The sequence below is a fragment of the Saccharopolyspora halophila genome (assembly GCF_039531955.1).
In the GTDB taxonomy this organism is placed as follows: Bacteria; Actinomycetota; Actinomycetes; order Mycobacteriales; family Pseudonocardiaceae; genus Saccharopolyspora; species Saccharopolyspora halophila.
On record NZ_BAAARA010000010.1, the window covers coordinates 55,726 to 282,372 of the forward strand.

Annotated in this window: 220 protein-coding genes and 6 pseudogenes (2 of these 226 cut by a window edge); 94 read left to right on the forward strand and 132 right to left on the reverse strand. The window is 70.7% G+C overall.

Features of this window, described 5'->3' with window-relative positions:
- Positions 1–556, reverse strand: the 5' portion of a protein-coding gene (locus ABD289_RS15890) for a CoA transferase subunit A (RefSeq protein WP_344132594.1). The gene continues 407 nt to the left of window position 1, outside the view; the window shows 556 of its 963 coding nt (coding positions 1–556); the start codon lies at positions 554–556; the stop codon falls past the left edge of the window.
- Positions 557–669: 113 nt separating this feature from the next.
- Here ABD289_RS15890 and ABD289_RS15895 point away from each other — a divergent pair, with 113 nt between their 5' ends.
- From ABD289_RS15895 to ABD289_RS15905, 3 genes are all read left to right on the forward strand, one after another.
- Positions 670–1,575, forward strand: a complete 906-nt coding sequence (locus ABD289_RS15895) for a LysR family transcriptional regulator (protein WP_344132597.1) — start codon at positions 670–672, stop codon at positions 1,573–1,575.
- A 133-nt stretch (positions 1,576–1,708) separates the two neighbouring features.
- On the forward strand, positions 1,709–3,034 hold the full coding sequence (locus ABD289_RS15900) for an MFS transporter (protein WP_344132600.1): 1,326 nt from the start codon (positions 1,709–1,711) through the stop codon (positions 3,032–3,034).
- A gap of 106 nt (positions 3,035–3,140) precedes the next feature.
- Complete coding sequence (locus ABD289_RS15905) at positions 3,141–3,437, forward strand: YciI family protein (protein WP_344132603.1); 297 nt, start codon at positions 3,141–3,143, stop codon at positions 3,435–3,437.
- On the opposite strand, the pseudogene ABD289_RS15910 reads toward ABD289_RS15905, so the two are convergent.
- The 4 genes and pseudogenes from ABD289_RS15910 to ABD289_RS15925 all read right to left on the reverse strand — a co-directional run bounded on the left by ABD289_RS15910 (position 3,428) and on the right by ABD289_RS15925 (position 7,241).
- A pseudogene (locus ABD289_RS15910) lies at positions 3,428–4,342 on the reverse strand (RluA family pseudouridine synthase). The gene ABD289_RS15905 and the pseudogene ABD289_RS15910 sit on opposite strands and share 10 nt — an antisense overlap.
- A gap of 156 nt (positions 4,343–4,498) precedes the next feature.
- Complete coding sequence (locus ABD289_RS15915; protein WP_344132606.1) at positions 4,499–4,633, reverse strand: hypothetical protein; 135 nt, start codon at positions 4,631–4,633, stop codon at positions 4,499–4,501.
- Positions 4,634–4,810: 177 nt separating this feature from the next.
- Positions 4,811–6,256 (reverse strand): MFS transporter, encoded by a 1,446-nt coding sequence (locus tag ABD289_RS15920; protein ID WP_344132609.1) that lies wholly within the window; start codon positions 6,254–6,256, stop codon positions 4,811–4,813.
- A 61-nt stretch (positions 6,257–6,317) separates the two neighbouring features.
- Positions 6,318–7,241 carry a U32 family peptidase gene (locus ABD289_RS15925; RefSeq protein ID WP_344132612.1) on the reverse strand — a complete coding sequence of 308 codons (924 nt, stop codon included), beginning with the start codon at positions 7,239–7,241 and terminating at the stop codon, positions 6,318–6,320.
- A gap of 155 nt (positions 7,242–7,396) precedes the next feature.
- Here ABD289_RS15925 and ABD289_RS15930 point away from each other — a divergent pair, with 155 nt between their 5' ends.
- Complete coding sequence (locus ABD289_RS15930) at positions 7,397–8,158, forward strand: IclR family transcriptional regulator (protein ID WP_344132615.1); 762 nt, start codon at positions 7,397–7,399, stop codon at positions 8,156–8,158.
- An 86-nt stretch (positions 8,159–8,244) separates the two neighbouring features.
- On the opposite strand, the gene ABD289_RS15935 is transcribed toward ABD289_RS15930, so the two are convergent.
- The 6 genes from ABD289_RS15935 to paaI all read right to left on the reverse strand — a co-directional run bounded on the left by ABD289_RS15935 (position 8,245) and on the right by paaI (position 13,050).
- Positions 8,245–8,670: a universal stress protein gene (locus tag ABD289_RS15935; protein ID WP_344132618.1), complete on the reverse strand. Its 426-nt coding sequence runs from the start codon at positions 8,668–8,670 to the stop codon at positions 8,245–8,247.
- Between the two features lie 139 nt (positions 8,671–8,809).
- A complete protein-coding gene (locus tag ABD289_RS15940; RefSeq protein WP_344132621.1) occupies positions 8,810–9,130 on the reverse strand; it encodes a hypothetical protein in 321 nt (106 codons plus the stop codon).
- Positions 9,131–9,199: 69 nt separating this feature from the next.
- Positions 9,200–10,177 carry a phytoene/squalene synthase family protein gene (locus ABD289_RS15945; RefSeq protein WP_344132624.1) on the reverse strand — a complete coding sequence of 326 codons (978 nt, stop codon included), beginning with the start codon at positions 10,175–10,177 and terminating at the stop codon, positions 9,200–9,202.
- Positions 10,178–10,709: 532 nt separating this feature from the next.
- Positions 10,710–11,315 (reverse strand): TetR/AcrR family transcriptional regulator, encoded by a 606-nt coding sequence (locus ABD289_RS15950; protein WP_344132627.1) that lies wholly within the window; start codon positions 11,313–11,315, stop codon positions 10,710–10,712.
- Between the two features lie 19 nt (positions 11,316–11,334).
- Positions 11,335–12,624, reverse strand: coding sequence for a phenylacetate--CoA ligase PaaK (paaK, locus tag ABD289_RS15955; RefSeq protein WP_344132630.1), 1,290 nt, complete (start codon positions 12,622–12,624; stop codon positions 11,335–11,337).
- A 12-nt stretch (positions 12,625–12,636) separates the two neighbouring features.
- Positions 12,637–13,050: a hydroxyphenylacetyl-CoA thioesterase PaaI gene (gene paaI / locus ABD289_RS15960; protein ID WP_344132635.1), complete on the reverse strand. Its 414-nt coding sequence runs from the start codon at positions 13,048–13,050 to the stop codon at positions 12,637–12,639.
- A gap of 201 nt (positions 13,051–13,251) precedes the next feature.
- Here paaI and paaZ point away from each other — a divergent pair, with 201 nt between their 5' ends.
- From paaZ to paaE, 6 genes are read left to right on the forward strand one after another with little or no spacing between them, the layout of a single operon-like run.
- Entirely contained in the window at positions 13,252–15,294 is a 2,043-nt protein-coding gene (gene paaZ, locus ABD289_RS15965; RefSeq protein ID WP_344132638.1) for a phenylacetic acid degradation bifunctional protein PaaZ, read from the forward strand.
- The gene (gene paaA / locus ABD289_RS15970) at positions 15,291–16,265 is read left to right on the forward strand and encodes a 1,2-phenylacetyl-CoA epoxidase subunit PaaA (protein ID WP_344132641.1); all 975 of its coding nucleotides are present in this window, start codon (positions 15,291–15,293) and stop codon (positions 16,263–16,265) included. Before paaZ ends, paaA begins: the two co-directional genes overlap by 4 nt.
- Complete coding sequence (paaB, locus tag ABD289_RS15975) at positions 16,262–16,570, forward strand: 1,2-phenylacetyl-CoA epoxidase subunit PaaB (RefSeq protein WP_344132644.1); 309 nt, start codon at positions 16,262–16,264, stop codon at positions 16,568–16,570. Before paaA ends, paaB begins: the two co-directional genes overlap by 4 nt.
- 8 nt (positions 16,571–16,578) lie before the next feature.
- The gene (gene paaC, locus ABD289_RS15980) at positions 16,579–17,463 is read left to right on the forward strand and encodes a 1,2-phenylacetyl-CoA epoxidase subunit PaaC (protein ID WP_344132647.1); all 885 of its coding nucleotides are present in this window, start codon (positions 16,579–16,581) and stop codon (positions 17,461–17,463) included.
- A complete protein-coding gene (gene paaD, locus ABD289_RS15985; protein ID WP_344132650.1) occupies positions 17,457–17,972 on the forward strand; it encodes a 1,2-phenylacetyl-CoA epoxidase subunit PaaD in 516 nt (171 codons plus the stop codon). The genes paaC and paaD overlap by 7 nt, the downstream gene beginning before the upstream one ends.
- A 1-nt stretch (position 17,973) precedes the next feature.
- Complete coding sequence (paaE, locus tag ABD289_RS15990) at positions 17,974–19,062, forward strand: 1,2-phenylacetyl-CoA epoxidase subunit PaaE (protein WP_344132653.1); 1,089 nt, start codon at positions 17,974–17,976, stop codon at positions 19,060–19,062.
- Between the two features lie 169 nt (positions 19,063–19,231).
- On the opposite strand, the gene ku is transcribed toward paaE, so the two are convergent.
- The 3 genes from ku to selA all read right to left on the reverse strand — a co-directional run bounded on the left by ku (position 19,232) and on the right by selA (position 23,340).
- Positions 19,232–20,167 (reverse strand): non-homologous end joining protein Ku, encoded by a 936-nt coding sequence (ku, locus tag ABD289_RS15995; RefSeq protein WP_344132656.1) that lies wholly within the window; start codon positions 20,165–20,167, stop codon positions 19,232–19,234.
- Positions 20,168–20,281: 114 nt separating this feature from the next.
- Entirely contained in the window at positions 20,282–22,045 is a 1,764-nt protein-coding gene (gene selB, locus ABD289_RS16000; RefSeq protein WP_344132660.1) for a selenocysteine-specific translation elongation factor, read from the reverse strand.
- Positions 22,046–22,050: 5 nt separating this feature from the next.
- Positions 22,051–23,340, reverse strand: a complete 1,290-nt coding sequence (gene selA / locus ABD289_RS16005; RefSeq protein ID WP_344132663.1) for an L-seryl-tRNA(Sec) selenium transferase — start codon at positions 23,338–23,340, stop codon at positions 22,051–22,053.
- Positions 23,341–23,457: 117 nt separating this feature from the next.
- Here selA and ABD289_RS16010 point away from each other — a divergent pair, with 117 nt between their 5' ends.
- The 5 genes from ABD289_RS16010 to fdh all read left to right on the forward strand — a co-directional run bounded on the left by ABD289_RS16010 (position 23,458) and on the right by fdh (position 30,657).
- Entirely contained in the window at positions 23,458–24,363 is a 906-nt protein-coding gene (locus ABD289_RS16010) for an alpha/beta fold hydrolase (RefSeq protein WP_344132666.1), read from the forward strand.
- A gap of 21 nt (positions 24,364–24,384) precedes the next feature.
- Positions 24,385–25,269, forward strand: coding sequence for a metal-dependent hydrolase (locus ABD289_RS16015; protein ID WP_344132669.1), 885 nt, complete (start codon positions 24,385–24,387; stop codon positions 25,267–25,269).
- Complete coding sequence (locus ABD289_RS16020; RefSeq protein WP_344132672.1) at positions 25,269–26,315, forward strand: PDR/VanB family oxidoreductase; 1,047 nt, start codon at positions 25,269–25,271, stop codon at positions 26,313–26,315. Before ABD289_RS16015 ends, ABD289_RS16020 begins: the two co-directional genes overlap by 1 nt.
- 147 nt (positions 26,316–26,462) lie before the next feature.
- Complete coding sequence (locus ABD289_RS16025) at positions 26,463–27,104, forward strand: pyridoxamine 5'-phosphate oxidase family protein (RefSeq protein ID WP_344132675.1); 642 nt, start codon at positions 26,463–26,465, stop codon at positions 27,102–27,104.
- Between the two features lie 277 nt (positions 27,105–27,381).
- On the forward strand, positions 27,382–30,657 hold the full coding sequence (gene fdh / locus ABD289_RS16030) for a formate dehydrogenase (RefSeq protein ID WP_344132680.1): 3,276 nt from the start codon (positions 27,382–27,384) through the stop codon (positions 30,655–30,657).
- Here fdh and ABD289_RS25350 read toward each other — a convergent pair.
- Entirely contained in the window at positions 30,575–30,760 is a 186-nt protein-coding gene (locus ABD289_RS25350; RefSeq protein WP_425564698.1) for a GlyGly-CTERM sorting domain-containing protein, read from the reverse strand. The genes fdh and ABD289_RS25350 overlap by 83 nt on opposite strands.
- Here ABD289_RS25350 and ABD289_RS16035 point away from each other — a divergent pair.
- From ABD289_RS16035 to ABD289_RS16060, 6 genes are all read left to right on the forward strand, one after another.
- Positions 30,672–31,520 (forward strand): 4Fe-4S dicluster domain-containing protein, encoded by an 849-nt coding sequence (locus ABD289_RS16035; RefSeq protein WP_425564713.1) that lies wholly within the window; start codon positions 30,672–30,674, stop codon positions 31,518–31,520. The genes ABD289_RS25350 and ABD289_RS16035 overlap by 89 nt on opposite strands.
- A complete protein-coding gene (nrfD, locus tag ABD289_RS16040; RefSeq protein ID WP_344132687.1) occupies positions 31,517–32,380 on the forward strand; it encodes an NrfD/PsrC family molybdoenzyme membrane anchor subunit in 864 nt (287 codons plus the stop codon). Before ABD289_RS16035 ends, nrfD begins: the two co-directional genes overlap by 4 nt.
- A gap of 410 nt (positions 32,381–32,790) precedes the next feature.
- On the forward strand, positions 32,791–33,432 hold the full coding sequence (locus ABD289_RS16045) for a transglycosylase family protein (protein WP_344132690.1): 642 nt from the start codon (positions 32,791–32,793) through the stop codon (positions 33,430–33,432).
- Between the two features lie 785 nt (positions 33,433–34,217).
- Positions 34,218–34,388 (forward strand): hypothetical protein, encoded by a 171-nt coding sequence (locus tag ABD289_RS16050; protein ID WP_344132693.1) that lies wholly within the window; start codon positions 34,218–34,220, stop codon positions 34,386–34,388.
- Between the two features lie 87 nt (positions 34,389–34,475).
- Positions 34,476–35,828, forward strand: a complete 1,353-nt coding sequence (locus ABD289_RS16055; protein WP_344132696.1) for a MurT ligase domain-containing protein — start codon at positions 34,476–34,478, stop codon at positions 35,826–35,828.
- Positions 35,825–36,547 (forward strand): type 1 glutamine amidotransferase, encoded by a 723-nt coding sequence (locus tag ABD289_RS16060; protein WP_344132699.1) that lies wholly within the window; start codon positions 35,825–35,827, stop codon positions 36,545–36,547. The genes ABD289_RS16055 and ABD289_RS16060 overlap by 4 nt, the downstream gene beginning before the upstream one ends.
- 6 nt (positions 36,548–36,553) lie before the next feature.
- Here ABD289_RS16060 and murJ read toward each other — a convergent pair whose 3' ends face one another.
- Complete coding sequence (gene murJ / locus ABD289_RS16065; protein WP_425564700.1) at positions 36,554–38,182, reverse strand: murein biosynthesis integral membrane protein MurJ; 1,629 nt, start codon at positions 38,180–38,182, stop codon at positions 36,554–36,556.
- Positions 38,183–38,303: 121 nt separating this feature from the next.
- On the opposite strand from murJ, the gene ABD289_RS16070 reads away from it, so the two are divergent.
- On the forward strand, positions 38,304–38,771 hold the full coding sequence (locus ABD289_RS16070) for a YkvA family protein (protein ID WP_344133627.1): 468 nt from the start codon (positions 38,304–38,306) through the stop codon (positions 38,769–38,771).
- A gap of 166 nt (positions 38,772–38,937) precedes the next feature.
- Here the strand turns inward: ABD289_RS16070 and ABD289_RS16075 are convergent, their stop codons facing one another.
- Positions 38,938–39,372 carry a DoxX family protein gene (locus ABD289_RS16075; protein ID WP_344132705.1) on the reverse strand — a complete coding sequence of 145 codons (435 nt, stop codon included), beginning with the start codon at positions 39,370–39,372 and terminating at the stop codon, positions 38,938–38,940.
- 164 nt (positions 39,373–39,536) lie between these two features.
- On the opposite strand from ABD289_RS16075, the gene ABD289_RS16080 reads away from it, so the two are divergent.
- Positions 39,537–40,829, forward strand: a complete 1,293-nt coding sequence (locus ABD289_RS16080) for an Nramp family divalent metal transporter (RefSeq protein ID WP_344132709.1) — start codon at positions 39,537–39,539, stop codon at positions 40,827–40,829.
- A gap of 147 nt (positions 40,830–40,976) precedes the next feature.
- Here the strand turns inward: ABD289_RS16080 and ABD289_RS16085 are convergent, their stop codons facing one another.
- Positions 40,977–42,131, reverse strand: a complete 1,155-nt coding sequence (locus ABD289_RS16085) for an acyl-CoA dehydrogenase (protein ID WP_344132712.1) — start codon at positions 42,129–42,131, stop codon at positions 40,977–40,979.
- Positions 42,132–42,264: 133 nt separating this feature from the next.
- On the opposite strand from ABD289_RS16085, the gene ABD289_RS16090 reads away from it, so the two are divergent.
- Positions 42,265–43,005, forward strand: coding sequence for a TetR family transcriptional regulator (locus ABD289_RS16090; protein ID WP_344132715.1), 741 nt, complete (start codon positions 42,265–42,267; stop codon positions 43,003–43,005).
- Positions 43,006–43,356: 351 nt separating this feature from the next.
- Here ABD289_RS16090 and ABD289_RS16095 read toward each other — a convergent pair whose 3' ends face one another.
- From ABD289_RS16095 to ABD289_RS16160, 14 genes and pseudogenes are all read right to left on the reverse strand, one after another.
- Positions 43,357–43,671 carry an LLM class oxidoreductase gene (locus tag ABD289_RS16095; RefSeq protein ID WP_344132718.1) on the reverse strand — a complete coding sequence of 105 codons (315 nt, stop codon included), beginning with the start codon at positions 43,669–43,671 and terminating at the stop codon, positions 43,357–43,359.
- 127 nt (positions 43,672–43,798) lie between these two features.
- Positions 43,799–44,302 (reverse strand): annotated as a pseudogene (locus ABD289_RS25355) (LLM class flavin-dependent oxidoreductase); the annotation flags it as partial.
- A gap of 553 nt (positions 44,303–44,855) precedes the next feature.
- The gene (locus tag ABD289_RS16105; protein WP_344132724.1) at positions 44,856–45,515 is read right to left on the reverse strand and encodes a GntR family transcriptional regulator; all 660 of its coding nucleotides are present in this window, start codon (positions 45,513–45,515) and stop codon (positions 44,856–44,858) included.
- Positions 45,516–45,569: 54 nt separating this feature from the next.
- Positions 45,570–46,592, reverse strand: coding sequence for a transketolase family protein (locus tag ABD289_RS16110; RefSeq protein WP_344132727.1), 1,023 nt, complete (start codon positions 46,590–46,592; stop codon positions 45,570–45,572).
- Entirely contained in the window at positions 46,589–47,482 is an 894-nt protein-coding gene (locus ABD289_RS16115) for a transketolase (protein WP_344132730.1), read from the reverse strand. The genes ABD289_RS16110 and ABD289_RS16115 overlap by 4 nt, the downstream gene beginning before the upstream one ends.
- Positions 47,479–48,417, reverse strand: coding sequence for an NAD(P)-dependent oxidoreductase (locus ABD289_RS16120; protein ID WP_344132733.1), 939 nt, complete (start codon positions 48,415–48,417; stop codon positions 47,479–47,481). Before ABD289_RS16120 ends, ABD289_RS16115 begins: the two co-directional genes overlap by 4 nt.
- Before the next feature lie 24 nt (positions 48,418–48,441).
- A complete protein-coding gene (locus tag ABD289_RS16125; RefSeq protein ID WP_344132736.1) occupies positions 48,442–49,821 on the reverse strand; it encodes a GntP family permease in 1,380 nt (459 codons plus the stop codon).
- Between the two features lie 48 nt (positions 49,822–49,869).
- Positions 49,870–50,640, reverse strand: a complete 771-nt coding sequence (locus ABD289_RS16130; RefSeq protein ID WP_344132739.1) for an SDR family NAD(P)-dependent oxidoreductase — start codon at positions 50,638–50,640, stop codon at positions 49,870–49,872.
- A gap of 480 nt (positions 50,641–51,120) precedes the next feature.
- Positions 51,121–52,305, reverse strand: a complete 1,185-nt coding sequence (locus tag ABD289_RS16135) for a macrolide family glycosyltransferase (protein WP_344132742.1) — start codon at positions 52,303–52,305, stop codon at positions 51,121–51,123.
- 48 nt (positions 52,306–52,353) lie between these two features.
- Positions 52,354–53,196, reverse strand: coding sequence for an ABC transporter permease (locus ABD289_RS16140; protein ID WP_344132747.1), 843 nt, complete (start codon positions 53,194–53,196; stop codon positions 52,354–52,356).
- A gap of 9 nt (positions 53,197–53,205) precedes the next feature.
- Positions 53,206–54,147: an ATP-binding cassette domain-containing protein gene (locus tag ABD289_RS16145; RefSeq protein WP_344132750.1), complete on the reverse strand. Its 942-nt coding sequence runs from the start codon at positions 54,145–54,147 to the stop codon at positions 53,206–53,208.
- Positions 54,144–54,794, reverse strand: coding sequence for a TetR/AcrR family transcriptional regulator (locus tag ABD289_RS16150; RefSeq protein ID WP_344132753.1), 651 nt, complete (start codon positions 54,792–54,794; stop codon positions 54,144–54,146). Before ABD289_RS16150 ends, ABD289_RS16145 begins: the two co-directional genes overlap by 4 nt.
- 157 nt (positions 54,795–54,951) lie before the next feature.
- On the reverse strand, positions 54,952–55,095 hold the full coding sequence (locus tag ABD289_RS16155; RefSeq protein ID WP_344132756.1) for a hypothetical protein: 144 nt from the start codon (positions 55,093–55,095) through the stop codon (positions 54,952–54,954).
- Between the two features lie 207 nt (positions 55,096–55,302).
- Positions 55,303–56,850: an N-acyl-D-amino-acid deacylase family protein gene (locus tag ABD289_RS16160; protein WP_344132759.1), complete on the reverse strand. Its 1,548-nt coding sequence runs from the start codon at positions 56,848–56,850 to the stop codon at positions 55,303–55,305.
- Between the two features lie 115 nt (positions 56,851–56,965).
- Between ABD289_RS16160 and lplAB the strand changes: the two genes are divergently transcribed.
- Positions 56,966–58,039 carry a lipoate-protein ligase LplAB gene (gene lplAB / locus ABD289_RS16165; protein ID WP_344132762.1) on the forward strand — a complete coding sequence of 358 codons (1,074 nt, stop codon included), beginning with the start codon at positions 56,966–56,968 and terminating at the stop codon, positions 58,037–58,039.
- Between the two features lie 241 nt (positions 58,040–58,280).
- Here lplAB and ABD289_RS16170 read toward each other — a convergent pair whose 3' ends face one another.
- The 3 genes from ABD289_RS16170 to ABD289_RS16180 all read right to left on the reverse strand — a co-directional run bounded on the left by ABD289_RS16170 (position 58,281) and on the right by ABD289_RS16180 (position 60,652).
- Positions 58,281–58,502 (reverse strand): DUF5703 family protein, encoded by a 222-nt coding sequence (locus tag ABD289_RS16170; protein ID WP_344132765.1) that lies wholly within the window; start codon positions 58,500–58,502, stop codon positions 58,281–58,283.
- Complete coding sequence (locus tag ABD289_RS16175; RefSeq protein WP_344132768.1) at positions 58,499–59,482, reverse strand: YncE family protein; 984 nt, start codon at positions 59,480–59,482, stop codon at positions 58,499–58,501. The genes ABD289_RS16170 and ABD289_RS16175 overlap by 4 nt, the downstream gene beginning before the upstream one ends.
- 186 nt (positions 59,483–59,668) lie before the next feature.
- Positions 59,669–60,652, reverse strand: coding sequence for an aldo/keto reductase (locus tag ABD289_RS16180; RefSeq protein WP_344132771.1), 984 nt, complete (start codon positions 60,650–60,652; stop codon positions 59,669–59,671).
- Between the two features lie 239 nt (positions 60,653–60,891).
- Between ABD289_RS16180 and ABD289_RS16185 the strand changes: the two genes are divergently transcribed.
- The 3 genes from ABD289_RS16185 to map all read left to right on the forward strand — a co-directional run bounded on the left by ABD289_RS16185 (position 60,892) and on the right by map (position 63,447).
- Entirely contained in the window at positions 60,892–61,740 is an 849-nt protein-coding gene (locus ABD289_RS16185) for an undecaprenyl-diphosphate phosphatase (protein ID WP_344132774.1), read from the forward strand.
- An 82-nt stretch (positions 61,741–61,822) separates the two neighbouring features.
- Positions 61,823–62,503, forward strand: coding sequence for a histidine phosphatase family protein (locus ABD289_RS16190; protein ID WP_344132777.1), 681 nt, complete (start codon positions 61,823–61,825; stop codon positions 62,501–62,503).
- Positions 62,504–62,679: 176 nt separating this feature from the next.
- On the forward strand, positions 62,680–63,447 hold the full coding sequence (gene map, locus ABD289_RS16195; RefSeq protein ID WP_344132780.1) for a type I methionyl aminopeptidase: 768 nt from the start codon (positions 62,680–62,682) through the stop codon (positions 63,445–63,447).
- Here map and ABD289_RS16200 read toward each other — a convergent pair.
- From ABD289_RS16200 to ABD289_RS16210, 3 genes are all read right to left on the reverse strand, one after another.
- Positions 63,425–64,678 (reverse strand): MFS transporter, encoded by a 1,254-nt coding sequence (locus ABD289_RS16200; protein ID WP_344132783.1) that lies wholly within the window; start codon positions 64,676–64,678, stop codon positions 63,425–63,427. The two genes, map and ABD289_RS16200, sit on opposite strands and share 23 nt — an antisense overlap.
- Positions 64,675–65,259, reverse strand: a complete 585-nt coding sequence (locus ABD289_RS16205) for a helix-turn-helix domain-containing protein (RefSeq protein ID WP_344132787.1) — start codon at positions 65,257–65,259, stop codon at positions 64,675–64,677. Before ABD289_RS16205 ends, ABD289_RS16200 begins: the two co-directional genes overlap by 4 nt.
- Positions 65,260–65,398: 139 nt before the next feature.
- Complete coding sequence (locus ABD289_RS16210; RefSeq protein WP_344132790.1) at positions 65,399–66,331, reverse strand: quinone oxidoreductase family protein; 933 nt, start codon at positions 66,329–66,331, stop codon at positions 65,399–65,401.
- Positions 66,332–66,427: 96 nt separating this feature from the next.
- On the opposite strand from ABD289_RS16210, the gene ABD289_RS16215 reads away from it, so the two are divergent.
- Positions 66,428–66,886, forward strand: a complete 459-nt coding sequence (locus ABD289_RS16215; RefSeq protein WP_344132793.1) for a MarR family winged helix-turn-helix transcriptional regulator — start codon at positions 66,428–66,430, stop codon at positions 66,884–66,886.
- A 26-nt stretch (positions 66,887–66,912) separates the two neighbouring features.
- Here the strand turns inward: ABD289_RS16215 and ABD289_RS16220 are convergent, their stop codons facing one another.
- The gene (locus ABD289_RS16220) at positions 66,913–67,932 is read right to left on the reverse strand and encodes a translation initiation factor eIF-2B alpha/beta/delta subunit family protein (protein WP_344132796.1); all 1,020 of its coding nucleotides are present in this window, start codon (positions 67,930–67,932) and stop codon (positions 66,913–66,915) included.
- 193 nt (positions 67,933–68,125) lie between these two features.
- Between ABD289_RS16220 and ABD289_RS16225 the strand changes: the two genes are divergently transcribed.
- Entirely contained in the window at positions 68,126–68,968 is an 843-nt protein-coding gene (locus ABD289_RS16225; RefSeq protein WP_344132799.1) for an ABC transporter ATP-binding protein, read from the forward strand.
- Positions 68,968–70,134 (forward strand): GDSL-type esterase/lipase family protein, encoded by a 1,167-nt coding sequence (locus ABD289_RS16230; protein ID WP_344132802.1) that lies wholly within the window; start codon positions 68,968–68,970, stop codon positions 70,132–70,134. The genes ABD289_RS16225 and ABD289_RS16230 overlap by 1 nt, the downstream gene beginning before the upstream one ends.
- A 79-nt stretch (positions 70,135–70,213) precedes the next feature.
- On the opposite strand, the gene ABD289_RS16235 is transcribed toward ABD289_RS16230, so the two are convergent.
- From ABD289_RS16235 to argG, 3 genes are all read right to left on the reverse strand, one after another.
- The gene (locus ABD289_RS16235) at positions 70,214–70,768 is read right to left on the reverse strand and encodes a hypothetical protein (protein WP_344132805.1); all 555 of its coding nucleotides are present in this window, start codon (positions 70,766–70,768) and stop codon (positions 70,214–70,216) included.
- Between the two features lie 170 nt (positions 70,769–70,938).
- On the reverse strand, positions 70,939–71,505 hold the full coding sequence (gene mug / locus ABD289_RS16240) for a G/U mismatch-specific DNA glycosylase (protein ID WP_344132808.1): 567 nt from the start codon (positions 71,503–71,505) through the stop codon (positions 70,939–70,941).
- Between the two features lie 99 nt (positions 71,506–71,604).
- Positions 71,605–73,020, reverse strand: coding sequence for an argininosuccinate synthase (argG, locus tag ABD289_RS16245; protein WP_344132811.1), 1,416 nt, complete (start codon positions 73,018–73,020; stop codon positions 71,605–71,607).
- Positions 73,021–73,272: 252 nt separating this feature from the next.
- On the opposite strand from argG, the gene ABD289_RS16250 reads away from it, so the two are divergent.
- Together ABD289_RS16250 and ABD289_RS16255 are read left to right on the forward strand one after the other, a co-directional pair.
- A complete protein-coding gene (locus ABD289_RS16250; RefSeq protein ID WP_344133630.1) occupies positions 73,273–73,944 on the forward strand; it encodes an SDR family oxidoreductase in 672 nt (223 codons plus the stop codon).
- Positions 73,945–74,016: 72 nt separating this feature from the next.
- A complete protein-coding gene (locus ABD289_RS16255; protein ID WP_344132814.1) occupies positions 74,017–74,250 on the forward strand; it encodes a hypothetical protein in 234 nt (77 codons plus the stop codon).
- A gap of 403 nt (positions 74,251–74,653) precedes the next feature.
- Here the strand turns inward: ABD289_RS16255 and ABD289_RS16260 are convergent, their stop codons facing one another.
- The 6 genes from ABD289_RS16260 to ABD289_RS16285 form a co-directional block, all read right to left on the reverse strand.
- The gene (locus tag ABD289_RS16260; RefSeq protein WP_344132817.1) at positions 74,654–74,944 is read right to left on the reverse strand and encodes a hypothetical protein; all 291 of its coding nucleotides are present in this window, start codon (positions 74,942–74,944) and stop codon (positions 74,654–74,656) included.
- 308 nt (positions 74,945–75,252) lie between these two features.
- Positions 75,253–75,939, reverse strand: a complete 687-nt coding sequence (locus ABD289_RS16265; protein ID WP_344132820.1) for a DUF899 domain-containing protein — start codon at positions 75,937–75,939, stop codon at positions 75,253–75,255.
- Positions 75,940–76,036: 97 nt separating this feature from the next.
- Positions 76,037–76,483 carry a MerR family transcriptional regulator gene (locus tag ABD289_RS16270; protein WP_344132823.1) on the reverse strand — a complete coding sequence of 149 codons (447 nt, stop codon included), beginning with the start codon at positions 76,481–76,483 and terminating at the stop codon, positions 76,037–76,039.
- Positions 76,484–76,590: 107 nt separating this feature from the next.
- Complete coding sequence (locus tag ABD289_RS16275; RefSeq protein WP_344132826.1) at positions 76,591–77,397, reverse strand: thioesterase family protein; 807 nt, start codon at positions 77,395–77,397, stop codon at positions 76,591–76,593.
- 254 nt (positions 77,398–77,651) lie between these two features.
- Complete coding sequence (locus tag ABD289_RS16280) at positions 77,652–78,383, reverse strand: GAF and ANTAR domain-containing protein (protein WP_344132829.1); 732 nt, start codon at positions 78,381–78,383, stop codon at positions 77,652–77,654.
- A 31-nt stretch (positions 78,384–78,414) separates the two neighbouring features.
- Positions 78,415–80,487, reverse strand: a complete 2,073-nt coding sequence (locus ABD289_RS16285; RefSeq protein ID WP_344132832.1) for a putative bifunctional diguanylate cyclase/phosphodiesterase — start codon at positions 80,485–80,487, stop codon at positions 78,415–78,417.
- A gap of 356 nt (positions 80,488–80,843) precedes the next feature.
- On the opposite strand from ABD289_RS16285, the gene ABD289_RS16290 reads away from it, so the two are divergent.
- Complete coding sequence (locus ABD289_RS16290; protein WP_344132835.1) at positions 80,844–81,863, forward strand: tyrosine-type recombinase/integrase; 1,020 nt, start codon at positions 80,844–80,846, stop codon at positions 81,861–81,863.
- A 68-nt stretch (positions 81,864–81,931) separates the two neighbouring features.
- On the opposite strand, the gene ABD289_RS16295 is transcribed toward ABD289_RS16290, so the two are convergent.
- Positions 81,932–82,780: an erythromycin esterase family protein gene (locus ABD289_RS16295; RefSeq protein ID WP_344132838.1), complete on the reverse strand. Its 849-nt coding sequence runs from the start codon at positions 82,778–82,780 to the stop codon at positions 81,932–81,934.
- Between the two features lie 415 nt (positions 82,781–83,195).
- On the opposite strand from ABD289_RS16295, the gene ABD289_RS16300 reads away from it, so the two are divergent.
- Positions 83,196–83,462: a YdeI/OmpD-associated family protein gene (locus ABD289_RS16300; protein ID WP_344132841.1), complete on the forward strand. Its 267-nt coding sequence runs from the start codon at positions 83,196–83,198 to the stop codon at positions 83,460–83,462.
- Positions 83,463–83,873: 411 nt separating this feature from the next.
- Here ABD289_RS16300 and ABD289_RS16305 read toward each other — a convergent pair whose 3' ends face one another.
- Positions 83,874–84,734, reverse strand: coding sequence for an EamA family transporter (locus ABD289_RS16305; protein ID WP_344132844.1), 861 nt, complete (start codon positions 84,732–84,734; stop codon positions 83,874–83,876).
- A 68-nt stretch (positions 84,735–84,802) separates the two neighbouring features.
- On the opposite strand from ABD289_RS16305, the gene ABD289_RS16310 reads away from it, so the two are divergent.
- Positions 84,803–85,654 (forward strand): LysR family transcriptional regulator, encoded by an 852-nt coding sequence (locus ABD289_RS16310; RefSeq protein ID WP_344132847.1) that lies wholly within the window; start codon positions 84,803–84,805, stop codon positions 85,652–85,654.
- 285 nt (positions 85,655–85,939) lie between these two features.
- Complete coding sequence (locus ABD289_RS16315) at positions 85,940–87,418, forward strand: NCS2 family permease (protein WP_344132850.1); 1,479 nt, start codon at positions 85,940–85,942, stop codon at positions 87,416–87,418.
- A gap of 73 nt (positions 87,419–87,491) precedes the next feature.
- On the opposite strand, the gene ABD289_RS16320 is transcribed toward ABD289_RS16315, so the two are convergent.
- Entirely contained in the window at positions 87,492–87,845 is a 354-nt protein-coding gene (locus ABD289_RS16320) for an ArsR/SmtB family transcription factor (RefSeq protein WP_344132853.1), read from the reverse strand.
- A 59-nt stretch (positions 87,846–87,904) separates the two neighbouring features.
- Between ABD289_RS16320 and ABD289_RS16325 the strand changes: the two genes are divergently transcribed.
- Positions 87,905–88,957: a cation diffusion facilitator family transporter gene (locus ABD289_RS16325; protein WP_344132856.1), complete on the forward strand. Its 1,053-nt coding sequence runs from the start codon at positions 87,905–87,907 to the stop codon at positions 88,955–88,957.
- A 207-nt stretch (positions 88,958–89,164) separates the two neighbouring features.
- Here ABD289_RS16325 and ABD289_RS16330 read toward each other — a convergent pair.
- The 3 genes and pseudogenes from ABD289_RS16330 to ABD289_RS16340 form a co-directional block, all read right to left on the reverse strand.
- Positions 89,165–89,347: pseudogene (locus tag ABD289_RS16330) on the reverse strand (hypothetical protein); the annotation flags it as partial.
- Between the two features lie 11 nt (positions 89,348–89,358).
- A pseudogene (locus tag ABD289_RS16335) lies at positions 89,359–89,541 on the reverse strand (hypothetical protein); the annotation flags it as partial.
- A 120-nt stretch (positions 89,542–89,661) separates the two neighbouring features.
- Entirely contained in the window at positions 89,662–90,327 is a 666-nt protein-coding gene (locus tag ABD289_RS16340; RefSeq protein ID WP_344132859.1) for a DUF6518 family protein, read from the reverse strand.
- A gap of 142 nt (positions 90,328–90,469) precedes the next feature.
- Between ABD289_RS16340 and ABD289_RS16345 the strand changes: the two genes are divergently transcribed.
- The 4 genes from ABD289_RS16345 to ABD289_RS16360 all read left to right on the forward strand — a co-directional run bounded on the left by ABD289_RS16345 (position 90,470) and on the right by ABD289_RS16360 (position 94,360).
- Positions 90,470–91,690, forward strand: coding sequence for a styrene monooxygenase/indole monooxygenase family protein (locus tag ABD289_RS16345; RefSeq protein WP_344132862.1), 1,221 nt, complete (start codon positions 90,470–90,472; stop codon positions 91,688–91,690).
- Between the two features lie 45 nt (positions 91,691–91,735).
- Positions 91,736–91,882 (forward strand): hypothetical protein, encoded by a 147-nt coding sequence (locus ABD289_RS16350; RefSeq protein WP_344132865.1) that lies wholly within the window; start codon positions 91,736–91,738, stop codon positions 91,880–91,882.
- 45 nt (positions 91,883–91,927) lie between these two features.
- Positions 91,928–92,662, forward strand: coding sequence for a nitrilase-related carbon-nitrogen hydrolase (locus ABD289_RS16355; RefSeq protein WP_344132868.1), 735 nt, complete (start codon positions 91,928–91,930; stop codon positions 92,660–92,662).
- 564 nt (positions 92,663–93,226) lie between these two features.
- A complete protein-coding gene (locus tag ABD289_RS16360; RefSeq protein ID WP_344132871.1) occupies positions 93,227–94,360 on the forward strand; it encodes a coiled-coil domain-containing protein in 1,134 nt (377 codons plus the stop codon).
- Between the two features lie 73 nt (positions 94,361–94,433).
- Here the strand turns inward: ABD289_RS16360 and ABD289_RS16365 are convergent, their stop codons facing one another.
- From ABD289_RS16365 to ABD289_RS16375, 3 genes are all read right to left on the reverse strand, one after another.
- Positions 94,434–95,420: a malate dehydrogenase gene (locus ABD289_RS16365; RefSeq protein WP_344132874.1), complete on the reverse strand. Its 987-nt coding sequence runs from the start codon at positions 95,418–95,420 to the stop codon at positions 94,434–94,436.
- Positions 95,421–95,611: 191 nt separating this feature from the next.
- Complete coding sequence (locus ABD289_RS16370) at positions 95,612–96,364, reverse strand: ArsR/SmtB family transcription factor (protein WP_344132877.1); 753 nt, start codon at positions 96,362–96,364, stop codon at positions 95,612–95,614.
- Positions 96,365–96,414: 50 nt separating this feature from the next.
- Entirely contained in the window at positions 96,415–97,185 is a 771-nt protein-coding gene (locus ABD289_RS16375) for an SDR family oxidoreductase (RefSeq protein ID WP_344132880.1), read from the reverse strand.
- Between the two features lie 309 nt (positions 97,186–97,494).
- Here ABD289_RS16375 and trpS point away from each other — a divergent pair.
- Positions 97,495–98,561 (forward strand): annotated as a pseudogene (trpS, locus tag ABD289_RS16380) (tryptophan--tRNA ligase).
- Here the strand turns inward: trpS and ABD289_RS16385 are convergent.
- Complete coding sequence (locus ABD289_RS16385) at positions 98,537–99,115, reverse strand: hypothetical protein (RefSeq protein ID WP_344132883.1); 579 nt, start codon at positions 99,113–99,115, stop codon at positions 98,537–98,539. The pseudogene trpS and the gene ABD289_RS16385 overlap by 25 nt on opposite strands.
- A gap of 120 nt (positions 99,116–99,235) precedes the next feature.
- Between ABD289_RS16385 and ABD289_RS16390 the strand changes: the two genes are divergently transcribed.
- Positions 99,236–99,958, forward strand: coding sequence for a 3-keto-5-aminohexanoate cleavage protein (locus ABD289_RS16390; protein ID WP_344132886.1), 723 nt, complete (start codon positions 99,236–99,238; stop codon positions 99,956–99,958).
- 161 nt (positions 99,959–100,119) lie between these two features.
- Positions 100,120–100,443, forward strand: a complete 324-nt coding sequence (locus ABD289_RS16395) for a putative quinol monooxygenase (protein ID WP_344132890.1) — start codon at positions 100,120–100,122, stop codon at positions 100,441–100,443.
- 148 nt (positions 100,444–100,591) lie between these two features.
- Here the strand turns inward: ABD289_RS16395 and ABD289_RS16400 are convergent, their stop codons facing one another.
- Both ABD289_RS16400 and ABD289_RS16405 read right to left on the reverse strand, forming a co-directional pair.
- Positions 100,592–101,176: a dihydrofolate reductase family protein gene (locus tag ABD289_RS16400; RefSeq protein WP_344132893.1), complete on the reverse strand. Its 585-nt coding sequence runs from the start codon at positions 101,174–101,176 to the stop codon at positions 100,592–100,594.
- 274 nt (positions 101,177–101,450) lie between these two features.
- A complete protein-coding gene (locus ABD289_RS16405) occupies positions 101,451–102,278 on the reverse strand; it encodes a TIGR03620 family F420-dependent LLM class oxidoreductase (RefSeq protein ID WP_344132897.1) in 828 nt (275 codons plus the stop codon).
- A 1,709-nt stretch (positions 102,279–103,987) separates the two neighbouring features.
- On the opposite strand from ABD289_RS16405, the gene ABD289_RS16410 reads away from it, so the two are divergent.
- Positions 103,988–104,737: an MBL fold metallo-hydrolase gene (locus tag ABD289_RS16410; protein WP_344132900.1), complete on the forward strand. Its 750-nt coding sequence runs from the start codon at positions 103,988–103,990 to the stop codon at positions 104,735–104,737.
- Between the two features lie 73 nt (positions 104,738–104,810).
- Here the strand turns inward: ABD289_RS16410 and ABD289_RS16415 are convergent, their stop codons facing one another.
- On the reverse strand, positions 104,811–105,131 hold the full coding sequence (locus ABD289_RS16415) for a DUF6221 family protein (RefSeq protein ID WP_344132904.1): 321 nt from the start codon (positions 105,129–105,131) through the stop codon (positions 104,811–104,813).
- Positions 105,132–105,353: 222 nt separating this feature from the next.
- On the opposite strand from ABD289_RS16415, the gene ABD289_RS16420 reads away from it, so the two are divergent.
- Positions 105,354–106,454 carry a peptidoglycan recognition protein family protein gene (locus tag ABD289_RS16420; RefSeq protein ID WP_344132907.1) on the forward strand — a complete coding sequence of 367 codons (1,101 nt, stop codon included), beginning with the start codon at positions 105,354–105,356 and terminating at the stop codon, positions 106,452–106,454.
- A gap of 49 nt (positions 106,455–106,503) precedes the next feature.
- Here ABD289_RS16420 and ABD289_RS16425 read toward each other — a convergent pair whose 3' ends face one another.
- A complete protein-coding gene (locus ABD289_RS16425) occupies positions 106,504–109,482 on the reverse strand; it encodes an alpha-mannosidase (protein WP_344132910.1) in 2,979 nt (992 codons plus the stop codon).
- A 173-nt stretch (positions 109,483–109,655) separates the two neighbouring features.
- On the opposite strand from ABD289_RS16425, the gene ABD289_RS16430 reads away from it, so the two are divergent.
- On the forward strand, positions 109,656–109,916 hold the full coding sequence (locus tag ABD289_RS16430; RefSeq protein WP_344132913.1) for a Prokaryotic metallothionein: 261 nt from the start codon (positions 109,656–109,658) through the stop codon (positions 109,914–109,916).
- A gap of 416 nt (positions 109,917–110,332) precedes the next feature.
- The gene (locus ABD289_RS16435; protein WP_425564714.1) at positions 110,333–111,094 is read left to right on the forward strand and encodes a putative protein N(5)-glutamine methyltransferase; all 762 of its coding nucleotides are present in this window, start codon (positions 110,333–110,335) and stop codon (positions 111,092–111,094) included.
- On the opposite strand, the gene ABD289_RS16440 is transcribed toward ABD289_RS16435, so the two are convergent.
- Complete coding sequence (locus ABD289_RS16440) at positions 111,087–111,611, reverse strand: gamma carbonic anhydrase family protein (RefSeq protein ID WP_344132919.1); 525 nt, start codon at positions 111,609–111,611, stop codon at positions 111,087–111,089. The genes ABD289_RS16435 and ABD289_RS16440 overlap by 8 nt on opposite strands.
- Between ABD289_RS16440 and ABD289_RS16445 the strand changes: the two genes are divergently transcribed.
- Positions 111,602–111,874 carry a hypothetical protein gene (locus ABD289_RS16445; protein ID WP_344132922.1) on the forward strand — a complete coding sequence of 91 codons (273 nt, stop codon included), beginning with the start codon at positions 111,602–111,604 and terminating at the stop codon, positions 111,872–111,874. The two genes, ABD289_RS16440 and ABD289_RS16445, sit on opposite strands and share 10 nt — an antisense overlap.
- Positions 111,875–112,195: 321 nt before the next feature.
- Complete coding sequence (locus tag ABD289_RS16450) at positions 112,196–112,402, forward strand: hypothetical protein (RefSeq protein WP_344132925.1); 207 nt, start codon at positions 112,196–112,198, stop codon at positions 112,400–112,402.
- A gap of 57 nt (positions 112,403–112,459) precedes the next feature.
- Here the strand turns inward: ABD289_RS16450 and ABD289_RS16455 are convergent, their stop codons facing one another.
- The 3 genes from ABD289_RS16455 to ABD289_RS16465 form a co-directional block, all read right to left on the reverse strand.
- Positions 112,460–114,115, reverse strand: coding sequence for an ABC-F family ATP-binding cassette domain-containing protein (locus ABD289_RS16455; RefSeq protein WP_344132928.1), 1,656 nt, complete (start codon positions 114,113–114,115; stop codon positions 112,460–112,462).
- Between the two features lie 293 nt (positions 114,116–114,408).
- Positions 114,409–114,945: a DUF1697 domain-containing protein gene (locus tag ABD289_RS16460; RefSeq protein WP_344132931.1), complete on the reverse strand. Its 537-nt coding sequence runs from the start codon at positions 114,943–114,945 to the stop codon at positions 114,409–114,411.
- Positions 114,946–114,985: 40 nt separating this feature from the next.
- Complete coding sequence (locus ABD289_RS16465; RefSeq protein WP_344132934.1) at positions 114,986–115,444, reverse strand: STAS domain-containing protein; 459 nt, start codon at positions 115,442–115,444, stop codon at positions 114,986–114,988.
- A 198-nt stretch (positions 115,445–115,642) separates the two neighbouring features.
- Between ABD289_RS16465 and ABD289_RS16470 the strand changes: the two genes are divergently transcribed.
- Positions 115,643–116,272, forward strand: a complete 630-nt coding sequence (locus tag ABD289_RS16470; protein WP_344132938.1) for a trimeric intracellular cation channel family protein — start codon at positions 115,643–115,645, stop codon at positions 116,270–116,272.
- Between the two features lie 9 nt (positions 116,273–116,281).
- Here the strand turns inward: ABD289_RS16470 and ABD289_RS16475 are convergent, their stop codons facing one another.
- From ABD289_RS16475 to ABD289_RS16490, 4 genes are all read right to left on the reverse strand, one after another.
- Positions 116,282–118,582: an ATP-dependent Clp protease ATP-binding subunit gene (locus ABD289_RS16475; protein ID WP_425564715.1), complete on the reverse strand. Its 2,301-nt coding sequence runs from the start codon at positions 118,580–118,582 to the stop codon at positions 116,282–116,284.
- Between the two features lie 251 nt (positions 118,583–118,833).
- Entirely contained in the window at positions 118,834–119,244 is a 411-nt protein-coding gene (locus ABD289_RS16480; RefSeq protein ID WP_344132942.1) for a hypothetical protein, read from the reverse strand.
- 247 nt (positions 119,245–119,491) lie between these two features.
- The gene (locus tag ABD289_RS16485; protein WP_344132945.1) at positions 119,492–120,172 is read right to left on the reverse strand and encodes a phosphoribosyltransferase; all 681 of its coding nucleotides are present in this window, start codon (positions 120,170–120,172) and stop codon (positions 119,492–119,494) included.
- 66 nt (positions 120,173–120,238) lie between these two features.
- A complete protein-coding gene (locus ABD289_RS16490; protein ID WP_344132948.1) occupies positions 120,239–122,002 on the reverse strand; it encodes an ABC-ATPase domain-containing protein in 1,764 nt (587 codons plus the stop codon).
- A gap of 274 nt (positions 122,003–122,276) precedes the next feature.
- Here ABD289_RS16490 and ABD289_RS16495 point away from each other — a divergent pair, with 274 nt between their 5' ends.
- Positions 122,277–123,140, forward strand: a complete 864-nt coding sequence (locus ABD289_RS16495; protein ID WP_344132951.1) for a lysozyme — start codon at positions 122,277–122,279, stop codon at positions 123,138–123,140.
- Between the two features lie 56 nt (positions 123,141–123,196).
- On the opposite strand, the gene ABD289_RS16500 is transcribed toward ABD289_RS16495, so the two are convergent.
- Together ABD289_RS16500 and ABD289_RS16505 are read right to left on the reverse strand one after the other, a co-directional pair.
- Complete coding sequence (locus ABD289_RS16500) at positions 123,197–124,342, reverse strand: LCP family protein (protein WP_344132954.1); 1,146 nt, start codon at positions 124,340–124,342, stop codon at positions 123,197–123,199.
- 177 nt (positions 124,343–124,519) lie between these two features.
- Complete coding sequence (locus ABD289_RS16505) at positions 124,520–125,776, reverse strand: aspartate aminotransferase family protein (RefSeq protein ID WP_344132957.1); 1,257 nt, start codon at positions 125,774–125,776, stop codon at positions 124,520–124,522.
- Positions 125,777–125,907: 131 nt separating this feature from the next.
- Between ABD289_RS16505 and ABD289_RS16510 the strand changes: the two genes are divergently transcribed.
- Positions 125,908–127,380, forward strand: a complete 1,473-nt coding sequence (locus ABD289_RS16510) for an NAD-dependent succinate-semialdehyde dehydrogenase (RefSeq protein ID WP_344132960.1) — start codon at positions 125,908–125,910, stop codon at positions 127,378–127,380.
- A gap of 66 nt (positions 127,381–127,446) precedes the next feature.
- Here the strand turns inward: ABD289_RS16510 and ABD289_RS16515 are convergent, their stop codons facing one another.
- From ABD289_RS16515 to ABD289_RS16530, 4 genes are all read right to left on the reverse strand, one after another.
- A complete protein-coding gene (locus tag ABD289_RS16515; RefSeq protein WP_344132964.1) occupies positions 127,447–128,157 on the reverse strand; it encodes a GntR family transcriptional regulator in 711 nt (236 codons plus the stop codon).
- 24 nt (positions 128,158–128,181) lie between these two features.
- Positions 128,182–128,904: a maleate cis-trans isomerase family protein gene (locus ABD289_RS16520; RefSeq protein ID WP_486374881.1), complete on the reverse strand. Its 723-nt coding sequence runs from the start codon at positions 128,902–128,904 to the stop codon at positions 128,182–128,184.
- A 125-nt stretch (positions 128,905–129,029) separates the two neighbouring features.
- Positions 129,030–129,788: a maleate cis-trans isomerase family protein gene (locus ABD289_RS16525; protein WP_344132970.1), complete on the reverse strand. Its 759-nt coding sequence runs from the start codon at positions 129,786–129,788 to the stop codon at positions 129,030–129,032.
- A gap of 77 nt (positions 129,789–129,865) precedes the next feature.
- Positions 129,866–130,360, reverse strand: coding sequence for a DUF3830 family protein (locus ABD289_RS16530; protein WP_344132972.1), 495 nt, complete (start codon positions 130,358–130,360; stop codon positions 129,866–129,868).
- A 177-nt stretch (positions 130,361–130,537) separates the two neighbouring features.
- Here ABD289_RS16530 and ABD289_RS16535 point away from each other — a divergent pair, with 177 nt between their 5' ends.
- Positions 130,538–131,509 carry a D-2-hydroxyacid dehydrogenase gene (locus ABD289_RS16535; RefSeq protein ID WP_344132975.1) on the forward strand — a complete coding sequence of 324 codons (972 nt, stop codon included), beginning with the start codon at positions 130,538–130,540 and terminating at the stop codon, positions 131,507–131,509.
- Positions 131,510–131,542: 33 nt separating this feature from the next.
- Positions 131,543–132,952 carry an amidase gene (locus ABD289_RS16540; protein WP_344132978.1) on the forward strand — a complete coding sequence of 470 codons (1,410 nt, stop codon included), beginning with the start codon at positions 131,543–131,545 and terminating at the stop codon, positions 132,950–132,952.
- 48 nt (positions 132,953–133,000) lie between these two features.
- On the opposite strand, the gene ABD289_RS16545 is transcribed toward ABD289_RS16540, so the two are convergent.
- Positions 133,001–134,272, reverse strand: coding sequence for an MFS transporter (locus ABD289_RS16545; RefSeq protein WP_344132981.1), 1,272 nt, complete (start codon positions 134,270–134,272; stop codon positions 133,001–133,003).
- A gap of 125 nt (positions 134,273–134,397) precedes the next feature.
- Here ABD289_RS16545 and ABD289_RS16550 point away from each other — a divergent pair, with 125 nt between their 5' ends.
- Positions 134,398–135,084, forward strand: coding sequence for a GntR family transcriptional regulator (locus tag ABD289_RS16550; protein WP_344132985.1), 687 nt, complete (start codon positions 134,398–134,400; stop codon positions 135,082–135,084).
- Positions 135,085–135,280: 196 nt separating this feature from the next.
- A pseudogene (locus tag ABD289_RS16555) lies at positions 135,281–135,583 on the forward strand (PAS domain S-box protein); the annotation flags it as partial.
- Between the two features lie 65 nt (positions 135,584–135,648).
- On the opposite strand, the gene ABD289_RS16560 reads toward ABD289_RS16555, so the two are convergent.
- The 3 genes from ABD289_RS16560 to ABD289_RS16570 all read right to left on the reverse strand — a co-directional run bounded on the left by ABD289_RS16560 (position 135,649) and on the right by ABD289_RS16570 (position 138,125).
- On the reverse strand, positions 135,649–136,791 hold the full coding sequence (locus tag ABD289_RS16560; RefSeq protein WP_344133633.1) for an SPFH domain-containing protein: 1,143 nt from the start codon (positions 136,789–136,791) through the stop codon (positions 135,649–135,651).
- Positions 136,792–136,811: 20 nt separating this feature from the next.
- A complete protein-coding gene (locus ABD289_RS16565) occupies positions 136,812–137,243 on the reverse strand; it encodes an NfeD family protein (protein ID WP_344132988.1) in 432 nt (143 codons plus the stop codon).
- A 75-nt stretch (positions 137,244–137,318) separates the two neighbouring features.
- A complete protein-coding gene (locus ABD289_RS16570; protein ID WP_344132991.1) occupies positions 137,319–138,125 on the reverse strand; it encodes a DUF3097 domain-containing protein in 807 nt (268 codons plus the stop codon).
- 136 nt (positions 138,126–138,261) lie between these two features.
- Between ABD289_RS16570 and ABD289_RS16575 the strand changes: the two genes are divergently transcribed.
- On the forward strand, positions 138,262–139,056 hold the full coding sequence (locus ABD289_RS16575; RefSeq protein ID WP_344132994.1) for a hypothetical protein: 795 nt from the start codon (positions 138,262–138,264) through the stop codon (positions 139,054–139,056).
- 48 nt (positions 139,057–139,104) lie between these two features.
- Here ABD289_RS16575 and ABD289_RS16580 read toward each other — a convergent pair whose 3' ends face one another.
- Both ABD289_RS16580 and ABD289_RS16585 read right to left on the reverse strand, forming a co-directional pair.
- A complete protein-coding gene (locus tag ABD289_RS16580; RefSeq protein WP_344132997.1) occupies positions 139,105–140,133 on the reverse strand; it encodes a ferrochelatase in 1,029 nt (342 codons plus the stop codon).
- Positions 140,134–140,201: 68 nt separating this feature from the next.
- Positions 140,202–141,143, reverse strand: coding sequence for an AraC family transcriptional regulator (locus tag ABD289_RS16585; protein ID WP_344133000.1), 942 nt, complete (start codon positions 141,141–141,143; stop codon positions 140,202–140,204).
- 80 nt (positions 141,144–141,223) lie between these two features.
- On the opposite strand from ABD289_RS16585, the gene ABD289_RS16590 reads away from it, so the two are divergent.
- On the forward strand, positions 141,224–141,652 hold the full coding sequence (locus ABD289_RS16590) for a pyridoxamine 5'-phosphate oxidase family protein (protein ID WP_344133003.1): 429 nt from the start codon (positions 141,224–141,226) through the stop codon (positions 141,650–141,652).
- Positions 141,653–141,783: 131 nt separating this feature from the next.
- Here ABD289_RS16590 and fabI read toward each other — a convergent pair whose 3' ends face one another.
- Together fabI and fabG are read right to left on the reverse strand one after the other, a co-directional pair.
- Positions 141,784–142,551, reverse strand: coding sequence for an enoyl-ACP reductase FabI (gene fabI, locus ABD289_RS16595; protein WP_344133006.1), 768 nt, complete (start codon positions 142,549–142,551; stop codon positions 141,784–141,786).
- Positions 142,552–142,653: 102 nt separating this feature from the next.
- Positions 142,654–143,358: a 3-oxoacyl-ACP reductase FabG gene (fabG, locus tag ABD289_RS16600; protein WP_344133009.1), complete on the reverse strand. Its 705-nt coding sequence runs from the start codon at positions 143,356–143,358 to the stop codon at positions 142,654–142,656.
- Positions 143,359–143,642: 284 nt separating this feature from the next.
- Between fabG and trxA the strand changes: the two genes are divergently transcribed.
- Complete coding sequence (gene trxA, locus ABD289_RS16605; protein WP_344133012.1) at positions 143,643–144,020, forward strand: thioredoxin; 378 nt, start codon at positions 143,643–143,645, stop codon at positions 144,018–144,020.
- A 57-nt stretch (positions 144,021–144,077) separates the two neighbouring features.
- Here the strand turns inward: trxA and ABD289_RS16610 are convergent, their stop codons facing one another.
- The 8 genes from ABD289_RS16610 to ABD289_RS16645 all read right to left on the reverse strand — a co-directional run bounded on the left by ABD289_RS16610 (position 144,078) and on the right by ABD289_RS16645 (position 152,298).
- On the reverse strand, positions 144,078–144,800 hold the full coding sequence (locus ABD289_RS16610; RefSeq protein ID WP_344133015.1) for an MgtC/SapB family protein: 723 nt from the start codon (positions 144,798–144,800) through the stop codon (positions 144,078–144,080).
- 35 nt (positions 144,801–144,835) lie between these two features.
- Positions 144,836–145,426 (reverse strand): class I SAM-dependent methyltransferase, encoded by a 591-nt coding sequence (locus tag ABD289_RS16615; protein WP_344133018.1) that lies wholly within the window; start codon positions 145,424–145,426, stop codon positions 144,836–144,838.
- 125 nt (positions 145,427–145,551) lie between these two features.
- The gene (locus tag ABD289_RS16620) at positions 145,552–146,532 is read right to left on the reverse strand and encodes a VWA domain-containing protein (protein WP_344133636.1); all 981 of its coding nucleotides are present in this window, start codon (positions 146,530–146,532) and stop codon (positions 145,552–145,554) included.
- A 2-nt stretch (positions 146,533–146,534) separates the two neighbouring features.
- Positions 146,535–147,416, reverse strand: coding sequence for a DUF58 domain-containing protein (locus ABD289_RS16625; protein WP_344133639.1), 882 nt, complete (start codon positions 147,414–147,416; stop codon positions 146,535–146,537).
- 79 nt (positions 147,417–147,495) lie between these two features.
- Positions 147,496–148,617 (reverse strand): AAA family ATPase, encoded by a 1,122-nt coding sequence (locus ABD289_RS16630; RefSeq protein WP_344133021.1) that lies wholly within the window; start codon positions 148,615–148,617, stop codon positions 147,496–147,498.
- 771 nt (positions 148,618–149,388) lie between these two features.
- Positions 149,389–149,961, reverse strand: coding sequence for a molybdenum cofactor guanylyltransferase (gene mobA / locus ABD289_RS16635; RefSeq protein ID WP_344133025.1), 573 nt, complete (start codon positions 149,959–149,961; stop codon positions 149,389–149,391).
- Between the two features lie 45 nt (positions 149,962–150,006).
- Complete coding sequence (locus ABD289_RS16640; RefSeq protein ID WP_344133028.1) at positions 150,007–151,320, reverse strand: NlpC/P60 family protein; 1,314 nt, start codon at positions 151,318–151,320, stop codon at positions 150,007–150,009.
- 135 nt (positions 151,321–151,455) lie between these two features.
- Positions 151,456–152,298 (reverse strand): SIR2 family NAD-dependent protein deacylase, encoded by an 843-nt coding sequence (locus ABD289_RS16645; RefSeq protein ID WP_425564703.1) that lies wholly within the window; start codon positions 152,296–152,298, stop codon positions 151,456–151,458.
- Between the two features lie 185 nt (positions 152,299–152,483).
- Here ABD289_RS16645 and ABD289_RS16650 point away from each other — a divergent pair, with 185 nt between their 5' ends.
- The 7 genes from ABD289_RS16650 to ABD289_RS16680 are packed head-to-tail and all read left to right on the forward strand — an operon-like array spanning position 152,484 to position 161,995.
- A complete protein-coding gene (locus ABD289_RS16650; protein ID WP_344133031.1) occupies positions 152,484–153,878 on the forward strand; it encodes a nitrate/nitrite transporter in 1,395 nt (464 codons plus the stop codon).
- 1 nt (position 153,879) lies between these two features.
- Positions 153,880–155,946: a molybdopterin oxidoreductase family protein gene (locus ABD289_RS16655; protein ID WP_344133645.1), complete on the forward strand. Its 2,067-nt coding sequence runs from the start codon at positions 153,880–153,882 to the stop codon at positions 155,944–155,946.
- On the forward strand, positions 155,943–157,358 hold the full coding sequence (locus ABD289_RS16660) for an FAD-dependent oxidoreductase (protein ID WP_344133035.1): 1,416 nt from the start codon (positions 155,943–155,945) through the stop codon (positions 157,356–157,358). The genes ABD289_RS16655 and ABD289_RS16660 overlap by 4 nt, the downstream gene beginning before the upstream one ends.
- The gene (gene nirB / locus ABD289_RS16665; RefSeq protein WP_344133037.1) at positions 157,355–159,874 is read left to right on the forward strand and encodes a nitrite reductase large subunit NirB; all 2,520 of its coding nucleotides are present in this window, start codon (positions 157,355–157,357) and stop codon (positions 159,872–159,874) included. The genes ABD289_RS16660 and nirB overlap by 4 nt, the downstream gene beginning before the upstream one ends.
- A complete protein-coding gene (gene nirD, locus ABD289_RS16670; protein ID WP_344133039.1) occupies positions 159,871–160,194 on the forward strand; it encodes a nitrite reductase small subunit NirD in 324 nt (107 codons plus the stop codon). Before nirB ends, nirD begins: the two co-directional genes overlap by 4 nt.
- Positions 160,191–161,327 carry a uroporphyrinogen-III synthase gene (locus ABD289_RS16675; protein ID WP_344133042.1) on the forward strand — a complete coding sequence of 379 codons (1,137 nt, stop codon included), beginning with the start codon at positions 160,191–160,193 and terminating at the stop codon, positions 161,325–161,327. Before nirD ends, ABD289_RS16675 begins: the two co-directional genes overlap by 4 nt.
- Complete coding sequence (locus tag ABD289_RS16680) at positions 161,309–161,995, forward strand: sirohydrochlorin chelatase (protein WP_344133045.1); 687 nt, start codon at positions 161,309–161,311, stop codon at positions 161,993–161,995. Before ABD289_RS16675 ends, ABD289_RS16680 begins: the two co-directional genes overlap by 19 nt.
- Positions 161,996–162,149: 154 nt before the next feature.
- On the opposite strand, the gene ABD289_RS16685 is transcribed toward ABD289_RS16680, so the two are convergent.
- Positions 162,150–163,121 carry an EamA family transporter gene (locus tag ABD289_RS16685; protein ID WP_344133048.1) on the reverse strand — a complete coding sequence of 324 codons (972 nt, stop codon included), beginning with the start codon at positions 163,119–163,121 and terminating at the stop codon, positions 162,150–162,152.
- Between the two features lie 264 nt (positions 163,122–163,385).
- Here ABD289_RS16685 and acnA point away from each other — a divergent pair, with 264 nt between their 5' ends.
- Complete coding sequence (acnA, locus tag ABD289_RS16690) at positions 163,386–166,172, forward strand: aconitate hydratase AcnA (RefSeq protein ID WP_344133051.1); 2,787 nt, start codon at positions 163,386–163,388, stop codon at positions 166,170–166,172.
- A gap of 143 nt (positions 166,173–166,315) precedes the next feature.
- On the opposite strand, the gene ABD289_RS16695 is transcribed toward acnA, so the two are convergent.
- The gene (locus ABD289_RS16695; protein WP_344133648.1) at positions 166,316–166,873 is read right to left on the reverse strand and encodes a class I SAM-dependent methyltransferase; all 558 of its coding nucleotides are present in this window, start codon (positions 166,871–166,873) and stop codon (positions 166,316–166,318) included.
- 411 nt (positions 166,874–167,284) lie between these two features.
- The gene (locus ABD289_RS16700; protein WP_344133054.1) at positions 167,285–167,428 is read right to left on the reverse strand and encodes a hypothetical protein; all 144 of its coding nucleotides are present in this window, start codon (positions 167,426–167,428) and stop codon (positions 167,285–167,287) included.
- A gap of 379 nt (positions 167,429–167,807) precedes the next feature.
- Here ABD289_RS16700 and ABD289_RS16705 point away from each other — a divergent pair, with 379 nt between their 5' ends.
- The gene (locus tag ABD289_RS16705; protein ID WP_344133057.1) at positions 167,808–168,464 is read left to right on the forward strand and encodes a TetR/AcrR family transcriptional regulator; all 657 of its coding nucleotides are present in this window, start codon (positions 167,808–167,810) and stop codon (positions 168,462–168,464) included.
- Between the two features lie 204 nt (positions 168,465–168,668).
- On the opposite strand, the gene ABD289_RS16710 is transcribed toward ABD289_RS16705, so the two are convergent.
- Positions 168,669–170,015: a uracil-xanthine permease family protein gene (locus tag ABD289_RS16710; protein ID WP_344133060.1), complete on the reverse strand. Its 1,347-nt coding sequence runs from the start codon at positions 170,013–170,015 to the stop codon at positions 168,669–168,671.
- Positions 170,016–170,200: 185 nt separating this feature from the next.
- Positions 170,201–170,605 carry a DUF5313 family protein gene (locus ABD289_RS16715; RefSeq protein ID WP_344133063.1) on the reverse strand — a complete coding sequence of 135 codons (405 nt, stop codon included), beginning with the start codon at positions 170,603–170,605 and terminating at the stop codon, positions 170,201–170,203.
- A 216-nt stretch (positions 170,606–170,821) separates the two neighbouring features.
- On the opposite strand from ABD289_RS16715, the gene ABD289_RS16720 reads away from it, so the two are divergent.
- On the forward strand, positions 170,822–170,980 hold the full coding sequence (locus tag ABD289_RS16720; RefSeq protein ID WP_344133066.1) for a hypothetical protein: 159 nt from the start codon (positions 170,822–170,824) through the stop codon (positions 170,978–170,980).
- A 136-nt stretch (positions 170,981–171,116) separates the two neighbouring features.
- Here ABD289_RS16720 and ABD289_RS16725 read toward each other — a convergent pair whose 3' ends face one another.
- On the reverse strand, positions 171,117–172,289 hold the full coding sequence (locus ABD289_RS16725) for a fumarylacetoacetate hydrolase family protein (protein ID WP_344133069.1): 1,173 nt from the start codon (positions 172,287–172,289) through the stop codon (positions 171,117–171,119).
- A 218-nt stretch (positions 172,290–172,507) separates the two neighbouring features.
- Here ABD289_RS16725 and ABD289_RS16730 point away from each other — a divergent pair, with 218 nt between their 5' ends.
- Complete coding sequence (locus tag ABD289_RS16730) at positions 172,508–173,125, forward strand: hypothetical protein (RefSeq protein ID WP_344133073.1); 618 nt, start codon at positions 172,508–172,510, stop codon at positions 173,123–173,125.
- 50 nt (positions 173,126–173,175) lie between these two features.
- Entirely contained in the window at positions 173,176–173,976 is an 801-nt protein-coding gene (locus tag ABD289_RS16735; RefSeq protein ID WP_344133077.1) for an SDR family oxidoreductase, read from the forward strand.
- A gap of 16 nt (positions 173,977–173,992) precedes the next feature.
- Here the strand turns inward: ABD289_RS16735 and ABD289_RS16740 are convergent, their stop codons facing one another.
- Together ABD289_RS16740 and ABD289_RS16745 are read right to left on the reverse strand one after the other, a co-directional pair.
- On the reverse strand, positions 173,993–174,997 hold the full coding sequence (locus ABD289_RS16740) for an NADP-dependent oxidoreductase (protein ID WP_344133080.1): 1,005 nt from the start codon (positions 174,995–174,997) through the stop codon (positions 173,993–173,995).
- 337 nt (positions 174,998–175,334) lie between these two features.
- Entirely contained in the window at positions 175,335–176,327 is a 993-nt protein-coding gene (locus ABD289_RS16745; RefSeq protein ID WP_344133083.1) for a pirin family protein, read from the reverse strand.
- Between the two features lie 75 nt (positions 176,328–176,402).
- On the opposite strand from ABD289_RS16745, the gene ABD289_RS16750 reads away from it, so the two are divergent.
- On the forward strand, positions 176,403–176,714 hold the full coding sequence (locus ABD289_RS16750) for a GNAT family N-acetyltransferase (RefSeq protein ID WP_344133087.1): 312 nt from the start codon (positions 176,403–176,405) through the stop codon (positions 176,712–176,714).
- An 84-nt stretch (positions 176,715–176,798) separates the two neighbouring features.
- Positions 176,799–177,785 (forward strand): aldo/keto reductase, encoded by a 987-nt coding sequence (locus tag ABD289_RS16755; RefSeq protein WP_344133091.1) that lies wholly within the window; start codon positions 176,799–176,801, stop codon positions 177,783–177,785.
- A gap of 91 nt (positions 177,786–177,876) precedes the next feature.
- On the opposite strand, the gene ABD289_RS16760 is transcribed toward ABD289_RS16755, so the two are convergent.
- A complete protein-coding gene (locus ABD289_RS16760; protein ID WP_344133095.1) occupies positions 177,877–178,299 on the reverse strand; it encodes a hypothetical protein in 423 nt (140 codons plus the stop codon).
- Positions 178,300–178,529: 230 nt separating this feature from the next.
- The gene (locus ABD289_RS16765; RefSeq protein ID WP_344133098.1) at positions 178,530–179,624 is read right to left on the reverse strand and encodes a VIT1/CCC1 transporter family protein; all 1,095 of its coding nucleotides are present in this window, start codon (positions 179,622–179,624) and stop codon (positions 178,530–178,532) included.
- A 173-nt stretch (positions 179,625–179,797) separates the two neighbouring features.
- On the opposite strand from ABD289_RS16765, the gene ABD289_RS16770 reads away from it, so the two are divergent.
- The 9 genes from ABD289_RS16770 (at position 179,798) to ABD289_RS16810 (ending at position 188,605) form a co-directional block, all read left to right on the forward strand.
- Positions 179,798–180,364, forward strand: coding sequence for a YceI family protein (locus tag ABD289_RS16770; protein ID WP_344133102.1), 567 nt, complete (start codon positions 179,798–179,800; stop codon positions 180,362–180,364).
- 166 nt (positions 180,365–180,530) lie between these two features.
- Positions 180,531–180,716 carry a hypothetical protein gene (locus ABD289_RS16775; RefSeq protein WP_344133105.1) on the forward strand — a complete coding sequence of 62 codons (186 nt, stop codon included), beginning with the start codon at positions 180,531–180,533 and terminating at the stop codon, positions 180,714–180,716.
- A 220-nt stretch (positions 180,717–180,936) separates the two neighbouring features.
- Positions 180,937–181,851 carry a ribonuclease Z gene (locus tag ABD289_RS16780; RefSeq protein WP_344133108.1) on the forward strand — a complete coding sequence of 305 codons (915 nt, stop codon included), beginning with the start codon at positions 180,937–180,939 and terminating at the stop codon, positions 181,849–181,851.
- A 154-nt stretch (positions 181,852–182,005) separates the two neighbouring features.
- Positions 182,006–182,515 (forward strand): mycothiol transferase, encoded by a 510-nt coding sequence (locus ABD289_RS16785; RefSeq protein ID WP_344133111.1) that lies wholly within the window; start codon positions 182,006–182,008, stop codon positions 182,513–182,515.
- A gap of 58 nt (positions 182,516–182,573) precedes the next feature.
- Entirely contained in the window at positions 182,574–183,065 is a 492-nt protein-coding gene (locus tag ABD289_RS16790; RefSeq protein ID WP_344133114.1) for a DnaJ family domain-containing protein, read from the forward strand.
- Positions 183,066–183,286: 221 nt separating this feature from the next.
- A complete protein-coding gene (locus tag ABD289_RS16795) occupies positions 183,287–184,570 on the forward strand; it encodes a MarR family transcriptional regulator (RefSeq protein ID WP_344133117.1) in 1,284 nt (427 codons plus the stop codon).
- A gap of 162 nt (positions 184,571–184,732) precedes the next feature.
- Positions 184,733–185,713 (forward strand): LacI family DNA-binding transcriptional regulator, encoded by a 981-nt coding sequence (locus ABD289_RS16800; RefSeq protein WP_344133120.1) that lies wholly within the window; start codon positions 184,733–184,735, stop codon positions 185,711–185,713.
- A 39-nt stretch (positions 185,714–185,752) separates the two neighbouring features.
- The gene (locus ABD289_RS16805) at positions 185,753–187,228 is read left to right on the forward strand and encodes a mannitol dehydrogenase family protein (protein WP_344133123.1); all 1,476 of its coding nucleotides are present in this window, start codon (positions 185,753–185,755) and stop codon (positions 187,226–187,228) included.
- Between the two features lie 33 nt (positions 187,229–187,261).
- Positions 187,262–188,605 (forward strand): MFS transporter, encoded by a 1,344-nt coding sequence (locus ABD289_RS16810; RefSeq protein WP_344133127.1) that lies wholly within the window; start codon positions 187,262–187,264, stop codon positions 188,603–188,605.
- Between the two features lie 62 nt (positions 188,606–188,667).
- Here ABD289_RS16810 and ABD289_RS16815 read toward each other — a convergent pair whose 3' ends face one another.
- Complete coding sequence (locus ABD289_RS16815; protein ID WP_344133651.1) at positions 188,668–189,465, reverse strand: MBL fold metallo-hydrolase; 798 nt, start codon at positions 189,463–189,465, stop codon at positions 188,668–188,670.
- 78 nt (positions 189,466–189,543) lie between these two features.
- On the opposite strand from ABD289_RS16815, the gene ABD289_RS16820 reads away from it, so the two are divergent.
- Entirely contained in the window at positions 189,544–189,753 is a 210-nt protein-coding gene (locus ABD289_RS16820) for a DUF2277 domain-containing protein (protein ID WP_344133130.1), read from the forward strand.
- A 378-nt stretch (positions 189,754–190,131) separates the two neighbouring features.
- Here ABD289_RS16820 and catC read toward each other — a convergent pair whose 3' ends face one another.
- From catC to ABD289_RS16840, 4 genes are read right to left on the reverse strand one after another with little or no spacing between them, the layout of a single operon-like run.
- Complete coding sequence (gene catC / locus ABD289_RS16825) at positions 190,132–190,422, reverse strand: muconolactone Delta-isomerase (protein WP_344133134.1); 291 nt, start codon at positions 190,420–190,422, stop codon at positions 190,132–190,134.
- Between the two features lie 28 nt (positions 190,423–190,450).
- Positions 190,451–191,302, reverse strand: a complete 852-nt coding sequence (gene catA / locus ABD289_RS16830) for a catechol 1,2-dioxygenase (RefSeq protein ID WP_344133137.1) — start codon at positions 191,300–191,302, stop codon at positions 190,451–190,453.
- A gap of 57 nt (positions 191,303–191,359) precedes the next feature.
- Complete coding sequence (locus ABD289_RS16835; protein WP_344133140.1) at positions 191,360–192,463, reverse strand: mandelate racemase/muconate lactonizing enzyme family protein; 1,104 nt, start codon at positions 192,461–192,463, stop codon at positions 191,360–191,362.
- A complete protein-coding gene (locus ABD289_RS16840; protein WP_344133143.1) occupies positions 192,460–193,371 on the reverse strand; it encodes a LysR substrate-binding domain-containing protein in 912 nt (303 codons plus the stop codon). Before ABD289_RS16840 ends, ABD289_RS16835 begins: the two co-directional genes overlap by 4 nt.
- A gap of 272 nt (positions 193,372–193,643) precedes the next feature.
- Between ABD289_RS16840 and benA the strand changes: the two genes are divergently transcribed.
- The 5 genes from benA (at position 193,644) to ABD289_RS16865 (ending at position 200,063) form a co-directional block, all read left to right on the forward strand.
- Positions 193,644–195,005 (forward strand): benzoate 1,2-dioxygenase large subunit, encoded by a 1,362-nt coding sequence (gene benA / locus ABD289_RS16845; RefSeq protein WP_344133145.1) that lies wholly within the window; start codon positions 193,644–193,646, stop codon positions 195,003–195,005.
- Positions 195,006–195,013: 8 nt separating this feature from the next.
- Entirely contained in the window at positions 195,014–195,520 is a 507-nt protein-coding gene (gene benB / locus ABD289_RS16850; protein WP_344133147.1) for a benzoate 1,2-dioxygenase small subunit, read from the forward strand.
- Between the two features lie 94 nt (positions 195,521–195,614).
- Positions 195,615–196,634: a benzoate 1,2-dioxygenase electron transfer component BenC gene (gene benC, locus ABD289_RS16855; RefSeq protein ID WP_344133150.1), complete on the forward strand. Its 1,020-nt coding sequence runs from the start codon at positions 195,615–195,617 to the stop codon at positions 196,632–196,634.
- On the forward strand, positions 196,631–197,407 hold the full coding sequence (locus ABD289_RS16860; RefSeq protein ID WP_344133153.1) for a 1,6-dihydroxycyclohexa-2,4-diene-1-carboxylate dehydrogenase: 777 nt from the start codon (positions 196,631–196,633) through the stop codon (positions 197,405–197,407). The genes benC and ABD289_RS16860 overlap by 4 nt, the downstream gene beginning before the upstream one ends.
- A 28-nt stretch (positions 197,408–197,435) precedes the next feature.
- Positions 197,436–200,063 carry a helix-turn-helix transcriptional regulator gene (locus tag ABD289_RS16865; RefSeq protein ID WP_344133157.1) on the forward strand — a complete coding sequence of 876 codons (2,628 nt, stop codon included), beginning with the start codon at positions 197,436–197,438 and terminating at the stop codon, positions 200,061–200,063.
- Between the two features lie 33 nt (positions 200,064–200,096).
- Here the strand turns inward: ABD289_RS16865 and ABD289_RS16870 are convergent, their stop codons facing one another.
- The 10 genes from ABD289_RS16870 to ABD289_RS16915 all read right to left on the reverse strand — a co-directional run bounded on the left by ABD289_RS16870 (position 200,097) and on the right by ABD289_RS16915 (position 208,118).
- Positions 200,097–200,948, reverse strand: coding sequence for a class III extradiol dioxygenase subunit beta (locus tag ABD289_RS16870; protein WP_344133160.1), 852 nt, complete (start codon positions 200,946–200,948; stop codon positions 200,097–200,099).
- A 127-nt stretch (positions 200,949–201,075) separates the two neighbouring features.
- Positions 201,076–201,426: a protocatechuate 4,5-dioxygenase subunit alpha gene (gene ligA / locus ABD289_RS16875; RefSeq protein WP_344133163.1), complete on the reverse strand. Its 351-nt coding sequence runs from the start codon at positions 201,424–201,426 to the stop codon at positions 201,076–201,078.
- A complete protein-coding gene (locus tag ABD289_RS16880; protein WP_344133167.1) occupies positions 201,423–201,701 on the reverse strand; it encodes a muconolactone Delta-isomerase in 279 nt (92 codons plus the stop codon). The genes ligA and ABD289_RS16880 overlap by 4 nt, the downstream gene beginning before the upstream one ends.
- A 13-nt stretch (positions 201,702–201,714) precedes the next feature.
- Positions 201,715–202,422 (reverse strand): alpha/beta hydrolase, encoded by a 708-nt coding sequence (locus tag ABD289_RS16885; protein WP_344133170.1) that lies wholly within the window; start codon positions 202,420–202,422, stop codon positions 201,715–201,717.
- Positions 202,419–203,120, reverse strand: coding sequence for a 4-carboxy-4-hydroxy-2-oxoadipate aldolase/oxaloacetate decarboxylase (locus tag ABD289_RS16890; RefSeq protein ID WP_425564705.1), 702 nt, complete (start codon positions 203,118–203,120; stop codon positions 202,419–202,421). Before ABD289_RS16890 ends, ABD289_RS16885 begins: the two co-directional genes overlap by 4 nt.
- Positions 203,114–203,278, reverse strand: coding sequence for a hypothetical protein (locus ABD289_RS16895; RefSeq protein ID WP_344133174.1), 165 nt, complete (start codon positions 203,276–203,278; stop codon positions 203,114–203,116). The genes ABD289_RS16890 and ABD289_RS16895 overlap by 7 nt, the downstream gene beginning before the upstream one ends.
- Positions 203,279–203,497: 219 nt before the next feature.
- Positions 203,498–204,175 carry a response regulator gene (locus tag ABD289_RS16900; RefSeq protein ID WP_344133177.1) on the reverse strand — a complete coding sequence of 226 codons (678 nt, stop codon included), beginning with the start codon at positions 204,173–204,175 and terminating at the stop codon, positions 203,498–203,500.
- Between the two features lie 25 nt (positions 204,176–204,200).
- On the reverse strand, positions 204,201–205,703 hold the full coding sequence (locus ABD289_RS16905) for a histidine kinase (RefSeq protein ID WP_344133180.1): 1,503 nt from the start codon (positions 205,701–205,703) through the stop codon (positions 204,201–204,203).
- 94 nt (positions 205,704–205,797) lie between these two features.
- Positions 205,798–207,114: an MFS transporter gene (locus ABD289_RS16910; RefSeq protein WP_344133183.1), complete on the reverse strand. Its 1,317-nt coding sequence runs from the start codon at positions 207,112–207,114 to the stop codon at positions 205,798–205,800.
- 356 nt (positions 207,115–207,470) lie between these two features.
- Positions 207,471–208,118, reverse strand: coding sequence for a TetR/AcrR family transcriptional regulator (locus ABD289_RS16915; protein WP_344133186.1), 648 nt, complete (start codon positions 208,116–208,118; stop codon positions 207,471–207,473).
- Positions 208,119–208,233: 115 nt separating this feature from the next.
- On the opposite strand from ABD289_RS16915, the gene ABD289_RS16920 reads away from it, so the two are divergent.
- The 3 genes from ABD289_RS16920 to ABD289_RS16930 all read left to right on the forward strand — a co-directional run bounded on the left by ABD289_RS16920 (position 208,234) and on the right by ABD289_RS16930 (position 210,957).
- The gene (locus tag ABD289_RS16920) at positions 208,234–208,785 is read left to right on the forward strand and encodes an NAD(P)H-dependent oxidoreductase (RefSeq protein ID WP_344133189.1); all 552 of its coding nucleotides are present in this window, start codon (positions 208,234–208,236) and stop codon (positions 208,783–208,785) included.
- Positions 208,786–208,950: 165 nt separating this feature from the next.
- Positions 208,951–210,186, forward strand: coding sequence for a D-arabinono-1,4-lactone oxidase (locus ABD289_RS16925; RefSeq protein WP_344133192.1), 1,236 nt, complete (start codon positions 208,951–208,953; stop codon positions 210,184–210,186).
- On the forward strand, positions 210,187–210,957 hold the full coding sequence (locus ABD289_RS16930; protein ID WP_344133195.1) for an IclR family transcriptional regulator: 771 nt from the start codon (positions 210,187–210,189) through the stop codon (positions 210,955–210,957).
- A gap of 20 nt (positions 210,958–210,977) precedes the next feature.
- Here ABD289_RS16930 and ABD289_RS16935 read toward each other — a convergent pair whose 3' ends face one another.
- From ABD289_RS16935 to ABD289_RS16980, 10 genes are all read right to left on the reverse strand, one after another.
- Entirely contained in the window at positions 210,978–211,772 is a 795-nt protein-coding gene (locus ABD289_RS16935; RefSeq protein WP_344133198.1) for an SDR family NAD(P)-dependent oxidoreductase, read from the reverse strand.
- A gap of 137 nt (positions 211,773–211,909) precedes the next feature.
- Positions 211,910–212,839 carry an SDR family NAD(P)-dependent oxidoreductase gene (locus ABD289_RS16940; RefSeq protein ID WP_344133201.1) on the reverse strand — a complete coding sequence of 310 codons (930 nt, stop codon included), beginning with the start codon at positions 212,837–212,839 and terminating at the stop codon, positions 211,910–211,912.
- Between the two features lie 53 nt (positions 212,840–212,892).
- Positions 212,893–213,135 carry a hypothetical protein gene (locus ABD289_RS16945; protein WP_344133204.1) on the reverse strand — a complete coding sequence of 81 codons (243 nt, stop codon included), beginning with the start codon at positions 213,133–213,135 and terminating at the stop codon, positions 212,893–212,895.
- Positions 213,132–214,214 carry a hypothetical protein gene (locus ABD289_RS16950; protein WP_344133207.1) on the reverse strand — a complete coding sequence of 361 codons (1,083 nt, stop codon included), beginning with the start codon at positions 214,212–214,214 and terminating at the stop codon, positions 213,132–213,134. Before ABD289_RS16950 ends, ABD289_RS16945 begins: the two co-directional genes overlap by 4 nt.
- Complete coding sequence (locus ABD289_RS16955; protein WP_344133210.1) at positions 214,211–214,765, reverse strand: UGSC family (seleno)protein; 555 nt, start codon at positions 214,763–214,765, stop codon at positions 214,211–214,213. The genes ABD289_RS16950 and ABD289_RS16955 overlap by 4 nt, the downstream gene beginning before the upstream one ends.
- Before the next feature lie 123 nt (positions 214,766–214,888).
- Complete coding sequence (locus tag ABD289_RS16960) at positions 214,889–215,923, reverse strand: ABC transporter ATP-binding protein (RefSeq protein WP_344133213.1); 1,035 nt, start codon at positions 215,921–215,923, stop codon at positions 214,889–214,891.
- Entirely contained in the window at positions 215,920–216,969 is a 1,050-nt protein-coding gene (locus ABD289_RS16965; RefSeq protein ID WP_344133216.1) for an ABC transporter ATP-binding protein, read from the reverse strand. Before ABD289_RS16965 ends, ABD289_RS16960 begins: the two co-directional genes overlap by 4 nt.
- Entirely contained in the window at positions 216,966–217,829 is an 864-nt protein-coding gene (locus ABD289_RS16970) for an ABC transporter permease (RefSeq protein WP_344133219.1), read from the reverse strand. Before ABD289_RS16970 ends, ABD289_RS16965 begins: the two co-directional genes overlap by 4 nt.
- A complete protein-coding gene (locus ABD289_RS16975) occupies positions 217,816–218,832 on the reverse strand; it encodes an ABC transporter permease (protein WP_344133222.1) in 1,017 nt (338 codons plus the stop codon). Before ABD289_RS16975 ends, ABD289_RS16970 begins: the two co-directional genes overlap by 14 nt.
- On the reverse strand, positions 218,829–220,448 hold the full coding sequence (locus ABD289_RS16980) for an ABC transporter substrate-binding protein (RefSeq protein ID WP_344133226.1): 1,620 nt from the start codon (positions 220,446–220,448) through the stop codon (positions 218,829–218,831). Before ABD289_RS16980 ends, ABD289_RS16975 begins: the two co-directional genes overlap by 4 nt.
- Before the next feature lie 471 nt (positions 220,449–220,919).
- Between ABD289_RS16980 and ABD289_RS16985 the strand changes: the two genes are divergently transcribed.
- A complete protein-coding gene (locus tag ABD289_RS16985; protein ID WP_344133229.1) occupies positions 220,920–221,738 on the forward strand; it encodes an IclR family transcriptional regulator in 819 nt (272 codons plus the stop codon).
- 133 nt (positions 221,739–221,871) lie between these two features.
- On the opposite strand, the gene ABD289_RS16990 is transcribed toward ABD289_RS16985, so the two are convergent.
- The 5 genes from ABD289_RS16990 to ABD289_RS17010 all read right to left on the reverse strand — a co-directional run.
- Positions 221,872–222,876, reverse strand: coding sequence for an amidohydrolase family protein (locus tag ABD289_RS16990; protein ID WP_344133232.1), 1,005 nt, complete (start codon positions 222,874–222,876; stop codon positions 221,872–221,874).
- Positions 222,877–223,038: 162 nt separating this feature from the next.
- The gene (locus tag ABD289_RS16995; RefSeq protein WP_344133235.1) at positions 223,039–224,145 is read right to left on the reverse strand and encodes a zinc-dependent alcohol dehydrogenase; all 1,107 of its coding nucleotides are present in this window, start codon (positions 224,143–224,145) and stop codon (positions 223,039–223,041) included.
- On the reverse strand, positions 224,145–225,203 hold the full coding sequence (locus tag ABD289_RS17000) for a hypothetical protein (RefSeq protein ID WP_344133238.1): 1,059 nt from the start codon (positions 225,201–225,203) through the stop codon (positions 224,145–224,147). Before ABD289_RS17000 ends, ABD289_RS16995 begins: the two co-directional genes overlap by 1 nt.
- Positions 225,200–225,745, reverse strand: coding sequence for a UGSC family (seleno)protein (locus tag ABD289_RS17005; protein ID WP_344133241.1), 546 nt, complete (start codon positions 225,743–225,745; stop codon positions 225,200–225,202). The genes ABD289_RS17000 and ABD289_RS17005 overlap by 4 nt, the downstream gene beginning before the upstream one ends.
- 12 nt (positions 225,746–225,757) lie before the next feature.
- On the reverse strand, positions 225,758–226,647 hold the 3' portion of the coding sequence (locus ABD289_RS17010) for a phenylacetate--CoA ligase family protein (RefSeq protein ID WP_344133244.1). 397 nt of this gene lie beyond the right edge of the window; the window shows 890 of its 1,287 coding nt (coding positions 398–1,287); its start codon lies beyond the right edge, outside the window; the stop codon is at positions 225,758–225,760.

Consider the following 226,647-nt stretch of genomic DNA (forward strand, 5'->3'; position numbering starts at 1 on the left):
GGTCCGCGCGCTGCGCTTGCACGATCGTGACGTCCGGGTTCAGCGGCGGGACCACGTAGATCTGCTCCGCGCCGCCATCGGAAGCGGGGTAGGGCGAGGTCACCTTGCGGATGTCCGGGTTGACCGAGGGGATGTCGCTGCCGGCGTAGGAACGCAGCGGGTAGAACGGCAATCGCTGAGCGCCGGCCAGATATCGGCAGATCATCCCGTGATGGCTGTACTCCTCGAACCGCAGCTCGCCGGATTCGATCCGCCTGCGGAGCTCGCCCAGCGAACCCGCCGTCGAGTTGCCGACGAACGAGGAGATCAGCCGGCGCACGCAGTCACCCGCGATGAGCTGATCGGTGACCACGTCGGCGGTCATCCGGGCGATGGTCAGGTCGCTGCGGCCCTGGCGGATGATCTCGTGGCCCGCCGCGGTGGGGATCAGGTGGGTGAAGCCCTCCAGAGCGACGGTGGCCCCGTCGGTGACGTGCGCGGCGATCGCCTCCCGCATCGACATCGTCTTGTCCGGTCGGCTCCGCTGCGGCTTCGAACCGGCGGCGGGATCGGTCATCGTCGGCTCCTGCGCTCTCCGTTGGTTCGAGACACACTGCCACGCCGAATTGATCAGGATCCAATACTTGATTAGTGTCAGATCAAGACGAGCTGATAATCAGTGGAGGGATCGTGGAGCTTCGCCACCTGGCCTCGTTCCTCGCGGTCGCGGAGGAGCTGCACTTCGGCCGTGCCGCGAAGCGCCTGCGGATGGCCCAGCCGCCGCTGAGCCAGCAGATCCGGCAGCTGGAGGGGGAGCTCGGCGTCCAGCTGTTCGAGCGCAACACGCGCTCGGTGCGGCTGACCAACGCGGGCGAGTCCTTCCGCGAGCCGGCCCGCGCCGTGCTCGACGACCTGGACATCGCGGTGCGCGCGGCGAAAGCGGCGGGTCGCGGTGAATACGGCCGGGTCAGCGTCGGATTCGCTGGTGCCTCCACGCACGAGACGCTGCCGCGGCTGACCCGCGCCGTCCGGGCCGCGCACCCGGGGCTGGAGCTGGTGATGCGCGGGCAGACCTACGCCAACGCTGCGCTGGCCCGGGTCGCCGACGGGTCGCTGGACCTGGGATTCGTGCGGCTGCCGGTGAATCAGCCCGGTGTGTCGACGCGCGTCATCGAGGTCGAGGAGCTGATCTGCGCGCTGCCCACCGACCACCCGCTGGCCGATCGGGAGCGAATCCCGATCGAGGAACTCGCCGCGGAACCGTTCGTGAGCTTCCCGGCCAACGCCGGTTCCACCTTGCGCGACGCGACGGTCAAGGCCTGCGTCGCAGGCGGTTTCAACCCCAGGGTGGTGCAGGAGGCGCCGGACTCCTACACGATCCTGGCGCTGGTGGCGGCAGGCGTCGGAGTGACGCTGACGCTGACCTCCTGCGGGCACATCCAGCAGAACGGGCTGGTCTACCGCCCGCTGACCGGCGAGGCGATCAGGCTCAACGCGGCGCTGGCCTGGCGCAGCGACAACACCAACGCCGCGCTGCGCACCGTCTTGGACATCGCCGAGACCGCACTTCCCACACCGGATTCGGTCGCTCATTGATCGTTCGCGCGTCTCACTGCGGCACGGATTCTGTATTGGACAGTTAATTGTCCGGGCTGGCACGGTTTCGCCGTTCACATCGGACGGTGGCGCAACGGCCGCGCCGATGGCACCGAGCTTCAAGGGAGAACTCATGGGTGCGGCGGATTCGCGCGCGCAGGGCCGGACGGCCAGACGGGCCGGTATCGGGGCGTTCATCGGCTCGACCATCGAGTGGTTCGACTTCTACATCTACGGGACCGCCTCCGCACTGGTCTTCGACCAGGTCTTCTTCCCGGAGCTCTCCGGTGCGGTGGGCACTCTGGTGGCCTTCGCGACCTTCTGGGTCGGGTTCCTCGCGCGTCCGCTCGGCGGAATCGTCTTCGGGCACATCGGAGACCGCCTGGGGCGGAAGAAGACGCTGGTCATCACGTTGCTGATGATGGGCATCGCGACCACGCTGATCGGACTGCTGCCCGGTTACGACCGCATCGGCGTCTGGGCACCGATCCTGCTGGTGTCCATCCGGATGGTGCAGGGCATCGGACTCGGCGGCGAGTGGGGCGGTGCGGTGCTCATCGCCTCGGAGCACGCGCCCAAGGGCAAGTCCATCCTCTACGGCGCCTTCGCCCAGCAGGGATCACCCGTCGGCAACGCGCTGAGCACGGTGAGCTTCCTGCTGGTCAGCGGACTGCCGGAGCCCGCTATGCTCAGCTGGGGCTGGCGGATTCCGTTCCTGGCCTCGGCGCTGCTGGTGGTCGTGGGCCTGTTCATCCGGCTGCGCGTGACCGAATCGCCCGCGATGGAGCGCGTGCTCGCGCAGCGGAGCGCGGCGAAACTGCCGTTCTGGCAGGTGGTCCGAGCACACCCGGGGCTGCTGGTGCTGGGCATCGGTGCTTGCACGATCGGGCTGTCGGCGACTTACTTCAAGACCACCTTCGCGCTGTCCTGGGCGACCACCGATCTCGACTTCACCAGGTCGGACTTCCTCACGATCGTGCTGGTGGCGACCCTGACCCAGATCGTCGCGCAGCCCTTCGGCGCGGTGCTGGCCACCCGGATGCGCAGCCTCTCCCGCGCGGTGACGCTGATGCTGCTGCCGGAAGTGGTGCTGCTGCCGCTGATGTTCGTCCTGATCAGCACCAACGACTACGCGCTGGCCATGATCGGCGTGGCGGTCGCGACCATCCCGCACTGCCTGTACTACGCAGCGCTGGCCGGAATCCTGGCGGGCCGCTTCCCGGCCGAGGTTCGCTACACCGGCCTGTCGCTGTGCTACCAGCTCTGCGGCACGTTGCTGGGCGGCACGACTCCGGTGGTGGGCCAGTTCCTGCTCAACACCACGGGTTCGATCAACGCGGTGATCGCCTACGCGCTGTTCCAGGTGCTGCTCAGCCTGGGCTGCATGCTGCTGATCCTGCGCAGGCCCAGGCAGGACGTCCAAGCGCCGGAGGCTGCGACCGCGGCCGCCGCGGTCTGACCGGAGGTCGCCGGTCCGTGCGGCTGGTGGGCGAGTCGTGCCGACCAGTACGGTCTGGGACCGGCACTGCCGGAGTCCGTAGTGGACCTTCGACTTGGGATCGCGGATGGCCTTCTTCATCGAGACCTTCGACAAACCGGATTCGCAGGAGCTGCGGCGAGCGCACCGTCGCGAGCACCTCGACTACCTGGCGGCGAACAAGCACCTCCTGCTGGCCTGCGGGGCCAAGCTCGACGACGAGTCCGAGGTCCCGACCGGCGGGGTGTACCTGTTGGACGTCGACGAGCGGGGCGAGGCCGAGACGTTCATCGCGCGGGATCCCTTCACCCAGGAGGGCCTGTTCTCCGAGATCCGGATCTCGGCGTGGCGGAAGGCCTTCCTGGACGGTCAGAGCTACGTGTGATCCAGCGCGGCCAGCGCGCGGCGGGACTCGAACCTGCGGTGCGCCCCGGTGATCGGGTCGGTGAACTCCAGCGACCGGGCCAGTAGCTAGAGCGGTTCGGCGAAGTCGTCCGCGGGTCGATCGAGTACCTGCGGGTACAGGTCGTCGCCGAGGATCGGGATGCCGAGGGCGTTGAGGTGCACCCGCAGCTGGTGGGTGCGGCCGGTGCGCGGGAGCAGCCGGTAGCGGGCGATCCGGTCGCGCCGTTCCAGCAGCTCGACCCGGGTCTCGGCGTTGGGCTCGCCGGGCTCCTCCTGCGCGGCCAGCACCCCGCGGTGCTTGATGATCCGGCTGCGCACCGTGCGGGGCAGCTCCAGGTCCGGCCGGTACGGCGCGACGGCCTCGTACTCCTTGTCGACTCTCCGGTCGTGGAACAGCGTCTGGTAAGTCCCGCGCCGCCGCGGATCGATCACGAACAGCACCACGCCCGCGGTCGCGCGGTCGAGGCGGTGTGCCGGGCTCAGGTCCGGGAGGTCGAGCTGCCTGCGCAGCCGGATCAGCGCGGTCTCGGTCACGTGCCCGCCACGCGGGGTGGTGGCCAGGAAGTGCGGCTTGTCGACCACCAGGATGTCCTCGTCGCGGTGCAGCACGTCGATCTCGAACGGCACCGGTGTCTCCTCGGGGAGATCGCGGTGGAACCACACGAACGTCCCCGGGCGGAAGACGGCGTCCGGTGCGACGGGGCCGTCCAGGGAAACGATCCGCCCCTCGCGCAACATCCGCTCGATGCGCTCCGGTGCGAGCTTCGGAATCCGGTCGACCAGGAAGTCGCGGACGGTCGCCCAGTGCCCGTCGGTGGGCAGCCGCAGCCGGACGGGGTCGAGCCCGTGCCGTTGCGGCAGCGGGGAGCGTAGCTTGCGGCGCATGGCCCGCCAGCGTATCCGCCCGCCGGGAGCCGGCGAGGAAGGTATGCGCGGGTGGCGCCGGGGCGCTGCGGCCGGCAGCCAGCTACGCCCTGGCGGTGGCCGTCCGCGCGGTCAGCGGGCCGAATCGGAACCCGGGCCGGCCGCCCGAGCCCGCGCCTAGCCCATGAGCTTGGCGATGAACCATCCGACCCGGCTGACCTTGCGCACCCGCGGGCTGTTCTCCACCCCGTGGATCTCCCACTGCTGGCCGCACTCGGGGCACTTCCACAACCCGATCCGGTGAGTGTCCACCGCGCAGGGATGCCCCCGTCGCCCTCGTCGCATGTCCCGATCACACCACAGCGCGGCGGATCGATCGAGTGCGTTGGCGGATGTGTCCGGGACTTTTGCCCTATTGTCGGAATTCGGTTCTTCCGTACCGTTGCTGATTCAGCGAAAGGTGGGGGGATATGCAGCCAGGAGTGCGGATCAGTTGTCGGAGCAGCAGCTCGGGTCCTGGCACGAGTGGTTGAGGCCGGGAAGCGGCGGAGCGTCCACGTGGCGGGCGCGGTCGATGGTCAGCCCGGAGAGCAGGCCACCGGCAGCGCACAGCGCCGCGGAGATCAGCATGGCGGTGGCGAACCCGGGTCCCAGCGGTGCACCGGCAGGAGTGCCGGACAGACCCGCGACCACCGGTAGCACGGCCACGGCAAGCAGGCCTGCCAACCGGGAGACGGCGTTGTTCACGCCGGACGCGACCCCGCCGTCATCCGGTGACACCGAGGCCAGCACCGCCGAGGTCAGCGGTGCCACGGTGATCGACAGCCCGAGCCCGAACACGAGCACTCCCGGGAACACGCCCGCGAGGTAGCTCGCGCCGGGCACGGCGCGGGTCAGCAGCACCAGGCCGAGCGCGCAGCCCAACGGGCCGATGATCATCGGCAGCCGGGGGCCGGTGCGCTGAGCCAGGGCACCGACCCGGCCGGAGAGCACCAGCATGATGATGGTGATCGGCAAGGTCGCGACACCGGTCTCCAGCGCCGAGTAGCCCATCGACTGCTGCAACTGCAACGAGAGCAGGAACAGCGCGCCGCCGAGCGCGGCGTAGACGGTCAGCGTGGTCAGGTTCGCTCCGGTGAACTGGCGCGATCGCAGCAGGGCGGGCGGCAGCAGCGGGGCCGGGTGGCGGGACTCGATCAGGGCGAACGCGATGAGCGCGGCCACCCCGAGCACGGCCGCCGCGGTGGTGACGACGTTCCACCCGATCCCGGGGACCTCGATCAGGGCGAAGATCGTGCCCGCCAGTCCGATCGTCACCGCGGCCGCGCCACCGATGTCGGGGGGACCGGTCACCGAGGTGTTGCGCGATTCGGGAACCCGCCGCAACGCCAGCAGCGCGGCCACCGCGATCGGGGCGTTGATCAGGAAGATCCACCGCCAGGAGGCGGCGTCCACCAGCCAGCCGCCGACGAAGGGGCCGATCGCCGAGGAAACCCCGGTCAGGCCAGCCCACCGGCCGACGGCCATGCCGCGGTCGGCTTCGCGGATCGCCGAGTTGATCAGTGCCAGGCTGCCGGGCACCAGCAGCGCCCCGCCGACGCCCTGCGCGAGCCGGGCGGCGATCAGGGCCGTTCCGGTGGGTGCCAGTCCGCACCCCACCGAGGCGATGGTGAACACGACCATCCCGGCGGCGAACACCCGGCGGCGGCCGTACCGATCGCCGAGGGCTCCGCCGAGCAGCAGCAACGCGCTGAGCGTGAGCAGATAGCCGTCCAGCACCCACTGCTGCACCCGCAACCCGCCGCCGAGTTCGCGACCGATGGCGGGCAACGCGACGTTGACCACCGAGCCGTCCAGGAAGGCCACTCCGGAGCCGAGGATGGTGGCCACCAGGATCCAGCGCCCGGATCGCGAACGCAGCGCAACGGCAGTCACCGGGCGACCATAACGGTGCGCCGGAACGGATGCCGATCCCGCGACCGGGGATCGCGGGCGTTCAGCGCGCGGGCAGCGCGAGCCCTTCAGCGGCGAGTTCGGAGCCGACCGCACCGGGGTAGTGGCGCCCCAGCAGATCCAGGCCGATCTGGGCGCGGCGGACGCGTTCCTTGCCCAGTGCGACGGCCGTGGGGGTGAGGTGGGTGCCGCTCGGGTAGATGTTCGGCGCGTTGCGCAGGCCGAACTTGACGTAGACGGGGGAGGCGACCCGCACGATCTCGGCGATCTCGAAGTGGCGCACGAAGCCGCCCATGTCGTCCGGGGCCTCGATGTAGACGTCCAGCGGGAGGTCCGTGGCCGCGCGCACGGCCGCCAGCTGGGCCAGGCTCAGGTCGGTCGGGACGTTGTAGGTGTCGGCGCCGAGGTCCTCGGCGATGCGCACCGAGGCGGGATTGGCCAGCCCCATCTGCACGCTGATCTTGAACTGCAGGTCGCTCGGCAGATCGCCAGCTTCGCGCATCGCCGAGGCGACCTTGAGCACCCCCAGATCGGTGATCAACACGCTGCGAACGCCGGCCTCGGCCGTCCTGCGGATGTCCTCCAGCACGTGCACCAGCTGCTCGGTGCCGCGCGCCTGCGCCGCCACCGGGGCTCCGCCGGACGACGTGGACATCGGGCTGGTGTCCCAGCTCGCCAGCGGACGGGCGAACAGGCTCAGCTCGACCGAGCGCGCGGACGCGGCGACCGCCATCGAGGCGAGTTCGTCGTCGGTGAGCAGCATCCCGCCGCTGCCCTGCGAGATGCGATGCACTCGCACGCCGCGCGCGTCGGCCTCGGCCAGCACGGCCTCGAAGACCTCCGGGCCCTCGGTGCTGGGGATCTCCACCCGGTACTGCGCGCCGTCCGGGAACCGCTTGCTGCTGGTAAGCGGGGCGTCCTCGCCCGGCAAGCCTTGCGAGCGCAGGAATTCACGTGTCTGGTCCACCCGGCAACTCCGTCCGATACTTCGAACAACGTTCGCAAAATCGTATGATCGCCATCGGTCGAAGGTCAAGGAAACCTCTTGACGTGAGCCGGTATCGGGTACGATGTTCGAAATATCGGTCAACCGATCGGTGGGTACGAGGGAAGGAGCGCGCGGTGGCACGAGCGGTACCGGCCGTGGAACGGGCCTTCGACGTCCTGGAGCTGTTCCTGGAGTCGCAGGAGTTGAGCGCACCGGAAATCACCGCGCAGCTCGGCTTGCCGCGCACCACGGTGCACGAGCTGGTCGGCACGCTCAGCGAGCGCGGTTATCTGATGGCCACCGCGCGGGGCAGCAACAAGTACCGGCTCGGGGTGCGCAGCTTCCAGCTCGGCGCGGCCTATGCGGAGCGTCTCGACCTGGCCCGCGAGGGCCACGTGGTCGCCGAGGACATCGCCGAGCGCTGTCAGGAGACGGTGCACGTGGGCGTGCGGGAGAACGCCGAGGTGCTCTACGTCGCCAAGGTGGACAGCAGCCACCCGGTGCGCATGGTATCGGCGGTCGGACGCAGGCTGCCCGCGCACTGCACGGCGCTGGGCAAGGTGCTGCTGGCGAGCCTCTCCCGCGCCGAGCTCGACGACCTCTACGCCGAGCGCAAGCTCGAGGCGATGACCGAGCGGAGCGTCACCAGCCGCAAGGCGCTGCGCAAGGAGCTCGACCAGGTCGCCGCCGACGGCGTGGCCAGCGAGTACCGCGAGTCCAACGAGTCGGTGGCCTGCGTGTCCGCGCCGGTGCACGACCAGAACGACCGCGTGGTGGCCGCGATGAGCATCTCGGTGCCGATCCTGCGGTGGAACGACGAGACCGAGAACGCCTTGCGCGACCTGGTCCGCGAAGGGGCGGCCGCGCTCTCCGAGCGCCTCGGATTCGGCGGTTGAGCCCGGCGGCCTGACAGTTTTGCCGATAACTGTCAGGCCCCGGTGCCCGTTCCGTCCGCACGGTTTTAGGCAAAACTGTCAGGTGCCTAGTGGCGCACGATCACCACGGGACACTTGGCGTGCACCGCCGCGCGCTGGCTGACGGAGCCGAGCAGGGCCTTGTAGAAGCTGCCGTGCCCGCGGCTGCCGACCACCAGCAGATCGGCGTTCTCGGAGGCGTCGACGAGGACCTGCGCGGCGTGACCGTGGACGAGTTCGCGCTCGATGGTCACCCCGCGATCGTCGCCCTGAATCTCCTCGACGGTGTCGTCGAGGCACTTGCGGGCCGAGTCCTCGAAGTCGTCGGGCGGCATCGGGCCGCCCTCCCAGCTGTAGAAGGCCGGGAACTCCCAGGCGCCGATGGCGTGCACCACCGAGCCGGATAGCGCGGCCTGCTGCTGCGCCCAGCGCAGCGCGCACTTCGACGACTCCGAGCCGTCCACCCCGACGATGATCCGCTGCTGCTCGCCCATGATGCCCTCCCGATGCCACGAGGTGCCGCCGGACGTTTACGTTTCGAGTGTCCGACGTCACCCCGCGAGCACGGAAGTGCGACGCGCTGATCTCCGCCCGATCCGCCCTCGGCGGCACCCGGTGGGGCCAGCCGCGCCGTCAGGTCAGTTCGTCCTCGATGGTGCGGGCGGCCTCCCGAGTGCAGTTGCCCATGTCCTCGGCGGCGGCCGCCGCCTGGTCGAGGGCGATGTGCGACGCGGACGGCTCGAGGCCGCCGGTGTCGCAGTCGGCGGCCAGTTGATCGAGCTCGCGGGCCAGCTGGGCGCTGGCGGCGCTGAGATCCAGCAGGGCCTGCCGGGCACGCGCGGCGTCGGCGCGCGAGGTCGCCATGCCGTGCGCTCCGGCGCGTAACCGCCAGCCGACATCGGTGACCATCTCGGTCGTGCGCGCGAGGTCGTGCCAAGTCGGTTTGCTGGTCATGTCCTGCCTCGACTTCCGGTGCCCGCCCATCGATCCGGTGCTTGCCTCCGGAGGGCTACTGCACTCGGATTACCCGCGTGCCCGCGTTGCGAAGCGTGAGCCCGCTCGCACCGCCAGCGCCGACGAGGCCGCCCCGAGCGCGACGACGACGCGCCGGGAGGTCGGCACCGTGGCGCGGCGCCGGAACACGTCATAACCGGATTCCACGATGCGATCGAGGATTTCGCCGTAGAGGGTGAAGGCGGTTCGCACGCACGGCCGGGCCTGCGGGCGCAGCAGCGCGATGCCCGGCTCGGCAGCCCGGTAGCGGGCGCGGGTGCGGGCCACCTGGTCGGACAGGGCCTGCCGGACCCGGGCGTCGCGGCGGCCCGTCTCGCGGCACCAGGCGAGCCGGTCGCGGTCCACGCCGAAGGCGCCCAGCTCGTCGAGGGGCAGGTAGATCCGGCCCCTGTCGAGGTCTTCGGAGACATCCCGCAGGAAGTTGGTCAGCTGGAAGGCCACGCCCAGCTCGGCGGCGTGGGCGCGCGCCTGCTCCGGCGGGCAGACCGTGCCGAGCACCGGCAGCAGCTGCAGGCCGATGACGGCGGCCGAACCGTGCACGTAGTTCTCGAGCGTCGCGCGGGTGGGGTACTCGCCAACGGTGAGGTCCATCCGCATCGAGGTCAGGAAGTCCTGGAACAGCGCGCGGTCGATCCGGTGCCGCTGGACGGTATCGGCCAGCGCCGCCAGCACCGGCTCGGCGCTCGTTCCCGAGTCGAGCGCTTCGTTCAGTCGTTTTTCCAGGTGATCGAGCTCCACGGCGCGATCCCCGGGGGAGCGGCCGGTGGTGTCGTCGACCAGGTCGTCGACCTGGCGCGCGAATCCGTAGAGGGCGTGCACGGCCGGGCGGTGCGCGGCGGGCAGCAGTCTGGTGGCCAGGAAGTAGGTGCGGCCGTGCTCGGCGTTGAGCCGCCGGGCGCGCAGGTAGGCGCCGCGCAGGGTGACGGGGACTCCGGCCGCTCGCAGTTCGCGGCGCGCTGTCACCGCTGGCAAGGCCCCCGCGTCCATGACTCGAATCTCAGCACATCGCGCGAGGCCCGGCGGTGCCGGAACCCGCCGACGGTGAATCCGGTCACGCGGGCGGATTTCGGCATCCGGCAGGACGGCCGCCGGTCGCGACGCGCATCCACGGTCAGGTCGCGACCGACGGCCTCGCGTGCGAGATCCCCTCTAGCTCTCGCACGCACGCGGGCGCTCCTGCGCCCGCGTGATCGAGACCGCTCAGCCGGACGGATATGACGCGGTTCGCCCTGAAATTCTTTCAGCCTGTGCCGACCTGCGCAGAGTTGCGCGACCACCGCAGGTGTGGTGGTACCCGGGTTGCTGGGATCCTCCTGCGCGGCGGTGCCGGTGGCGAGCTCGACGCGCGGTGCGGCTGCGGGATGCGCTCCCGATGTGGCCACCCGCACGACCACGCGGCGTCGCGGCCGCCCTCGACGCACGACGCGTCCGCGGCCACGGCGGTGCCGGCTGCCGAGGTGGGCTAGCGGCTCCGCTGCGGGTCGGTGCTCTGGTGGTCGGCCTGCTCGGCCTCACTCGCTCAGTCCGCGGCTCCGGAGCGCAGACCGTCGAAGGCGATCTTGGTGACCGCATCGGCGACCTGCTCGGATGCCGGACCGCGGGCGGGCCGGTACCACTCGATGATCGAGTTCACCATGCCGAACAGCAACCTGCTGGTCAGCGCGGGATCCACGTCCGGGCGGATGCTGCCGTCCCGCTCGGCCTCCTTGACCAGGTCGCTGACCACGTGGTCGAACTCGCGCCGCCTGCTCAGCGCCTGGCGCTCGACCCGGGTGTTGCCGCGCACCCGCAGCAGCAGCGTGACGAACGGGAGCTCCTCGACGAGCACCTGGACGCTGCGGCGAACCACGTGCTCGAGCCGATCGATGGCCTTGCCGCTGGTGGCCCCCGGCTCGTCGACCACGGCGAACAGGGCGTCCAGCGCCCGGTTCACGCCGAGCCGCAGCAGCTCGTCCTTGCCGGAGACGTGGTAGTAGATGGCGGACTTGGTGATGCCGAGCCGCTGGGCGAGCGTTTCCATGCTGGTGCCGTCGTAACCGCGCTCGTTGAACACCTGCACGGCGACGTCCAGCAGGCCGTCCAGGTCGTAACCGGGGCGGCCGCGGCGATTGGTGCGCTCTGCCATCGGTTCTCGGTCTCTCCACTCACGACTCGCGTCGGTCGACGATACGACGCAGCTTGCCCACCGAGCGCTCCAATGTGTCCGGATCCACCACGTGAACCTCGGTGCTGATGCCGACGCCGTCCTTGACCCCGCGGGTCAGTTCCTCAGCCGCCGCCGCGCGTCGCGCCGCCGGGCAGTCCTCGCGGGCCTCCACGCGCACCGCCATCCGATCCATCCGGCCCTCGCGATCGAGCACCAGCTGGAAGTGCGGCGAGAGCCCTTCGGTGCGCAGCACGACCTCCTCGATCTGGGTGGGGTAGACGTTGACCCCGCGCAGGATGATCATGTCGTCGCTGCGCCCGGTCACCTTGGCCATCCGCCGCATCGGCCGCGCCGTGCCCGGCAGCAGCTTGGTCAGGTCGCGGGTGCGGTACCGGATGATCGGCAGCGCCTCCTTGGTCAGCGAGGTGAACACCAGCTCGCCCTCGGTGCCGTCCGGCAGCACCTCCTCGGTGAACGGGTCGATCACCTCCGGGTAGCAGTGGTCCTCCCACACGTGCAGGCCGTCCTTGGTCTCCACGCACTCCTGCGCGACGCCGGGGCCCATCACCTCGGACAGGCCGTAGATGTCGACCGCGTCGATGTTCAGCCGCTGTTCGATCTCGGTCCGCATGCCGTCGGTCCACGGCTCGGCGCCGAAGATGCCCACCTTCAGCGAGGTCTCGCGCGGATCGATGCCCTGGCGCTCGAACTCGTCGAGCAGGGTGAGCATGTAGGTGGGCGTGATCATGATGATCTCGGGCCGGAAGTCCCGGATGAGCTGCACCTGCCGTGCGGTCATGCCGCCGGAGGCCGGGATCACGGTGCACCCGAGGCGCTCGGCCCCGTAGTGCGCGCCGAGTCCGCCGGTGAACAGGCCGTAGCCGTAGGAGACGTGGACCATCTGGCCGGGCCGCCCGCCCGCGGCGCGGATCGAGCGGGCCATCAGTTCGGCCCAGGTGTCGAGATCGCGCTGGGTGTAGCCGACGACCGTGGGCAGCCCGGTGGTGCCCGAGGAGGCGTGCAGCCTGCGGACCTGCTCCATCGGCACGGCGAAGGTGCCGAACGGGTAGTGCTCGCGGAGGTCGTGCTTCGTGGTGTGCGGGAACTTGGCCAGGTCGGCCAGGCTCCGGCAGTCCTCCGGTCGCACCCCGGCCGCGTCGAACTTGCTCCGGTACATCTCGACGTTGTCGTAGGCGTGCCGCAGCGTCCACTGCAGCCGGCGCAGTTGCAGGTCGGCGAGCTCGTCGGTGGTGACGCGCTCGTCGGCGGAAAGCTCCGGTGCGGTCATCGGCTGTTCCTCTCAGGTGCGCTCGTCGTTGAGCGTTCTGCTGTGGCCGCGGAACTCGGCAACGGGCTGCTCGTCGCGGTGCACGGTGACGTCGTAGATCCCGCTGCGCCCGAACCGGGTCCGCTCCTGCGCGACGGCGACGAGCTCGTCGCCGAGGCCGACCGGGCGGATGAAGGTGATGTCGGCGCGCGCGGCCACCGCGGTGGGTCCGTGGCCGTTGCACGCGCAGGCGAACGTCGTGTCGGCCAGCAGGAACAGGTAGCCGCCGTGGGCCGTGCCGTGTCCGTTGACCATCGCGGGGGTGATCCGCATGCGCGCCCGCGCATACCCTGGGGCCGTGTCGGTGAGCTCGATGCCCAGCGCCCTGGAGGCGTCGTCGGCCTCGAACATCTTCCGCGCGGGGTCCGGGTGGCCGGTCTCCTGCATTGGTTCACCGCCTCGCTACCGAACGAATAGTCGGTAATTAATCCCGCTGTCCCTCGCGGTGTCAAGACCGCACGCCCCGGGGTGATCTCTGGCTCGGTCAAGACGGAAACCGCCCTGTCCGGGCGGTGTACCGGGGTCGCCGATGGTGCTAATTTTCGAATGAACGGTCGGTAAATCCAAGTATCGGGAGGACGGCGGCGGATGTCTGCTCTGCGCAGTTACGTGGGCGGTGAGTGGCAGCGGCCCGCGGATGACGGGACGCCGGTGCTGGACGCGGTCACCGGAGCCGAGGTCGCACGGGTGTCCTCGGCCGGCATCGACATGGCCGCCGCCCTGGAGCACGGTCGTCGGCGCGGCGGGCCCGCGCTGGGCGAGCTGACGTTCCACCAGCGCGCCGCGCTGCTCAAGAGCCTGGCCTCCTACCTGCGCGAGCACCGCGAGGAGCTCTACGCGCTGTCCGCGAGCACCGGCGCCACCCGGGCAGACGCCAAGTTCGACGTCGACGGCGGCATCGGTGCCCTGTTCGCCTACTCCAGCAAGGGCCGCCGGGAACTGCCCGCCGGGTCGGTTCAGCTGGACGGCCCGGTCGAGCCCCTCGGCAAGGGCGGCACCTTCGTCGCCCAGCACGTGCTGACCCCGCTGCGCGGGGTGGCGGTGCAGATCAACGCGTTCAACTTCCCCGTGTGGGGGCCGCTGGAGAAGTTCGCACCCGCGTTCCTGGCCGGGGTGCCCAGCCTGATCAAACCCGCGACCCCGACCGCGTACCTGACCCACCGCCTGGTCGAACTGATGGTGGACTCCGAGCTGCTGCCCGAGGCCGCGGTGCAGCTGGTCTGCGGCGGCGCGGGCGACCTCCTAGACCACGTCACCGATCAGGACCTGGTGTCGTTCACCGGCTCGGCGGCCACCGGGCAGCGGCTGCGGGCGCACGCGACCATCGCGGCCAACTCCGTGCGGTTCAACGCCGAAGCCGACTCGCTGAACTGCTCGATCCTCGGTCCGGATGCCACCCCGGGCACGGCCGAGTTCGACCTGTTCGTCGACCAGCTGGTCACCGAGATGACCGTCAAGGCCGGGCAGAAGTGCACCGCGATCCGCCGCGCGCTGGTGCCCGCCGAGCGCATGGACGAGGTCGTCGACGCCGCCCGCGAACGGCTCCGCGAGGTCGTCGTGGGCAACCCGGCCGCCGAGGGCGTGCGGATGGGCGCGCTGGCGGGCACCGAACAGCGCGAGGAGGTGCGCCGCTCGCTGAAGGCCCTGCTGGAAGCGGGCACCCTGGTGCACGGTGACCCGGACCGGTTCGAGGTCGCCGACGCCGACGCGGAACGCGGCGCGTTCCTCCCGCCCCTGCTGCTGCGCTGCGACGACCCCGATCTGCCGCAACCGCACGAGGTGGAGGCATTCGGCCCGGTCAGCACGCTGCTCGGCTACGAAGGCACCGCGCACGCGGTCGAGCTGGCCCGGCGCGGCCGGGGCAGCCTGGTGGGCTCGGTGGTCAGCGCCGACACCGACTTCACCCGCGACGTGGTGCTGGGCGCGGCCTCCCGGCACGGCCGGATGCTGGTGCTCAACGACGACAACGCGGGCGAGAACACCGGCCACGGTTCGCCGCTGCCCGCACTGGTGCACGGCGGCCCCGGACGGGCGGGCGGCGGCGAGGAGCTGGGCGGCGTGCGCGGGGTGCAGCACCACATGCAGCGCACCGCCGTGCAGGCCGATCCGGCGACGCTGACCGCGATCACCGGGCAATGGGTTCCCGGCGCCCCGCGCACCGAGACCGAACAGCACCCGTTCCGCAAGCACCTCGAAGACCTGCGCGTCGGCGACACCGTCGTGGCCGGGCCGCGCACCATCACCGACGAGGACGTGGCGCACTTCGCCGACTTCACCGGCGACACCTTCTACGCCCACACCGACGAGCAAGCCGCCCGGGAGAACCCCTTCTTCGACGGCCGCGTCGCGCACGGCTATCTCGTGGTGTCCTTCGCCGCGGGCTTGTTCGTGCACCCGGATCCCGGTCCGGTGCTGGCCAACTACGGGCTGGAGAACCTGCGGTTCCTCACGCCCACCTACCCGGGCGATTCGATCACGGTGACGATGACCGCCAAGCAGATCACCCCGCGCGTCAACGCCGATCACGGCGAGGTGCGCTGGGACGTCGACGTCACCAACGGCGACGGCGACTCGGTGGCCAAGTACGACGTGCTGACCCTGGTCGCCAAGCGGACGGGAGACCGAGCATGACCGAGACCCTGGACGACACCGCCCTGCAGGAGCACTTCGAGCACCGGGTTGCCGCCGAGGAGCGCGTCGAACCGCGCGACTGGATGCCCGAGGGCTACCGCAAGACCCTGGTGCGCCAGATCGCGCAGCACGCGCACTCCGAGATCATCGGGATGCAGCCGGAGGGAAACTGGCTCACCCGCGCGCCCAGCCTGCGGCGCAAGGCGATCCTGCTGGCCAAGGTGCAGGACGAGGCCGGCCACGGGCTCTACCTCTACTCCGCGGCCGAAACCTTGGGAGTGGACCGGGCCGAGCTGACCGACAAGCTCATCGACCAGCGGCAGAAGTACTCGTCGATCTTCAACTACCCGACGCTGACCTTCGCCGACATCGGCGTGATCGGCTGGTTGGTCGACGGCGCGGCCATCTGCAACCAGGTGCCGCTGTGCCGCAGCTCGTACGGCCCGTACGCGCGAGCGATGGTGCGCATCTGCAAGGAGGAGTCCTTCCACCAGCGGCAGGGCTACGAGCTGCTGATGACGATGATGCGCGGCTCACCGGAGCAGCGGGAGATGGTGCAGGACGCCACCGATCGCTGGTGGTGGCCGTCGCTGATGATGTTCGGCCCGCCCGACGGCGACTCGCCGAACACCCAGCAGTCGATGGCCTGGCGCATCAAGCGGCACACCAACGACGAGCTCCGGCAGAAGTTCGTGGACATGACGGTGCCGCAGGCCGAGGCCCTCGGCGTCACCCTTCCCGACCCGGAACTGCGCTACGACGACGAGCGCGGGCACTACGACTTCGGCGAACCGGACTGGTCCGAGCTCAAGCGCGTCATCTCCGGGGACGGGCCGTGCAACGAGCAGCGGGTCGCCCGCCGCCGCGAGGCGCACGAACGAGGCCGGTGGGTGCGGGAAGCGGCCGCCGCGCACGCCGCCAAGCAGGCCGCGCGAAGCAGCGGGCCCACATCCGAGGAGGTCACCCGATGAGCGAGCGGGAAACCGCCGCGCCGCGCGCGTCCTGGCCGTTGTTCGAGGTCTTCGTGCGCGGCAAGCGCGGGCTCAACCACGTGCACGTCGGCTCGCTGCACGCGGCCGACGAGGAGATGGCGCTGCACAACGCGCGCAACCTCTACACCCGGCGCAACGAGGGCGTGAGCATTTGGGTGGTCCCGGCGGAGGCGATCACCGCCTCCAGCCCGGACGAGAAGGATCCGTTCTTCGCGCCGAGCGGGGACAAGGTCTACCGGCACCCGACCTTCTACCGCATCCCCGACGACGTCCCGCACATGTGAGGTCCCCGATGTCCTTCGACAACGCCTACCAGGCACTGTCCGCCGCCGATGATGACGGCGAGTCCCGCTGGGCCTTCGGGACCGGGTTCGACGACCCGCTCTCCGGCGTGGACAGCACGCTGCCGGACGGTGCGGACGGCGCCGAGCTCGGGGCGTACTGCCTGATGCTCGGCGACGACGCGCTGATCGCCGCGCACCGGCTCACCGAACTCGTCACCCTGGCCCCGGAACTCGAGGACGAGCTGGCGCTGGCCAACATCGCCCTGGACCTGCTGGGACAGGCGCGGTTGCTGCTCAGCCGCGCGGGACAGGCCGACGGGACCGGCCGGGACGAGGACCGGCTGGCCTACTTCCGCGACGAGCGGGAGTTCCGCAACGTGCGCCTGGTGGAACTGCCGGTCGGCGACTTCGGGCAGACCATCGCGCGATTGCTGGTGTTCAGCACCTGGCGGCTCGCTCTGCTGCGGCGGCTCGTCGATTCCCGCGACCCGGTACTCGCCGCCGTCGCCGCGAAGGGCGTCAGCGAGGTGACCTACCACCGGGATTACGCCGCGCGCTGGCTCGTCCGCCTCGGCGACGGCACCGAGCACTCGCACGAGCGCGCGCAGCACGGCCTGGACGAGATCTGGCCGCTGGTCGGTGAGCTCTTCGAGACCCACGCCACCGAGCGCGGACTGCCCGCTGTCGCGGTCCGAGCGGAGGAGTTGCGCGGGGAGTTCGACGAGATCATCGCGCAGGTGTGCGCCGCGGCGACCCTGGACGTCCCGCAGGCCGCGCCGCAGGCGTCGGTGGGCGGACGAGCGGGCCGCGACGGCGTGCACACCGAACACCTCGGCTACCTGCTGGCCGAGATGCAGAGCCTGGCCCGCGCGCACCCGGAGGCGACATGGTGACCACGACACGTCCGGGCCTGGCTCGGGCGCGCGCCGCCGCCGAGCAGGTCGTCGACCCGGAACTGCCGATGCTGACGCTGGCCGACCTCGGCGTGCTGCGGGAGGTCGAGATCTCGGGGGAGACGGTGGTCGTGTCGATCACGCCCACCTACTCCGGTTGTCCGGCGCTGCGCGAGATGCGGGCCGATATCGACGACCGGCTGCGCGCGGCCGGGTTCGACGACGTCGAGGTGCGCACGGTGCTCGACCCACCGTGGAGCACAGACCTGATCAGCGACGCGGGGCGCCGCAAGCTGGCCGAGCACGGCATCGCCCCGCCCGGGACCGCGCCGCAGCGCGCACCGGGGCCGGTACCGCTGACGTTGCAGGCCCCGGTCGCGCGGGTGGGCTGCCCGCGCTGCGGTTCGCCCGAGACCGAGGAGATCTCGAGGTTCGGCTCCACGGCGTGCAAGGCGCTGCGCCGGTGCCGCTCCTGCCAGGAACCCTTCGAGCACATCAAGGAGATCTGACGTGGGCGCACCCACCGCAACCCCGATCCGCAGGCGCACCGGTTTCCACTCGCTGCGGGTGAGCCGGGTCGATCGGCTCTGCGCCGACGCGGTCTCGGTCGAGTTCGCCGTGCCCGCCGAGCTCGCCGCCGAGTTCGACTTCCGCCCCGGCCAGTCGCTGACCGTGCGGCGCCACGTCGACGGGGCCGAGCAGCGGCGCAACTACTCGATCTGCGCCCCGCGCGGTGCCGCCCCGCGCATCGGGGTGCGCGAGGTGCCCGGGGGCGTGTTCTCCACCTGGTTGACCCGCGAGGTCCGGCCCGGCGACGAGATCGAGGTCGCGCCCCCGACGGGGACGTTCACCCCCGACCTGGAGCGCACCGAACGGCACGTGCTGCTGGCGGCGGGATCCGGGATCACCCCGGTGCTGTCCATCGCGAGCTCGGTGCTGGCCGAGACCGCCGCCACCATCACCCTCATCTACGGCAACCGGCGCAGCGACACGGTGATGTTCGCCGACGAGCTCGCCGAGCTCAAGGACCGCTACCCGGCCCGGCTGGAGCTCGTGCACCTGCTCTCCCGCGAACCGAGGGAGGCCGACCTGTTCACCGGCAGGCTCGACGCGGACAAGTTTCGCGCCCTGCTGTCCGATGTGGTCGCCGCCGACGGGGTGGACCAGTGGTGGTTGTGCGGACCGTTCGGCATGGTCACCGACACCTCGGAGGTGCTCCGCCAAACCGGCGTACCGGCCGAGCGGGTGCACCGCGAGCTGTTCTACGTCGACGACGTCCCGCCCGAACCGGTGCGCCACGAGGAGGCGACCACCGACGGGCCCACCAGCCAGGTGACCGTCGTGCTCGATGGCCGCACCACCACGATGGCCCTGCCGCAGGACGTCCCGGTGCTGGACGCCGCCCAGCAGGTTCGCCCGGACCTGCCGTTCGCCTGCAAGGGCGGTGTGTGCGGCACGTGCCGGGCGAAGATCACCACAGGTGAGGTGAACATGCGCCGCAACTTCGCGCTCGAGGACGCGGAACTGGCCGCGGGGTATCGGTTGACCTGCCAATCGCTACCCACCACACCCGAGGTGACGGTCGACTACGACTCGTGATCCTCGGTCGCCGTATCGGCCTGCGTGGCGGTTCGGGTGGGCCTGACACGCCGTCCGGCCGCGTGCTCTGCTCGTTGAGCAGCGGCGGTTCGCGGCTTCGCCGCTTGCGCCGGACTCACGAGGGCGGGTGCTGGCGGTCCTGGGTGCTGGAGTTCCTGAGCGGACGGTGCTAGGAGGCTTTCGCCGGGGTGTTGGTGATGGCTTCTTCCAGTTCTGCTCGTTTCATCTTGGAGCGGCCCTTGATGCCGAGTTGTTTGGCGCGATCGTCCAGTTCGGCCTTGGACAGGGCCGAGAGGTCCTCGGACGCCTTCGCCTTCGGCTTGCGGCCCTTGCGGGCCTCGTCGACGCTGCGCCGCAGCGCTTCGGTGAGATCGGTGACGTTGGTCGGTTGCGGCGGCGCCTCGGAGGGCACCGCCTCCCCGCCACGGGCCTTCTCTGCGAGGAGCTCCTCGACCCGGGCGGTGTAGGTGTCCTCGTAGTCCTCCGGATTCCACGCACCGCTCATCGATTCGATGATCGTGGTGGCCATCTGGATCTCCTTGTCCGTGGGCGCGGCCTGCTCGGACTGGTCCTCGAGCAGCTCGCCCGGATCGCGGATCTCATCGGCGAAGTACAGGGTGTTCAGCGCCAGCACCTCGTCGTCCGCGCGCACCGCGGTGAGGTACTGCTTGCCGCGCAGCACGAACGTCGCGATGCCCGCCTGCCCGGTCTTCTGCATGGCGCGGCGCAGCAGGTTGTACGGGCGGTAGTGCTCGCTGGAGTTGGGGGCCAGCCAGTAGGTCTTCTGGAAGTGCACCGGGTCGATCTCGGCGAGCTCGACGAACGTGGAGATGTCGATGGTGCGCGAGCGCCCGGGCGCGATCTCCTCCAGCTCGGCCGGATCGACGGTGATGACCCCGCCGTCGGCTTCGCGTCCCTTGACGATGTCGGAGTAGCCGACCTCCTCGCCGGTTCGCTCGTTGACGCGCTTGTAGCGGACCCGATCCGTGGTCCCGCGCTCGTACTGGTGGAACTGGATGGTGTGGTCCTCGGTCGCGGCGTAGAGCCCGACCGGGATCGTCACCAGGCCGAAGTTGATCGAACCGGTCCAGATCTTGCGCGGCATGGCTGCCTCCCGTTCCGCGGCGCCCGGTTTCACCATGCGGTGAGGGACGCAAGATCGCAGCTCTCGGAGCCGTTCTCCGGTGCTCGTCGCGCGCGACGACGCCCGGTCGCGGGGTCAACCGCCGGACCGGACCAGCTGGTGCGCGCCGTCGGGCAGCCGCCGGGTCCGGCCGCGGCGGGCGAGCAGTTCCATCAAGGGAACCGCGACCCGCCGCGACGTGTCCAGTGCCCGTTTCGCCTGACTCAGCGTGAACGGCTCGGGCAAGTCGGCCAGCCGTTCGACCGCGGCGCGCTCGGCGTCCGGCAGCAGCACCAGGCCGGGGGCGAGGCGCAGCAGCGCACCGGTGCGCTCCGCCGCGGCCAGTTCCCGCTCGCCGATGCCGAGATCGGCCAGGTCCTCGGCGGTGGGGGCCTGGAACGGGTGCTCGTGCAGCGCGCTGCACAGCGACTCCACCGCCTCGGCGACCCGAGGCGGCAGGGCGGGGTCACCGCGGCGCAGCCTGCCGTTGTCGCAGCGCGCGCCGATGTCGTGCGCGATCTCGGTCAGCAGCGCGGCATCGGGCAGTCCCAGTGCGCGACGGGCGGCCTCCGTGGCCATGCCCTCAGCGAGCGGGTGCTCGGCGCGGTGCCGCTCCAGCAAGTCGGTGAGGCGCTCGGCGAGCTCGGCGCGGTGCTGCTCGGAGAGCAACCACGGGCCGGGGCCGGGCGGGTCGGCGCCCATCGCCGCCAGCTCGTCGGCCCGGACGGTCCCGCGCCGTCGCAGTTCGTCCGCTCCGTCCGGCGTGCCGTCGAGTTCGGCGAGGACGCCGGCGCGCGCCCGCGCGGCACCGCGCCGGTTCAGCGCGGGCGGGCGGACGTCGAGCACCGTCAGGCCGGCGGCGACCCTGTGCGCGCCCGGTTCGCGCAGCAGCGCGCGATCTCCGATGCGCAGCGGTAGCGCCTGCCGCAGCGTCAGCCGCGCGCTGTCGGCGCCCAGCGGGCGGATGCGCGCGGTCACCGATGCCGCGCCGGTGTGCAGGGTCAGTTCGCGCGGGAGCTCGGAGGTGTGGCACGGCCGGGCCGGGTGGATCCGCACGTCGAGGGTGTCGGTGGTGAGCCAGCGATCGGGAGTGAGCAGCGCATCGCCGCGCCGCACCTGATCGAGGTCCACCCCGCGCAGGTTGGCGGCCACCCGGGCGGGGGCGACGACCTCGCTGGCGGCGGTGCCGAGCGCGTGCAGCGCCCGCACCGATGCCTCCAGACCCGCCGGGTGCAGCCGCAGCCGGTCACCGGTGCGCAGCGTGCCCGCCTGCAGCGTGCCGGTCACGACGGTGCCCGCGCCGCGGACGGTGAACGCGCGGTCCACCCACAGGCGGACATCGGCGTGCGCGTCGGTACCGGGCAGCTCGTGCAACATCCGGTCGATGCCCGAGCGCAGCTCGGCGAGACCGGCACCGGACCGGCCGCTGACCGCGACCGCAGGCAGGTCCTTCAGCGCCGTCGCGTCCAACCGGTCGCGCGCCTGACGCAGCGCCGGTTCGGGGTCGGCGAGGTCGCTGCGGGTGATGGCCAGCAGACCGTGCCGCACGCCCAGGGCGTGCAGCGCGTCGAGGTGCTCGCCGGATTGCGGCATCCACCCCTCGTCGGCGGCCACCACGAACAGCACCGCCGGGGCCGGGCCGACGCCCGCGAGCATGTTCGGCACGAACCGCTCGTGGCCGGGGACATCCACGAAGGCCACCGAGCAGCCGTCGGGCAACCGGGTCCAGGCGAAGCCGAGATCGATGGTCAGGCCGCGCCGGTGCTCCTCCTCCCACCGGTCCGGCTCCATCCCGGTCAGCGCCCGCACCAGCGTCGACTTGCCGTGATCGACGTGTCCCGCGGTGGCCACCACGTGCATCCGGATCACCCGGCCGCGAGCGCCGCGCGGCGCAGCGTCTCGTCGCATTCCTCGGGCACGGCTGCCAGATCCAGCAGGCACCGGTCCCGTTCCAGCCTGGCGAGCACCGGGGGATCGCCCAGGCGCAGGTGCTTGGCGAACCGTTCCGGCAAGGCCACGGCCGCGCTCGGCAGGAGCGCTCCCGGCGCACCCCCGCCACCCGCGGTCGCTTCGGATTCCACGGCGGTCGCGGGCAGTCCGGCCGCGGTCAGCTGCTCGGCGAGCGCCCGAGCGCGTCGCAGCAACCGCGCCGGGTCCGCGTGCAGCGCGCGAGCGGTCGGTGGTCGGGGCCCGCGCACGGTGGCCTCCAGCGCGGCGAGGGTCAGCTTGTCGACCCGCAGCGCGCGGGCCAGCGGATGCTTGCGCAACCGCTCGATCAGCTGCGCACGTCCCAGCAGCAGGCCGCACTGCGGGCCGCCGAGCAGCTTGTCCCCGCTGGCGATGACCAGATCCGCGCCGTCGGCCAGGGCGGTGTGCGCGTCGGGCTCGTCGGGCAGCGCCGAATCCGGCTCGAGCAGCCCGGAACCGATGTCGACCACCACCGGCGCGTCGAGCTCGCGGAGCGAGGCGGCCGGGACCGCGGCGGTGAAGCCGCTGATCACGAAGTTCGACGGGTGCACCTTGAGCACGAAACCCGTCTGCTCGCCGAGCGCCGCCCGGTAGTCGTCGAGACGAACGCGGTTGGTGGTCCCCACCTCGCGCAACCGGGCGCCGGTGGAGGTCAGCAGGTCCGGGATGCGGAAGCCGTCGCCGATCTCGACGAGCTCGCCGCGCGCGAGCACGATCTCCCCGCCGGCGGCAAGCGCGGTGGCGGCCAGGGCCAGCGCCGCCGCGCCGTTGTTGACCACGTGCGCGGCCTCCGCGGCGGGCACCGCCTCGCGCAGCGCGGCGATCGTGGCCGCACCTCGCGTTCCGCGCTTGCCGGTGTGCAGGTCGAGTTCCACATCGGTGGTGCCCGCCGCGCGCAGCAGCGCGTCCCGCGCCGGGTCGGACAGCGGAGCCCGGCCGAGGTTGGTGTGCAGCAGGACGCCGGTGGCGTTGACCACCGCCCGCACGCTCGAGGGCGAATCCGGAAGCGCCGCGAGGGTTTCCGCGACCACCCGCGAGGGATCGAGCTCGCCGTCGCGGGCCCGCTGCTGCACCTGTTGCGCGGTTCGCTTGACCAGTCGATGCCCGAGGTTTTCGATCGCGGCGGCTATCGCCGGGTCGGCCAGCACCCGGTCGGTTCCCGGAACGTCGCGGCGCGGATCGCGCATGGCCGCACTATAGGAACTCGGCGCAAGATCCGCTGGCTGGGAAGGATCCGGGGCAGGAACCCCATCGCAGCTAAATCGTGACAATGGGCGTTGACACGATTGGGTATGGTTCCTCGCATGGCTGGCACATCGCGGCACGCGATCACCGGCAGGACGCTCGACACCGTCGACGGGCTTCAGCTGAACGTGCAGGAGCGCGGTCAGCCGGACGCGCCGACCGTGCTGGCCCTGCACGGCTATCCGGACGACCACACGGTCTGGGACGGCGTGGCCGAGGTTCTCGCCGAGCGCTACCACGTGGTCACCTACGACGTTCGCGGCGCGGGTTCCTCCGGGGCCCCGGCCCACCCCGACGGCTACCGGGTCGATCTGCTGGCCGACGATCTCCGCCGGGTCGCCGACGCGGTCAGTCCCGACGCCGCGGTGCACCTGCTCGCGCACGACTGGGGCTCGGTGCAGACCTGGCACGCGGTCACCGATCCGGCCCATCGCGACCGGTTCGCCTCGTTCACCTCGATCTCGGGACCTTGCCTGGACCACATCGGGCACTGGGTGCGCGGCAAGCTGCGCGGCGGTCCGAAATCGCTCGCGCAGCTCGCCAAGCAACTCGTCTTCTCCGGCTACATCGGCTTCTTCCAGCTGCCGAAGCTTCCCGAGCTCGCCTGGCGGAGCGGGCTGATGAACCGGCTCATCGCCGTGCTGGAACGCCTCGACCGCGGCAGCGCCGGAAACCGGACGGTTCCGGTGGTCCGCGATGGCCTCAACGGGCTCTCGCTCTACCGCGCCAACTCCGGGGTGCTGACCGATCCGGGGGAGCGCAGCACCGACGTGCCGGTGCAGGTCCTGGCTCCCAGCGGTGACCCGTTCGTGTCCCCGGCGCTGCAGACGGAGGTCGGGCGATGGGTCGCGGACCTGCGCGTCCGGCGGCTCCCGGGCGGGCACTGGGTGCCGCGCACGCGTCCGGACCTCATCGCGTGGCACACCGCCGACTTCGTCGAGCACGTCCGGGGCGAGCGCAGCTGACGCAGGAAGGAGACGAGGCCGATGCCGTCCGACGTCGATCCCGCGGAGCCGGGGCGGGTGGAACTGCACGCTCGTGATGTGGAGTTCGACTGGTCCCAGCTGCCGATGCACTGGATCCCCGGTGAACCGTTCGCCACGCACTTCCTGAACTTCCTGCACCTGGTCCTGCCGGAAGGCGAGCGGTGGTTCGTCGAGGTCTTCAAGGAGGCCCTCCCGCTGGTCATCGACGAACGGCTCGCCGCCGACGTCCGCGGGTTCATCGGCCAGGAAGCCGTGCACGCCGAGTCGCACCAGGGCGTGGTCGACCACCTCGACGCCCACGGGCTGGACACCGGCCCGTACGTGGAGCAGGTCCGCTGGATCTTCCGCCGACTCCTCGGCGATCGGCCGTACCAGGGCGAGCGCGCCGAGGCGTGGCTGGTGCAGCGGCTGGCGGTCATCGCCGCGATCGAGCACTTCACGGCCGTGCTCGGGCAGTGGGTCCTGGACGCCGAGGCGCTGGACCGGTGCGGGACGGACCCGACCATGCTGGACCTGCTGCGCTGGCACGGGGCCGAGGAGGTCGAGCACCGCGCGGTCGCGTTCGACCTCTACCAGCACGTCCACGGCAAGTACCGGCAGCGGTGCGGCGCACTGCTCATCGCCGCGCTCGCGATCGCGAGCCTGTGGGCTCGCGGGGTGAAGTACCTGATGCGGCAAGACCCGGTGCTGCGCGGCAGCCGCGAACCCCGCTGGCGCGATCTGCTGCGCTGCGGCAGGCGCGGGATCATCCCGCCGGTCTGGCGGTTGCTGGGCAGCCTTCCCGGCTATCTGCGCCCGAACTACCACCCGTCCCAGTACGGCTCGACGGCGCAGGCGGTGGCGTACCTGGCGAAGTCTCCCGCGGCGTTGGCGGCCGAGCGCTGATGACCGCGCACGAGATACCTCGCGCCCTGGACGGCTCCGGCCCGGACCCGTTCCTGCTGCGGCTGCGCAAACTGGTGGCGGGCATGGAGCGGATGAGCCGCGATTGCCGCCACGGCGTCGCACCGCCGAACCCGGTCGACCGCGACATCGCGCTGGTCGTCGACGAGGTGCGCGAGGAGGCCGACGAGGTCGTGTCCGTGCGGCTGCGTCACCCGGAGGGACGCCCGCTTCCCGCGTGGCACCCCGGCGCGCACCTCGACGTCCGGCTGCCCTCGGGACGGACCCGGCAGTACTCGCTGTGCGGTCCGGTGGGCGAGCGCGACCATTACCGGATCGCGGTGCGCCGCATCGCCGGTGGCAGCGTTTCCCGCGAGGTGCACCGGCTGCGGACCGGGGCGCGGGTCTCGGCGAAGGGCCCGCGCAACGCCTTCGCCTTCGCCGGTGAGCCGCGCAACCTGTTCGTCGCGGGCGGTATCGGGATCACACCGATCCTGCCGATGGTGCGCAGCGCGGCCGCGCGCGGGCACGACTGGCGGCTCGTCTACACGGGACGCTCCCGCTCGTCGATGCCCTTCCTGGACGAGTTGTCCGAATTGGATCCGCAACGGGTGTGGATCAGAACGGACACCGAGTTCGGACTGCCCGCCTCCGGTTCGGAACTGCTCGAACGAGCCGCCCCGGGAGCCGCGGTGTACGCCTGCGGCCCCACGCCGATGCTCAGTGGCATCCGGCTCGCGCTGCCGGACAGCCCGGCCGAAGCGCTGCACTGGGAGCGGTTCGCCGCACCGCCGATCGTCGACGGGCGTGCGTTCACCGTGGAGCTCGCCCGCACCGGCCGCACCGTCGAGGTACCGGCCGACCGCACCGCGCTGGAGGCGATCTCGGACGTGCTGCCCGAGGTCCCGTACTCGTGCAGGCAGGGCTTCTGCGGTACCTGCCACACCCGCCTGCTCTCGGGTGCGGTGCGCCGACGCGGTCGCGCGGGAGAGGGGCTCGCGGCGATCTGCGTGGATCGAGCCGACGGGCGGTTGGTGCTCGACTTGTAGACCCCGGTCGGGGGATCAGGGGAGATGGGGCTCGCGGGTCGCACGGGGGCGGCCCGCGAGCCCCACCGGCACGAGCCGGGCGCCGAAGCGGTCGCGGGGTGCGAAAAACGCTTCGGCGCCCGGCGCTCCTGCCGTAGTGTTCGCGGCATGGACCTCAGCGCGGCCAGCGAGATCGGCTCCGTCGACGAGCTCACCGACATCATCGGCGAACCCCCGCAGCGGGTGCTGGACAAGGAACGGCCGCGCTTGCACGAGTTGGATCGGCAGTGGCTCGCCGCTTCGCCGTTCTGCCTCGTCGCGACCTCCGACTCCGAGGGCCGGTGCGACGTCTCACCGAAGGGGGATCCCGCCGGCTTCACCCGGGTGCTCGACGAGCGCACCATCGCCGTCCCGGAACGCCCCGGCAACCGCCAGGTCGACGGCTTCCGCAACATCCTGCGCAATCCCCACGTGGGGTTGCTGTACTTCATCCCGGGCCGCGGTGACACCTTGCGGATCAACGGTCGCGCCCGGCTGCTGCGCGATGCCCCGTTCTTCGACGACCTGGTCGTCAAGGGCCACCGGCCGGAGGTGGTGCTCCTGGTGGAGATCGAGCAGGTCTTCCACCACTGCGCCAAGGCTTTCCTGCGCTCCGGGCTGTGGAACCCGGAGACCTGGGACCCGGACGCGGTGACCACCCGTGCGCGCATCGCCAAGGAGCTGGAACGGCCTGACGACTCGCTGACCGAGCTCGAGCACTACTACAGCCCGGACCAATACCGCCGGACCCTCTACGACGCCGGGGCCTGAACCGAGTCGCGGCAGCGCGCCGGTAGCAGCGGCGGAACCAGCGGGTGAGGTGCGCCTGGTCGGCGAACCCGGCCCCGTCCGCCGCTGCGGGGCTGCTGTCGGCCTCGATCAACATCGGACCGGGTCCGGACCGATGTGCACGGCCGGTGAACCCGTTCTCCTGCGCGCAGGGGCCGTCGCGCGGATCCTCCACCCCTAGTCGACTCGCCCGCACCCGTGATGTTTGAGAGATCGCGCCCGCGGGTAGAACATCGGACCGGGCGGGAGTGGAGGACCGATGAGGCGTTGGTTGAACTGGCCGGTGCTGCGGCAGGTCACCGGCCCCGACCGGTCCGGACGGGGAACCGCGGCCCGGTCGGCCAACACCGACGAGCTGCGTGCGCGCACCACTCGAGCGGATGATGTCGTCCGGTCGGTGTGCCCGTACTGCGCCGTCGGCTGCGGCCAACGGGTGTTCGTGCAGGACGGGGAGATCACCCAGATCGAGGGCGACCCGGAATCGCCGATCAGCCGGGGCCGGTTGTGCCCGAAGGGTTCGGCCAGCCGCGAGCTCGTCACCTCTCCGCTGCGCGAGACCAAGGTCCGCTACCGGAGTCCCCACGGCACCGAATGGCAGGATCTCGACCTCGACACCGCGCTGGACATGATCGCCGACCGGGTGCTGGCCACCCGCGAGGAAACCTGGGAGGACACCGACGCCGACGGCAGACCGCTGCGGCGCACCATGGGCATCGCGAGCCTCGGAGGAGCGACCCTCGACAACGAGGAGAACTACCTCATGAAGAAGCTCTACACCGCCCTCGGTGCGGTCCAGGTGGAGAACCAGGCGCGCATTTGACACTCCTCCACGGTGCCCGGTCTGGGTACCTCCTTCGGGCGCGGCGGCGCCACGACGTTCCAGCAGGACCTCGCCGAATCGGACTGCATCCTCATCCAGGGGTCCAACATGGCCGAAGCCCATCCGGTCGGATTCCAGTGGGTCATGGAGGCCAAGAAGCGCGGCGCCACGATCATCCACGTCGACCCGCGCTACACCCGCACCTCGGCGGTGGCCGACAAGCACGTCGCGCTGCGCGCCGGTAGCGACATCGCGTTCCTCGGCGGGCTGATCAACCACGTGCTGAGCAACGACGCTTACTTCCACGACTACGTCGCCAACTACACCAACGCGGCGATGATCGTCGGCGAGGACTTCCGCGACACCGACGACCTCGGTGGGGTGTTCTCCGGCTTCGACCCCGAGGCGGGCAGTTACGACACGACCAGCTGGCAGTACGAGGGCAGCAGCGCCGTTCCACCGGTCGGCACGCACGGGCGGGAAACCCCCGAGCCGAGCAGCGAACACGGGCGCGAGCGGGCGAGCAGCAAGCCCGAGCGCACCGGATCCGGCGGGCCCGTCTACCACGGCCGTCCGGAGTCCGATCCCTCGCTGCAACACCCGCGGTGCGTGTTCCAGCTGCTCAAGCGGCACTACGCCCGCTACACCCCGGATGTGGTGGAGGAGGTCTGCGGGATCTCCCGCGAGGACTTCCAATGGGTCGCCGAGCGGCTGGTCGCCGCCTCCGGAAGGGACCGCACCGCGGCCATCGCCTACGCCGTCGGCTGGACGCACCACACCGTCGGCGTGCAGTACATCCGGGCGGCCTCGATCCTGCAGCTGCTGCTGGGCAACATCGGCAGGCCCGGCGGCGGCATCCTGGCGCTGCGGGGGCACGCCAGCATCCAGGGCTCCACCGACATCCCGACGCTGTTCAACCTGCTCCCCGGTTACATCCCGATGCCGCACGCGCACACCGATGCCGATCTGGAGTCCTTCGTGACCGAGGACGAGGGTGCCAGCGGTTATTGGGCCAACATCCGGTCCTACCTGGTCAGCCTGCTCAAGGCGTGGTGGGGTGAGCACGCCACCGCCGACAACGAGTTCTGCTTCGACCGTCTGCCCCGGCTCACCGGCGACCACGGCACCTTCCAAACCGTCGTCGACCAGATCGAGGGCCGGTGCAAGGGCTACTTCGTCATCGGTGAGAACCCGGCGGTGGGCACCGCGAACGCGCGGCAGCAGCGGATGGGGCTGGCCAACCTCGACTGGCTGGTGGTGCGCGACCTGAACATGATCGAGACCGCCACCTTCTGGAAGAACGGTCCCGAGATCGAAACGGGCGAGATGCGCACCGAGGACATCGGCACCGAGGTCTTCTTCCTGCCCGCGGCCGCGCACACCGAGAAGGACGGCACCTTCACCAACACCCAGCGGTTGCTGCAGTGGCACCACAAGGCGATCGAACCGGCCGAGGACCGGCGCAGCGACCTGTGGTTCTTCTACCACCTGGGCAAGCGGATCCGCGAGAAGGTCACCGACGAGCACTCGCGCGATCGGGCGCTGCGGGAGCTGACCTGGGACTACCCGACCGAGGGCGCGATCGGGGAACCCAGCGCGGCCGCGGTGCTGGCCGAGATCAACGGCTACGACGATCGGGGCGAGGCGCTGAGCGCCTACACCCAGCTGCGCGCGGACGGCTCCACCAGCTGCGGGTGCTGGATCTACTGCGGCGTCTACGCCGGCGGCGTCAACCAGTCCGCGCGCCGCAAACCGGGCTCCGAGCAGAGCTGGGTGGCCCCCGAGTGGGGCTGGGCCTGGCCTGCCAACCGCCGCATCCTCTACAACCGGGCCTCGGCCGACCCCGACGGTCACCCGTGGAGCCGACGCAAGGCCTACGTGTGGTGGGACGCCGAGCGGGGCCAGTGGACCGGCCACGACGTGCCCGACTTCGACAAGTCCAAGCGTCCCGACTACCGGCCCGCTCCCGAAGCCACGGGCCCCGCCGGGCTCGCGGGCGACGAACCGTTCATCATGCAGAGCGACGGCCGGGGCTGGCTCTACGTGCCCGCGGGACTGGTCGACGGCCCGTTCCCGGCGCACTACGAGCCGCAGGAATCGCCGCTGCTCAACCGGCTGCACCCGGATCAGCAGCGCAACCCGGCCCGCCAGATCAACTCCCGGCCGGAGAACCGCTACCAGCCCAGCGGGCCGGAACCGGGTGGCGACGTGTTCCCCTACGTGTTCACCACGTTCCGCCTCACCGAGCACCACACCGCCGGGGGCATGAGCCGCACGCTGCGGCACCTCTCCGAACTCGCGCCCGCGATGTTCCTGGAGGTCTCCCCGGAGCTGGCCGCCGAGCGCGGGCTCGAGCACGGTGGCTGGGCCACGGTGGTGACCGCGCGCAGCGCGATCGAGGCCCGGGTCATGGTCACCGAGCGGATGCGACCGCTGCGGGTGGGCGGGCGCGACCTGCACCAGATCGGCATCCCGTGGCACTGGGGCCCCAACGGGCTCACCACCGGGGACGCGGCGAACGAGCTGCTCGGCGTGGCGCTGGACCCGAACGTGCACATCATGGAGACCAAGGCCGGGACCTGCGACATCCGGCCCGGCCGCCGTCCCCGCGCCGCTGCGCTCAACCGGCTGGTCACCGAGTACCGCGAACGCGCGGGCATCGACGAGCGGACCGGCACCGAGCACGCCGACCACCCGCGACGGGAAGGGGAATGAGCGTGAACCAGCCCATCGGCCCGCTACCGGATCCGGCGGGCGAGACCGGGTACGAGCAGCACCCGGAGCGCGTCGGGTTCTTCACCGACACCAGCGTGTGCATCGGCTGCAAGGCCTGCGAGGTCGCGTGCAAGGAGTGGAACCTGCTGCCCGAGGACGGCATGTCGCTGACCGGGATGTCCTACGACAACACCGGTGAGCTCAGCGGGACCACCTGGCGGCACGTGGCCTTCGTCGAGCAGCGCGGGCGGGCGGTCGACCTGGGCATGCCCGAGGTCGGTTCGCCCGATGCCGAGCAGGTGCGCTGGCTGATGTCCTCGGACGTCTGCAAGCACTGCACGCACGCGGCCTGCCTGGACGTGTGTCCCACCGGCGCGCTGATCCGCACCGAGCACGGGACCGTGCTGGTGCAGGACGACGTGTGCAACGGGTGCGGGTACTGCGTCCCCGCCTGCCCCTACGGCGTGATCGACATCCGGCCGGACACCGGCGGGGCCGCCAAGTGCACGCTGTGCCAGGACCGCCTCGGCGCAGGCCAGATGCCGGCCTGCGCGACCGCGTGCCCGACCGAGTCCATCCAGTACGGCCCGCTCGACGAGCTCCGCGAGCGGGCGGCTCAGCGCGTCGACGAGCTCCACGAGCAGGGCGTGACCTCGGCCCGGCTCTACGGTCAGGACCCCGACGACGGAGTGGGCGGTGACGGGGCGTTCTTCCTGCTGCTCGACGAGCCGGAGGTCTACGGCCTGCCACCGGACCCGGTGGTGACCACCCGCGATCTGCCGTCGATGTGGGCGCACGCGGCGGTCGCCGCGGGAACGGCCGCTGCGGTGATCGCGGCGTCGTTCCTCGGGAGGCGCCGATGAGCTACTACGGCACGCCGGTGATCAAACCGCCGGTGTGGAAGGTCCCGGACGTGCCCGCCTACCTCTACCTCGGGGGCATGGCAGGTGGCAGCGCCGCGATGGCACTGCTCGCCGAGGTCACCGGCAGGCGGCAGCTGGCTCGCACCGGGCGGCTCGCCGCCGCCATCGGTGCGGGAGCCAGCGTCGTGGCGCTCGTGCACGACCTGGGCCGTCCCACGCGGTTCCTCTACATGCTGCGGGTGATCAAACCGACCTCGCCGCTGAGCATCGGGTCCTGGATCCTGGCGCCGTTCTCGGGGCTGACCGCCGCGGCCGCAGCGAGCGAGCTCACCGGTCTGCTGCCGCGCACCGGCAAGCTGGCCGGGGGAGTGGCCGGTGCGCTCGCCCCGGCGATGACCACCTACACGGCGGTGCTGCTGTCCGACACCGCAGTGCCCGGCTGGCACGAGGGCCACCGCGAGCTGCCGTTCGTCTTCGCCGGTAGCGCGGTCGCCAGCGCCGGGGCGGTCGGCTTGGTCGCAGCGCCCGCCGAAGCGGGCCCGGCTCGCCGGATGGCGGTGGCGGGTTCGGTGCTGGAGCTGGCCTCCACGCACCGCATGGAGCGGCACCTGGGCCTCGCCGCGGAGGCCTACCGCACGGGTCGCCCGGGACGCGTGCTGCGCGCCGCGCGCGTTGCCACGGCCGTCGGCGCGGCGCTGGCGCTGCCGGCCGGATCGAGTCGTCTGGCCCGGTTCGCTGCCGGGGCGTGCCTGACCGCGGGCGCGATCGCCACCCGCTACGGGATCTTCGAGGCCGGACGGGAGACGGCCCGCGATCCGCGCTATACCGTGGAACCGCAGCGGCGGCGAATCGGGCGATGAACCGCGTTCTGCCCGGTGCGCGGAGAATGTGGCGCGGTGCACTGATCGAATTCGGTCGAATGCGGACTGTACGCACCCGCAAGTAGGACTTATGGCCTAGCTCTCACCGAGCGTGACTGAATTTTGCGGGAGCATTCGATTGCCGATCAAGAAATGACCTGGGATTTCGGCCAAATCGTCGCGATCTTGATTACGTTTCTATGACGACTGCCACTCCGCCGTGGTTTGGATAGCGGTTTTTCGCTACGTAGCGTGCCCACCGTCGGCCTCCCCGAGCCGATGGCAACACCGGAAGCCCGCAGCGCCGAGCCCTGTCGGCGGGCTCTCCGGATCCCCGACACACGCGACGGCAGGGGCGCGGCGCTCGGTCACCCGACCGACCGCGCAGGCCTTTCTGGAGACGAAAGCACATGGGCAAGCACCGCAAGTCCGCTTCCAGCCGCAACATCACCCGGGCCGCCGTGGCGGGCGCCATGGTCGCCGCGCCGTTCGCGCTCGCGATGCCGGCCAACGCCGCTTCCACCTCGACCTGGGAGGCCGTGGCGCAGTGCGAGAGCGGCGGCGACTGGCACATCAACACCGGCAACGGCTACTACGGCGGCCTGCAGTTCAGCCAGTCCACCTGGTCGGGCTACGGCGGCACCGAGTACGCCTCGAACGCCGCGCAGGCGAGCAAGGCGCAGCAGATCGCCGTGGCCGAGCGCGTGCTCGAGGGCCAGGGGCCCGGCGCCTGGCCGGTGTGCTCCAAGGAGGCCGGGCTGAGCTCCTCGGGCGGCGCCCAGCACCAGGACGTGTCCTCCTCGAGCAACGAGTCCTCGAGCAACGAGTCCTCGAGCAGCAGCTCCTCCTCGGAGCAGAGCTCCGGTTCCTCCGAGCGCGAGGTCCGCAAGACCGTGCAGGTCGACGGCACCGTGACCGTGCAGGCGGGCGACACGCTGTCCAAGATCGCCCAGCAGTACGGCGTGGACTGGCGCCAGGTGTTCGAGGAGAACAGCAACATCGTCGACGACGCGAACCTGATCTTCCCGGGGCAGCAGCTCGTCATCAAGTGACCCACCCGGTCAGCGGACACGGGTGAAACAAGGGACCCCGCCTGCCTCTCTCCGGCGGGGTCCCTTGTGCTTCCGGCCTCGGTTCGACGGTGTCGGACTTGGTAGATGTTCCAGGGTGGGGTTCGCGTGGCGGCGCGGGTGGCGGAACCTCGGACGCCGTCGGGATCCCGCGACTTGAGCGGCCTCACCAGCGCGGCGCTGCGGCCGTCCTCGCCCGACGACGTCTCGACTGAGTCCCGCACCGCACGCGGCTCCGCCGCAACCGAAACCTCTCCCCGGTCGGCTGCGGCGTGTCGGTCATTGGGGCTTCTGGCGACGCAGTTCGGTGCGGATGTCCCAGGCCGTCCAGCTGACTCCGGCGAAGACGAAACCGCCCAGCAACAGCAACAGGAATTCGATCACGGATGACTCCCTTCGGATCTTGACGGAGATCGTCGGGATCAATTCCGAGCGTAATCGCACGAACTTTGATATCCCAGCGTATTGCCACAAAAAACCTGATCGGGTGAGCGTGTCGGCTGTCCATCACGTCCCCGGGTCGAAGTGTGCGGCGTGGCGCGCAGTTCTGCGAGGTCAACAATTCGGCGCCCGCCGAAATTGATCACATAGCGTTCCCCGTGTCCGCTTCGACGGGTGAACAACTCCCGAAAGCGCGATCCCTCGGCATGTTGCGGGCGAATCGGCCCGGCGACGTCGGATCATAGGTCCGAGCGCGCTCATCGCCCTGCCTGCACGGTCCCCGCCCCCCGGACGTCCGCGCACGCCTACGGAAGGGAGAGCTCGAGGTGAATTCCGACCGGCTTCTGGCCGTCGCCGAAGTGTCGTCCTTGCACGGATGGGTCGGTCCCGCCGCCGTCCTCGCCGGTGTCCTGCTACTGATCGTCGCGCTGGTTCGCCGCAGCCGGGTCACACTGGCCAGGAAGCGACGGGCGGCGAACCCCAGCACGGCCGACTGAGCCCCGAGCACCGCGTGCTGGTGTTCGCGCCGCCCCTAGCCGAGCTGAACGTGCCGCTGCGACGGCCGTTCGAGGGGGAGGGGACGCATGGCCGATACCACTCGCAAGACCGGGCAATCCCAAGTTCGCGGAGAGCCAGCCGACCAACCGTTCGCCGAACCGCGGACCGGACAGCGCTGGAAGGTCATACCGCCACCGCAGCCGGACCGGCGGCCGCGCAAGATGGGCCCGCGCACCACGCTGGCCATCCGCGCCGGACGACTCGCCGCCACCGCCTCGCAGCGGTTCGGGCTCGGCAGCGGAGGCATCATCGGGGGCCGACTGGCTCTGAGCCTACAACCGGAACTGCTGCAGCGGCTGGCAACCGGTCGGCGTGTCGTGATGGTGACCGGCACCAACGGCAAGACCACCACCACGCAGATGGTCGCCGAGGCGCTGCGGGCCCAGGCGCCTGCGGTTAGCAATGCCACCGGCGCGAACATGCTCGACGGCCACGTCGCCGCGCTGATGACCCGGATGGACGCCCCGTTCGCGGCTCTCGAGGTCGACGAGCTGCACCTGGCCCAGGTCACCGAGAAGTTCTCCCCGTCGGTGATCCTGCTGCTCAACCTCAGCCGCGATCAGCTCGACCGGGTCGGCGAGGTGCGCACGGTGGCCGCCAGCCTGCAACGCGCGGTGTCCCAGGCCCCGGAATCCGTGGTGATCGCCAACCGCGACGATCCCAACATCGTCTTCGCCGCCGAGGGGCATCCCCGGGTCACCTGGATCTCCGGCGGCGCGCGGTGGAAGGACGACGCGCTGAACTGCCCGCGCTGCGGCGCCTTCCTCGGCGATGTCACCGGTGACTGGCGTTGCACCTGCGGACTGGCCCGCCCGGCAGCTGATTGGGCGGTCACCGACACCGGTGCGGAAGGCCCGGGCGGCATCCACCACGACCTCGGGCTGGCCCTGCCCGGCCACGTCAACCGGATCAACGCCACCTTCGCGCTGGCGGCCGCGCTGCAGCTCGGTGGCGACCCGGACGCGGCGCTGGCCCGGGTGCGGCAGGTGAACTCGGCCGCGGGGCGCTACGACACCGTGCGGATCAACGGGCGCAGCGTCCGGCTGCTGCTGGCCAAGAACCCAGCGAGCTGGCTGGAGATGCTCGACCTGGTCGCGGCCACCGACGACCCGCTGGTTCTGGTGGTCAACAGCCGCGAAGCGGACGGTTACGACGTCTCCTGGCTGTGGGACATCGACTTCGAGGTCCTGCGGGGACGCGAGGTCGCCGTGGCGGGCGACCGCGCGCTGGACCTGGCGGTGCGACTGCGCTACGCCCAGGTGCGCGCCACCGTGGCCTCCACGGTCGAGGTCGCCCTCGGCGGCACCCGCGGTGGCGTCCCGGACGTCATCGCCAACTACACGGCATTCCGCGACCTGGTCACTCGGAGCAAGCGATGAGCGCGCCGGTACGCATCGCGATGGTGGTGCCCGACCTGCTGGGCACCTACGGGGACCGGGGCAACGTCACGGTGCTGGCGCAACGGTTGCGCTGGCGCGGCATCGACGCCGAGATCGTCACCGTGCTGTCGTCGGAGAGCGCCGTTCCCGAGGACTGCGATCTGTACCTCATCGGCGGCGGCGAGGACATCGCCCAGGTCGCCGCGGTGCAGTTCCTGCGTCGGGGCAACGGACTGGTGCGGGTGGCTTCCCGCGGCGTTCCGGTGCTCGGCATCTGCGGTGGTCTGCAGGTCCTGGGCACCAGCTTCGTCACCGGCGACGGGCAGCGGCACGACGGGCTCGCGCTGGTCGACGCCACCACCGAACCGGGTGATGGACGCGCCATCGGCGAGATCACCGCGCAGTGCACGATGGGCGGAGTCGGAATGCTCACCGGCTTCGAGAACCACCTCGGCCGCACCGTGGTCGGACCCGGCGCGCAGCCGCTGGGCCGGGTCGTGCGGGGGATCGGCAACGGCCACGACGACGTCGAAGGCGCGGTGGCCGGGCACGTGGTCTGCACCTACATGCACGGACCGGTGCTGGCCAGAAACCCGAAGCTCGCCGACCTGCTGTTGGAGTGGGCGATCGGGGAACCGCTGGAGCCGATGCCCGATCCGCCGGAGCTCAAGGCGCTGCGCACCGAACGAACCCGGGTGCACGTGCGCAACCGCAAGTGAACCGCGTCAGCCCCGGAGGCGACCGAGCCTGTGCAACACGGGCTTGACCTCCGGGGCGCGCATCAGCACCAGCACGCCGAAGCTGACCGCCAGCACCACGACGGTGTGCACGACCAACGCCAGCCACGCGTCGGCCTGCTCGCCCAGCGGACCGATCAGCGCGCTCAGCCCGCTCAGGATCGCCACGGCGCAGGCCGCGGCGATTGCGCTCGCCACCACGGCCCGCAGCACCCCGGCCATCGTCGCGCGGGTGCGCAGCGGTCCCAGGCGGACCCGCAGCCAGATCTGCCCGATGATCGCCCCCACGAGGAAGCTGGCCGACATCGCCGCGGTCACGCCCAGCACCAGGTCGTGCGGGTCCAGCGTGGCCAACACGACGTAGCACAGCGCGCTGCGCACCGCGACCATGATCACGTTGATCCAGGTCGGGGTGCGCGCGTCGCGCATGGCGTAGAAGGCGCGCAGCTGCAGCATCGTGATGGCGAACGGAACCACTCCCGCGGCGGCGGCGCCGAGCGCGAGCCCGAGCCGGTCGGCCGCGGAGACGTCGCTGGCTCCCAGCGAGAAGAAGGCGACGCCGAGCGGTCCGCCGGTGAGCACCAGCAGGGCGCTGACCGGCATCAGCAGCACCGTGCTCATCCGGGTCCCGAGCGCCACGTCGTCGATGAAGGCGGTGGTCTCGCCGTTGGCCGCCGCGCGGCTGATCCGCGGCATCAGCGCGGTCAGCAACGACACCCCGAGCACGCCGTAGGGGACCTGGGACAGCAACCACGCGTAGTTGAACGTCGAGACGCTGCCGGGCGTGCCCTGCCCGGCCACCCGGATGATCACGATCATGCCGATCTGGCTGACCAGGGTGTAGAGCACCACCCAGCCGGCCAGCCCGCTGAATTCGGACAGCCGCCGGTCCCATCCCCAGTTCCAGCCGTAGCGGAAGCCGTTCCGGCGCAACGACACCGCCATCACGGTCATCTGCGTGGTGATGCCCAGCAGCGTGCCCAGGCCCAGGACCAGCAGCTTCGGCTCGCCCATCCGAACCGGGTCGGTGGTGATCTCACCGGGCATCGCGGCGTACACCACGACCGTGGTGATCACGACGAGGTTGTTGCACACCGGGGCCCAGGCCGGGGTGCCGAACACCCCGCGCACGTTGAGGATCGCCTGCAGCAGCGCCGACATGCCGTAGCACACGATGCCGGGCAGCAGCAGGTAGGCGAACGCCGTGGTCAGCTCGGCGTTGGCCCGGGTATCGGGACCGAGGTACAGCGCGGTCAGCAGTCCCGCGCAGGCCACCGCGATCGCGGTGGCGACCACCAGCAGCACCCCGCCCATGGTGATCATCCACCGCGCGTAGGCCGCGCCCTCCTCCGGTCCCTTCTCCTGGGCTTTGACCAGCAGCGGGACGGCGATGCTGGTCAGCACGCCGCCGAGCAGCAGCTCGTTGACCACCGTGGGCAGGGTGTTGGCCACGGTGTAGGAGTCGTTGACCATCCCGAGGCCGAGCACGGCGACCAGCAGCACCTTGGCCAGCAGGCCGCTCACCCGGCTGGCGGCGGTGGCCACCGCCATGGCCGCGCTTGCGCGCGCCAGCGAGGGACGGCGAACGTCGGTGTCGGCCTGCTCGACCACGTGCATCCTCTCGCGGATCTTCGTCGGGTTCCTGCCGAAGGTGCCACGAAACCCCGGCGCTCGCCGCCCGGCGCCGATCCGTGGGATGCTGATCGCAGGCACCGGGAAGGGGGTTGTCCGGTTGATCGTGTTCGGTGGACTGCTGGTGGCGGCAGGCATCGTGGTGGCGGTGGTTCTCGGTGGTGATGCCGGCGGGTGGTTGCTGCCGGTCGGTCTGATCGCCGCGGGAATCGGCATGGGGATCGCGGGCGTGGTCGCCAGGATCCGCCGCCGCATCCCGCTGCTGGCCGCGGTTCGCGCGCACCGCGCGGCACCCGTGCGCTCGCCCAAGGCTCAGCTGCGGGCCTTGCCCGGGATGCTGCGCGCGACGGCGCGCGGCCAGAACCCCGCGCTGCCGCGCTACCAGCTGGCGCTGTGGGCGCTCGCGCTGGTCTACCTGGTCTCACCGATCGACTTCATCCCGGACTTCCTGCCCCTGCTGGGCATCGGTGATGACATCGGCGTGGGGACCTGGCTGCTGACCAGCCTCTACGCCGAATCCGGCAACTACGTGGCGGCGAACGAGCCGGAGCCGGAACCAGGCTCGCAGCGCTAGTCCTCGTTGAGGGGCCGCGTCGCTCGGTGGTGCGGGCAGCGGAACCGGGACTTCTCGCGTCGCCCCGATGCAGGTCGAGCTCCGTGCTCAGCGCGACGCCGCTTGCGAACCCGCATGCCGAGTCCCGCGCTGGAAGCAGCGGGGCAGCCGCGCTCCCGAACAGCTCCTAGACGTTCGGTTCCGCTGGCTCGCTCGCGCGACGCCCTCGGCGGCCGAACACCACGTGATCGACTGCCAGACGTCCCGAGCTGAAGCCGAGCGCGAGCGTGGCGACACCGATCGCCAGGGGCAGTTCGAAGCCCATCGGGGTGAACAGCCCGTTTCCGAGGTGCACGAACACGATCGCGCCCGCCATGTCGATGGCGACGGCGATGCCGACCAGCGGCATCAGCACGCCCAGGATCAGCAGCACCCCGCCCGCGAGTTCGACGACGGCCGAGTACCAGGCGGACACGCCCGGGATCGGTACGCCCATGCTCTGGAAGTCCTCGGCGGTGGCCGAGATGCCGTTGGTGATCAGCTTCTGCCAGCCGTGCGCGATCAGGATGATCCCGATCCCGATCCGGCCGACGATCAGAAAGAAGTCGCGGAGGGCCTGCATCACTGCCTCCCGGTTCGGCTCGCGCGGCTGATACGGGAAGTGTGCGGGCCTGATGGCGGGGCAGCATCCGCGCCCATCCGTTCGGGGGCTCTGGTATATCGGGATATGATATCTCATACTGGCGTGGTCGAAGATCCAGCAACGACGCTGATCGGGAGATCGCGATGAGCCAGCAGTTATCCCGGCAAGAACCCGCCGTGCCCGTGGGTTTCCTCTCCTACCTGCGGTCGTTCGGCCCGGGAATAGTGGTCGCCCTGAGCTGGGTGGGCACCGGCGACCTGATCGACAACTCGGTGGCCGGCGGCAACTACGGCTACGCCCTGCTGTGGGTGTTGCCGGTGGCGATCGCGCTGCGGTTCGTCTTCGTCAACGCGCTGGGCAAGTACGTGCTGTTCAACAAGCGGGACGACCCGAGCATCACCCGCGGCCTCGCGAGTCTGCACCCGGTGATGGGCTGGCTGCTGCTGGTCTCCTTCGTGCTCTACATCCACCTGCTGCTGTCGTTCAGCCTCAGCGCGGTGGGTGTGGCGATCTCCGGGCTGGTCGACGGCGCGATCCCGCCGTTCGTCGGGGCGCTGATCGGCGCCGCATCGGTGTTCCTGGTGACCGCCAAGGGTGTCTACGGCGTCGTGGAGAACACCTTCAAGGTCGTGCTGGCGCTGATGGTCCTGGCGTTCGTCCTGGCCATCGTGCTGGTGGGCATCGACGTGCCCGCGCTGGTGGAGGGCCTGGCCTTCGACATGCCCGAGCGCAGCGGCCCGTTCGACGCCACCCTCGTCTCGGCCAGCCTGGTGCTCGCCACCATCGGCTCGATGGCCAACCTCTTCTATCCGGAATTCCTGCGCGAGAAGGGCTGGTTGTCGGCCAAGTACCGCCGGGTCCAGCAGTACGACCTGGCTTTCGGCTCGATCGTGGTGTTCGGGCTCGGTGTCGTGGTCTGGGCCCTCGGTGCCGAGGTCCTGCACGGCGGTGGCGGCGTCTCCGAAGCCGGCGACATCGCGGGTGCGTTGCAGGCGGCCATCGGCCCGGTCGGCGCGCTGATCTTCTACTTCGGACTGCTGGCCGCGGGTTGGACCACGGTGGCCGGTTCGGTGTTCGCCTTGGGCAAGATGGTCGTGGAGGCCCTGCACGCGGTGCGACCGTCCAGGGCGGGCCGATACAGCAGCCGCGCCAAGGACCCGGTCTACATCGCGGTCGTCCTCTGGGGACTGACCGCCGTCCTGTGGACCCTGCCGGGCGGTCCGGGCCTTGTTCCGCTCGTGGTCGTCAGCCACGTGCTGACCGCACCGTTCCTGGTCCTCATCGTCTTCGGGCTCATCGCCCTGCTGAACAGCCGCGCGGCGATGGGGCAGGACCGGAACGGTTGGCTGGCGAACCTCGGCCTCGCCCTGGTGGCGACACTGGTCTGCGTAGCCGCCGCACAAGGCCTCTACCAGGCGTTCACGGAGATCACCTGATCCCCTTCGGACCGCGGTAGCGACAGTTTTGCCTAAAACTGTCCGGACAGAACGGACACGATCTTGCGACAGTTTTAGGCAAAACTGTCGCCGCCAACCGAGGGGTGGTCCGACCGGTGTCGGTCGGACCACCCTCCGGTCAGGGGGTCACTTGAGCAGGTTGCGGGCCATGACCATGCGCTGGACCTGGTTGGTGCCCTCGTAGATCTGGGTGATCTTGGCGTCGCGCATCATGCGCTCGACCGGGAAGTCCCGGGTGTAGCCCGCGCCGCCGAAGAGCTGCACCGCGTCGGTGGTGACCTCCATGGCCACATCGGAGGCGAAGCACTTCGCAGCCGCGGAGATGAAACCGAGGTCGGCCTCGCCGCGCTCGGCACGAGCCGCGGACAGGTAGACCATGTTGCGCGCGGCCTCGACCTTCATCGCCATGTCGGCGAGCATGAACTGCACGCCCTGGAAGTCCGAGATCGCCTTGCCGAACTGCTTGCGCTCCTTGACGTAGGCGATCGCCTCGTCCACGGCGCCCTGGGCGATGCCCACGGCCTGCGCACCGATGGTCGGGCGGGTGTGGTCCAGGGTCTTGAGCGCGGTCTTGAAGCCGGTGCCGGGCTCGCCGATGATCCGGTCGGCCGGGATCGTGGCGTCCTCGAAGTACAGCTCCACGGTCGGCGAGCCCTTGATGCCGAGCTTCTTCTCCTTCGGGCCGACGGTGAAGCCCGGGTCATCGCCGTGCACCGCGAACGCGCTGATGCCGTTGGCGCCCTTGTCCGGGTCGGTCACGGCCATGACGGTGTACCACTTGGACACGCCGCCGTTGGTGATCCAGCACTTGCTGCCGTTGAGCACCCAGTGGTCGCCGTCGAGGTGCGCGCGGGTCTTCATCGCGGCGGCGTCGGAGCCCGCCTCGCGCTCCGAGAGCGCGTAGGAGGCGGTGGTCTCACCGGACGCGATCGCAGGCATCACCTGCTTCTTCAGGTCCTCGGAGGCCGAGAGCAGGATCGGCATGGTGCCGAGCTTGTTCACCGCGGCGATCAGCGAGGAGGACGCGCACACCCGGGCGACCTCCTCGATCACGATGCAGGTGGCCACCGAGTCGGCGCCCTGGCCGCCGTAGGACTCGGGCACGTGCACGGCGTTGAAGCCGGACTTGACCAGCGCGTCGAGGGCCTCGGCGGGGTAGCGCTCCTGCTCGTCCACCTCGGCGGCGTACGGCTTGATCTCCTTTTCGGACAGGGCGCGCACCGCTTCGCGCAGCGCGTCGTGCTCCTCTGCGAGCTGGTAGGTGCCGAAGTTCGGGTCCACCGGGTCCCTCCTAGGTCCCGCGCCGTGTCGGCGCCGGAGTCGTGCTTGGTCCGCGCGTCACGCGGTCATCGGATTGACGCCATCGTAACGGCACTGAGTGCCACCGACAATTCGGCGGTGCTATATTCCGGCCATGTCCGAGGCAGCCGCCGCACCGAAGCCCCGCGCCGGTCGCACCGCGCACGGCAGGCGCAAGGTCCGCAGTGCCCTGGCGGTGGCCGCGCTCGATCTGTTCGCCGAGCAGGGCTTCGAGCAGACCACGGTGGATCAGATCGCCGACGCCGCAGGAGTGGGTCGGCGAACCTTCTTCCGGTACTTCCGGGCCAAGGAGGACGTCGTGTTCCCCGGCCACGACGAGCGGTTGGCGGAGGTCGTCGAGCGCTTGGAAGCCGCCGACCCGACGGCGTCACCGCTGCGCGTGGTGGGCGAGACCGCCGGGATGGTGCTGGAGATGTACCTCGACGAACCCGAGGTCTCGCTGCGGCGCTTCGAGCTGACCCGGCAGGTCTCGGCCCTGCGGGACAAGGAGATCGCCAGCATCGACCGCTACCAGCGGGTCTTCGCGCGCTTCCTGCGCCGGTGCTTCAGCGATCAGCCGGACGGGGAACTGCACGCGGCGGTCGCCGCGGCCGCGGTGGTGGCCGCGCACAACCACGTGCTGCGCCAGTGGCTGCGCAGCGGTGGGCAGTTCGACGCTCGAGCGGCTCTGCAGGAGGCCATCGGGCAGCTCGACCAGGTCTTGTCACCGCAGTGGCCGAGCGGGGGAGCGGTGGCAGGTGACGACTCGGTGGTGGTCGCCGCGGTGCGCACGAGCGCCTCGCCCGGTGTGGTGCTCAAGCAGCTGCGCCATTCGCTCGGCGAACTCGAGGACTGATCTCGCGGCACTCAGTGCCGGATTCGATCTTCGAACGCAACATGTTGATCACATCTGCGCCTTCAGTGCTCGGTGAAAAACTCCTCCGAAGAGCCCGCGTCGCCGAGCTCGCTTCAGCGCCCGGAAGCCGCCAATCCGGAAACCGGCAACTGCGGGCACAGCGAAGCGGTTCCTACTGGAGCGGGCAGCGGGGGCTGTGCCGTTCGACGTCGACCGCGATCTCGATCAACTTCGCGCTGAGAAGGCCGCGCTTGCGGGGGAGCGCTACCGGCCAACGGGCTGCAACTTGATCAGCCAGGTCTCCCGGTTCGCCATGTCGATAACATCTATTCCGTCAGTGTCAACTGAAACTCAATCGCACGCGACGCGCTCGCGCACCCGGGCGAGGACCGGGGCGAAGCTGTCCGCGTACATGCCGTGGACCGTGTAGTTGGTGAATCCGTAGCGTTCGCGGTTGCGCATCAGCTGGTCGGCCATTTCTTCGACGGTGCCGATCAGGAGGACGGGCGTCTCCAGGATCTGCTCGGTGGTGAGGGAGTCGCCGAGACGGCTCCGCAGGTCCTCGGCGGCGGCTTCGCGATCGTCTGCGGGCACGACCATCTGCAGCAGCGTGGCCCATTCGATCTCGTCGGCCCGTGCGCCCGCGCACGTCCTGGTGAAGTGCACGCGGTCCTCGACCTCCGCGGCCGTGGCCGGCTGGAGGGTGCCCGGTGGTTGTCCGTTGACCTGTCGAATGCCCGCGAGGTTTGACGATGTCGGCGGTTTCGGCCGCGTGACGAACGACCTGGTCGCCGGTTCCGCCCACGATCAGGGGTGGTCCGGTGCCGCCGAAGCCGTGGTTCTGCACGGGTTGCAACACGGGTATGCCGTGTTCGGCGCGCAGCTCGGCCTGCAGTTCGTAGCTGTGGGAGGCGAACAGGCGAGCGAGCTCGTCGATGGTCTCGCGCATCTCGCGCACGCGGGAACCGAGGGGTTGCCAGTCGATTCCGGCCTCGTCGAACTCCCGCTTCACGTGCCCGGCGCCGATGCCGACCTCGAGACGTCCGCCGGTGAGGACGTCGGTGGTGGCGATGTCGCGGGCCAGCATGGCGGGGTTCCAGAACGACGAGTTGAGCACCAGGGTGCCGACCCGCAGGTGTTCGGCGGCCTGCGCAGCTGCCACCAGGGAGGGGATGCCGAGGTGGTCGGCGCCGAAAAGCGCGTCGTAGCCGAGGGATTCGATGTGGCGGCAGGACTCGGAGAACTCGGCGGCCGCGCCGAGGCCGTGGATGTTCGCGGCGAAGCGGAAGTCGGACATGCGGCCGTGCTGTCGCTTCCGGACGCCGGTGGGGCCGCGGTTCACCTAGGACGGAGCGCCGCCGAATTTTTGTATAGTGTTTATAGCTTCAGTGTAAACTGAAACTAAGGACGACCAGCCGGACTGCCGGTAGCACGCGCCAAAAGACCCACAGTTAGCTCTTTTTCGCCAGATCAGGGACGAGCTTGAACGGCATGTGTTTGGAGATGCCAGTGCTGCCCCTGGTCTCGGCTTGCTCTTCGCCTGCGGTGACGTGTCGCTCGTTAGTGATCACGTGGGGAGCGGAGCGCCGTCGAGCACCTGTCACAGCGGCGCGGCCACATCGACCGCGACCTGCTCGCCCGCATCTCCCCGGTCCTGCTGGAACACGTGAACCGCTACGGCACCTACGACTTCCCCGTGGAGGGCGAACGCTCCCGCAGCGGCTACCGCTCCTTGCGGGAACCGGGCACGGGGCTGGGGAAGCTCAGAACGAAAGGTTGTGCTTGTACCGTCCGTGATTATCGCGGATTCTCCTCAAGACCAGCGGCACCTTCGGATCGGGGCGCAGACTTCAGCTCACCAGGTTGGCTGCGGCCTCGTCCATGTGGCTGCGCACGAACTCGCGGGCCTCGCGGGCCTCGCCGCGTGCGATGATGTCGACGATCTCGACGTGCGGGCCGACGTCCATGTTGGCGACGGCGCGGTCGCGGCCGGCCCACATGACCGACATCCGGATTGCGCCCTCGAGTCCCTGCCAGGAGCGCAGCAGGACGGGGTTTCCGGAGAGCCGGCACAGCTCGCGGTGGAAGGTCAGGTCGACTTCGATGCGTTCGCCGACCTCAGCGTCCTGGTTGTCGACCATCGCCTGCACGGCCTCACGTAGCACGGCCACTGCGGAGTCCCGGTCGGGGCGAGCGGCGAGCGACTCGGCGGCCAGTGACTCGAGGGCTGCCCGGACGGCGAACAGGTGGACGATCTCCTCGGCGTCGAGGGTGCGAACCGCGAGCCCGCCCTTGGCGCTGGTCGAGACGATGCCCTCCTGTTGCAGCTGGCGCATCGCCTCCCGCAGCGTGCCGCGACTGATTCCGAGCTTCTCGGAGAGGTCGGTCTCCACCAGGTGGGTGCCGGGCGCGAGCTCGCCGGTGCTGATCGCCCGTCGCAGCGCGTGCAGCGCCTGTTGACGGAGGCTGGTGCGTTCGAGCCCGGCGAGAGCTCCAGAGTTGGTGTTCATCGTTTCCTTCACGGTCGTTGGCCGGTCCAGCCTACCGGCTTGTCGACTGTTGACCTACCGGTGTGCGGCGCCGTGCATGGCACGGATCCGCTCGACGAGCTTGTTGGTGCTGACGCCGTACCGGTCCGAGAGCGTTGGCAGTGCGCCGGCGTCGAGAAACTCGTCGGGCAGACCGACGGGGGTGACTTGCCGGCCAATCCCGTCGCGCACCGCTGTGTGGGCGACCGCGTCGAACAAGCCACCGATGACCGTGTGGTTCTCGCAGGTCAGCACCAGTCGGTCCTTGCCCAGCTCGCGCAGGATCGTCTCCTCGTCGAGGGGTTTGAGTGTTGGGACGTGCAGGACGGCCACGTCGATCCTGTCGGCATCCAGTTCCCGGGCAGCCTCAAGCGCACGCTCGGTCATCAGCCCGGTGGACACCAGGAGTACGTCGGCACCGTCCCGGACCAGTTTCGCCTTGCCGAGCTCGAAGGAGTAGTCGTACTCGTCGAGCACCCGTGGCACCTTGCCCCGCAGGATTCGGGTGTACGTCGGGCCGTCGTGCGCAGCCAGCTGCGGCACCGCCTGCTCGATGTCCACGGCGTCGCACGGGTCGACGATGGTCAGCTCGGGCATGCCGCGCAGGATCGCGACGTCCTCGGTGGCCTGGTGAGAGGGTCCGTAGCCGGTCGTCAGCCCCGGCAGTGCGCACACCATGTTGACGTTGAGTCCGGCCTCGACGACGTCTAGGCAGAGAAAGTCGTAGGCCCGGCGGGTGGCGAAGACCGAATACGTCGACACGAAGGGGACGAACCCCTCCATCGCCAGGCCGGCGGCGGCGCCCACCAGTGCCTGCTCGGCCATCCCGATCTGGTAAAAGCGCTCCGGCATCGCGTCGCGGAAGATGTGCAGATCGGTGTACTTCGCCAGGTCGGCCGAGAGGCCGACGATCCGGTCGTCTTCCCGGGCGAGGCCAACCAGGGCATGACCGAGGGGCGCGGCGGTGACGCGTTGGTCCTCGCGGGCCAGCGAGGCGCTCATGGCGTCGGAGGTGAGCCGCTTCGGGACGGCCGTGGCGGTGCTGGTGTGGGTGCTCATGCTTCGTAGGACTCCTTCAGCTGCTGGTGGGCCGTGGCCCATTCGTCGGGGGCGACCCGCATGAAGTGCAGTTTTTCCCTGTTCTCGAGGAACTCCACGCCCTTGCCGAGCCTGGTCTCGACGACGAGGCAGCGCGGCTTGCTCGCCTCCTCGGCCCGCAGCTCCTCCAGGGAGGTGAGCAGGGCCGGCAGGTCGTGGCCGTCGACCCGGCGGGCGACCCATCCGAATGCCTCGAACTTCTGGTCGACCGGATCCATCTCGAGCACTCCGCTGCTCTTCCCGTCGGCTTGCTGGTCGTTGAAGTCCACGATCGCGATCAGGTTGTCGAGCTCGTGGTGCCCGGCGACCGCCGCGGCCTCCCACGTCGAGCCCTCGTTGAGCTCGCCGTCGGAGAGGATGTTGTAGACGAACGCGGGGTTGTCCTTGCGCTTGAGGGCCATGGCGATTCCGTTGGCGATCGTCAGCCCGTGGCCGAGCGAGCCACCGGAGATCTCGACTCCCGGCGTGTAGGAGGCCATCGCCGACATCGGCAATCGCGAGTCGTCGGTCGCGTAGGTGTCCAGCTCTTCCGCGGGAAGCACCTTCGCTTCGACCAGTGCGGCGTAGAGCGCGAGCGCGTAGTGCCCGATCGAGAGCAGACAGCGGTCGCGGCCCTCCCACGCCGGGTCGTCGGGCCGCAGCTCGAGCTGGTCGGCGTACAACACGGCGAGCACGTCGGCGATGTCGAGCGCCTGCCCGATGTAGCCCTGCCCCTGCACCTCCGCCTGGATCAGGGCGTTGCTGCGGATGTTGAACGCGGTCTCGCGGATGCGCTCGAGCCGTTTCTGACGGGTGTCGGTGGACCCGACAGGGATCCTCTCGCTGGTCGTGCGGGTGCTGTCTGTCGTCATCTGGCGCCTCCAGTGGTGGGGTCGATTGCGGGGTCGTTGTGGGGTAATGCCGTGGGCGCGGGTGCGCGATAGGTGCGGATCACCTGGGAGTCGTCCTGCTCAGCCAGGCCGGCGTCGGCGGCGGCACGGAATCTGGCGGTCGCGGCCTCGAGCAGCGGCGCGTCCAATCCCGTCGTCGCCGCGATGTCGGCCACCAGCCCGGAATCCTTGACGAAGATGCCGACGGCGCTGGTCACCTCGGTGTCCGGGCCTTGGAGCATCCGAGGCCCACGGTCGTTGAGCATCCAGGACCCGCCGGCGCCACCGGCGAGGGCCGGAAGGACCTCCGCGGGGTCGAGCTCAAGTGCTTCGGCCAGGGCGAGCGCCTCGGCGGCAGCGACCAGATGGACCGAGCACAACAGCTGGTTCACCGCCTTGACTGCCTGTCCACGGCCGGCCTCGGCCCCGCAGCCGACCACCTGGCCGAGTGCGTCCAGCGCCGGGCGCAGCCGGGCCAGCGCCTCAGGCGGTCCCGATGCGAAGAGCAGCAGCTCGCCGGTGCGGGCGCGGGACACACCCCCGGTGACCGGCACGTCCAGCACGCTCACGCCCTCGGGCGCTGCGGCGACCAGCTCCGTGACTACTTGGGGTCCCACCGTGCTCATCACGACGAACGTGCTACCTGGGGCCATGCGGGTGAGCACACTGTCAGGGCCGAGCGCGATCGCCCGTAGTTGTTCGGGCGTGGCGACCATGCACAGAACGGCTTTCGCCGCGTCCGCGGACGCGATGCTCGTCGTTGTACTCATCCCCTCGTCGGCAGCGCTCTGTAACCGGCCGGGGTCGTTATCGACAGCGGTGACGTCGAAGCCGGCCCGGGTCAGCTGCGTGGCCATCGGCAGCCCGATCGCACCGATGCCGACGAAGGTGATGGCCGGGGGGATCGGCGGGGTCATAGCTTTCTCTCCCCTTTCCGGGGCTCAGAGCACGAGGCCCAGCAGCAGGCAGACGCCGAGCCCGACGACGGCGAACGTGGACTGAGCAAGGGTGTAGATCTTGAACGTGCCCTTGACGGTGAATCCGAGCATTTGCTTGAAGATCCAGAAGGTGTTGTCGGTGACATGGCCGCCAAACGCCGCTCCCGTACCGGCGGCAAGCAAGATGAGGATCGCCGGGGTAGAGATCGTGCCCACGATCGGCGCGAGCAGCGTGGCCGCGGTGATAGCCGCCACCGACGCCGATCCCTGCGCAAGCCGCAGCACCGCAGCGACGATCCAGGCGAGCAGGACCGGGATAGACGCGTTGGCGGAGAATGCGCTGCCGAGCATGTCGCTGATACCGACCTTGTTGATCACCTCACCGAGCGAACCGGCGACGCCGGTGAAGAGCAGGATCGAACCGGAGGTCTGGGCGCCCTTGGTGATCAGGTCGTCGATGCCGTCGCGCCCCACGACCGGGACGGCGAGCACGATGCCGATCAGCAACCCGATGATCAGGGCGACGACGGGGCTTCCGAGGAAGGCGAGGACCGCGATCGAGTTGCCGGTGACCTCACCGATGGTGTTGATCACGATGAGCACGATCGGGACGAGGACCGGCAGCATCGCGACGAGGAGCGGCTGCTGGCGCGTCTTGACCGCCGGGCTCCGCGCTGTGCCCGGACCGTCGGAACGCGTCGTAGTGGTGTCGGCCTCGGCCACCGCGAACAACGAGTCGTCAAAGTCGGGTTCGCGGTCGGTGTCCGGGTTGAAGATCAGCCTCATCAGCCGGTCGTGCAGGAAGATGCTGCCGAGGATGAAGACGATCCCGAGCGGCACACCCCACAGCAGCACCGTGCCGAGCGGGACGCCCAGCGGGCCGGCGATGGTGACGGCGGCGACGCCTGGCACGACGATCAGCAGACCCACCTCGAGACCGATCGCGAGGGCTCCCGCGAGTGTGGCCAGGCTACGGCCCGTTCGCTTGGCGATCGCGCCGGCGATCGGAGCGAGGATCACCAGCGCGACATCGAAGTAGATCGCCGGGAAGACGATGCCGGAGGTGAGTCCCAGCACGTACGGCGACCGTTTCGGGCCTGCGAGAGCGAGGAACCTGTCGACCACGCGTTGCAGCGTGCCGGTGGCCGAGAGGGTCGTCCCGATCATCACGCCGAAGCCGATGATGAGGCCGACTTCCGCCATCAGGCTGCCGAACCCGTCGGTGACAGCGCTGACGGAGTCGGCGAATCCCATGCCGCCTGCGACGCCAAGGTAGAGCGCGCCGACGACCAGCGAGATGACGGGGTTGATGCGTAGTGCCACGATCATCAGCACGATGCCGATAACCGTGATGCCCAGGTGTGTCAGGAGTAGAGCGTCCACGGGGTTCTCCGGGGGATCGGACGACGGTGGCCGATGGTCAGTGGTTCGTCAGTGCAGGTGGCTTCCGCCGTTGACATCGAGGGTGACGCCGGTCAGGTATGAGGAGTCCTCCGAGCAGAGGTAGGTGATGGCCGCCGCGACCTCCTCGGTCGTCGCGGTACGGCCGACCGGAATCGAACTGGCGATCTGGGCTTCCTGCTCGGCAGAGCTGCCCACCCGGATGTCGGTGTCGACCGCGCCGGGGGTGACCGCGTTGACGGTGACCCCGGTCGGTCCGAGCTCGCGGGCCAGTGCCTTGGTGAAACCGAGGATGGCGGCCTTCGCGGCGGAGTAGGGCACCTTGCCGAAGACCCCGCCGCCACGCTGGGCAGACACCGACGACATGTTGACGATGCGCCCCCAACCGCTGTCGACCATCGAGGGAAGGAACGCCTTGGTGACCAGATAGGTCCCGGTCGCGTTGACGTCCATCACCTGCCGCCACAGCTCGAGCGTCGTGTCGAGGAAGTCGACCGGCGAGGTGATCCCGGCGATGTTGACGACGGCCCCGACCTCGGGCAATCGGCCAGCCGCGACCTCGTCGGCCACCGCGTCCCGCGCGGTGTTGACCGCGGTCTCATCAGCGACGTCCACCGCGTGTCCGAACGCCGGTACGTCGTGCTCCGCGGCGATGGACTTCGCCACCACCCCCGCGCGGTCACCGGCAAGGTCGAGGACGACGACAGCCCAGCCGTCGCGGGCGAAACGTCGCGCGGTGGCGATGCCGATTCCATTCTCACTGCTCGCTCCGGTGATGACGGCCGTGCGTTGCGGACTCATGGGGCTCCTGTTCGGGCGGGGCGCTGTGGTTCCGAGCACACTAGGACTGTTGTCTGTTAACAGTCAACCCTCAGAAGTCGGGGCGCCGGGTCTGGGGAAGAGCCGTGAGAAGATGAACGCTATCGACCAGCTGGGCGGTGTCTCACCAACGATCGTTCACGAGACGCGCTTGCTCGCGCAGCGTTTTCGCAGGTCAATTCTGTGATGCAACCCGTGTCCGCGTCGTCGGAACGCTGTCGGGGGTTCGCGATACAACTGCGCTCATGCGGATGGGCTACGGACGAGTCTCCACCCGTGACCAACACCCCGGCGCTTAAGCCGACACCCGCCCCACGATCCACCGGTACCTCAAGCCCACGAGCTAACCGCTGATTTTTAGGCGCGTGCTACTGGTAAACCCAGCCGACGAAACCGCCGCCGAGAGCGAAAAAGCCCCGCATCCCGCGTACGCGGGATGCGGGGCTCGGCCCGGAGCGGTGCTCAGGCCAGGTGCGCCTCGAGGGCGTCCGCGCCGGCCGGAGCACCGCCCGCGCGGATCACGGCCTCGCGCAGGCGGGTGAGGTTCGCCCGCACCTTCTGGTCGATGGCCATCCGGTCCACGGCGTCGCGCAGCTCGGTCGTGGTGACGGTCTCGGGGTCGAGCTTGATCCCGACTCCGAGTTCCTCGGCGCGGGCGGCGTTGGCGGCCTGCTCGGCCATCTGCGGGACGGCCACGATCGGAACTCCGCAGTAGAGCGACTCCATGGTGGAATTCATGCCGGTGTGCGAGATGAACGCGGTGGCGTGCCGCAGCACGGCGGGCTGCGGGAACGAGGTGCGCACGTCGAAGTTCTCCGGGATCTCGCCGAGTGCCCCGATGTCGATGCGGTTGCCGACCGACATGGCGACCTGCCACTGGGTGTCCGCGAACGCCTCGATGCACAGCCGGTAGAACTCCGGGCGGTCGTTGAAGGCCGTTCCCAGCGAGATGAACAGCAGCGGACGTCGCTGATCGGCGGGCTGGTAGGTCTCGTTCTCCCGGTCGCCCAGCGACGGTCCGATGAAGTGGAACCGCTCGTCGAAGGTCTCGTGCTCGAGCTGGAACTCCTTGGGCAGGAACACGAGGTTGAGCTCGGCGGGGGTTCCGCCGACGAACGCCGGGACGTCCACGCCGAACTCCTGACCGAGCTCGGCGACTGCGGCCTGGATCCGCTCCAGATCTTCGGCCGTGGGGCCGGACTGACCGGTGTGCGCCGCCATCATGCGCTGACGCAGGTCGAAGTTCTCGTTGGAGGCGAAGCTCGGCGTCAGCGCGATGGCCGGGATTCCGAGCTTGTCGCCCAGCATCCGCCCGGTCAGCGTGATCATGTCGAAGCAGACCGCGTCCGGCGGGTTGGCCGCGAAGCGGTCGAGCAGGATCGGCATGCTCTGACGCACGTCGGTGAGGAAGAACTCCGTCATCATCCGGATGTGCTCCGGGTCGAGCTTCGCGCCCGGGTTGATGTCGGGCATCCGGGTGGGCAGCTCGACGACCTCGGCGCCGGTGGCGCGCACCGCGTCGGCCTGATCGGGTCCTACCGCGTAGCTGACCGCGTGTCCTCGGTCGATCAGCTCGGAGACCAGCGCCAGTGTCGGGTTGACGTGCCCGGAGGCGGGAACGCTGACGAACAGGAAGTGCTTCTTCATGACTCCTCTAGACAGGACGGTGCCGCTGGGGCACCCGAGGCGAAGGGGTTACAGCGGACGGCGGAACCCGCGAACCGCCGCGGCGATGCCGACGACGCACAGCAGGGTGCTGGTCGCCAGCGCGGCGAGCACACCGGTTCCGGTGGGCAGTGCCAGCGACAGGTCGCGCGAGGCGTCCACGGCGTAGGTCAGCGGGTTGATCTGGGCGATCACGCGCAGCCAGCTGGGCAGGGTCTCCAGCGGGACGAAGGCGCTGGAGGCGAACATCAGCGGGAACATCGCCAGGAAGCCGATGCTCTGCATGACCTCTTCCTTGCGCAGCCAGGCGCCGAGGGCGAGGAAGATCCAGGACAGCGACCAGCTGACGAACAGCGCCAGGCCGAAGGCGCCGAGCGTGCCCGGAAGGCCGCCCGCGGGGTCGAAGTCGAACACGGCGGCGGCCACGGTCAGCAGCACGACCAGCTGGACGGCGGTGCGCAGCAGGTCGGACAGACTGCGGGCGATCAGCACCGAGCTGATGCCTATGGGCAGGGCGCGGAACCGGGCGATGACACCGTTCTTCATGTCGGTGACCAGGCCGACGCCGGACTGCATGGCGGCGCCGATGCCGGTGGTGACCAGGATGGCCGGCATCAGGTAGTTGATGTAGCTGCCGCCCTGGGCGCTGACGCTGCCCATCATGGCGTTGCCGAAGACCTGGCTGAACAGCACGAGCATGATCAGCGGCTGCAGCAGGCTGAAGATGATGACCCTCGGGTCCTTGAGCAGCGCGCGCAGCGAGCGGCCGGTCAGCACCCGGATCTGGGTGAGGTATCCGGCGCCGCGCCAGCGTCGTTGTCCGCTCGGTGCCTGGGTTCGCGTGGGTTCGGGAGTGTTCAGCGTGATGGTCATGGATTCCCCTCAGGCAGCGGTGGGCGTGTGGGCCAGGGCGAGGTAGACGTCGTCCAGCGTCGGTTCGCCGAGTCCGAGGTCGCCGATGTCGATGCCGGAGTCGTCCAGCGCGCGGACCACGTCGGCCAGTTCGCGGGAGGCGGTGACCGGAACGGTCAGCGCGTTGCGGGCCTCGTCGTGCGTGGGGGAGAAGCCGGCCGCCGTAAGCGCGGGGAGCGCTCTGCTCATGTCCGCGGGGTCGGCGAGCGTGGCGTTGACGGTGCGCTGGCCGACCTGGGCCTTGAGCTCGTCGGCGGTGCCGGTGGCCACGACCTTGCCCGCGGAGAGCACGGTGATCGAGTCGGCCAGCCGGTCGGCCTCGTCGAGGTACTGCGTGGTCAGCAGGACGGTGGTGCCGTCGGCGACGAGGTTCTCCACGATCTGCCACAGGTTGAGGCGGCTGACCGGGTCGAGTCCGGTGGTCGGCTCGTCGAGGAAGATCACGTCGGGCTGGCCGACCAGGCTGGCGGCGATGTCCAGGCGCCTGCGCATGCCGCCGGAGTAGGTGCGGGCGGGGCGTCGTGCGGCCTCGGCGAGGTCGAAGGTCCCCAGCAGCTCGTCGGCGCGGTGCTTGGCTTCGCGGTTGCTCGCGCCGAGCAGGCGGGCGATGAGCACGAGGTTGTCGAATCCGGAGAGTTGTTCGTCGACGGCGGCGAACTGGCCGGTGAGGCCGATGCGCGAGGTGACCTCGCGGCGGTCCTTGACCACGTCGAGCCCCGCGATGCGGGCGCTTCCGCTGGTGGGCGGTAACAGGGTGCTGAGCACGTTGATCAGCGTGGTCTTGCCCGCGCCGTTGTGGCCGAGCAGGCCCAGCACGGTGCCTTGCGGGACGGCGAGGCTGACATCGTCGAGGGCGGTGACCTCGCCGAACTTCTGGGTGATGTGGCTCGCTTGGATGATCGGTTCGTTCAACGGGACTCCCCAGTCGGGTTGGTGGTCTCGGCGATCGCGCCGTGCAGCAGCACATCGACGCGGGCGCGGATTTCGGCCTCCTGGTCGGCGGTGCCGCTGTCGGCGGAGGTCGCGGTGAACCGGATGCCGAGGATGAGCGCCTGCAACAGGTTCGCGAGCTGATCCGGTGGTATCCGGAGCTCGTGGGGTTCGACGAGCGAGGCGATGGCGGCGTTGAGGTCGTGGATGAACTGCTCGCGCGAGTCCATCGGCGAGGGCTTGTTCCCGGAGGCGCCACCGCGCAGGTCGAACCCCGAGTTCGCGAGGGTGTGCACGAGCTCGCCGAAGCGGGTGAAGTGATCCAGGAACAGCCGGGAGGCTTCGGTCAGCCGGGTGGCTGGATCGGCATCACGCGGGACGGCGCGAACCGCCTCGCAGAGCTCGTCGGGCCGCAGCGCGGCCGTGACGCACGTCCGCAGGAGTTCGTCCTTGTCCTTGAAGGCGCGGAAGACGGTTCCCTCGGCGATGTCGGCGGCCTGGGCGATCTGCTTGGTGGTGATGTGGGCGCCGTGCTCACGCACCAGCGGCAGCACCGCCTCGACGATGGCCTCGCGGCGCTGGTCGGGGCTCATCGCCGACGCGCGTCGACGCGTTTGGTCTGCGGTCACCGGACCACTGTATGAGTGAGCGCTCACTCCGGTCAATGAGCGTGCGCTCACTCATATGTCCGCTCCGGGGTCGCGCGGGACCGGGCGGGTCGTGCGGAGACGAAAAACGCCCCCGGCGACATCGGCTCGGGGGCGGGCGGGAGAGCGGGCGGCGGGCTCAGTCGTAGCCGCGGACCAGGTGGCTCTCGTCCTCATCCGGTTCGACGACGGGTTCGTAGCGGGTCTGGCCCGGCAGGTCGACGTCTTCGAACTCGGGCTCGAGGGAGTCCTGTGGCGCGGTTCGGTGGTCGGAGAGCGTCATTGGGGGCTCCTCTCGGCGCGGAAGTTACCGCCTGATGGTGCTTCTGAGCCCGCGAGATCGCAGGTGCGACACACGCGAGTGACCCTCGATATCGCCCGGTCGGGATATGCAATGGTCATATAACGGCATCTATTACTTCAGTGCCGACCGAAACTAATGCTTCGCCCGGCCAGTCACCTCCCGATAAAAGACCGCAACGACGCAGGGTCAGCCTCGCGGCGTGAGGCGGGTTCCGTTGCGGATGTCGAGGTAGCTGCCGTTGTCGACCACGGTCTTGCCCGCTTGGCAGACCCACGGGATGCCGCGCGGCGGCCGCATCGGGTCCTGGTAGTCGCCGACGTCGGTGACCTCATCGGGGTCGAAGGCGACCAGGTCGGCGATCTTGCCCTCGGCGATGAGGCCGCGGTCCGGGATCCGGAAGGACTCCGCGGGCAGCGAGGTCATCTTGCGGATTGCTTCCGGGAGGCTCAGCACCTCGTTGTCCCGGACGTAGCGGGCGAGCACGCGCGGGAACGTGCCGGTCATGCGCGGGTGCGGTTTGCCGCCGAGGCCGGGTGGCAGGCCATCGGAACCGATCATGGTGTGCTCGTTGCGCAGTGCGCGTTCGAGATCGTCCTCGTGCATCGAGAAGTGGGTCATCGAGACCCGCAGGCGCTCGTTGACCAGCACCTCGATGAGCGCCTGTACCGGTTCGATCCCGCGCTGGGCTGCGATGTCGGTCAGCGTCTGGCCCTCGTAGCGGTGATCGGGCGTGGAGGCGATGAGGATGCGGTCGAAGCTGGTGCGCCGTTCGATGGTGGTGGAGAGCTCCAGGTAGGCGCTGCGGTCCTTCAGGCGCGCCAGGGTGTAGTCGTCATCGCCGTTGAGGTAGTCGGGCGGCAGCAGCGCGGTCAGCGTGGTCGACGACGCGGTGTAGGGGTAGACGTCGTTGCGCACGTCGTGGCCGTCGTTCCTGGCGCGGTGCAGTCGGTGCAGGGCCGGGCGGAGCTTGCCCCAGTTGTGCGGGCGGGCGGCCTTGAGGTGCGAGATGTGCGTGCGGCCCGCGACCTCGCCGATGCGCAGGGCCTCGTCGATGGCGCTGAAGAGTTCGTCGCCCTCGTTGCGCATGTGCGTGACGTAGAGTCCGTCGCCGCCGAGGACGCGGGCGAGGGCGATGAGCTCCTCGGTGGTGGCGTACCTGGCGGGCGGGTAGCCCAGTCCGCTGGAGAGTCCGAACGCCCCGGCGCTCATGCCCTCTTCGAGCCCGTCGCGCATGGTGCGCAGGGCCTGTTCGTCGGCTGCGGCGTCGGTCATGCCGGTGGTGGCCGCGCGCAGGGTTCCGTGGCCGATGAGCGGGCAGTGGTTGGTGGTGTAGCCGGCCGCGTCGGTGGCGGCGAAGAGTTCGGCGAAGGTGGGCCTGGGCGTTGTGGTGGTGGGGAAGAGCCGTTGCAGGAATCCGGTCACGGCGGCGGCGTGGGTTTCGTCGTGTGGGGCGAGGCTGAACCCGCAGTTGCCGACGACTTCGGTGGTCACGCCTTGCAGGATCTTGGTGGTGTCGTGCTCGGTGAGCAGCGGTGCGTTGTCGGCGTGCGAGTGGGCGTCGATGAAGCCCGGTGCGAGCACGAGTCCGGTGAGGTCGCGGCGTGGGAGGTGCTCGGGTGCGGTGCCGGGGTCGAGCACGGCGGTGATGCGGTCGTCGTCGAGGAGGACGTCGGCGCGCCGTAATGGGGCGCCGGTGCCGTCGGCGATGGTGGCTCCGGTGAGCAGTTCGGTCATGTGCCCCGCCTTTCAGGTCCGCGATCGAGATCATGTTGCCGTGTCCGGCGGGCGCTGGGAATGACCGTTGGTCGTGGGCGTGTTGGGCCGGATGGTGCCGCCCGGCGGATGGGTGGTGTGTCGAGTTCTGGGGTGCGTCGTGCACGGTGAGTACAAGGTTCCCGGTGGAAAGCTGGTCGTCGTCGATGTCGAGGTCGACGGTGGTCGGTTGGCGGATGTGCGGTTGAGCGGGGATTTCTTCCTGGAGCCGGACGAGGCGTTGGAATCGATCAACGCGGCGTTGGTCGGTGCGGCGGTCGATGCTGATGGCGCGGAGCTGGCGGCGCGGGTTCGGGGCGGGTTGCCCGCGGATGCGCGCTTGGTGGGCTTCAGCGCGGAGTCGGTGGCCGTGGCGGTCCGGCGCGCGTTGACGCGGGCCTCGGGCTGGGCGGACCACCGGTGGCGGTTGATTCACGACGGGCCGCAGTCGCCGTTGATGCACATGGCGTTGGATCAGGTGCTGGCCGAGGAGGTCGGTGCGGGGCGTCGGGAGCCGACGTTGCGGTTCTGGGAGTGGGCCGCGCCGTCGGTGATCATCGGGAGTTTCCAGTCGGTGCGCAACGAGGTCGACATGGCGGCCGCGCGGCGGTTGGGCGTCGAGGTGGTTCGGCGGATCACCGGTGGTGGTGCGATGTTCGTGGAGCCGGGCAACACGGTGACGTATTCGCTGTACGCGCCCGCGTCGCTGGTGGCGGGGATGAGCACGGCGGAGTCGTACGCGTTCCTGGACGATTGGGTGCTCGGTGTGCTGGGGGATCTGGGGCTCAACGTGTGGTATCAGCCGATCAACGACATCGCGTCGGATGGCGGCAAGATAGGGGGTGCGGCGCAGAAGCGGTTGCGCGATGGCGCGGTGCTGCACCACGTGACGATGTCGTACTCGATCGATGTGGCCAAGATGGGCCAGATCCTGCGCGTGGGTGGTGAGAAGCTCTCGGACAAGGGCGTCGCGAGCGCGGTCAAGCGGGTGGATCCGCTGGCGCGGCAGACCGGGTTGGACCGGGAGGTGGTCATCGATCGGCTCGCCGAGGGGTTCCGCTCCCGGTTCGGGCTCACCGGGGGTGCGGTGACCGAGGAGGAGTTGGCGCGCGCCGAGCGGTTGGTGGAGTCGAAGTTCGCCACTCCGGAGTGGTTCGCGCGGGTGCCTTAGGGGCCCTTGCGGTATGCGGCGGAGCCGCAGGGGTGTGGCACTCAACGCGCGCCGCAGGGGGTTCTGACGCGTCGTGTGGCGAGGACAGCTGCGTCGCCGCGTAGGCCGCTGATCGAGGAGCGGAACCTCGGAGGCCGCCGGGCGCCGGGAGTCGAGCACGCCCCTGGGCGTCGCGGGCTGAGGTCGCGCTTCGGGTACGGCTTCCGCCTGATGCCGAGGTGGTCTCTCGGGCCGGTGGGTGTCAGGTGATGGGTGCGGGCGGGCCGGGGGTGCTGCGCTTGCGGCGCAGCCAGATCTTGCGGGTGCCGTCGGAGTAGAGCAGGACTCGGGAGAGTTCCCAGCCGGCGAATTCGGCGTGGATGCTGAGTTGGGTCGCTGCGCTGATGCGGGTGACGCCGGGTGGCAGGCGCAGCGGCCGGTACTCCCAGTCGGTGTCGGTCGTGGCTTCTTGCAGGGTGCTCACTGTTTCACCACCTGGTATCCGGCGCCGTTGGCGGAGGCGATGTAGACGTTTCCGGTGTCGGGGTCGACGGTGACCGAGTTGGCCTGGCTGATGGTGGGCAGCCTGCGGGTTTCTCGGGGTTGTCCGCCTGCGACGTCGTAGGCGACGACCTCGTTGGTGGCGGTCATGGTGACCCAGGCGAGGTCGTTCTTGGGGTCGTAGGCGATTCCGTAGGGGGAGGCGGGCAGCGGGTAGCGCTGTTTGAGCACGAGCGGGTCGGTGCTGAAGGCGAGGAGTGCTTGGCCGCGGGTGTCGACGGTGAGGATGCGGCCGAAGCGGTCGAGCACGGCGTTGGTGGCGCCTTGGCCGGCGCGCAGGCCGGCGCCTTTGCGGCCGTTTGTGGGGTCGACCGGGGTGATGGAGGTGGTCAGCCGGTCGAGGACGTTGAGTTCGCCGCCGGCGGGCAGCAGTTGTGCGGGGCCGGTGAACTTCTCGCTGCTGGTGGTGGGTTTGCCGTGGTCGAGGACTGCGACGGTGTTGGTGTCACCGAGGATGGCCGCGGTGCGTCCGTCCGGGAGGGTGGTGGCCTCGACGGGGCCGCCTGCCACGGGGGTGGGCGTGCTGGTGGCGGTGCGGAGGTCGACGCGGGCGATCTGGTCGGCCTCGGGCAGGGCGGCCAGCACGTGTCCTGAGGTGACGTGCAGCGAGGCGGGGGCGGCGGCCAGGGGCACGGTTCGGCGGCTTCCGTCGCGGCCGATGAGGATCAGTTCGCTTCCGCTGGCCAGCACGAGGGTGCGGGTGTCGCGGTCGAAGGTGGTGTGCTGGATCGGCGGTGCGGGGTGCACGGTGCCGGTGACTCGGGTGCTGCTCGCGGGGGAGTTCGCGGGCGTGGCGGCGGTGAGGTTGTCGGTGACCTGGAGGGGGTCGGTGTTCTGGTTCATGCCGCAGCTGGTCAGCAGGGTGGTGGTGACGCAGACGCAGGCGATGACCAGGCGACGCAACGGGTTCCTCCTCGGTGATGCTTACCCGCGGGACGTGCGGTGACTGCTCTCCAGCATCCCCGATGCGGGTTCGGGGGTGGGGCCCGCCCCGGTGGGCAAGCCCTCAGCTTGGCATGTCGTGCGCGTGGCGTGAATGCGTCGAGGCGGCGTTGCGTCTGGTCGGTGGAGTGTTGCGGGGTGGTGTGGTCAGTCTTGTGCGGGGCTGAGTTCGGGGTAGGCGGCTTGTGGGGCGCTGATGTCGTCGAGGGCGGCTCGGATGGCCGGTTGCAGGACGATGTCTTCGGCGGTGAGGTTGTTCTTGAGCTGGGTGGCGGTGCGGGCGCCGAGGATGGGTGCGGTCACGCCTGGGCGGTCGCGCACCCAGGCCAGGGCGAGGTGGGCCGGGCTCGCGGCGAGTCCTTCGGCGGCGGTGAGCAGGGCTTGCACGATTCGTGCGGCGCGTTCGGTGCGGTGGTGTTCGACGTAGCTGGCGAGGTCGTTGGTGGCGCCGCGGGAGTCGGGTGGGGTGGCGCTGCGGTACTTGCCGGTGAGCACGCCGCGTCCGAGGGGTGCCCAGGCGAGGATGCCGAGGCCGTGGTGTTCGGCGGCGGGGGCGACTTCGCGTTCGATGCCGCGTTCGAGCAGGGAGTACTCGACTTGGGTGGCCACCAGTGGTGTGCGGGCGGGGTGGGCGTTCTGGTGGGTGGCGGCGGTGGCGGTTTGCCAGCCGGCGTAGTTGGCGATTCCGGCGTAGCGCACGCGGCCGCTGGTGACTGCGGTGTCGAGGGCGGCGAGGGTTTCGTCGAGGGGGACCGCGGGGTCCCAGGCGTGCAGTTGCCACAGGTCGATGTGGTCGGTGCGCAGTCGTTGCAGCGAGGCGTCGAGGGCGGCCAGCAGGGAGCCGCGGGAGGCGCCGCCGCCGAAGGGGCCGGGGGCGCGGCGGGCGGCGGCTTTGGTGGCCAGCACGATTTCGTCGCGGGGTATGTGGTGGGTGAGCAGGTCGCCGAGGATTTCTTCGCTGGTGCCGTCGGCGTAGACGTCGGCGGTGTCGATGAGGGTGCCGCCGGCGTCGTGGAAGGTCGTCAGGATGTCGGCGGCTTCGTCCGCGTCGACGTCGATGCCCCAGGTCATGGTGCCGAGCGCGAAGCGGGAGACGCGGAGGCCGCTGCGGCCGAGCTGTCGCTGTTCCACGGGGCCTGAGGGTATGCGCTGCGGCGGCCCGGGTCGGTGAGGTTGGCCCGGCGGGTCCGAGATGACGTGTGGTGGATCACATCGTGGTCGTGTCCCGGCGTTCGCCGTTGCTGTTAGTGATCAGTTGGTGGCTGACCTGGCCCGATGGAGTGATGGGCCGGGGCCGGGGGTGTGGCGGGGATGCTGCAAGATCTGGGGAAACCGAGCCGGGATTGTCAAGGCCCGGGTTTCATTTCGATGTGCTGGAGTGGGTTTCGTTGTCGTGGTTGCAGGCCATGGTGTTGGCCGTGGTCCAAGGGCTCACCGAGTTCCTGCCGATTTCCTCGTCCGGGCACCTGGCGATCGTGTCGAAGCTGTTCTTCGGTGGCGACGCGGGCGCGTCGTTCACGGCGGTCACGCAGATCGGCACCGAGCTGGCGGTGGTCATCTACTTCATCGGTGACATCGCCCGGCTGATCGCGGTGTGGTTCCGGGGACTGTTCAATGTCGAGATCCGAGCCACGCAGGACTACAAGCTGTCGTGGTACGTGATCGTGGGCAGCTTGCCCATCGGCATCCTCGGTTTCCTGTTCCAGGACTACATCCGTTCGACGCTGCGCAGTCTGTGGATCACCGGCACCACGCTGATCGTGTTCGGCATCCTGATGGGCCTGGCCGAGCGGTACGGCAAGCAGCTGCGTGCGCAGGCCCAGCTGCGCTTGAGCGACGGTGTGCTGATGGGGCTGGCGCAGGCGCTGGCGCTCATTCCCGGGGTGTCGCGCTCCGGCGGGACGATCACCGCGGGTCTGTCGCTGGGGCTGGCGCGTTCGACCGCGGTGCGGTTCTCGTTCCTGCTGGCCATCCCCGCGGTCTTCGCCGCGGGGATCTCCGAGCTCGGGCACGTCTTCGAGCCGAGCGGGCCCGGGATGCAGCCGACGGTCGCGCAGATGTGGGTCTCCACCATCGTGGCCGGGGTCATCGGTTATCTGGTGATCGCCTGGTTGCTGCGGTTCGTGCAGCGCCACAGCGTGTACATCTTCGTGTGGTGGCGCATCGCGGTGGGTCTGGCGGTCTACGCGCTGCTGGGCTTCGGGGTCATCCCCGCCTGATATTCGCCTCCGGCGATGCCGGGGCGGTCCGCGCGTGGTGCGGGCCGCCCCGGTTTTTTGCGCGCGGGTAGCCTCGTCGGGCGTGGCGACTCTCATACTGCTGCGGCATGCGCGATCGGCGGCCAACGGATCCGGCACCCTCGCGGGGCGCACCCCCGGCGTGGGGCTGGACGAGACGGGCGACAAGCAGGCCCAGGGCCTGCTGGAGCGGCTGCGCGGCGTGCCGCTGTCGCGCGTGGTCAGTTCCCCGCTGCAGCGCTGCCGGGAGACCGTTGCCGGGCTTGTCGCCGAGCGCGAGCTCGACCCGGTGGTCGAACAGCGGCTGGCCGAGGTGGATTACGGCGACTGGACGGGCCGCAAGGTCACCGATCTCACCGGTGAGGATCTCTGGAAGGTGGTGCAGCAGCACCCCTCGGCGGCGGTGTTTCCCGGTGGTGAGGGGCTGGCCGAGGTCCAGTCGCGTGCGGTGGCCGCGGTGCGCGAGCACGACCGCCAGGTCGGTGACGACCAGGTGTGGTTGCTGTGCAGTCATGGTGACGTGATCAAGTCGGTGCTGGCCGACGCGCTCGGGCTGCACTTGGACTCCTTCCAGCGCATCGTCGTGGATCCCTGTTCGGTCAGCGTCGTTCGCTACACCGATACCCGCCCGTTCGTGCTCAAGGTCAACGACACCGGTGGTGATGTCTCCGGTCTGCTGCCGCCGAAGGACTCCGGTGGCTCCGATGCGGTGCCCGGTGGCACGACCGGTCAGGACAAGGGCTGAACCCGCGGGCGTGGTGATCGGCATCGGGGCGGCCGGGGCCACATCGGTGGTGGCCGTGCCGGTGGGTGTGAAAGTCCGCGCGCGGGCGCGCGGTTGGTGCTCGGTGGCCTCGCGTGCGCTCGCGCGTTCGCGCATCATGATCGGGTCGGGATCGCCGAGAACGCGGAGCGGGGGCTGTGGTCGAGCTCAAAACCGGCGGTGAGATCGAGGCGCTGCGCCGAGCCGGTGGTCTCGTGGCCCGGGTGTTGGATGCGGTGCGCGAGCACGTCGCGGTGGGGGTGCGACTGGGCGAGCTCGACGAACTCGCTGGCGGCGTGCTCGCCGATGCCGGGGCGCAGGCGGTGCTCGAAGGGCACCGCCACGGTCGGTCGGACCGGCCGTTTCCCGCAGTGATCCGGACCTCGCTCAACGACGAGATCGTGCACGGCGTGGCCGGTGCCCGGGTGCTCTCCGACGGTGATCTGCTGGGTCTTGACCTCGCCGCCAGGCTGGACGGCTGGATCGGGCATTCGGCGCTGACCTGCGCGGTCGGGGCTTGCGCGGCGGAGGACGCGCGGCTGTTGGAGACCACCGAGCAGGCGCTGGCCGACGGGATCGCCGCGGCGCGGCCCGGTGCGCGGCTGGGCGATGTCTCGCGCGCGATCGGGGTGGTCGGGCGCAGCGCCGGTTTCGGCATTCCGCCGTTGGGCGGGCATGGTCTGGGGCGTGGGTTGCGGGAGGAACCCACGGTGGCCAACGACGGGCACCGGGGTCGCGGGATGCCGTTGCGTCCGGGCTTGGTGGTCAGCGTGGAGCCGATGTTCACCTCCGGTGGTCGTGATCACCTCGAGTTGCGTGGTCACGCGGTCGTCACCGGTGATGACAGTCGGGCGGCCCATTTCGGCCACACCGTGGCCATCACCGATGACGGTCCGCTGGTGCTCACTGCCCGGCCGGGTGGGTGAGGCCGCTGCGGGTGAGGTTGGGGCTCGGGACGCTCGGGTGTGGCGGGGCGCCGAGGCGGCGCCAGGCGGGCAGCAGCGGGCACAGCGACAGCAGTCCGCCCGCGGCGGTGAACACCGCTAGGGCGGGCATGAGTCCGAGCTGGTCGCCGAGCGCTCCGGCCGTGATGGTGCCCAGGGGCATGGCCAGCGTGGCGGTGGCCGAGATCGTGGCGAACACGCGGGCGCGTAGCCGGGGTGGGGTTCGTTCGGTGCGCACCGCGGCGAGGATGGGGTTGATCGGTCCGAAGGCCAGCATCAGCACGCCGCTGGCGATGAGCAGCACCACCAGGGGCGGTTGGAGCAGGAAGATGCCGGATCGGGGCGCGAACACCAGCAGGTAGCAGGTGACCAGGACCGGCCAGCGCGGCAGGCGCAGGCCCAGTGTGGTGAACAGCAGGGTGCCGGTGATCATCGCAGTGCCGGTGACGGCGTAGAGCGCTCCGATGTGTGCTGAGGAGCCCAGGATCCAGATTCCGTAGGCGGGTACCAGCACGGAGAACAGTCCGCTGTTGACCGCGTTGGTGGCCGCGGCCAGCCACATGATGGCTTGCAGGGTGCGGTCGGTGCGTAGGAAGTTCCAGGCCTGGCGCAGGCGGGTGCGGGGTTGGCTGCGGGAGTGCTGGTGGGTGGTTTCGGGCAGTGCGGTGGCCGTGATGGCGGCGGACAGCAAGAAGCTCGAGGCGTCCAGCAGCAGTACCGCGGGTACGCCTGTGAGGGCGATCAGTGCTCCGGCCAGTGGGGCGCCCAGGGCTTTGGCGGCTTGAGTGGGTGTGTCGTGGGCGGCGGTGACTCGTTCCACCGGTGTGGCGGTCACCTTGGTGATTTCGGGGATGAGCACCAGTCGGGCGGCGTCGCCGGGGCCGCGGGTGAGCCCGATGATCCAGGCCAGCACGACCAGGGCCCATCCGGTCAGCGCACCCAGGTGGTGCAGGATCGGGATCGCGGCGAGCAGCGGGGCGGCGGCGAGGTCGAAGAGCACGGCCGCGCGGCGGGGTCGGAGCCGGTCGATCCACGGGCCGCCGAGGACCGAGCCGAGGACGACTCCGGTGGTTTCGGCGGCCACGACCACGCCGGTGTGCAGTCCGCTGCCGGTGGCGGACAGCACGAACCACGGGATGGCCAGCAGGGTCATGCCGGTGCCCAGTCCGGATATCGCGCTGGCTGTGGCCAGGCCCAGCAGCGGCGCCTTCATCGTCTCGGCGGGTCGGGTCGGTGTTGCGGCAGAGCGTGCCAGTGCACCACCACATCGGTGTCTCCGCTCTGCGGGGCGCGGCGGAAATTGTCGATGACCTCGGTGATGCGGCGGTTGAGGTCGGTGGCTTCGGCTACCGAGAGGTGCAGGCGGTAGTCGGACAGTTCGGCGGCCTGGCGCCAGTGCTCGGGCCAGTCGTTCATCGTGGCCAGGTAGATGCCTGCTTGCTCGTGGTGCACCGCGTTGACGCCGTGCAGGTAGGTCGTCAGGGCGCCGGCGAGGTCGGGGTCGCGGCTGAGTGCGACGACGTCGACGCTGGTTTGCTCCTGGGCGGCGGTCCACCAGCGTTCCCGCCGGTTGCCGCGGTGGAGGTCTTCGGTGACCAGGCCGGCGGCGGCGAGTTGACGCAGGTGCCAGCTGGTGTTGGCGGAGTTGTGACCGAATCGCTTGGCCAGGGCGGTGGCTGTGGAGGCGCCGTCGAGGCGGAGCGCGCCGAGCAGTTGTACGCGCAGCGGGTGTGCGAGCGCGCGCAGTCGTTTGGCGTCCAGGTGTGCTGTGCGGGGTTGTTCATCGGTGGTCATGCACCCGAACCTAAGATCACAAAGAGCCATTTGCAAAAGTCTCTTTGTGGGCTTGTGCGCTGCGCAGATGCCGTGGCCGCGGGGTGTGGTTTCGCCAATCGGGTCCCACCACACCCCGCTCCCGCCCCGGCATGGGCAGCTAGGTCCGCTCGCTCGCGGTCAGCACGACCTTGCCGTGATTGCGGCGGGATTCGACCAGCTCGTGGGCGGCGGCGGCCTCGGCCAGCGGCAGCTCAGCATGCACCGGCGCATGTAAGACGCCGCTGCGATGCCAGTCCCACAGCTCATCGCGCCAGCAGGCGAACAACGCCGGTTTGTCCCGCGCCAGCGCGGCCATTTGAAACCCGGTGACCGAAGCGTTGCGCGCCACCAGCTGCCGGGTGTGCAGGCAACCACCGCCGCGGGCGAAGGCCACCAGACGGCCGCCGCGGCGCAGTGATCGCGTCGCCGGATCCAGCAGTCCGCCGCCCACCCCGTCGAGCACGACGTCGACCGGCTCCGGTGGCGGCATCCGGTCGTAGGTGATGACCTCATCGGCGCCGCAGCCGAAGGCGAACGCGGTCTTGGCGGTGCTGGAGACCGCGGCCACGACCCGTTCGGCCCCGGCGGCTTTGGCCAACTGCACCACCAGCGCGCCCGTCGCCCCGGCCGCGGCGGTGACCAGCACCGACTCGCCGCGGCCGACCAGTCCCGCCGTGCAGACCCCGCGCGCGATCGGCCCGGAGCGCACCAGCGCGACCACCTCGGCGGCTCGGGCGTGCTCGGGGACCGGTGCGGCCTGCGAGCGCTCGAGCAGCACGAACTCGGCGTAGGCGTCCTGCAGGCACATGCCGGCCACCCGCGTGCCCGGCGTGAACCCGGTTCCCGCGCCCGCCGCGCCGACGATCCCGACGACCTCACCGGCCAGCGGGGTGGGCGAAGGGCCTTCGCGCACGTGCAGCACCGACGGCAGGGTCACCCCGGCCGCCTCCACCCGCACCAGCAGCTGGCCCGGTCCCGGCAGCGGCGCGGGGGCCTCCTCGGTGAACAGCACCTCCGGGCCGCCGTTGGCCTCATAACGAACGCGGCGCATGACTACCTCCCCAGTAACCGTTGGGATAACCAACGAAAACCACCGTAGGGAGAGTCCGTTGGGAAGTCCAACGAATCAGGGGTAGAGTCCCCGAACGTGGCACGCACCGACCCCACCGGCGCGACACCCGCGCACGCCTTGGAGCACATCCAATCCCTGCCCAGCTGGCTGACCGGCCGGGTCGCCACGCGCGCCCGCGAACTCGTCGCCGAGGCCCTCGCCGCCGAAGGCCTCCGGCTCGGCCACCACGCCGTGCTGGCCGCCGTGGTCGCGCACGGACCCCTGGCGCAGGCCGAACTCGTCCGCCGCCTGGACCTCGACGCCAAAGACGTCGTGGTCCACCTCGACCACCTGCAGCAACGCGGGCTGGTGCAACGCCGCCCGGACCCGGCCGATCGCCGCAAGAACGCCGTGTCGGCCACCGAGGAGGGAATCGCGACCCTCGCCCGCTGCACCGAACTGGCCGAGCAGGCCAACAACCGGCTGCTGGAGCCGCTCAGCACCGCCGAGCAGCAGCTGCTGATCTCGCTGCTGGCCCGGCTCCAGCAGGACTGACGACGACCCCTCGCGCCCGGCGGGGACTACCCGCAACGCCAGTAGTCGGCCACCGCCTCCGGGGCGAAGGCACCGCGGTCGGTGACCACCGTGGTCACCAGCGCCGGATCGGTGACGTCGAAAGCCGGGTACAGCCCCCGCACGCGCGGTCCCGCCGTGCGCTGGCCGAGGGCGTGCAGCACCTCGCTGCCGTCGCGGTATTCGATGGGCACGTCGGCGCCGGTGGGCGAATCCGGATCCGGGGCGTGGCACAACGCGTGGAAGGGCACGTCGAAAGCACGCGCGGCGGTGGCCAGCTGCAGCGTGCCGATCTTGTTGATCACGTGGCCGTCCATGCTGACCCGGTCGCTGGCGGTCACCAGCGCGTCGACCTGACCGGAGCGCATCAGCGAAGCCGGCATCGCGTCGGTGACCAGAGTGGCCTGCACGCCCATCTCGGCCAGCGATTCGGCGGTCAGCCGAGCGCCCTGCAGGTAGGGGCGCGTTTCGGTGCACACGAACGACGGCCGCTTGCCCGCCTCGAGCGCGGCCTCGACCATCCCGAGCAGGTAGAGATCGCCCCAGCAGTGGGTGAGCACCCGCGCCCGCTGCGGTAACAACCGCGCGGCGGCGCGGCCCATCTCGGCGCAACGCCCGCGGTAATCGGCCTCGCCGGCGCGGGCACCGGTCAAGGCCGCAGTGGCCACGTCGGCCGCACCGCGGTCGACCTCGTCGAGCACCCAGGCCACGGCCTTGCGCGGCTGGTCGTTGGTCGGGCGCGTGGCGATCAACCGTTCGGCCGCGGCCCGCAGGTGAGCGCGGGCGTCGGGCTCGCCCGCGGCCTCCCGCGCGGCCAGCACCATGCCGCCCAGCACCGCGAAGTACGGCCCCGAGGACTGGGTGACCATCTGCTCGATCGCGGTGGCGACCTCCTCGACGGTGCGGGCGCGCACCCAGTGGTGCTCGAACGGGAACACCCGCCGGTCGAGGAGGTGCACTCCGTCGGTGTCCAGCCGCACGCTGTCGGCCAGCAGCGGCAGGTGCGGGTGCGACGAAGGCGGGGGCATGGCTGTGGTCCTCGAAGACGTCCGGATCGGTGCGAGCGCCAGCCTAACCGCGCCGGGAAGACGACTTGTTAGGCTGGCTAACACCCCATGATCACATGCGCCCGGCGGGGCGTGTTGCACGCTGCGGCGAGCGCTCGAGGCATTCGAAGGCTGGTCGCGCCGTCCCCGCGGGCAACGACGAGAAAGGCCACCCGTGGTCGATTCCCGGCCCCGCGAAGCCGGACCCGTGCTGCGAGCCGATGACGTCGACGTCGTGCGCGAGGGCGCGCACCTGCTGCGCGAGGTCTCGCTGCGGGTCGAACGCGGTCAGCACTGGGCACTGCTGGGTTCCAACGGCGCGGGCAAGACAACGCTGCTGGGGTTGCTGGGCGTCTCGACGCACCCCACCCGCGGCACCGTCGAGGTGCTCGGTCACCGGCTCGGCCGCGTCGACATGCGCGCGCTGCGCGGCTACGTCGGCCACATCGATCCCCGGCACCCGGTGCGCGCGCCGCTGACGGCGCGGCAGGTGGTGCTCACCGGCGCGACCAACACCACCGAACTCGTGCCGCGCTGGGAACCCGACGCCGAGCAGCTCGCCCGCGCCGAGCGGTTGATCGCCACGCTGGGGATGGCCGAGAAGTCCGAATCCCGTTGGGACACGCTCTCGCAGGGCGAGCGCGGTCGTGCGCTCATCGCCCGCGCGCTGATGCCCACGCCCCGGTTGTTGCTGCTCGACGAGCCGGCGACGGGACTGGACCTGGCCGCCCGCGAGCAGCTGCTCAGCGGCCTGGACGCGTTGCGCGCCGAGCATCCCGAGCTGGCCACGGTGCTGGTGACCCACCACTTGGAGGAGCTGCCCGCCAGCACGACTCACGCGATGCTGCTGCGCGAGGGGCGATGCCTGGTGTCCGGAGCCGTCGACGACGTGCTCACCAGCGACAACATCAGCAAGTGCTTCAACCATCCGGTGCGGTTGAGCCGTGTGGCGGGACGGTGGCTCGCGCGTGCCGAAAACGGGGTGCGCGACGGGATTTCGAATGAAAGGCTGACTTGATGAGCGAGCAGAGCCCTGGCTGGATCACCGCGCCCGTCACCGAGCGGATGCTGCGCGGGGCCGTGGAGGTCGAGCGAACCGGCGGCGGGCTGCTACCGCATCGATTGCCCGCGCACGCTCGGCGTCGGGGTGCCGATGAGGGGGTGCTGCGGGCCGAGTCGCAGCCTTCGGGTGTGCGCCTGGTGCTGCGCACCCGCGCGACGGCGATCGAGTTGGACACGGTGCGCACCCGCATCGCCTACGTGGGCGCGCCTGCTCGGCCCGATGGGGTCTACGACCTGCTGGTTGACGGGCTGCCGGCCGGGCAGGCGTGCACCAGCGGCGGCAACGTGGTCGAGCTCGACATGAGCACCGGCGCGAGCACTACCGAGTTCGGCCCCGCGGGCACGGTGTCGTTCTCCGGTCTCGACGCGCGGGAGAAGACGGTCGAGATCTGGTTGCCGCACACCGAGACGACCGAGCTGCTCGAGCTGCGCGCCGACGCGCCCGTCGAGGCCGCGCCGGAGTCGGGGTTGCCGCGCTGGGTGCATCACGGCAGTTCCATCAGTCACGGGTCCAACGCCCTCCAGCCCAGCCGCACCTGGCCGGCGCTGGCGGCCCGGCGCAGTGGTGTGGAGCTGACCAATCTGGGTTTCAGCGGCAGCGCGTTGCTGGACCCGTTCACCGCGCGCGCCATCGGCGGGCTCGAGGCCGACGTGATCAGCCTCAAGCTCGGGATCAACCTGGTCGGGGGCGATGTGATGCGCATGCGCGCGTTCGTCCCGGCCGTGCACGGTTTCCTCGACATCGTCCGGCAGGCGCATCCCGAGGTGCCGTTGCTGGTGGTCTCGCCGGTCCATTGCCCGATCCACGAGGACACGCCGGGGCCCGGCGCACCCGATTTCAGCGGTGGTGGGGTGCGCTTCTGCGCCACCGGTGATCCGGCCGAGGTCGCCGCGGGCAAGCTCACGCTGGCCACCGTGCGCACGGCCTTGGCCGAGGTCGTCGAGCAGCGGGGAGATCCGCTGCTGGCCTACTTGGACGGTCGCGAGCTCTACGGCGAGTCCGATTTCGCCGAGTTGCCGCTGCCGGATGCGCTGCACCCGGATCCGGCCACTCATGAGCGCATGGGGCTGCGCTTCGCCGAGCGCGCCTTCGGCCCGGGCGGCCCGTTGGCCGCGCGTTAGCGGGCCGCCGTGGTGGTGGTCGTGGTGCCGGCGCAGGATGCAGGTCTGCGCCGGCACCACGACCACCACCACGGCGGGTTCAGCGCTTCTTCTTCGGCGGGTCCTTGCGCAGCAGGTCCGGTCCGATGATCTTGCGGACGACCCGGCGCATCAGGCTGCGCTTGCGCACCGGTGCCGGTGCGTCCAGATCCGGTGCCCGGCCGGGCTGCACGGCCGGTTGGGGGCCGGTCGCCACGGTCGACGGGGAGGGCTGGACATCGGGGTTGAGGCGCTTGGCGAATTCCGGCTGTTCTTCGCGGATCGCCGGGATGTAGGGCTGGGTGACCTCGACGTGTTCGGGTGTCGGGGGCGGAGCCATCGGGGGCTGTGCCGCGGCCGGGGGCGCCGGCCGCGGTTGCTCGGCGGGCATCGGCATCTGGTTCGGGGGTGGCGCCGGTGCCGGGGCGGGGTTCGGTGCCGCTGGGTGCGCGGCATCCGGGGGTGTGGGGGCCGCCGGAGTTTCGGCGATCACCTCGTCCAAGGGCAGGCTGCCCGCGATGCGGGTCGTCGGCGGCCCCGAATCCTCCTGCTCGGCCCCGGAAGACGGGACCACGGGCTGGAACCACGGTCGAGAAAGATCGTCTTGAATAGTCATCCGTATCGACTCTGCGTGAGCACGGCCAGTGTCACCGGATCGGGTACTTCCATTCCGGTCGAGGAGACCCTACCGGTAACGGACAGATAAAGCACACCCCCGTGTTCCCCAACCCACTCGCTCCGATCACGCCACATCCGGTTCGCGCCAACGGCGCAGCTCGAACACGCTCAGCGAGCCACGCAGTCCCCGGCGCCCGCGGCCTGCCGCAACTGGCCGAACTCGGCGGCGAGGGTCTGCTCGCTCCAGTGCGCGTTGAGCCCGCTGGGATTGGGCAGCACCCACACGCCCGCGCCCGCGATCGTGCGGTCCTGCCTGCCGAACGTGGCGCGCCGCTGAGCGAACGCGGTCCGGTAGGCGGTCACGCCCACGATCGCCACCCACTGCGGCCGCAGCCGCGTGACCTTGTCCTCCAGCGCCCGCGCGCCGGCGCGCAGTTCCTCGGTGGAGAGCTCGGCGGCCTTGGCGCTGGCCCTGTCGACCAGGTTGGTGATCCCGAGCCCGAAGGCGGGCAGTTCGTCCTGCTCCTCGGGCTGCAGGCGGCGCGGGGTGAACCCGCAGGCGTGCAGCACCGGCCAGAACCGGTTGCCCGGCCGGGAGAAGTGCAGCCCGGTCGCCCCGGACCACAGTCCCGGGTTGATGCCGCAGAAGAGCACTCGCAGGTCCGGCGCCACCACGTCGGGGATCACCGCCCCCGCGGCGGCCTCCACCTCGTGCGCACTCGGCCGTTCAGACACCCGCACCTCCGAAAAGTCGGATTCCACACTAAACGGCGCCGTCGATCTCGAGCACACGTGGTGCCGCCACGACCGGCGCGGCGGCACCACGTCGCGGATTCAGTCGGTGCCGGTCTCGATCGCCGCCCGGTCCAGTGCCTCGGACTCGGACTCCTCGGCGCCCACCGAGGCGATCGCCTCGGCGCCGCCGGGCTCCAGCGAGCCGACCAGATCGGTCTGCGCCTTGCCGACCAGCCCCAGCTTCGCGTAGCCCTCGAGCTTGGCGCGGGAATCGGCGATGTCGAGGTTGCGCATGGTCATCTGCCCGATCCGGTCGGTCGGGCCGAACGCGGCGTCCTCGGTGCGCTCCATCGACAGCTTGTCCGGGTGGTAGGAGAACGCCGGTCCCTTGGTGTCGATGATCGAGTAGTCCTCGCCGCGACGCAGCCGCAGCGTCACCTCACCGGTGACCGCCGAACCGACCCAGCGCTGCAGCGACTCGCGCAGCATCAGCGCCTGCGGGTCGAACCACCGGCCCTCGTACATCAACCGGCCGAGCTTGCGGCCCTCGTTGTGGTACGCGGCCACGGTGTCCTCGTTGTGGATGGCGTTGACCAGCCGCTCGTAGGCGGTGAACAGCAGCGCCATGCCCGGTGCCTCGTAGATGCCGCGGGACTTGGCCTCGATGATGCGGTTCTCGATCTGGTCGCTCATGCCCAGCCCGTGCCGGCCGCCGATGGCGTTGGCCTCGTGCACCAGGTCCACCGGCGAGTCGAACTCCTTGCCGTTGATGGCCACCGGACGGCCCTGCTGGAACGAGACCGTGACGTCCTCGGTGGGGATGTGCACCGAGTCGTCCCAGAACTTCACGCCCATGATCGGGTCGACGATCTCGATGCCGGTGTCGAGGTGCTCGAGCTGCTTGGCCTCGTGCGTGGCGCCCCAGATGTTGGCGTCGGTGGAATAGGCCTTCTCCGCCGAGTCGCGGTAGGGCAGGCCGTGCTCGGTCAGCCACTCCGACATCTCCTGGCGGCCACCGAGCTCTTCGACGAAGTCCTCGTCGAGCCACGGCTTGTAGATGCGCAGCCGCGGATTGGCCATCAGCCCGTAGCGGTAGAACCGCTCGATGTCGTTGCCCTTGAACGTCGACCCGTCGCCCCAGATCTGCACGTCGTCGGCCAGCATCGCGCGAACCAGCAGGGTGGCGGTCACCGCCCGGCCCAGCGGTGTCGTGTTGAAGTAGGTGCGCCCGCCCGAGCGGATGTGGAAGGCCCCGCAGGTCAGCGCGGCCAGGCCTTCCTCGACAAGCGCCTCGCGGCAGTCGACCATGCGCGCGATCTCGGCGCCGTAATCGGTGGCCCGGCCCGGGATCGAGGCGATGTCGGACTCGTCGTATTGCCCGATGTCGGCGGTGTAGGCGCACGGCACGGCGCCCTTGTCGCGCATCCAGGCCACGGCCACGGAGGTGTCGAGGCCGCCGGAGAAGGCGATGCCGACCCGGTGGCCGACCGGCAGAGACGTCAGAACCTTGGACATGCGGCAAGTTTATGCGACGGGCTGCATTGTTATCCACCCGGGGTGGGTGGGCCCTCCCGGATGCGGCCGGACGGCTCACCGGCGTCCGGCCGCGCGTGATCGGCGCCGAGATCGTCGGCCTTGAGCTAGAGCCCGCTCTAGCTCGTAGCGTTCGCCCACCGACCACGAGGGAGCGGATATGACCCGGTTCACCGGAAAGCGGATCTTGATCACCGGAGGCACCAGCGGCATCGGTCTCGCGGGCGCGCGAGCATCGCCGCCGAGGGCGGGCGGCTGATCCTCACCGGCACCCGCCCGGAAGGCATCACCGAGACGCGCCGGCAGGTGCCCGCAGCGCACGTGCTGGCCAACGACGCGGCCGATCCGGCCGCCGGTGACGAGCTGGCGGCCTCGATCGCCGACCTCGGCGGTCTCGGCGGTCTCGACGGGTTGTGGCTCAACGCCGGCTACGCCGACGTCTGCGATGTCGACGAGGTCAGCGCCGAGTTCTTCGATCGCATGATGAGCGCCAACGTGCGCGGCCCGGTGCTGCAGCTGGCCAGACTGGCCGAACACCTCAACGACGGCGCTTCGGTGGTGCTCACCTCGTCGACCGGGACCTACGAGGGGTCGGCAGTGGCGAGCGTCTACGCCGCGACGAAAGGCGCCCTGGTCGCGGTGGCGCGCGGCTGGGCGAGCGCCTTGGCCGACCGCGGCATCCGCGTCAACACGCTGATCCCGGGCGCGATCAGCACGGGTTTTCGCGATTTCATGCCGCCGCAGGCGCGCGAGCGCTTCGAGCACGACGTCGTCAGCCGCGTGCCGCTCGGGCGCACCGGCACCGCCGAGGAAGCCGCGGCGGTCGCGCTGTTCCTGCTCTGCGACGAGGCCTCCTACGTCACCGCGAGCCAGTACGCCGTCGACGGAGGCCTGACGAAACGCTAGAACTCGACCCGCCCGGCCACCGTTGCGACATGGCCCGATTTGCCCGGAATCGAGCTCCCGCGCCGCGGTGTCGTGGGCAGCGCAGCGGGCAAGACCACCCTCTCCGGCGAACTGGAAACCGGCTGGACGTTCCGGCGATCAACCTGGACCGGCACTACGGGAAACCCGGCTGGTGGCGGCCACCGGCACCGCAGCGGCGGCGAGCGAGCCGGGTCGCTGGATGCCCGCCAGGCCCGGATCGCCGGCGGGAACTACTGGTCCACGCTCGACACAGGCTCGCCCGAGCCGACGCCGCCGGCTTCCTGACCTGCAGCCTGCGATGCCTGCTGCAGGCACTGCGACGTCAGCTGCGGCACCGGTTCCACAGCCTGCAGGCACCGCGATGCCCCGAACGCTGGTCGTGATCCTTCTTCGGCTACATCTGATGCAACCACCCGCCATCGACCGCGCCTGCTGTCCACGCTGGCCGAGCGGGCCGTACACGCGCCTCGTCGTGCTGCGCACACGCCACGGGATGCGGGACTTTCTCACCGTGCTCGCGTGCGGCCACGTGCCCGTGCTCGCCGTGCGCCCGAGCCGGGGCGCTCCTGCGGAAGTGGTGCTCCTGGAGGGCTCGTCGAGCAGGTGGCGCAGGAACCCCTCCTCAGCGGCGAGGAAGTCGCGGGGCAGCCGCACCGGCAGCACGTGGTCGTAGCCAGTGAATTCGGCGCTACCGTCCTCGTCGCTCTCCAATATTCGGCCGCTCGGCAGGGCTAGCAGGATCGGGGAGTGCGTGGCCACTAGGTGGGGCAGCGGGGCGGCGGTGCGGATCGGCGTCGAGGCGTTCGATCTCGCTGGCCATGCCGTAGCAGGACTCGGCGGGCAGGAAGAATCCGCTGCGTGGTTTGCGGTTCCGGCGCACGATCGGGTGCTCGCCGAGGCTGGACTCGCTGGGGCGGGTGGCGATGGCTTCGACGAGCGTGGATTTGCCGGAACCGTTCTCTCCCACGAGAAGCGTCACTGACGAATTGGTGTCGAGTTCGTGGCCTACGAGCCGACTGATCGCCGGCAGCCCCGAGGGGGACTGGTTGGTGGCGGCCAGCCGGACGTGACGCTGGCAACGCCCTGCTGCTCTCGCGCGGGTTCGGGCTTGGCGGCATCGCCCGCACCAGCACGCCCACCCGTCTGGCCCCGGCTCGTGAAGCGTGCGCTCGATCGGGCACGCGAACGAGCACACGCTTCGACGCCGCGATCAGCGCCGCGGGATCCGATCGATGGTCGAGGCCACCGTTGGCGTGCCGTCGACGGTCTCGTGCCCGCCGCGCCGCGTCAGTCTCGCGGACCGTAGCGCTCGGCGATGGCCTGCGAGCTGTCCCACCGGCTGTAGGTGGGCGACTGCGGCCAGCCCTCCGGCGAATCCTGCCACTGCTCCTGGCGGCCGTAGGGCAGCACGTCGACGAGCGCGAAGGTGTGGCTGAGCTGCTCGGTGCCGCGCCCGCTGGTGTGCCAGGTCCGGTAGACCGTCTGCCCGTCGCGCAGGAACACGTTGACCGCGAACCCACCTCCCGGTGGGGCGCCGACATCGGTGCCGAACGTGCTCTCGGCGGTGGAGTACCAGGTCATGGTGTTGCCGACCCGTCGTTTGTAGTCCAGGGCCTCCTCGATCGGGCCCTGGGTGACGATGACGAACCGGGCGTCGTAGTTGGCCAGGAATTCCAGCCGGGTGAACTGCGAGGTGTAGGCGGTGCAGCCCGGACACTGCCACTGCTGTCCCGGCGCGAACATGTGGTTGTAGACGATCAGCTGCGCGGCGCCGTCGAAGACCTCGGCCAGCCGCACCGGGCCGTGCTCGCCGTCGAGGACGTACTCGGGCATCTCGACCATCGGCAGCCGGCGCCGCTGCGCGGCGATGGCGTCGAGTTCGCGCGTGGCGGCCTTCTCGCGGGCGCGCAGCGCGTCGAGCTCGCTTCGCCAGGTGTCGGGGTCGACGACGGGTGGTAGGGCACGGGTGCTCATGGTGACCTCACTGCGCAACGAGTGGTGGGTGCACCGGGGCAGACCCGGCCCGCGCGCGGAACTCATCGGTGCCCGGCCGGCTCGCCGGCGGTAGGGCTCACCCGGGCGGTTGCTCGTCGGTGGCCGTGGTGGGATCCCAGACGCCGCGGGTGGTGCCGCGGGCCAGGTGCTGTTCGTAGACGCCGACCTTCCAGGAGATCAGCTCGAGGCATCCCTGCAGTTCGTGGAGCTGGGCTTGCACCTGTTGGCGGTGTTTGCGCAGCAGCGCGAGGCGTTGGTCCTCGTTGCCGGGGCCTTGGCGCACCAGCGCGGCGAAGGCGCGCAGGTCGGCCAGCGGCATGCCGGAGGTGCGCAGCCGGGTGCAGATGTGCAACCAGTCCACGTCCTCGCGGTGGTAGACGCGTCGTCCGCCCGCGGTGCGGCGCACCGGTGCCAGCAGCAGGTCCTGTTGTTCGTAGAAGCGCAACGCGTGCACGCTCAGGCCGGTGCGCGCCGCCACGTCACCGATGCTCAGTTCCTCGTCCGGGGATTGCGCGGAAGTCATGATCGCCGAGGTTAGCGCCACACCCGGTCGGTGGGGCGTCGTCGGTGACCGGGCGGGCTCCGGCGGTGTGGTCGGGCGAGCCTCGGGCGGCTCGCCCGACCGGCGGGTCAGTGCTCGACGGGCCGCACCGTGAGGGTCTGCTCGGCCCGGCCGACGGGTCCGCGCTGGTCGTGCAGCACGGTGCTGGTCAGGCCGATCCCGGAGATGCCGAAGACGACGCCGGTGTCCAGGCCCGTCCAGCTGCCCTCGGGCCTGCGGTGCAGGTGGATGGTCAGGTCGAGGTTGGGGAACATCCACTTGGTGGGTTCCTGGCGCACCGCGATGCCGTTGGCCGTGTCGACCAGCGCCACGAACGAGGCCAGCGGGCTGACCGGTTCGTCGGCGACGAGTTCGGTGCCGGTCGACATCCACGCCGAGGTGCGCCCCGGCTGGGGTGTGCCGACGGTGCGGGTTTCGAGCGTGCTGATGAATCCCCTCGCGGGCCAGACCGAGTCCATCGACCAGGACTCGAGGGTTTCCGGGGTGGGCATGCGGTCGGGCTGGCCACCGACCACGGAACTCGTGTCGGCCTCGGCCATGAACCACGCGCGGGCGCGCACCACGGCGCGTCCGCCGATGGTGACGGTGGCTTCGACGAGTTCGATGGTGCGTCCGGGCCGGGTGGTCTCCACCGACAGGTCGAACTCCTCGAGCCGGATCTGGCCGAGGATGTCGAAGCTGATGCGGCTCAACGCCATCGGGGTGGCTTGGCGCTGGGCGCGGTGGGTTTCGATGGCGTGGGTGATGAGCCCGGCCAGCGGGCTGACGTGCTGCTCGTCTTCACGCCAGGCCCCGCCCACGAGGGAGGTCGGGCAGAAGCGGTCAGGGCCGATCCGCTGGAAGTAGTGCGACGCGGTCGGCGGGGTGACGGTCAAGGCGAGCTCCTCGAGTACTGCGGATGTCTAACCATCCCAGCCTATTGGCCCCGGCCGCCGGTGCTGGCGGGCGCGAACCGGTTCAGGCAGTGGTGTTGCTCGCACCGCCACCGGATGGCCTCGGTCGCGCACGCGTCGTGCGGGCCGAGGTGTGCCCGGCGGTGTCGCCGACGAGAGCGGAGTGGCCGAGTCCCGCGCCCGTCGCGGTGGGTGATCCCTCGCTCGTGGTGGCGCTCACCGCGTGAGCGGGTGGACTAGGCGCGGGTGTCGGGGCTGAAGCGCAGGGTTCGCCCGGTGATCTGGGTGGCGACCTCGGTGACGGGCAGCCCGTGGATGTAGGCGTGCGCGCGCAGCCGCAGCAGCGCGACGTCCATGGTCGTGCCGAGCTGGGCGGCGACCATGCCGGTGGCTTCGTGCACCGGGGTGCGGATGTCGCCCAGCCACAGCGTGCTCTGCGCGTTGTCGCCGCTGAGCTCGTCCAGCAGCGCCTGGGTGGCGGCCCGGGCCAGCAGCAGCGCGTCGCCGTGCTGCTGGTCGTCGAGGGGCCCGACCGTGTCGCGGTAGGTGTCCAGCGTCCCCAGGCGCACGACGCCGACCCGCAGTGGGAAGGAGAACACCGCGGCGGCGCCGAAGCGGCGTGCCGCGGGCGCGAAGCCCGGCCAGCGGCCGTCGCCTGCGGCCAGGTCGGCGACCATCACCGGCGCTGAGTTGTGGAAGGCCGCCAGGCAGGGCCCTTCGCCGACGGTCAGCTGCAGGTCGTCGAGCCGGTGGCTGGTTCCGTCGGTGGCGTGCACCAGGCCCCTTCCCGGCGGGGTCTGGTCGCCGAGGTGGGACAGCACGGTGACGGCGGCCCCGGTGACCGCCAGCGTGGTGACCGCGCGGGCGGCGACGAGTTCCAGCATCGATGCGGTGTGGTCGGCGTCGGTCAGCGCGAGCAGCGTTCCCAGCCGGGTGCGCTCGTCGGTGCTCATAACCTCATGCTCCATCCGGAGTACCCTGTGGGGTCTGCGGAGGTAGTCACGCCCGGTGGCAGTCCACGCGCAGGGGTGCGTGCGCCAGCAGCGCGGTGAACTCGTCTTCCGGCAGCGCCGGGGCGAACAGCCAGCCCTGGTAGGCGTCCGCGCCGAGCTCGAGCAGGGTCTGGAACTGGCCCGCGGTCTCCACGCCCTCGGCGATGCAGCCGCGGCCCAGCGCGTGGGCCATGTCGATGATCGACCGGGTCAGGGCCAGGTCGGCCGGGTCGGTTTCGAGTCCGGCGACGAACTGCCGGTCGATCTTGACCAGGTCGGTGGGCAGGTGTTTGAACCGGGCCAGCGAGGAGTGCCCGGTACCGAAGTCGTCGATGGCGAACCGCGCGCCGTGCCGCGTCACGTTGTGCATGCCCTGGCGGGTCTGCGTGCGGGGATCGGCCAGTTCGGTCTCGACCAGCTCCAGGATCAGCTGCGACCAGTCGATCCCGGCGGCGGCCGCGGTCTCGGCGACGAAGTCGCTGAACTCAGGGTCGGCGGGGACGAGCCCGGTCAGGTTCACCGCGATGCCCACCGGCTTGCCGGACACGTCTCGCCAGTGCGCGGCGTCGCGCAGCGCGGTGCGCAGCACCCACCGGTCGAGCTCGCGCAGCAGCCCGCCGCGTTCGGCCACCGGCAGGAACGCGCCGGGGCTGAGCAGGCCGCGTTGCGGGTGCGGCCAGCGCACCAGTGCTTCCCCGGCCAGCACCGACCCGTCGGAATTCACGATCGGCTGGTAGTGCAGCTGCAGACCGTCCTGCTTCAGCGCGGCGCGCAGTTGCGCCTCGATGTGGACCTGCTGGTCGACGGAGGCGATCAGTGCCGAATCGGCCCGGTGCACCCGCCCCAGCCCTCGGTCGCGGGCTGCACCCATCGCGGCGGTGGCGAAGCGCAGCAGATCCTCGCCGCGTTCTCCGGGTGTTTCGTGCACCGCGGCCCCGATCGAGGCCGAGAGCTGCAGCAGTTGGCCCCGGATCGGCGCCGGGGTGCGCACCAGGCCCGAGACGCGGTCGGAGAGCGCTTCCAGACCGCCCGCGGCGGCCAGGTCCGAGCACAGGATCGCGAACTCGTCCTCACCGGTGACCCGCACCGGCGTGCATTCCGCGCCGAGACCGTCGGTCAACCGCCGCGCGAGGATGGCCAGCAGCTCGTCGCCGGCGTCGTGGCCGAGCGAGGTGATCACGCGTTTGAAGTTGTCGACGCGGCAGGCCAGCACGGCCACCTCGTTGCTGGTGGGCCGGGCGAGCAGTCCCTGCAGCAGTTCGCGCGCGGCGGTGCGGTTGAACAATCCGGTCACCGGGTCGAGACGGGACGAGCCGCTCGTGGTCAGCGGTGCTTCGTGGCGGTCGGTGATGTCGTGGGTCGTGCCGGAGACGACCACGCGGCCCGCGGCGTCGCTGGTGGCCGTGCCGCGCACGCGGAAGATCCGCTGCGCGCCGTCCGGGCGCAGGTAGCGGTGCTCGATCTCGACGGGGTGGTGGTGCTTGGTCAGCGATGCCCAGGCCTGCCGCACCCATTGCCGGTCGTAGGGGTGCACCGCGGCCAGGTATTGCTCGAAGGAGACCCGGGTGGGCTCGGGGAACCCGGTGATCTCGCGCAGCACGCTCGAGGGTTGGAAGGCCTCGTCGGCCGAATCCCAGCGCCACGTGCCGATGCGCGCGCGGAGCTGGACCTCGCGCAGGGCGGAATCGTCCCAGACGTGCGCGGGTGCGGCTTCGGCGTCGCTGAAGCGGCGGGCCATCGGATGCCGTTCGGCGATGTCGGTGAGATCGGAGACGTCGACGAGCACCGTGGTCAGCAGGCGCTTGTCCTCGTGGTGCGGCCAGCTGATCTTGCGCACCAGCGTCCGGCCGGGGCCGCGCGAGCGCAGTCGCCAGACCGCTCCGTCGGCGACGAGCAGTTCGGGCAGCTTGCGGCCCGCCAACGCTTCGGGGAAGGCCTCGCCGGCCAGTGCCGCGGCCTGCTCGCTGGCGCGAACGACCGTGCCGTCCGGTGCGCTGATCAACGTGGCGCATTCCGGGAGCCACACGGCGTGGGCCAGGCCGGTCCAACCGGGCGGATCCTCGGACGATGCAGCGGACACGGGGCACCTCGCTGGGCCACGAGAAGGCGTTGGACCACAGCAGCCTAGTCATTCCCGGGCAATTCGTATACGGCACTTGGCGGCCGCGTCATGGTGCGTTTTGCCATGTCGCGCGTACCGACTGACGTCGGCGGCGGTGTGGGCCGGGGATCGGGTTCGCGCCAGCTGCGGGAGGGCGTCGGTCGGCGGGCGTCCGGAACCGGGTTCTCGAGGCCCATCCTCGCGAACGGCGATTCGTCACCCCGCACACCAATTACGTTACTAACGTTACACAACGAACGAAACGGTATTGAGGTGGTCGAAATTCGGTGAAGGGCACCGCGCATAATCGCGCTTATGTGCGGTAAGCTGTCGGCATGGAGATCCAGACGGCACCCGGCGCGGGAACGGTGGGGCACCGGCCGCAAACGGAAATGCTGGCCGCCACGACGCGCACCGGCCACACCCTGACCGCGCTGATCGCCTCGTGGCTGGGGTCGTTCTCCGAATCCGCCGACACCCGAGGGGCCTATGGGCGCGACCTGCGCGAGTACCTCGACTGGTGCACCCGCCGCGAACTCGACCCGCTGACCGTGCGGCTGCCCGAGGTGCAGATGTATGCCGCCGAACTGGCCGCCAGTGCCAACCCGCGCACCGGCAAGCCACCGGCGGCCTCCACGCGTGCGCGCAAGATCGCCGCGGTCTCGAGCTTCTACACCTACCTGGTGCGCGCCGGTGTCATCGACGCCAACCCGGCCCGCGATGCCGCCCGGCCTCGCTACGACCGCAAGCACTCGCCGACGGCCAGCGTCACCGCCGAGCAGGCCGGCGAGATCCTGGCCGGTAGCCGCGACTACCGCCACCGCACCCTCGGCCCGCAGGCCGCGACGCTGGTGATGGCCCTGCTGATCGACCTGGGCTTGCGCGTTTCGGAGCTCTGCGGTGCCGATCTGGCCGATCTCGGCCAGCGCGAGGGCATGCGGGTGCTCACGGTGCGGATGAAAGGCGGCAAGGTCCGCACCCGGCCGATCCCGCGCGGCCTGCACGGGGTGCTGGATGCCTACCTGCAGCAGCGGCCCGATTGCGACACCCCCGCGCTGGTGGTCACCCGCGACGGCAGGCGGATCAACCGCCACCAGGTCTACCGGCTGGTGCAGACGATGGCCGCCCAGGCCGGGGTGGCGATGCCGCACCGCATCACGCCGCATTCGATGCGGCACACCTTCAACACCATCGCCCGCCAGCACGGCGCGGCCCTGGAAGACCGCCGGGACGCGCTGGGGCATTCCTCGGCGGCGATCACCCAGCTCTACGACCACGTCGCCTTGTCGCTGACCCGTGACCCGGCCCATCTGGTCGCCGAAGCCACCAGCACACCCCCGGATTCCGACGAGTGATCACCCCGACAAGTTCAGTCACGGTGACGAAATTGTTTGGCTCGGCACGCCCGATAGCGTCGGTCCGGCTACGACAGCGCCAGAGGGCTCGTGGCGGTAATGCGCGATAGGTGGATCAGGACGTCGGCGCACTCGTGCAGCGGGCCCGCATCGACGCGGGAGTCCCGATCGCGCGTCGGGTCGTAATGGGGCCCGATCATGCGGGTGCGCAGTGGGTGGTGCAGCCAGTCAGCTACGGGCCGCGGAACACCGGTCGAGCAGGCCAACTCCAGTAGTGCGATCTCGTGAGGTGCGTCGGCGAACGCGGACTCGGTGAAATCGTTCGGCGGCGCCGGTACGGCAAACGGTGCGACACCCGGTCCCGCGGTGAACGCGGCGACGGCGTAGCCGTCTCCGAGCTCGGCGCGCAGGATCCCGCCTGCGTTGCGGTGGGTTTCATCAGGTGGAACGGTGCGCGGATCTCCCGCGATGACGTGGGCGGTGCCACCCCAGTGCACGACTCGCTGGCCGGTGTCGGTATGCCAGGCGAGGTCGCTGGCGGCCAGGTATGCCTCGATCTCGGCGAGGTCGCCGGGCGGTGCGCTGCGGACACGGTCGTGCAAGATCGAGACGGGATCGTTCGGATGTGCTTCGGCCCAGGCCCGCAGCCAGCGGATGACATCCAGTGCCTCGTGTGTGCGCAGGAAGCTCTGGCTGGCCGCGAGCAGTGCGGCAGGATCTCCATCGCCGGTTCGGACGAACCGATCGAGCGCCGTCGCGGTCTCAGTCGTTCCCTCGATGGCCACCGCCCGGAAGCCGGCCTGTTCGACGAGTGCCCGCAGCAGGACATGCGTCGCAACGACCTGTTCCCGGGCCGAACGAATCGAGGAGGCCAGACCGACGATCTTGGCCTGCGACAACGATTCGGGCAGCCGCATCGGTGGACCGGCGGGATCGAGCCGCAGCGGGCGGGCTCGTGCCGCGACCCAGTTGCGAAGCTCAGCAGAAGGAATCATCTCGGTACCGCCACGATCGGGGAGCTTTGTGCGGATACGCTAAGACTTCACCCGAACTAGAGGTCAACCGCGTGATGCCCCTGCTGAGAGCCCGCCGCTGAGGAACAACCGCGCGCTCACCACCTGCGTGGCCGGGTCCGGCCGAAGAAGCCGTTCAACCGCGAACACTCGAAGAGGCACCCGGGCAACCCGGATCGAGTCCTACGGGATCGAGAGCCGCCCCTGGCGAGTGCTTCGGGAACCGCGAGCACCCGCGGCGCCCCGGTGACGATCTTCCGGTGCGATCGACGAGCGAACTACCGGGCACCGGCGACGCCGGCTCGCTACTGTGGCGGCTATGAGCAGTCGGCGAGTGCCCGGTGGGGTGGTGCACACCTTGCCTGCGGACCTGCGCGCGGCGCTGATGGCCAACACCGCGGCACTCGAGGCCTGGAACGACATCACGCCCCTGGCGCGCAACGAGTTCATCTGCTGGGTCGAGGATGCCAAGCAGGAGGCGACGCGGCAGCGTCGTATTCGCCGTACCGTGGAAGAGCTCGAGGGAGGACAGCGTCGACCCTGTTGCTGGCCGGGGTGCAAGCACCGCGAGCGCGCCAGCGACTAGCCGGGCCCGGTCCTGGCGTGGTCGAGTCCGGCGACCGACACCGGTGTCGGGCCGGTCGAAGGACAGGCACGAGACTGCAAGAGCATCGGCCCTGTGCTCCTTGCCGCAGAGCGATCTCAGGTCGGGTCGAAGGTGGCTGCGGATGGCGGCGTGGCCCGCCGGTGTCAGCTGGAACCAGGTCCGTGGCCGCCAGCCAAGCGGACCCTTGCGCACTTCGAAGTAGCCGACTTCCTCGCACACCGACCCGGCCACCACCGGGGAGAGCGCGCGGCGCTGAGGTCCGCACGTGGATCGCGGGACGGCCGGGCCTGCTCGCGCGCGGCCAGATCATCGTCGACTTCGAGGACCCGCTGATCGACGAGCGCGGGTCGTCCGAGATCTTGACCCGAGCGAGCCGCTGCTCGGCCACCGTCAGCGGCGGGTGAGGATCGTGGTGGCGTTGGCGACCACGATGGCCGCGATCGACAGCCATTGGGTGGGGTCGAGGTGTTGGTCGAGGATGAGCAGGCCGGTGGTGGCGGCCAGGGCGGGGTTGAGGCTCATGCAGATGGCGAACAGCGGGGCAGGCACGCGGCGCAGCGCCAGGGCGTCGAACAGGAACGGCACCGCGGATGAGGCCACGCCCGCGGTGACCGCGCAGACCACGGCGGTGGTCGTGGGAGGGTGGGCCAGCAGCACGGCGATGCCGAGCGGGATGTAGACCAGCCCGGAGAGGCCGCAGGCGGTGGCGGTGCCCTGGGCTCCGGGCAGACTGCGGCCCAGCCGGTGGTTGAGCAGGATGTAGCAGCCCCAGCACACCGCCGCCAGCAGCGCCAGTCCCATGCCGAGGTAGTCGGTGCTGGGCTGGGGGCGCATCAGCACGGCCACGCCAGCCCCGGCCAGTAACGCGCAGCCGAGGTCGATTCGGCGGCGCGAGCCGGCCAGTGCGACGGTCAGCGGTCCCAGGAACTCCAACGTCACCGCCAGCCCGAGGCCGATGCGGTCGACCGCGCTGTAGAGCGCGAGGTTGATGACCGCGAAGACCACCGCCAACGCGGCGATCAGGCGCCACTGCGCCGCGGTGAAGCTGCGCCAGCGGGGACGGGTGATCGCTAGCAGCACACCGGCGGCGATCCATTGCCGCACCGCCACGACACCGGCCGGGGTGATCACCGGGAAGGCCAGCGAGCCGATGGCCGCGCCGGTCTGATTCGACAGCGGGCTGGCGGCCATCAGAGCGATGCCGGTGGCCCGCCCGGTCTTCGGTGTCTCGGGTGCGCGCGTGGTCGTCATGCGGCCAGCCTGCGGTGCCGCCGCGCTTGCGCAAAATGCATACGCCGGCGCAGCGATACGCTCAACGCATGGATGTGGAGTTGCGGCAGTTGCGGTGCCTGGTGGCCATCGTCGAAGCGGGTAGCTTCACCGACGCCGCCATCGACCTCGGGCTCTCGCAGGCCGCGGTCTCGCGCACCCTGTCCGGACTGGAACGGGCGCTGGGAGTGCGGCTGCTGCGACGCACCAGCCGCGAGGTCACGCTCACCGCCGCCGGCAGCGAGGTGCTGGTGCGGGCACGGCGCGTGCTGGCCGAGACCGACGAACTCGTGCGCGAAGCCACCACGGGACACGCGTTGCTGCGCATCGGTTATGCCTGGTCGGCCATGGGACGCCACACCGTGGAGTTCCAGCGCCGCTGGGCGGGGACCCATCCACGGGTCAAGCTGCAGCTGGTGCGCACCAACTCGGCCACCGCCGGGCTGGCCGAAGGCGCCTGCGACGTGGCGGTGGTGCGCAGCGAGGTCGACGAGCGCCGCTTCGACAGCGCGGTGGTGGGTCTCGAACGCCGTTACCTGGGCATGGCCTCCGATGACGCGTGGGCGCGGCGGCGATTCGTACGGCTGGCCGAGGTCGCCGAGCGCACCGTGCTCATCGACCGGCGCGCCGGTTCGACCAGCCCGCAGTTGTGGCCCGCCGGGCAGCGTCCCGAACTGGCCTACGTGCACGATGTCGACGACTGGCTGACCGCAGTGGCCGCGGGCGAGGCGGTGGGCATCACCGCCGAGAGCACGCTGAGCCAGTACCGGCGCACGGGCGTGGTGTTTCGCCCGGTGCGCGACGCGCCGGCCATCCCGGTGCGGGTGGTGTGGTGGCGCGAGGACCCGCCGGTGCACGCGCCGAAGGTGGTCGATCTGCTCACCGAGCTCTACCGCAGCTAGGGGCTCATCGCGCATCCGCGCCGCGTCGCGAGCACGTCGAAGGCGTACCCGCGGCGGTGCCGGGCGAGTCCGGCGCCTGCCCACGGCGGCCGCGCCGCCCTCCCGATCCGAGTCCGGGGCGCACCGGTGGCGTTACGGGCACAATGTGTCGGCAACGTCGAGGTTGCGATCGTCGCGAAATCAGCGGTCGCGCGCGGGGTGAACAGTACGATCGCCCGGTCGCCCCGCGCTGTCGCGGGGCCGTCGCCGAGTCCGCACGAGTTGTCGTCCTGGAGTTGCACGCTGATGCAGTCGTCTCGTCCTGAACCTGATCCGCCGGCGCAGCGCAGCACGCGGCCGGTGGGTGCGCTGGACCGCTATTTCGAGGTCTCGGCACGCGGTTCGACCTATTCGCGGGAGATCCGCGGTGGTTTGGCGACGTTCTTCGCCATGTCCTACATCGTGGTGCTCAACCCGCTGATCGTGGGCACCGCAGGCGATGCCAACGGAGCCACGCTGGGCGTGGCGGCGGTGGCCTCGGTGACCGCGCTGGTGGCCGGGGTGATGACGATCCTGATGGGCGTGGTGGGCAAGTACCCGTTCGCCATCGCCACCGGTCTCGGGCTCAACGCGTTCCTGGCCTCCACAGTGGCCCCGGAGATGACCTGGGCCGATGCGATGGGCCTGATCGTCATCGAAGGTGTGATCATCTCGATCCTGGTGCTGACCGGGTTGCGCACCGCGGTGTTCAACGCGGTGCCCGGCCAGCTCAAGACCGCCATCGGCGTCGGCATCGGTCTCTACATCGCGCTGATCGGATTCGTCGACGCCGGGTTCGTCAGCCGCATCCCGGACGCGGCCGGTACCACCACGCCGCTGCAGCTGGGTGTGGACGGCAGCCTGTTCGGGTGGCCGGTGCTGGTGTTCGCGATCGGTGTGCTGCTGACCGCCGCGCTGGTGGCCCGCCGCGTCAAGGGCGCGATCCTGCTGGGCATCCTGTCGACCACGGTGCTGGCCATCATCGTCGAGGCGCTCACCGGCACCGGTGAGGGCGGCGAGTCCAACCCGGGCGGGTGGAGCCTGGTGGTGCCCACGCTTCCCGACCAACTCGTCGAGCTGCCCAATCTGGGGCTGCTGGGTCAGTTCAACCTGCTGGGCTCGTTCGACCGCATCGGCCTGGTCGCGGTGCTGCTGCTGGTGTTCACGCTGATGCTGGTCGACTTCTTCGACACCATGGGCACCGTCGTGGGTCTGGGTGCCGAGGGCGACCTGCTCGACGACAAGGGCAATTTGCCCGGTATCGGCCGGGTGTTCTTCATCGACTCGCTGGCCGCGGTCGCCGGTGGTGCGGGTTCGACGTCGTCGAACACGACGTTCATCGAATCGGCCGCCGGTATCGGCGAAGGCGCGCGCACCGGACTGGCCAATGTGGTCACCGGCGTGCTGTTCCTGCTGGCGATGTTCTTCACGCCGCTGATCTCCATCGTGCCGTTCGAGGCGGCCAGCCCGGCGCTGGTGGTCATCGGGTTCTTGATGCTCACCCAGGTGCGCTCCATCGACTTCTCCGACTACGGGGTGGCGATCCCGGCGTTCTTGACGATGGTGGTGATGCCGTTCACCTACTCGATCAGCGCGGGCATCGGCGTCGGCTTCATCGCCTACGTGGTGCTGCGCGTGGTGCAGGCCCGCCCGCGCGAGATCCACCCGTTGATGTGGGTGGTGGCGGTGCTGTTCGTCGTCTACTTCGCCATCGAACCCATCCAGAAGGCCTTCGGCGTGAGCTGAGGGCCTCCGGGCGTGGTGCGGGGTGGTCTCCCTCGTCGGGGCCGCCCCGCTTTTTCGTGTCCGGCCGCGGGGCTCAGGCGTGATCGGGTGCGTCCGCGAGGTGGTGCTCGGCGGCGTGCAGCACTTCTTCGATCAGCCGGCGCACGTGACCACCGCGGGCGGTGTAGACCGCGTGGCGGCCCTCGCGGCGCATCCGCACGAGCCCTGCCAGGCGGAGTTTGGCCAGGTGCTGGGAGACCGCGGGCCGGGCGGCTCCAGTCGCAGTGGCCAGGCCGGCCACATCCATGTCCGCCTCGCGCAGCAGCCACACGATGCGCAACCGCGTCGGGTCGGCCAGCATCCGCAGTGCCGTCCCCGCGGTCTCGACGATTTCGTCGGGCAGTTGTTGCCCGGAGCTGGCACTTGCAGCGTTGTCGCGTGCGTACATGGGCACATATGGTGCGCGTGTTCGGCACCTGTTGTCCACCGCTGGGAGCTGATGCCGCCGTGACCGACGACGCCACACCCGCACCCGACCCGGCCCAGCACGGCCACGGGCATGGGCATGGAAGCGCGCGCTGGTGGGCGCGGGTCGCGCACGCGGTGCGCCCGCACAGCCACGACAGCACCGACATCGTCGACGACAAGCTGCAGGCCAGCCGGGCCGGGATGCGCGCGTTGTGGATCTCCTTCGCCGGGTTGATGGTCACCGCGCTGGTGCAGGCGGTGCTGGTGTCGATGACCGGTTCGGTGGCGTTGCTGGGCGATACGCTGCACAACCTCGCCGACGCGCTGACCGCCGTGCCGCTGGCGGTGGCGTTCGTGCTGGGCAGGCGGGCGGCCACGCGGCGGTTCAGCTACGGGCTGGGCCGCAGCGAGGACCTGGCCGGGTTGGTGATCCTGCTGGTGATGTCGGCCTCGGCGGTGCTGGCGGCGGTCACCGCGCTCGACCGGCTGCTGCAGCCGCAGGAGGTGCGGCACCTCGGCTGGGTCGCCGCGGCCGGTGTGGTCGGCTTCGCCGGCAATGAGCTGGTGGCGCGCTACCGCATCACCGTGGGCCGCCGGATCGGCTCGGCGGCGCTGGTCGCCGACGGGTTGCACGCGCGCACCGACGGGTTCACCTCCCTGGGTGTGCTGCTGGCCGCCGGGGGCGCCGGGCTCGGCTTCGGGTGGGCCGACCCGGTGATCGGGCTGGCGATCACCGCAGCGATCGTCGCGGTGCTCTGCGGGGCGGCCAAGGAGGTCTTCGCCCGCATCCTCGATGCCGTCGATCCCGAGCTGCACGCTCGCGCCGAGGCGGCCCTGCGCGCCACGCCCGGGGTGCTCGAGGTCGCCTCGTTGCGGATGCGCTGGGTCGGGCACCGGCTGCACGCCGAGACCGACGTCGTCGTCGCCGCGCACCTGTCGGTGCTCGAAGCGCACGCCATCGCCGCCGAGGCCGAGCACCACCTGCTGCACGCGGTCGACCGGCTCAGCCGGGCGACGGTGCACACCGACCCGGCCACCAGCGGGGAGCACGACCCGCACGCCCCGCTGGCCCACCACCGCAGCCGCGAGTGAAGCCCGCCAGAGGCCGCCGGCCACGCGCAGCACGGCGCCGCTGGTGCAGGAGTCCTGCCCGGAGAGCAACCCGGGCGATGGCCCCGGCGATCTCGCCGGGCTCGCCCGCGCGGCCGAACGACACCCGGGCGGCCGCGGTGGTGGCGCGGTCGCGGCGGCGTGGATCTCGGAGTGCACCAGGCCCGGGACCGCGGCGTTGACCCGGATGCCGTCGGTGGCCTGTTCTTTCGACAATCCGGTGGCCAGGGCGTCGATGCCGGCCTTGGCGGCGGCGCAGTGCACGTACTCGTGCGGCGATCCCGGGGTCGCGCCGCTGGAGGAGATGTTGGATGGCGCCGCCCGATCCGGCCGCGTCGGGTGGACATCACCTGGGCGGCGCGGCGGGCGCACCAGATGGTGCTCAGTAGCTTGACGTCGACGACGTGGCGGATCGCCCTGGTGGGAGTGTCGGCGAGATCGCCGATGTGGGCGGTCAGCCCGGCGTTGTTGACCAGTCCTGTGACGGTGCCGAGTTCGGCGGCGCGTCGGCGCGCACCGCGATCGCGCGCACGCCGCGCTGCCGGACTCGTGCGGTGACCTCGCAGGCGGCGTCGGAGTCGGTGCGCTAGGCCAGGACGAGGTCGTGGCCCGCGTCGGCCAGTGCCAGCGCGGTGGCCGCCCCGATCCCGCGCCCGCCACCGGTGATGATCGTGATCATCACCGCGTCATGGCAGCATCCGCATCAGATCGGCACCGTAGAAGGTCGCCAGCGGGAACAGCGCCGAGACGACCGCGGTGCACACCACGGCCTCGATGATGGTCACCGCGCGCGAGAGCCGCAGCGCGCACACCCAGGCCAGCCCCAGTGCGCCGACGACGATCTCACCCCACCAGTAGGCCACCGGGGTAGTGGCGGCCACGACGGTCAGTCCGTAGAGGCCTTCGCCGATGAGCACGCTGGCCATCGCCGCGGTCCCGAGAGCGGCCCGAACGCCCTGTCGGTGGCGCAACCAGTGGGCTCCCACGCCCAGCACCGGCCCGGCCACGACCGCGGCCAGTCCCCAGTAGAGCATCATCGCGCTCGACGACGGGAAACCGCGGGCGTCATTGGTGAGCACGTAGCCGACCAGCATGCAGGCCAGAGCCAGCATCCCGGTCAGCCCGCCGGTGCGGGCGGCGGGAGCGGCCAGCGCGAGCGCGAAGGCCACCAGGGCCCAGGGCCCGTGCGAGTTCGCCAGCGGGGCCAGCACCTCGGGCAACACCCCGCCTTGCGCGAACGCGGTCACCGCTCCCGCGGCGAGCCCGGCGGCCATCGCCACGACCAGGCACCGCACGTGCCGGTGCGCGGGGGCGCTCGGGGGTGTGGCGCTGTGCTGCGCGAGGTCGGTCATCACCCAGCAGTCTCGCAGACCGCGGTCACCGGCGGGGCGAAACGTCCCATCCGGCCGCGCACCCACCGGATGGCGGATTGCCCGCGGCGTGCGCCCCTGGGCAGCCTTGAGCGGTTTGCCGACTACGGACGGGAGTTCGGGTATGGACGGAATCGGCATCGCCGGTGCCGGGGTCGCCGGTCTCCACCTGGGATTACTGTTGCGCCGCAACGACATCCCGGTGACCCTCTACAGTGACCGCACACCGGAGCAACTGGGGTCCGGGCGGCTGCCGGCCGCGGTGGCCCACCACGACACGACCCTGGCGCGCGAGCGCGCGCTGGGCGTGCAGCACTGGAGCGCGGCCGAGTACGGCTACGACGTGCACCACCACTACGTGGGCGGGCCGTTGCAGGCGCGCTTCACCGGCAGCCTCGGGGCGCCCTCGCGCGCGGTGGACTACCGCATGTACCTGCCGCGGCTGCTGCGCGATTTCACCGACGCCGGCGGCAAGCTCGACATCCGCAGCATCGCACCGCAGGACCTCACCGAGCTCTCGCAACGCCACGAACTCGTGGTCGTGGCCACCGGCCGTTCCGGCCTCAGCGGGGTCTTCGAGCGCGTCGCGGCCAAATCACCGTTCACCAGCCCGCAGCGCAAGCTGTGCGCGGGCCTGTACACCGGAGTCGCCGCGGCCGACCCGCCAGGGGTGACGCTGAGCATCGCACCGGGCGACGGCGAACTCATCGAAATCCCGATGCACTCCTTCGCGGGCAGCGTCACCGCACTGTTCTTCGAGGCCGTTCCCGGCGGCGCCTTCGAGGCCCTGGTCGAGACCGACCAGAGCGCCGACCCGGCCGCCTTCCGCGACCGGGTGCTGCGGGTGCTGCGCGAGCACCACCCGAGCGTCCACGAACGCGTCGAGCCCGCGCGCTTCGGGCTCACCGACGAGCTCGACCTGGTCCAGGGCGCGATCACCCCGCGCATCAACGAGGACTACGCGCTGCTGGACAACGGGCGCCCCGTGGTGGCGCTGGGGGATGCGCACGCGGTGGTGGATCCGGTGGTGGGCCAGGGCGCCAACTGCGCCTCCTACTCGGCCTGGCAACTGGGGCAGACGATCCTGCAGGATCCCAACTTCGACGAGCGCTTCTGCGGCAAGGTCGCCGAGCGGCGCCGCGACCGGGTGCACGCCACCAGCGACTGGACCAACCTGATGCTCGAGGTACCGCCACCGCAGCACCTGCTGGAAATGATCACGGCGATGTCGCGCGAGCGGGCGGTCGCCGACGTGTTCACCGGCAACTTCAACCATCCCGACCGCCAGTGGGACATCCTGGCCACACCGGAGCGCACCCGGGCGTTCCTGTCCCGCATGAGCTGAAAAACCCGCTGCGGCGGCCCGGCCGGATCGGCGACCATGCGGTGCATGAGCACGCTGCGGGTGGCCACCTGCCAGTTTCCGACCTCGTCGAACATCGAGGCGAACCTGTCCTGGGTCCGGCGGCAGCTGCGTCAGGCCGCCCAGCGCGGGGCGGACCTGGCGCATCTCGGCGAAGCGGCCCTGTCGGGGTAGGCCGGTGCCGACCTGGACGGCTACGACGGTTACGACTGGGACCGGTTGCGCCGCGCCACCGAGCAGGTCATGACCGAGGCCGCCGCGGCGGGCATCTGGGTGGTGCTGGGCAGCGCGCACCCGCTGGGCGACGGGCTCAAACCGCACAACAGCCGCTACGTCATCGATGACGCGGAGCGGCTGCGGGAGCGCTACGACAAGCGCTTCTGCTCGGGCGATCCCGACGAGACCATCGGGGACCTGGCGCACTACACCCCGGGTGATCACGCCTCGGTCTGGCAGGTGCGCGACCTGACCCGCGCCGCGCTGATCTGCTACGACTGCCGGTTCCCGGAGCTCGACCGCGATCTGCTGCGGCGCGGCGCGCAGCTGGTGCTGCACTCGTTTCACACCGCTGGGCTGCCCGCCGGGCGCGTGGCCGCCATCGCCGAGCAGATCGGCCCCGGCGACGCCGAGCTCAACCGGGCCGAGACGCTGAGCTATCCGGCGGTGACCCTGCCCGCGGCGATGACCACGGCCGCGGCGTGCAACCACCTGTGGATCTCGGCGGCGAACTCCTCGGCCGCGCACAGCCTCTGGCCCGCGATGTTCGTGCGCGCCGACGGCATCACCACCGGCCGGTTGCCGCGCGAGAGCCCGGGCGTGCTGATCTCCGAGGTCGACACCACCGAACGGCTCTACGACGCGACCGCGCACTGGCGCGGGCGGGCGCTGGCGGGGGTGTGGCACAGCGGCACGACCACCCGGCACCCCCGGTCACGCGACCGCACCCGGTTGTGAAGCGCCCGCCATGTCCGGCGGCCGGCACCGGTGCCGTGCCCGGTGGGATCGGGTGACACCGGCCCGTAGTGCGGGTCGATCAGCCGGTGCGGCGGTCGGCCACGGCTGTGCTGACGAGTTCGCGCGCGGGACCGGCCGCAGCCGTGCCTGGTGGCGTTCGAGCACGGGCGCGAACCCGAAGGCCTCGGTCCGTGCGTTGCGCCAGGTCGCGGCGTTGCGGCACTCGGGCTGGTGGCGGCCCGCCCGCCGTGGGCGAGCGGGGCGTTAAACAAGGCTTTGTCCGCGGCGGGCCGGTTTTTCAGCAGCAGCACGAGATCGACGTGGGTATGCGGGTCCGGCCGGTTAGGCCGGGTCGTCTCGGCGCGGCCCTACTTCCAGGCCCGGTTCGCCCGGTAGTCGTCACCGGCACGCATGCCGGAATTCTCCTCTTTCCGCCTCGGCGCACCAGCCCGCGGGCGAGACGCCCGGTCCGGCGCGGCTCGGGTTCCGCGCGCACCGGCCGTCAGCACCCGGCCGCGCCGGTGGTGATCAGCCTGGGCAGGGCGGTGTTGGTACCGTCTTCGCGTGGCTCAGCAGGGACAGCACGACGAGGACAAGGCCAACGGGACCTGCCGATTCCCGGGATGCGAGCGCTCCGTGGAACGCCCCACCGGGCCCGGTCGCCCGCCGGAGTACTGCGACCTGCCCGAGCACACCCGCTGGCGCGCGTGGAAGCAGCGCCAGCGCGAACAGGCCGCGGCCGAACCGGCCCCGCAAGCGCCCACCACGGCCGCCGCGGAATTCGACGGGGCACGCCTGCGCGCCGAAGAGCTGCTGCGCCAATACCGGCTGCTGTCCGAGCAGCTGACCCGCAACCTGCGCTCCGGGCTCGACGAACTGGCCACCATCGCCGACCCCTCGGCGGCCGAGGCCCAGATCCAGGCCGCCCAGGCCGAAGCCGCCCACCGCATCGCCCAATCCGAACAGGCCCTGGCCACCGCGCAGCAGCAGCGCCGCGAGGCCGAGCAGGCACGGCACAACGCCGAACAGGCCACTGAGGACGCGGTGGCTGCGGCCGAGGCCTCCGAGGCCGACAGCCAGCAGGCGCGTGCCGAGCGCGACGACGCGGTGGCCCAGGCCGAGCAGGTCCGCACGCAGGCGGCCGAGGACATCGAGGCCGCGCGCAACGAGGCCGAGGTCGCCGCGCAGGCCACCCGCCGCGAGGCCGAGGAACGCATCGCCGAAGCACAGCAGGCCGCCGAGGCCGAGACCGAGCAGGCCCGCCGCGAGATCGAGGCCGCCGGGGCGCGCGCGGCCGAGGAGATCCAGGCCGTCCAGCAGCAGGCGCGCCAGGAGGTGCAGCAGGCCCAGCAGGACAGCAGGCAGGCCGGTGAACGTGCCGCCCGCGCCGAGACCGCCGCCGAGCAGGCCCGGGCGCAGCTGGCCGAGCAGACCCAGGCGACCGAGTCCGCCCGCGCCGAGATCGAGCGTCAGCGCGAGGAGCTCGCCGAACTGCGCCGCCAGCAGGCCGCGGAGCTGCAGCGGGTGCGCGACGAGGCCGCCGAGCGGCTGTCCGCCGAACGCGAGTCGCACTCCCGGCGGCTGGAGGCGCTGCAGGACGCCCGCGATCAGGCACTGGCCCGCGCCGAACGCGCCGAGAAGCAGCTCGACGCCGCCACCCACCGCGCCACCGGCGAACACGCGCCCGCGGACACGTGAAAAAGGGGGACCGGTCCGGGGTTGTTCCCGGAATCGGCCCCCCTTTTTCGGGTAAGGTGCCGCCGCGGTCGGCTCAGACCAGGCCGAGCTTGCGCACGGTGTCGCGCTCCTCGACCAGCTCGGCCACCGAGGCGTCGATGCGCTCGCGGGAGAACTCGTCGATCTCCAGGCCCTGCACGATCTCGAACTTGCCGTCCTTGGCGGTGACCGGGAACGACGAGATCAGGCCCTCCGGCACACCGTAGGAACCGTCCGAGGGGATGCCCGCCGAGGTCCAGTCACCCTCCGGGGTGCCGTTGACCCAGGTGTGCACGTGGTCGATGGCGGCGTTGGCCGCCGAGGCCGCCGAGGAGGCACCGCGGGCCTCGATGATGGCCGCGCCGCGCTTGGCCACGGTCGGGATGAACTCGTCGGCCAGCCAGGACTGCTCGACCTGCTCGGCGGCGATCTTGCCGCCGACCTCGGCGTGGAACAGGTCCGGGTACTGCGTCGCCGAGTGGTTGCCCCAGATGGTGAGCTTCTTGACGTCGTTGACCGTCACGCCCAGCTTCTTGGCCACCTGCGTCTGGGCGCGGTTGTGGTCCAGGCGAGTCATGGCGGTGAAGCGCTCGGCAGGCACGTCCGGGGCGTGGGCCTGTGCGATCAGCGCGTTGGTGTTGGCCGGGTTGCCGACCACCAGCACGCGCACGTCGTCGGCGGCGCCGGCGTTGATGGCCTCACCCTGCGGCTTGAAGATGCCACCGTTGGCCTCGAGCAGGTCACCACGCTCCATGCCCTGCCCGCGCGGGCGAGCACCGACGAGCAGACCCACGTTGGTGCCGTCGAACGCGGTGCGGGCATCGTCGGTGATGTCGATGCTCTGCAGCAGCGGGAAGGCGCAGTCGTCGAGCTCCATCGCGGTGCCCTCGGCGGCCTTGAGGCCCTGCGGGATCTCCAGCAGGCGCAGCTTGATCGGGGTGTCGGGCCCGATGAGCTGACCGGAGGCGATCCGGAACAGCAACGCGTAGCCGATCTGACCGGCCGCACCGGTGACGGTCACGGTGACGGGAGCTTTGGTCATGAGGTTTCGTTCTCCTGCTCGCCGGGAAGTATTGGCTGTGCCCGGATGTTATCCCCAGCTTCGCCAGCTGGTGACGCACCCGCCACGGATCACAGTGGACCCGGTGCGGGACCGATTCAGCCACCCTCCAGCACCGAGACCAACACCACAGGCGTGGTGGGCTCGCGGTGCGGCGCACCACCCCGAGGCGCCTACTCGAGCAGGTCCCGCCCCGCCAGCCCCAGCGTGCAGGACAACGCCTCCCGCCCCACCTCGGTGAGCACCAACGCCCGCTGCCCAGCACGCCGCCGCACCCACTCGCGAGCCACGAACGACTCCAGCAACGCGGCACCGAGCGCACCCGCCACGTGGTGGCGCTGCTCGGACCAGTCCAGGCAAAACCGCAACAACGGCCGCCTGCCCCGCAGCGCCGACACCCGATCCAGATCCACCCCGAGCTCACCCAGCACCCCGACGCCGGGCCCCAACCGGTACGGATGCTCGGAAAGCCGCGAACTCACCGGATCCTGCCACCGCGGACTCGTATCACCGACCCCGTCGACGCGCTCCAGCACGCCCACGCCCAACAACCCGCCGGTGACCGCCACACCCAACCGCCCGGCCACGCGGTCGTAGCAGCTGCGCGCGCGACGCAACGCCGCCGCGCGAGCGCCCTGCTTGAGCGACCGCACCGGCACCGCCGGAGCCAGCGCGGACAGCGCCTCGGCCACCCGCTCATCGGCCAGGCGGTGATACCGGTGCCGCCCGCTGCGCGCCACCTCGATGAACCCAGCCCGACGCAACCGGTCCAAGTGCGCGCTGGTGGCACTGGGGGAGAGCCCGGCCTCGCAGGCCAACCGCCCGGCCGACAACGCACGCCCATCGGCCAACGCCTGCACCACCCGCGCACGCGCGGGCACGGCCAACACCGCCGCGACCGCGGCCACATCGACATCACCGCTCATGGCCCCATCATCAACCCGACACGGTTGCGGCCGGGCCGAAACGTCACCACCTAGCGCATCCGCCTGCCACCACCGGCGTACAACGTCTGCCCGGTCAACCAACGAGCCTGGTGCGAAGCCAAGAACACCGCGACATCGGCGATATCGTCGGGATGGGCGACCCGCCCCAGCGGGCTGCCCTCGGCCAGCCGACGCTGCCGCTCCAGGCTGACCCACCCCGTCCGCACCGGACCCGCCGCGACGATGTTGCACGTAATACCCGCCGGGCCGAACTCCACCGCCGCCGACCGCGTCAACGACTCCAGCGCACTGTGCCCGGCCCCGTGCGAAACCTCGCCCGGAGCCACATCAGCCGAATCCGTCGACAACGCGATCACCCGCCCCCAGTCGTCCCGCCGCGCCACATGCCGCCGATGAAACTCCGCCATCAGCAACGCCGGAGCACGCGTGTTGACCGCATAATGCGCATCAAGACCCTCCACACCCACGCGCACCGCCCCGCGCACCGGCTCACCGAAGGTATCCGGCACCCGAAGCGCCGCGTTGTGCACCAGGATCTGCACCGGCCCCACGTGCGCCTCGGCCTCGTCGAAGATCCGCGCGGCGCACTCGGGCGCGGCCAAATCCACCGGCAACGAATGCACCACGGCCCCGTCGGCGCGCAACGCACTGGCCACGTGCTCATCACCACCCGGCGGGCGCACCAGCAGCAACCGCACATCGTGGCGGGCCAAACCGCGCGCGATGGCCGCGCCCACACCCAAGGCGTTGTCACTGTCGGTGAGCACAGCCACACGCCCACGCAGCCGCGGATCGATCATCGAACGGGAACCTCTGGACCTTCCCGACGCTACGGACACCAGCCACCTGATCATGAACCACCCGGCCAACCCGCAACACCCGGGGCAGGCGATCACCGGCTCACCCACCACGAGCACCACCGAGTAAGCTGCCCGCGTGATGCACACCGCGCAGCAGTCCTGGTGGCGCTCCTAACGGAGCGGCCACCCACCCACGCGCGCACAAACCGAGGGGCCGTTCGCACGGCCCCTCCTCTCCTGTCCACACCCGCCCACAGGGCACCGGGCGAGGGGCCCAACGACAGCCCCGCCAGACCGACAGGAGAACCCATGAGCACCCTCGAGCTCGCCCCCGCGCAGCGACGCAGCGCCGAACTCGAAAACCACCTCGCCACCGACCCGCAGCAGTTCCGAGTGCTCACCGGCGACCGCCCCACCGGCCCGCTGCACCTGGGCCACTACTTCGGCACCCTGGCCAACCGGGTAGCCTGCAACACCAAGGCGTGCCGATGCTCGTGGTCATCGCCGACTACCAAGTCCTCACCGACCGCGAAACCGCCACGCACCTCGACGAGCACGTGCTGGGCCTCATCGCCGATCACCTCGCCGCAGGCATCGACCCCGACGAGGCCACGATCTTCACCCACAGCGCCATCGCAGCGCTCAACCAACTCCTGCTGCCCCTGCTGAGCCTGGTCACCGTGCCCGAACTGCAACGCAACCCCACGGTCAAGGACGAGATCACCCACTCCGGCCGCAGCAGCGTCTCCGGACTGATGTTCACCTACCCAGCACATCAAGCCGCCGACATCCTGTTCTGCAAAGCCAACCTCGTCCCGGTCGGCCAAGACCAGCTACCGCACCTGGAACTGACCCGCACCCTCGCGCGCCGCTTCAACGAACGCCACGCACCGCTGTTCGCCGAACCCGACGCCCTGCTATCGGCCGCGCCGCTGCTGCTGGGCACCGACGGGACCAAGATGAGCAAATCCCGCGGCAACGCCATCGCGCTGCGCGCCGACGCCGACGAAACCGCCCGCCTCATCCGCGGCGCGAAAACCGACTCCCAGCGCCACATCACCTACGAACCCGACAGCAGACCCGAAGTGGCCAGCCTGCTGCGCCTGGCCGCGCTGTGCACCGGAACCGACCCGCACACCCTGGCCGCCGACATCGGCCCCGGCGGCGCCGCCGAACTCAAACGCGTCGTCACCGAAGCCGTCAACGAACACCTCGCCCCGCTGCGCGCCGCCCGGCAGAACTACGCCGCCGACCAAGCCGGACTGCGCCGCATCCTGACCGAGGGCAACCACCGCGCCACCGAGATCGCCGAGACCACGCTCCAACAGGTGCGCGCGGCAATGGGAACCACCTACTCGGCCAGCCCGTCGAGGTAGGCCACGCCCAGACCGGACAACCGCATCCCGGTCACGGTCGGCTCGACCAACCCCAACTCCCGCAGCCGCCACAGGTCGGTCTTGCACCGCGAGACCGGCCGCTGCTGCTCCGCGGCCAGGTCCGCAGCCCGCGACCCCGGACTCTCGGCCAGCCGCCGCAACAGCCGAACCGTCCAAGCCCCGCGGGGCGATTCCACGTCCAGACGCGCCAGCGCCGCCTGCAGGACCCGCCGCCGCCCGGCGGACAACTCCACCGGCACCGGCACCGGCGCCGGATCGGCGGCACCGAGGTGGGCCAGACGCACCCGGTAGACCGGCCCCGCGCCCCGCTTGGCCAGCGAACTGCGCAGCCCGGCGGCACTGCGAAAACCGGCCCGACGAGCGTCGTCATCGACGAGCACGTCGACATCGACCTCGATCACCTCGGTGACACCGATGAGCCCGGCCACGGTGCGCACGCGATCCCCGGCCTCGGCAGGCGGCAGGGGAGACCGCCGATAGGTCTCGGTGACCTCGCCACGGGCCACGGCTTGAGCGATGCGGTCACTGAACACACCCCAACGCTAATACCCACCCCACCCGCAAGCCCCCGACCGGGTCAAAAGCACCAAAAGGTGATCACGATCCGGGGTCGCCAACTACCGCGCGCCCACCAGCACGGGCAGAATCGACCCATGCTGCAGGTCTGCCTCAACGGCGCCCGCTCCCCACGGGAGCACTTCCACCTCCCGGTACGCCCGGAAGACCTCGCCAAAGCCGCCGCCGCGGCCGTGGCCGCAGGAGCCACCGACGTGCACCTGCACCCCAAAACCCCCGACGGCGCCGACAGCATCGACCCCCACCAGGTCGCCGCCGCGCTGCGCGCCGTGCGCGCCGCCGTCCCCGGCACCCCCCTGGGTGTGACCACCGGCGCCTGGACCACCCCCGACACCGCCGAGCGCGTGCGCGCCATCAACGCCTGGACCGTGCTGCCCGAATACGCCTCGGTCAACTGGCACGAACCCGGCGCCGACGAGATCGCCGCCACACTGCTGCGCCGCGGCGTAGCCGTCGAAGCCGGCATCTTCTCCGGCACCGACGCCGACCGCAACCTCGCCCGCTCCCCGCACCGCAACCGCATCACCCGACTGCTGGCCGAGGTCACCGACCCCACCGCCAGCGGCGCGGCCGCCACCGCCGAAGCCCTCCTGGCACGCCTGCACCCGGCCCGCGCGCCGATCCTGCTGCACGGCGAAGCCGGGGGAGCCTGGCCAGTGCTGGCCGTAGCCGCCCGCCGGGGTTTTCCCACCCGCATCGGCCTCGAGGACACGCTGCTGCTGCCGGACGGACGAGTCGCCGAGGACAACGCGGAACTGGTCGCCGCGGCCACCCGCATCCTCGGCGCCGAAACCCGCTGAACCAGGCCCCATCACCGGCGAGCCACCCAGCCAGCGCCGCCGACCCCCACAGCCACAGCGCAGCCCTCTCGAGGCACCGACGCGCAAACCACCCACCAGCAGGACAACCAGCCCTCTACTTAGGATGATCGGCGACACCAACCCGCCCGAGAGGGAAAACGATGATCTTCATTACCGTGAAGTTCCGCATCAAACCGGAATCGGCCGAGCAGTGGCCCCAGATCGCCGCCTCGTTCACCAACTCCACCCGCCGCGAACCCGGCTGCCTGTGGTTCGACTGGTCCCGCAGCGTCGAAGACCCCAACGAGTACGTGCTCGTCGAAGCCTTCCGCGACGGCGAGGCCGGCGCCGCCCACGTCAACTCCGACCACTTCAAGCAGGCCCAGCGCGACCTCCCGCCACACCTGGCCGAAACCCCGCGCGTCATCAACACCACCGTCGACCAGGACGACTGGTCCGAACTCGGCGAAATGGCCGTCGACTGAACCCGACGCCAAACGACGAAGAGGGGGCTACCGGCACGCACCGCCGGCAGCCCCCTCCTTCTGCCTCCCGACCCCACGGTGGCCACGTCGCGGACGACACCGCCCGCGGCGTGGGTGCCGTCCGCGGGCGGTGCCCGCGCACAACCCGTCACCGCCGGGTATAACGCGCCATGATCACACCCTTGCCCGTCGGAACGCTCCAATCGAGCTCGAACTCCGTCAACGGAGCAGGTCCCTCGAACAACCGCGCGCCACTGCCCAACGTCAGCGGATGAATCAACAGCACGTAATGGTCGATCAGACCCCCGGCGTGCAGACTCCGCACCAACGACACGCTCCCGTTGATCGACAGATCCTTCCCCGGCCGCGCCTTGAGCCCCGCCACCATCTCGACCGCCTCACCACGCAGCAGAACCGAATTCCGCCACGCATCAACGTCCGGCAAGGTCCGCGACACGACGTACTTGGTGGCCGCGTTCATGTGCGCGGTGAACGGGTTCCCATCGGTTGCCCGCCCCCACGCCGCGCAGAAGTCCTGCCAGGTCCTGCGCCCGAACAACATGTCCCGAGGCTCGGCCATGACCTTGCCCAGCTCGCGGGACATCACCTCGTCGTTGTAAGCCGGGCCCCAGCCCCCGTGCGCGAAACCCCCACGAGTGTCCTCGTCCGAACGCCCAAGACCTTGAACGACGCCATCGAGCGTGACGAACACCGTGGCCGTGATCGAACGCATCGCCCCACATCCTCACGAATCTGTGAACCGTTCCGCACGGACAGACCCCGCACAGCCGCGCAACTCATCGCCCGAGAGCACCCGCGCAGCCACCGGCAACTCGAACAAGGTCACAGTACTGGCCATCCGGACGCGCGGCGCACTGCGAGCCACTCGCTGCGGGCACCGCCGCGTGGTCCGGGCCGCCACCCGGCCGCACCCACCGCACACCAAGGCCATCCCGATCCTGCTCGCCCCGGAGCGCCGGTCTGCTGCTGCGCCCGCACGCGCACGATCACACCACCGAGGCAGCACCGGCCGTCCCCAAACGGTCGGCCACCGCACGAGCGGTATCCATCTCGGCCCCATCCACGACCGGGCACAGCACGACATGATCGGCCCCGGCGGCCAGATGCTCCCGCACCGACGACGCGATCGCCTCCGCATCACCACCAGTGGCCACCGAATCCACCAGAGCATCGCTGAGCCCGACGACATCATCGTCGGCGAAGCCCATCCGCCGCACGTTCGACGCGTAACCCGCTGCATCGCCGAGCAAGAAACCCATCGGAACGCGCAGCGCATCCCGCGCCCGAGCAACATCGGAATCCAACGCCACGAGCTCGCAGACCACCAGCACGGCCTCGGGCCCCAGCACATCCCGAGCCCACGAGACGTAGCCGGGCGTCACCAGCATCGTCACCGCACCCGCCGCCCGGTCCCGAGCCAGGGCGAGCTTGCGCGGTCCAAGAGCAGCCACCAAACGCCCCGGGACCCCAACACCGCAGGCATCGAGCCGGTCCAAGAACTCCCGATTGGCCGACAACGTCCGGGAACCGAGCCCGAGCATCAGACGCCCCGGCTGCTCGACCTCCACCGCACAGCGCAAAGCGACGACCTCATCGGCACCGTAGACATCCAGCGGAATGATCGCCGGGGCGACCGCGACCCGGCGCGTGGCGCGCACCATCTCGGCCAACGGTTCCAGGCTCGACAACTGCCCACCCAGCACCCAGACGGCCGAATAACCCAACCGCTCGGCCTCCGCCGCCCGCTGAGCATGCCCACCATCCGCGCTCACGCTCAGCGCGATACCCACCTGCCCCAACTCGACGGCCGCCATGACCAGCCCTCCAACGCGATTACCGTTCCACCGCAAAACGCTAGAACTTCCACTTAACTCGAGGTCAACTACGCGGTGGTTCGGTTCCGCGGGCCCGGCGACCGGTGAACCCACGCCCGTGTCCGTCAGCGGCCAAGGCGCGACACGTGCCGGCCCGGTGGGGAAGTGGTGCCGCGCCACGACGACCAGAGCCGATCCCGCCCCGGACTTCGCCGACCATCGTGGCCGAGATCAAACGGGGAGAGGTGTCGAACACCCTTGCGGTCTACGGACCCGGACGAAGAGCCAAGCTCAAAGCCAGATCGATTGCCGAGGAGCCGATGGCAGGGGAGAGCTGTGCCGACGTTTCCCCGTCCGACAGGGGAATCGAGGTCGCGGCGCGCTGGGCAAACCCGAGTTGAGCCGCTCGGCCGTTGCGGCGACGGTGCCTTCGAGGCTGCGGGCGCAGCAGAGCCGCTGGCTGTATCGCGTTCTCCGTCGCTTTGATGACGCAGCTGAGAACGCGCCAGCGGGCGTCGCCATCGCTGCCCATGCGCCGGATCGTCACGCGATGACGGGTCGGTGTTTGTTCGATTGGTGTCGGGTGGAGCGCTTCTCAGGGGCGGTCACGCCTGGAGGGGAGCCGCTCGAATCATTGACTTAACATAATGTACATTATCGGCTTTTTGGTGATGATCAATACGGAGGCCGAGAGCGGTTGTCAGACGTCCACATCGACGCTTCGAAGCCGTCCGGTGGCGCCGCCGGATCGGTCGGCGCGGCACGCGGGTGGCGCTGGCGCTCGTCGACCGGCGAGGCGCCGGCTTGCTCGTGCGCGATGCCGGGCGTTGGTGCGCGGTCTGCGGCTGCCGGGTCGGCGCGCTGGAGCTTTCGCGTTCGGCTGGATGCATCGCTGTTGAACCCGGGTGTCCGTCGGCCCCCGGCGGGTCGGTCGGCTGCTGCCCTCTTCTCAAAGGTCGGGCGCCCAACCGCTATTTACGTCACTGTGACGCAAATGGGCTGGTCGGATCGGGTGCGCTGGCAGGGTGCCGAATCGGCGTCTGTCGCGTGTTGATCAGCGGCTATCGCTGGAGCCGGTCATCGAGTCGGCGCAACGGCTCGGACCGGAAGACTCAGGTGGAACGGTCGGCATCACGCAGCGGCCTCACCGGACGGGTGCGTCCGAACACGAACGGCTGCCGGTGGAACGGTTCCCACGATCCCCTGGTTCACCAGCCACCACTCGCCCGTTCGTCTCCGAATGATGGATAACGTAGATTATCCACGAAATTGATAAAGTCCCCTGAAGATCAACTTTGCAGCGGGCGTCCTCAGCCCACGCCCGAGCTCGCCAAACTCATTGCCCGGTCCGGCTGCCCATTCGTCCCCGTGGCGGTCTCCCTCCCCTCGCCCACACCGGCGTGCGCGTTCCCGGCTGTTCCCCTCCCCGGCCGTGAGCCAGCAACGGACACCTCCCTCGCCTACCCCCGTCCGGCCGAGTGCGCTGCACCACTGCCCCTCGCACATCCGTAGGCCTGCTCGACCGCTCGCCACGGGGCGGGGCGCCGGGCAGCGCTCGGGCCGGTCGCTACGACCCTGCCGGGTTGCTTGTGCGGTTGGGTTCTTGCCGGGGCGCGGCGGCGTGTCAGTGTTGGGCGGTCGGTGAGTCCCAGCGGTGCGCCGGTCGGACCGCCGCGGGGTCGGGTGGTCGTCGTCGCAGGAGGGCTTCGTTGGGTCGTTCGAGTCTGGTGCAGGTCGCCCGGGACGTCTTCGTCGGTGCGGGCACCGCCGTGAACTGGGTGCTGGTGCGGGAGGGCTCGGACCTCACGCTCATCGATGGTGGTTATCCGGGCGATGTCGCTGCGGTGGAGGCCTCGATTCGCGAGCTCGGTCGCGATCCGCGGGATGTTCGGGCGATTCTGGTGACGCATGCGCACGTCGATCACCTGGGCGCGGTGAATCCGTTCCACGCCCGCTACGGCACTCCGGTCTACCTGCATCCGGTGGAGGTGGCGCATGCGCGGCGGGAGTATCTCGAGCAGCTGACGCCGCGCGAGCTGCTGCCGCGGTTGTGGCGTCCGAGGGTGTTGCCGTGGGCGGTGCGGGTGTTGCGCGCGGGGGCTGCTAGAGATGTGGCCGCGCCGCACGCGGAGCCGTTCTCGGTCGGTGGGGCGTTGGATCTGCCGGGTTCGCCGGTGCCGGTTGCCACTCCCGGGCACACCTCGGGGCACACGGCCTACCACTTCCCCGCTGCCGGCGCGGTCGCCACCGGGGACGTGCTGATCACGGGTCATGCGGTGTCGCGCACGCGGGGGCCGCAGTTGATCGCGCCGTGGTTCGACCACGGTGATCGCGGTGAGATCCGCGCGGGGCTCGCCGCGTTGGAGGATCTGGATGCCGAGGTGGTTCTGCCCGGTCATGGTCCGGTGCATCACGGGCGGGTCGGTGAGGCGGTCCGGCGGGCTTGCTCGGCGTCGTGACGGGGTCCTCGGGTGCGGTCGGCCGGTGGTGGGCTGGCCGCTCCCCTGCGTTGGTGCGTGCGTGGTCGACGGTTCAGGGGCGCCAGCGGGGTTGGTAGCCGGGGCGGTCGGTGTAGGGCAGGCCGAGGAAGGCTTTGGTGGGACAGCCGCGTTCGTCTTCTCGGGGGTAGGTGTCCTCGAGGGTGTCGCAGGGTCCGCTTCCGGCGCCGCAGTGCTGGTGGATGGTCAGCAGGCGGGTCTTGAGTTCGCATTCGCGGAAGCCGCGGATGGCGGTGAGGACGCCGGCGTTGGGTTGTGCGGTGGCTTTGCCGGTTTCTTCGTCGTGCCTGGCTTGCCGGAGGAGTTCGAGGTCGATGTCGAGCTGGCGCCGCAGGAAGCGGACGAAGCGGTTCATGGGTCGGGGTGTCTCCTGTCGGTCCCGTGGTGGTGATCGTTCTTGGTGGGGATGCAGGAGCGGGTCGGTTATGACGCGGTGACGGGTCTCTTGATCGTTCGTGAATGACTGACGTGGTGTGGCGGTTTGTTGCCAGGAATTTCCGGGTTTCTGGTTCTGGCTCGTAGCGTGTCGAATTCCGGGGGCTGCGGCCCTGTTTCGATACGAGTGCGGGAGCGGATGATGGCGCTGGGAGAGGTGCGCGTGGCGCGTCGGGTGCTGCTGGCCGGTGGGCTGGCGGCCACGGCGGTGACGGTGAGCGGGATGCCCGCGGTGGCGGGTTCGCGGCGGATGGCTCCGTCGATCGCGTCGACGGCCGATTGGGACGCGCGGGCGGCTTCGGGTTCGATCCAGGTGCTGGACTCGAAGCCGACCAAGATCGTGGTGCATCACACGGCGACGCCGAACGCCGAGGACACGTCGCAGGCACACGCTTTCGAGTTATGCAGACAGATACAGAACTACCACATGGATTCGAACGGCTGGATCGACACGGGTCAGAACTTCACCAACTCGCGTGGTGGGTATCTGATGGAGGGTCGGCACCAGTCGCTGGCGGCGTTGCGGGGCGGTTCGCAGCACGTGCGGGGTGCCCACGCCGGGGAGCAGAACTCGGTGGCGCTGGGCATCGAGAACGAGGGCACCTACACCGAGGCGGCGGTGCCGTCGGCGTTGTGGAGCTCGCTGGTGGAGCTGTGCTCGTACATGGTCGCGCAGTACGGGATCGCGGCCGGCGAGATCTACGGGCATCGGGATTTCATGGCCACGGCCTGCCCGGGTGCGGTGCTCTACGGGCGGTTGCCGGAGTTGCGCGCGCAGGTGGGTGCGCGGACGGGATCGCCGGTGGTGCAGCCGGTGACGTGGCCGTTGGTGGTCCCGGGTGCTTCGGGGGATGTGGTTTCGGCGTTGCAGTTGCTGTTGCGCGCGCGGGGTTTCGGGGTGCCGGTCGATGGTGTCTTCGGGGCGGGCACGGTGCGTGCGGCGGAGGCTGTGGTGCGTCGGCGGGGTGCTGCCGAGGGGTCGTGCTTGGCCGCGCGGGTGGTTGAGCCGGGTTTGTTCGGTGGCCAGGCGTGGCTGGAGGTGACTCCGGAGTTGGTGCGGGGTGCCGAAGGTGACGCGGTGCGGGCGGCGCAGGTGTTGTTGCGTGCACGTGGGGTGTCGATGTCGGTGGACGGGGTTTTCGGGGATTCGATGGTCTCGGTGGTGCGTGAGTTTCGGGGTTCGCGGGGTCTGGTGGCCTCGGGTGTGGTCGATGAGGTGGTGTGGCGGTGGTTGTTGTCGTGATGGCGCGTTCCCTGCCCCTGCGCGTGGTTGTGCGGGGGCAGGGTTGTGCCTAGGCGCGGGTGATGCGCAGGGTGCGGATTTCGAAGGGGCGCAGGTGTTGTTGGGTTCCGGGGGCTTCGGGTTCGTGGGTGGGGCGTTCGAGCAGGTCGGTGCGGGTCAGCGAGGTGGCGGTGAAGCTGGTGCTCAGGTGTGTTCGGGCTTGGGCGCCGCGGGATTCGTAGAGGCGGACGATGAGGTCGCCGCTGTGGTCGTCGGCGAGTTTGACGGTTTCGATGATGGTGTTGGGGTTGTCGAGGGTGACCAGTGGTGTCACGGGGTGGGTGCCGCGGGTGGTGCGGGGTGCGATGTTGATGCGGTAGCCCTCGCGGACGGCGTCGGGGATGTCGGCGCCGATGAGCAGGGCGTAGTTGAGGGTGTGGTGGCCGTGGTCGGTGTCGGGGTCGGGGAATCGGGGTGCGCGGAGCAGGGATAGGCGCACTGTTGTGGTGGTGCCGCCGTTGTCGCGGGTGTGGCGGGTGACGTCGTGGCCGTAGGTGGAGTCGTTGAGCAGGGCGTGGCCGTAGCCGGGTTCGGCGACGTGCAGGAAGCGGTGGGCGCAGATTTCGAAGCGGGCGGCGTCCCAGCTGGTGTTGCTGTGGGTGGGCCGCATGATGTGGCCGAATTGGGTTTCGGCGGCGCTGCGGTCGGCGTGGACGTCGAGGGGGAAGGCGGCTTTGAGGAGCTTTTCGCTTTCGTGCCAGTCGATGTCGGTGGTGATGTCGATGCGTTTGGTGGCTTCGTGCAGGCGCAGGGTTTGGGTGAGGGTGGAGTCGCCGAAGCTGCGGTGGATGTGCACGGCGTCGTCGGTGAGGTCGATGGTGTCGGTGTCGGTGAGGTCGTGGACGGTGTGGCGGTAGAAACCGTCGATGTCCCAGGCGTCCCAGTGGTTGGGGTGGTCGGGGTGGATTTGCAGGAGGTTGGCCGGTCCTGCGAGGGCTTCGCGGTCGGCCTGGTGGTCGATGACGGACGTCAGCAGGCCGCGGGTGTCGAGGGTGGCGCGGATGAGGCCGTTGTCGAGGGTGGTGGTGCCGTCGGGGTGGCGTTGGGGTGTGGTCGGTGCGGGTGGGTTGGTGGTGGTGGCGCCGTGTGCGGGGATGTCGTGGCGGGTGTGGGGTGTGGCGTTGAAGGTGATGGGGGTGTTGCCTTCTCCGGTGAGTGCGGTGGTGGCGCGGGTGATGATGTCTTCGAGTTCGGTGGCGATGCGGGCGTAGGTGGTTTCGGCTTCGCGGTGGACCCAGGCGATGGATGAGCCGGGCAGGATGTCGTGGAATTGGTTGAGGAGGACTTGTTTCCAGAGGCGGTCGAGTTGTTGGTGGGGGTAGGTGGCGCCGGTGTTGATGGTGGCGGTGGTGGCCCAGAGTTCGGCTTCGCGCAGGAGGTGTTCGCTGCGTCGGTTGCCTTGTTTGGTGCGGGTTTGGGAGGTGTAGGTGCCGCGGTGGGCTTCGAGGTAGAGCTCGCCGGACCACACGGCGGGGTGTGGGTGGTCGTTTTCGGCGGCGGTGAAGAATTCTTCGGGGGTGTGCAGGGTGACTTGGGGTGAGCCTTCGAGGTCGTGGGTGCGGTAGGCGCGTTCGAGCATTTCGCGGGTGGGTCCGCCGCCGCCGTCGCCGTGGCCGTAGGCGAGCAGGGAGTGGCGGGTGTGGCCGTGTTCGGTGAAGTTGTGTTGGGCGTGGGCGAGTTCGGCGCCGGTGATCTGGGCGTTGTAGGTGTCGGCGGGTGGGAAGTGGGTGAACACGCGGGTGCCGTCGATGCCTTCCCAGTGGAAGGTGTGGTGCGGGAAGCGGTTGGTTTGGTTCCAGGAGATTTTTTGGGTGAGGAACCAGCGGGAGCCGGATTGGTGGATGAGTTGGGGCAGGGCTGCGGAGTAGCCGAAGGAGTCGGGTAGCCAGACGTCGCGGGTTTCGATGCCGAATTCGTCGAGGAAGAAGCGTTTGCCGGTGATGAGTTGGCGGGCGAGGGCTTCGCCGCCGGGCATGTTGGTGTCGGATTCGACCCACATGCCGCCGGTGGGGACGAATTGGCCGGTGGTGGCGTGGTGTTGGACGCGTTCGTAGAGCTGCGGGTGGTGGGTTTTGATCCATTCGAGTTGTTGGGCTTGCGACATGGCGAAGTGGAAGTCGGGGTGATCGCGCATGAGGGTGGTGGCGTTGGCGATGGTGCGGGCGATTTTGCGGATGGTTTCGCGGATGGGCCAGAGCCAGGCGGAGTCGATGTGGGCGTGGCCGACCGCGGAGATGCGGTGGGCGCTGGGGTGTGCGGGGGCGGTGAGGGCGTCGGTGAGTTGGGCGCGGGCTGCGGTGGCGGTTCCTGGGATGTCGTGCAGGTCGAGGGTGTCGAGCATGCGTTCGAGGGCGCGGAGGATGTCGTGTCGGCGGGGTGCGGTGGCGGGGAGTTCGCGCATGAGTTGGTCGAGGACGTGCGCGTCGTGGTAGAGGGCGGTGATTTGGGGGTCGCGGATGCTGAGGTCGGCTTGTTTGAGGTGGTAGAGCGGTGCTCCGGTGGTGGTTGGTTTGGTGCCGAGGTCGGTGGGTTGGAAGCCGCGGGTGCCGAGGATGTCGGGGTTGGCGGCGGCTTCGACGTAGAAAATGCGGGTGCCTGGGGTGTCGGGCAGTTCGAGGTGGGTGTTGAGGGGGTTGAGGCCTTTGAGGGGTTGGCCGTCGGGGGTGTAGGCGAGGCCTTCGCATTGGAAGCCGGGGCGTTCGTCGGCGGAGCCGAGGTTGATGCGGGCTTCGATGGTGTGGCCTTGCCAGGTTTCGGGGATGTCGGCGGTGAAGCGGAACCAGGCGGTGCCCCAGGCGGGTCCCCAGGGGGTGCCGATGTCGGCGGGTTGGTAGGTGGCCGCGAGGGCGTGGTCGATGTCGACGGGTTCGCCGGGGGTGTGCCAGACGGCGGCGGTCAGGGGTCGGGTGTGGGTGTGCTGGGCGGGGTGGAGGCGTTGGTGCAGGACGCGGTCGAGGCGTTGTTCGACGATTCGGCGGTCATCGTGCATGGGGGTGCGCTCCGGGGTGGGGTGCTCGGTGGGTGATCATGTTGGCACGCGGGTGGGGTTGTTCTGGGGCGTCGATGCTGGTCGGTGGTGTTTGCGGTTGCCGGGTGGTGGGCTCGCACGCATGCTCTGCGTGTCGTTCGTCGTTTGTCGTTTCGGTTGAAGGGGTGTGTGTCATGGCGGTCTGCGAGGTGTGCGGGAACGATTACTGGATGAGTTTCGAGGTGCACACCGTCAGCGGTGGGGTGCACACGTTTGATTCGTTCGAGTGCGCGGCGCAGCGGTTGGCGCCGCAGTGCGAGCACTGCGGGTGCCGGATTCTGGGGCATGGTGTGGAGGCCAGTGGGCGGTTCTTCTGCTGTGCGCACTGCGCGCGGCAGTCGGATGTGGCCATGGTCGGTGAGTTGCGGGATGCGGTGGGGGCGCATCCGGGCTGAGTGGCCGGGTTCGGGTGGCGTGTGAAACACCAGACGATCTCGTTACCGTTTCGTTATATTTCGCGAGAAACATCGCGGTCACCTGCGACGATATGCGGAGTGAGACGGTTTGACTCGCCCGGAACGCGGGGTCTTTCAGGGCCCGGGACTTGACAGCGAGCAAGCGCGCCGTCATCGCATTATCCCTTGGTGAGTAGTGGAGGACTCCCGAATGACCGGTCTGGTTCACTGGCTGGGTGGTATGGCGCGCGAGATGGAACGGGCTCGCGCGCAGATGCGTCACCCCGGTTCGCAGCCCACCCGCACCAGCGGCTGAGCACGAGCGCACGCCGAGACTTCGCGGTCCCGCAGCCCTACGGGGTGCGGGACCGCTTCGCGTGCGCTCCCCTGCCCCACCCGCGTGCTGTGCGAGTGTGGTGGGCGTGGACGAGGTCGTGGAGCGGTTGCGGGTGGCAGGGTGCGTGTTCGCCGAGGACGAGGCGCGGCTGCTGCGCGCCGAGACCGGTGGTGATCGCGCGCGGCTGGAGGACATGCTCGCCGAGCGGGTCTCCGGGGTTCCGCTCGAGCAGGTTCTCGGGTGGGTGTCCTTCGCCGGGGTGCGGGTGCGGATGGCTCCGGGGGTGTTCGTGCCGCGCCAGCGCACCGAGCTGCTGGTGCGCACGGCCTGCGAACGGGTCGAGCCGGGCGCTGTGGTGGTCGATGTGTGCTGCGGCAGTGGCGCGGTGGCCGCGGCGTTGCTGCGAGCCCGTCCGGGGTTGCGGGTGTGGGCCTGCGATGTCGATGAGCGGGCGGTGGCCTGCGCGCGGCTGAATCTGCCGGGTGCCGAGGTGCGTGGCGGGGATTTGTTCGAGGGTTTGCCCGCCGGGTTGCGCGGCGGGGTGCGGGTGATCACCGCCAACGCGCCGTACGTGCCCAGTGGCGCGGTGGGGGCGATGCCGCCGGAGGCGCGCGATCACGAGCCGCTGGTGGCCCTCGATGGTGGCGATGACGGGTTGGCGGTGCAGCGGCGGGTGGCCGCCGAGGCCGGGCGGTGGTTGGCCCCGGGTGGGTCGGTGCTGATCGAGACGGGGTCCGATCAGGCGGCCCGCACCGCCGGGTTGCTCGACGGTGCGGGCCTGGTCTCGCGGGTCGTGTCGTGCCCGGAGCGGGAGGCGACCGTGGTGGTCGGGACTAGCTGAGGCCGTCGCGGTGCTTGGCGGCGAGGTTGAGGTATTGCTCGACGGAGAGCTTGAGTCCGGCTTGTTCCTCGTCGGTGAGTTCGCGGCGGACCTTGCCGGGGGTGCCTGCCACCAGCGAGCCGGGTGGGATCTCGGTGCCTTCCAGCACCACTGCCCCGGCGGCGATGAGGCTGCCCGCGCCGATGCGGGCGCCGTTGAGCACGACAGCGCCCATGCCGATGAGGCTGCCGGTCTCCACGGTGCAGCCGTGCAGCACCGCGCGGTGCCCGACGGTGACCTCGGGGTGGATGTGGGCGGGGAATCCGGGGTCGGCGTGCACGACGCAGCCGTCCTGGATGTTGCTGGCCGCGCCGACGGTGATGTCCTCCTGGTCGCCGCGCAGCACGGCCGTGTACCAGATGCTGGCGCGTTCGCCCAGGCTCACGCGGCCGATGAGGCCGGCCGAGGGGGCCACGAACGCCGAGGGGTCGACGGTGGGGCTGATGCCGTCGATGGTCACGGTCTGCGGTGCGGTCACGCTGGGTCGTCCTTTCGGTTGTCGCGCTGGCCGTCGAGCCGGGCCAGCGCTGCGTCGGTGTGTTCGTCGACCGCGTCCTCGATGCCGTCGAGGACGCGGTGGGTGGCCAGTTCGGCCAGGAGTGCCTCGGGTTCGCCGGTCTCAACGATCTCGAGCAGGCGGGCGTGACGGGCGATGTCGCCGGCGTCTGCGGTGGCGGTCAGCGGGAGGACTCCTCGCGTCGGTCGTGTCCGGCCAGGTCCACGATGGAGCCGTCCAGGTAGGCCGGGGCCTCGCCGGTCGGCGGCCTGGTGCACGTGGTTTCCAGGGCGGTGCGACGCGTTCGACGAGGCCGGAGTGCTTCGGGGTTCGGGGCGGTCACGCTGGCCGCGGTCTCCTTTCACCCGGCGAATTCTCGGGGTGATCCTAGGCGGTGTGCGGCTGGTCGACTCGGGGGCCGATGTCAGCGAGGTGGAAACCCGCCAGCGGCGACCCGGTGCGCGCGACCGGCCCGTTGCTGGGGTCGCACGCCTCCCCCTTTTTCCCGCGCACCGCGTGCTCCGCGGGGTTGGATCTCGAGCTCTCGAGACCGAGCTGGGGCGCGCGTGCTCGACCGGCTGCTGGGTTCGGCCGACGTACTGGTGCAGAACCCGCGGGCCGGGGCGCTGGTGGTGCTGGGTTCGGTCACCGATCGGCCCGTCGAGCACGCCCCGCTGACGATGCGGGCGAGCAACGAAGCCGTTCGGCGTCCGCGGGTGAGCGATCCGCCCGGCGGGGGGCGATCCCGCGCGCACGGTCTTCGGCGGCGATGACTTCGGCAACGGGGTGCGGGCGTTCCTGTCGAGGACTGCGCACCGGGTGCGGCGGCACTAGTCGGGGTCGCCGCGCGGGGGCGCGAGCAGTGCGGTGGCCTGCTGCGAGGTGGTGTCGGTGAGTTCCTCGTCCAGCAGCAGCCACCGGGTGGGTTGGCAGGCCTGGAGGAACTGCAGGTCGTGGCCCGCCAGTACCAGGGCCCCGCGAAACGAGGCCAGGGCGCTGGTCAGGGCCGCCACGCTGGCCCGGTCGAGGTTGTTGGTGGGTTCGTCGAGCAGCAGCAGCTGGGGTGCCGGTCTGGCCAGCAGGACCGTGGCCAGAGCGGCCCGCAGGCGTTCGCCGCCGGAGAGCGTCGCGGCGGTCTGATCGGCGCGCGTGCCGGAGAACAGGAACCGGGCCAGGTGGCCGCGCAGCTCGGTGGTGGTCAACTCGGGTGCGTGGTCGGCGACGTTGTCGGCCACGGTGCGCGCGTCGTCGAGCACGTCGAGGCGTTGCGGTAGCAGCCGCGCGGGCACCGGCACGTTGACCTGTCCTTCGGCGGCGGCGAGGTGTCCGGCCAGCAGCCGCAGCAGGGTGGTCTTGCCGGCGCCGTTGCGGCCCAGCAGCGCGATGCGTTCGGGGCCCTGCACGTCCAGGTCCAGGCGCGCGCGGCTGCCGTGCGGCAGTCGCGCGCCGCGCAGGGTGGCCACGGTGCGGCGGGCGGGCACGGTGGTCTCGGGCAGTCGCACGCGGATCTCGGGGTCCTCGCGCACCCGCCGTTCGGCTTGTTCGCGTCGGCGGCGGGCGGCTTCGGCGCGGGCCTGCTGCACCGCGTGCAGTTTGCCCGCCGATTCCTGCGCGGCGCGTTTGCGCGCTCCGGCCACGATTCTGGGCATGCCGTCGGCGGTGGCTCTGCCCGCTTTGTTCCTGCGGGCGGTGCGAGCGCGGGTTTCGGCGAGTCCGCGGTGGTGCTCGCGTTCGGCGGCCTCGGCGGCGCGCAGGTCTCGCTGCGCGGCCTGCTGGCTGGTGGCCAGTGCCTGTTCGTAGGACGAGAGCCCGCCGGTGTGCAGCGACAGCTGCCCGTCGCGCAGTTCGGCGATGCGGTCGACGCGTTCGAGCAGTTCGCGATCGTGGGTAACCACGATGAGCACGCCCGCGGTCCAGGTCTCCAGCGTGTCGCGGACCCGCTGGCGGGCCTGCGGGTCGAGGTTGTTGGTGGGTTCGTCGAGCAGCAGCACCCTCGGGCGCGCCAGCAGCAGCGCGGCCAGGTGCAGCAGCACGACCTGCCCACCGGAGAGCTCGCCGACGGTGCGGTCCGGGTCGATGCCGTCGAGGCCGAGCTGGGCGAGGGTCCAGCGGGCGCGTTCCTCGACGTCCCAGTCCTGCCCGATGGTGTCGAGGTGGTCCTGGGTGACCTCTCCTGCCTCGATCGCGGCCAGCGCGCGCCGCTGTTCGGCGATGCCCAGGGCCTCGTCGACGCGCAGCGTGACGTCGAGGGTGACCTGCTGGGGCAGGTAGGCCGGTGCGGCGGTGGTCACGACCTGCCCGGAGGTGGGGGTCAGTCGTCCGGCCAGCAGCCGCAGCAGGGTGGATTTGCCGCTGCCGTTGGTGCCGATCAGGCCGGTGCGGCCGGGGGCGAAGCCGGCTGTGAGGTCGTTGAGCACCGGTGTGCCGTCGGTGAAGGCGAAGCTCAGCTGCGCGCAGGTCACCGGGGTGGGTGCGGGTGGTGTCATGGGTGTTCGCCTTCGTGCGGGGTTCGCGGGGGCTCCGGGAGAAGGGCGCACGCGAGCACCGCGCGGCGAGAACACGCGACAGCGAAGTGCCGAAGTGTCCTGCGGCCGAGGTCGCCTCCACGCGGGGGCCGGCGCGCGAGCGTGTGCTCGTGCGGGTCCTCGGGCCGGTGTGGCGGCCCGTGCGCGCGGTGTTCGCGAACCTCAGCTGAGCATGCTCGACCTCGAAGGGCAGGTGGCAGGACGCCGGTGATGCTACCGGTTTCCCGGTGGCCGGTCGCGTGAATTTCGCGCGGCTACCGGGTGCGGGCCAGCTCGGCCAGCGCGGCCACGGTGCGCCAGTTGCGGCACGTCACCGGTGTGCCCAGGTGCTTGTGCAGGCGCGCGGTGGTGAGCGTGCTGCGGCCGAGCCCGTCGGGATAGTGCAGGCAGATCTCTCCGCAGCGCAGGGTGGCGCGTTCGTTGCCTGGAATGGGCATGGCCGCGAGCTGCTGCGGGGTGATCGCGGCCAGCGGGAAGGCGACCTGCAGGTGGGTGTGGTCGGGGTCGTGGGCGGCGTCGGGGTGCCCGGCGGTGGCCAGTTCGAGCAGGTGCTCGCCGGTGCGGACCATGACCGCGGTGTTGAGCCCGTCGCGGGTCAGCAGCTCGCCCAGCGCGGTGGCGGCCTGCGCGGCGCTGGGGTGCTCGGAGTCGAACACGACGTTGCCGCTGTTGAGGTAGGTGCGTGCGTCGTGGCCACCGGCGGCTTCGGTGAGTTCCCGCAACCGGTTCATGGGCAGGCGGGCGCGGCCTGCGAGGTTGACCGCGCGCAGCAGGGCGATGTACGTGTACACGCCCGCTGATGCTGCCACTCGGGCGCGGGTGCGGCCGTGCTCAGCCGCGCGCCTCGGCCACCGCGGCGGTCACGTCCTCGCGCAGGGACACCATCGTGGACAGGCCGGTGATCTCCAGCAGCTTCGCGACCGGGCCATTGCCGGGCACCACGAGCAGGGTGCAGTCGCGCTGGCGGCATCGGCGTTGCGCGGTGATCAGCAGTTCCATCGCCGCGCTGGAGGCGAAGGTCACGGTGCTGAAGTCCAGCACCACGGTCTGCAGGCTGGCCGCTCGCAGCCGCTGGCGGATCATCTCGGTCACCCGCGGCAGGCTGGCCAGGTCGATCTCGCCGCCGATGCGCACCACCACCACACCTGGGGCGGGCCATTCCACCGACAGCCGCGACGTCGCCTCGTGGTGCGCGTGCCCGAGCACCGCGTCGGCGGGCGGGCGCGGTTGCACGAGCGAGTGGTCTTGTTGCCACGCGGGAACCGGGGTGTCCTGTCCGGCTGCGATCACCTGAAACTCCCTGGTGTGGGTTCGAGGCTGCGGCCTACGACATCCACCACGTTAAGCACGCCTCGCCATGCCGACAAGCACTGGCTCTTTCGTGTGAACCGCGGTTTTCGCGGTGCGGCCACCTCTGCAACGCGGGCCATCCCCTACCGTGCACCCTGACCCGAACAGCGGGCTCGCTCCAACCCCGGGAAAGGGCGCATGAACACCGAGCCGCCATTGCTGCTGGCGCTGGATTTCACCGGCACCTTCGCCTTCGCCCTCAACGGCGCCCTGACCGCGGTTCGCGCCACCCGCCTGGACATCGTCGGCGTGCTCACCCTCGGCATGATCACCGCCCTCGGCGGCGGCATCCTGCGCGACCTGCTCATCGGCCAGACCCCGCCGGGGGCGTTGCAGGACTGGCGCTACCTCGCGGTGGCGCTGGGCGGGGCGCTGGTGGCCTTCGCGCTCGGCCAGTGGCTGCACCGGCTGGAAACCCCGATCAACGTGCTCGACGCCATCGGGCTGAGCACCTTCGCCGTGCTCGGCGCGAACAAAGCCGTCGAAGCCGGTCTGGGCATCGGGCCCGCGATCATCCTCGGCGCGATCACAGGTGTCGGCGGCGGCACCATCCGCGACACCCTCATCGGCCGCATCCCCTCGGTGCTGCAGAGCGACCTCTACGCGATCCCCGCGCTCATCGGCGCGGCCCTGACGGTGGCGGCCTTGCACACCGGCCTCTACGGGCTGCCGGCCGCGCTGGCGGCGGCCGCGGTCTGCTTCCTCGTGCGCATGATCGGAGTGCACTTCGGCCTGCAGGCCCCCGCGCCCCCGGGCGGACGCGCCTGACCCGCCCGGTCAGCCGGCGGATTCGCAGGGCAGCTGGAAGTCCTCCGGGCTGGCGTGGCGGCCACCGGAGACCGGGCGCCACACCTGGGTGATCTGCACATCCAGCTCGCCGGCCCGCACGCCGACGGTGACCTCGTCACCGGCGCTGACGCGCCCGGCGAGAACGAGCTCGGCCAGCCGGTTGTCGAGCTCGCGCGAGATCACCCGCCGCAGCGGGCGAGCACCGAACTCCGGCTGGTGTCCCCGCGCGACCAGCCAGTCCAGGCCCTCGTCGGTCATCGACAGCCGCACGCCCTTGTCGGTGAGCTGCTTTTCGGTGCGCTCCAGCAGCAGGGTCGCGATGCGGCGCAGCTGCTCGGTGCCCAGCGGGCGGAAGACCACCACGTCGTCGATGCGGTTGATGAACTCCGGCCGGAAGAACCCGCGCAGCTGCTCGGTGACGACCTCGGTGGCCGCAGCCGCACCGGCCTGCAGGATGCGGTCGGCACCGATGTTGGAGGTCATGATCACCACCACGTTGCGGAAATCGACCAACCTGCCCTGCGAGTCGGTCAACCGCCCCGCGTCGAGCACCTGCAGCAGCGTGTTGAACACGTCCGGATGGGCCTTTTCGACCTCGTCGAAGAGCACCACCGAATAGGGCTGGCGACGCACCCGGTCGGTGAGCTGGCCGGCCTCGCCGTAGCCGACGTAGCCGGGCGGGGCGCCGATCAGCCGCGCGACCGCGTGCTTTTCCTGGAACTCGCCCATGTCCAGCCGCAGCAGGCGCTGCGCGTCACCGAACAGCGCCTGCGCCAAGGCCCGGGCCAGTTCGGTCTTGCCCACGCCCGTGGGCCCCAGGAACAAGAACGTGCCGATCGGCCGGTCCGGATCGGCCAGCCCCACCCGCGCGCGCCGCACGGCCTCGGCCACCGCGGCCACCGCCTCGTCCTGGCCCACGACCCGCTCTCCGAGATGCTGCTCGAGGCCCAGCAGCCGGGAGACGTCGGCGGCGCTGACGTCGGCGACCGGGATGCCGGTGCGCGAGGCCACCACGTCGGCGACGTCGTCGGCGATCACGGTCGGTTCGAACACCGCGGCCGAGCGCACCTGCCCGCCGCGCCGCAACCGCACCCGCGAACACGCCTGATCGAGCAGATCCACCGCCTTGTCCGGCAGGAACCGGTCGACGAGGTAGCGCTGGGAGAGCTCGGCGGCCGCGCGCAGGGCCGCGTCGTCGATGCGCACCCGGTGGTGGCGCTGGTACCGCTCGCGCAGCCCGCCCAGCACAGTGATCGTGTCCTCCACCGAGGGCTCACCGACCATGATCGGCGCGAAGCGGCGCTCCAGGGCCGGGTCCTTCTCGATGTGCTTGCGGTACTCCTCGACGGTGGTGGCGCCCAAGAGCCGCACCTCACCCCGCGCCAGCGCGGGTTTGAGCATGGTGCCGGCGTCCATCGAGCCCTCACCGGCCCCGGCACCGACGATGGCGTGCAGCTCGTCGATGAACACCAGCACCGCCTCGCGGTTGGCGCGGATCTCGGCGAGCACCTCGCGGAACCGCTGCTCGAACTCACCGCGGTACTTCGCCCCGGCGACCATGCCGGACAGATCCAGCGAGATCACCCGCACCCCGGCCAGCGACCACGGCACCGCGCCGTCGACCACCCGCCGCGCCAGGCCCTCGGCGATGGCGGTCTTGCCCACACCCGGGTCGCCCACGAACACCGGGTTGTTCTTCGAACGCCTGCCCAGCACTTCCACGGCCTGCTCGATCTCGGTGTCGCGGCCGACCACGGGATCCAGCGAGCCCGCGCGGGCCAGCTCGGTGAGATCGAGCCCGAACTCGTCGAGCCGCGGCGTCAGCGACAGCACCGACCGGCCCTGCGCGCCGTCACCGAGTTCGATCGCGCGCGCCAGCGCACGCCCGGCCACCGAATCCGCGTCGGCGGCCAGCCCCAGCACCAGGTGCCGCGCGGCGACCACGTCGGCGCCCTCACCGAGAGCTTGCTGGTAGGCGCCCAGCAGCGCGCGCCGCGCCGTGGCCGACAGCACCGGTTTGCCACCCGGGGAGGGTTCCTGGGCCGACAGCACCGCCGAGCGCACCGCCTCGGCCAGATCATCGACCCGCACACCCGAGGCGGTCAGCATCTCGGCGGTGGCCGGAACCTGCGTGACCGCCCACAGCAGGTGCGTGCTGTCGAGTTCCGGGCTGCCCCACTGCACGGTGCCGCGCACCGCGCGGGACAGCACCTCGTGCGCCTGCTCGTCGAGCAACGTCGACAGCGCCGCGCTCCGCTGCGCGGTTCCGCTGTCCTCGGCGGTGAACATCTCGGAGAACAGCGAGTCAAAAGCGGCAGAGGAATCCCCGGTGCTGCCGCGATCCAACCAGGCCACCTCCACCCGACGCGCGAATCACCCCACGCGGCGGCCACCGGGCGAAACACCGGACACCACCGTCGACATGCCATGCGGCGCGCAGCTCGGCCGGACACAAGCCCGCGAGAATCGGGCTCGGGCGCGCACCGCTCGACGATCATTGTGGCACACGCCGCCACGAACCGGACGGCGCGTGCCACCGCTTACCCGGCTTCCTGCTCCTGGGCCTTGTCGACCGCGTCGGCCAGCCGGGACAGTTCTTTTCCGATGTGCGAGAGGCGCTCGGACATGACGCTGGAGTGCCCAGACAGCGGGCCCACGTGCCCGGCGGCGCGCAGCCACTCGGTGACACCGGTCAGCCCGTTGGACATGCCTTCCATGGTCAGGGAGAACCCGCGCAGGACCTTCTCGATCTCCTCGACGTTGTGGGCCACGCCCGGGTCGCGCAGCCGTTCGCCCAGCGCCACGGTCGCCTCGCCGACCTGGCGGGCCACCTCCGCGGAGTACCCCGACTCGCCACCGGCGTCCTCGTCCTGCTTGCCCGTGTTCCGGCGGGGCGGCGTGTGCCTGCCCGCCTGCGACGACGTCTTGTCGGAATTTCCAGCGGTAGTCATAGCGAACCAATCAACCCGAATCCGTTACCAACTCCACCCCGACGCCACCGAGCCCGTACCGGGCGCGGTGTGCCTGCCGGGCCCCCGGGCTCGGCCAGGCACAGGAGTAGGTGCCGAGAGGTTAGCGCGTCCGGCCGGGAGGCGGTGATGGTGTTGCGCACGCATGCGCTTCAGCGCCCGCTGAACCCACCAAAGCTGATGATTTCTCAGGTGTGTCCGGCGCTCGTCCGGGCCGCCCGGGGGCCGCTCAGTCCTGCTCGGCGGCACCGCCGAGCTCGTCGAGGATCCCGTCGATCTCGGCATCGGTGGTGGCGCCGAACTCGCCGTACCACTGCCCCACCGCCGCGAAGTCCACCGGCTGCAGCACGCACACCACCACATCGGCCACCAACTCCAAGGCCCGCACCGAATCCGGCGACCCCACCGGCACGGCCAGCACCACCCGCCGCGGAGCGTGCTCGCGCAACATGCCGATCGCCGCGCGCGCCGTGGCACCGGTCGCCAACCCGTCGTCGACGAGCACCACATCACGCCCACCCAGCTCAGGCGCCGGGCCGCGGGTGTAGCGGGCCTCCCGCTGGCGGGCCTCGTTGCGCTCGCGTTCGGTGAGCTCGGCCAGCTCGGCGTCACCGAGCCCGAACGAGCGCACCAGCCGATCGTCGTAGCCCGCGGGACCGTGCGCGGTCACCGCGCCCAAGGCCAACTCCGGCTGCCCCGGCGCGCCGATCTTGCGCGCCACGCACACCCGAAGCGGCGCGCCCAAACCACGCGCGACCTCGGCGGCCACCGGCACCCCGCCGCGCGCCAGACCGAACACCACCGGCCCGGACAGCTGCACACCCTCCAGATGCCGAGCCAGGGCCCGACCGGCGTGCGCCCGATCGGCATAGCCGGGGGTGGCGCGCGGCCGGAAACGCATCCGAGGCATCCCAAGCACCCCCTTGGCGGCTCACCCCGATGATGCCCGCGCCACCCGGTCCGGCAAACCTCCGGCTCAGCCGCCGAAACCAGCCACCCGCAGCACCCGCAGCCGGTTGAGGGCCGCGGCCAGATCCAACGCGCGCGGCACCGCGAAATCACCCACGAACCGCTCGTCGACGGCATCGACACCCCGCCGGCGCACATCGGCGGTGAAGGACTCCAGGATCTCCTCGAGCGTGCGCCGCCCGTCGATGACACCGCGCTCGGCCGCCGAGACGAGCGCCAACCCGATCCCGGTGACCTGCGCCGGATCCACCAGCTGCTCGATACCGCGCAACTCGACCGTGGAGTCCCCGAGCGTGAGCGCATCGGTGCCGCGAGCACGCACCTTCGCGCGCCCGGTGGGAATCGACCGGGCATCGACCACCCGAGGACGCACCGCGGCGAACCCGCGGCCCTCGGCACTGCGCCCCGTCGGCGCGGACCGCGAGAGCTCCCGCGCCCGCGCGGTCACGTCGTGGGCCCGGTAGGAATCCAGCATCAGCACCTGGTCGGCGATGTCCATGTAGTCACCGGAGCCGCCCATGACCAGCACCGTGGAGACCCCGTGGGTGTCGTAGAGCGGCCGGATGAGGTCGATGAACGGAGTCAGCGGCTCGGCGTCCTTGGCCACCAGGGCCTGCATGCGCGCGTCGCGGATCATCAGATTCGTCGCGCAGGTGTCCTCGTCGACCAGCAGCGTCCCCGCACCGGCCTCCACCGACTCCATGATGGACGCGGCCTGCGAGGTCGAACCCGAGGCGTTGTCGGTGGAGAAGTCCGTGGTGTCGGCACCGGTGGGCAAATGCGCCACGAACGGGCTCACATCGACCCGGTGCACCCGCCTGCCGTCCTCGGCGCGGATCTTGACCGTGTCCTCGCGGGCCACGACCAGCTCGCGCCCATCACCCGGAACGTGGTCGTAGACCCCGAACTCCAAGGCCCGCAGCAGTGTGGACTTGCCGTGAAACCCGCCACCGACGACCAGCGTGATGCCCTCGGCCACACCCATGCCGGTGACCTCACCGCGATTGGGCAGCTTCATCCGCACCCGCATCGACTCCGGCGACTCGAAAGCCACCCCGTCGGACAGCGGACGCTCATCGACACCGCTGCGACGCGGCAACATCGCCCCGTCGGCGACGAAGGCCACCAACCCCATCTCCGGCAGCAGCCGCCGCGCGGCGTCGGTGTCCTCGATGCTGTCGACGAACTCGCGGACCTTGCCCTGATCGGCGGTGTCCCACCGCAACGCCGCGCCGACGACCTCGGGCAGCTCGTCGCAGAGGGTCTCCTCGGCCGCGCGCCCGTCGATGCTGCGGCCCCGCCCGGGCATGTCGATGCCCAGCCGCAGCCGCACCGCGCCCTCGCGGATCTGGCAGGAACTGCGGTCGAGGACCTGCTGACGGCCCGCGTCCACGCGCAACCGGCTGTCGCGCAACCGGCGCTCCACCGCGCGCACCAGGTATCCGGCCAGCGCGCGCGCTCGCACCGGGCTGTGCCAGAGCTGCTCGGGGAACCCGGCGGTGTCGGCATCGACGGTGACCTGCACGCGGCTGGCCGGCGCGTACGGATCCGACTGCACCCGTTGGATTTCCAGGGTGCAACCGGGAAGACCCCAGCGGCCGGTCAACGACTTGTAGCGGCCGTAGCCACTGCCGTGCATCTCCCGCAGCTGCCCGCGCAGCTTGTCCACGTCCCCGCGGTAGCCACCGGGCTGCTGCTCGCGTCCCCCGGGGCGCGGGCCCTTGCCGCGCCGCTCGTCGCGGCCGCCGCCGCCATTTCGCTGCTGTGCCATGCCCGCACCTGTACCGGACACGCCGAGCAAACTCCAATCGAGAGATCCCGACCACAGTGGACATCCTGCGCAGGCCCGTGGCGTGGGAGTTCACCCGGAAAATGCGAAACGCGCACGCGTCGCTATCGAGCGCGACCCGCCACCCGGGGTTATCCTCTGCCACGCGCGCACAAGATCGGCCGATCACGACCCCGAACCCACCGGTTCGCCCGAATTCCGCATTTCCACGACATCCCCACGGCGGGTGTCGTGCTGTCCACGAGGAGGCGCGTTCATGCCACGATCGGTCGCCCCGGCACGGCCGCAGCGCACCCGCCGGATGCCCGCCGTGTTAACAGCCCTGCTCACCGCAGCGATGGCCACGGCAACACCCGCCGCGGCCGCCCCGGCACCCGCGCCCGAGCACCCGCGCACCACCCCGCGGGTCAGCCCCGCCGACCCGCACGGCGCCTGGGCCGGCTACAGCACCGGCCAAACCGCCACCCGGCAACGCGGCCCGGCGCAGATTCCCGCGGGCGCGCTGGCAGGTACCGACGTCTCCGGACATCAGGGCACAGTGGACTGGCCCGCGGCCCACGCCGCCGGGGCGCGCTTCGCCTACGTCAAAGCCACCGAGGGCACCGACTTCCGCAGCGATTCGTTCCGGTCCCAGTACGACGGAGCCCTGGCCGCCGGCATGGTGCGCGGCGCCTACCACTTCGCGCTGCCCAACAGCTCCAGCGGCGCGCAGCAGGCCAACTTCTTCGTCGACAACGGCGGCATGTGGGTGCCCGACGGGCGCACCCTGCCGGGCGTGCTCGACATCGAGCACAACCCGTACGGGCCGACCTGCTACGGGCTCGACCCGGCGGCGATGTCGGGGTGGCTGGCCGAGTTCTCCAACACCTACCACGCACGCACCGGGCGGTTCCCGGTCATCTACACCACCGCCAGCTGGTGGAACCGCTGCACCGGCGCCAACCCGGACTTCGCCGCCAACAACCCGCTGTGGGTGGCCCGCTACGCCCCCGAGATCGGGCAGCTGCCCGCGGGCTGGAACTTCCACACCTTCTGGCAGCACAACGACACCGGGCCGCTGCCCGGTGGTCAGGACGTGTTCAACGGCAACCTCGAGCAGCTCATCGCCTTCGCCGGCTGAACCCGTCGCGCACGTGTGAGGGCCGCCGCCGAGCATCTCGGCGGCGTCCCTCANTGCTACTGGTCCAGCAGTTCCGGCGGGATCGGCTCGTCCTCGGCGATGGCCTGGAACATCTGCGAGGCGCGCTGCTTGTCCCAGACGATGACCGAGCCACCGTTGGAGTCCTCACCGAAGCCCGCGAACGGCACCGAGGTGGTCACGCCCTGGCCCTTGGAGATGTCGCCCATGGCCATCGCCAGCCAGAACAGGTTCCAGACGTGGTCGTTCTCGTTGACCAGGAACGTCTTGCCCGCCCCGTTGGCCAGCGGGATCAACCGGAACGGGTTGAGCAGCGTGGCCGGGCTGGTGGCCTTGTCCACCAGCGCGCCCAGCAGCTTGCGCTGGTTCTGGGTGCGTTCGAAGTCCCCGCCGTCGAGGGAGTAGCGGGCGCGCACGAACCCCAGGGCGGTGGGTCCGTCGAGCTCGTTGGGCCCTGCGGGCAGGTGCACGTTGGCCTTGTCGTCGTTCATCGGCTTCTCGAGGGTGACCTCGACACCGCCGACCGCGTCGACCAGGTCGGCGAAGCCGCCGAATCCGATCTCGGCGTAGTGATCGATGTGCACACCGGTGGCCTGCTCGACCGTCTGCGACAGCAGCTGCGGGCCACCGTAGGAGAAGGCCGCGTTGAGCTTGGTCTTGCCGTGTCCCGGGATCGAGACGTAGGAGTCGCGCGGCAGGCTGATCAGGGCGGGCTGGCCGCCGCCGCTGGGAACGTGCACCAGCATCATGGTGTCGGTGCGGCGCCCGCCCGCGTCACCGGCGGCGAGCTCCTCGCGCTTGGCCTCGTCGAGGCCCTCCCGGCTGTCGGAGCCCACCAGCAGCCAGTTGGTCCCGGCCGAGTCGGGCGCCTGCCCCTGGAAGTCCAGCGCAGCGGTGCGCTGCAGCGTGCTGTCGAAGTAGATGACCAGCCCGGCCAGCAGCGCCACCACGACCAGCAGCGCGATGCCGAGACGCTTGCCCCAGCTCTTCTTCTTGGCGGGGCGCCGCGGCGGCCGCGGGGGCTCGCCCGAACGCGGCGGCTGGCCCCCTCGCCCGGGTGGCGGTGGCGGCGGTGGGCCGTCCCGCCCCCGCGGGGGCTGCTGACCACCACGGTAGTAGTCGTACCTTCCGCCGCCCTGCGGCCTCCGGCTCCTCGGCGGGCCTCCCGCCGACCAGTCGCTCATGCTCACACCTGCGTCGGTTGGGTCGTTGGGCGACGCGTGGCACGCGCCGCTGCTTGCGGTGCAGCATTGCAGACACGCCCGCGGCAGGTGTCCCCCGCTATCGAACGGTGCTCCGGCGACGGCGTCTGCGCAGGTGGTGGGCGTGAGCCCGAACTCACACCCACCACCACAGGTGTTCTAGTCCGCCACGGCGCGCGCCACCGCCCGCGACCAGCACGCCACCGCCTCGTCGACCTGCGCGGCCGTGACGATCAGCGGCGGGATCATGCGCACCACGTTGCCGTGCGGCCCGCAGGTCAGCAGCAGCAGGCCCTCCTCGGCCGCGGCGGCGTGCGCGCGGGCGGCCGTGGCCGCGTCCGGCGCCCCCTCCGAGGTGGTGAACTCGTTGCCCAGCATCAGCCCGAGGCCGCGCACATCACCGATGACCGGGTGCTCGGCGGCGACCTTGCGCAACCCCTCGATCAACCGCTGGCCCTGCTCGGCGGCGTTGCCCACCAGGTCTTCGTCGCGCACCACATCCAGGGTGGCCAGCGCGGCCGCGGCCGCCACGGCGTTGCCGCCGTAGGTGCCGCCTTGCGAGCCGGGCCAGGCCTTGCTCATCAGCTCCTCGCCGGCCGCGATCGCCGACAGCGGGAACCCGCTGGCCAGCCCCTTGGCGGTGATGAGGATGTCCGGGCCGATACCGGCGTGCTCGTGGCCCCAGAAGGCGCCGGTGCGCCCCACTCCGGTCTGGACCTCGTCGGCGATGAGCAGGATGCCGTGCTTGTCGGCGCGCTCGCGCAGACCGGCCAAGAACCGCGGGGGCGCGGGGATGTAGCCGCCTTCACCGAGCACCGGCTCGACGATGATCGCCGCGGTGTCCTTCGGCGAGGTGGTGGTCATCAGCAGCTGGTCCAGCTCGGCCAGCGCGCGATCGACCTCGGCGGCCTCGGTGGTGCCGTGCCGGTAGGCCTCGGGGAACGGGGCGAAGGCCACGCCCGGCATCATCGGCCCGATCCCGGCGCGCACCTTGACCCCGGAGGTCGTCAGCGCGGCCGCCCCCATGGTGCGGCCGTGAAAACCACCCGAGAAGGCGATGATGTTCTGCCGTCCGGTTGCGTGTCGCGCCAACCGCACAGAGGCTTCAACGGCTTCACTACCGGAGTTGACGTAGAACAACCGATCCAGCCCGGTGGGCAGGACCTCGCCCAGACGCTCGGTGAGCTCGAGGAGCCGGCGGTGCATCACGGTCGTGTACTGGCCGTGGATGAGGGTGCCGACCTGGTTTTGCGCGGCTTCGACCACGCGCGGGTGGCAGTGCCCGGTGCTGGTGACGCCGATGCCCGCGGTGAAGTCCAGATAGCGGCGGTCGTCCTCGTCGAAGAGGTAAACCCCTTCGCCGCGAGCGGCCAGCACCGGGGTCGCCTGCTTGAGCGCCGGCGAGAGCTCAGTCATGATCCACTCCAAGGGTGCACATTGTAGGATTGTTGACAATCTGGGTCCTCATGCAACCATCGCAGGGCGGCGCTGTCCACCACTGAACGACCCGCACTCATCACCGAGAGCATTGAGGAGTTCGCCTACTCATGACCACCACCCACCCCCGTGAGAACGCCGTCGTCGAGATGGCACCCAAGCAGCTGCTCATCGGCGGCAGCTGGCGCGACGCCACCGGCGCGCGCACCTTCACCGTCGAAGACCCCGCCACCGGGCAGGGACTGTGCGAGGTCGCCGACGCCTCCGCCGAGGACGGCCTCGCGGCCCTGGCCGCCGCCTCCGAGGCCCAGAACGACTGGGCCGCGCACGCCCCGCGCGAACGCGGCGAGATCCTGCGACGCGCCTACGAGATCCTCACCGACCGCCGAGAGGACCTCGCGCTGCTGATGACCCTCGAGATGGGCAAACCACTGGCCGAATCGCGCGGCGAGATCACCTACGCCGCCGAGTTCTTCCGCTGGTTCGCCGAGGAAGCCGTGCGCATCGGCGGCGACTACGCCGTGGCCCCCTCGGGCACCGGACGATTCCTGGTCACCCGCCAGCCCGTCGGCCCCGCGCTGCTGATCACCCCGTGGAACTTCCCGATGGCCATGGGCACCCGCAAGATCGGCCCCGCCATCGCCGCCGGCTGCACCTCGGTGATCAAACCGGCCCACCAGACACCGCTGTCGATGCTGGCGCTGGCCGACATCCTGCGCGAGGCCGGCCTGCCCGACGGGGTGCTCAACGTCGTCACCGCCCAGGGAGCCGGCTCGGTCATGGAACCGATGATCCGCGACCGCCGCGCCCGCAAGCTCTCCTTCACCGGCTCGACCGCGGTCGGCCGCAAGCTCATCGAGCAGTCCGCCGAGCAGGTCCTGAAGGTCTCCCTCGAACTCGGCGGAAACGCCCCGTTCATCGTCTTCGACGACGCCGACCTCGACGCGGCCGTCGACGGCGCCATGCTCGCCAAGATGCGCAACATCGGCGAGGCCTGCACCGCGGCCAACCGCTTCTACGTCCACACCGACGTCGCCGAGCGGTTCTCGGCCAAGCTAGCCGAACGCATGGCCGGCCTGAACCTGGGACGCGGCGTCGCCGACGACGTCCAGGTCGGCCCCCTGATCGACGACGCGCAGCTGAACAAGGTCACCGAACTCGTCTCCGACGCGATCGACCGCGGCGCCGAAGTCGTCACCGGCGGCACCGCCGCCAACGGGCAGGGCCACTTCTACAACCCCACCGTGCTGACCAACGTGCCCCGCGAAGCCCGGATGGGCACCGAGGAGATCTTCGGCCCGGTCGCACCCATCACGACCTTCACCGACGAGCGCGAGGTCATCGACGCGGCCAACAACACCGAATACGGTCTCGTCGCCTACCTCTACACCCGCGACCTGCAACGCGGCCTGCGCGTGACCGAAGCCCTCGAAACCGGCATGGTCGGCCTCAACCAGGGCCTGGTGTCCAACCCGGCCGCTCCGTTCGGCGGCGTGAAGGCCTCCGGCCTCGGCCGCGAAGGCGGCAAGGTCGGCATCGACGAGTTCCTGGAAACCAAGTACGTCGCCATCGGCGGCCTGTGACCCCACCGCGTAGATGGAGGGGCCCCGACCCAGGTGGTGGGTCGGGGCCCCTCTACTTACGCGGGCTCACTCGGCCAGCGAACCGTTGAGCCGCTCCAGGGCGTCGTTCATGTGCCCCTCCAGGCGCGCCAGCACCAGCTGCTCGTCACCGGCCTCGATCGCATCCACCAGACCCTTGTGCTCATCGACCAGGGCCTGCACATCGGCGTGATACTTGTTCTGCAACGCCGCCAGGCACATCCGCTTCTCCACCAGCAACGTCTGGGCCATGCGCTGCAACCGCGGACTGCCCGAGACCCGCACCAGCGTCTCGTGGAACTCCTGGTCGGCATCGGCCAGACCGATCCCGTCGCCCTTGCCCGCCGCGGCCACGATCCGGCTCTGCGCCGCCGTGAGCTCGGCGACCGCCTCCACGCGATGCTCGCGCACGATCTGCTCGCACGCCGCCCGCTCCACCGCCAGCCGCGCCAGGTAGATGTCGGCGACGTCCTCGGTGTCGAGGGTCATCACGAACAACCCCCGGTGCGGCTCGCTGCGCAACAAGCCCTCGGCCACCAGACGCTGCATGGCCTCGCGCAACGGGCCCCTGCTCACGCCCAGCCGGGTGGCCAACTCGGCCTCGCCCAACTGCGAACCGGGCGGCAGCGAACCGTGCATGATCGCCGCGCGCAGCTGATCGGCCACGATCGCCGCCGTCGACTTGCGCTGCACCGGCTCTAAATCACCGGTCTGCTGATTTTCCTCGTCGATCCCGAGCACGTTGTCACCATCTCTCATTCGCGGGTCCCCTTCCCCCGGGCTTCACCCGCCGTGCGACGACCGGAACAACGTTCCGAATCCATCCCGCGACCGGCCATCACCGGCCAGCCGCAACACCTCCCAGGCACTGACCTGGTTGGCCGTGAGCACCGGCTTGCCCAACCGGCGCTCGAGCTCCTCGAGCACCCCGACGGTGTGCAACGCCGTATCCGGCAGCAGCACCGCCTCGGCCGACTCGTGATCGTTGGCCGCGGCGAACTCGCAAACCTGCTCATCGGTGAGCGTGCCGACCTCGGCGGCGGTGACGATGCCCCGACTGGCGCACCGCAGCACCCGCACCCCACCGGCCCGCAGGAACTCGGCGAACAACCCCGCCACATCGGCCGGATACGTCGCCGCCACCGCCACCCGGCGCACCCCGAGGTGCTCGGCGGCGCGCAGGAACGCGAACGACGTGCTCGAGGCCGGCACGCCCGCCACCGCCCGCAGCTTGGCCACCTGCTCGGCAGCGCCGTCGTAACCGAACACGAAGCTGCCCGAGGTGCACGCCCAGATCACCGCCTCCACCGGCGGCAACCGCCGCACGCCCTCGGCCAGCACCTCGCGGCCGCCGACCTCCAGCAGCGCGTCGACCCGATGGGCGTCCTCGCGCATCTCGGTGTGCACCACCGCGAGCCGGGTCCCGTCACCGAACGCGGCCTCCAGCTCCGGGTAGTCGTCCTCGGCGCTGTGACCGGGGTAGAGAATTCCCGCCGTAGGGGCCACCGGATCGCTCCAATCCACCGACGTCGAAGCCACCACTGACCACGGACTCCTGGTGTCGATTGTTGACAATGTTATCGCACCGCCGGACGGCGCCCATCCCGACGTAATGCCATCTTTACCGGCCCTCACGCGGCCGGGGCATCGGCGAGACCACCCAACGACTGCCCCTCCGAAACCGCGCTCAACCCCATCGCCTGCAACGCCGCCCAGATCGTCACCTGATTCGCCGTCAGCACCGGCTTGCACAACTCCTGCTCGAGCGGACCGATGATGTCGTAGGTCGGCAGATTCGTGCACGAGACGAACACCGCCTCGGCCTCCGGGTGATCGGCCGCGCGCACCATCTCCACCACCCGCCGATAGGGCACCTTCCAGATCTCCCCCGGCAACCCCAGCCCGACGCTGGTGATGACCTCCACCCCGTGCTCACCGAGGAAGACCTCCAGCAACGAGGTCATCTCCACCACGTACGGGGTGGCCACGGCGACCCGGCTCATGCGCAGCGCCAGCAACGCCCGCACCAGCGCCCCCGAGGTGGTCACCGCCGCGGGCGCCCCCGCCGCCAACATCACCTCCACCAGCGCGCGCTCACCCGCGGCACCGGCCACGAAACTGCCCGAAGTGCACGCGTAGGCCACCACCTCCGGCCCCGGCACCAGCAGATCGCGCGTGACGCCCTGCACCATCGCCTCGTCCGAGATCAGACCGGCCTGCTCGGTGGTGACCGGCACCGGCACGAACGGCGTGCGCGTGAGATGCAGCGAGACCTCCGGCGGAGTCCACCGCCACAACTCGCGATCCAGCGCCAGATCGTAGGGAGCGATCACACCGATCCCCCGCTGCAACGCCGGACCGCCCAGCGCCCCCGCGAACTCCGAAACCATCTCCACACCTCCTCGTGCCGCCTCCGCGCACACCTGCGGGCCCGGAACCGCCCCCGGCGCACCGCGCTCCGGCCCGCTCACCTGTCCAGCCGCTCGTAGCGCAACGTCTCCCCGACGCTTCCCGAACGCCACACGTCGTGACACGCCTCGGCCATCGGCGCCAAACCCTCCACGATGGAGGCGTACACGTTGCCCGGAACCCAGCCGACATCACCGTTGATCAACAGGTTGTTGCGCCCGTAGAAGATCGCCAGATCGATCACGCCCGGCAACGCCTCGACGCCCTTGTCCCGCTTGAACTCGCGATCGAGCATCCCGCCCGGAAACGAGAAGTACACGACATCACCCGGAATCGGCGTCACCGTGGGGTTCTCCTGACCCGGCTCCTCCTCGGCGAACCGCGAGACCATCGTGTAGACCTCGTTGCGCGCGTACTTCGCGTGCTGCACCGGCCCCACCTGCGGCAACGCGTTCCACACCGCCTCGCAGGTGCGCGGCGCATCGTCGTCGAGCAACTCCGCCACGCACGACACGCCCCGCTTCTCCAGCGCGATCGACAGATACCGGGCCATCACACGTCCCTTTCGCAGACACACCGAACCAGCAAGATCCGTAGGATTGTTGACAATCCTACGACCGCTTTCTAGCGTGTCAACAACCTTCCGGAACGCGTACTCAGCAGCACAAACACGCCCACCAACGGCGTGGCCGCCGATCACCGCGCCCACCCACGACCTAAGGTCACCCGCATGGCCAACACCCCCACCATCGTCGTGCTCCACGACGGCACCCCACCCGCGGAGATGGCCCGCATCGCCGAACACGCCAACCTGCGCTACGCCACCGGCGAACAACTCCCGCACCAAATCCCCGGCGCCGACGCCCTTTTCGTGTGGGCCTTCCGCTCCGAAGCGATCACCACCGCCTGGCCCGCCGCCGACAAGCTCACCTGGATCCACTCCGCCAGCGCCGGCGTCGACCGCCTCATCTTCGACGAACTCCGCGACTCCGCTGTCACCCTGACCAACTCCCGCGGCGTCTTCGACCAACCCATGGCCGAATACGTGCTGGCCACCGTGCTGACCTTCGCCAAAGACCTGCACACCACCCTGCGGCTGCAAGACCGCAGAACCTGGCAACACCGCGTCACCGAACGCATCGAAGGCAAAACCGCCCTCGTCATCGGAACCGGACCCATCGGCCGCGCCATCGCGAGCCAGCTCACCGCCGCCGGACTGCACGTCACCGGCGCAGGCCGCCGACCGCGCACCGACGACCCCGACTTCGGCGACGTGCACACCACCGACCACCTCACCGACATCATCGGCGAGTTCGACTACGTCGTCCTCGCCGCACCCCGCACCCCGCAAACCGAAGGCCTCATCAACGCCGACGTCCTCGCCGCCTGCCGCCCCACCGCACGCCTGATCAACGTCGGCCGCGGCGAACTCGTCGTGCAAGACGACCTCGTCGAAGCCCTCCGCGCCGAACACCTCGCCGGAGCCGCCCTCGACGTCTTCGAATCCGAACCGCTCCCGCACACCTCACCGCTCTGGGACATGCCCAACGTGCTGATCTCCCCGCACATGTCCGGCGACACCACCGGCTGGACCGACGAACTCGTCGACCTGTTCCTGACCAACCTGCGCGCCTACGTGCGAAACGAAGAACTCGTCAACATCGTGGACAAGCAACGCGGCTACGTCTCCACCCCCGTATAGCCAACCCGCGCACCGGCGAGACAGGAGAACACGTTGGCCAACACCCAACCCGCCGAACTGACCGCCACCGAACTCCTCGCGGCCTACGCCGCGGGCACCCTCTCACCGGTGGAGGCCACCGAAGCAACCCTGCAACGCATCGCCGACCACGACTCGGCCATCAACGCCTACTGCCTCGTCGACGGCGAACGCGCCCTCGAAGCCGCCCGCGCCTCCGAAACCCGCTGGGCCCACGGCCAACCCCAAGGCCGCCTCGACGGCATCCCCACCTCGATCAAGGACATTTTCTACACCCGAGGATGGCCCACCCTCCGCGGCTCGCACACCATCGACGCCGACCAGCCCTGGCAGGAAGACGCACCGGCAACCGCCCTGCTGCGCGCCGACAACGCGATCCTGCTCGGCAAGACCACCACCCCCGAGCTGGCCTGGAAAGGCGTCACCGACAGCCCCCGCGAAGGAATCACCCGCAACCCCTGGGATCCCGCGCGCACCGCAGGCGGCTCCTCCGGCGGCGGATCAGCCGCCGTCGCCACCGGCATGGGCCCACTGGCACTGGGAACCGACGGCGGCGGCTCCGTGCGCATCCCCGCCTCCTTCTGCGGCGTGGCGACCATCAAACCCACCTACGGCCGCATCCCCCTCTACCCGGCCAGCCCGTTCGGCACCCTCTCGCACGCCGGACCGATGACCACCAGCATCGCCGACACCGCCCTCATGCTCGACGTGCTCGCCCAACCCGACCCGCGCGACTGGTCGGTCCTGCCCGCCCCGAACACCCCGTTCTCCCACTCGCTCGACGGCGGAGCAGCCGGACTGCGCATCGCGCTGAGCACCGACCTCGGCTTCGGCACCCACCTCGACCCGCAGATCGAACGCGCGGTCACCGCCGCAGCGCACGCCTTCGAAGACCTCGGCGCCACCGTCGAGCAGGCCGACCCCGGCTTCACCGACCCGGTGCAGGACTTCCACGTCCTCTGGTTCGCAGGCGCGGCCAAGGCCACCGAACACCTCACCGACGCCCAGCGCGAACTCATGGACCCGGGACTGGCCGAGATCTGCCGCGAAGGCCTCACCTACTCCGCCCAGGACTACCTCGAGGCCACCAACACCCGCATGAAGCTCGGTCAGCGCATGGCGCACTTCCACCAGACCTACGACCTGCTGCTGACCCCCACCGTCCCGATCCCGCCGTTCGAAGCAGGCGCCGAAGCCCCCGCCACAGCACCCACCCCGCGCTGGACCAGCTGGACCCCGTTCACCTACCCGTTCAACATGACCCAGCAACCCGCCACCAGCATCCCCTGCGGCCACACCGAGGACGGCCTGCCCATCGGACTGCAACTGGTCGCCGCGCGCCACGACGACGCCACCGCGCTGCGCGCCGCGCACGCCTACGAGCAAGCCCACCCCTGGCAGCGCACGACCACACCCCAGCACTGACCCACCGGTGGGCCCCCGGAACAACGCCCGGGGCCCACCCGCCGGGCCTCAGCGCAGCCTGCGGCCCAGCCACCACTGCGAGCCGGTGCCCACCACCAGCAGCACCAGCACCGGCAGGAACGCCCACCGGTAGCCCGTCACCGGCGGCAACGCGGAGACCAGCTCCAGCACGCCGCCGACGAGCAGCTGAATCAGCACCGCCGCCGTGAAGCCACCCATGTTGACCACACCCGTGGCCGTGCCCGAGCGGTGCTCGGCATTGGACATCCGCGCCGCGTCGAAAGCCAGCATCGCGGCACCACCCCCGACGCCGACGACCAGCAACGCCACGATCAGCAACGACGTCGGCAGCACCCCCGGCCAGCCGACCAGCACCGCCCACACCAGCGCCACCACGCACGACAACCCCAGCGTGTAGCGATCACGACGCCGCGGCAGCCCCGAGATGTACTGGCCCGCGAACCACGAACCCGCCAGGAACCCCAGCACGCTGATCAGCAGCAGCCACCCGGTCTCGGACTCACCGTGGCCCTGCGCCGCTCCCAGCCACGGGCCACCCCACAACGTCGTGATCGCCACGAACTGCGCCATGAGCACGAAGTGCGTCCAGAACGCGTGCTTGGTGCCGCGCTCGGCGACCACCGCGCGCAGGGCCTGGGCGATCCGCTCCCGCGGCGCCGAGCTCGAGTGCTCGCCGAGGCGAACGGGACCGTTGCGGATGACCACCGCGGCCACGATCGCCAACAACCCGGTCAGGCCCGCCGCGCCGAGGAACGTCGGCATCCAGCCGATGCCGTGCAGCGCCAGCCCCAGCGGCAGCGTGGACACGACCTGGCCCAGGCCACCGGCCAGCCCGGTCAGCGCGGCCACCTTGCCGTAGCGGTGCGGCGGGAACCAGTGCGCGGCCAGCCGCAGCACGTTGGTGAACATGAACGCGTCGCCGAAGCCGATGAGCATCCGCCCGGCGATACCGCCGGCCACCGAGGTGCTCAGCGCGAACACCAGCGAGCCCACCGCGAGCGCGACCATGCCGCCGGTGACGACCTTGCGCGGACCGAGCCGGTCGGCCAGCAGCCCGGCGGGCACCTGCAACGCCAGGTAGACGCCCAGCTGCAGTGCCGAGAACACCGCCAAGATCGCCGGACCGGCGTGGAAGCGCTCCAGGGCCTGCGGTGCGGCGATGCCGAGGCTGGCGCGGTGGAACAGCGCCGCGCAGTAGCACAGCGCGCCGATGCCCCAGACCAGCCAGGCCGTTCGCGTCGAGCCGAGTTGCTTGCCGGGTGTCTGGGCGGGTGGATCGGCGGTCGCCGTCGCGGACACGAGAGCCCTCCTTGAACAAAGACCTGATTCCGCAGACCGGCACCGCCATTGGGCGGTCGGGAACACAACGATCGAATTTCTTGTATCCATCTTAGATACAAGAGGGCGGGAAGTACTATGTCCGCGTGTCGAGCGCAACACCTGAGACCACGCCCGAGCCGCCCGCCGCCGACCGCGCGTACAACCACGTCAAAGCGGGCCTGCTCGACGGCACCTTTCCCGACGGCGAGCTGCTCAGCGAAGGCGACGTGGCCGGCGCCCTGCGCATGTCGCGCACCCCGGTCCGCGAGGCCTTCCTGCGGCTGCAGTCGGAAGGCTTCCTCAAGCTCTACCCCAAGCGCGGCGCCCTGGTCGTGCCGGTGACCGCCACCGAAGCCCGCGCCGTGGTCGAAGCGCGCCTGGCGCTGGAGAGCTTCGCGATCGACAAGCTCGCCATCGACGGGCCGGAGGCCATGACCGCGATCGGCGAGCAGCTCGTCGCCCACCCCGCCTGCGACGCCGGCGAGCTCAGCGACGCCGAGATGCACGAGACCGACCGCGCCTTCCACGCCGCGCTGGTCGCCGCGGCGGGAAACCCCGTCGTCACCGACCTCTACAACGCGCTGCGCGACCGGCAGCTGCGCATCACCGCCACGGCCCGCACGCACACCGCGCGCCCGCGCATCAGCCACCAGCACACCCAGGTCGCCGAAGCCCTCCGCGATGCCGACCCCGACCTGGCCAAGCAGCGCCTGCGCGAGCACCTGCTGGGCACCGTCCGCGCTCTCGGCGTCGATGGCGGCCCCTACCTGGCAGCCTCCTCCGACCTCTAGTGCTGGTTTTCCCGCAGCCGTTGCAGGGTGGCGCGATGCGAAGCATTTATTTCGGCCAGCACTGAAGTCATCATGACAATAAATGAAAGATTCCCGTCGCAACCCGTTTGGGTCAAAATGCGCGTAACGGGCACCTCTCGCGCGGCGTGATCGACTCGACCAACGCAAGCTGACGCCCATGACCGAGAACGCACCGATGACCTCGGCGATCGTGATCGCCGACCCAGCTGGCAAGATCATCGCTTTCGATCCGGGCGCCGAAGAGCTCTTCGGCCATCCGTCGAGCGAGGCCATCGGCTGCTCGCTCGACCTCATCGTGCCGGCAGACCTGCAGGAGCCGCACTGGAAGGGCTTCTACGGAGCTGTGGAAGCAGGCCATGCCAACCTGGAAGGCAACCCGATCCACCTGCCCGTGCACTGCCGCGACGGCACCACCCGGGTCTTCCCCGGCATGTTCCGGCTGCTGCGCGATCCGCACGGCACCGCCATCGGTGCCGTGGCCACCTTCTCCCCCGCCGTCGACGCGGAGATCTTCACCCCGCTTTTTCGCACGGTCCTCCGGTGCTATTCGGGAGGCGTGTTCGGCAAGTTGTTGCCCAGCCGCGCGGCGCTCGGGACCTCCTTGCGGGCCACCGCCTCCGCGGCGCGCACGGCCTCGGCGACCTCCGGCGGCGTGGAGGTGTCGAACCAGGACTGCACCGCCTCCTCTTCCTCCTCGGCGGGCGGCCCGGAAACCTCCTCCTCCGGCGGCTCGTAGCGGAAGACCCCGTCCTCGCCCGGCGCACCGAGCATCCTGGCGAAGCCCTCCAGCGACTTGCCGAAGTCGCTGGGCACCATCCAGACCTTGTTGGCATCGCCCTGCGCCATCTCCGGCAGGGTCTGCAGGTACTGGTAGGCCAGCAGCTCCGGAGTGGGCTTGGCGCGCTTGACCGCGGCGAAGACCTTCTCGATCGCCTTGGCCTGACCCTGCGCCTCCAGGTACTTGCTGGCGCGCTCACCCTGCGAGCGCAGGATGCTGGACTGCCGATCGGCCTCGGCGTTGAGGATCGCCGCCTGCTTGTTGCCCTCCGCGGCCAGAATCGCGGCCTGCTTGTTGCCCTCGGCCGTCTTGATCGCCGACTCCCGCTCGCCTTCGGCGTTGAGGATCATCGCGCGCTTCTCGCGATCGGCGCGCATCTGCTTTTCCATCGAGTCCTGGATCGACGGCGGTGGGTCGATCGCCTTGAGCTCCACCCGCGCGACCCGGATGCCCCACCGGCCGGTCTCGGAGTCCAGCACTCCACGCAGCTGCGTGTTGATCGAGTCGCGGGAGGTCAAGGTCTCCTCCAGGCTCATCGAGCCGACCACGTTGCGCAGCGTGGTGGTGGTGAGCTGCTCGACCGCCACTATGTAGTTCTCGATCTCGTAGACCGCCGACTTCGCGTCGGTGACCTGGAAGTAGACCACCGTGTCGATCGAGACCGTCAGGTTGTCCTGGGTGATCACCGGCTGCGGCGGGAAGGACACCGCGCGCTCGCGGAGGTCGATCTTGGCGCGCGACTTGTCGAAGAACGGCAGCAGGAAGTTCAGCCCCGGATTGGCCACCGACCGGAACTTGCCCAGACGTTCGATCACCGCCGACTGGGCCTGCGGCACCACCATCACCGACTTCGAGGCGATGATCAGCACCAGCAGGACCACCACCACCAGTACGACCAGTTCCGTCATTGCCACAACGCCTCATCTCCTCACGGTTCGGCCCACACCACAGCGGTGGCACCGTCGATCTCCATGACCGTGACGGTGCGGCCGACCTCGATCACCTGGGTCTCGTCCAACGCCCGCGCCGACCACAACTGGCCGTCGATGCGAACCTGCCCCCCGTCGGCGTCCACCTGAGCCTCCACGCGGACGTGCTTGCCCACCAGGGCGTCCGCATTGGTCTTGAGCTCGCGCGCGCCCTGCATCCGGCTCTTCAGCGCCGGGCGCGCCAGGAAGATCAGTCCCATCGACAGCACCGCGAACACCGCGACCTCGAGAGCCAGCGGTGCGCCCAGTGCTGCGCTTCCGGCCGCTCCCAGAGCCGCGGCGCCCAGCATGACCAGCACGAAGTCCCCGGAAAGAACCTCGGCGCCGACCAGCAGCACCCCGGCGATCAGCCACAGCAGCGCGGGAGTCATACCACCATGGTCCCAGAGAAAAGCCCAGCTCGTAGCCCAACTCACGCCATGTGATCAAGGCGTGATGCACACGGGTCACACCTCGGCGGTCACGAAGTCGATGAGCTGCTCCACCGCGGACAGCAACGGCGTCTCGACATCCCGGAAACTCGTCGCCCCCGAGAGCACCCGGCGCCAGCCATCGCGCGGTTCGCCCCAGCCGAGCCGATCGCACACGCCCTGCTTCCACTCCTCGCCGCGCGGGACCTCCGGCCAGGCCTCGATGCCCACGGCCGAGGGCTTCACCGCCTGCCAGATGTCGACGAAGGGATGCCCGGTGACCAGCACGTGCTCGTCGCCGATGCTCTCGACGAGACGAGATTCCTTGCTGCCCGGCACCAGGTGGTCCACCAGCACCCCCACGCGCCTGCCCGGACGCGGCCCGAACTCCGAGAGCAGCCCCGGCAGGTCGTCGACGCCGTGCAGCGGCTCGACCACCACGCCCTCCACCCGCAGATCGTGGCCCCAGATGCGCTCGACGAGCTCCGCGTCGTGCAGGCCCTCCACCCAGATGCGGCTCCCCCGGGCGGTGCGGGCGCGCAACCCCTCCACGCGCACCGAGCCCGAGGCCGAGCGGCTCGCGGCGGGTTCGGTGCGGGTGCGCGCCGGCACCAGCGTGGCGGGCTTGCCCTCGAACAGGAACGCCGCCGGACGCATCGGGAACACCCGCTGCCTGCCGTGCCGGTCCTCCAGCACGACGTTGTCCTTGTCGACCCGCACGACCGCGCCGCAGAACCCGCTGGCGGCGTCCTCGACCACCAGGTCCTGCTCAGCGGGGATTTCCGGAACCTTCTTGCGGCGCTTCCCCGAAAGGATGTCCGCGCCGTAGTCAACCGAACGCACGAGAACGCAGCGTAATCCGATCGTGCGGCGTCGCGGGGAAGGCGCGCCGAGCCCGGACCTCCCCGCTCGATGCGCAGATCACACCACCGCCACCCCTGGCAGCATCGGCCCATCCTGATACGTACCCTTTTCCGACGTGCCAATGCCAAGCGCCACTATGGTCGTCTGGGCGTCCGCCTGGCTGCACGGTGCGGCCGCCTCCGACGACGTGCTAGACGCCCTGCAGACCTGGGGCGAAGTCCAGGAAATCCGCGCCGCCGACGAGGAAAGCGCCGCACGCGTCGACCTGCCCGGCCCGGACGAGACGCCCGCGGGCCCGGCGCTGCTGCTGGGAGCGCTGCGCAAGGCCGGCGCCACCGGGGGCGAACTCGTCCTGCCGGTCGCCGGTGACGTGCGCGGGCTCGGCGGAGCCGGCGAGTTCTCCAAGCACGCGCTGCGCGTCGGAGAGGCCGCCGTGCTGGCCGACGCGCAGCTGGGGCTGGTCCCGGAGAAGATCGCCGAAGGCATCCTGCGCTGGACCGTCTACGGCCTCGGCGAACTGCCGCCCGCCGAACACCTGCCCATCGGCGAGGCCGAGCACGGCATGTCCTCGGCCATGCGCGAAGCCGCCACCGCGCTGGTCGACCTCGGCGTGGCCAAGCAGCGCCCCGGGGTGCGCGAGGAGATCGCCAACGCCGTCGCCGCCCGCCCGGAACTGGACTGGCCCGCCGACATCCCTCAGCGCACGCTGCGCATCCTGCAGCGCGCCGCCGAGGTCGAAGCGATCCTGACGGTCGCCACCGAGGACTCCCCCGGCGGCGCGCTGTCGGCCTCGGCCATGCGCGCCCGCACCGAGGCGCTCAAGCCCCTGTTCGACTCCGTGCGAGCCGCTCGCCGCGCCTCGGTGGCCGAGATGGTCCGAGTCCTGGCCGAACGAGCCGCCCAGTCCTGACATGACAAGAGCGGGGTCCCGACCGGCTCGGTCGGGACCCCGCTCTTGTCATGCGCGGGTGCAGCAGCCCTGCGCGCAGGGCCGCCCGTTGACCGTCGAACCCGCCGCGGGCAGCTCGGAGAGCTCGCGCGACTCGGCCCCGTCGGTGTGCTCGGCGATCAGCTCGACGATCATCTTCGCGAACCGTGGGTCGGTTCCCGCGGTGGCCGCGCGCGCAAAGTTCATGCCCAGTTCGGCCGCCTTGTCCTCGGCCTCGTTGTCCAGGTCCCAGATGACCTCGAGGTGGTCCGAGACGAACCCGATGGGACTCACCACGACCGCGGGCACGCCCTTCGCGTGCAGCTCGTCGAGATGGTCGACGATGTCGGGCTCGAGCCACGGGACCTGCGGCGGGCCGGATCGGGACTGCCAGACGACGTCGTAGGCCTCGACACCGACCCGCTCGGCGACCAGCCGGGCGGCTTCGGCGACCTGGCGGGAGTACCACTGGCCCGCCCCGTCCGGGCCCGCCTGCTCATCGGCCCGCAGCGGGACGGAGTGCGCGGTGAAGACCAGCCTGGCCTGCTCGGCCTGCTCACCGAGCCCGGACAGGGCCTCGCGCACCGCGTCGGCGTTGGCCTCGACGAACAGCGGGTGGTCGAAGAACTGCCGCAGCTTGACCAGCTCCGGCGCCGACTCCCCCACCGTCTCACGCGCCCGGGCGATGTCCTCGTGGTACTGCTTGCACCCGGAGTAGCCGCCCCAGGCCGACGTGGCGAACACCAGCGCTCGCCGCACGCCGTCCTCGGCCATCGCGGAGACGGTGTCCTCGATCAGCGGGTGCCAGTTGCGGTTGCCGAAGTAGACCGGCAACCGGCGTCCCTGGGCGTCCAGTTCGGACCGCAACGCCGCCATGATGTCCTCATTGAGGCGATTGATCGGTGAGACGCCACCGAAATGCAGGTAGTGCTCGGCGACCTCGTCCAGGCGTTCCGGCGGAACGCCCCGCCCGCGGGTCACGTTCTCCAGGAACGGCCGCACATCCTCCGGGCCCTCGGGCCCACCGAACGACAGGAACAGCAACGCATCAAAGCTCACCGGACCATCATCGCGCCGCGTGCTCACCCACGCTCAACCAGGGGGTCTCAGGCGTGAACCACGTCGTTTCACGCCCCGGGGACCGCCACGCGGCGGTGTTCGCGGGGACTGACGCCCCGGATGCGCTTGAACGCAGCGCTGAACCCGAACGCGTCGGCGTAGCCCACCGCGCGGGCGACCTCGCCGAGGGTTGCTGCCGGATCCTCGACGAGCAGGTCGGCGGCCAGAGTCATCCGCCACTCGGCCAGATAGGTCAGCGGCGGTTGGCCGACCAGATCGGTGAACCGCTTGGCCAGCGTGGCGCGCGAGACACCGGTGCACCGGGCCAGCCCCGAGACGCTCCAGGTCACCGCGGGATCGGCGTGCAGCAGCCCCAGGGCCTCTCCGACGACCGGGTCGCGCTGAGCGGCGTACCAGGCCGGTGGCCTGCTGCCGGGCCGGTCGAACCAGTCGCGGATCGAGCACACCAGCAGCCAGTCCAACAAGCGGTCGAGCACCACCTGCTGACCGGGAACATCGTCGGCGATCTCGGCGGCCAGGTGCTCCAGCACGGGATCGCCCTTGCCACCGGAGTCCACGCGCAGCACCGGCGGCAAGGCGTCGAGCAGACTCCGGTTGATCTCGCCGCGCACCGGGTAGGCGCCGGTGAGCAGTGTCGTCGCGTCTCGTGCGGTGGGCTCGCCCGGATCGTGCCAACCCAGCCGGTGCCGCGTTCCGCCCTGCTCGGGTCTGGCGCAGTGCTCGCCGCAGTCGAGCGGTTCGGCCTCGGTGCCGGGCCGGTCGACGAAGGCGAACGTCCCCGGGCCGCAGACGATGATCGTGTCGCCGGCGTCCAGCGGTTCGGGCTCGCGCCCCTCGGGCACGATCCACCCGCCACCCGCGAGCACGGCGCACAACGTCAGGGGCGCGCCGTCGACGAACCGCAGCGCCCAGGGCGCCGACAGCGTCGAGCTGCCGAACAGGGAGCCCTGCGCCCGCACCCCGCGAAAGAGGTCACCGAAGGCATCCACCCGACCAGATTAGACGCTCGCGCAGGCATCGGCGGGTCTCGCCTATGGAAGCGTCCGGAAATCCGGTGTTGCATCGGGGCATGAGCACCGCCACCGATCGGCTCAGCGCCGACGACCTCGCATTCCTCGCTCGCCCGCTGCACGGTTTCCTGACCACGGCCGCAGGACCGCAACCACCGCAGCCTCGGCCCGTGTGGTTCGAGGCCACCGCCGACGGCGAGATCCAGATCTTCACCGGGCCGGACACCGTCAAGATCCGGCGCCTGCGGCGCGATGCCCGCGCCTCGATCGTCGTGGCGACACCGGCCTCCGAACGCGAGGGCTGGATCTCGGTCGCCGGGCGCACCACAGTGGAAACCGACGGTGCGCACGATCTCGCCGCCCGGCTCGCCGCCCGCTACTGGGATCTCGACGACCCGACACGAGCCGCCGAGCTCGCCGCGATCCTCGAGGACGACTGGGTGCGGATCGTCCTGCACCCGGAGACCGTGCGGCGTTTCACGTTCTAACCGTCGCGCACGGCAGGCGCGGCGGCCGGACGGCAGCTCCGCAAGACCGCCAGCTCACCGCCACGCCCCGCCCGCAACGCATCGCGGGGCGCCCGCCGGTGACGAGCGCCCCGCGATGCGTGCGCGGCAGATCAGATCCCGAGCGAGTGCACCCCACCATCGACCATGATCATCGATCCGGTCGTCTTGGGCAGCCAGTCCGACAGCACCGCGCAGATGGACTTGGCCACCGGCGTCGGATCGTTGACGTCCCAGCCCAGCGGAGCCCGATCGCCCCAGCCGGCCTCCAGCTCGGAGAAGCCCGGAATGGACTTGGCGGCCATGGTGCGCACCGGACCCGCCGAGACCAGGTTCACCCGCACGCCCTTCGGCCCCAGCTCGCGAGCCAAGTACCGGTTCGTGGACTCCAGGGCGGCCTTGGCCACGCCCATCCAGTCGTAGGCCGGCCAGGCCACGCGGGCGTCGAAGTCCATCCCCACGATCGAGGCGCCCTCGGACAGCAGCGGCAGCGTGGCCGTCGACAGCGACTTCAGCGAGTACGCCGAGATCTCCACCGCCGAGGACACGTCCTCCCACGGCGCCTCCAGGAAGTCCCCGCCCAAGCAGGACGGCGGGGCGTACCCGATGGAGTGCAGCACGCCGTCGAGACCGCCCACGTGCTCGCGCACCCGCTCGGCGAGGCTGTCGAGGTGCTCGGCGTTGGTCACGTCGAGCTCGACCACCGGGGCCGGCTTGGGCAGCCGCGAGGCGATGCGCTCCACCAGGCTCAGCCGACCGAACCCGGTCAGGACCACCTCGGCCCCCTGCTCCTGCGCCGCCCTGGCGGCGTGGAACGCGATCGAGGCGTCCGTGATCACGCCGGTGATCAGAATCCGCTTGCCTTCGAGCAATCCGCTCACGAAAAATCCTCCGCTAACGCGTTGTTCGCGGACGCCACCGCGTCCGCCTGCGCCCGGCACCAGCGCCGTGCCGGAAGTCGTGCCGTCCCGGTCGGACGGTCCTCAGTGACCCATGCCCATGCCGCCGTCGACCGGGATGACCGCACCGTTGATGTAGCCGGCCTCGTCGGAGGCGAGGAACCGCACCGCGTTGGCGATGTCCTCGGTCTCGCCGAGCCGCCCCGCCGGGATCTGCCCGAGGATCTCCTTCTTGCGGTCCTCCGGCAGCGCATCGGTCATGTCGGTGGTGACATAGCCCGGTGCCACCACATTCGCGGTGATCTTGCGCGACCCCAGCTCGCGAGCGATCGAGCGGGACATGCCCACCAGTCCCGCCTTGCTGGCCGCGTAGTTGACCTGCCCGGGACCACCCGACAGGCCCACGACCGAGGAGATGAAGATGATCCGGCCGAAGCGATTGCGCAGCATTCCCGTGGCCGCGCGCTTGGCCACCCGGTAGGAACCGGCGAGGTTCGCGTCGATCACGCGGCCGAACTGCTCCTCGCTCATCCGCAGCAGCAGCGTGTCGTCGGTGATGCCCGCGTTGGCCACCAGCACCTCGACCTTGCCGTGCGCGGCCTCGACCTCGTCGAAGGCGGCGTTGACCTGATCCGGGTCGGTGACATCGCACTGCACGCCGAACAGCCCCTCCGGGGCACCCGATCCGCGATGCGTGACCGCGACCTTGTCACCGGCGGCCTCGAAGGCCCGCGCGATGGCCAATCCGATGCCGCGATTACCGCCGGTCACCAGTACGGACCGTGCCACTGTGGATCTCCCCTTCGACGCGAGATTCGGTTCGGCCGCGACATTATCCGTTCAGCGCCGATCACCGCTCATCGCCTCCATACAGAAAATCGGGGCCAGCGTGGTGGCGCGCCTACAGCACGCACCGCCCATATCAATGATCAACACCGACACGCGCACCCCACCCGTGGTGCCCACCGCCGCACCGGCGACAACTACCGTGGCCCACCCGACACGGGATAAAGGAATGCGCGGGACGAGGCCGCGCGTTGCCCGGGTACCGCCCACCACGAAAGGGACACATCATGGCCACGGTCGAGCTGACCAAGGACAACTTCGACGAGGTCGTCGGCGAGGACGACTTCGTCATCATCGACTTCTGGGCGGACTGGTGCGGCCCGTGCAAGCAGTTCGCGCCGGTCTTCGAGCAGGGGTCGGAGACCCACACCGACATCACCTTCGCCAAGATCGACGTGGACGCCCAGCCCGAGCTGGCCGGCGCCTTCGAGGTCCAGTCGATCCCGACCCTGGCGATCGTGCGCGAGAAGGTGCTGGTCTTCCAGCAGGCGGGCGCGCTGCCGGAGAACACCTTCGAAGACCTCATCGGCCAGGCCCGCGGCCTGGACATGGAGGAGGTCAAGAAGGATGCCGAGTCTCCCAACGCGGCACCCGAAGGAGAGTGACCCTCCGGCCGGGTCCTCCCCACCCGGAGGACCCGGCAACCCCGGGGCCCGGCGCGGCTAGAAACCCGTCTCGGCCGAATCGCCCGCAGCGGCGTGCAACACCCCGGGAAGATCACCGACCTCACCGACCAGCCGCGACACCGGCGCCTTGCCGCGCAGCTGCAAGGCCACCACCGCGGTGCGCTGGTCCCCGTCGTCGGTGTCCTCGCGCTCGACCTGCAGGTCCTGCACCGTCCACCCCCGGCTGGTGCACAGCGTCAGCACGCTGCGCAGCACCCCGTAGCCGTCCAGGTAGCCGATGCGCATCACCTGCGGCTCGCGCATCGAACGGCGCAGCAGCCGCAACAGCGGCGGATACCCCAGCGCCACCAGGAAGTGCACACCGGTCGTGGCCGCGGCCAGCACGATCAGCCCGCCACCGCCGGCCATCCCGACCGCGGCGACCACCCACACCGAGGCGGCCGTGGTCAGCCCGCGCACCGCGTCACGCCGCACGAAGATCAATCCACCACCGATGAACCCGATGCCGGAGACGATCTGCGCGGCCACCCGCGAGGGATCCAGCGACACCTGCTCGGTGCCCACCAGATCGCCGAACCCGTACTTCGACACCAGCATGAACAGCGCCGCACCGACGCCCACCAGCGCGTGCGTGCGCATCCCCGCGCTCTTCGCCCGGATCTCGCGCTCCAGCCCGATCGCGCTGGAGAGCAGCAGCGCCACGCCAAGCTCGACGAGCAGCGGAACCTCGTCGAGCCCACCCGTCACGGTGTCCGGCATCCCAGCAACGTAACGCACCGGAGCACCGATCGCTGCTACTCCCGCCGTCGCGGGCGCCGAGCCAGGTAGGCCACGGCGGGCGGCAGATTGCCCCACACCGTGCGACTGACCACGGTCTCCTCGAACTCCGCGCGCATGTCGGCGCGCTGCCTGCGGGCGGGTGGAGCCCAGCTGGTCCAGGTGTAGCCGAACTGCGCGAACGCACCGTCCGGCCGCAACGACTCGGCGATCACCCGCATCAGCGGCACCCCGTCCACCGGAGCGTGCGCCGCCCACGGCAACCCGCTGACCACCACGTCCGCGCACAAACCCCGGTCGGCCAACACCTCCGGCATCGCCCGCGCGTCGGCGCAGACCGACTCGACGTTCCCGAACCGCCTGCCGAGATCCGCTGCCCACCCCTCGTTGAGCTCCAGCGCCAGATGCCTGCCGCGCCCGGCGAGACGTTCCTGAATCACCTCGGTGAACGCGCCGGTGCCCGGACCGAGCTCGACCACCACCGGATCACCGCGCAGCGGGATCGGAGCCGCCATCCGCTCGGCCAGCGCTCGCGAGCTCGGGCCCAGCGCAGCGGTCGTGGTCGGTGCTTTGACGAATTCCCACAAGAAGTGCCCTGCCGTGGCCACCGGCGCTCCCGTCGGTCGAGGAATGTGGGGGATCTCAGCCCGCGGCGGGGCCGCTTGTCTCAGCTGCGGCACACAAACGTCGCCGGGCGAGGACACCCGCGACGCCGCGCAAACCGAAACACCTCTCAAGGCAGTCTGCGACCGGCGAACAACGAGATCCCGGCCGCGATGATCGCGGCGAGCGTACCGAGCACCAGCCACGGCCTGCTGGCGTCTGTGTGCTTGGTCTCGTAGCCGATCTGCTCGCCGAGGGTCTCGTAGACCGAACGCAGCTGCTGCGCGCTGGAGGCCTTGTGGAACTCACCGCCGGAGAGCCGGGCGATCTCCTGCATCGCCTCGTCGTCGACCTCGACCCACTCCTGCTCGCCCTCGATCTCGATGCTGCCGTGCTCGGTGCCGAAGGAGATCGTCGAGATCGGAATACCGGCCTTCTTGGCTTCCTCGGCCTTGGTGTACGCCCCGCGCGGGGCGTCCATCTCGCGCGGGATGGTCTGCCCGCCGTCGGCCATCAGCACCACCCGCGCGGGCGGCGGACCGGAGGGACCGCCGACCATCTTGCCGAACGAGTCGATGGCCTGCATCGAGGCGTTGATGCCGTCACCGGTGGCGGTGGCCTCGGCCAGCTTCAACGAGTCGATCGCGCGCTTCACGCTGGTCCGGTCGGTGGTCGGCATGACCAGCACGGTGGCGGTCCCCGCGAACGACACCAGCCCCAGGTTGATGCCCGGCGTGAGCTTGTCGGCGAACTCCTTGGCCGCCATCTTCGCCGCCGCCAGCCGGTTCGGATCGACGTCGCGGGCCTTCATCGACAGCGAGACGTCCATCGTGAGCATCACGGTCGCGCGGTTGCGCGGGATGCGCTGCTCGGCGGTCGGCCCGGACAGCGCCACCGTCAGCAGGATCAGCGCCACGCCCAGCAACGCCGGCGGGGTGTGCTTCCACCACCCCTGCCTGCGGGCGGCGACCCGGTCGAGCACCGCCATGTTGGAGAACCGCAGCGCGTCGCGGCGCCTGCGGCGCATCGTCCACACGTACCCGCCCACCAGAGCGGCGACGACCACCAGCAGCAGGAACCACCACGGCGAGGCGAATCCCGACAGGCTCAACATCAAGCGGTTCCTCCGGACCATCCGCGCTTGCGCGCCACCACGAACCGCACCACGTCGGCGATCCAGTCCGAATCGGTGCGCAGCACCAGGTGCGCGCACCCGGCCCGCCGCAGCACCCTGGCTACCTCCTCGCGATGCGCCGCCGCGGCCGCGGCGAACTCCTTGCGCAGCACCGGGGTGGTGTGCACCTCCCGCTGCTTGCCCGTCTCCGGGTCCGACAACAGCACCGTTCCCACATCGGGAAGTTCGACATCGCGCGGGTCGAGCACCTCGATCGCCAGCAGCGAGTGACGCGCACCCAGGCCGCGCAGCGCGCGCTGCCAATCCGTCGGCCCGAGGAAGTCCGAGACCACCACGGCCAGCCCTCGCCTGCGCGGTGGCCTGCGCAGCGATTCCAGCAGACCGGCCAGGTCACCGCGGGTGCCCTCGGGCGCCCGCGGGGTCTCGGCGACCTGCTTGAGCAGCGCCCGGCCGTGCCCGGACCCACCGCGCGCGGGCAGCCGGTGCTGCCCGGTGCCGTTGTCCACCACCGCGCCGATCCGGTTGCCTCCCCCGCTGGTCAGGAACATGACCGCGGCCAGCGCCGCGACGGCCAGCTCGCGCTTGTCGCAGGCACCCGATCCGAAGTCCAGGCTCGGCGAGAGGTCCATCGCCGCCCAGGTCTCCAGCTCGCGGTCGGCGACGGTCTGCCGGATGTGCGGCTCGCCCATCCGAGCGGTCACCGCCCAGTCCATGCGCCGGACGTCGTCGCCGGGCTGGTAGCTCCGCGCCTCGCCCGGCTCGGTTCCCGGGCCCGGCACCAGACCGAGGTGATTGCCCTGCAGGAGCCCGTCCAACCGACCGCGCACGCTCAGCTCCAGCGCGCGCAGCGCCACCTCCATCCGGCCGGTGTCCAGGGCCGGAGGCGCCCAGCTCGGGCGTTCACCACGGGCGGGGTGCGCTGCCGTCACGGCTGCCCCCTCACTGGTGCGGCGGGTTGGGTGGCATCTGCTGCTGGCCGTAGGCGGGCGCGCCCGCCGGACCGACCGGCGCCGGCTGCTGGCCGCCCTGCGGGCGGGCGGCGACCTGCGGCAGCGGAACGGTCTGCAGCACCCGGCTGACGATGTGGTCGACCGGAATGCCGTCGGCCAGCGCGTCGTAGGACAGCACCAGGCGGTGCCGCAGCACGTCCGGCACCACGTCCACCACGTCCTGGGGCAGCACGTAGTCGCGGCCGCGAACCAGCGCGAGCGCGCGGGCCGAGCCGATGATGCCGAGGCTGGCGCGCGGCGAGGCGCCGTAGGAGACCCAGCCCGCGATGTCGGAGAGCCCGTGGTCGTTGGGCACCCGGGTCGCGATCACCAGGCGAACCACGTAGTCGACGAGGGCGTGGTGCACGAACACCTCGGAGGCGACGTTCTGCAGCCGGATCAGTTCCTCGGGGTTGAGCACCGCGTTCGGGTCCGGCGGGGTCACGCCCATCCGGTAGACGATCTCGCGTTCCTCCTCGGCGGTCGGGTACTCCACCGGGAGCTTGAACAGGAAGCGGTCCCGCTGGGCCTCCGGCAGCGGGTAGACGCCCTCGTTCTCGATCGGGTTCTGGGTGGCCAGCACGAGGAACGGCGAGGGCATCGGGAAGCTTTCGCCGCCGATGGACACGTGCCGCTCGGCCATGACCTCCAGCAGCGCCGACTGCACCTTGGCCGGGGCGCGGTTGATCTCGTCGGCGAGCACGAAGTTGGCCAGCACCGGCCCGAGCTCGACGTCGAAGCGCTCGCTGCCCTGCCGGTAGATGCGGGTGCCGAGGAGGTCGGCGGGCACCAGGTCCGGGGTGAACTGCAGGCGCGAGAAGCTGCCCCCGACCACGCGGGCGAAGGTCTCGACGGCGAGGGTCTTGGCCACGCCCGGCACGCCTTCGAGCAGGATGTGGCCCTTGGCCAGCAGGCCGGTGAGCATCCGCTCCACCAACCGGTCCTGACCGACGATCACCCGCTTGACCTCGAAGACGGTGCGTTCCAGCAGCTGCGCGTCACGCGCCGGGGTGTTCACCTGTTCGCCCGCCTGCGGCGCGCCCCCGCTGTCACCGTTGCCGGCGTCGGTCACTTCCGCCTCCTCGTCGCGATCCGGCCGCTGGTCGACCGATCAAGATCCTGGCACGTCCACCGCCCAGGAGACACGACAGGGGGCGCACGCATCGCACACCCAACCAAACTCCCGGTATGACCCGTGTGAAGCGGACCTGCTTCGGTTCCCCGCGCGGATGGTCGGGTTGGCATTCGCAGGATTTATTTCACTCCGCACTGAAGCCACAGATGTAGTTAATCTCGTTCCGCGACTCCGCTCCCCTCGCGGCGCGTCAGCGGCACGGGTGGGGCCACTCACGCGTCCGCATCGGTCTCAGCCGCTGTGTTCTGCTGCGGTTCGATCTGGGCCAGGCGCTCGCGCAGCGCAGCGGAGTCCGCCTGGTAGCTGTCGCTTCCCAGAGCCAGCTGCAACACGGGCGGGCCGGTGCACTGTCGATGCTCCTGGCGGCGGCCGGGGTGTCGTCGCAGGCGACCGGCGGTTCGCTCAGCAGTAGGCTGCTGCCCGCGAACGAGGTACGCGCATCACCGGCCTCGACGAGCGTCACCTCGATGCCGAACGGGGCCGGCTCGTCGGGCGAGCGCCTCCACGAATCCCTCGCCCCCACTTGCCCGCGTGGCAGAGCGAGGCACCGGGCGGAACGAGCAGGCGCGGGCTGGTGGTCACGCCCCCTCCCCTCCCCTCCCCAGCTGATCGGTCGTGTTGACCGAATTGGTTTCAGTCAACACTGAAACGCTGGATGCGATTAACGGGGCGGATGAGCCAGGGCCACCGACCAGGTGGGCGCGGGCTTTAGTCGTCGAGGGTGCGCGCCCGGTCCAGGTCCTCCGGCGTGTCCACGTCCGATGTCTCGGTCGGCGTGGCCGGGACGTGGATCGGGGCCAAGGGCGCCAGCAGCGCGCGGATCGGTTTGTCGCGCACCTCGTCCGGCATCGCCGCGCGCAGCGCGGACACCCGCCAGACCCCCAGCAGCCATTGCGGGCGGCCACCGGTTTCGGCGAGGACCGCTCCCCCGGCCCGCAGGTCGGCGGTCAGCGACCCCCGCAGGCGCGCGAGGGTTTCCGGTGTCAAGTGCGGGTGATCGGCCGCGAGGATCGCGACCACACGCGTGCCCGCGGGAAGGCGAGCGAGCCCGGCGTGCACCGCCGCGAGCGGACCACCGTCCGGCGGCTCTTCGCGGGTCCACTGCACTGCGCGCTCGGTCGGCCGCTCCGGCCCGACGACCACGATCGGATCGGCGTCCGCGACCGCGTCGAGCGTGCGATCCAGCAGGGATCGCCCCGCCACCGGAAGCAGGACCTTGTCCACGCCCCCGAGTCGCCGAGCTCGGCCACCAGCCAGCACCAACGCCGCGAAATCCGCCACGCGGTCATGCTTGCAGGTGCACGGCGAGGGCGACCAACCGCCCGCTCAGAGCAGCCGCACCGCGTACGGGGCGATCCCGCTGTAGCGCACCGAGGTGACCCGCACGTGCGAACCCGAGTACGGGGCCTCGACCATCTTGCCGTTGCCCAGGTACATCGCCACGTGGTGGATGCCGCCGCCGTCGCGCCAGAACAGCATGTCCCCGCGCTGCTTCTGGGACAGCGGCACCCGGGTGCCCGACTGGGCCTGGTAGCCGCTGTAGTGGTCCAAGCTGATCCCGACACCCGCGAAGGCGTAGATCATCAGCCCGGAGCAGTCGAATCCGATCTTGGCGTAGTCCCCGTAGGAGTCGGCCACTCCCCCGTCGCGGATCCCGCGGGTCGGCCCGCTCGCGTTCCCGCCGCCCCAGGCGTAGGGCTCGCCCAGCTGGGACAGCGCGCGCTGCACGACCGTCTCGACGGCGCTGCTGCCCGCGGTGGGTGCCGGATCGCCGCCGCCGGACTCGTTGCTCTGGGCGGCCGCGGCCGCCGCAGCGGCCTGCTGCTCGGCGCGCCGCTTGGCGGCTCGCCAGTCCTCGTACTCGGCGCGCTGCTCGCGCAGGCCGCTGACGCGCGAACGCGCCGCCTCCAGCCGGTCCTCGACCTCGGCCTTGCGGGCTTCGAGCCTGCGCGACTCGGCGACCTGGCCCGACCTGGCCTCGATGGCGGCCCGCTGCGCCGCCTCGGCGGCAGCGCGGGCCTCGTCGGCAGCCTTCTTCTTGGCTTCGGCCTCCTCGAGCGCGGCGCGCGCGAGCGAGTCCTTGTTGACCTTCTCGATGCGCGCCCGCTGCAAGTCGTCCATCACGTCGAGCTGCGAATCGCTGATCGCGTCCAGCAGGGAGGCGCGTTCGAGCAGTTCGCCCGGGCTCTTCGAGCCGATGTAGGCCGTGGCCGAGCCGACCCTGCTGCCCTGCCGATAGCTGCTCGCGGCGAACTCGTCGAGGCGCTTGCGCTGCGCCTCGATCCGGTCGCCCGCCGCGTTCGCCTCACCGCGGGCCGCCCTGGCCATCGACAGGGCGCGGGCGTGCGCGTCCTCGGCGCGCCGCAGGTCGACGCGAGCCTTGTTGGCCTCCTCCATCTTCCGCTCGACCTGCGCCTGCAGCGCGACCAGCCGCTCGTCGGCCTCGGCTAGGCGGTTGGCGAGCTCACCGACCTTGCCGGCGGATTCCCGGGCGGCCTCGCGACCCGCCTGGATCTCCGCGTCGGTGGGGTTGTCGGGCGGTTCCGGGGCGGCCTGCGCGGCGATCGGCAGAACCAGGCCGAGGACGCCGAACAGCGCGATGACGCCGATCCGGCGCGCACTTCGAGTTCTCGGTTCCACCGTCACACCTCCCGCAGATGCACCGTTCGGCGGAGCCATTAGTCCGAACAGATCACAACCGCTGGGAGTTTTACAAAACTATCGCTCGGGCACCACGCGACACCCCAGAAAAAGTTCCAACATCAACCACTCGTGTCACATGCGTTTCCACGTGCTGGGATCTCCCCAGGTGTCGAGCGGCTCGGCGGAGTCGCTCACCGGAGCGGCGACCAGGTCCGGGACGACCTCGGCCAGCGGTCCGCGCAGCACCGCATCGGCCAGGTCGTCGTAGGGGGTGGGCTCGGCGTTGCAGATGATCAGACGTGCGCCCGCGCGCGTGGCCAGCTCGGCGAATCCCGCCGCCGGGTGCACCGACAGCGAGGTGCCCGCGGCGAGGAACAGATCGCAGTCCAGCGCCGCGCTGCGCGCACTGCGGATCACCTCGGTGTCGAGGGGCTCGCCGAAGAACACCACGGCCGATTTCATGATCCCGCCGCAGGACGGGCACGGCGGATCGGTCTCGCCCGCCGCCACCCGCTCGAGCGCGGCGAGCATCAATCCCGGAGCCCCGCAGTCGACGCAGATGGTGCGGCGCATGGTGCCGTGCAGCTCGACGACCTTGTCGGCGGCCAGTCCCGCGCGCTGGTGCAGTTCGTCGATGTTCTGGGTCAGCAGCGCGCGCAGCCTGCCCGCGGCGTCGAGATCGACGAACGCCCGGTGCGCGTCGTTCGGTTCGGCCCGCCAGGCGGCGTGTTCGGCGCGGGCGCGCCACGCCTTCTCGCGGACCGACTCGTCGGCGAGATAGCTGTCGATGTCGCTGAGCCGGGCTGCCTCCGGATTCCTGGTCCAGACCCCGTCCGGCCCGCGGAAGTCCGGGATGCCGGAAGCGGTGGAGATCCCCGCGCCGGTGAGCGCGGTGATCCGGCGCGCGGCGCCGAACAGTTCGCGGGCGCGCTGCCGGGCCGCGGATTCTTCGGTGCCCGTGCCATGTTGTGTCACAACTCCACGGTCCCACGCCCGTCCGCGGCGTTCGAAGCGCCCACCAGCGACGTCGGCCGCGAGGCGGGTTCCTGACGCCGGGGGAACCGCGCACGTGAAGCCTGTTTTGCTTGGCGGTAACGCGAAGCAACCAGCCTCGAAACAGCGGCTTCCTATCTTCGGAGCAACCGTTGAGAGGAGCCGTGTTGACCGCGATTACCCGGGCCACCAGAGGCCGCTGGATCGAGGGCTGGAACCCGGAGGACGAAGACCTCTGGGCGGCCGGCGGCAAGCAGGTCGCGCGCCGCAATTTGATCTTCTCGATCCTCTCCGAGCACATCGGGTTCTCCGTGTGGAGCATCTGGTCGGTGCTGGTGCTGTTCATGTCGCCGGAGATCGGCCTCGGCTTCACCGCTTCCGAGAAGTTCCTCCTGGTCCTCACCCCGAACCTGGTCGGCGCGCTGCTTCGCCTGCCCTACGCGGCGGCGGTGACCCGCTTCGGCGGCCGCAACTGGACGATCTTCTCCTCCGTCGCGCTGCTGGTCCCCGCGCTGGGCGCGTTCCACTTCGTGCAGCAGCCCGGCACTCCGCTGTGGGTGTTCCTGCTCATCGCGGCAACCGCCGGTGTCGGCGGCGGCAACTTCGCCTCCTCGATGACCAACATCACGATCTTCTTCCCGCAGCGGCTGCAGGGCTGGGCGCTGGGGCTCAACGCGGGCGGCGGCAACATCGGCGTGGCCACCATCCAGGTCATCGGCCTGCTGGTGATCGCCACCGCGGGCGGCGACCACCCGTCGTACGTGGCCGCGATCTACCTGCCGCTGATCGTGCTCGCCTCGGTGTGCGCCGCGCTGTTCATGGACAACGTCGACGCGATCAAGGCCAAGCCGGGTGCGCTGCGCGAGGCCTGCTCCAGCAGGCACACCTGGTGGATCTCGTTCCTCTACGTCGGCACGTTCGGTTCGTTCATCGGCTACAGCTTCGCCTTCGGGCTGGTGCTCAAGACCGAGTTCGGCTTCTCCGCGCTGCAAGCGGCGAGCTGGACGTTCCTGGGTCCGCTGCTGGGGTCGTTGTCGCGGCCGGTGGGTGGCCGGCTCGCCGACGCGCTCGGCGGTGCGCGGATCACGCTGTGGAACTTCGCGCTGATGGCCGCCGGGGTCGGGGTGCTGCTGATCGCCACGTCGCAGGGCTCGTTCCCGCTCTACATCGCCGCGTTCATCGTGCTGTTCACGCTGACCGGCATCGGCAACGGCTCCGTCTACAAGATGATCCCGGCGGTCTACGCCGCGGAGGCCGAGGACGCGGTCACCGGCGGCGGCGAGGCGACAGCGGCCTTCGCCAGGGCGCGGCGCCTGTCGGGTGCGGTCATCGGCATCGCGGGCGCGCTCGGCGCGCTCGGCGGGGTGGGCATCAACCTCGCGTTCCGCTCCTCCTACGGCGGCGAGGCCGCCAGCGGTGACGCGGCGCTGCTGCTCTTCCTCGCCTACTACGTGGTGTGCGTGCTGGTGACCTGGTCGATCTACCTGCGCGGGGCGCTCAAACGCGGCCGGACGCCTGCGGCGGTTCCGGCGAAGGAGACCGCGGGGGCCGGAAGTGCCTGAGCTGCGGACCGTGTCCACGCACTGCCCGTACTGCGCGCTGCAGTGCGGCACCCGGCTCACGCGGGAACGGCGCGGGGTGTCGGTGCAGCCCACGGACTTCCCGGTGAACCGGGGCGGGTTGTGCCAGAAGGGCTGGACGGCCCCTTCCCTGCTGGACGTCGAGGACCGGTTGCGCACTCCGATGGTGCGCCGCCGCGGCGAGCTCGTCGCGGTCTCCTGGGACGTCGCGCTGGACACCATCGCCGAGGGCATCGAGCGCATCCGGGCCGAGCGCGGCCCCGACGCGGTCGGGGTGTTCGGCGGCGGCGGTCTCACCAACGAGAAGGCCTACCTGCTGGGCAAGTTCGCCCGGCTGGGGTTGGGCACGAGTCAGATCGACTACAACGGCCGGTTCTGCATGTCCTCGGCCGCGGGCGCCGGCATCGCCGCGTTCGGGCTCGATCGCGGGCTGCCGTTCCCGGTGACCGATCTGGGCGGCGCGGAAGTCGTGCTGCTGGCCGGGGCGAATCCGGCCGAGACGATGCCTCCGCTGATGCAGCACCTGCGCTCGCCGGATCTGATCGTCATCGACCCGCGCAGCAGCGCCACGGCCGAGCAGGCCGCGCTGCACCTGCAGCCGTTGCCCGGCACCGATCTCGCCCTGGCGCTGGGGCTGCTGCACATCGCGGTGGTCGACGGGTTCGGCGACAGCGGATACATCGCCGCGCGCACCAGCGGTTTCGCGGACGCCTGGCAACGGGCGATGAGCTGGTGGCCCGAGCGGGTGGAACGGGTGACCGGGGTCCCGGTGACCGCGCAGCGCCGGGCGGTGCGGATGCTGGCGGAGGCGAGCTCGGCCTACGTGCTCACCGGCCGGGGCGCCGAGCAGCACAGCAAGGGCGTGGACACCGTCGCCGGGTTCATCAACCTGGCGCTGGCGCTGGGGCTGCCGGGGCGCGAGGGCAGCGGCTACGGCTGCCTGACCGGGCAGGGCAACGGCCAGGGCGGCCGCGAGCACGGCCAGAAGTCCGATCAGCTGCCCGGTTACCGGCTGATCACCGATCAGGCCGCGCGCGAGCACGTCTCCGAGGTCTGGGGCGTGCTTCCGGAGGTGCTGCCCGGCCCGGGGCGTTCGGCCTACGAGCTGCTCGACGCGTTGGGCACCGGGAACGGGCCGAGCGCGCTGCTGGTGTTCGGATCGAACCCGGCGGTCTCGGCTCCCAACTCCGGGCACGTGGTCGACCGGCTCCGGGCGCTGGAGCTGCTGGTGGTGGCCGACTTCGTGCCGTCGGAGACCGCCGAGCTGGCCGACGTGGTGCTGCCGGTGACCCAGTGGGCCGAGGAAGAGGGCACCATGACCAACCTGGAGGGCCGGATCCTGCGGCGCCGCCGGTTGCAGGTGCCGCCCGGCCACGCCCGCAGCGACCTGGAGGTCTTGCACGGCATCGCCACGCGGCTGGGCGAACCGGGGCACCGCTACCCCACGCAGCCGCGCGAGGTCTTCGACGAGCTGCGCCGCGCCTCGGCGGGTGGCAAGGCCGACTACTCGGGCATCAGCTACGAGCGGCTCGACGCCGGTGAGGCGCTGCACTGGCCCTGCCCGGACGGCGAGCACCCGGGCACTCCGCGGTTGTTCCTGGACGGTTTCGCGCACGCGGACGGGCGGGCGCGGTTCGCGATCGTCGAGCACCGCGACGCCGGGGACGTCCCGGAACAGGTCTTCCCGCTGACGGCTACGACGGGGCGGGTGCTGGCGCAGTACCAGTCGGGGGCGCAGACCCGGCGGGTCACCGCGCTCAACGAGGTCTCCCCCGAGGCCTTCGTGGAGATCCATCCGGACACCGCCACCCGCGCTGGTGTGTCCGACGGCGCGCTGGCCAAGGTCACCTCCCCGCGCGGCAGCGCGATCGCGAGGGTGCGCGTGGTCCGCACGATGCGCACCGACACCGTGTTCCTGCCGTTCCACTTCCCCGGCGACGGGCGGGCCAACCTGCTCACCGGCGATGCGCTGGACCCGCGCAGCAGGATGCCGGAGTTCAAGGTCAGCGCGGTGCGCATCGAGCCCCACCGGGATGTGGTGACGCCATGACCGCCTCGCCTCCGCTCGACCCGGTGGCAGGCCGGGTGCTGGTGATCGGCAACGGTCCGGCGGCGCACCGGCTGACCGAGCGGCTGCGCGCGCACGGGCACGAGGGCCCGATCACCGTGCTGGGCGCCGAGCCGGAACCGGCCTACAACCGGGTGCTGCTGGGTTCGGTGCTGGACGGGTCGCTGCCGGCCTCGGCAGTGGCGCTGCCGGAGGTCGACGCGCAGGTGCACCTGCGCCGCCCGGTGGCCGACATCGACCGCGCGCAACGGACCGCGCGCACCGGCGACGGCCAGGAGTTCGGCTACGACGTGCTGGTGCTGGCCACCGGTTCGCGCCCGCTGATGCCCGAGATCGCCGGCCTGGACCCGGCCCGGCTCGCGGCGTTGCGCACGCTGGGCGACTGCGCGCGGGTCGGCGCGGCCTCCGGCCCGGTCGCGGTGCTCGGCGGCGGCGTTCTCGGCGTCGAAACTGCGCGGGCGCTGCTGGCCCGCGGCCACGACATGGCGCTGGTACACCGCGAGCCGCACCTGATGGAGCACCAGCTCGACGAGATCGGCGGGCGGATGCTTGCCGAGCGGCTCGGCAAGCTCGGCGTCGACGTCCGGCTCGGGGTCAAGGCCGTCCGCCACCGCGAGGGACGGCTGGTGCTGGGCGACGGTTCCGAGGTCTCGGCAGAGATGGTGGTGGCCTGCACCGGTGTGTGGCCGGAGGTCACGCTCGCCCAGCGGGCCGGGGTCTCGGTCAACCGCGGTGTCGTCGTCGACGACCGGCTGCGCACCAGCGACCCGCGCATCCACGCCATCGGCGACTGCGCCGAGCACCGCGGTCGCACGGCAGGCCTGATCTCCGCGGCCTGGGAGCAGGCCGAGGTGCTGGCCGCGCAGCTGACCGGCGGTGAGACGGCCTACCAGGGCACTCCGACGGTCAACCGGTTGCGGGCGCGGGGCATCGACCTGGTCTCCATCGGCTCGGCGCGGGCACTGGCCGGTTCGGACGCGGAGATCGTGACGCTGTCGGATCCCGCGCGGGGGCGCTACGCCCGGCTCGCGCTGCACGACGGGCGCATCAGCGGCGCGGTGCTGCTGGGCTTCCCGGAGGCCATCGCCGCGGTGAGCCAGCTGCACGACCGGGGGCTGCCGATGCCCGCCGATCGGCTGTCGCTGCTGCTGGGCACCCCGGCGTCGGTGCCCGGGGCTCCGGTGGAGCTGCCGGAGGACGCGGTGGTCTGCCGCTGCAACAACGTCACCAAGAAGTCCTTGATCACCGCCTGGCACGGCGGTGCTCGCTCGGTGTCCGCGCTGGCCCGGGCAACGCGGGCGACCACCGGCTGCGGTAGCTGCGTCGACGACGTCGGCGCCGTGTGCACCGCGTTGGCCGAACGCATCGAATCAGAAAGGGAGGGCGCGGCATGACCCGCACGCTCATCGTCGTCGGCCACGGAATGGTCGGCCACCGGCTCGTCGAAACGCTCCGCGAACGCGACGGGGACGACACCTGGCGGATCGTCGTCCTCGGAGAGGAGACCCGTCCCGCGTACGACCGGGTGGCGCTGTCGTCCTACCTGGACGGCAAGAGCGCCGAAGACCTGAGCATGACCGGTCAGGACGTCCTCGACGACCCCATGGTCGAGCTGCGGCTGGGCGCGACCGCGTCCGCTGTGGACACCGGTGCGCGCACCGTGACGCTGGCCGATGGCGAGCCGCTGACCTACGACGCGCTGGTGCTGGCGACCGGTTCGCGGCCGTTCGTGCCACCGGTGCCCGGGCACCAGCTGCCGGGAACCTTCGTCTACCGCACCATCGAGGACCTCGACGCCATCCGCGACGCGGCCACCGAGGGGCGCGACGGCGTGGTCATCGGTGGTGGCCTGCTGGGTCTGGAGGCGGCCAACGCGCTGCGGCTGCTGGGCATGCGCCCGCACGTGGTGGAGATGGCGCCGCGGCTGATGCCGCTGCAGGTCGACGAGGGCGGCGGTCAGGTGCTGCGCGGTCTGGTCGAGGACCTGGGGCTGACCGTGCACGCCGGTGCCGCGACCCAGTCGATCGACGGCGAGGAGCGGGTCACCGGGGTGACGCTGGCCGACGGCACGGTCATCGACACCGACCTGGTGGTGTTCTCGGCCGGGGTGCGCCCGCGCGACGAGCTCGCCGAGATCGCCGGGGTCTCGCGCGGTGAGCGCGGCGGGTTCCTGGTGGACGAGGCCTGCCGCACCGATGTCGACGGGGTGTGGGCCATCGGCGAGTGCGCGGCGGTCGACGGTCGCTGCTACGGCCTGGTCGCCCCGGGCTACTCGATGGCCGAGGGCGTGGCCGAACAGCTGCTGGAGCTGGGCTCGGGCACGTTCCCGGGCGCGGACACGTCCACCAAGCTCAAGCTGCTCGGCGTGGACGTGGCCAGCTTCGGCGACGCGCACGGCACCACCGGGGGCGCGTTGGAGGTCGTCTACGCCAACAACGCCGCGGGCACCTACGCCAAGCTCGTGCTCTCCGACGACGCGCGGGTGCTGCTGGGCGGTGTGCTGGTCGGCGACGCCGGCGCCTACGGCGTGCTGCGGCCGCTGGTCGATCGCGAACTGCCAGCTCCGCCGGAGCAGCTGCTGCTGCCCGCCGGCTCCGGTGTGGACTCCGGTGCGCTGCCCGACGACGCGACGGTGTGCTCCTGCAACAACATCACCAAGGGGCAGATCACCGGCGCGATCGCCGAGCAGGAACTCACCGACGTCCCCGCGGTCAAGGAGTGCACGAAGGCCGGAACCAGCTGCGGGTCCTGCGTGCCGATGCTCAAGACGCTGCTCAACGAGTGCGGCGTGACGGTGTCCAAGGCGCTGTGCGAGCACTTCGCCCAGTCGCGCGCCGAGCTTTTCGAGATCGTGCAGGCCACCGGCATCGAGTCGTTCTCCGAGCTGATCACCAAGCACGGCAGCGGCCGAGGTTGCGACATCTGCAAGCCCGCGGTGGCTTCGATCCTGGCCAGCCTGGGCCACGGGCACATCCTCGAGGGCGAGCAGGCGAGCCTGCAGGACACCAACGACCGGTTTCTGGCCAACCTGCAGCGCAACGGCACGTACTCGGTCGTTCCCCGGGTTCCGGGCGGGGAGATCACCCCGGAGAAGCTGGTCGTGCTCGGCGAGGTCGCCAAGGAGTTCGGTCTCTACACCAAGATCACCGGTGGTCAGCGCATCGACCTCTTCGGCGCCAGGGTGGAGCAGCTGCCGCAGATCTGGCAGAAGCTGGTCGAGGCCGGGTTCGAGTCGGGTCACGCCTACGGCAAGGCGTTGCGCACCGTGAAGTCCTGCGTGGGCAACGACTGGTGCCGCTACGGCGTGCAGGACTCGGTGGCCATGGCCATCCGCCTGGAGCTGCGGTACCGGGGTCTGCGGTCCCCGCACAAGCTCAAGTCCGCCGTGTCCGGCTGCGCCCGCGAGTGCGCCGAGGCGCGCGGCAAGGACTTCGGCGTGATCGCCACCGAGAAGGGCTGGAACCTCTACGTCGGTGGCAACGGCGGCTTCACCCCGCGGCACGCGGAGCTGCTGGCCTCCGATCTCGACGACGAGGAGCTGATCAGGCTCATCGACCGGTTCCTGATGTTCTACGTGCGCACCGCCGATCGGCTGCAGCGGACCTCGGCGTGGCTGGAGTCCCTCGACGGCGGTCTCGAGCACGTGCGGGAGGTGGTCGTGCGGGACTCGCTGGGCATCGGTGCCGAACTCGAAGCCGCGATGGCCCGGCACGTCGACGGTTACACCGATGAATGGGCCGGCGTGCTCGACGACCCGGGCAAGCTCGCGCGCTTCGTGTCGTTCGTCAACGCCCCGGACGCACCGGATCCGACGATCCGGTTCATCCAGGAACGGGGCCAGATCCGGCCCGACCCGGTCGTGTTGCCGATGCCCGCATTCGGGGCTCAGAACCAGGAGGTGCACTCGTGACCTGGCAGCAGATCTGCGAACTGGACGTGCTCGCGCCCGAGGACGGCGTTCCCGCGCTCGTCGGCGAGCACCCGGTGGCGCTGTTTCGCACCCGCGACGACCAGCTGTTCGCCGTCGGCAACATCGACCCGTTCTGCGGGGCCGGCGTGATCAGCCGCGGCATCGTGGGCGACCGTGGCGGCGAGCCCGTAGTGGCCTCACCGATGCTCAAGCAGGCGTTCTCGCTGCGCACCGGGGAGTGCTTGGACGACCCGGACAAGTCCTTGCCGACCTACCGGGTGCGCGAGCGCGACAACGTCGTGGAGGTCGCGCTTCCTTGAACGAACTCACCGGCTACACCGTCGGGGTGACCGCAGCCCGCCGAGCCGAGGAATTCGGCTCGCTGCTCGAGAGCCGCGGCGCCCGGGTCGTGCACGGCCCGGCGCTGCGGCTGCTGCCGTTGTCCGACGACACCGAGCTCCACCGGGCCAGCCAGGAGTGCATCGAGAATCCGCCGGACGCCGTGGTGGCCACCACCGGCATCGGGTTCCGGGGCTGGGTGGAGGCCGCCGACGGATGGGGCATCGGCACCGACCTGCTCGAGGCGCTGCGCGGCGCGCGACTGCTGGCGCGCGGGCCGAAGGCACGCGGAGCGGTGGGCACCGCGGGTCTGCCCGAGCCCTGGTCGCCGGCCTCGGAGTCCTCGGCGGAGCTGCTCGACCACCTCCTCGACGACGGGCTCGACGGCAAGCGCGTCGTGGTGCAGCTGCACGGCCAACCGCTGCCGCACTTCGTCGAGGCGTTGCGGTGCGCGGGGGCGCAGGTGATCGAGATCCCGGTGTACCGGTGGGCGGCTCCGGCCGACACCACGGCGCTGGAGAACCTGCTGTCGGCGGCGCGCGGGCAGCAGCTCGACGCGGTGACCTTCACCAGCGCCCCCGCCGCGGCCGGGTTGCTCGCGCTGGCGGCCGAGCGGGGTGTCCGCGAGGAACTGGTGGGCGCGTTGCGCGGGCCGGTGCTGGCCGCCTGCGTCGGTCCGGTCGCGCGAGCTCCGCTGGCCGAGCACGGCATCGAGGCGGTGGTTCCGCAGCGCTACCGCCTCGGCGCGCTGGTTCGGACGCTGTGCGAAGCGTTGCCCAAGCGCTCCCCCACGCTGCCGGTCGCGGGCCGCGAGCTGCAGGTGCGCGGGCACGCCGTGCTGCTCGACGAGGAGGTCAAGCCGATTTCCCGGCAAGGCATAACGCTGCTGCGCACCCTGGCGCTGGAGCCGGGCCGGGTGATCTCCCGGCGGGCGCTGGCCGAGGCGCTCAGCAGTGCGGGCGGTTCGGCCGACGAGCACGCGGTCGAACAGGCGGTGGCCCGCCTGCGCGCGGCGCTGGGGGTGCCCGGCCTGGTGCAAACCGTGATCAAACGCGGATATCGACTTCCGCTGGAACCGATGAGGGATGCCCCGCGATGCGCAGAGCCGAGTTGAACCGCCCGCTGCTGCTGGTCGCCCACGGCACTCGGGAGCCGGCAGGCCCCCGGGTGATCGAACGGCTGGCCGCCGCCGCGGCGCAGCGCCTGGACGTGCCGGTGCACGTCGGCTACGTCGACGTCATCGGCCCTACCGTGGCCGAGGCGCTGTCCACGATGGACGGGCCGGTCGTGGCGCTGCCCGCGTTCTTGGCCGCCGGATACCACGTGCGCACCGACCTGCCCGAGCAGATCGCGGCCACCCAGCGCGGGGACGTCGTCATCGCCGAACCGCTCGGGCCCGCCCCGGAGATCACCACCGCCCTGCTGGACCGGCTCACCGAGGCCGGGTGGCGGCCGGGGCGTCCGGTCCGCTTCGCCGCGGCCGGTTCCTCCGACGAGCGCGCGCTGACCGACGTCCGCACCGCGGCGGATCAGCTCGGCCGGCGATGCCGCCAGTGGCTGACCCCGAGCTACGTCACGACCGCATCCCCAGCCACCGGGGAGGCCTGCCGCCCAACGGACTTCATCGCCCCCTACCTCCTGGCCCCGGGCCTGTTCCACCAATGGCTCGCCGACATCCCGGCAGCGGGCATCGCCGACCCGATCGGCGTCCACCCGGCCATCGTGGACCTCATCACCCGCCGCTACCGCGCGACCCAAACCAGCGGCGCCTCCGCCGCCTAGCGAGCTGACAGTTTTGCCTAAAGCTGTACGGACAAAACGGACATGGTTATGCGACAGTTATAGGCAAAACTGTCACCACAGCGCGCACGTCCGGCGGGTTCTGGCGCATTGATCTGGTCGGGAGCGCGGCGGAGCCGCTGTTTCGGGTGGGGGCTCAGTCGGGGCGGTGGGCCGCTTGCAGGGGGCCTAGGTCCGGCTCGGCGTTGGGGGCCGCTCGTTGGGCGATGTAGGCGCCGGCGAGGATCAGGGCGCCGCCGATGAGCTGCATCGGGCCGAGCTGCTCGGAGAGCAGGGCCCAGGCCAGCAGGGTGGCCACCACCGGCTCCAGGAAGGCGATGCCTCCGGCGACCTGCGGGGTCAGCCTGCGCACCGCGACGATGCCGGTCAGGTAGGCCAGCACCGTGCTGATCACCACGATCCAGGCCACCGCGATCAGCGCCGGAACCTGGTGGCCTGCCAGCACGACGTCGCCCGCCAGCAGCGCCCAGTCGATCTCCCACGGCCGCGCGATCACGCTGACCACCACCGTGGCCAGCAGCAGCCCGTACCCGGCCAGCGCGAGCGGATCGACGTGATCGGCGCTGTCGGCCAGCAAGAAGTACGTGGCCTGGCAGCAGGCCGCCCCCAGGCCGAACAGCAAACCGATCGGGTTGAAGCTCAGGCCCGACCACAGTTCGACGACGAAGACCAGGCCGACCACCGCGAGCACCACACCCGTGGTGGCCGAGCGGCTCACCGGCCTGCGGCGCGCGAACCGGATCCAGCCCAGCACGATCACCGGCCCGAGGAACTCGATCAGCAGCGCCACACCCACCGGCACGGTCGCGATCGCCGCGAAGTAGCAGACCTGCACACCGGCAACCGCGAACAAGCCGTACCCCGCCAGCAGACCGGGCACGCGGCGCGGCACCCCGAGGTGACGCACCAGCAGGGGCAGCATCAGCAGCGCACCGCCCGCCAGCCGCAGCCAGGCCACCTGCAGCGGGCTCAGGCCCGCGGTGATCAGCGGCTTGGCGAAGGGGCCCGAACCGCCGAAGAACACCGCGGAGGCGATGGCCACGGCCACACCGGCCGAACGGGCGTTTCGAACCGGGGACGAGACTGCGGGATCGACCGGGGCGCTCACGTGACCAATCGAAACATGACCACCACAATTTCGGCACCACCGTGCCAGAAGTCGTCCGATTTGCCCGTTTGCCGGACAACGCAGTCTGGAAATCCAGCGGTTTTTCACGTGCGGGCACATGTGATCGGCGGTTCAGGTCACCCTTTGTTGAGCCCTTATACAGGACGCACGTACTGTTAGTGGCGAAGAGCGCGAGCAACCCGCGCACGCTCAGCTGACGTGCGCGAGACTCGCAATCGTTCCCGAACTTGCGCCCGTCGCGAGATGGAGTTGAACGTGACCGCACCTGCGAGCAAGGACAGCTTCGGCGCCCGCGGCCAGCTGAACGTCGGCGATGCCTCCTACGAGGTGTTCCGGCTCAGCGCCGTGGATGGTGCCAACCGGCTGCCCTACAGCCTCAAAATCCTGATGGAAAACCTGTTGCGCACCGAGGACGGTGTCAACATCACCGACGAGCACGTGCGCGCCCTGGCCAACTGGGACGCCAAGTCCGAGCCGTCCACCGAGATCCAGTTCACCCCCGCCCGGGTGATCATGCAGGACTTCACCGGTGTGCCGTGCGTGGTCGACCTCGCCACCATGCGCGAGGCCGTCGCCGAACTCGGCGGCGACACCTCCAAGGTCAACCCGCTGGCCCCGGCCGAGATGGTCATCGACCACTCGGTGATCATCGACGTGTTCGGCCAGCAGGACGCCTTCGAGCGCAACGTCGAATTCGAGTACGGCCGCAACAAGGAGCGCTACCAGTTCCTGCGCTGGGGCCAGGGCGCCTTCGACGAGTTCAAGGTCGTCCCGCCCGGCACCGGCATCGTGCACCAGGTCAACATCGAGCACCTGGCCCGCTCGATCATGAGCCGCAACGGCCAGGCCTACCCGGACACCTGCGTCGGCACCGACTCGCACACCACCATGGTCAACGGCCTGGGCGTGCTGGGCTGGGGCGTCGGCGGCATCGAGGCCGAGGCCGCGATGCTCGGCCAGCCGGTCTCGATGCTCATCCCGAAGGTCGTCGGCTTCAAGCTCACCGGTGAGATCCCGCCCGGTGCCACCGCCACCGACGTGGTGCTGACCATCACCGAGATGCTGCGCAAGCACGGCGTGGTGGGCAAGTTCGTCGAGTTCTACGGCGACGGCGTGGCCTCGGTGCCGCTGGCCAACCGCGCCACCATCGGCAACATGAGCCCGGAGTTCGGCTCCACCGCGGCGATCTTCCCGATCGACGAGGAGACCGTCCGCTACCTCAAGCTCACCGGCCGTTCCGCCGAGCAGGTCGCGCTCGTCGAGGCCTACGCCAAGGAACAGGGCCTGTGGCACGACGCCGACCACGAGCCGGAGTACTCCGAGTACCTCGAGCTGGACCTGTCCACCGTGGTCCCCTCGATCGCCGGCCCGAAGCGCCCGCAGGACCGCATCGCGCTGTCCGAGGCCAAGGACTCGTTCCGCAAGACGCTGCCGGACTACGCCTCCGCCGATGACGACGCGGCGCTGGACGAGGCCGGTGCGGAGTCCTTCCCCGCCAGCGACGCCCCGTCGGTCACCCACTCGGCGGCCGACGGCTCCAACGGGCGGGTCTCCAAGCCCACCAAGGTCTCCTCCTCGGAGCTGGGCGAGTTCACGCTCGACCACGGTGCCGTGGTGATCGCCTCGATCACCTCCTGCACCAACACCTCGAACCCCTCGGTGATGCTGGGCGCGGCGCTGCTGGCCCGCAACGCCGTGGACAAGGGCCTGACCCGCAAGCCGTGGGTCAAGACCTCGATGGCCCCGGGCTCGCAGGTCGTCACCGACTACTACGAGAAGGCCGGCCTGTGGCCGTACCTGGAGAAGCTCGGCTTCCACCTGGTCGGTTACGGCTGCACCACCTGCATCGGCAACTCCGGCCCGCTGCCGGAGGACGTCTCCGCCGCGGTGCAGAAGAACGACCTCTCGGTCACCTCGGTGCTGTCGGGCAACCGGAACTTCGAGGGCCGGATCAACCCCGACGTCAAGATGAACTACCTGGCCTCGCCGCCGCTGGTCATCGCCTACGCGCTCGCCGGGACGATGGACTTCGACTTCGAGAACGACGCGCTGGGCACCGACGACGAGGGCAACCCGGTCTTCCTGCGCGACATCTGGCCGTCGCCGCAGGACGTTCAGGACGTCATGGACTCGGCGATCACCAACGAGATGTTCACCTCCTCCTACGAGGACGTGTTCAAGGGTGACCAGCGCTGGCAGGAGCTGCCCACGCCGGAGGGCGAAACCTTCGAGTGGGACCCGAACAGCACCTACGTGCGCAAGCCCCCGTACTTCGACGGCATGGGCATGGAGCCCGCGCCGGTGCAGGACGTCTCCGGGGCTCGCGTGCTGGCGCTGCTGGGCGACTCGGTCACCACCGACCACATCTCGCCCGCCGGTGCCATCAAGCCGGACTCGCCGGCCGGTCGCTACCTCTCCGAGAACGGCATCGAGCGCAAGGACTTCAACTCCTACGGTTCCCGTCGCGGCAACCACGAGGTGATGATCCGCGGCACCTTCGCCAACATCCGGCTGCGCAACCTGCTGCTGGACGACGTGCAGGGCGGCTACACCCGGGACTTCACCCAGGAAGGCGCCCCGCAGGCCTACATCTACGACGCCGCGCAGAACTACGCCGCCAACGACATCCCGCTGGTGGTGCTCGGCGGCAAGGAGTACGGCTCCGGTTCCTCGCGCGACTGGGCAGCCAAGGGCACCCGCCTGCTGGGCGTGCAGGCCGTCATCGCCGAGTCCTTCGAGCGCATCCACCGCTCGAACCTGATCGGCATGGGCGTCATCCCGCTGCAGTTCCCGGAGGGCTCCTCGGCGCAGTCCCTCGGCCTGGACGGCACCGAGACCTACGACATCTCCGGCATCGCCGCGCTCAACAACGGCGAGACCCCGGAGACCGTCAAGGTCACCGCGACCAAGTCGAACGGCTCGGCGGTGGAGTTCGACGCGGACGTCCGCATCGACACCCCTGGTGAGGCGGACTACTACCGCAACGGCGGCATTCTCCAGTACGTGCTGCGGAACATGGTTCGTTCCTGACCCCCTACCGATCCGGTAGGTACTGACGAGCCGGGCCGGTGCGCCACAAGCGCACCGGCCCGGCTCTTTGTCGTCAGTTCTCGTGCTCGATCCGCCCGCGACGCGCGAGCCGCGGAGTACGCAGCTCGCGCGCGGCGGGCGGTTCAGGGCAGGTTCGGGCGGCGGCAGACGTAGGTGCGCGCCGGTGGCACGTTGCGCCACACGGTGTGCGAGGTGAGGACCTCGTCGAAGCACACGTCGAGGCGACGGCGGAACTGACGGGCGCCCGCCATGCCCAGGGCGTGCGTGTAGGCGAAGGTGGTGAACGCGCCACCGGGGGCGAGCGCGCCGCCGACCTGGCGCAGGATCTCGTGCTGCAGCCGCGCCGGGAAGATCGACCAGGGCAACCCGCTGACCACCGCGTCCACCCGGTCAACACCGGCATCGGCCAGCAGCGAACCGAGTTCGGAAGCGTCGCCCTGAATCACCTCGAGCCAGGGAAGCCGGGTGCGCAGGTGCTCGACCATGCCGTCGTCGAGCTCGATGGCCAAGTGCCTGCCCGCTGCGGGCAGCCGGTCGGCGATGGCGCCGCTGAGCGCGCCGGTACCCGGTCCGAGTTCGACGACCGTCGGACTACCGGTGCGGGGCACCACGCCGGCCATCGCGCGGGCCAGCGCAGGAGAGCTGGGAGCGACCGCACCCACCGCGCCCGGATTGCGCACCGCCCGTTCCAGGAAGGTCCGGTAGGTCGACAGCAGCGAGCCGTTCGCGCCTCCGGGAAGCGCCCCCGAACCGGGCGAGGTGGTCTTCGGCTGAGGACTGCGGGGCGCGTCAGGTGTGGTCACGGATGCCTTCCCGATCGGTGGTTCCGGTCGTCGCGGCAGCCAGCTTATCCGGCGGGCCGCGAGCGGGCGCACACCAGTGCGCTGAACCACTGGGTTCGGCGTCGCACCGGAGGGAGAAAGGGCCTGCCGCGCCGTTGGGCGGCATTCACGTCGTGGCCATCTCGCGGCCACCGACAATCAAGGGAGAGAAATTCCGAGAATGGTGTAACGAAAAGCGCCGCGAAAGCGATTCGCGAATGGCTTCACGGGCTTGCACCCGGCAGGAGCAAGCCCGTGCGCGCGCATGCGTCAGACGAGCTCGGCAGGCCCGGTGGACTCGATGATCCGGTCGTGCCCGGCCGGCTCGCTCCGGCGGATCCAGCTGGTCAGCGCACCCGCGACCGCCACGAGCACCGCCGCTTCCGCCAGCAGGGCCACCCACACCGTCGCCACTCCTTGCCTCCTTTCCTAAGCCGCCCCGACTTCCGAACGCGCGCACGCTTGGACACCCGCCACCGCGGGTCGAACGGAAGTAGGTTTGGGAGAATGCCCTTTCGTCAACAATTCTAGGGCCGCGCCCGGCGCGTTCGAAGGCGGGCCGGAGTAATCTGCGTCGCATTCCGACGGCCGATCAGCGAAGGCCGGACGGGCCCACGAGCGATCCCGCGGCCAAGATCGTCGATCACGATCGCCCGGCTGCCCTCCGGGAACGGCCACCCGCACCGATCGATCACCCACTTTCGGCCAGGACTGACTGGATGATCTTCATCCGGCTGCGCGGACGCCGCCCGTGCGACAATCCGCGCAACCCGACTGGACCGAAGTGAGGAACATGACGACCGACCCGACACCGCGGCTGCGTGCCGACGCCCGCCGGAACCGCGACCGGATCATCGCCACCGCGCGCGACGTGTTCACCGAACGCGGGACCGAGGTGCCGATGGAGGAGATCGCGCGCGAGGCCGGCGTGGGCGTGGGCACCCTCTACCGCCGGTTCCCGGACCGCGATTCGCTGATCCGCGAGGTCGCGGTGGAGGCCTTCGAGCGACTCATCGCGGACACTCACTCGATCATCGAGGAGGAACCGGACGCCTGGCGCGCGCTCAGCAAGCTGCTGCACCGCGCCAGCGATCTGCGCACCATCGCCCGGTTGACGCTGCTGTCCCCGCGCGCCCGCGAGATCCTGGCCGCCGATCCGACCACCGACGCCGTGCACAACCGGTTCATGGACACCCTGGACACGCTGATCAAACGCGCCCAGGACGACGGAACGCTGCGCACCGACGTCAGCACCGGCGATCTCGGGGTCATCGTCGGGCTGCTCCTGCAGGGCGTGCAGGTCATGCCGGACGAGGTGCGCGAGGTCCTGCCGGGGCGCTACCTCACGCTGCTGCTCGACGGCCTGCGCCCGGAGGCTCCCTCGCAGCTGCCGGGGCGCGCGATCCGCGCCGAGGAGGTCATCTTCCGCCATCCCGAACCCGAGGAGTGAGCCGCGGCTCGGCCCACGGCGGGCCGGGAGCCGTTCGGGCACGCGCCGCGGTGCGCGCCGTACCGGGTGCGGGATCGACCCGCACGATCGCGAGCGCTCAGCGGTTCTCCGGCGAGGACGCCGCAACGCCGCGCGTCAGGTGTTGCCGGGACCGGAGAACCGCTGAGCGAGCCACCCGCACCGCCGGGCGGGCGATGCCGGCTCCTAGCCGCGAGGCTGCCGGGCCGTTGCGGTGCGCAGCAGGTGGTATCCGATCAGGGTCACCAGTGTGCCCAGGGCGATCCCGCTGATCTCGAACTGCGGGGTGACCTGCAGCGACACCCCGCCGATGCCCGCGACCAGCCCGGCCGCCAGCGGCAGCAGGTTGACCGGATCGGCGAAGTCCACCCGGTTCTCCACCCAGATCTTGGCGCCGAGCAGGCCGATCATGCCGTAGAGCACCACGGTGATGCCGCCGAGCACACCACCGGGCGTCGCCGCGATGACCGCCCCGAACTTCGGGCACAACCCGAAGCCGATCGCCACGATCGCCGCGACCCAGTAGGCGGCCGTGGAGTAGACCCTCGTGGCCGCCATGACACCGATGTTCTCGGCGTAGGTCGTCGTGGGCGGGCCGCCCACGACGCTGGAGAGGGCGCTGGCGAAGCCATCGGCGAAGATCGCCCGGCCGAGCCGGTCGTCCAGGTTCGCACCGGTCATCTGCTCGACGGCCTTGACGTGCCCGGTGTTCTCGGCGATCAGCGCGATCACGGCGGGCAGCACGACCACGATCGCGGTCAGGTCGAACGAGGGACCGTGCAGCTGCGGGAGCCCGAACCACGGGGCGTCGGCCACGCCGGAGAGGTCCAGGCGCAGGTGCGTGGTCACGTCACCGTCGGAGTTCGGTGCGGTGATCGGCCCGAAGGCGAGATCGAACAACCAGGACAGCGCGTAGCCGGCGACCAGGCCGAGGAAGACCGCGACGCGCCCCCAGAATCCGCGCAGCAGCACGCTGCCCGCCAGCACCACGATCATGGTGATCAGCGCTGTCCACTGGTCCTGCGGCCAGTACGTTTCGGCCACCACGGGTGCGAGGTTGAACCCGATGAGCATCACCACGGCACCGGAGACCGCGGGCGGCAGCGCCCGGTGCACCGGCCCGGAGCCGACGAAGTGCACGATCAGCCCGATCGCGCCGAGCACCAGCGCGCACACCAGGATCGCGCCGGTGACCGTGGAGCTGTCCCCACCTCCCGCGCGAATCACGGTGACCGCACCGACGAACGAAGCGCTGCTGCCGAGGTAGCTGGGGACCTTGCCCTGCACGATGAGCAGGAACAGGATCGTGGCGAACCCCGAGACCATGATCGCCAGGTTCGGGTCCAGGCCCATCAGAACGGGGAACACGAAGGTGGCGCCGAACATCGCCACCACGTGCTGGACGCCGAGCCCGACGGTGCGCGGCCAGGACAGCCGCTCGTCCGGGGCCACCGCTTCCCCCGGGCGCGGCGTTCCGCCGTCGCCGTGCAGCTTCCAGCCGATGCCGAGCTTGGCACCCAGTCCCTGCCGCATGGTGCGCCTTCCTGTTCCGCCCGCGACGCGGGACCCCGCCGAAATAGGACGCGGGACCCCGCCGAAATAGCCTGCGGAACTCTACAAACCGGGTGGGCTGTGACCGGCGTCGCGGCCGGAGATCGTTCGCACCCGCAGGTCACCGCCGCCGGGACGATCGGTGACGGGGCCGAGCGGCTCTTCGCTCACTCCCACCAGGGCCGGTAACCCACCCCGTGCTTGCCCGCGCGCTTCAGGTCCCGGCGCAGCGCCCGGGTGTCCCGGGCGACGCCGGGAGGAAAGCCGTGCTTGATGGCCCGGTGCTCGCCGGTCTCGCCCATGTAGCAGATCGAGTAGAACAGGCCGACCGAAAGACCGAGACCCATCGAGCTCAGACGTATCCACATCGGGCCCGGCAGGAACATGAGCGCGGCGCAGAGCGGGGCGAGCTGGGTCAGCGCCCTGGCCATGTGCCGCAGCACCCAGGTCTGGCAGGTGACGTCGTGCAGGACCCACTCGGCGCACCGGTCCGGCAGCTTTCCCCCGAAGGCGTACCAGACCCATTGCGCCGGGTTGGGCCGGTTCGACGGCGCGGGCGGGTCGGTCGCCATTTCTCCAGGTTAGTCTTCATCGAGTGGCTGCGGAGCCGTCCGTTCGGCCCACGCCGGATCCTATTCGCCCACCGCCCGGGAGAGACCTGACGCCATCACAGAGGGTGACTCGCGTCACATTCGAGTGATCTCGTGTCACGCCGATCGGGGGTAGACGTCTCACGGGTAACGAGCTCGAGCCGGGCTCGGCCGGGAAGAGACAGAGGGGTGAGGGACATGTTCGTCGTCGTGGTGGCGCTGCTGCTGGTCGTGGTCCTGGGGTACGTGATGTTCACCGACGCGCTCGATGACGCCGGGTCGATGACGACCAAGCGGGGAATCAAGGACATCCTGGCGCAGGTCCGGCGCAGCGCGACGTTCCCGGGCCAGCGCTGAGCCTCGGCCCGCGCGCTCGACGCGCGTGACGGTCGCGGGCGGCGGGCTGGCCGCCCGCGCCGAGCCGGGGACGAGGACGGCCCGGGGTGGCCCCATTCGAGGGGCGTGGGGCCACCCCGGGCGCACGACCCGCCGGTCAGGTCGCCAGCAAACCGCGCCGGGCGAGGTTGGACAGCAGCGCGCGGACGCCGAAGTCCCACGGCGGGCAGTCCTCGCTGCGGGCCACCCGACCGGCCAGGGTGCCGAGCTTCGGAGTCGAGATCCGCACGACGTCGCCGACGTGGTGGGTGAAGCCCTTGCCTTCGGCACCTCGATCCTCGGTGGGCGCGAACAGGGTGCCGGTGTAGAGGATCAGCCCGTCCGGGTACTGGTGGTGTCTGCCCACCGCGGCGGCGGCCAGCTCCAGCGGGTCGCGGCTGATCTCCCGCATCGTGCTCACTCCGTCGAGCGAGAAACCGTCCACACCGGTGACTTCCAGCCGCAGGTCCAGCTCGCGCACGTCGTCCAGGCCGAACGAGTCGTCGAACAACCGCAGGAACGGGCCGAGAGCGGCCGAGGCGTTGTTGTCCTTGGCCTTGGGCAGCAGCAGCGCGCTGCGGCCCTCGACGTCGCGGAGGTTCACGTCGTTGCCCAGCGTGGCGCCCACGATCGTCCCGTCGCTGCGGAGGGCCAGCGCGACCTCGGGTTCCGGGTTGTTCCAGTCCGAACCTCCCGCGATGCCGACCTCGGCACCCAGGCCGACCGCCGCCAGCAGCGGCGCCTTGGTGAAGATCTCCGGGTCCGGCCCGAGGCCGACCTCGAGGTATTGCGACCAGAGGCCGTCGCGCACGAGCACCTCCTTGACCGCCGCGGCCTCCGAGGAACCCGGCGCGACGGCCGACAACGTGCCGCCGATCGCCGCCTCGACCTGAGCCCGGGTCTCGGCGGAGCGGGAGCTGTCGCCACCGGAGCGCTCCTCGATGACCCGCTCCAACATGCTCTGCACGAAGGTGACCCCAGCGGCCTTGAGCACCTGCAGGTCGGAAGGCGCGAGCAACCGAGCGCCCGGACCTCCCGCGAGGGTCTCGGCCAGCACCGCCTCCAGCGGCCAAGCCCCCCGAGCGGGCGCGTTCCGCGCGATCGCGCCGGCATCGGGGTGCTCGAGCAGGTCGGTCAGCGTCGGCGCAGTATCGGTGAGGTCGACCAGCTGGTCACCGCGCACGGCGACCACGGCAGGCCCGTCCTCCACCGGGTCGTGCAGGCGGCCGACCAACGTGGCGGCGTCCCGGTCCTGCGGCAGGGCGTCGAATGCGTCCTCGAGCAGCTTCACGTCACACCTCTCGATCGAGTTGACCGCAACGTATCGCCCCGAACACGGGACGCCGATCCTTCGCGCGTGACTTTCGCCAACCCGTCCAGGAGGATGGTCACCTGCTGCTCTTGTGCCGTATCGTTCGCATCGCCTCACTCATTCGGGTGAGGCGATGCCGAGAACGGACCAATCGACAGTGGGGTGACACAGCAGTGGGCTCGTCATCGTTACCGCGAGTGCGCGGCCGCCACCGACGCGACAACAAGTGGCGTTATGCCGCCCCCGTGCTCGGCTACACCGTCGCCGCGGCGCTCGCCGTGGTAGCGGCCACCAGCGCGCACTACGGACAGGTCCGTTCCGAGGAAGCCGCCAGCTCCGAGCTCGACGACACCGCCCGCGCGCACGCCGCGCCGCGCGACCGGGCGTACCTGCCCCGGATCGTTCCGTCCCAGGGCGATCCCGCCGAAGCGGCTCCGCCCACTCCCCCGGCCGGACCCGCACCCGCCCCGACCCGGCTCGCGCACGTCGTCCCCGAACCCGCTCAGCAGGAGACGACCTCGCAGCCGGAACCGGAGCCGACCACCAGCGAGCGCCGCACCGCACCGAGCACGACCGAGCCCGCGCCGAGCACGAGCGAGGCGACGGCCCCCGCCGAGGAACCCACCCCCGGCACCACGTCGAACGGCGACGCCGGGCCCACCGAACCGAGGACCACGCAGCCGGAGCCGACCGGCTCGGAAACGACCGAGCCGGAGGAATCCGACGCGGAGACGCCCGAGGAGGAGCCGTCGCGCGGGCTCGTCGGCGGTGTCGTGGAGGGCGTGACCGACCCGGTGCTGGGTCTGCTGCGCTAGCGGTTCGGGCCAGCCGGTGGGATCGTCCTTGGCGAGGAGGTGGTCCTGCGATGGAAACGGTCGCGATCACCGGCGGTACCGGTCACCTGGGGCGCGAGCTGGTGCAACTGCTCAAACCAACCCACCGGGTTCGAATCCTGACGCGCCGCGCCGGCACGGACCCGGAGGTCGAATGGGTGCCGGGCGATCTCGGCACCGGCAGCGGGATCGACGACCTGGTCGCCGGGGCGCAGACCTTGGTGCACGCCGCGACGTGCTCCCCCGTCGCGCAACGCGGGTTCCCGCACCCGATCGACTTCCGACGGACTCCACCGGACGTCGACGTCGACGGCACCGAACGACTCCTCGATGCGGCGGCCGCCGCCGGGGTGAGACACGTGCTCTACGTGTCGATCGTCGGCGTGGACCGGCCCGCGCTCCCCTACCTCCAGCTCAAGCACACCGCCGAAGAGCTGGTCAGCGTCGCCGATGTGCCCTGGACGATCGCCCGCGCGACCCAGTTCCACTGGCTCCTGGACCGGGTGCTCGGCAAGGCCTCGCGGCTGCCCGTGCTGCCGCTGCCCGGGGCGTTGCAGGTGCAGCCGGTCGACGCGCGCGATTTCGCCGCCGATCTCGTCGAGGCCATCACCGGTGGTCCGGCGGGTCGGCGGCTGGACTTCGGCGGTCCCGAGGTGCTCACCCTTCGCCAGGCGCTGCACACCTGGCGCGACGTGCGCGGCGGCACCAAGCGGATTCTCGACGTGCCCGTGCCGAAGCGCTTCCGGCGCATCGCCGCCGATTGGACCTGCCCGGGAGAACGACGCGGGAAGAAGACCTGGGCGGAGTGGCTGCACGACCACCCCGCCCAATAGCCCACCGAGCGCGCGATCAGGCGATCTTGACCAGCATCTTGCCGGTGTTGTCGCCGCGCAGCACGCCGAGGAACGCGTCCGGGGCGTTGCGCAGACCGTCCACCACGGTCTCGCGGTAGCTGATCTTGCCGTCGCGCAGCCAGGCACCGACCTCGGCGACGAACTGGTCCTTGATGTGGGCCCGGTCCATCACGATGAAGCCCTCGACCTTGAGCCGCTTGCTGACCATCATGAACATGTTGCGCGGCCCCGGCTGCGGGGTCTCCGCGTTGTACTGCGAGATCATCCCGCACTCGGCGAACCTGGCGAAGTCGTTGGCCACCGAGATCGCCGCCTCGAGGTGATCACCGCCGACGTTGTCGAAGTACACGTCGATGCCCTCGGGCGCCGCCGCCTTGAGCTGCTCGACCACCGGGCCGTCGTGGTAGTTGAAGGCGGCGTCGAAGCCCACCTCGTCGAGCAGGTACTGCACCTTCTCCGCCGACCCGGCGCTGCCGATGACCTTCCTGGCCCCGCGCAGCTTGGCGATCTGCCCGGCCAGCGAGCCGACCGCACCGGCGGCACCGGAGATGAACACGACGTCGCCCTCCTGCTGCTCGGCGACGTCGACCAGGCCCGCGTACGCGGTCATCCCGGGCATGCCCAGCACGTACAGGTAGGCGTTCAGCGGAGCGGCCGAGGGGTCCACCTTGGTGGCCTGCTTGGCCGGGACCGCCGCGTAGTCGCGCCAGCCGGAGTTGTGCAGCACGTGGTCACCCACCGCGAAGCCCTCCGCGTTGCTCTCCACGACCTCGCCGACGGCGCCGCCCTCCAGCGGGGCGCCGACCTCGAACGGCGGCACGTAGGACTTCCCGGCGCTCATCCGGCCGCGCATGTAAGGGTCGACGCTCATCACCAGGTTGCGCACCAGCACCTCGCCCTCAGCGGGCTTCGGCGCTGCCACCTCGGCGATGTCGAAGTTCTCCAGCGTCGGCCAGCCGTTCGGGCGGGACGCCAACCGGATTTCGAGACCCTCGCTCATCTACTGCTCCAATCACGAATACTTTTTCCGTCCCGAGCTTACGTCCGGCCGGGCGGACGCGGGCCACGCGCCGGGCTCCGATGTGGAGACTCATCACACGGCGGCGGCCCGTGAGCGCGCCCGCTTCTCGGCGCCGATCCGACCGCGCCGCGCTTGACCGGCGAGAACGCGGACGGGGCGCGCCACGTCCCGGAGGCCGAGCCGCGGGTCGCAGCACGGGTGTCCGAACCCGCTCGGGCCCGGCGCCGCCGAGCGAAGTGGCCGTACGACAGCAGCGGCGCGGAGTTCGCGGAGCCGCTCGGGTTCGGCTGCCCGCACCACCGAGCGAGGCGAGAGCCTACGAGTCGTACCGGGTGCGCCCCCGGGCGCGCAGCGCGACGTTGGGCAGTTCCGGCGCGCGCAGAGCCGGGTCGGCGTAGCCGCGCACGACGCCGAAGCGGCTTTCCTCGTGCGGATTCGTGCGGTCCCGCTCCCATTCGGCACGCGCCTCGGCGACCTCGTCGTGACTGCGCCCCACGAAGTTCCACCACATCACGATCCGCTCGTCGAACGGCACTCCGCCGAGCAGCATGGCGCGGCCGGGCCCCTCGGAGGAGATCGTCACCTCGTCGGGGCCCTGCCCCACGTAGAGCATCTCCCCGGTGGCCACCGGCCGACCGTTGACCGCCACGTCCGACAGGGCCAGCACGGCGTACTCGAAATCCGCTTCGGCCGGGATGCGCATGGTCGCACCGGCGTGGATGGCCAACTCGGCTCCGACCAGCGGGGTGTAGGTCCTGGCCGGGGAGGTGCGGCCGAGCAGCTCGCCCATCAGCACCGTCGCCCGGCCTTCCGGGGTGGTCGCGACCGGGAGGTCGCCGTGGTGCTCGAAGTGCGGATCGACGCCGCGGCGGTCAGCGGGCAGCGCGATCCACAGCTGCGCGCCGTGCAGGATCGGCGAGTGATCGGCAGGCGACTCCTCGGAATGCGAGATGCCGTGCCCCGCGGTCATCAGGCTGAGCTGGCCCGGCTCGATGAGCTGGGTGTTGCCCAGGCTGTCGCGGTGCAGCACCTGCCCTTCGAGCAACCAGCTGACCGTCTGCAGACCGGTGTGCGGATGCGGCGGGACCTGCATGCCCGGCTGATCGGTGATGTCCGCGGGGCCGTAGAAGTCGGTGAAGCACCAGGCGCCGACCATCCGGCGATCGCGGTTGGGCAGCGCCCGTCCGACGAGCATGGCCCGCGGGCCGCCGAGCGGGACGGAGCGCGGCTGCAGCAGTTCCGGTTCGGGCTCGGCCGCTGCCACTCCGCCGCAAGCCAGCTCTGCCGGGTCCTCTTCGACGTTGCTCACGCCTGTCAGCCTCCTCCATCCGCCACGTCGATGCACAATCATGCCCGAGTCGCAGTCAACGACGGGAGCACACCGGTGACCACCGAATCCGAGGTCAAGGACAATCCGTCCGCCAGCCGCTTCGAAGTCCACGTCGACGGGGAGCTCGCGGGCTTCGCCGAGTACAAGCTCAAGACCGGCCAGATCTCGTTCACCCACACCGAGGTCGACGACCGGTTCAGCGGTCGCGGACTGGCGAGCGAGCTGGTTCGCGCGGCACTCGACGAGGCGCGCGACCGCGAGCTGGCGGTGCTGCCGTTCTGCCCGTACGTCCGCGGCTGGATCGCCAAGCACCCCGACTACGTCGACCTCGTGCCCGCCGATCGGCGCGCCGGGTTCGAGCTGTGAGCGCTCCCAGATAGTGAGCCTGGCTAACCAGTTCGAGCTAGGCTGACCGCAGTCCTTCCGCACCAACGCGATCGGAGTCGATCCGTGTCAGACACTCCCCCGCCCCGCCGCGGGCTCGGCAGCGACGGTCCCGAGGTCAGCGCCATCGGTTACGGCGCGATGGGCTTATCCGGCGTCTACGGCGCCGCCGACGACGCCGAATCCGAGCGCCTGCTCAACGAGCTGCTGGATCTCGGGGTGAACTTCCTGGACACCGCCGACGTCTACGGCGACGGGCACAACGAGAAGCTGATCAGCGGCCCGCTGCGCGAGCGCCGCGACGAGGTCGTGCTGGCCACCAAGTTCGGCGCGAACAAGGAGACCGGCGGCGGCAAGCCCGAGTACGTCCGGCAGGCCGTCGAGGCCAGCCTGTCCCGGCTGGGCACCGAGCACATCGACCTGTACTACCTGCACCGGCTGGACCGCACCACGCCGATCGAGGACACGGTCGGTGCGATGGCCGAGCTCGTCGCCGAGGGCAAGATCGGCCACATCGGGCTCTCCGAGATCAGCGCCGCGACGCTGCGCCGAGCGCACGCGGTGCACCCGATCTCCGCGGTGCAGCAGGAGTACTCGCTGTTCACCCGCGATCTCGAGGCCGAGGTGCTGCCCGCGATCCGCGAGCTGGGCGCGAGCCTGGTGGCCTACTCCCCGCTCGGCCGCGGCGTGCTGACCGGTGCGTTCAACGCCGTCTCGGACGTGGAGAACCTGGAGGTCCGCAAGCAGCGCTACCCGCGGTTCCAGGAGGAGAGCCTGCAGCGCAACATCGAGCTGACCCGGCCGCTGCGCGAGCGCGCCGACGAGCTCGGCATCACCCCCGCCCAGCTCGCGCTGGCGTGGCTGCTGGCCCAGGGCGAGGAGATCCTGCCGATCCCGGGCAGCCGCCGGATCGAGCGCGTGCGGGCCAACATCCAGGCCGCCAACGTGCAGCTGTCCCCGGAGCTCGTCGCCGAGCTCTCCGATCAGTTCCCGCCCGGCGCGGCCGCGGGCGACCGCTACCACCCGGAGGGAATGGCCCGGCTGGACCGCTGAGCCTCCGAGTTCCACCGTTCGCGGGCCGGAAGTCCCGGCCCGCGAACCAGGAGCGTCACCGCTGGTGATCGGCGCGAGGTCCGGCCGATCGTCACCGGTGCGGTTCCGGGGCGAGATCCAGTGCCTGGGGCGTCCGGCGATTGCTGCGCGCTCCTAACGCGATGGAGTGCGGGATCCCGTTGCGGACGTGCGCCCACACGTCGGGTTGTTGCGGGCCGTCCAGCGCGATCCGAACGGCCCGCCGGTGACCGCGCAGGTCGAGGCGCACCTCGGGACCGCTGTCGTGCGCGATGGCGTGCGTCAGCTCGAAGGTGCGCACCCACCGCCCCCTCGCCTCGCGCAACCATTCGGCGCCCGCCGAGCAGGGCATCAACCCGTTCCGCTGCGGCGTCACCAGAGCGTGCGCGGCGACGAAGGCCACGAGCAGCGCCAGCAGCAGCGAAGACCGGAGAGCGCGGAGGTCCACCGCGCCCGCGGTCGCGGCCCACACCAACAGCAGGAGCGATCCCGTCACGGCGTCGACCGCGGCCGATCGATGCTCGCCGGGTCGACGTCGATGCCCGGACCCGGCGCCCGCTCGAACCGCCCGCTACCCCTGCGGAACCTGCGGCCGGGGAAGGTCGGTGTCCGGATCGGGACGCGGCCGGAGCTGCTCCGGTAAATGCCTCGGCCGCGGTCCCAGATCAGCTCCGTTCTCCGCGCGAACCCGCTATCGGCGTGCCACCGCGCCGCAGCGCCAGGTGGTCAACCGACGGTGGCGCCGAAGAGCGTACCGAGCAGGTACGTCACGGCGGCAGCACCGGAACCGATCGCCAGCTGACGCAGCGCTCGGGGCAGCGGTGCCGCCCCGGAGAGCACCCCGACCGCCGCCCCGGTGAGCATCAGCGCGATGCCGACCAGCACCACCGCGAGCAGCGCCGCGAAACCACCGGTCAGGCCCGCGAGGAACGGCAGCACGGGGATCAACGCCCCGGAGGCGAAGAACACGAAGCTGGACCCGGCCGCCTTCAGGCCGGTACCGACGACCTCGTGCCCGGCGTCCTCGGTGGGCTCCGGGCCGGGCACGGGCGGCTTCGGGTCGCGCAGCAGCGCGTCCGCACGGCGCTGCGCCTCGTCCTCGGACATGCCTCGAGCCCGGTAGACCAGGGCGAGCTCGTTGGCATCCACGTCCAGGTAAGGCACCACCGCCCGGGCCTGCGGATCCGGTCTCGCCGCGGCCAGCAGCTCGCGCTGCGAGCGAACCGAGATGTACTCGCCCGCGCCCATCGACAGCGCACCCGCCAGCAGCCCGGCGAGCCCGGTGAGCAGCACGACCTCCGAGGGAGCGTTCCCGCCGATCACGCCGAGCACCAGCGCCAGGTTGCTGACCAGCCCGTCGTTGGCGCCGAACACGGCCGCGCGGAACGAGCCCGAGACCTGCGCGCGGCCGCGCGCTGCCAGGGCGCGCACCACCTCCTCGTGGATGCGCTCGTCGGCGGCCATCGAGGCGGGCACGTCCTGGTCGTAGCGGTACGGCGAGTGGCTCTCCGCGCGCTGGGCCAGCGCGAGCACGAACACCGACCCGAAGCGACGGGCCAGCGCCACCAGGACCCGCATCCGGAACTGACCTCGGCGGTGCGGTCCGATCTCGTCGCCGAGCAGGTCCTCCCAATAGCGGGCGTGGCGCTCCTCCGCGTCGGCGAGACCGAGCAGGATCTCGCGCTCCTCGCCGCTGCGCCGCGCCGCCAACCGCCGGTAGACGCGGGCCTCCTCGCGTTCGTCGGCCAACCGGCGCCGCCAGTGGCGGATCGAGCGGGCGGAGGCCGGCCCCGAGCGGTCATCGCTGATCTCGTCCTGCACGCGGTCAGACTCCCAGCGGGGAGGTGGTGTCACCACCCGACGAGCCGCCTCACCCGTTCAGGGGCCGCGCGACGCACCGGTCCGGGGAACCCGCCGGCTTCGCGCGCCCGTCCCCGGCAGCTGCGGCATAGTCGGCCTCGGACCTTCCCAACGACCAGGGAGAACCATCCATCATGACGGAAGCGACCGATCTCGGACAGCTGACCGGTGACTACACCATCGACGCCGCGCACTCCCGGCTCGGGTTCGTGGCTCGGCACGCGATGGTCACCAAGGTTCGCGGGCAGTTCACCGACGTCGAGGGCGAGATCCACATCGACGGGCACAACCCCGCGGACTCCTCCGGCACGGTGCGGATCAAGACCGCCAGCATCAACACCCAGCAGGAGGACCGCGACTCCCACCTGCGCACCGGTGATTTCTTCGACGTGGAGAACCACCCGGAGATCACCTTCCGGAGCAGGTCCGTGCAGCCCAAGGGCTCGGACACCTTCACCGTTTCCGGTGATCTCACCATCCGGGGCAGCACCAACCCGGTCGATTTCGATCTGGAGTTCACCGGCCTCGCCAAGGACCCGTTCGGCAACCTGCGCGCCGGTTTCGAGGGCTCGACCACGATCAACCGCAAGGACTGGGGCCTGTCCTGGAACGCCGCGCTGGAGACCGGTGGCTGGCTGGTCAGCGACAAGATCACCATCGAGCTGGACGTCTCGGCCATCAAGCTCGAGCCCGGCTCCTGAGCCCGGCTCCTGAACGCGTTCCAGCAGCGCGATCGGGAGCGCTGCGCAGCGCGCCTCGGCTCCTCTGGCGTGCCGCGACGCGCCGACCCGATCGTGTGGCGGCCCGGCCGCGCGGGCAGGGTAGGCTCCGCCTCGACGTCGACCGGACGACGGAGGCTTTCTGCACATGGACCGCAAGGCCGTGATCGTGGTTGTGGTGCTGCTGGTGATCGTCGGTGGCTCGCTGCTGGTGCGCGACCCGGTCGCGGCGGCTTCAGGGGTGCGCACCGCGTTCGAGTTCGTCGTCGCCGCCATCACCACCGTGGTGAACGCGCTGACCAAGTTCTTCGAGGCGCTGTTCCAGCCCAAGTAGGCCGATCGCACCCTCTCCCCGTGGCGCCGTCCGCGCACCTCGGGAGGACGGCTGATCCGCGCGGCGAGCTCCGCGGCACCCCGCCAGGAGATGTTTCGGTTCGGATCCGCGTGATGGCGCGGGTCGCGGAACCGAAGACGGTGCCGGGCCCCGGGACTCGAGCACGTCGCACCGCGTGCGGCTGCCACCGCACGCCGAGCGGACCGCTTAAGGTGTAGTCGTGTCCTCGCGGGAACTCGTCGTGCTCGGCACGGCCAGCCAGGTGCCGACGCGCAAGCGCAATCACAACGGTTACCTGCTGCGGTGGGAGGGCACCGGCTTCCTGTTCGACCCGGGCGAGGGCACGCAGCGGCAGATGACCTACGCCGGGGTCAGCGCGCACGACGTCCAGCACCTCTGCCTGACCCACTTTCACGGCGACCACTGCCTCGGGGTTCCCGGAGTGGTGCAACGGCTGTCGCTCGACCGAGTCCCGTACCCGGTGCACGCGCACTACCCCGCATCGGGAATCGAGCACTTCCGCCACCTGCGCTACGCCTCCGCGTTCGACGAGGTCGTGGATCTGCGGGAGCACCCGATCACCCGGGGCGGGCAGATCGCCGAGGGCGAGTTCGGCGTGCTTCGCGCCATCGGGCTGGAGCACCGCATCCCCACCTTCGGATACCGCCTCGAAGAGCCCGAACGCCGTCGGATGCTGCCGGAGGAGCTGTCCAGGCTGGGCGTGCTCGGTCCGGACGTCGGCAAGCTACAGCGCGAGGGTTCGCTGCGGGTCGGCGACCGCACGGTTCGGCTGAGCGAGGTCAGCGAGCGCCGCCCCGGCCAGCGCTTCGCGTTCGCCATGGACACCCGGCTGTGCGATGGCGTCTTCGAGCTCGCCGACAACGCCGACATGCTCGTCGCCGAATCGACCTTCCTGGAATCCGACGCGGAACTGGCCCGGCAGTACCGGCACCTCACCGCCGCGCAGGCCGCCCGGGTCGCCACCGACTGCGGTGTGCGATGCCTGGTGCTCACGCACTTCTCCCAGCGCTATCCCGACCCGCGCGCCTTCCACGAGGAAGCGGCGGCGATCTTCGATGGCACCATCGTGGTGGCCGGGGACCTGCAACGCGTGCCCGTACCGCCGCGCCGCTGACCCCGCTGCCTGCCACGATCGGTCGATCTCTCGTGGCAGGGTCCGCGCGCCCGGCTCTAGACTTGCGCGAGGCGGCGTTCGGCGAGCGCGCTCGAGCGCGGTGGTCACGTCGCAGGTTCGATCCGACCAGGTACCCGATGCCCGAGGTGGCGGCATGACCAGCGCTGACCTGCTAGTCGACGCGTTCAACCGGGTCCAGGAAGCGGTGCACGACGCCGTCGGCGGACTCGACGACGACCAGCTGGCCCACCGGGTCGATCCGGACGCCAACTCGATCGCCTGGCTGATCTGGCACCTCACGCGAGTCCAGGACGACCACATCGCCGATGCCGCCGAGACCGAGCAGGTCTGGCTCGCCCAGGGATGGGCCGACCGGTTCGGGCTCCAGCTCGACGAGGAGGACACCGGCTTCGGTCACACCTCCGAGCAGGTCGCCCTGGTGCGCGCCCCGGCCGAGCTGCTGACCGGCTACCACGACGCCGTGCACGAGCACACCCTGCGGTTCGTCGGGGAGCTCTCCGACCAGGACCTCGACCAGGTCATCGACACGAGGTGGTCACCCCCGGTCACGCTGGGCGTCCGGCTGGTGAGCGTGATCGCCGACGATCTGCAGCACAGCGGGCAGGCCGCGCTGCTCAACGGCGTGCTCAACCGCGCGGGCTGATTCCGCCGGGCACCGCGCGGGGTGGCCCGTCCCGCTCGCGATGCCGCAGAATCGACTCATGACCGAGCGCAAGCCGACCGGTGTCACGTTCGAATCATGGGTGGACAAGCAGATCCGCACCGCCCAGGAGCGCGGCGACTTCGACGACCTCGCGGGCGCGGGCGAGCCGTTGTCGGATGCGGGCACGCCCGTCGAGGAGAATTGGTGGCTCAAGAGCTACATCCACCGCGAGGGCATCTCCGGGGAAGCGTTGCTGCCGCCGCCGCTGCGGCTGCGCAAGGAGATCGAACGGCTCCCGGAGACCGTCGCCGAGCTGACCACCGAACGAGCCGTGCGCGACGCGGCGGGTGAGCTGAACCGGCGGATCGTGGAGCACCTGCGAGCTCCGGTCGGCCCGCAGGTCGCGATCGCACCGGTGGACGTCGACGCGCTCGTGGAGCGCTGGCGCACCGGCCGCCCCCGTCCCGGCGCCGATCAGGAACCGCCGCAGCGACCGAGCGCAGACCGGCCGGCCCGGAAGGCGCGGTGGTGGCACCGCTTCCGGCGCTGAACCACCGCGACCGGAATCCGCTGCCCCCGGCCGGGCTCGGCCGGCAGCGGATCTCCGCTACCGATCGCATCCGGCCATCACCCTGAGTGCCGGATTCTCGCGGAGTGCTCGCTCGCGACCGGAAATTTCGCGCGGTCGTATCCGGACACCAGTTGACCGGTTCCCGCGTTCGCGAAATCCTAGGGCGGTTCGGTCGGGGAAACCGGATCCAGGTGGCGGGCATGAGCGCGATGATCGGCGTCCTGGTGCATGATCGGCACCAGGGTTCGTTCCATCGTGCTGCCCGCAGCAGCTCCGGTACCGACCTTCGCTGGAGCACCTACCGGGAGCCGTCGCAGGCTCCGGAGCGGTTGCGCGATCTGGTTTCCGACACCACACCCGATGGGTTGCTGGTCGACCAGCACGCCGCAGGAGCGCTTCGCGGGCAATTGCCGGAATCGCTGCCGCTGAACATCGTCGCCCCCACCGCGACTGAGCTGGCGATGGCGATCGCCAGAATGCGCGCGCGATTCCCGGAACGGCACCTCGCCAGCGTGGACGGATTCGGCCAGGACGAGCTGCGGGAGGTCACCGACCCGCTCGAACTGGCCGCCACGGCCGCGCCCCACCCGCGCGAGGCCTCCCTCGAGCAGATCGTCGAGCACCACCGGAAGACGTTGCGCGACGGGGGTGTTGCGATCACCTCGCACCCCGGCGCCGGCGAGGTCCTCGCGAACGACGGACCCGTGGTGCAGATCGACCTGAGCCCGGCCACGATTCGCGCCGGGCTCAACGAGCTGCGACTGCGCGCCGACGCGGCACGCGCCGAGGGAATGCGGTTCGCCGCCGGGGTCTTCCAGGTCCGCAATGGCCACGACGTCGAGTCCGCGCGCGCCGGGATGCGCGAAATCCTGCTGCGCGACGACACCTTGTCCGGCGCGTGGGTCGAGAAGCACGGCCGCCGAGGGCTGGTCGTCTTCGCGCACCGAGCATTGCTGGAGCGCAACACCGACGGCTGGCAGGTGGTTCCCGCGCTGGAGGACGCCAGGATCCAGCTCGACATCCGCGCGGCCGCGGGCTTCGGCATCGGCGCCTCGGTGACCGCGGGCATCTCCCTGGCCGAGCGCGCCGTCGTGCGGGCCGAAGCCGAGGAGCACCCGTGCGCGTTCCTCGTCCAGGACAGCGGCACCATCATCGGCCCGATCGGCGGCGGGTACCGCCGGTCCCGCTACACCTACCGCGATCACGGCGCGGCGGTGGAGCGCTTGGCGACCGAGGTGGGCCTGAGCCCGACGACGCTGTCCCGCCTGGCGGCGCTGGAGCAGGAGGTGCACGGCCGCGCGCTGACGCCCAGCGAACTCGCCGCGCTGCTCGGCATCACCGATCCCAGCGGCCGCAGGCTGATCCGCAAGTTGCAGGCGGCCGACCTCGTCAGCGCCGAAGGCAGCGCGCACTCGGCCCGTCGCGGCCGCCCGACCCGTCTCTACCGCCTGCGGCTCACCGACACGCTGGGGCCGCTTACGTAAGCCCTCTCCCGGGCACCCGCCTGCGGCGCCGGTCGACCGGGGCGGGCAGCGTCATCGCGCGTTCGGCAACATTCGGCAAAGTGTTGACAATCTTGCGCAAGGTTGGCGAGTATTTGGCGGCCTGGCCACACGACCGGGTGAGCACGAGCACGCGGAGGAGCGATGGCGCCGACCTTGACCGACGTGGCCAGGCAGGCCGACGTCGCGCTGTCCACCGCTTCCCGGGCCTTCAGCGACCCGCAGCGACTCGGCCCGGAAACCTTGCGCAAGGTGCTTGCCGCCGCGCAGGATCTCGGATACCAGTCAGGTTCCAAGCAGTCCGACTCGCAGGCCGGCGGGTCGACCGTGGCGATGGTGGTCCCGGACATCGCCAACCCCGTCTACGGAACGCTGGTCAAGGCGGCCCAGGACGAAGGCAGGCGGCGCCACCAGACGCTGGTGCTGCACGATACCGACCGGGATCCGGAACGCGAGCGCGAAGCCATCGCGCACTTGCGCAACGAGGTCGCCGCGATCGTGCTGTGCTCCTCCCGGCTGCCACCCGACGAGATCGCCGCGCTCTGCGGCAGCACACCGGTGGTGCTGATCAACCAGCAGGTCGACGGCGTCGACTGCGTGCTGGGTGATGCCGCGGAAGGCCTGCGGCAAGCGGTCGACTACCTGGGCGCGCTCGGGCACGCGAAGCTGGCCTTCGTTCCCGGTTCACCGCACTCCTGGTCCACACCGCGCCGCGTGGACCTGATCCGCTCGCTGGCCGCCGAATCCGGGATGGATCTCGAGGTCCTCAACTGGCGGGCCGAGACGGTCTCCGCCGGTACCGCGGTGGCGGCCAGCGTGCTGGCCACCGGGGCCACCGCGGTGATCACCCACAACGACCTGGTGGCCTTCGGCGTCATCAAGGGAGCCCGCGCGCTGGGCGTCGAGGTGCCCACCGGGCTGAGCGTGATCGGCATCGATGACGTGGCGCTGACCGAGGTCTCCAACCCCTCCCTGACCAGCATCTCCATCCCGTGGTCCAAGGCGGGCGCGCTGAGCGTGGAGCTGCTCGGCGAGATCCTCGCCGGACATCGACCGCCGCCCCGCGCCCAGCTGCTTCCCGCCCAGCTGGTGGTTCGCGACTCGACCGCCCCCGCCCCGCGCTGAAATCCGCCCGCCGCAACATCTCCGCACGATTGGCCGATCATGCAACGCCTCTCCACCGCAACCACGCCTGCCTCGGCTCTCCAGCACCACCGCTCGCTGGGCGCGCCCGGCATCGTCCACTTGGGACTGGGAAACTTCCACCGCGCGCACCAGGCGGTGCACACCGCGCGCGCACTGGCGCACACCGACGGCCCGTGGTCGATCTTGGGCGTGGCCAACTCCTCGGCCGCGGTCGCCGAAGCGATGCGCGAGCAGGACATGCGCTACGGCGTCGTGCAGATCTCGCCCGATGAGACCCGCGTCGAGGTCCCCGCCGTGCACAGCGACGTGCTGGTGGCCAAGCAGCAGCCGGACGCGGTGGCCGACGCGCTGGCCGCTGCGCAGACCCGCATCGTCACCCTGACCATCACGGAGAAGGGCTACACCTACTCGCCGCGCCGAGCCGGGCTCGACCTCGACGATCCGGCGGTGCAGGCGGATCTGCGCGGTGGTGCGCCGAGCACGGCGGTCGGCAGGCTGGCCCGAGCACTGCAGCGGCGCGCCGCCACGCACGCCGCACCGATCTCGATCCTCAGCTGCGACAACCTCATGGCCAACGGCGATCTGACCGCCGGGCTGGTGCGCGAGTTCGCCGAGCAGCTCCCCTCGTCCGAAAGCGCCGAGCTGCTGGCCTACTTGGACGCGCAGGTGAGCTTCCCGAACTCCATGGTGGATCGGATCGTTCCGGCCACCACCGATGCGTACCGGCAGGCGGTGGCCCAGCAGCTGGGCCTGCGCGACGAAGCACCGGTGCCCGCCGAGCCGTTCAGCATGTGGGTGATGGAGGACCGCTTCGCCGCCGGCAGGCCCGCCTGGGAGCACGGCGGTGCCACCTTCACCACCGATGTCGCGCCGTACGAGCTGATGAAGCTGCGACTGCTCAACGGGACCCATTCGCTGCTGGCCTACCTCGGGGCGCTGTCCGGTTGCGACCTGATCGCCGAATCCACCGGCACGCCGAACATCGGCGAAGCGGCGCGGCGGGTCATCTTCGACGACTACTTGCCGACCTTCAGCCTGCCCGCCGACATCGACGCCGAGGAGTTCACCGCGCAGCTGTTCACCCGCTGGGCCAACCACGCGCTCGGCCACCGCACCAGGCAGGTCGGCTCGGACGGGTCGGCCAAGCTGGCCCAGCGGGTCCCGGAACCGGCGCTGCACCACCTGCGCGCCGGGCGGATGCCGCACCACCTGGCGTTGACCGTGGCCGCCTACCTGTGCTGCATGGCGCCGCCGGAGGGCTTCGACGCGGGTCCGCACGCGGCGGCGATGGCCGATCCGGCCCGCGAGCGGCTGCAGGCCGCGGCCGGCGCGGGCGGCACCACCGAGTTCGTCGCGCGCGCCCTGCGCGACGGGCTTCTCGGCGAGGAGCTGGCCGAGCACGACGAGTTTCAGCGGAGGGTCGCCGAGTTCGTCGACCTGATCGCGACCCGCGGTCCGGCAGCGGCGACCGCAGAAGCACAGCAGGCGGCCTGACCAGGCCACTTGCCCGGATGAGATTGCGTGACGATGACTGAACAACGAAGTTCAACGGTGGACACCGCGCCCCCGCCCGGAGAGGCCGATCCCAAGGCGGTCCGGCGGGCGGCGTGGGCCGGCCTGATCGGAACCACGCTGGAGCAGTACGACTTCGTCATCTACGGCACGGCGTCGGCGCTGATCTTCAGCAATCTGTTCTTCCCGAACATCTCGCCCATCGCGGGCATCCTGGCCAGCTTCAGCGCCTACGCCGTCGGTTTCGCCGCGCGGCCGCTGGGCGGGCTGTTCTTCTCGCGCTTCGGCGACCGGCTGGGGCGCAAGTGGGTGCTGGTGGCCACCCTACTGCTGATGGGCGGTTCGACGCTGGCCATCGGTCTGCTGCCGACCTTCAGTCAGGTCGGGCTGCTGGCGCCGGTGCTGCTGGTGCTGTGCCGGTTCTTCCAGGGCGTGGGCGCCGGTGCCGAGCAGGCCGGTGGGGCCACGCTGCTCACCGAAACCGCCCACAAGCGCACTCGTGGCAGGATGGCGTCGCTGGTCATGACCGGTGCGGCGCTGGGCACCGCGCTGGGCGCGATCGCCTGGATCCTCGCTCAGATGCTGCCGCACGACGCTCTGATGAGCTGGGGCTGGCGACTGGTGTTCGGCAGCAGCCTGCTGGTGACGATCGCTGCGCTGATCATCCGGCGAAAGCTCAACGAGAGCCCGGTGTTCGAGGAGCTCAAGGAACACGCCAACGAGGCCCAGGCACCGGTGGCCGAGACCTTCAAGAAGGGACGTCGCCCGTTCCTGCTCGCGTTCTTCATGAACGTCGGTTCCAACGCGCAGTCCTACACCTACCAGGTGTTCATGGCCTCCTACCTGGTCTCCTCCGTCGGCGTCGACGACTCGTTCGTGCCCAAGGTGCTGTTCGTGGGCGCGCTGTGCGGTGGTCTCGCGGCGTTCGGCTTCGGCGCGCTGTCCGATGTGCTCGGTCGCAAGCGCGTCTACTCGACGATCATGGGTGCGCTGGTGCTGCTGCCGGTTCCGACGTTCGTGGCGCTCAACACCGCTTCGCCGGTGGCCATCACGGTGGCGATCATCATCGGCTTCGTGCTGGCCTGCCACGGTTCGGTCGGCGTGCAGATGAGCTACTTCCCGGAGCTGTTCGGCAGCCGCTACCGCTACGCGGGCGTGGCGCTGAGCCGCGAGTTCTCCGCGGTGGTCGGCGGTGGCATCGCCCCGCTGATCTGCGCGGGACTGATGGCGCTCTTCGGCGGCTCCTGGGTGCCGGTGGCGATCTACATGATGGTGATCATGGCCATCAGCTTCGTCGCCTCGCGGATGGCTCCGGAGACCCTCGACCGCGACCTGACCGATCTCGAAGCGGCGAGGTAGTTCCTCGCCGAACAGTGGGGGCGGGCACCGGCCGGTGCCCGCCCCCGCTCGTCTCGCGTGGCTCACTCCTCGAGCACGAAGCTCAGGTAGCGCCGGGCCGAGCGCTGCACGATCTCGTGCGCGCCAGCGGGGATCACGGTGTCCCAGAACGCGCCGTAGAGCGCGTCGAACCGGTAGTCCTCGAGCATCTCAGCGGCTCTGCGCACGACGCTGGGGCGCTCCGGAATGAGGTTCGGGTAGCTGTACATGAACGCGACGTGCGTGCGGTCCGGGATGACCTGCACGATGTCGCCGCTGCACAGCGACCCCTCCCCCGCCGCGTTGTGCAGCACGGTGCCGCCCGCGAAGTGCACCCCGAGGTTGATCAGCGTCAGACCCGGCGCGAGTTCCTTGGTCTCGCCGTCCCAGAACTCGATCGCCGGGTCCGGCCTGCACACCCACTGCCGGTCGTCGGCGTGCAGGTGGATGGGCACGTCGAAGGCGCGCGCCCACTCCACCATGGTCGTGTAGTAGTGCGGGTGGCTGATCGCGACGCCGATCAACCCGCCGCGTTCGTCGATCGCGGCCGCGATCTCGTCGTCCAGGTAGGAAACGCAGTCCCACAGCACGTTTCCGGCCTCGGTCGGTACCAGCAGCGCGCGCTGACCGATGCCGAACTTCGGCTCGCACCCGATGCCCAGCAGCCCGCCTTGATCGCGCAGCAGCGGCTCGTGCTCGGCTCGCAGGGTCTCCAGATCGGTCCAGCGCTGTCCGTCCAGCGGCACGTACTGCCGCTCGTCCAGGCAGATCGGGCAGTCCGCCCGCTCCTGCGCGTACTGGGTCCCGCAGGTCGCGCAGATCGGCAACGGGGCGGCGCCCATGACTTCCTCCCGGCTCGGTTTCGACACCGGGCCACATTAACGCTGGTGAGCGGGGCGCGGCAGGTGGACAATGCGCACATGTGCCGAAGCATCAAGACGCTGCGCCCACCGTATGCCGAACAGGTGACCGAATCCGACGTGCACGCGGCGGCCCTGCAGTACGTCCGCAAGATCTCCGGCTTCCGCGCGCCCGCAGCGCACAACACCGAAGCCTTCCAGGAGGCGGTCGACGAGATCGAACGAGCGACCGCCAAGCTGCTGGGCGCGCTGCAGGTCAGAGGGCGGTGAGCCACGCACGTCGCCCGGCCGCGGGTGCTCCCGGGACCCGCGGAGTCGGCAACGAACCCCACCGGCCAATCCGACAGCGACACCCGAGCAGGGGACGTGACAGCTTTTCCTAAGGGGTCCTTTCAGAATGCGGCGGGGCCGCATGCGGTGTGGGACTCAGCCGGCGCCGCTGCGGGTTCTCCGACGTCGTCGGGCGAGGACAGCCGCGACGCCGCGCAGGCCGCTGCTCAAGGAGCGGATCCCGCAGCCCGGCGGCGTCCGAGGTTCCGCTCCCGGCACCGCCACAACCCACGAACTGAAAATGTCTCCTAAGACCGTCAGGCCTCGACGCCCGAGAGGCCCGGACAGGAGCCCGGTGCGCCCCGGTCCGGCTCGCGCTCAGGCCCGCAGCAGGGCGATGTCCGATGGATGCGTGGCCAGCGGGGTGACCTCGACGTTCATGTACGGGAACAGCGGCAGGTTCCACAGGATCTCGTGCAACCGCTCGTTGTCGGCGACGTCGAAGACGCTGAGGTTGGAGTACCGGCCGGCCAGCCGCCAGATGTGCACCCATTCCCCGTCCCGCTGCAACTGCTGCGAGTAGGCCTTCTCCCTGGCGAGCGTGTCCGCCTTGACCTCGGGATCCATCTCCACCGGGAGATCGACGTCCATCTTCACCGCGAACAGCAATGCGCTTCCTCTCTCCGGCCGCGCCGGTTCACTCGGGGTCGAGGACGAAGTCGTAGGTGACCTCGTTGCCGGAACCATCGGGCTTCGGCGCCGGATCCAGGATCAGCTCGGGCTTGACCGCCTGCGCGATGTCGTCGGCCACGTGCTCGCCGCCCGCGAAGTACAGCTGGGCGGTGAGCAGCTGGTGCCCCGGCGCGGAAACCTTCAGGTGCAGGTGCGCCGGACGCCAGGCGTGCCAGCCCGCGGCGGAGATCAGCTTGCCGCACGCGCCGTCGGTGGGGATCTGATACGGCGCGGGCTGCACCGTGTGGATCTTGAACCTGCCCTGCTCGTCGGCGACGACCGTGCCGCGCAGGTTCCACTCCGGAATGTCCGGGGCGAACTGCGAGTAGTAACCGTCGTCGTCGGCGTGCCAGATCTCGACCTCCGCGCCGGACAGCGGCTGCCCCGCCACGCTGCTGACCTCTCCCTGGAACAGCAGCGGGGTCCCGGGCTCGGCATCGCGCATCGGCAGGGTCGCCTCCGCGGGCAGCCGCGGCGCGTCCGGCACGTAGTAGGGCCCTTCGATGGTGCCCTTGGAACCCCGCCGGTCGGAGGTGGCGACCTCCTCGACCACGTGCTCGACCCACACGTCCAGGAACAGCGGCCACTCGCCGTCCGCGCCGACCTGGATCAGCCACGCCTTGAGCGCGTCGTACTCGGCGTAGGTGACCTCGTGCTTGCGGATCGTGTCGTGCACCGCCTTGAGGACCTCGCCCGCCAGGAGGTCGACGCGCTCCGGGCTGGTGTCGGCCGCGCTGCCCTTCTGCTGGAAGCGCTCGGTGGCGGCGGCGCCCGAGGCCGCTGCGGTGGCTTGCTGGTCGCTCAGCTGCGATGTCATCTCGATACTTCCCTCACTCAACTGCGTTGTTGACGGTTCTCCGCGCCCGCCCGGGCCTCAGCGGTCCTGGCGGTAGTGCGCGAGCTTTTCGGGGTCGATCTCCACCCCGATTCCGGGAAGCCGCCGGACCGGGACGGTGCCGTCGACGATCCGGATCGGCTCGGTGAGCAGGTCATCGCGCATGTCCAGGAAGTTGGACAGCTCGCCCGCGCGCTTGGAGGTCAGCTCGTGCGCCGCGCCGAAGACGGCCCCACACATGGTTCCGAGCTGCCCGTCGACCTGGTTGCCGACCACCACCTCCACCCCGAGCCCCTCGCACTGGAACAGCACCCGTTGCGAGGCGGTGAACCCGGTGCGCGCGGTCTTGATGCTGATCGCCGTCGCCGAACCGCCCAGCAGCTCGCGCGTGACCTCGGCCGGGCGGGTCGCGCTCTCGTCGGCGACGAACGGGATCGTGCACTGCTGGACCAGCCACCGCCTGCCCAGCACCTCGTCGGCCGGGCACAGCTCCTCGGCCAGCGTCAGCCCGAGGTCCGACATCTCCTGCAGGGCGCGGGCGGAGTCCGAGGCGGTCCAGCCGCGGTTGCCGTCGACGTAGAGCTCGACGTCCTCGCCCAGCGCTTCGCGCAGCGCTCGGCAGGCCGCGACGTCCTGGGTGTAGGGATTGCGCCCGACCTTGACCTTGAAGGTGGTGATCCCGTACTCGTCGCGCATCCGCTCGGCCTCGGCGACCATCTGCTCCGGTGGTGCGAAACCCACCATGTGCGAGACCCGCATCCGGTCGCCGTACCCGCCGAGCAGGTCGGTCACCGGCAGCTCCAGCGACTTGCCGATGACGTCCCACAACGCCATGTCCAGCGCCGCCTTGGCCGTGGGGTTGCCGACGGTGCGGTTCAGCCGCGCGTGGATGGCCTCGCGCTCCAGCGGTGAGCTGCCGATCACCTCGGGCGCGAACAGCTTGTCGATCGCGGTGATGATGGATTCCTGGGTCTCGCCGTAGGTGAACGGTCGCGGCGGCGCTTCGCCGACCCCGACCAGCCCTTCGTCGGTGTGCACCCGGACCAGCACGTGCTCGGCGGCGTGCACCTCGCCGCTGGCGAAGCGCAACGGCTTGCGATACGGGATGGCGAACGGGATCGCCTCGACCTGCGTGATCTTCACGGGGAAACCTCGATGTCTCGCGGGTTGAACACCTCGTCTGCGGTCAGCGCGGTGAGCAGGTTGCGCAGCAGCGGCGAGTCGTCGTCGTCCCGCCAGGCCACCGCCAGCTCGACGCTGCCCGCGTCGGGGACCGGGCGGAACACCACGCCCGGCAACGGGATCGACCGGACCGACTCCGGGGCCAGCGCCACCCCGAGCCCGGCCGCCACCAGGGCCACCTGGATCGCGGCCTCCCCGATCTCGTGGCCGCACAGCGGGTAGAACCCGGCGGTCAGGCAGCTGCGCACGACGGCGTCGTTGACCACCGAGCGCAGCGTCGTGGAGTACATGATGAAGCGCTCGGAGCGCAGCCTGGCCATCTCGACCTCGTCGAAGCCGGCCAGCGTGTGATTCTCGGGCAGCACCAGCACCAAGGGCTCGCGGGCGATGGTGCGGTGGGCGATCCCGGTCTCCCGCGTCGGCGGGCGCAGCACGCCGACGTCGATGCTGTCCTCGCGCAGCGCCTTCTCCTGCGCCGGGGTCAGCAGGTCGGCGTGGATTTCCAGTTCCACCGCGGGAAGTTCGCGTTCCACGATCCGCGCCAGCCTGGGTAGCTGCGCGTAGCAGGCCAACCCGGTCATGCCCAGCCGCAGCACGCCGTGCCTGCCATCGGCGAGCCGCTCGACCCGGCCGGTGGCGTCCTCGATGGACTTGAGGATGCGCAGCGCGTCGTCGTAGAAGACCTCACCGGCGGGCGTGAGCTGCACCTGCCGCGTGGTGCGCGCCAGCAACGACGCGCCGAGCTCGTCCTCCAGCTGGCGGATCGCCTGCGACAGCGGTGGCTGCGCCATGTTCAGCCGCTTGGCCGCCCGGCCGAAGTGCCGGGTCTCGGCGACCGCCACGAAGTAGCGCATGTGCCGCAGCTCCATGCCCACCCCCTCCACCGCAACCGCAGGGCTGTGGTCGCGACCACAGCGCGACCTCGTCCCGGCCAGACTAAGCCGGTTATTCAGCGGCCACAAATACTCATTCGAGCCACTTTCATATGTGGCGCATATGAATGGGGGTCCTGGTCGGAACTCGGGTTTTGCCCGGTGTGACCCAGCGCACTCGCGTGCCAACGTGCTCCAAACCTTCTCCGCGAAGGCGGACATCGCAGTCCGAGGCGGGCGGAGTCGCCCGCCGGAACAGGAGGCACCACATGTCCGAGACGCTGGACCGCATCCGGACCACGCTCGCCGACGCCCTGGTGGAAGACCCCGAACGCGGCGTGTACCGCGCCAACCGCAGCATCTTCACCGACCCGGATCTGTTCGAGCTGGAGATGCGCTACCTGTTCGAGGGCAACTGGCTCTACCTCGCCCACGAGAGCCAGATCCCGAACCCCGGGGACTACTTCACCACCTACATCGGGCGCACCCCGGTGGTGATCACCCGCGACAAGCAGGGCGAGCTCAACTGCCTGGTCAACGCCTGCTCGCACCGCGGCGCGATGCTCTGCCGCCGCAAGCGGGACAACCGCACGACGCTGACCTGCCCCTTCCACGGCTGGACGTTCAGCAACTCCGGCAAGCTGCTCAAGGTCAAGGACCCGCGCGACGCGGGGTATCCCGAGCAGTTCAACACCGACGGCTCGCACGACCTGACCAGGGTCGCGCGCTTCGAGAACTACCGCGGATTCCTCTTCGGCAGCCTCAACGCCGACGTCGCACCGCTGGTCGAGCACCTCGGCGAGGCCGCGAAGATCATCGACATGGTCGTCGACCAGTCACCGGACGGCCTGGAAGTGCTGCGCGGCGCCTCGAGCTACGTCTTCGACGGCAACTGGAAGCTGCAGGCCGAGAACGGCGCGGACGGCTACCACGTCTCGGCGACGCACTGGAACTACGCGGCCACCACGGCCCGCCGCAAGTCCGGCGAATCGGCGAACGAGACCAAGAACATGGACGCCGGTTCCTGGTCCCGGCAGAAGGGCGGGTTCTACTCCTTCGAGCACGGGCACCTGCTGCTGTGGACCGAGTGGGCGGATCCGAGCAACCGCTCGCTGAACGAGAAGCGCGACGAACTCGTGGCGCAGTTCGGCGAGGACCGCGCCAACTGGATGATCGGCTACTCCCGCAACCTCTGCCTGTACCCGAACGTCTACCTGATGGACCAGTTCAGCTCGCAGATCCGGCACTTCCGGCCGATCTCGGTGGACAAGACCGAGGTGACCATCTACTGCATCGCCCCCAAGGGCGAGAGCGCCGAGGCGCGGGCCAACCGAATCCGCCAGTACGAGGACTTCTTCAACGCCACCGGGATGGCCACGCCGGACGACCTCGAGGAGTTCCGCGCCTGCCAGAACACCTACGTGGCGACCGCGGCGCCGTGGAACGACCTCAGCCGCGGGGCCACCCACCAGATCGACGGCCCCGATGCGGACGCCGAGCGGCTGGGCCTCGAACCGATCGCCAGCGGAGTGCGCACCGAGGACGAGGGCCTCTACCCCATCCAGCACGGCTACTGGCTCGAGAAGATGCGCGCCGCGGTGGATTCCGCCGAGGCCAGCGGAAACCGGTGAGGTGCGAGATGACCACAGCTACCGCGGAGATCACCACCGAGGCCGTGCGGCAGTTCCTCTACCGCGAGGCCCGCTACCTGGACGATCGCGAGTTCGAGCAGTGGCTCGAGTGCTACCACCCGGACGTCGTGTACTGGATGCCCGCGTGGGACGACGATGACGAGCTCACCGAGGACCCGCACAGCGAGATCTCGCTGATCTACTACCCCAACCGGGGTGGCCTGGAGGACCGGGTCTTCCGGATCCGCACCGACCGATCGGCGGCCACGAGCATCCCGGAGCCGCGCACCGGGCACAACATCACCAACGTGGAGATCGTCGAGCAGCGCGGCGGCGAGGTCGACGTGCGGTTCAACTGGTTCACGCTCTACTACCGCTACCAGAACGTCGACACCTACTTCGGAACCTCGTTCTACACCATCGATTTCACCGGCGAGCTGCCGCTGATCACGAAGAAGACCGTGGTGCTCAAGAACGACTACGTGCACCACGTCGTCGACATCTACCACGTTTGATCCCGCCGATCCGGCTCAGCGGCCCGGCGGTGCGGTTCGGGACCCGCCGCGGTCGCACCGCCGGCGCTCGAGGACGATTCACGAGGAGCGCGACATGAGCTATCAAGTGGCGTTGAGCTTCGAAGACGGTGTCACCCGCTTCATCGAGTGCGATCCGCACGAGACGGTCGCGGAGGCGTCCTACCGGCAGCGCATCAACATCCCGCTGGACTGCCGGGACGGTGCCTGCGGCACCTGCAAGTCGATGTGCGTCTCCGGCCGGTACGACGGCGGGGACTACATCGAGGACGCGCTCTCCGACGACGAGGCCGCGGCCGGTTACGCGCTGCCCTGCCAGATGGTGCCGGAGAGCGATCTGGTCCTGGAGATCCAGGCCACCTCCGCGTCCGCCAAGACCGGCGCGGAAGCGCACGCGGGATGCATCACCGAGATCCGGCGGCTGTCCGAATCCGCAGTGGCATTCTCGGTCGAGCTCGACGACCGGGACCGGCTGGCGTTCCTGCCCGGGCAGTACGTCAACGTCCGGGTGCCGGGAACCGAGCTGACCCGGTCCTACTCGTTCAGCTCCGGCCCCTCGGAGAAGACCGTGTCCTTCCTGGTGCGCATCACGCGGGGCGGCGCGATGTCGACCTACCTCTCCGAACGCGCCGAGGTCGGCGACCGGCTGGAGCTCACCGGACCGCTGGGCGGGTTCTTCCTGCGCGAGCTGCTGCGTCCCGCGCTGCTGCTGGCGGGCGGCACCGGGCTGGCTCCGCTGCAGTCGATGCTGGAGCGGTTCCGGGAATCCGCGCCCGCCCACCCGGTGCACCTGATCTACGGCGTCACCACCGACACCGACCTGGTCGAGCTGGACTGGCTGCGGTCGTGCGCGGAGACGATCCCCGGGTTCACCTTCGAGCACTGCGTGGCCGACGAGAACAGCAGCGCACCCAACAAGGGCTACGTGACCGGGCTGTTCACCCCGGAGGTGCTGCACGGCGGCGACGTGGACGTCTACCTGTGCGGACCACCGCCGATGGTCGACGCGGTGCGCGGGCACCTGCGGGACACCGGAGTCGCCCCGGCGAACTTCTACACCGAGAAGTTCACCGTCGCCGCGGAGGTGGGCCGATGAACCGCTTCGCCGGACAGGTCGTCGTGGTCACCGGCACCGCGCAGGGCATCGGGCGGGCGACGGCCGAGCGCATGTTCGCCGAAGGCGCCGAAGTCGTGCTGGTGGACCGCAGCGAGGTGGTGCACGAAGTCGCGGGCGGGCTGCTCGCCGGCGGCCGCAAGGCGCACGGGTTGATCGCCGACCTCGAGGAGTACACCGGGGCCATCGAGGTGATGTCCGAAGCGCACGGCCTGCACGGCGGGATCGACGTCCTGGTCAACACCGTCGGCGGCACGATCTGGGCCAAGCCCTACGAGCACTACCCGCCGGAGCAGATCGAGGCCGAGGTCCGCCGGTCGTTGTTCCCGACGCTGTGGTCCTGCCGCGCCGTGCTGCCCTACCTGATCGCGCAGGGGCGCGGCACCATCGTCAACGTTTCCTCGGTGGCCACCCGCGGGATCAACCGGGTGCCGTACGCCGCCGCCAAGGGCGGGGTCAACGCGATCACCACCGCGCTGGCGATGGAGGCCGCCGAGCACGGCATCCGGGTGGTGGCCACCGCTCCGGGCGGTACCGAAGCACCACCGCGGCGCATCGCCCGCGGCCCCGCGCCCGAAGGTGACCAGGAGCGCGCCTGGTACCAGCAGATCGTCGACCAGACGGTGGATTCCACGCTGCTGGGCCGCTACGGAACCGTCGACGAGCAGGCGGCGGCGATCGCGTTCCTGGCCTCCCCGGAGGCCTCGTACATCACCGGGTCGGTGCTGCCGGTCGCCGGTGGCGATCTCGGGTGAGGCCCGCTCGCGCGGTTACGGTGGGCTGGTGAGCTGGCACGACGTCGAGCTGGTCGGCAGGCGGGCCGAACTCGCCGAGCTGGAGCGGTCGCTGCGGGACCGCCCCGGTTTCGTGGTCGTCGAGGGCGAGGCGGGCATCGGCAAGTCCGCGCTGGTCGCTCACTTCCTCAGCCGGAACCCGCAGGACCGGGTGGCCCGAGCGGTCGGCCTGGCGTGGGAGCGCGACGCGGCGGGCCGGGTGCTCGACCGCCTGGTCCCGGGCGCAGGGGTGCCGGAGCTGGTCGAGTGGTGCGGGGCGGGCCCGTCGCTGATCGTGGTCGAAGACGCCGAGGCGGCCGATCTCGAGTCGCTGCGGGTCCTGCTGTCGGCCCATCATCGTCTCACCGACGAGCAGGCGCTGTTCCTGCTGGTGGCCCGCACCGGCGCGCTGCCCGCAGCACTGCGCGGCGAGCACGTGGTGCGGGTCGGCCCGCTGGCAGCCGAGGAGGTGCGGATGTTGGCGGTCCTGCACGCCGGAGTGGAGCTCAGCGCGCCCGTGGCCCACGACCTCGCCGCCCACACCGGAGGAAATCCGCGCCACATCCGCGACCTGCTCGACGAACTACCTCCGGAGAGCTGGCAGGGCTGGCAGCCCGCGCTGCCCGCGCCCCGTCCGGTGCGCGAGGAGGTCGGCGAGCTCCTGCGCGACTGCTCGCCGACGACGCAGGAGTTCGTCTCCGCCGCGGCGGTGCTGGGCCGGACCGTGGACATCGCGGCCGCGGCCGAGCTCGCGGGCACGCAGCAACCGATCATCGCGGTCGACGAGGCCTGCGCTCGTGTCCTGCTGGAAACGGTTGCCGGGCACGGACTGCGCGTGGTGCGGTTCCCGGACCCGCTGGTGCACGCGGCGATCTACCACGCCATCCCGCCCCGGCGGCGGCACGACCTGCACCTCGCCGCGGCGCGTTCGAGCACCGCCGAGGAGGACCGGCTGCAACACCTGGTGGCCGCGGCACCGGCACCGGATCCGGACCTGGCCGCCCGCCTCGACGACTTCGCGGTGCGCCAATCGGCCCTCGGCGCGTGGTCGGCGGCAGGCGACGCGCTGATCAACGCCAGCAGGCTCAGCCCGGTGCGCGCCGACCGCGAGAACCGCTTGGTGCGCGGCGTCGACGCGCTGGTCGGTGCGGGCGAGCTGGGTCGCGCCAGCTCCTACTCGGCCCAGCTGGAGAGCTTGGCCTCGACCCCGCTGCGGGACGCCGTGCTCGGCTACCTCGCCATCCAGCGCGGCCGGGCCGCCGAGGCGGAGCTGCTGCTCACCCGCGCCTGGCAGGCGTGCCGGCCCGACCGGGAACCGGAGACCGCCGCGCTGATCTGCCAGCGGCGCGTGCTGCACTCGCTGAGTCGCTGGCACGGCCCGGACCTCACCGCCTGGGGGCGCAAGGCGGTCGGCCTCGCCGACCCGGCGGACCCGGCCGTGGTGGAAACCGAGGCGATCATGGGGCTCGGCCTGGCCGCCGACGGCAAGATCGACGAGGCCCGGGCGACCTACCGCGAAGTGGTCGCCAAGATCAGCCGCGGCGCGCAGCACCAGCGCGCGCAGCTGGGCAAGGGCTGGCTCGACCTGGCCCTGGACGAACCGCAGACCGCGCGCCGCGAACTGGAGATCGCGGTGCCCACCCAGTACCGGATGGGCGCGCTGCGCATCTCGTTGTGGGCGCAGGCATGGCTGGCGCGCGCGGACTTCGCGCTCGGCGCGTGGGACGAAGCGCTGCAGACCGTCAGCCGCGCCGCCGCGCAGCTGGCCGAGACCGAGCTGGAGCTGGTCCGGCCGCTGGTGCACTGGACCGGCGCGCAGATCCACGCGCTGCGCGGCTCCTTCGACGCGGCCGAGAAGCACCTGCGGCTGGCGACCGCCTCCACGCACGACTACGAGATCATGCTCATCCCGGCGTGCCTGGCTCGGGCAAGCTGCGCCGAGGCCCAGTCGGACTACGGGGGCGTGCTGCGCGCGCTCGAGCCGGTGGTGCGCCTGTGGCCCCGTCGCGGTGTCGACGAGCCCGGTTTCTGGCCCTGGCCCGATGTCTACGCCAACGCGCTGGTGATGACCAACCGCGTGACCGAGGCCGACGAGTTCCTCCGCCCGCACGAGGAGCTGGTCGCCGCGCGCGGCCATCGTTCCGCGGCAGCGCGGCTGGGCTACGTGCGCGGCCGGATCCTGGCCGCGCGCGGCGACCTCGAGGCCGCCGCGGACGTCTTCGAGGGCGCGCTGGAACGGTTGAAACCGCTGCCGCTGCCCTACGAGCGGGCGCGGGTGAACTTCGCCTACGGCCAGTCCTTGCGGCGCGCGGGCAAGCGCCGGGACGCCGACGCGGTGCTGCAGACCTCGCGCGAGGGCTGGGCGGCACTCGGGGCGAACACGTACGTGACCCGGTGCGACCGCGAGCTCAAAGCCGGTGGCCTGCACCCCAGGCGGGAGGGCGCGGAGCTGTCCGAGCTGACACCGCAGGAGCAGTCGGTGGCGAAGCTGGTGGCGCAGGGCCTGACCAACAAGCAGGTGGCCGTCGAGCTGTTCGTGTCGGTCAAGACCGTGCAGTTCCACCTGACCCGGATCTACGCCAAGCTGGGCATCCGCTCGCGCAGCGAGCTCGCCGCGCGCTATCACGGCACGAGCTGAAACCCGCTGCGGTCCGCCCCGCGCGACGAGGGCTCAGGCGTGCGCCCGGTTGTCGAACAGGGCCAGGCCGGCGGCGGTGTTGGAGGCGGGCACGTGGTAGGTCTCGTGCACCCGGTGGATCCGTTCGTCCATCGCGCCGCGCATGATCAGCCACATCACCAGCTCGAACCCCTCGGAGCCCGCCTGCCGCACGTACTCCTCGCGGCTGAGGCCGGCCAGGTGCTCCGGATCCGTCTCGATCTTGTCCAGGAACATCCGGTCGAACTCGGCGTTGATGAACCCGGCGCGCGCCCCGGCGAGCTGGTGCGACATCCCGCCGGTGCCGAAGATCGCGATCGTGCTGTCGCCGGGGAAGCCGCGCAGCGCCGCGCCGATGGAGCGGCCGAGCCGGTAGCAGCGCGCGGCGGTGGGCTGCGGGTACTGGATCACGTTGACCAGCAGTGGGACCACCGCGCAGGGCCACCGGTCCCCCGGCTCCGGGCAGTACACCGACAGCGGGACGGTGCAGCCGTGATCGACGTCGAGCTGCTGGAGCGATGTCATGTCGAACCCGTCGTCGACTAGGTTCTCCAGCAGGTGCAGCGACAGCTCCGGCGCGCCGACGACGTCGGGCACCGGCCGCTTGCCGAATCCCTCGTCGGCGACCTCGTAGCGATCGGCCGTGCCGATGGCGAAGGTCGGTACCACGTCGATGTCCAGCGCGTTGGCGTGGTCGTTGTAGATCACCAGCGCCACGTCCGGAGTGCGCTCGGCCATCCACTCGCGGGCCGGCCGGTATCCCTCGAACAGCGGCTTCCAGTACGGATCCTCGGTCTTGCCGCCGTCCATCGCCGCTCCGATGGACGGCACGTGCGAGGTGGCCAGACCCCAAATCACCTCGGCCATGCGTTCCTCCCTGCAGAACTGGTACCGCGAGCGCCGCCGCGAGCCGGACCCGCCGTCTCGGCGATCCGCGGCTTCGTGGGAGCGGCTCCGCCCGGCAGCGCCACGCGAACCCGCACCGCGAGAACTCCTAGGTGCGCCCGCCTGCGCGCATCATCGCGACGAATTCGGCCTCGGTCATACCGGTGAACTCGCCGCCGAGGTACTGCATGGATCTGCCGTCGACCAGGGCGAGCTTGAACACGTAGAAAATGCTGCCGCCGAGGTCGAGCATCCGCTGCCAGTCGCGGTCGACGACGGCGGCGCGCTGCTCGTCGCTGAGTCCGAATTCGGCGCAGTAGGCCGCCTCATCGGCCAGGAACCGCTCCCGGTTGGCCGGCGACCGGAAGCTCATCAGCATCTTGTTCAACCGGTAGCCGCGGTGGCTGTCCCGGGTGTCGAAGACGTAGGTGCCGGGCACGTCGAAGCGCTCCGCGCTCATCCCGCCTCCTGCGGATGCGTGGCCAGCGGTTCCACGGTGATGTCCAGCCACGGTGCCATCGGCAGCGACATCAGCGCCTCGTGCAACCGCGCCGGGTCGGCGGCCTCGTACAGGCCGACGGTCGCGTTCCGGCCGGGCACCCGCCAGAGCCTCTTGAGGACGCCCTCGGCTCGCAGCTCCGCGGCGCGAGCGCGCTCGCCCGCCTTGAGCTCGGCGCGCTCGTCCTCCGGGGTCTCCGGGGGCAGCCGGTTCTCCATCCGAACCAGGAACTCCACGTGCGTGCCCTCCTCAGTCGCCTGCGATGGCCAGCAGCGCGTCGGCCAGTTCACGCGGCGCGGTGACCATCGCCTCGTGCCCGGTCTTGAGCTCGTGCACCGGCCAGCCGCGAGCGTGCGCGCGTGCGGCGTGGGCGCGGAAGACCCGCATCCACTCCACGCACTCGACGAACTCGGCGGGCACGTCGTGCTCGCGCCCGGTCAGGCGCAGCGCGTCGGTGTAGGTCTTCCACGGGTGCGGGGTGAGCTTGGGCGTCAGCCAGTCGATGTCCTCGGCGCGGCTCACGCCGAGCACCGACAACGAGCGGGGCGGCACCAGCCAGCCGAAGCCGTCCACGTCGGCGGATTCGGCCCAGTGGTGGTGCACCTTCTCCGGCAGCAGGTCGACGGCCGCTTCGCCGTCCCCGCCGACGAAGGCGTCGAGGTAGACCCGCCGCGCGATCGCCTCCGGGCGCTCGGAGGCCACCGAGGTGACCAGCTGCCCGGCGTAGCTGTGCCCGACCAGGACCACCTCGCGCAGTCCCAGCGTGTCGATGTGCCGAACGATGTCCTCGGTGTGCGCCTCCAGCCCGATCTGCGGCGAGAGCAGGTGGGATCGCTCGGAAAGCCCGGTGAGAGTGGGCGCGTGCGCTTCGTGTCCCTCCGCGCGCAACAGCGGGGCCACCCGATCCCAGCACCAGCCGCCGTGCCAGGCCCCGTGCACCAGGACGAAGGTGCTCATCGGCCCTCCCCGGATTCGTCCACATAGGTCACACCGAGGCGCTCCAGCTGCTCGCGCATCCCGTAGAGGTCCAGGCCGAGCGTCCCGGTTCGGAACTTCTCCCGCTTGGCCTGCTCGTTGGCCTCGCGTTCCACGGCCGCGGCCGCGACCTCGGGTGCTTGGTCGCACGGCACGCACAGCACGCCGTCGTCATCGCCGACGATCACGTCGCCGGGCCGGACGGGAAGCCCGGCGACCACCACCGGTACGTTCACCGATCCCGGGGTGGCCTTGACGGTGCCCTGCGCGCTGACCGCTTTCGACCACGCGGGAAAGTCCATCGCGGTCAGTTCGGCCACGTCGCGCACGCCCGCGTCGATCACCAGGCCGCGCACGTCTCTGGCCGCCAGCTGGCGGGCGAACAGCTCGCCGAACATCCCGTCCGTCGACGGCGAGGTCGTGGCGACCACGAGAACGTCGCCCGGGCCGCACTGCTCGATCGAGGCGTGGATCATCAGGTTGTCGCCCGGCTGGCTCAGCACGGTCACCGCGCGGCCCGCGACGCGCGCGCCCGGGTAGATCGGGCGCAGCACCGGCTGCGCGAGCCCGCGTCGCCCCATCGCCTCGTGCGCGGTGGCCACGCCGAGGCGTTCGAGGTCGCCGACCGCCTTCGGATCCGGTTGCCTGCTGGTTCGGACGATCACGTTGCGGTTCACCAAAGCTGGACCCCCGCGGTCGGGAAGTTGCGTTCGTGGGCCTGCGGTCGGGTGCGGGACTTCGGCGCGTCGTCGCGCACCGACCGCGCCCCGCGGCGGGGCCCGAGCTCGGTGCGGCGGCGATGCGCGCTGATCACCGGTACCGGCGGTGCTTCCGACATGCTGGTTGGTTCTCCAATGCGCCCGCGTCGCTTCCGGTTCGGGAAGCGCCTGCACACGAACCTATGGATCACCCGCACGCGGAGAATCGGTCCGTTGTCGGTTCGGGGACCGCCACGACGACCGGTCGCGGTTACGTCATCCGTCCCTTGCGCGCGACCGGCCCGACGCCGCCCCGGCGCACACCGGTCGCGCGCGCCGCGACGGCGTCCGCAGGACGGTCAACCGGGTGAGACGACCAGGCCTTCGCGAATGGCCAGCAGCGCGGCCTGCGTCCGGGAGGACAGCTGCAGCTTGCCGAGCAGGTTCGACACGTGGGTGCGGGCGGTGCGCTCGCTGATCACCAGGTGCTCGGCGATCTCCCGATTGCACAGCCCTTGCGCGACGAGCACGAGGATCTCGCGCTCCCGCAACGTCAGCGAGGTGATCCCGGCCTGCGGCGCGGCCATCCGCTTGGCCAGCAACCGCGCCACCGCGGAGTCCAGGTGCACCTCACCGGTGGCGGCCGCGCGAATGGCGGTGGCCACCTCGTCGGGTTCGGCGTCCTTGAGGACGTAGCCCGCCGCCCCCGCCGACAACGCCGCGTGCACGCGTTCGGCCTCGCCGAAGCTGGTCAGCACCACGATCTTGACCTCGGGATAGGAGCCGACGATGGCCTTGGTCGCCGCGATGCCGTCCAAGCGGGGCATCTGCAGATCCATCAGCACGACCTGCGGCAACCGCGCCCCGGTGACGCGCCACTGCTTGAGCCGGTCCAGGGCGTCCTGGCCGTCGGCGGCCTCCCCGATCAGCTCCAGCTGCGGTTCGGCGTCCAGGAAGGCCCGCAGGCCGCGGCGCACGAGGGCGTGGTCGTCGACGACGAGCACCCCGACGGTATCTGTCGTGATCGCTTCAGCCATGCTGCGTTCACCCCTCTTGTTCGAGTCATGCGCCGGTGTTGGCCGGCAGCGTCACCTCCACCAGCCAGCCGCCACCGGGCCGGGGGCCCGCGGTGAGCCCACCGCGCCAGCGTTCGGCGCGTTCGCGCATCGACACCAGGCCCAGGTTCGAACCGCCGTGCTCCGGTGCGGATCCGCCGGATCCGTCGTCGACGATGCGCACCGTGACACCGCCGTCGACCGACGGGCGCAGCTCGATGCCCGCGCGGTCGGCGTCGGCGTGCTTGACGATGTTGTGCAGAGCTTCCTGCACGATCCGGTAGAGGTCTTCCAGCACCTCGATGCCCAGGTCGAGCTCGAGTTCATCGGCGATCTGCACGTCGATGACCAGGTCGCTGCGCGCTTGCAGACCCGCGGCGTGCGAGCGAATCGCCTCCGGCAGACCGTGATCGGCCAGCTCCAGGGGGTGCAGTTCGAAGACGAGTCCGCGCAGATCGGTCAGGGCGTTGCGGGCCAGCCCGACGAGTTCTTCGACGTCGTCGCGCGCGGAACCGGCCCGCCCCTCGGCGCGCGGCAGCCGGGAGCGCAGCGCGCGGGCCTGCATCCCCATCGAGAACAGCTGCTGCACCACGGAATCGTGCAGGTCGCGGGCTAGCTTTCGCCGCTCCTGCATCTGCGCCCGGGAACGGGTCTGCGCCAGCAGCGAAGCGGTCTCGATGGCCACCGCGGCGTGGTCGGCGATGGCCGACAGGAAGGCCAGCGAACCGGGCCCCGGATCGTCGCCGGGCACGTAGTAGGCGTTGATGACGCCGAGCACCCGGCCGCGCACGATCAGCGGCATGGAGACGAAGCTGTCCCAGTCCGGCTCGCCCATGATGCGGTGCAGGGGTTGCCACCTCGGGTCCCGCATGATCACGCGCTTGCGGTGCGGCACCACGACCGGTCGGCAGGTCTCCAGCGCTTCGGTGAACCGGACGTCGGCGCCCAGCTTGCGGCATTCGCTGAGCCGGTCGGTGAATCCGGTGGTGTCACCGAATCCCGCCATCCCGACCACGCGGAGCTCGTCGCGCGGGTGCTCGATGGTCAGGATCTGCACCGCGGCGATGTTGGCGGTCATCCACACCTCGCGCGCCATCGCGTCCAGCGTCGCGCGCAGCGAGCCGGAAGCCGCGACGCTAGCGGCCGCGCGGGTGATCGCCGAGAGCCGTTCCTGCTCGCGCAGGTGCTCGGTGACATCGGCGAACCACACCGCCGAACCACCGTCCGGCAGCTCGCCGACGCGGTACTCCAGCCGCTGCCAGCGACCGTCGCCGCCCTGCCACTCGGTCTGGCGCCGCACGTCCGAGCCCGCGGCCGGCGGCGGGTCGACGAACGGCGCGGTCAGGCCGAGCAGCTCGTCGACGTCGAAACCGAGGATGCGGCTGCCCGCCGGGTTGAGCTCCACGAAGCGGCCCTGCGGGTCCAGCACCGCGAGACCGTCGGCCGAGACGTCGACCAAGGCGCGTACCACCGAGGAATCCACCCCGGTGGTGCCCGCCCGCGGTCGCATGCGGCCTCCTCGCTGTGCCCCACCTCGAATCTAAGACCCCACGACGGTGCGAAGGCAACCAGCCATCCGGCGGATGACGGGCGATTCGGCCGAGTCACTCGGCGGCGGTCTCCGGAGCCGGCCGCGGCAGCCGACCGCGTCCGCTCCGGCTTTGCACGCCCAGCACGGTGACCAGGCTGACCGCGCACAGCGCCATCAGGTACAGCGCCAGCACGTGGGACGAGCCGTACGTCGCGTACAGCGCGGTGGCCACGATCGGAGTGAGCGCGCCGCCGATCATGCCGCCCATCTGGTAGGCGATGGATATGCCGCTGTAGCGGAACTGAACGTCGAAGAGCTCGGTGAACAGCCCGCCCTGCGATCCGGACATGATGCCCTGCACGATCGCGGCGACGAAGAACGCCAGACCCGCCGCGGCCGCGTTCGCCGTATCGACCAGGGCGAACATCGGGAACGGCCACACCACGGCGGTCATCGCCCCGAGAATGTAGATGTTCTTGGCGCCGTAGCGGTCCGCGGCGACGGCGGCCAGCACGATGGTCAGGATCCAGACCAGGGTGGACAGCAGGATCAGCGTCAGCAGGGTGGACCGCTCGAACCCGACGGCCTGGGTGCCGTAGGTGAGCATGTAGACGATCACCATGTAACCGGTCGCGGGTGGCGCGATCGACGCGAGGCTGCCCAGGATCAGATTGCGCGGCTCGCGGCGCACCAGCTGACCGAGAGGCAGCTTGCTGACCTGGTTCTCGTTCTTCAGCTCGGCGAACTGCCGGGAGTCCTCGAGCCGGGCGCGCACCAGGATGCCGACGACGATGAGCACGATGCTGAGCAGGAACGGAATCCGCCATCCCCAGGCCATGAAGCTCTCGTCGGGCATTCCCGAGACCAGCAGGAAGGCCAGGTTCGAGGTGAGCACCCCGACCGGCACGCCGAACTGGGCGAAGCTCCCGTAGAACGCGCGACGTTGGGAATCGGCGTGTTCGGTGGCGATGAGCACAGCGCCGCCCCACTCACCGCCGACGGCCAGTCCCTGCAGCAGCCGCAGTCCGATCAGCAGCAGCGGAGCGCCCAGGCCGATCGCCGCGTAGGTGGGCAGCAGGCCGATCAGGAAGGTCGCCCCACCGGTGATCACGAGCGTGATCACCAGCATCGACTTCCGGCCGATGCGGTCGCCGAAGTGACCGAACAGCGCGGCGCCGAGCGGACGGGCGATGAACCCGACGGCGAACGTGCCGAACGCCGCGATGGTGCCGGCCGCCGACGAGAACTGGGGGTAGAACAGGGTCCCGAACACCAGCGCCGCAGCGGTGCCGAAGATGTAGTAGTCGTACCATTCGATGGACGTGCCGACGAGGCTGGCGGCGAGGATCGTGCGTCTCGACGGGCCTTCGGTGGTCTCGGTTTCTTGCACGGCTGCGCACTCCTTCGGACGCGAGGGCCGGGCTGGCTCGCTGCCATCCAAGTGGTTGAACGTCCGCGGCACGCGAGTCCCCGGCCCCATTCGAGGTCCGTCGCACGACTCGCCGCGGATACGTCAAATGTCCCTTGCGCGACAGCGCCGCGACCTCCGGAAGCCCGGTCGGCGTGTCCCGTTCCCGGCCAAGCGGGCGATGTTGCGCGCTTGGCCCGGCGGAACCGACGTGGAACCGGGCGCTTCCGGCGGCGATCCAGGCGGAACCGGCGGAAATCCCCGGGAAGGTGCGCGAATCCGATGCGTCGCGGGCGCGGACGCACCAGCGCAATGCCGAGCTGGTCGTCCGGCGAGAACTACCAGGTGGGCAGCAGCAACCGCCGCACCTGATCGTGCCAGCCGCGCTCCAACCGTTCGAGCGGCATCTCGCGCCGCACCGTCAGGTGGTGCACCAGCGGGGTGTCGAGACGCGCCAGGAGGCACTCGGCGGCCAGCTCGACATCGGTGTCCACGCCGATCTCGCGCAGCAGCATGACCAGGTGCTGCAGCCGCAACCGTCGCGCGCCCACGACGAACCGGCGCTCCACTGGCCCCTCGGCGGCGAGGTAGAGGTCGAAGCGGGACGTCTCGTGGCGCAGCACCGCCGGGCCGAACGCCAGCAGTCGCTCCGCCGCGGGCGCACCGGGCCCCAGCGGCGGCGGACCGGACAGGAATGCCTCCTGCAGGTACTTCTCCTCGTGGTCGAGCAGCGCGACCAGCAGGCCGTTGCGGTCGCCGAACCGGCGGAACACGGTTCCCTTGCCCACCTGGGCGGCCGCCGCCACCGCGTCCATCGTCAGGTTGCTCGCACCGCACTCCGCCACCAGCCGGGATGCGGCTTCCAACAGCTTCGCCCGGTTGCGGGCGGCGTCAGCGCGCGGGGCTCGCGCCTCCTCGACGGAGGTGAGCGCGACCGGGATCGGGCCACCCCGTTCGCCGCCGGTATCCGAGATGCCACCACTCATGCCCCCAGCGTAACGCGTCCCACCCCGCCTGGACTCCGGTCCGCTTGCCTGGTAAAAAACTAACCGGACCACGGTCCGAATAATCTTCCCGCGCACATCCACCAGGAGTCATCGAATGTCCGTCAAGATCCTCGCGCTCGTCGGCAGCCTGCGTTCCGGCTCGCACAACCGTCAGCTCGCCGAGGCAGCCCGCGAGAACGCACCCGCCGACGTCGAGATCGAGATCTTCGAAGGGCTCGGCGACGTGCCCTTCTACAACGAGGACGTGGACGGCGAGGGCTCCGCCCCGGAGGCGGCGGCCCGGCTGCGCGCGGCCACCGCGCAGGCCGACGCGCTGCTGCTGCTGTCGCCGGAGTACAACGGAACCATGTCCGCGGTGCTCAACAACGCGATCGACTGGCTGTCCCGCCCGTTCGGCGCGGGCGTGATCAGCGACAAGCCCACCGCGGTCATCGGCACCGCGTTCGGCCAGTACGGCGGCGTGTGGGCGCAGGACGAGGCCCGCAAGTCCGCAGGTGTCGCCGGAGCCCGGATCATCGAGGACGTCAAGCTCAGCATCCCGGGCTCGATGACCCGCTTCGCCGAGCTGCACCCCGCCGATGACGCCGAGGTCGTCGAGCAGGTCACCGAGGTGCTGGGCAAGCTCGCCGCCAACATCGACGGCTGAGCCGCGCACGTCGAAGCACGCCGCGAGCGGCGCACCGGATCCCGGAGGTGCCGCTCGCGGCGAATCCCCGCGCGAAGTGCGTGCCCAGTGATGACGCGCGGTGCGGTGCCCGCACGAGGCGGATGGAGCGACACCCGGCCGCGTTCGACGGGCTACGGTGTTTCGGTGGTCAACAGTGGTACTAACTGGGCGAAGAACCTCACCTACCGCGCGCAGCGGCTGCACCGGCCGCGCTCGGTGCCGGAGGTGCAGGAACTGGTCGTGCGCGCCGAGCGGGTGAAGGCCCTGGGCTCGCGGCACTGCTTCAACGACATCGCGGACACCACGGCCGAACACGTCAGCCTGGAGGACCTCCCGGCCGAGGTGAGCATCGGCGACGGCGTGGTCTGGCTTCCCGGTGGCATGCGCTACGGCGACCTGGCCTCCTGGCTGGCCGAGCGCGGCTACGCGCTGCACAACATGGCCTCGCTGCCGCACATCACGGTCGTCGGTGCGACCGCCACCGGAACGCACGGTTCCGGCGTCGGCAACGGGACCTTGAGCTCGGCGGTAGCCGGGATCGAATTCGTGCGCGCCGACGGCGAGCTGGTGCGCTTGCACCCGCAGGACCCGGACTTCGCGGGCGCCGTGGTGCACCTGGGAGCGCTCGGGCTGGTGACCCGCATCGGCCTCCGGGTCCAGCCGACCTTCCAAGTGGCCACCACCGTCTACCGCGGGCTGGACCTCGACGGGCTGCTGGACAACTACTCCGCGATCGCCGCATCCGCCTACAGCCTCAGCGTGTTCACCGACTGGCGCGAGGACGTCCAGATCTGGGCGAAGTCCCGCGTCGGCGACCCGGTGACCACCGATTTCTTCGGTGCGCAGCCCGCCGGGGAGCGCACCCACATGCTGGCGGGCCAGCCGATCGACAACCTCACCGAGCAACTGGGCGTGCCGGGCTCGTGGCACGAACGACTGCCGCACTTCCGGCCGGACTTCACCCCGAGCAACGGCGACGAGCTGCAATCCGAGTACTTCGTCGCCGCCGAGCACGCCCACCGGGCGCTGGCTGCCCTGCGACCGCTCGGCGAGAAGATGGCCGGCCTGCTGCTGACCAACGAGATCCGCACCATCGCCGCCGACGACCTCTGGCTCGGCCCCACCCAGGGCGCCGACACCGTGGCGTTCCACTTCACCTGGGTTCCGAAGCAGGAGGAGGTCGAAGCACTGCTCCGGGAGATCGAAGCGGCGCTGCGGCCCTTCGGCGGCAGGCCGCACTGGGGAAAGGTGTTCACCACCGAGCGCGAAGAACTCCGGCGGGTGTACCCGCGGCTGGACGATTTCACCGAGCTGGTGCGGCGTTTCGATCCGGACGGCAAGTTCGGCAACGACTTCACGGCGCGTGTCCTCGGCACCTGAGTGACACGCCACGGCAGGCAGAGCGGCTCGACCGGTCCGGTGGTGCGCCGGGCCCTGCACCTGCTGGACGCTTTCGGCCCGCAGCGACCTTCGATGACGCTGAGCGAGCTCGCCAGGCACGCGGACCTTCCGCTGTCCACAGTGCACCGGATGCTGCGCGAGCTCGTCGCGTGGGGCGCGCTGGAGCGCGACGAGGACGGCGCCTACCGGGTCGGGCTGCGCATCTGGGAGCTCGGTTCCCTCGCGCCGCGCGGACCAGGTCTGCGCGAACGCGCGCTGCCGCTGATGGAGGACCTCTCCCAGGTCACCCGGGAGAACGTGCAGCTGGCCGTCCGGGAGGGGACCGAGGTCGTCTTCGTCGAGCGGATCGCGGGCACCGGGGCGGTCCCGGTGCGCACCCGGGTCGGTGGGCGATTCGCGATGACCTCGACCGGCGTGGGCCTGGTGCTGCTGGCGCACGCGCCGACCGACGTGCAGGAAGAGGTGCTCGGCGGCCACATCCCGGAGTTCACCGAGCGGACCGTCATCGATCCCGAGGAGCTGCGCCGGATGCTGGCGCACGTGCGCACCAGCGGATTCTCCATCAGCGACCGGCAGGTGACCACCGACGCGCTGTCGGTCGGCGCGCCGGTGCACGACCAGCGCGGCCAGGTGATCGCGGCGCTGTCGCTGGTCGTGCGGCACGGCAGCGCTTCACCGCATTCGCTGAGCCCGCTGGTGCGCACCAGCGCCCGGGCTATCTCCCGGGCGCTGGACGGCACCGGCCCGTGAGGTCGCCGGTGGTCTCCGGGTCAGGGCAGGATCGCGTCGACGTAACCACCGTCGACGCGCGCGGCGGCACCCGTGGTGGCCGAGGCCAGCGGCGAGGCGAGGTAGACCACCATGTTCGCGATCTCCTCGGGCTCGATCAGCCGCTCCAGCAGCGACTGCGGGCGGTGCTCGCGCATGAACTTCCGCTGCGCCTCGTCCCACGGCAGGTCGGTGCCGACCATGTCGGTGACGAACTGCTCGACTCCGCCGGTGTGCGTGGGCCCGGCGATCACCGAGTTCACCGTCACGCCGGTGCCCGAAGCCTCCTTGGCGAAACCGCGGGAGGCGGCCAGCAGCGCGGTCTTGGACATCCCGTAGTGGATCATCTCGGCGGGGATGACCACCGCCGAGTCGCTGGCGATGTACTGCACCCGGCCCCAGCCGCGACGCATCATGCCGGGCAGGTAGGCGCGGGTGAGGCGCACCGCGGACAGGACGTTGACCTCGAAGTAGCGGCGCCAGTCCTCGTCGCTGATCTCCATCGCCGGTTGCGGCCCGAAGATCCCGAGGTTGTTCACCAGCACGTCCACTTCGGGCAGCGCGGCCACGAGCCGCTCGGTCCCGGCCTCGTCGGTGACATCGCCGACCGCGGACACCAGCTCGGCTTCCGGGACTTCACCGCGCACCTGCGCGATGGCGGAGTCGACGCGTTCGGCAGTGCGCCCGTTGATGGCCACCCGCGCCCCCGCGCGCGCCAGCCCGACGGCGATGGCCAGGCCGATCCCCTGCGTCGAGCCGGTGACCAGTGCCGTCCGTCCACTCAGATCCAACTTCATACCACCAGGGTAGGCAACCCCCGCTCACCCCGCCGACCACCCACGCGCGAACCCCGAATTCCAGGGAATTCGGGGGTGCGTTTTCGAGGGTTTTTGCGGAGGTTGGAACTATCGGGGTCTGGCGGATGCGTTCGGGTTTACAGGGTTTGGTCCAGTTCTCCGGTGACGTCCAGGGGGATCAGGGGTGGCGGTCCGGCCAGTTCGTAGGGGGCGGCCGGCGCGTAGGCGAAGTTCTTCGCCCGGGCACCGCCGTCGACGACCAGGTCCTGCCCGGTGATCAGGCGGGCCTGGTCGGAGCACAACCAAGCCACCGAGTGACCGATGTCGGTGGGGGTTCCGGTCGTTCCCATCGGCACCATCGGAGCGCGCTCACCGGACCAGCGGGAAGGCCGCCGCCACGGTTCATCGCCGGTCTCGCCACCGATCCCGTTGGCGCGCGGGCGCTCCAGCACTCCCCCGGGCCCGCGTTCGGCTATCAGCGCCGGGTTGTCCGGGGTCGGAGCGGTGGGGGTGAAGCTGTTCACCCGGATCCCGTACGGCGCGAGGTCCATCGCGGCGGCGCGCACGAAGTTGTTCACCCCGCCCTTGTGGAAGGCGTACGCGATGACGCCCGCGGTGCCGGACCAGCCGTTCGACGACGAGATCGCCACGATCGACCCGCGGATGCCGCGTTCGGCCATGTGCCTTCCGACGTGCTTGGTGTTGAGGAAGTTCCCGAGCCCGGCGACCTCCACGGCGCGGCGGAAGAACTCGGTGTTCTCATCGAGCACGCCCTTGCCGCCGAGCATCGCGGCGTTGTTGATCAGCACGTCGATCCGGCCGTAGCGATCGATGACCTGCTGGATGTAGTCGCGGACCTGCTCCTCGTCGGCCACATCGCCGGCGAGCGCGATGGCCTCGCCGCCGTTGCGGGCGACGCGCTCGGCCGCGGCCTCGGCCGCTTCGGCGTCGAGATCGACGCAGGCCACCTTCGCACCGTAGCGCGCCAGCGCCAGCGCGATGCCGCTGCCGATGTTCGGCCCCGCCCCGGTGACCAGCGCGACCTTTCCTTCCAGTGAGACCTCCACGATGACTCCCCACGAAGCTGTTGCGGAACCCGAGTGCGGTTGCACCGGCCGGGCTACGGCGACGACTCCTGCTCCTCCCCCGGGTAGATCAGTTCGATGCGTTCGGACGGGACGCCGAGCGCGCTCTGCAGCACGCCCCGCATCAGCGGTTTGGGCACCAGGCAGTCCTCGCAGGCCGCCGGTCCCGCGGTGATGCTGACTTTCACCGCGTCCCCGTCGCGGGCTACGTCGAGCGAGTAGTCGTCGGCCGCCAGGGTGTTGCGCAACTGGTTCAACTCGGATTCGTCGGTGCTCACCGCACACCTCCGGGATCGGGCTTCGCGGGCATCGAACTGCTCCGCAGGATCGGGTGCGTCGTTCGCGACCAGCCGCCGAAACCGAAGGGACGCACCACCATCGACATCGCGGCGTTGCGAGCACCGGCGACCACGATCGGGATCTGCGCCGGGTCCGGGAGCAACCGCAACCCATTCTCATCCACATTGGACGCGTCGGAGTCGTCCAGCGATTTGCCCGCCCGCCGCAGGTCCTCGTGACCGCGCACGGCGTGCGCGGACAGCCAGCGCTGCACCTCGGACTTGCCGAACCCGGCCTCGGCGAGCTGCTGAGCGTGTTCGACGCAGAGCACCAACCCCGCCGAGGAGAAAGGCCCGATGGCGGCACCGGTGCGCATCACCGTGTCGCAGATGTCCCACAGGACCTCCTCGGCGTCCCGGGTGTGCCGGTTGTCCACGAACTCGCAGGTGCGCAGCAGCATCGCCGAGATCGCGTCGGTGCCCGGCCGGGCCCCGAGCTCGACCGACAGCGGATCCCAGGGACTCTCCTCCTCGTTCTCCCCGACGCACAGGCTCCACCGCCCGGGAATCCCCTGGGTGGCCTGCTCGAGCTCGCCCGGGCGGATGCCGAGGACGTTGCGCACGATCAGCCCCACGGCGCGGGCTATGGTCGCGTTCGCGCGGTACCCCGGACCGAGAACGCCCGCGCCGCAGTTGATGCCGAGTTCCGCGCGGATCGGGCCGTTGACGATCAGCCAGGGTGCCGGACCGCTGGTGGACTGCCAGCCCCCGCCCGTGACGATGCGCTGGTTCATCAGCGCGTCCCACGCCGCGAGCACCACCGGGAAGTACTCGGGCCGGCAACCGGCCATCCCCGCGTTCACCGCGGCCTGCTCGACCGTGCAGCGGGTTCCCAGGTGAGCGGCCTCGGCGATGATCTCCTCGCCCGCTCGCGGCGTGGTGGCCAGGAACTCGGTGACCATGTCGGCGGTGACCGGAACGATCGGCAACCCGTCGGTCCAGCCCTGGGCGTAGGCGTGTTCGATGGCTCCGCGCGCGTAGTCCAGCCGTTCGGCATCGCGCTCGGCCGCCCCGGTCACGCTACCGCCGTAGCGCTCGGACGATCCGTGAGCGCTCCCACCACACCCGGCAGCAGCAGCTTCGCCCGCTCGGTGAGCTCGGCTGGCGTCAGCGGCGCCACCGGGTGCGGAGTGGTCAGGTACCGATACCCCGCCTCGCCCTTGAGCGCGGCCATCGCGTCGGCGCTGAGCGTGAAGGCCTCGCTGCAGATGACCGCAGCGGGTACCCCGGCGGCTTCCAGCGCGATGCCGTCGGCCACCGCCGAGGCGCTGCACGATCCGCAGTCCCCGACGCCGACGAGCACCACGTCGCAGCTCTCGGCCAGGTCGGCGAGCACGTGATCCGGGGCTTGCTCGGCGATGCCGGGTTTGCGGTGCCGCCGCACCGGGGCGGTGCCCTGCCGTTCGGCCAGGAGACCGGCGATCGCGTCGAGCAGCTCGGCCGCGTTGCGCTTGGTGTTGGCAAGCAGGCCGATCCGCCGTTGGCCGAGCCCGGCGGGGCGCGGAGCGCGAGTTCCGGCACCACCGCGGCGCGCGGCCGGGAACGTGGGATCGATCATCGCCTCGAACATCGGGACTCCCTCGAGTCGTACCGCGCGCCGAGATGGGAACCACCGGCCCCGGTAGCGGCCTCGACGCCGGTGGTTCGTTCCAAGTTACGAGCACCAGTTCCGGCGCGCGACGCGGCTTTCGCGTCACGAAACCTCGCTTCGGAGCGGGAAATGACAGGCCGCGAACTGGCCAGGGGCGTGCTCGCGCATAACCGGTCGCTGCTCGGCGCAACGGGTTTCGGCCCGCGGGCAGCGGGTGCGGAACCGGCAGCCACTGGGCGGGTCCAGCGGCGACGGCGGCTCCCCGCTCAGCGGCGCGGCGCGGCCGCCGGCCCGTCCCGCGCCCGGGGAAACACCCGGGATCGCGGCCAGCAGCGCCGAGGTGTACGGGTGCAGCGGTCGGCGGTAGAGCTCCTCGGCCGGGCCCATCTCGGCCAGCTCTCCGAGGTGCATCACCGCCACCCGATCGCTGACCTGCTTGACGAGCGCGAGGTCGTGCGAGATGAACAGGTAGGACAACCCGAGCTCGCGACGGAGCCGCTCGAAGAGATTGAGCACCTGCGCTTGGACCAGCACGTCCAGCGACGACACCGCTTCGTCGCAGATCACCAGCGCCGGGTGGAGCGCGATGGCGCGCGCGATCGCCACCCGCTGGCACTGCCCGCCGGACAGCTCCCCCGGCCTGCGCGTCCGGTAGGTGTCCGGGTTGAGCCCGACGAGCTCGAGCAGTTCGTTGACCCGCTCGCGGCGGGTCTGCGCGCCCTTGACGCCGTAGCCGATGAGCGGTTCCTCGACCAGTTCGGCGATCTTCCACCGCGGGTTGAGCGAGCCGAACGGGTCCTGGAAGACCAGCTGCATCTCCCTGCGCGCCTCGACGAGCTCGCGCCTGCGCAGCTTCATCAGATCGGTTCCCCGGAAGACGACCTCGCCGGACTTCGGGCGGGGCGCCTGCAGGATCGACCTGGCCAGCGTGGACTTTCCGGAGCCCGTCTCGCCGACGACACCGAGCGTCTCACCGCCTCGGATGTCCAACGAGACATCCGAAACTGCCTGCACGACACCGCTCTTGATTCCACCCGCACCGCGCGAGGTGAACTCCTGGACCACGTTGCGCACGCGCAGCAGCGGCTCACCGGTGTCCGCCCGCTCGTCCTGCGCGCGCTCGGCTGCGGCGGTCATGCGGCGCCCTCCTCGTCGGTGACCGGATGCCAACAGGCCCACCAGTGCCCGGGTTCGTGCTCGGCGAACGGTGGTGCCTGCGCGCACTCGTCCGTTGCGGCCGGGCAGCGCGGCCGGAACGCGCAACCGTCCGGCAGCGAACCGAGGTCCGGGGGCTGGCCGGGGATCACCGGCAGCAGCGCGTGCGCTTCCCGGTCCAGCACCGGGACCGCGCCGAGCAGCGCCCGCGTGTAGGGCATCCGGACGTGCTCGAACAGGGTCGAGGTGGGCGCGTACTCCACCGCGCGCCCGGCGTACATCACGATCACGTCCTCGGCGTAGCTCGCGGCGAGTCCGAGGTCGTGGCTGATCAGCACCACAGCCATGTTCAACCGCCGCTGCAGGTCCAGCAGCAGTTCCATGATCTGGGCCTGGGTGGTGACGTCCAGCGACGTGGTGGCCTCGTCGGCGATGAGCAGCCGCGGGTTCGCGGCCAGCGCGATCGCGATCATCACGCGTTGCCGCATACCGCCGGAGAGCTGGTGCGGGTACTCGTGGAAGCGGCGTTCCGGCGCCGCCAGCCGCACCAGGCGCAGCAGTTCCAGAGCGTCCTGCCCCGCCTGGTCCTTGGACACCTGGGCGTGCGCGCGGATGGCCTCGGTGATCTGGGCGCCGATGCGCATGGTCGGGTTCAGCGACCGCGCAGGATCCTGGAACACCATCGCGATGTCGGCGCCGCGCCGGCCGCGCATCTCGCGTTCGGACAGGCCCAGCAGCTCCACACCGTCGAAGCGGGCCGATCCGGACAGCTCGGCGGTCGGCGGCAGCAGGCCCATCAAGGTCCGGGCGCTGACGCTCTTGCCGGAACCGGATTCTCCGACGATGGCCAGCATCCGGCCGGGCCACAACCGGTAGGTCAGCCCGTTGACGGCGTGCACCCGCCTGCCGTGCGCGGTGAAGCGCACCCGCAGGTCGTCGACCTCCAGCAGCGGCGCACCGGTGTCCGTCGCACCGAGGTGCAGCTCATCCGGCTCGGGTTCGGTGGTGATTGCGCGATCGGGGCTCATCGGCCGCTCCAGCGGGATCGCAGGGACTCCCCGAGCAGGTTGAAGGCCAGCACCGTCACGAACAGCGCGACGCACGGCCACACCACCAGCATCGGGGTGGCGGACAGGCTCTGCTGGCCCTGGGCGATCATGTTGCCCCAGCTCGGAGCCGGCATCGGGATTCCCAGGCCGAGGAAGCTCAGCGCCCCCTCGATGACGATGATGATGCCCATGCCCAGCATGGCGAAGGTGATCAGCTGCGGCAGGACGTTCGGCGCCAAGTGCCGCAGCAGGATTCGCCCGCTCGACGTGCCGCACAGTTCGGCCGCGGCCATGAACGGCTGCTCGCGCAACCGCAACGTCGCCGCGCGCGAGATGCGGGCAAACGCGGGAACGCTGAAGAAGGTCAGCGCCAGGATCGTGTTGGTCCGGCTCGGACCGAGGCTCTGCGCCACGGCCAGCACCAGCACCAGCGACGGGAACGCGATCAGCACGTCGAGCACCCGCATGATCACGGTGTCGGCGATGCCCCCGAGGTGCCCGGACAGCGCACCGAGCGCGCCGCCGATCACGAGCCCGAGGCCGTTGACGGCCAGCGTGATGATCAGCGAGGAACGTCCGCCGTGCAGGATGCGGGACAGGATGTCGTTTCCGTTCGGATCGGTGCCCAGCGGGTGACCGGCCGAGAACGACGGCAGGTACGACTCGAGCACGCTTCCCCCGGTCGGTGCCGGAATGGGCAGCACCAGCGGGCCCAGGAAGCAGGCCGCGCCGATCATCGCGATCGCGACCGCGGGCAGCGTGATCTGCAGGTCGCGGGTCCGGGACCGCGCCGGTGGCCCGGTGGTCGGCGCGCCCGATGCGGATTCAACGACTGCCATAGCGGATCCTCGGGTCCAAGACGGCGTAGAGCAGGTCGGCGAGCAGGTTCGCGGCCACCGTGACGACGGCGAACAGCACGACGCAGGCCTGCACCACCATGTAGTCGCGGGTGTTGATCGCCTGCAGCAGCAGTTGGCCCAGTCCCGGCAGCGCGAAGATCTGCTCGATGATCACCGTGGAGCCGATCAAGGTGCCCAGGTTCAGGCCGACGACGGTGATCAGCCCGAACGCCGAGTTGCGGAAGGCGTGCAGCAACAGCACCCGCCACGGCCCGATGCCCTTCGCCCGGGCCGTGGTGATGTAGTCCTCGCCCTGCAGCTGGTCGACGAGATCGCCGCGCAGGAACCGGGTGTACATGCAGAACAGCGGAGCGGCGATGCCCAGCGCGGGCAGCACCAGCGAATGCAGGTTCCGCACCGGGTTCTCGGAGAACGGGACGAAACCGATCGCCGGGAAGATCGTCAGGTTCACCGCGAACACGAGCACCAGCAGCATGGCCAGCACGTAGTTGGCCACCGACAGCCCGGTGATGCTGACCAGCATGCTCAGCCGGTCGAACCAGCCGTTGGGCTTGAACGCCGCCAGCAGCGCCACCGGAACGGCGGCGCCGAGCGATATGACGAACGCCAGCAGCACCAGCTGACCGCTGACCGCGAGGTGCGAGCCGATCATCTGGGTTACCTGCTGACCGCTGACCACCGAGGTGCCCAGATCACCGGTCAGCGCCCCGCCGAGCCAGTCCAGGTAGCGCAGCGGGGCGGGCTTGTCCAGCCCGAGCTCCTGCTCCAGCGCGCGGATCTGCGCCTGACTGGCGTCGGCGCCGAGCAGCTGCTGGGCCGCGCCGCCCGGGATGAGGTTGAGCACCCAAAACGCGAGGACGCTCACCCCGAGCAGGATCGGGATCGCCAGCAGAACTCGCTTGCCGATCAGCCGCAGGCTCGGCGAACCGGCCAGCCGGGCGAGCCCGGATTCCCGAGAACGCCGCGCGAGGCCGGCCGTCACTGCTCGGCCTTCCACACCCGGTCCCACAGCACTCCGCTGTTGACCAGCATCGGCGGGATCTCGGTGGTCAATCCGGGACCGTGGACGCCCTCGGTGGCCAGGTTCGCCGGAGCGAACGCCAGCCCGAACGGTGCGTAGCGGTGCTCGGCGATGTGCTCGCCCGCCCGGTCGTAGAGCCGTTGGCGCTCGGCGTGATCGGTGGTCGCGGCGGCGTCGTTGAGCAACCGGTCGAGTTCGGGGTCGTGCACTCCGGAGAACGGCGAGGTCGAGTTGAACCGGAATCCCACGCCCACGCCCGCGGCCGGGTCCCACGCGCCCGCGGTCTGCAGCATCGCCTGCCACTTGCCCGCGTTGAACTGCTGCACCAATGTGGACAGTTCGTACTTGTGCACGGTGACCTCGATGCCCGCCTCCTTCCACTGCGTCTGCAGCGCGGTCATCACCTGCTCGGCGACGTAGTTGCCCAGGGTTCCGAGCTCGACCCGCAATCCACCGATCTCCTCGACCAGCTGCCTGGCCCGCTGCGGGTCGTGCTCCGGATATCCCGGCACCTGCTCGCGGTGGAACAACCCGCCGGTGCCGGTGAAGGTCTGGCTGACCGGATACCGGCCGTCGAAGAGGCCTTCGGAGATCGCCTGGAAGTCCGTGGCGCGGTAGATCGCCTCGCGGGCCTTCTCGTCGTCGAACGGCGCCGCGTTGGTGTTGAGCTGGATGGCGTAGGGCGAGGTCGGCGGCTGCGCGGTGACGTTGAGCCGGCCGCTGTTGCGCGCCTGCTCGAGCAGCGGTGTGGTGTTGAGCCCCTCGTAGGCCTGGGCCTGGCCCGCCAGCAGCGCCTGGTAGGCGGGCTGGTCACCACCGATGGACTTGAACGTCAAACCGTCCAGATAGGGCAGATCCGGTTTGAAGTAGTTCGGGTTGCGCTCCAGCACCAGTTCCGAGCTGAGCTGGTTGGACACGACGGTGAACGGGCCCGCCGCGACGGGCTTGATCTTGAAGGCGTCCTCGCCCATCTGCCGCAGAGCCGTCGGCGAACCGATCCAGTTCACGTTGGCGGTCGGGAAACCGTTGATCGCCGCTCCGTAGGGGCGGGTGAAGTGCAGGGTGAAGGTCAGCGGACCGTCCACGGTGATGCCGTTGTCCGCCAACGGCCAGGTGGGGCGGCAGGTGCACGGCGAGTCGAGCGCGCGGTTGATGTTGAACACCACCGCCTCGGCATCCATCGGCGTTCCATCAGTGAACTCGATGCCCTCGCGGATCTTGATCCGCACCTCGCGGCCGCCGTTGAGCAGTTCGTAGCTCTCGGCCTGGTTCGGCACGACCTCGGCGCCCTCGCCGCCATCGGACTTGGCGCGCAGCTGGAACAGTCCACCGTAGATGGCCGACATCTGGGAGATGTTGGCACCGCCGGTGGTGTTGGTGGCCGGGTCGAGTCCGGTGGGCCAGCCACCGGCGAAGCTGGCGTCTTCCAGCACGGTGATCCGCCCGCCGTGCTGCGGAGGCCCGGTGGGGGTCTCGTCCACCGTCGAGCCGCCACCCCCGCAGGCGGTGAGCACCAGCAGGAACGCGAGGACGAGTGATACCGGCTTGCACGACAGCGGTCGCATCCTGCTTCTCACGTGAGCACTCCCGCTTCGGTCGCGATCGGCACCGATGCGCCAGACGCGGCGTCATTGCCGATCCGTGATCAGGGGCGAGCGCGGTCGCACGCGAACTGCGCGCTGAGAGGAGTGACTGCGCTCACCATCTCGCAGCTACAGCGTCACCAACGCGTTGAACGTCGTGGGCGCCCGTTTCGCGGGACGAAAGGGAAGTTCGCCCAGCAACCGCCCGTAGCGCTCCTCGCGGCACGCGCCCCGGCCACGGCCGGGTTCCCGGCGAGGCCGCGCAAACCTCCCTTCGGTCCAGCGTGCGTACGTCGTTTGTCCCGGACCGGGCGCGAAGTTGTGGCGAAGCCCGCCGAAAGCACGTTCGGTCCCTTGTACCCGCGCGGCGCGGGTGGCAAGACTGGGAAGAGACGTGGGCGCCGGACCGCGTTCTGGAGGGGCCGCCCACGTCGTCCCAGTGACGTTGACAAAGGGGTCGGCGCGATGACCGCAGTACCGGATCTGGAAGCGACGACGGGAGACTCGGGCGACCGGCGGCCGACGGCGGCCGGGAAGGTCCTCGCCGTGCTCGACGCCTTCGGCCCGCGGCACCGCACCCTCTCGCTCAGCGAGATCTCGCGGCGCGCAGGCCTGACGCTGCCGACGGCCCACCGCCTGGTGCGCGAACTCCTCGGCTGGGGCGCGCTGGAGCGCGATGACGACGGCCGCTACTCGGTGGGGTTGCGGCTGCTGGAGCTGTCCGCTCTGGCTCCGCGCGGGCTGGAACTGCGGGAGGCCGCTTTCCCCTGCATTCAGGACCTGCACCAGCTCACCCGGGGAAACGTGCACCTCGGGGTGCGCGACGGCCTGGAGGTCGTCTACGTCGAGGCGATCCGAGCACGAGTGCGCAACCCGGTGAGCAGCCGGGTCGGCGACCGCTGGCCGATGCACGTCACCGGCACCGGTCTGGTGCTGCTGGCCTTCGCCGAGCCGGATCTGCAGGAGCACGTGCTCAATTCGCCGCTGGAGCGGTTCACCCCGCTCACCGTGGTGGACCCGGCCGAGCTGCGCCGCAAGCTCGCGCAGATCCGCCAGACCGGTGTGGCCGTGGCCCGCGGCCAGATCACGTTGCCGGACATGGTGGTGGCGGTACCGGTGCACAGCCCGCGCGGCGAGGTGATCGCGGCGATCAGCGTCGTGGTGGAGACCGCCGAAGCCCGTCCCCGGGAACTGACCGCGCTGCTGACCCAGGCGTCGCGCTCGATCTCGCGAGCGCTCGACCCGCAGCGCCGGTTGCCCCTGCGACCGGGCTCCGCGCACTGAACCTCCGCCGCACGACGCGGACGCGCCCGGAACCCCCGTTCCGCGAACGACCGGGCCGCTCCGTCGAGGAACTGCGTTTCTCGACGGTGCGGGCGGCGGAACCTGAACGGCTCCGCCGCATTCCCGAACGGCCCTAGCCGGGTGCCTCGATGCCGAGCCAGTCGAAGGCGTTGTCCCAGGTGATCCGCTGGAGGGTGTCCTCGTCGAGCCCCATGGACAGCACGGTGCGGCCAGCCGGGTCCTCCCTCGGCATGGCCGGGAAGTCCGATCCGATCAGCAGGCGATCCGGCCCGATGAGATCGAGCAGGTAGCGAACCGCCCGGTGGTCGAAGACCAGCGAGTCGTAGTAGAAGCGGCGGGCGTGCTCCAGCGGCGACGGACCGTCGTCCGGTGCCACCGCGCGCTCGAGGTCGACGGGTTCCTCGTTCCACGAACCGCCCCAGAAGTACTGGGCCCTCGGCAGCATCAATGGGTAGCCGCCTGCGGCGTGGCTGAACGCGAGGCGCAGGTCCGGGCATTTGCCGGCCGTCCCGCCGACGACCATCGAGGCCGCCGCCATCGCGCCTTCGAGCCCGACGACGTAGGTGCCCATCGCAGCGGCGGGCAACCGCTCGGTGGCGGTGGGCATCGCGTGCACGAACACCGCCGTGCCGAGCCGTTCCGCCTCGGCGAAGAACGGCTGGAAGCGCTCGTCGCCGATGGACTCCCCGGCGATGTTCGAGGCGATCTCGACGCCGAGCAGGCCCATGTCCTTGATCGCGGTCAGCTCGCCGGCCGCTGCCTCCGGGTCCTGCAGCGGCACCATGCCCAGGCCCAGCATCCGCGACGGGTGGTGGGCGCACATCGTCGCGGTGAACTCGTTGACGTGCCGGGCCAGCGACATCCCCTCGGCCGGTCGCAGGTCGTAGCGCAGCAGCGGGGGCATCGGGGTGATCACCTCGGCGTCGACCCCCGAGGCGTGCTGGGCCTCGAGGCGACGTTCGGCGTCGAAGAAGACGTCCTTGGCCTTGAACCGCATCGCCCCGAAGAGCAGCGTCCGCGCGGTCTCGCCGTCGACGGGTTCCATGCGCGGGAAGCACTCCGGGGCGTCGTCCGGGTAGTCGTAGGGCAACAGGTGCGCGTGGGTGTCGACGAGCACGGGGCCTCCTGGGGCTGTTCGAGGACGCGGCGGGGAGCCGCTGTTTCGGGTGCGTACGCGGCGTCGCCGACCGCCGGCGCGGGGTCGCGCCCACCCCGGCCGCGGCCTGCGGAGCCGGGGTGGCGATGGAAGCTCCGCTGCGCGAAGGAGTTACTGCTGCCGCTAGCCGTTCGGATGCACCGACACGTGCACCGCCGGTGTTCCGTCGTGCTCTCCGGCGAGGGTTTCCACGGCCAGGGCCGCGTCCTCCAGGCCGAAGGTGTGGGTGTGCATCTTCTCCAACGGGAACCGCCGGGACTCGATGATCCGGATGGCCTGCGCGTTGGACTCGGCGTCGACCCCGAACGCGCCAACTACCCGCAGCGCCCGGTTGATGATCACGTCCGTGCGCACCGGGACCTCGTCGCCACCCTTGAGGCCCGCCAGCACGACCCGGCCGCCGTGCTTGGCCACCAGCAGCGCGTCGTTGACCGGTTGCGCCGCCATCGGGGTCAGCTCGACGACCACGTCGGCCATCGCACCACCGGTGATGTCGGAGACCGCCTCCACCACGTCGACCGCGTCCGGTCCGTCGACCACGAGCGCGTGATCGGCGCCGAACTCCTCGGCCAGGGCGAGCTTGTGCGCATCGGACGAGAGCCCGGTGACGACGATGGTCCCGGCTCCGGCCGCGCGCGCGGCGATCACCGCGGCGATGCCGCGCTGGCCCGCACCGAGCACGACGACGGTGTCACCGAGCCGGATGCCGCCGAGCCCGGCCGCCCACCGCACGCCCGCGCCCAGCGGGTTGAACATCGCGGCCAGCTCGGCGGGCAGCGTCTTGTCGATCTTGTGCAGCACCGCGTTCGGCGTCAGGTAGAGGTGCTCGGCCATGCCGCCCCACAGGCTCGGCGCGACGTCGACCCCGGTCACGCCGTGCCCGACGGTGCGGTTGCGGCACGCCTGGTAGCGGCCGGTCAGGCAATCCCGGCACGACCGGCACGGCACGATCACCTCCAGCGCGACCCGATCCCCCGGCTCGACGCCCCAGCGCGCGGCGGCCTCCTCGCCGATCTCCTCGATGACGCCCATCGGCTCGTGCCCGGGAATGACCGGGTACCCACCGCGAAAGGTCATGTGGCCCTTGTACATCTCGACGTCGCTGCCGCAGATGCCGTTGGCCTCCACGCGCAGCAGGCCGTCGTTCGCACCGATCTCGGGGCGGTCGAACTCGCGCACCTCGATCCGCCGCGGTCCGGTCTGCACCGCGGCGCGCACCTTCTCGCCCATTACGACCTTCCTCCCTTGATGGACTCGATTTCCACGGCGGTGCCCGACCAGTCGCCGAACAGCCGCACAACCATGGAGATGCCCGCGTTGCGCGCGCCCGCCACGGCCAGCAGCAGATTGGTGCGCTCCGCCGAGGCCAGCAGCGGTTCGAATCCCTCGGGTCTGGTCCCGTCGGCGTGCCGGACACCGTTGTCCCCCAGTCCGTCCTTGCCCGCGGCCGCGAGGTCACCGACTCGACGCCCGCAGCGCTCTGCCAGCCAGCTGCGCACCTCCGCGCGCCCGTAGCCCGCGTGGGCCAGCAGCTGGGCGTGCTCCGGGCAGAACACGATCCCGGCACCCGCGTGCCGGAAGATCCAGGCCCCGGTGCGGGAGATGGTGTCGGCGAAGTCGGCGAGCAGCTGCTCGGCGCTGGAGGTGTGCCTGTTGTCCACGAACTCGCTGGTGCGCAGCAAGGTCGCCGACACCGCCGAGCTCCCGGCCGCCGCGCCGGCCTCCTCGGCGAGCGGTTCCCACGGCGACTCCCGCTCGTTCTCGGCAAGGCAGATCTGCCAGCGACCGGGCAGCCCCTGGGTGGCCTGCTCCAGCACGTGCGGGCGCACGCCGAAGCCGTTGCGCACGATCAGCCCGATGGCCCGGGCCACCGTGGCGTTCGCCCGGAAACCGGGGCCGAACACACCGCCCGCGTGGTTGAATCGCAGTTCCTCGCGCACCGGACCGTTCACGACGATCAGCGGTGCCGGTCCGCTGGTGGACTGCCACCCGCCACCGGTGGCGGCCCGCTCGGCCATCAGCGCCTCCCAGGCGGCCAGCACGACCGGGAAGTGCTCGGGCCTGCAGCCCGCCATCGCCGCGTTGATCGCCGCGACCTCGACATCGACGGCCCGCTCGAACTGCGGCAGCCGCCCGACGACCTCGTCCGGCTCGCGGTCCACTGTGGCCAGGAACCGGTCAACCAGCGGCCGCGAGGCCGGGACCAGCGGTAGCCCGTCGGACCAGTCCTGCTCGTAGCAGTACTCGATGGCCGCCTGCGCGAGGTCCGGATCGTGCCCGGCCGTCACGAGCTCGCCGCCGTCAGCAACGACACGACGTCACCGACAACGCCCTCGGCTCGCTCGCGCACCTGCTGCTCGGTCAGGATGGCGACCGGGTGTTCGGTGGTGATGTGGGCGTAGTCGGGTTCGCCGCGCATCTCGGCCATCGCGCGCGCGGTGGCGGTGAAGGCATCGCTGCAGATCACCGCCGCGGGCAGCCCGGCCTTCTCGAACAGCATCCCGTCGGCGACCGCCGAGGCGCTGCACGATCCGCAGTCGCCCACGCCGGTGATGACCACGTCGCAGGAGTTCGCGTACTCCTCGATGAGCTCCGCAGGAGCGGGCTGGGCGAAGGCCCGCTTGGTGCGCAGCAGCACCACGCCGGCCGCGCCGTGCCGCTCGGTCAGCAGCCTGCCGACCTCCGTGAGCAGCAGTTCGGCGTTCTGCTTGGTGTTCTCCAGCAGCCCGATGCGGGCTCCGGCCAGGTCCGCGCGCCGCGCTGCCCGCTCGGGTCGCGACGTGGGCGCGGACTCGGCGCGGCCGGTCGGGTCCAGGATGGCGTTGGGCACGGTCGTCCTCCTTCAGCTCTCGCTGCGGGTGAGGCGGGATTTCATCTCGGAGCGCTCCAGCGAGCCGGGTGGCACCAGGCGCACCTGCGCGCGCACCGACAACCGGGTCCGGATCCGCTCCTCGAGCACCGAACGCAGTTCCGGGTCGTCGCCGGTCTCGCCGCGTTCGACGTCCACGTGCAGCGGCGGTTCCACTCGAGGGCCCGGGCCCGGCAGCACGACCTGCATGGCTCCGGTGGTGCGCGGGTGCAGGGCCTGCACGAGGTCGCGAATCGCCGAGGGGAACACGTTGACGCCGAGCACGATGAGCATGTCGTCGGTGCGCCCGAAGCAGCGGATCAGCGGCATCCCGTCCGCGGCGACCTCGGTGACCTCCACCCGGTCGCCCGTCCGGAACCGCACCAGCGGGCAGCACTCCCGGTCCACCGAGGTGTAGACGAGTTCGCCGCGCGCCCCGGATTCGGGCACGAGGACGTCCCCGCTTTCCGGATCGATGAGCTCGACCAGCACGTGACGACCACCGGTGAACCGCATTCCGGAGGAACCGGGCGCCTCGCCGAAGAGCACAGGTGCCATGTCGGCGTTGCCGAGGCCTTCGGTGACCCGCGCGCCCCACTCGGATTCGACGCGTTCGCGGAACGCGGGCTCGCCACCGCCCGGTTCACCGCCCACGAAGATCTTGCGCAGGCCGAACTCCCCGGGGTCGCGTCCGCGCGCCCGCAGGTGCTCGGCGAGGTAGCGGGCGTAGGAGGGCGTCGAGTGCAGCGCGGTGACCCCGAGGCTCTCCATCGCCTGCACGACCTTCTCGGACGCCCCGGTGCCGATCGGGACGAAGGTGGAACCGATCCGCTCGAACGCGTCGCGGATGGGCAGGCCGCCGACGAACAACGTCAGCCCGGCCG

Coding starts and splice junctions, on each gene's coding strand:
- ABD289_RS15900 (WP_344132600.1), top strand. CDS start 1,709: ATGGGTGCGGCGGATTCGCGCGCGCAGGGCCGGACGGCCAGACGGGCC.
- ABD289_RS15905 (WP_344132603.1), top strand. CDS start 3,141: ATGGCCTTCTTCATCGAGACCTTCGACAAACCGGATTCGCAGGAGCTG.
- ABD289_RS15935 (WP_344132618.1), bottom strand. CDS start 8,670: ATGGGCGAGCAGCAGCGGATCATCGTCGGGGTGGACGGCTCGGAGTCG.
- ABD289_RS15940 (WP_344132621.1), bottom strand. CDS start 9,130: ATGACCAGCAAACCGACTTGGCACGACCTCGCGCGCACGACCGAGATG.
- ABD289_RS15945 (WP_344132624.1), bottom strand. CDS start 10,177: ATGGACGCGGGGGCCTTGCCAGCGGTGACAGCGCGCCGCGAACTGCGA.
- ABD289_RS15950 (WP_344132627.1), bottom strand. CDS start 11,315: ATGGCAGAGCGCACCAATCGCCGCGGCCGCCCCGGTTACGACCTGGAC.
- paaK (WP_344132630.1), bottom strand. CDS start 12,624: ATGACCGCACCGGAGCTTTCCGCCGACGAGCGCGTCACCACCGACGAG.
- paaI (WP_344132635.1), bottom strand. CDS start 13,050: ATGCAGGAGACCGGCCACCCGGACCCCGCGCGGAAGATGTTCGAGGCC.
- paaZ (WP_344132638.1), top strand. CDS start 13,252: ATGTCTGCTCTGCGCAGTTACGTGGGCGGTGAGTGGCAGCGGCCCGCG.
- paaA (WP_344132641.1), top strand. CDS start 15,291: ATGACCGAGACCCTGGACGACACCGCCCTGCAGGAGCACTTCGAGCAC.
- paaB (WP_344132644.1), top strand. CDS start 16,262: ATGAGCGAGCGGGAAACCGCCGCGCCGCGCGCGTCCTGGCCGTTGTTC.
- paaC (WP_344132647.1), top strand. CDS start 16,579: ATGTCCTTCGACAACGCCTACCAGGCACTGTCCGCCGCCGATGATGAC.
- paaD (WP_344132650.1), top strand. CDS start 17,457: ATGGTGACCACGACACGTCCGGGCCTGGCTCGGGCGCGCGCCGCCGCC.
- ku (WP_344132656.1), bottom strand. CDS start 20,167: ATGCCGCGCAAGATCTGGACCGGTTCGATCAACTTCGGCCTGGTGACG.
- selB (WP_344132660.1), bottom strand. CDS start 22,045: ATGCACGTGGTGGCCACCGCGGGACACGTCGATCACGGCAAGTCGACG.
- selA (WP_344132663.1), bottom strand. CDS start 23,340: ATGCGCGATCCGCGCCGCGACGTTCCGGGAACCGACCGGGTGCTGGCC.
- ABD289_RS16010 (WP_344132666.1), top strand. CDS start 23,458: ATGGCTGGCACATCGCGGCACGCGATCACCGGCAGGACGCTCGACACC.
- ABD289_RS16015 (WP_344132669.1), top strand. CDS start 24,385: ATGCCGTCCGACGTCGATCCCGCGGAGCCGGGGCGGGTGGAACTGCAC.
- ABD289_RS16020 (WP_344132672.1), top strand. CDS start 25,269: ATGACCGCGCACGAGATACCTCGCGCCCTGGACGGCTCCGGCCCGGAC.
- ABD289_RS16025 (WP_344132675.1), top strand. CDS start 26,463: ATGGACCTCAGCGCGGCCAGCGAGATCGGCTCCGTCGACGAGCTCACC.
- ABD289_RS25350 (WP_425564698.1), bottom strand. CDS start 30,760: ATGCACACGCTGGTGTCGGTGAAGAACCCGACGCGCTCCGGGTGCTGC.
- nrfD (WP_344132687.1), top strand. CDS start 31,517: ATGAGCTACTACGGCACGCCGGTGATCAAACCGCCGGTGTGGAAGGTC.
- ABD289_RS16045 (WP_344132690.1), top strand. CDS start 32,791: ATGGGCAAGCACCGCAAGTCCGCTTCCAGCCGCAACATCACCCGGGCC.
- ABD289_RS16055 (WP_344132696.1), top strand. CDS start 34,476: ATGGCCGATACCACTCGCAAGACCGGGCAATCCCAAGTTCGCGGAGAG.
- ABD289_RS16060 (WP_344132699.1), top strand. CDS start 35,825: ATGAGCGCGCCGGTACGCATCGCGATGGTGGTGCCCGACCTGCTGGGC.
- murJ (WP_425564700.1), bottom strand. CDS start 38,182: ATGCACGTGGTCGAGCAGGCCGACACCGACGTTCGCCGTCCCTCGCTG.
- ABD289_RS16075 (WP_344132705.1), bottom strand. CDS start 39,372: ATGCAGGCCCTCCGCGACTTCTTTCTGATCGTCGGCCGGATCGGGATC.
- ABD289_RS16080 (WP_344132709.1), top strand. CDS start 39,537: ATGAGCCAGCAGTTATCCCGGCAAGAACCCGCCGTGCCCGTGGGTTTC.
- ABD289_RS16090 (WP_344132715.1), top strand. CDS start 42,265: ATGTCCGAGGCAGCCGCCGCACCGAAGCCCCGCGCCGGTCGCACCGCG.
- ABD289_RS16105 (WP_344132724.1), bottom strand. CDS start 45,515: ATGAACACCAACTCTGGAGCTCTCGCCGGGCTCGAACGCACCAGCCTC.
- ABD289_RS16110 (WP_344132727.1), bottom strand. CDS start 46,592: ATGAGCACCCACACCAGCACCGCCACGGCCGTCCCGAAGCGGCTCACC.
- ABD289_RS16115 (WP_344132730.1), bottom strand. CDS start 47,482: ATGACGACAGACAGCACCCGCACGACCAGCGAGAGGATCCCTGTCGGG.
- ABD289_RS16120 (WP_344132733.1), bottom strand. CDS start 48,417: ATGACCCCGCCGATCCCCCCGGCCATCACCTTCGTCGGCATCGGTGCG.
- ABD289_RS16130 (WP_344132739.1), bottom strand. CDS start 50,640: ATGAGTCCGCAACGCACGGCCGTCATCACCGGAGCGAGCAGTGAGAAT.
- ABD289_RS16135 (WP_344132742.1), bottom strand. CDS start 52,305: ATGAAGAAGCACTTCCTGTTCGTCAGCGTTCCCGCCTCCGGGCACGTC.
- ABD289_RS16140 (WP_344132747.1), bottom strand. CDS start 53,196: ATGACCATCACGCTGAACACTCCCGAACCCACGCGAACCCAGGCACCG.
- ABD289_RS16155 (WP_344132756.1), bottom strand. CDS start 55,095: ATGACGCTCTCCGACCACCGAACCGCGCCACAGGACTCCCTCGAGCCC.
- ABD289_RS16160 (WP_344132759.1), bottom strand. CDS start 56,850: ATGACCGAACTGCTCACCGGAGCCACCATCGCCGACGGCACCGGCGCC.
- ABD289_RS16200 (WP_344132783.1), bottom strand. CDS start 64,678: ATGAAGGCGCCGCTGCTGGGCCTGGCCACAGCCAGCGCGATATCCGGA.
- ABD289_RS16205 (WP_344132787.1), bottom strand. CDS start 65,259: ATGACCACCGATGAACAACCCCGCACAGCACACCTGGACGCCAAACGA.
- ABD289_RS16210 (WP_344132790.1), bottom strand. CDS start 66,331: ATGCGCCGCGTTCGTTATGAGGCCAACGGCGGCCCGGAGGTGCTGTTC.
- ABD289_RS16220 (WP_344132796.1), bottom strand. CDS start 67,932: ATGCCCCCGCCTTCGTCGCACCCGCACCTGCCGCTGCTGGCCGACAGC.
- ABD289_RS16230 (WP_344132802.1), top strand. CDS start 68,968: ATGAGCGAGCAGAGCCCTGGCTGGATCACCGCGCCCGTCACCGAGCGG.
- ABD289_RS16235 (WP_344132805.1), bottom strand. CDS start 70,768: ATGACTATTCAAGACGATCTTTCTCGACCGTGGTTCCAGCCCGTGGTC.
- argG (WP_344132811.1), bottom strand. CDS start 73,020: ATGTCCAAGGTTCTGACGTCTCTGCCGGTCGGCCACCGGGTCGGCATC.
- ABD289_RS16265 (WP_344132820.1), bottom strand. CDS start 75,939: ATGAGCACCCGTGCCCTACCACCCGTCGTCGACCCCGACACCTGGCGA.
- ABD289_RS16270 (WP_344132823.1), bottom strand. CDS start 76,483: ATGACTTCCGCGCAATCCCCGGACGAGGAACTGAGCATCGGTGACGTG.
- ABD289_RS16280 (WP_344132829.1), bottom strand. CDS start 78,383: ATGGAGCATGAGGTTATGAGCACCGACGAGCGCACCCGGCTGGGAACG.
- ABD289_RS16290 (WP_344132835.1), top strand. CDS start 80,844: ATGGAGATCCAGACGGCACCCGGCGCGGGAACGGTGGGGCACCGGCCG.
- ABD289_RS16295 (WP_344132838.1), bottom strand. CDS start 82,780: ATGCGGCTGCCCGAATCGTTGTCGCAGGCCAAGATCGTCGGTCTGGCC.
- ABD289_RS16300 (WP_344132841.1), top strand. CDS start 83,196: ATGAGCAGTCGGCGAGTGCCCGGTGGGGTGGTGCACACCTTGCCTGCG.
- ABD289_RS16305 (WP_344132844.1), bottom strand. CDS start 84,734: ATGACGACCACGCGCGCACCCGAGACACCGAAGACCGGGCGGGCCACC.
- ABD289_RS16310 (WP_344132847.1), top strand. CDS start 84,803: ATGGATGTGGAGTTGCGGCAGTTGCGGTGCCTGGTGGCCATCGTCGAA.
- ABD289_RS16315 (WP_344132850.1), top strand. CDS start 85,940: ATGCAGTCGTCTCGTCCTGAACCTGATCCGCCGGCGCAGCGCAGCACG.
- ABD289_RS16320 (WP_344132853.1), bottom strand. CDS start 87,845: ATGTACGCACGCGACAACGCTGCAAGTGCCAGCTCCGGGCAACAACTG.
- ABD289_RS16340 (WP_344132859.1), bottom strand. CDS start 90,327: ATGACCGACCTCGCGCAGCACAGCGCCACACCCCCGAGCGCCCCCGCG.
- ABD289_RS16345 (WP_344132862.1), top strand. CDS start 90,470: ATGGACGGAATCGGCATCGCCGGTGCCGGGGTCGCCGGTCTCCACCTG.
- ABD289_RS16350 (WP_344132865.1), top strand. CDS start 91,736: ATGAGCACGCTGCGGGTGGCCACCTGCCAGTTTCCGACCTCGTCGAAC.
- ABD289_RS16365 (WP_344132874.1), bottom strand. CDS start 95,420: ATGACCAAAGCTCCCGTCACCGTGACCGTCACCGGTGCGGCCGGTCAG.
- ABD289_RS16370 (WP_344132877.1), bottom strand. CDS start 96,364: ATGAGCGGTGATGTCGATGTGGCCGCGGTCGCGGCGGTGTTGGCCGTG.
- ABD289_RS16375 (WP_344132880.1), bottom strand. CDS start 97,185: ATGATCGATCCGCGGCTGCGTGGGCGTGTGGCTGTGCTCACCGACAGT.
- ABD289_RS16390 (WP_344132886.1), top strand. CDS start 99,236: ATGCTGCAGGTCTGCCTCAACGGCGCCCGCTCCCCACGGGAGCACTTC.
- ABD289_RS16395 (WP_344132890.1), top strand. CDS start 100,120: ATGATCTTCATTACCGTGAAGTTCCGCATCAAACCGGAATCGGCCGAG.
- ABD289_RS16400 (WP_344132893.1), bottom strand. CDS start 101,176: ATGCGTTCGATCACGGCCACGGTGTTCGTCACGCTCGATGGCGTCGTT.
- ABD289_RS16405 (WP_344132897.1), bottom strand. CDS start 102,278: ATGGCGGCCGTCGAGTTGGGGCAGGTGGGTATCGCGCTGAGCGTGAGC.
- ABD289_RS16415 (WP_344132904.1), bottom strand. CDS start 105,131: ATGAACCGCTTCGTCCGCTTCCTGCGGCGCCAGCTCGACATCGACCTC.
- ABD289_RS16420 (WP_344132907.1), top strand. CDS start 105,354: ATGGCGCTGGGAGAGGTGCGCGTGGCGCGTCGGGTGCTGCTGGCCGGT.
- ABD289_RS16425 (WP_344132910.1), bottom strand. CDS start 109,482: ATGCACGATGACCGCCGAATCGTCGAACAACGCCTCGACCGCGTCCTG.
- ABD289_RS16430 (WP_344132913.1), top strand. CDS start 109,656: ATGGCGGTCTGCGAGGTGTGCGGGAACGATTACTGGATGAGTTTCGAG.
- ABD289_RS16455 (WP_344132928.1), bottom strand. CDS start 114,115: ATGACACCACCCGCACCCACCCCGGTGACCTGCGCGCAGCTGAGCTTC.
- ABD289_RS16470 (WP_344132938.1), top strand. CDS start 115,643: ATGAACACCGAGCCGCCATTGCTGCTGGCGCTGGATTTCACCGGCACC.
- ABD289_RS16475 (WP_425564715.1), bottom strand. CDS start 118,582: ATGTTCACCGCCGAGGACAGCGGAACCGCGCAGCGGAGCGCGGCGCTG.
- ABD289_RS16480 (WP_344132942.1), bottom strand. CDS start 119,244: ATGACTACCGCTGGAAATTCCGACAAGACGTCGTCGCAGGCGGGCAGG.
- ABD289_RS16485 (WP_344132945.1), bottom strand. CDS start 120,172: ATGCCTCGGATGCGTTTCCGGCCGCGCGCCACCCCCGGCTATGCCGAT.
- ABD289_RS16490 (WP_344132948.1), bottom strand. CDS start 122,002: ATGGCACAGCAGCGAAATGGCGGCGGCGGCCGCGACGAGCGGCGCGGC.
- ABD289_RS16495 (WP_344132951.1), top strand. CDS start 122,277: ATGCCACGATCGGTCGCCCCGGCACGGCCGCAGCGCACCCGCCGGATG.
- ABD289_RS16500 (WP_344132954.1), bottom strand. CDS start 124,342: ATGAGCGACTGGTCGGCGGGAGGCCCGCCGAGGAGCCGGAGGCCGCAG.
- ABD289_RS16505 (WP_344132957.1), bottom strand. CDS start 125,776: ATGACTGAGCTCTCGCCGGCGCTCAAGCAGGCGACCCCGGTGCTGGCC.
- ABD289_RS16510 (WP_344132960.1), top strand. CDS start 125,908: ATGACCACCACCCACCCCCGTGAGAACGCCGTCGTCGAGATGGCACCC.
- ABD289_RS16515 (WP_344132964.1), bottom strand. CDS start 128,157: ATGAGAGATGGTGACAACGTGCTCGGGATCGACGAGGAAAATCAGCAG.
- ABD289_RS16525 (WP_344132970.1), bottom strand. CDS start 129,788: ATGGTTTCGGAGTTCGCGGGGGCGCTGGGCGGTCCGGCGTTGCAGCGG.
- ABD289_RS16530 (WP_344132972.1), bottom strand. CDS start 130,360: ATGGCCCGGTATCTGTCGATCGCGCTGGAGAAGCGGGGCGTGTCGTGC.
- ABD289_RS16535 (WP_344132975.1), top strand. CDS start 130,538: ATGGCCAACACCCCCACCATCGTCGTGCTCCACGACGGCACCCCACCC.
- ABD289_RS16560 (WP_344133633.1), bottom strand. CDS start 136,791: ATGACGGAACTGGTCGTACTGGTGGTGGTGGTCCTGCTGGTGCTGATC.
- ABD289_RS16565 (WP_344132988.1), bottom strand. CDS start 137,243: ATGACTCCCGCGCTGCTGTGGCTGATCGCCGGGGTGCTGCTGGTCGGC.
- ABD289_RS16590 (WP_344133003.1), top strand. CDS start 141,224: ATGAGCACCGCCACCGATCGGCTCAGCGCCGACGACCTCGCATTCCTC.
- trxA (WP_344133012.1), top strand. CDS start 143,643: ATGGCCACGGTCGAGCTGACCAAGGACAACTTCGACGAGGTCGTCGGC.
- ABD289_RS16610 (WP_344133015.1), bottom strand. CDS start 144,800: ATGCCGGACACCGTGACGGGTGGGCTCGACGAGGTTCCGCTGCTCGTC.
- ABD289_RS16625 (WP_344133639.1), bottom strand. CDS start 147,416: ATGGAGGTGGCGCTGCGCGCGCTGGAGCTGAGCGTGCGCGGTCGGTTG.
- ABD289_RS16660 (WP_344133035.1), top strand. CDS start 155,943: ATGACCGCCTCGCCTCCGCTCGACCCGGTGGCAGGCCGGGTGCTGGTG.
- nirB (WP_344133037.1), top strand. CDS start 157,355: ATGACCCGCACGCTCATCGTCGTCGGCCACGGAATGGTCGGCCACCGG.
- ABD289_RS16680 (WP_344133045.1), top strand. CDS start 161,309: ATGCGCAGAGCCGAGTTGAACCGCCCGCTGCTGCTGGTCGCCCACGGC.
- acnA (WP_344133051.1), top strand. CDS start 163,386: ATGGAGTTGAACGTGACCGCACCTGCGAGCAAGGACAGCTTCGGCGCC.
- ABD289_RS16705 (WP_344133057.1), top strand. CDS start 167,808: ATGACGACCGACCCGACACCGCGGCTGCGTGCCGACGCCCGCCGGAAC.
- ABD289_RS16710 (WP_344133060.1), bottom strand. CDS start 170,015: ATGCGGCAGGGACTGGGTGCCAAGCTCGGCATCGGCTGGAAGCTGCAC.
- ABD289_RS16715 (WP_344133063.1), bottom strand. CDS start 170,605: ATGGCGACCGACCCGCCCGCGCCGTCGAACCGGCCCAACCCGGCGCAA.
- ABD289_RS16720 (WP_344133066.1), top strand. CDS start 170,822: ATGTTCGTCGTCGTGGTGGCGCTGCTGCTGGTCGTGGTCCTGGGGTAC.
- ABD289_RS16735 (WP_344133077.1), top strand. CDS start 173,176: ATGGAAACGGTCGCGATCACCGGCGGTACCGGTCACCTGGGGCGCGAG.
- ABD289_RS16740 (WP_344133080.1), bottom strand. CDS start 174,997: ATGAGCGAGGGTCTCGAAATCCGGTTGGCGTCCCGCCCGAACGGCTGG.
- ABD289_RS16770 (WP_344133102.1), top strand. CDS start 179,798: ATGACGGAAGCGACCGATCTCGGACAGCTGACCGGTGACTACACCATC.
- ABD289_RS16775 (WP_344133105.1), top strand. CDS start 180,531: ATGGACCGCAAGGCCGTGATCGTGGTTGTGGTGCTGCTGGTGATCGTC.
- ABD289_RS16785 (WP_344133111.1), top strand. CDS start 182,006: ATGACCAGCGCTGACCTGCTAGTCGACGCGTTCAACCGGGTCCAGGAA.
- ABD289_RS16790 (WP_344133114.1), top strand. CDS start 182,574: ATGACCGAGCGCAAGCCGACCGGTGTCACGTTCGAATCATGGGTGGAC.
- ABD289_RS16795 (WP_344133117.1), top strand. CDS start 183,287: ATGAGCGCGATGATCGGCGTCCTGGTGCATGATCGGCACCAGGGTTCG.
- ABD289_RS16800 (WP_344133120.1), top strand. CDS start 184,733: ATGGCGCCGACCTTGACCGACGTGGCCAGGCAGGCCGACGTCGCGCTG.
- ABD289_RS16805 (WP_344133123.1), top strand. CDS start 185,753: ATGCAACGCCTCTCCACCGCAACCACGCCTGCCTCGGCTCTCCAGCAC.
- ABD289_RS16810 (WP_344133127.1), top strand. CDS start 187,262: ATGACTGAACAACGAAGTTCAACGGTGGACACCGCGCCCCCGCCCGGA.
- ABD289_RS16815 (WP_344133651.1), bottom strand. CDS start 189,465: ATGGGCGCCGCCCCGTTGCCGATCTGCGCGACCTGCGGGACCCAGTAC.
- ABD289_RS16820 (WP_344133130.1), top strand. CDS start 189,544: ATGTGCCGAAGCATCAAGACGCTGCGCCCACCGTATGCCGAACAGGTG.
- catA (WP_344133137.1), bottom strand. CDS start 191,302: ATGACATCGCAGCTGAGCGACCAGCAAGCCACCGCAGCGGCCTCGGGC.
- ABD289_RS16840 (WP_344133143.1), bottom strand. CDS start 193,371: ATGGAGCTGCGGCACATGCGCTACTTCGTGGCGGTCGCCGAGACCCGG.
- benA (WP_344133145.1), top strand. CDS start 193,644: ATGTCCGAGACGCTGGACCGCATCCGGACCACGCTCGCCGACGCCCTG.
- benB (WP_344133147.1), top strand. CDS start 195,014: ATGACCACAGCTACCGCGGAGATCACCACCGAGGCCGTGCGGCAGTTC.
- benC (WP_344133150.1), top strand. CDS start 195,615: ATGAGCTATCAAGTGGCGTTGAGCTTCGAAGACGGTGTCACCCGCTTC.
- ABD289_RS16860 (WP_344133153.1), top strand. CDS start 196,631: ATGAACCGCTTCGCCGGACAGGTCGTCGTGGTCACCGGCACCGCGCAG.
- ABD289_RS16870 (WP_344133160.1), bottom strand. CDS start 200,948: ATGGCCGAGGTGATTTGGGGTCTGGCCACCTCGCACGTGCCGTCCATC.
- ligA (WP_344133163.1), bottom strand. CDS start 201,426: ATGAGCGCGGAGCGCTTCGACGTGCCCGGCACCTACGTCTTCGACACC.
- ABD289_RS16885 (WP_344133170.1), bottom strand. CDS start 202,422: ATGAGCACCTTCGTCCTGGTGCACGGGGCCTGGCACGGCGGCTGGTGC.
- ABD289_RS16895 (WP_344133174.1), bottom strand. CDS start 203,278: ATGTCGGAAGCACCGCCGGTACCGGTGATCAGCGCGCATCGCCGCCGC.
- ABD289_RS16900 (WP_344133177.1), bottom strand. CDS start 204,175: ATGGCTGAAGCGATCACGACAGATACCGTCGGGGTGCTCGTCGTCGAC.
- ABD289_RS16905 (WP_344133180.1), bottom strand. CDS start 205,703: ATGCGACCGCGGGCGGGCACCACCGGGGTGGATTCCTCGGTGGTACGC.
- ABD289_RS16915 (WP_344133186.1), bottom strand. CDS start 208,118: ATGAGTGGTGGCATCTCGGATACCGGCGGCGAACGGGGTGGCCCGATC.
- ABD289_RS16920 (WP_344133189.1), top strand. CDS start 208,234: ATGTCCGTCAAGATCCTCGCGCTCGTCGGCAGCCTGCGTTCCGGCTCG.
- ABD289_RS16935 (WP_344133198.1), bottom strand. CDS start 211,772: ATGAAGTTGGATCTGAGTGGACGGACGGCACTGGTCACCGGCTCGACG.
- ABD289_RS16955 (WP_344133210.1), bottom strand. CDS start 214,765: ATGTTCGAGGCGATGATCGATCCCACGTTCCCGGCCGCGCGCCGCGGT.
- ABD289_RS16960 (WP_344133213.1), bottom strand. CDS start 215,923: ATGACCGCCGCAGCCGAGCGCGCGCAGGACGAGCGGGCGGACACCGGT.
- ABD289_RS16965 (WP_344133216.1), bottom strand. CDS start 216,969: ATGAGCCCCGATCGCGCAATCACCACCGAACCCGAGCCGGATGAGCTG.
- ABD289_RS16970 (WP_344133219.1), bottom strand. CDS start 217,829: ATGGCAGTCGTTGAATCCGCATCGGGCGCGCCGACCACCGGGCCACCG.
- ABD289_RS16985 (WP_344133229.1), top strand. CDS start 220,920: ATGACCGCAGTACCGGATCTGGAAGCGACGACGGGAGACTCGGGCGAC.
- ABD289_RS16995 (WP_344133235.1), bottom strand. CDS start 224,145: ATGGGCGAGAAGGTGCGCGCCGCGGTGCAGACCGGACCGCGGCGGATC.